Raw genomic sequence first — 171,650 nt, forward strand, 5'->3', positions numbered from 1 at the left:
AAACTGAACTTTCCGTTACTATTGGTGACTATTGCTTACCTCAACTCATGCAAGCCGATGAGGTTTTCATCACCAACTCCATTTTAGGGGTTGCCCCTGTTACCCGTATTAGTGAAACCCAATTCGACATTGGAACGGTTACTCGTAGCCTTCAAGGACAACTAAACTCGTGATCAAAAAGTTATTTATTTTTATTATCTTGTGCCTCATCGCAGCTGGCGTTGCCGGGTTTTACGTTTACAACCAAGCGCAAGATAACCTGAAACAAGTTATTCAATTAGAAAAGCCGCAGGTAGTTACCGTTGCTTCAGGCAGCAGCTTTAACCGCGTGCTGGCTCAGTTAATCAATGAGGGCCTATTTGAGGCATCTCCTTATGAGAAATTAATCCGCAAGCTTCACCCTGAGCTTGTTGATGTTAAAGCGGGGACTTTCCTGCTAGAGCCGGGTTTAACGCTTGAGCAAGCGCTACAGGTTCTTGTTGAAGGGAAAGAGCATCAGTTTACTATCACCTTTGTTGAAGGCAGTCGTTTTGACGAGTGGCTTGTTCAGTTAAAGAACAACGAGTTTATTCAACAAACGCTTGATGGTTTGTCTGAAAAAGAGATTGCTGAAAAGCTGGGTATTGAAAATGAGAAGCTAGAAGGTCTGTTCTTAGCGGAAACTTACCACTATACCTACGGCACTACAGATTTAGATTTGCTAAAGCGTGCGCATCGCGATCTCATGAACGTTGTGAACGATGAGTGGGAAAAGAGAGCGGACAAACTGCCTCTTAAGTCACCTTATGAAGCTCTGACTTTGGCATCTATCATTGAGAAAGAGACTGCCGTTGCTTCAGAGCGTGAGCGCGTGTCATCTGTGTTCGTTAACCGTTTGAACAAGCGTATGCGTCTTCAAACGGACCCTACGGTGATTTACGGAATGGGCGATAGCTACGATGGTAACATCCGTAAGAAAGATTTAAGAACCCCAACGCCATACAACACATACACCATGAGTGGCCTGCCGCCAACACCGATTGCTATGGCGGGTCGAGCGTCAATTAATGCGGCTCTGAACCCAGAAAAGAGCAACTACCTCTATTTTGTCGCGAGTGGCACTGGTGGGCATGTATTTTCAAAGAGTTTGGCTGAGCACAACCGTGCAGTACGAGCTTACTTAAAACAATTAAGAAAAAACAAATAAAGAACGAATTATGAATCAGTCGAAATTTATCGTGGTTGAAGGCCTTGAAGGTGCGGGTAAAAGTACAGCTATCAATGCTATCGTTGAGACATTGAAATCTTCTGGTGTTGAAGAGCTCGTAAACACTCGTGAACCTGGCGGTACGGTGTTGGCAGAAAAGATGCGTTCATTGGTTAAAGAAGAGCACGAAGGCGAAAAGCTTCAAGACATGACTGAGTTACTGCTGATGTATGCTGCACGTGTTCAATTAGTCGAAAACGTGATTAAGCCGGCTTTAGATAGCGGTAAATGGGTATTAGGTGATCGTCATGATATGTCTTCTCAAGCGTATCAAGGTGGTGGTCGCCAGATCGCTCGCACGACAATGGAATCATTGAAAGCAACCACGCTAGGCGATTTTAAGCCTGATTTAACTCTATACTTGGACTTAGACCCTAGAGTAGGGCTTGAGCGTGCACGTGGCCGTGGTGAGCTAGATAGAATCGAAAAGATGGATATCTCTTTCTTCGATCGCACGCGTGAACGTTACCTTGAGATCGCAGCACAAGATGACTCGGTTCTTGTGATCAATGCAGAGCAAGAAATAGAACAAGTAGCCGCGGATATTAAGCAAGCGCTTAGTTCGTGGCTAGACCAACAGTAGGTAGCCATGGCGGAAGTGTATTCTTGGCTCACGCCAGTTTGGAGTGAGTGGAAAAAAAACCTCGATGCTGAGCGTTTTCCGAATTCTGTGATTGTTAATGCGCCGCAAGGGTTGGGCGTTGATGCTCTCATTGGCCAACTTACCGATGCATTAATGTGCACAAACTATGAAAGTGAGGCGTGTGGTTTTTGCCACAGCTGTGAATTGATGAAATCGGGTAGCCATCCAGATTTTCATGTCATCTCGCCAGAGAAAGAAGGCAAATCGATCACGGTTGATCAAGTACGTGCTAGCAATCGCTGGGCTCAAGAATCATCTCAGTTGGGCGGTTTACGCGTTATCTTACTTGAACCTGCTGAGGTGATGAATGAGTCGGCTTCCAATGCTTTGCTGAAAACTCTCGAAGAGCCATCAAGCCAGTGTATTTTCATTCTGTCGACTCGTAACAGCAATCGCCTAATGCCAACCATCATCAGTCGCTGTCAGCAATTCAATGTGGTGAGCCCACAATTGGAAGCGGGCTCAGCATGGCTTGATGGGGAAGTAGGTAAGGCTGTGCCACCGTATATTTTGGCACTCAACGATAATGCGCCGTTGAAAGCGAAAGCGATGTTTGAAGAAGGCGGTGTAGAGGCTTCCGAGAAAGTATTCGACGGTTTCGTTCATATCGTCAAAGGCACTCAGCCTGACATGCTTAAGTTCTCGACTGAACTTGCTAAAGATCCTTTGATGCAGCTTGGTTGGTTATGGCACTTACTTTCAGATGTACAGAAGTTGCATTTCGGTTTGGCAAATAATGCCATGACCCCAAGTGCTAACGCGCTGTGTGAGGTGATGTCTTACCAAAGCGCCTATACTGCAGCACATAAACTGTTGATACTGATTGAGCAGTTGAAGCAACACCCTGGGCTCAATACGGAGCTACTCATAATGAATTGGCTGATAGCCACTTGCGAGGAAACATGTTCGTAGATTCCCACTGTCATTTAGACAAGCTGGATTACCAAGATTTACACACCAGTGTAGAAGATGTCGTTAACAAAGCGAAAGCAGCGAATGTTGACCAACTACTTTCTGTGGGTGTGACACTAGATTCGTTTGAAAACATGCTCGAAATGATAGCGCCGTTTGATAACGTTAAAGCGTCTTGTGGCGTCCATCCTCTTGATGTTGAAAGTGATTTCAGCCTTGAAAGAATGCGTGAATACGCGAGTAACCCTAAAGTGGTTGCGATAGGTGAAACCGGCTTAGATTACCACTATCAACCTGAAACTGCGGAATTGCAGCAACTGCGATTCAAACAGCATGTTGAGCTAGCGGTAGAACTGAACAAGCCTTTGATCATTCACACTCGTAATGCGCGTGAAGATACGCTTGCGATTCTTCGTGACGGTGGCGCAGAGAAGTGCGGTGGTGTCATCCACTGTTTTACTGAAGATCAGGCGTTTGCTGAAGCGGCTATGGAATTAGGGTTCTATATTTCAATTTCAGGCATTGTGACCTTTAAGCAAGCAACAGAACTTAAAGAGGTTGTTAAAAACCTACCGTTAGATAGGCTACTAATTGAAACGGACTCTCCATATTTGGCGCCAATCCCATATCGCGGAAAGCAGAATCAGCCTGCATATGTCGTTGAGGTGGCAGCCTATATTGCGCAGTTGAAGGGCATTTCGATGAAAGAGGTTGCTGAACAAACGACCAAAAATTACCAGAAACTTTTTTTGCGATAAAAAATGAACTAAACAAATAAAAGGGAGCGAAAGCTCCCTTTTTGTGTTTTTGATCACCAAAAAATACGTTTTTTTTAATGTTTACGAATTATGTTGAACTTGGGAGCGTGAATTATAACATTTGTAATTTTGTTACTAAAAATAACATTCACTCTTATTTTATTTACCCAGTAAAATAATAATGACTTTCAAAAATATGATTTAATATCAATGATTTATTTTGTTGTAAACCATTGCATTTCTAAATTTGACATGTGATCCAAGACGTGTTTTGAAACTAAATTTCGTAAGTCACTAGAAAGTTAGTTCTGCATCAATATATATTTAGCGGCAGAAAATATAATGCAATACATGGTTACATTTTCACTGGGTGCTAACATATAGGCTACGGGGGTGTGCCGTTAGAACCCATATAATTATTTTATCTTTATCAGGAGCATAAACATGTTTAAGAACCTTTTTGCTAGCCTGCAAAAAGTTGGTAAGTCTCTGATGCTTCCAGTATCAGTTTTACCAGTTGCGGGTATTTTGCTAGGTGTCGGTGCAGCAGATCTTTCTTTCATTCCAGAAATTGTTTCAAACTTAATGGAACAAGCCGGTGGTTCAGTATTTGGTCAAATGGGGTTGTTGTTCGCAGTAGGTGTAGCGCTTGGTTTTACTAACAACGACGGTGTGGCAGCTTTAGCTGCTATCGTTGGTTATGGGATCATGGCCGCAATACTCGCTGTAATGGCTGGTCTAGATGTTTCGTCTGCTAAGGAAGCAGCGTTGGCAGCTGGTACGAGCTTAGATGACTTAGCCATAATGCTGATCGAAAAACGTTATGATACAGGTGTATTTGGTGGCATCCTCATCGGCGGTTTGACAGCTTGGGCGTTTAACCGCTTCTTTAGAGTACAACTTCCTGAATACTTGGGTTTTTTCTCTGGTAAGCGTGCGGTACCTATTGTAACGGGCTTTCTTGCCATTGCCCTCGCACTAATTCTGTCTGTCGTGTGGCCTCCTGTGGCGGCCGTAATGCAGGCTTTTTCTGATTGGGCTGTTCACCAAAACCCACAAGTTGCGTTTGGTATTTACGGTGTTGTTGAACGTTCTTTGATTCCATTTGGCCTTCATCACGTTTGGAATGTTCCTTTCTTCTTCCAAGCTGGTGAATGTATCAATGCTGCTGGCGAAACTCAAAATGGTGTTCTTACTTGTTACCTAGTCGCTGATGATGCGTCTCGTGCAGCGGGCAATGGCTTCGGTCAGCTAGCTGGTGGTTACATGTTCAAGATGTTTGGTCTACCTGCTGCTGCAATCGCGATTGCACACTCAGCTAAGCCTGAAAACCGTGCCAAAGTAATGGGTATCATGGCTTCTGCTGCGTTAACTTCATTCCTAACGGGTATCACTGAACCAATCGAATTTTCATTCCTATTTGTTGCTCCAGTACTGTACGCAATCCACGCTCTACTAGCGGGTTCTGCTTACGTTCTTGCGAACACTCTAGGTTTTGTACACGGTACATCTTTCTCACATGGTCTAATCGACTTCCTAGTTCTATCTGGCCACGCGTCTAAGATGGGTCTAATGATTGTTTGTGGTATTGCTTACGCTGCAATCTACTACATCGTATTCCGCACTGTGATTAAAGCTCTAGACCTTAAAACTCCAGGCCGTGAAGACGAGTCAGAAGACGAAGCAGTTGCGACTGGTTCTGAACTTGCTGGTGAGTTAGTTGCTGCATTCGGTGGCAAAGCGAACATCACTGGTCTTGACGCTTGTATTACTCGTCTACGTGTCGCAGTTGCTGATACAGCAGTTGTTGACCAAGACAAGCTGAAGAAACTAGGCGCTGCAGGTGTTGTAGTAGTAGCGGGTGGCGTACAAGCTATCTTCGGTACTAAATCTGACAACCTGAAAACAGACATGGATGAGTGGATCCGTAACAACGGTTAATTCACTGATTCAACAAATTGAAAGGAGGCCTAAAGGCCTCTTTTTTGTTTTCTACTGTTTCATCAGGCTTATTCTTTTATCTCTCAGTTATTTACCATTTATTTGAAACTGTTCACCTATGCTCATCATCTTTGGTGGTCTGCTATCTTTAACTTTATGATGACAAATGGTGTTGGTTTTTAATTAACCTACCGCTTTCTGAAACAGTTTGAGAATACTATGAAACATCGTTACTTGATTGGCCTTATGTGCGGCAGCCTCACCTCGTTTGCTCATGCTTCTGAAGCTCCTGCGTTAGAAGTTGGTTTAGCCGTTGACCAAGATCTGAGTGCCGTTGTTGAGTTTGACCAGAAATACCGTGTCACTGTTGGCAATGACGGTGCTGCATTTGATTATATTTGGAAGCGTGGTCAGTTTGAGACAGAAGCGCCATTGACCTGGTATGTTGGTGCGGGTGCATGGGCAGAGTGGAATGACGGCTTTGGTTTGCGTTTACCGTTAGGTGTCAAAGTGAACTTCTACGAAGGTTGGAATGCGTACGCACAGCTTCACCCAGAACTCGACATGTACAAAGGCGTTGAACTGCAGCTAGGTGGTGCTCTGGGCTTAACCTACAAGTTCTAAGGTTGAACTTCAAATTAGCTACAGCAAAAAGCCAGCGATACGCTGGCTTTTTCATTTTTTGATTTATTACTATCTAGAAAGTAAAACTTAACCCGACATTAGCTTGGAATTGGTTCATCCAGTCGGTATCAAAGCGGATAATACAGTCCTGACCTTTGCTAGGGATGTTACACACACCGGATGTGTCGTTATCAACCACCGTACCCAACCAACGAACTTGGGTATTAAGCGCTAAGCGATCGCTCAATTTATACTCTAAGCCGCCAAAGATTGACGTAGAGAAGCCGTATTTATCTTTCGCCCAATCCACATCGACATATGAGGCGCCAAGGCCTAAGCCTAGGTATCCAGACAATACCGAGGAAGTCGGATAATAAATGCTACTTTGAAAGTGCAGATATTGGATCGAGGAGCTCAGGTTTAGCGTTTCCAGCTCAGAGCTTTGGTTTGAGTAAAAGAAACCAATACGTCCTTTCTCAAGTGGTGTCTCAATCGCAAAGGTGTAGTTTTCAGATCCTTTCATGTCATAGGTTTTGCCATCTTGATCTTCGACACTACCACCGCTGGTATAACCAACCATCGGAGTAATAATGATCTCCGGCGAGGCATAAACACTCGAAGCCGAGAGAAGCGCAACCAACATCGACATATTTACTTTGTTATTCATGAGTATATCCTTATCCATACACCTACTAATTGTGATGGTTACATCAATATCGTGCGACTAATTTCGACGATTCTTGAAGATACTTCACACACCTGATAGTACTTAAATAGAGACTCGACAAATTAATAATAAGCCAGAGGTGCCTATGGAACATAATCTGAAAAATGCCCTACAAATTACAGCGTTTATTTACTTCATCATTCTTTCATTTGGCTTTATTGCGATTGGTAGTTAATACCATTTATTGCGAGGCTGAGTTTTCATACTCAGGGAATAATGAATAGTGGGATTGTAACCAATATTGATACAGCAATAGACTTAGATTATTACGCTAAGTTTATTGCTGGTAAAACAGCACTGGTCGCTCAAGGTGGCGGACAGAGAAGTATTTTTACCTCAGGCGTTCTCGACGCTTTTCTCCTTTATAATTTTGACCCCTTCGATGAATTTTTCGGAACCTCAGCAGGTGCCCTTAACTTATGTGCCTATTTGTGCCGTGATAAAGGCTTAGGGCGTTCTTTTGTCCTTGACCTAACCACGTCTCCAGAGTTCTTTAATCTGTTCTCTTACATACGGCACAGGAAGAATTTAGGGCTTGAGTGGGCCTTAGAGCAAATCATGGCTTACCCTTATAAGCTCGATCTTGATTTAGGGCGGCAAACCTTAGGTGAACGCCACTTCTATGCAGCGGTTACGGATTCTAAAGATTTACGAGATCACTATTTTCCTCTGTTGGGAGACGATTGGTACAAGGTGATGATTGCGACTTGTGCTATCCCTCGTTTATACAATGATGAGATCTTGATTGGTGATAGCGCTTATGTGGATGGCGGTGTGTCTGCCTCTATTCCCGTTCAAGAAGCTTGGCGTAGGCAAGCTCGTTCTATAGTGGTGATTCGTACTGAACCAGTAACGGATGAAGAGGGGAGGCCGCTAGTTCAAGCGCCGCAGCAGCAACAGAAAATTCAAGCACCTAAACCGGTAACCGCCGAGGAGCTTGAATGGTTCCGAGAATCGTTTGATAGTGTTCAAGACCATTGGCAACAAAAAGTGGAGCAATGGAAATCGGACTGGAGCACTTTCTTTCAACAGCAGATCTTTCGCTCCAAAGAACAGAAGCGAGACCGTGGGCATTTAGATTTGCTTAATGGCGGCCGATGGTTGTTTGGCGCTGATGATATTTACCGTTTAAGCCATTTAATTGGTGATAAGTTTGATTCTGGGTTGGCCGACATGTTGATGGTGCATTATCAAACCTACTCGTTGACTCAAGACTTTTTGAATTCTCCTCCAGACGATGCCTTTGTGGTGCAGATCGCGCCAAGTAAACCGTTAAAATCGAGCTCTTTAATGAGTGACAAAGAAGACTTGCTCCATGATTACGAATTGGGTTTAGAAGCTGGCTACCGATTCGTTGAAATTTATACAACAACGGAAAACGCTCGCTGTTCGCACATGCCGCAGCTGGCAAGCGTTGTTATAGATAAATAATGCGTGCGGAATGCTATAGCTAGCTTCGTGGTTTGCATATATAGCTCGTCATGTACTGAAATGAAAAAGGGTTATTGAACTTAGTTCGATAACCCTTTTACTTTTATCTCATGTTGTCGCTACTTATTGGCTTCAACTGCTTTTAGCTAGGTGACAGGTAGGATTCTCATACAGTTGGTTGAGCCAGCCACGTCCATGATATCGCCTTGAGTAATGATCACGAGATCACCAAACTTGAGGTGTCCTTTCTCTTTTAGGCAAGCAAGTGTTGATAGTGCAATGTCAAAGCTGTCTTTGGCTTCTGTCTCAAAGTAGATAGGTGTTACGCCTCGATATAAGGTACAACGGTTTAGCGTTCCTTCGTTACGAGACAGAGCGTAGATAGGCATGTCAGCACTTAAGCGAGACATCATCAAAGCAGTGCGCCCAGACTCAGTCAGCGTGACTACACCTTTAATGCCTTCCATGTGGTTGGCAGAGTAGATGGTTGCCATTGATACTGTTTCTTCTGCTGTCACGAAAGTGCGGTCAATTCGGTAGTTGGACTGATTGACGTTTGCCATTTTCTCGGCACCCACACACACTTCAGCCATCGATTTGACAGTCTCTACTGGATATTGCCCCGCAGCAGTTTCACCAGACAGCATTACCGCATCAGTACCATCAAGCACAGCGTTCGCTACATCCATTACTTCAGCACGGGTAGGCATTGGAGCGGAGATCATTGATTCCATCATCTGAGTTGCAGTAATGATAGTGCGGTTAAGAGCCCTAGCACGGCGTATAAGCTGTTTTTGTACACCGACTAACTCTGGGTCTCCAATTTCTACTCCGAGGTCACCACGAGCCACCATGACAACATCTGAAGCCATTATGATGTCATCCATGTTCTCAACGGTCGATACCGTCTCTGCTCGCTCTACTTTGGCGACAAGGTGAGCTTCTAAGCCTGCTTCACGCGCAAGTTGACGAGCGTAGTGCATGTCTTCGCCGTTACGTGGGAAAGAGACGGCGAGGTAATCGACTTGGATTTGGGCGGCGGTGACGATGTCTCGTTTGTCTTTGTCGGTTAGCGCTTCTGCAGAAAGCCCACCGCCTTTTTTGTTGATGCCTTTGTTGTTGGATAGCGGGCCACCTATGATGACTTCGGTATGAACGCGGCAACCTTCGACCTTGGTGACTTTAAGTTGCACTCGTCCATCATCAAGTAACAGAACGTCTCCGGCTGAGACATCGTTCGGCAGCTCTTTGTAGTCGAGACCTACGGCTTGCTGGTCGCCTTCACCTAAACCTAGGCTGCTGTCGAGAGTGAATTCATCACCAACAACCAGTTGAATCTTTCCATCTCTGAATGTCGACACACGAATCTTGGGACCTTGAAGGTCGCCGAGGATAGCAATTTGTGTCCCCAGTTTTTTTGCGATTGCTCTGACTTTTTCTGCACGTTGTATATGGTCGTCGCTGCTGCCATGGGAGAAGTTCATACGAACAATATTGGCACCGGCCTTGATGATCTCTTCAAGCACGTTGCCTTTATCGGTAGATGGGCCTAGCGTTGTGACGATTTTCGTTTTTCTTAATTCAGCTGTCATGAATACTCCTAGAGTGAGGCCTGTAATCTTTTTAAAAGACTGAATTAAGTATATGCATTAATTGATAATTTATTGGGAGCTAAGAGGATATTTCTGTATTTGCCCTTAATTATTGAATTCAGGGCTCAAACGCGATGTTTTATTCTGAAAATTAAGTCGCAAATTATCGATGTGGGTGTTAATTTTCCTTAAACTATTTGACTCGATACACAAAGATTCATGTATATACGTGATACTGGTCACGGCGATATACCAAGTGACTTCACAATTACTTCGCAAAGTAAAAAAATTATCCCGTTGATGATTTCTGGAGCGTAAAATGTACATGGCTCAACCGGGCCATATTGATCATATCAAACAGGTCAATGCTGGTCGTGTATATAAACTAATTGACCTTAAAGGTCCTATTTCTCGTATCGATCTGTCCAAACAAAGTGAGTTGGCTCCGGCGAGTATTACCAAAATTACCCGTGAACTCATGGAAGCGCACCTTATCCATGAAACGACGGTTCAAGAAGCCACAACTCGTGGACGTCCTGCTGTGGGCTTGCAAACCAACAATGAAGGTTGGCAATTCTTGTCGATGCGCCTTGGACGCGGGTATCTCACTATCGCGCTTCATGAGTTGGGCGGCGATGTACTTATCGATACTAAGATCGACATTCACGAACGCGACCAAGATGATGTGCTTGCGCGTCTCCTTCACGAAATCGACGAATTCTTCCAAACTTATGCTGAGCAGCTCGACAGGGTAACCAGTATCGCGATCACGCTTCCTGGCCTTGTGAATTCAGAGCAGGGTATTGTGCTGCAAATGCCGCATTATAATGTCGAAAACTTAGCTTTGGGCCCTGAGATCTACAAAGAGACGGGCTTGCCGGTTTTTATTGCCAATGATACTCGTGCTTGGGCATTAGCTGAGAAGCTGTTTGGTAACTCTCAAGACAATGACAATTCTGTCTTAATTTCTATTCACCACGGCTTAGGTGCCGGGATTATTCTTGATGGCCGCGTTTTGCAAGGTCGTCACGGAAACATCGGTGAATTGGGTCATATCCAGATCGATAAGGAAGGTAAGCTGTGTCATTGTGGTAACCGAGGCTGCTTAGAGACGGTTGCGAGTTCACAGGCGATTCGTGAGCAAGTGAAAGAGCGTTTAGCCAATGGTGAGGAATCCACGTTGACTGCTTTTGAAGATGTCACGATTGAACAAATCTGTGCTGCTGCGGCTGATGGTGATCCGCTGGCGGTTGAAGTGATTGAGCAGTTAGGCCGTTACCTAGGTTCAGCGATTGCCATTGTGATTAACCTATTCAACCCAGAGAAAATCTTAGTCGGTGGTGTCATTAACCAAGCTAAGAGCGTTCTGTACCCTGCGATTCAGACGTGTATCGAAGAGCAGAGCTTATCGGTTTACCACCAAGATTTAGAGCTGGTGGAATCTCGATTCTACAAACAAGCAACGATGCCAGGTGCTGCGCTTATCAAGCAGGCTCTTTATGACGGTCAGTTGTTAATGAAAGTTATTGAAGGCTAACTCTTTTTCTCTTCTTTTAGCCTTCCCTCGAACCTTTCCATGTACTTAAGCTTTGTATAACAGCATTTATTGTATTTAGTTTAAGCAATCTGTGCATTAGCACTTTGCTTTAACCTATTGAAGTAGGCTATTGTAGCCACAGTTATTATTTGTCACTAAGGTGTTGTATGTCTGGCGTTTTAAATTCGGTTGATCAGAGAACGAAACTGGTTGGTGAAAACCGTCTGGAGCTCTTGTTATTCAGCTTAAATAGTCGTCAATTATTTGCGATTAACGTATTTAAAGTTAAAGAAGTGCTAAAAGTGCCGGTACTTACTCGTTTACCTGGATCTCATCATCACATTACGGGTGTAGCTTCTTTGCGAGGCGAATCTGTGCCTGTGATTGATCTGCGTGGCGCTATTGGCTTTCCGCCATCGCGTGCTGAATCGCAAGAGAGTAACTTGATCATTACGGAGTACAACCGAACCGTACAAGGCTTTTTGGTTGGGCAAGTTCGCAATATCGTTAATACAATGTGGACAGAAATTCAGCCACCACCAAAGACAACAGGTCGCGCTAATTACTTAACCGCTATCACACATATTCAAGAAGAAGATCAGCACAAAATCGTTGAGATCATCGACGTTGAAAAGGTGTTGGCTGAGATCATCGATTACGATGTGTCGATCTCTGAAGGTGTGTTAGATGAGCAGTTAGCTCAAGAGATGATAGGGCGTAATGTACTTATCGTTGATGACTCTTCAACCGCGCGTAACCAGATTAAAGGTACCTTATCGCAACTGGGTTTGAACATTATTGAATGTTGTGATGGTTTAGAAGCACTGACCTTACTTAAGGGCTGGTGTGATGAAGGTAAAGACATCAATCAAGAAATATTGTTGATGATCACCGATGCTGAAATGCCTGAAATGGACGGCTATAAACTGACACATGAAGTGCGATCGGACCCGAGAATGCACGACCTGTTTATTACACTAAATACTTCATTAAGCGGAAGTTTTAATGAAGCAATGGTGGAGAAAGTAGGGTGTAACCGCTTCATTTCTAAGTTCCAACCTGACTTGTTGGTTGAGGTAACTCAAGAGCGTATGCGTCAGATTTTGTAAATTATACCGACATGCAGTCTGTTTTGAGTGATCTTATGGAAAACGTTTGCTATTATTGGCGCAGCATATTTCTTGTAACAAAATATGCTCAACTACTCACGTAACTTTTCACGCACAATTTAAGGTAGTTCCTCTTAATGATATGGTTAACGTCTAAAGTTGTAATGACTTTAAGCTTATTACTATATAGGGAATTTAAGAAAAGACGTACGGAAGCTGACGTTGAGGTATAACTCAACAATTTGAAATAAAGGGAAGCAGGCGCTTCCCTTTTTCGTTTCTATTTTTACTTTAAAAACAGTTACTTGAATTGTTAGTAAAAGTCTCGTGACTTAGTTTTTAAGCCAACAATCTCATCGGTAATATCGATAAGCTTCCCTGCAATTACATGCACCACTTCACCTTCTTTTTCTAGGATGCCTTGCACCTTTAACGCCTTGGCTGTGAGATACGCTTGCTGTTGAGCGCGTGCTGTTGCTCCCCATACCACCACATTAATATTGCCCGTATTATCTTCTAGTGTGACAAAGGTGACGCCTGCTGCGGTTCCGGGTGATTGCTTACCCGTTACAAGCCCAACAACGGTGACCATGGATTTGTGTCGTTGTTGTTTTAAGTTTTTCATATGAGTGAATCGACCTAATCGGTTAGCTTCTTCCAGTAAAGTGATGGGGTGCTTATTCAAAGAGATCCCAACACTGGTGACATCCTCAAGTAAATCCTGCATCTCGCTGGGTTGTTGCAATCCTTGTTTGTCATTACCCTTTTCAAAGCTGTCATCGATTTGACTAAACAAAGGTAGATCAGAGGCCGAGTCCATAATCGCCCAGCGAGTTTGAAAGCGGTCACCTGAAACGTTGTGAAGTGCATTTGCTGAGGCAAGTAGCTCAATGTCTTTCTTGTTGATTGATAACTGCTTTACCTGACTAGGGTGGCGATAACCCGAATGCGGTCGGTTAGCGAGTACACTCTGAATACCATGCTCACTCAAGCCTTTGATTTGTCTCATTCCCAAACGTATGGCTAAACCATTTTGTTGAGAGACAACGGTGTGGTTGTCTTGAGAGGCATTCACGCATACTGGGAGTATCGCCACATTGTGTCGCTGAGCATCTTGTACCAATTGCGATGGGCTGTAGAACCCCATAGGTTGGCTATTCAGTAAGGAGGCGTAGAAGCACTCAGGGTAATAGCATTTTAACCAAGCTGAACAATACGCGAGTACTGCAAACGAAGCGGAATGACTTTCCGGGAAGCCGTACTCACCAAAGCCACATATCTGTTTAAAGATTTGCTCCGCAAATTCAGTGTCATAGCCTCGCTTTTGCATGCCTTCAATGAGTTTGGTTTTAAATTTAAATACGTTGCCGTTTTTCTTCCAAGCGGCCATCGCACGTCTGAGCTGATCCGCCTCACCACCTGTAAACCCTGCGGCGACCATAGCGAGCTTTATCACTTGCTCTTGGAATATAGGTACACCCATAGTGCGCGATAGGACGGATTCCACCTCTTTCGAGGGATATCTGATTGGCTCAATACCATCACGACGCTTGAGATAAGGGTGCACCATGTCACCTTGAATAGGACCTGGGCGCACGATAGCGATTTGAATCACCAAGTCGTAGTACGTCCTTGGTTTGAGCCTTGGCAGCATGCTCATTTGTGCTCGTGACTCAATTTGGAATATGCCAACGGTGTCTGCTCGTTGAATGATGCCATATACCTGAGGATCATCCTTAAGGCGAGTGATCTCTGCGATCGTTAATGAACGACCATGAATACGCTTGATCAGGTCGAAGCATTTTCGAATTGCAGACAGCATACCAAGAGCAAGCACATCAACTTTAAGCAGTCCCAGAGTTTCAAGATCATCTTTATCCCATTGAATAATAGTGCGATCGTGCATTGCTGCATTTTCGACAGGTACCAATTCATACAAGGGACCAGAGGAGATCACGAAGCCGCCCACGTGTTGAGATAGGTGGCGTGGGAAACCGATGATTTCATTAACCAAATGGATAAACTGCTGACCTTTTAAAAAGTCAGGTTGTAGCCCTAATAGCGTGAGTTGAGCCTGCCACCCTAGGCTTTTATCTCTGCGGTTGGTGTTCTTGATGAAGTAATCAAGCTGGGTTTCTTGCAGCCCCAAGGCTTTTCCTACATCTCTTACTGCACTTTTGAAGCGATAAGAAATGACCGTCGCAGCAAGCGCTGCACGTTCTCGACCATACTTTTTATAGATGTACTGGATGATTTCTTCACGGCGTTCATGCTCAAAGTCGACATCAATATCGGGCGGCTCATTACGCTCTTTACTGATGAAGCGTTCGAACAGCACTGAGATCTGCCTTGGGTCGACAGAGGTGATCTCTAGGCAGTAACAAACCACGGAGTTGGCCGCTGAACCTCGACCTTGATAAAGAATGCCTTGGCTTTTAGCAAACATGACGATGTCGTGAATGGTGAGAAAGAAGAACGGGTAGTCGAGCTCATCAATCAGCCCCAGTTCTTTATCTATGATGTTCTGGATGTCGCTAGGTACACCTTGTGGGAAGCGATCCCGTTTTCCTTTTTCGACCAACATGCGCAGATAACTCATGGGTGTCTCACCTTGAGGGATCAGTTCACTTGGGTATTCGTAACGTAGGCTACCTAAGTCAAATTCGCACAGTTCAGAAATTCGGTTGCTCTCTTCTAGCCACTCAGCTTTGAAAATATGTGAGATCTTATTGATACTTCGCAAACAGCGCTCGGCATTAACGAGTAAGTGACTGCCCACTTCGGTAATGGGTTTCTGGTACTTAATTGCAGTGAGGGAGTGTTGTAAGGGCAAGCGGTTAGCATTGTGCATCAACACACCACCACAAGCGGTAATTGGCAGTTGGTGATGCTGTGACAGCTCAACGCAGTAATTTGTGTATTGTTGGTCGGTCTGTTTTAGGTGTCGTTGTAAGCCAATCCACAATCGACCTGAGTGGTGCTGAGAAAGCCATTGTCCCCAATGTGCATCTTCATTTTTCTGTTGAGGAAGCCAAAGAATAAAGCAGTGTTTAGCCGACATGATATCCCACTCAGAGAGCTGGTAATGTCCCTTGCTACTACGACGTCTCGCGTTGGTAATAATGCGGCACAGCTCGGCATAGGCCTTCCTATTTGGGCATAACAAGACTAATTGGCACTCGTCATTTAGCCAAAACATGCTCCCGACAATCTGCTTGAGCGACAGTTTATGTTGCTTGAGCGCAGAGTGGACCTTAACGATGCCCGCTACCGAGCACTCGTCGGTGACCGCGAGTGCTTTGTAACGTAAGAAGTCGGCCTGTAAAACTAGCTCTTCTGCGTGCGAAGCCCCCTCAAGGAATGAGTAATTGCTTTGGCAAAAAAGCTCTGAGTATTGCTGAGACATAATGGAATCTCACTTAACCATTGCGAGTGAACATGATTGAAAGCGACGTTTAAATTGAGTAAGTAGTCTTACCGACTAGCTAAATAAGCCGTGTAAAAACCACTGTTTATCGGGTGTTCTAAATACCCATAACCATCGACCGTTTTCACTGTGAGCAATAAAGTAGTCACGAATGATTTTCTCGCCATCCCACCACCCAGATACAATACGCTCAGGGCCCCGAGATAAGGTAACGCTTTCTGTTAAGGCTTCGGGCTCTGGCAGCAATATACTGGGCCTGAGTCGCTGCTGAGCTATGTTGAGAGTCGGCGCTGCTTGTTCCACAATTTCAAAAGTGGCTTGTTTCTTTGCTGCGGTTTTACTCAGGGTTGGAAGCGAATAGCGATTGGCTTTTTCTGGCCTAGGATCCTGCTGTATTTTCGGTGTTTGAATACAGGCTTGCCCTAGCTTTGCCTGTAACAGTGACAGTAGATCTAACGCAGCAAGTGTTCCGGTATTACCATCAAAAAGATCATGGTAGGCCATTTGAGGTTCTCCATGACGAGCTAACGTGAGAGTAAGCCCTTGAACGGGGGCTGTGAGCTTGAGTGACTCTAAGGTGAGATGGGTAAGGTTAGCCCACTTTTCAGCAAGGTAGTCGCCCTGTGCCGAATAGAAAGAGACATGGTGGTCGTCTTTATCCCTGAGATGCAGAGTCAGTGTTAGCTCAAACGCGACTCTGTCACGTAGCTTCAAAAAGCATTCCAGCTGATTCAATAATTTCAGTAGTGGCTTTTCGATAAAAAGAATGTTTTCTATATCAAACAACAGCTCCAGATATTGCTGGAAGCTTTCTGGTGGGTGATAGAAATCAATAGGGTGTTTAAACTGCCCATTAAGGCGACCAACATAATTGACCAAGTCGATATCAAAGCGACGTGCGACTTCTTGTAAAGGCAGCTTCAATAGCTCTTCAACGATATTAATACCGACACGATTTAATCGCTCAACTTGCTTAGGCGGCAACTCACTAGAACTCAATGCTTGTTGGTTAACCCAAGCCTTCATCTGTTGAGCATTGTCTGTTACTTGATTGATCGCTTGTTTGCCCAGAAGGATCGCAGAAAGCGGTGAGTAACCTGTGGCAAAACCGAACTTAATGTTGAGAGCTTCAATATGGCTTTTGAGCTCATGCCAGTAGTTATCCAGCCCATCGTAAAGTGATAGCATGTTAGAAGCTTTAATCAACAAGCCATTGGGTGGCAACAGAGTCATGTCGGAAGTCACCAGATACGCCCATTGAGCTATCTCTTTCAGTTTGTTTTTCTCAAGTTCAATGCTGTATGGATGAACGTGTAAGTTATGACAAAGCGCCGCCGCTGACCCTAATCCCATACCCAGTGTGATGCCTGATTCCAGTGCGACTTGATTAGCTTGTAGCACACGATGATCTTTTTCATCCACGATGATAATTGGTTGCTCATGTGATTCTTTGTTTGAGCCTAATTCACTTGAGTTAAACAAGGTATCCAATTGCAGAGATGGAAAGTACAGATACAGCCACAGCATGCGCTAGCCTTGTTTCGCAATAGGAAAAGCCAGTACAGTGTTATCAGACAAGGCACGGTGTGAACTGTCGATGCTGATGACTTTCTCTGTCAGTAACGGCCAATTGTGGGTCATATCGAGAATAAAGCTGCCATACGACCAACTGCCTTTTCTCTTAGTCACCTCAACCTTTAATCCCTGCGCGTGAGAAGAGAGCTTCATGCTTAAAGAAACGGGCAGAGATAACTGATTATGGCTGGTGGCTTTAAAGTGAAATTGCAGGCATTTACCTGTTTCACTTGCTGCTTGTAGGCGTTTGGTTTGGTGTATTTCGAGATCGGCTCCCCATAACAATACAGAATGACAAGCACCGCTCTTTAGGCATTGCTCGGCTGCCCACAATGCATCGAGATCGCGTTGAGGCTCGATCACCAAGATGTTATCGAGCTCAATCCCTTGGCTGCTAAAAAACTCGGCACAGATCTTCCCTGGCGGGTTAATGAAGATGGCCAGTTTCTGTGAGTTTTGCTGAGCTAAATAGGGCGTAAGCAGGCGAAGTTCGCCAATCCCTTGTTGTGATTCAACTTCAATAACGCCGTGTGTAGGAAAGCCACCATCAAGTTGTTTATCCAATTGTGGATAGCCTGTTGAAGTGGTACTTCCTAGCGTTGTTGATTGTAGCCCTTTCCAGATTAGCTGGCGGTCTTGTAAGTTTTTTATGAGTTCATGCATAATTAAGCACCTGTATATTTATACAGTATATTTAACAATGAAAAAGATGCAAAGCAAAATGATGAAAATTAGGTGAACTAAATATTAGATGCTTGATTTAGATACAAAAAAGTCGCTACGGAAGCGACTTTTTACTGTTGGTTAATGATATCAGTTACTTAGGTTGAGCATCGATACATTGGCCATTAATGTCTGTCACACTTGGGTTCATTAAGTGTAGGTACAGCGAGATGATGTCGAGTGGCGTTTTCAGCTTGTTTGCATCTTCACCTGGGTACGCTTTTGCGCGCATGCGTGTTTGAGTGCCGCCCGGGTTGATCGCGTTAACACGGATATTAGTGTCTTCAAGCTCATCCGCTAGGATTTGCATCATACCTTCGGTAGCAAACTTAGAGATCGCGTAAGTGCCCCAGAATGCACGGCCAGAGTGGCCAACGGTAGAAGACGTAAATACGATACGACCTGCTTCCGCTTTCTTAAGAGCAGGTAAAAGTGCTTGAGTCATCAAGAACTCAGACTTCACATTGATCTGCATAACATCATCAAAAGTCTCTTCATCAATTTGCTCAAACGGGCTAAGAGTACCGAGAACGCCAGCGTTATGAAGTAGACCGTCTAAACGACCGAACTGTGATTCAATGGTTTCAGCCATATCAATGTAGTTCTGCTTTGTCGCGCCTTTTAGATCTAATGGGATGATCGCAGGCTGTGGGTAACCAGCACTTTCGATTTCATCGTAAATAAATTCAAGGTTTTTAACATTGCGGCCTAGCAGAATAACTGTCGCGCCATGTTGAGCGAAGCTTAGTGCTGCTTGGCGTCCAATACCGGCACCAGCACCAGTAACCAAAATTACTTTATCTTTGAGGGCATCTGTAGAGATTGGGTAATCCACTGTGCTTATCCTTCTTTCTTTTATTATGTTCGCCATTCCATTGATGTTTAATCACACAGATAACCGCAGGAATGATGAGAAATTCTTGGTAATCGTGACAAGATGGTTACAATACACTAATTCATACAATAGGGGATATGACATTGGAATTTTTGTTGGACTACGGCTTGTTTTTAGCCAAGATTGCGACCGTTGTAATCGCCATCATCGCAATTTTAGTCATTGCTAAATCTGTGGGTGGAAAATCAAGCGCGATTAAAGGTGAGCTGGAAATCACGAACCTATCTGAACACCATAAGCAGACAATCGAACAATTAGAGCACCATCTATACGATGATGCCTTCATCAAAGCCCGTGATAAAGCAGAAAAGAAAGCGGAAAAAGAGAAAGTAAAATCACGCGGTAAAGAAGTGAAAAAAACAGCGAAAGAGGGTGAGCTTGATAGTAAGCGTGAACCACACCTATTCGTTCTTGATTTTAACGGCAGCATCAATGCGAAAGAAGTGGCTTCATTACGTGAAGAGGTAACGGCGGTTCTAGCTGTGGCTCGTGAAGGTGATGAAGTATTGCTTAAGCTTGAATCTGGTGGTGGCATGGTTCACGGCTACGGTTTGGCGTCTTCCCAACTTGATCGTATTAAAGCGGCAGGTTTGCCTTTGACTATCTCGGTAGACAAAGTTGCGGCAAGCGGCGGCTACATGATGGCATGTATTGCAGACAAAATTGTGTCAGCGCCTTTCGCTATCGTTGGCTCTATTGGTGTTATCGCTCAACTGCCAAACTTCAACAAACTGCTTAAGAAGCACGATATCGAGTTTGAACAGCTAACAGCAGGTGAGTACAAGCGTACCCTGACTATGTTTGGTGAGAACAGCGATAAAGCACGCGAGAAGTTTAAAGAAGAGCTAGAAGAGACACATGGTCTATTCAAAGACTTCATTCGCGACCATCGCCCAGCACTTGATCTTGATAAAGTGGCGACGGGTGAACACTGGTTTGGTACGCAAGCTCATGAACTTGGGCTGGTGGATGAGATCCGCACTTCTGATGATTTAGTTGTTGAAGCATGCAAAGACAAGACAGTGCTAGCGATTCACTACGTACAGAAGAAAAAACTGTCAGACAAGCTAGCTGGCGTGGCAGGTAAATCTGCAGACAGCGTGCTGATGAAGCTGATTGAACGCGGTCAAAAGCCGATTGTTTAAGCTTATTTAGTTCTAGTTCTAGTTCTAGTTCTAGGTTGAGTGCCTCACGTTTATTTAAAGACGTTTGAGCCTTGAAAAGAAAGCGCATAAGTCATCAGACTTATGCGCTTTTTTATTGCTCCACTTCCGAGCGGGTGACCACTATGTTGTAGGGGGAGCGGAGTTTTATACCCATTATCTACTTACTATGATGGATATTAAATCTTGGCTCCATAATCATTGCGTTTCGGACAAGTGGTCAGGATTTCTCTATGACCTGTGTCTTTGAGCTCCTCAAGAATTACGTCAAAGCCCCACAAGCGATAGAGATGCTTCATTACTTCGTCGTAGCCTTTATCAAGCGGGATACGGTCATGAGGCACATACTGCAGCGTCATTGATCGGTCGCCACGTACATCAACATTAAACACCTGAATATTCGGTTCAAGGTTACTGAGGTTGTATTGCGCTGCAAGCTTCTCTCGAATCAGGCGATAGCCCGGGTCATTATGAATCGCACTCACTTCAATGGTGTTTTTTCGGTCATCATCAAGTACTGAAAACAGCTTAAAGTCACGAATGATCTTTGGAGAAAGATATTGGCTTATGAAGCTTTCATCTTTGAAGTTGTGCATCGCAAAGTGCACCGCTTCTAGCCAATCCGTTCCTGCCAATTCAGGGAACCACTCTCTGTCTTCATCGGTTGGTTCTTCACAGATGCGTCGGATGTCTCTAAACATCGCGAAGCCAAGTGCGTAAGGGTTTATCCCGCTGAAGTAAGGGCTGTTGTAAGCAGGTTGTGCAACCACACTGGTGTGGCTGTGCAGGAATTCTAAGATGAACTTGTCACTCACCAAGCCTTCGTCGTAAAGGTGGTTCAGAATGGTGTAGTGCCAGAAGGTTGCCCAACCTTCATTCATCACTTGCGTTTGTTTCTGAGGATAGAAGTATTGGCTTACTTTGCGAACAATACGAACACACTCACGTTGCCAAGGTTCAAGCAGTGGAGCGTTCTTCTCAATAAAGTAGAGAATGTTTTCTTGAGGCTCGCTAGGGAAGCGGATTTTAGTTTCTTCTTCCTTACTTTTGTTTTGAGGAACCGTTCTCCAAAGCTCATTTACTTGAGATTGCAGATAAGCTTCACGCTCTTCTTGTCTTGCCGTTTCTTCTGCAATGGAAATCTTTTCAGGACGTTTGTATCTGTCTACGCCGTAATTCATCAACGCATGACAAGAATCAAGCAGCTGCTCGACCTCAGCCACGCCATACTTCTCTTCACAATCATTGATGTACTTTTTCGCGAACAGCAAGTAATCGATGATGGAGCTCGCATCTGTCCAAGTTTGGAATAGGTAGTTGCCCTTAAAGAAAGAGTTATGGCCGTAACAAGCGTGCGCCATTACTAGCGCCTGCATCGTCACCGTGTTTTCTTCCATCAGATAAGCGATACAAGGATCTGAGTTGATCACGATTTCGTACGCGAGTCCCATTTGACCATGCTTGTAGTTTTGTTCGGTTTGAATGAATTTCTTACCAAACGACCAGTGATTATAATTGATGGGCATACCGATACTGGAGTAAGCATCCATCATTTGCTCTGAGGTAATCACTTCAATCTGGTTTGGGTAAGTGTCTAAACGGTAATGCTGCGCCACACGCTTAATTTCCACGTGATATTGCTCTAAGAGGTTGAACGTCCAATCTGGACCATCAGGCAGCATCTTGTCGTTTTTCTTTTGTGCAGCTTTTTTCTCTGCAACGTTTGATTTCGCTGTCATGGCAAGCCCCTTACGCTGTCTCTTTCTTGAACAGTTCTCTAAACACAGGGAAGATATCATCCACTGTTTTGATGTTTTTCATGGCGAAGTTGTCGAAGCTCGCTTCTAACTTCTCATACTCGTGCCAGAGCGTTTGGTGTGAGCGACGCGTGATTTCTATGTACGAGTAGTATTGGCAAGTGGGCAGAAGCGTATTGACCAGTAACTCTTTACAGCGGGGCGAGTCATCTGCCCAGTTATCACCATCAGAAGCTTGTGCAGCGTAGATATTCCACTCATTAGCCGGGTAACGGTCAGCGACAATTTCTTTCATCAGTTTCAAGGCGCTCGATACAATGGTGCCACCGGTCTCTTGCGAGTAGAAAAACTCATGCTCGTCGACTTCTTTGGCTTGAGTATGGTGACGAATAAACACCACATCGACATTTTCGTAGGTGCGATTAAGGAATAGATACAGCAGCACATAGAAACGCTTTGCTATGTCTTTAGTGGCTTGGTCCATTGAGCCAGACACATCCATCAAGCAGAACATCACCGCTTGGCTAGATGGAATAGGGCGTTTCTCGTAGTTTTTGTAACGTAAATCGAAGGTATCGATGAATGGCACGCTATCGATTTTTTTACGTAGCTCGGCGATCTCTTCCTTGATTCGAGCTTCTTCAAACGGTTGAGCGGGCTCGGTCATTTGAACTTGATCGAGCTGGTCCATTAGCGTTTTTAAATCGCGTTTTCGACCTGCTGTCATTGCGGTTCGACGAGCAAGTGACTGTTGCAGTGAGCGAACAATCGCGATGTTGGATGGAATCCCCGCGCTTTGGTAACCAGAGCGGTGCGTTTTCCATTCAGTGATCTTGTTGACCTGATTTTTTTCTAGGTTAGGCAGAGCGAGGTCTTCAAACAGAATATCAAGGTATTCGTCTTTTGATATTTGGAAGGTAAACTCATCTTGACCTTCGCCATCGGGGCTTGCATCCCCTTGGCCTGAGCCACCACCTTGACCGCCACCTTTCGGGCGATCGATTTTGTCGCCGGTGATGAATTGATCATTACCAGGGTGCACGCGTTCTCTTACGCCACCTTGACCTTGGTGAAAGCTTGGTTCTTTGATGTCTTTATGAGGAATAGTGACGTCCTCACCAGTTTCAGTGTTGGTGATTGAGCGTCGGTTGACTGCATCGGCCACAGATTCTTTGATTTGCTCTTTATGGCGTCGTAAGAAGCGCTGTCTGTTTACAGCACTCTTATTCTTGCCATTGAGCCTCCGATCGATAAATTGTGCCATAAGAACTCCCTCTCAGCTGATGTCGCGATCCTACTTTTACAGGGTATAAGAGTTATTGGTTGGTACGAGCTGCCCACATGAGCAGCTCTATACCGTTTAGTTATGAGGATTTACGAACTCTTAGATACCACTCAGATAGCAGTCGCACTTGTTTCTCGGTGTAGCCTTTTTCCATCATACGAGCAACGAAGTCGTCGTGCTTTTTCTGATCATCCGTTGAGGTCTTAGCATTGAACGAAATAACAGGAAGTAGCTCTTCTGTGTTGGAGAACATTTTCTTCTCAATCACAGTGCGCAGTTTCTCGTAGCTCGTCCAAACTGGGTTTTGACCGTTATTGTTTGCTTTGGCTCGAAGCACAAAGTTCACTATCTCATTTCGGAAGTCTTTAGGGTTACTGATACCGGCTGTTTTCTCGATTTTCTCTAGTTCACCATTCAAAGAAGCACGGTCAAATAGCTGGCCTGTTTCTGGATCGCGATACTCTTGGTCTTGAATCCAGAAGTCAGCGTAGGTTACATAGCGGTCGAAGATATTCTGACCGTACTCAGAGTAAGACTCTAGGTATGCGGTTTGAATTTCCTTACCGATGAACTCTACGTAGCGTGGCACTAGGTATCCTTTCAAGAACTCTAGGTACTTCTCAGCGGTTTCTTGAGGGAATTGCTCACGTTCGATTTGCTGCTCAATCACGTAGAACAGGTGCACTGGGTTCGCAGCCACTTCGGCTTGGTCGAAGTTAAATACACGAGACAAGATCTTAAAGGCGAAACGTGTTGATAGACCTGACATGCCTTCATCAACACCCGCATAGTCACGGTACTCTTGGTAGCTCTTCGCTTTTGGATCGGTGTCTTTTAGGGTTTCACCATCGTAAACCCGCATCTTAGAGAACAGAGAAGAGTTTTCAGGCTCTTTCAGTCTCGATAGGATGCTGAATTGCGATAGCAGATCGAGTGTGCTTGGAGAGCAAGGCGCTTGGGATAGTTCACTGTGCTCAAGCAGTTTCTTGTAGATCTTAACTTCTTCAGACACACGCAGACAGTAAGGGACTTTTACAATGTACACACGGTCGAGGAAGGCTTCGTTGTTCTTGTTGTTACGGAAAGTCTGCCACTCGGATTCGTTCGAGTGAGCCAGAATCATACCGTCGAATGGTAATGCAGAAAGCCCTTCAGTACCGTTGAAGTTACCTTCTTGAGTCGCTGTTAGTAGAGGGTGCAATACCTTGATTGGTGCCTTGAACATCTCCACGAATTCCATCAGACCTTGGTTTGCTTTACATAGCGCACCAGAGTAGCTGTAGGCATCTGGGTCATCTTGAGAGAAGTGCTCAAGCTTACGAATATCAACTTTACCTACCAGAGATGAAATATCTTGGTTGTTTTCATCACCTGGCTCTGTCTTCGCGATCGCAACTTGATCGAGAATAGAAGGGCGCAGTTTGATGACTTTGAATTTAGAAATATCGCCACCAAAATCATGGAGACGTTTCGCTGCCCACGGAGACATAATCGAGCGAAGGTAGCGTTTCTCAATGCCATATTCGTTCTTAAGTAAGTCGCCGTCTTCGTTGACATCGAACAGACAGAATGGGTGATCGTTTACTGGGCTTCGTTCACCGTCAGCAGACAATACATAAATTGGTAGCTTTTGCATCATGGCTTTGAGTTTCTCAGCAAGCGAAGATTTACCACCGCCCACAGGGCCAAGTAAGTAAAGGATCTGTTTGCGTTCTTCTAGGCCTTGAGCCGCATGTTTTAGATAAGAAACAATCTGTTCAATCGCGTCTTCCATGCCGTAAAAATCTTCAAATTCACGGTAGCGAGATATGACTCGGTTCGAGAAAATACGACTGAGATGAGGGTCTTGAGCGGTGTCAATGACCTCCGGTTCGCCAATGGCAAGAAGTAAGCGTTCTGCGGCGTTAGCGTAAGCACTTTTATCGTCTTTACACAGCGCCAAGAACTCTTGCAGTGTCAGCTCTTCTTCCTTGGCTGCTTCATAACGTGATTGATAGTGGTCAAATATACTCATAGTCACATTCCCCTTGTTAATCAGTCAAAACTGACGAGCGATTGAAAATAGGCTCTCCCTACATTTTAAGGTTAGACCCGCTTCCACAATTTTGCTTAACAATTATGTATTTATTTACAATTTTGCGTGTTGAATGGCTAACGAAAGCAATAGGCAACTTGAGCCGAGAGGAATCGAATTATTTTACATTCGCGGGCTATCGACGGTTTGTTTTGTGATTTTAGGAGGCTTTCCAATTCTTGCTGTGGATTTATGCGTATTGGATGTATAACGAAGCCTTATTGATTTTTTGGAATGAAATACCATATAATGCGCGACGTTATCAAAAATCGCTTAAAAAATAGGTAGAAATAGTGAAGAGTCTCTGGTTAAAAATCGCTTTTGTTGGAACGACAATGTTCATGGCGACAGCTACACACGCAAAAATATCGCAATGGTCATTGGGTGTGGCTGCTTCCTATTCTCCTGCTGTTTATAAAGACACGCCGTCAAATCGCGCGGTCATTCCTATGATTGGTTACGAAGGTGAACACTTTTTCATGCGTGGATTCAGCGCAGGTTATCGTTTGTTACCAGTCGGCTCATCTCAGAATATAGTATTTCGAGCGGTTTATGATCCAAGAACATTAAAGCCTGGTGACTCAGACAATGTGGATATTCAAAAACTAGATGAACGTAAAGCTTCGGTATTAGGTGGCGTCAGCTATCAAGTGATTACGCTGGTAGGTCTGTTTGAAGCATCAGCGGGCTCCGACTTAGGTTTTAGGCACAACGGTATCTACGCTGAAGCGGCTTGGCGTCTACCTATTCGCCGTAATGGTTGGGCGATTACGCCTTCGATTGGTTACGCTTACAACAGTGAACGTTTGAACAACCACTTGTATGGTGTGAGCTCAGCAGAAGCTGCAAGATCGAATCTAAACGAATTCGATGCTGACTGGGATGGCCAATACTTTATTGGTTTAGGTGGTTACTTACATGTAACTCCGAATGTTCGAGTAACTGGTGGCGTTCGTTACACCAACCTAGAGGGCGATATCGAGAACAGTCCAATCTTAGAAAGCGGCATTAATATGGCGGCAAACGTCGGTATTGCTTACGTTTTCTAATTGCTTTGATTTTTCTCTTTGTGTGCGAACATTAAAAAAGGGTTACTCGTGATGAGTAACCCTTTTTTGAAACTTTTTAAGACAAACTGAGCCTTATCTTTTCATGTATTAAGCACTAAAGATTTGAGATAGCTCTGTCGCACATAGGTGGTACTGGCGAGGGCAGTTGCGCCATGTTGTTAGCATACGACGGTATTTGTCTAACATTGGCATTTGGCTATTAAAGTGGTGATCCGCTTTGTCGAACTGAGGGTAAAGACCTTCAGAGTCAACAAGGAAACGTACGTAGTGTACGATTTGTGCTTCAGATGCAATGTCGAACCCTAAGAACTGCAGACGACGTTGATCAACCTCTTTACGCTCGCCTTCTTCAAGCATTTTGTTCGACTCTTGCATTGCATGGTACATCTCCATGATGTCGATAATTTCGCGACATTCTGCTTCAGTCAAACAACCAAACTCTTTGTTAAGCTCACGCATTTGGAGTTCGTAGCCACGCTCTACAATCGTTTGTAGACGTTGATATTTAGCTGAGTTCTCAGGATCCATTTGAGACATTAGGTAGTATTGATTTGATAGAATTAGACGCTGAGCATTGGTCATTTCCATGGGAGAAACCTCACTAAAAACTAAATGTTGTATTCTTTTGTTGAAGTAAGAGTAACAGCATTCCTACGAGTGGAAACATGATCTCAACACGGATTTAATATGATTTTTGGAATTGATAAACAAAAGTTGTAAAGAAAAGTGAAAGGAATGTCTAGCCTATAAAAGAAAACGCCCCAATCGAAATTGAGGCGTCTTAGCTGGTTTGGAATACCGTTGGAACTAGTATTTTACGTTGGAGTGATATTGGCTCAGAACCGCAACAATTTCATCCATTGTCTCTTTACTTGGCGGGTTTACGCCTTCAAGAGGGTAGTCTAAACCAAGAGCTTCCCATTTATGCGCGCCCAGTTTGTGGTAAGGAAGCAGCTCTACTTTCTCGATGTTATCCATGTCTTTGATGAACTCACCAAGAAGATGAGCATCTTCAGGTGTATCCGTGTAGCCAGGGACAATCACATAACGAATCCACGTCTTCTTACCAATTTTGTGTAAGTAACGTGCAAAGTCCAGAGTACGTCTGTTTGATACACCAATGAAGTCGTGGTGAATCTCATCTCGCATGTGTTTGAGATCAAGCATCACAAGATCAGAAGCTTCTAGTACTTCATCAACCACTTCTGTGTGCTTACGAATGTAGCCATTAGTGTCAAGACACGTGTGGATGCCTTCAGCTTGAGCTGCTCGGAAAAAATCACGTACAAATTCAGGTTGTAGCATCGCTTCACCACCAGAACAGGTGATACCACCGCCTGATGCTTTCATGAAATGACGGTATGATTTTGCTTCGTTGATGATCTCTTCGACCGTTACTTCCTTTCCGTCATGAAGATCCCATGTATCACGGTTATGACAGTACATACAACGCATTAAGCAGCCTTGAAGAAACACAATAAAGCGGATACCAGGGCCATCGACAGTACCACAAGATTCGAATGAGTGAATGCGACCAGTTGTAGACATGAGCTATTCTCGTAGAGGAATTTATACCGTTTATTTTATTACAAAAACGGTACATAAAATAGGGTCAAATGGTAACGAGACCTTTAAAAATAAAGGCAATCACCAGTGAAGATGATTGCCTTTGTTAAACTTGAAAAGTAAAGGACTAAAGCCCTTGCTAGTGGCTAGAAGAAAGCAAACATTGTAATACCGCCGGTGGTGTACATTGACTCTTTTGCTTCTTTGTAATCAGGCGTTTTTGCTGTTAGCGCGAAAGAGGCACCAACGTATTGGTTGTGCCAAGCTACACCCAATACAGCTGTTGCTTGAATGTTCTCTAGAGTAACATCGTAGATCGCTGGATCTTCGTTGTTTTTATTAGCGTACACATTAACACCTGAGCGATCGCCCTCGATAGTTAAGTCATTAAAACGGTAACGACCTTCAAGGCCTGCATAGGTAAACCAACCTGTGTTTGATGCGCCGATCATGCCTGGTTTGAATGGGTTTTCTGTGGTGATGTTAGCTGCACCAAAGTTACCGCCCAAGTCCGTACCCCAGCGGAACATAAAACCAGTCGAGATATCACTTCTAAAGTTACCGACGTTGATCTCTGAAACGTTAGAGATCTCAAAGTCAGTATTTGCTAGTGCTTGGTTACGCATTAGATTGAAATGGCTTAAATAACCAACACTGCCCGCCCACTCATCATCAACTTGGTATTCCCAACCCATAGGCTCATCTGATTTTGTGATCGAGTGAACTAGCTTTTGAGCGTCTTCTGAAAGAGCGCGCTCGCCCGTGGTACCAAACGTGATGTTAAAACGTTGGGCTTGTTGTGGGTTCAAACTAATGTAGTTGAATTCAGTGTGAAGGTAACCTGCATATGGACGATCATTGGCTGATGGCGTTTCTAACTCAATATCAGAAGGGGTATACATCTTGTGGCCAATGGTAATTTCCCATTTATCTAGAGAGCTTGCGCCCCAGTAAGAAAGGCTCAGTGGTTTTACCCAACCGTATGGGGTAATACTTGATGATGTGTAACCCAGAAATAAGCCGTTGGTATAGTCTTGGTCGACACCAAAAATACCATCGTTATCTAAAGCAAAAGTTAACGTAGAACGGTCAGATGCCAGAGATGAAAAAGAGAGAAGGATCAGGGGTAAACAACGCAGGTATTTCATGGAGCAGTTACTCTTAAATTATGAACCGCGATATTACCGTAATTTGAGTGGATTTGTGGAAAAAAAGTGAATGATAGGACGCTTTTTTGCTCAACCTAACATTTCGAAGGATAGGCGAGTGAAGTGCAATTTATTTCAGATATAAAAAAGCCCCGCACATTGGCGAGGCTAATATTATTTACTGTCTATTGAGCGTGAGCTTATAGAGACTCAGTAAATGTACGTGCGATTACGTCAGCTTGTTGCTCTGCAGTTAGAGAGTTAAAGCGAACAGCGTAACCAGATACACGGATTGTTAGCTGAGGGTATTTCTCAGGGTGCTTAACTGCGTCTTCAAGAGTTTCGCGGTTAAGAACGTTAACGTTAAGGTGTTGACCACCTTCAATGCCAGCTTCGTGGTGGAAGTAACCATCCATTAGGCCTGCAAGGTTAGCACGTTGGCTGTCTTGTTCTTTACCTAGTGCGTTTGGCACGATAGAGAACGTGTAAGAGATACCATCTTGTGCGTCAGCAAACGGTAGTTTACCTACAGACGTTAGTGAAGCTACAGCGCCTTTCTCATCACGACCGTGCATTGGGTTAGCACCAGGAGCGAAAGGAGCGCCAGCACGACGACCGTCTGGAGTGTTACCTGTTTTCTTACCGTAAACCACGTTAGACGTGATAGTAAGAACTGACTGTGTAGGGATTGAATCACGGTAAGTCTTAAGCTTACGGATTTTGTTCATGAACGTAGAAACTAGTTCACAAGCAATGTCATCTACACGAGAGTCGTTGTTACCGTATTTAGGGTAATCGCCTTCGATTTCGAAGTCAGTTGCGATGCCGTCTTCGTCGCGGATTGGTTTAACAGTCGCGAACTTGATTGCAGATAGTGAGTCAGCTGCAACAGAAAGACCAGCGATACCACAAGCCATTGTACGACGAACGTCACGGTCATGAAGAGCCATTAGAGACGCTTCGTAGCTGTACTTGTCGTGCATGTAGTGAATGCTGTTTAGGGCAGTCACGTATTGCTTAGCTAGCCAGTCCATGAAGTGATCTAGACGATCCATTACTTTGTCGTAATCAAGAACAGCGTCAGTCATTGGAGCTTCTTTAGGACCAACTTGCATCTTAAGTTTTTCGTCCACACCGCCATTGATTGCGTAAAGCATTGTTTTCGCAAGGTTAGCACGAGCACCGAAGAACTGCATTTGCTTACCAACGATCATTGGAGATACACAACAAGCGATAGCGTAATCATCAGACTCTAGGTCAGGACGCATGAGGTCATCATTTTCGTACTGGATAGAAGAAGTATCGATAGATACCTTCGCACAGAAACGCTTGAAGCCGTCAGGTAGTTGCTCAGACCAAAGAACAGTGATGTTTGGCTCTGGAGAAGGACCCATAGTGTATAGAGAGTTTAGGAAACGGAAGTTTGAACGCGTTACTAGCGTACGACCGTCGATACCCATACCACCCATAGATTCTGTTGCCCAGATTGGGTCGCCAGAGAATAGCTCATCGTACTCAGGAGTACGTAGGAAACGAACCATACGCAGCTTCATTACGAAGTGGTCGATCATTTCTTGTGCTTGTTCTTCAGTGATTTTGCCAGCAGCGATATCACGCTCGATGTAGATGTCTAGGAAAGTCGAAGTACGACCTAGAGACATAGCAGCACCGTTTTGAGACTTAACAGCAGCTAGGTAGCCGAAGTAAGTCCACTGGATAGCTTCTTGAGCAGTTTGAGCTGGCTCAGAGATATCGAAGCCGTACTTAGCAGCCATCTCTTTGATTTGACCTAGAGCGCGGTGTTGCTCAGAGATCTCTTCACGAAGTTGCATTGTTTCTGCTAGGTTTTCGCCGTTTTCGAATTGCTCTTGAAGAGAAGCAAATTGAGCTTGCTTGTCTTTCATTAGGAAGTCGATACCGTATAGAGCTACACGACGGTAGTCACCGATGATACGACCACGGCCGTAAGCATCAGGAAGACCAGTCAGAACACCAGACTTACGACATTTTAGGATATCAGGAGTGTAGATATCGAAAACGCCAGCGTTGTGTGTTTTACGGTATTCTGAGTAGATTTTTGAAACCATTGGGTCAAGAGTTTCACCGTATGCTTTACAAGAACCTTCAACCATACGTACACCACCGTTAGGGATGATTGCACGTTTTAGTGGCTTCTCAGTTTGTAGGCCAACGATAGTCTCAAGATCTTTCTCGATGTAACCTGCATCGTGAGCAGTAATGGTAGAGATAACAGAAGTATCGAAGTCTACAGGTGCTTTAGTTGCGTTTTCCTGTTTGATACCTTCCATTACCGAAGACCAAAGCTTGTTAGTTGCTTCAGTACCCTCAGAAACTAGGAAAGACTCGTCGCCTTCATACGGCGTGTAGTTCTTTTGAATGAAATCACGAACGTTTACTTCGCTTTGCCACTCACCTGCAGCAAAATCTTCCCAAGCTTTAGCAAATTGCTCTGCCATGACATACCTACCTTTTTAGTAGAAAAAATACGTACATTAACACTGTTGAGCCAGCGCCCCTCGTAAGGGTAGTACACTCTTATTAATAACAATATATATGAGCATATAAGCGTCATATGGTTATATATATTGTCACTACCTTTTATATGTTATCTTTACTCTATGTATTCAAGACTACGCTAAAAAATTTCTGCAAACCTTAAACTAAATCAATAAATGCCAAAAAAAGTTGAAAAAATTTGAGTGACAGGGGTTGCCACCCAAACTTTTTTTTAATCCTAATACTACTTTTGTGTAGTAAGGACCATTATAGCCAAGCTTTTAGGCCATATTGACTTTCTAGCATACCAACTGCAAGCATTGCTACTAAACAGATAACTAAAACACCAACTGGGATAACAATCTTGTCTACAAATGATAGACGCTTAGCACGCTCTTTATCACCAATTAGACCGTTGTTATCTAGAAGCATAGTCAATGCCCATGCTAGTACTGGATTAACAACCGCTGAACCGAAGATACAGATACCAGCTGCTTGAGAATCTTTTGAATCCTTAACCATTTGCATACCCGCTTCAAGTAGAGGAAGAGATACACCTACAAGTAGCGCAACACGCATCACTGGTGGCCATACCGCAACGTCCATTGGGAAACCAAGAATCGCAACAATAATACATAGAGAACCAAGCAAAATTGCGCCGCCAGGAATTGGACGTTTCGCGATTGCTGCTGGGATCATGTAAGTACCCCAAGAAGAAGTGATGTTACCACCACCTACTGCAGTACCCACCATTTGACGAACTGAACACATAGTCATTGTGTCATCTACGTCCATCAGTACTTTTTCAGACTTTTTAGGGTAGTTCAGTTCTTGGAAGATACGGTGACCTAGGAAATCTGGTGACCACATTGCTACCGCTAGGATTGCAAATGGTAGAGAAGCGATGAAGTGCTCAACGTTTGGTAAACCAAGCATCCAACCTTCTTCAGTAGAACCCCACCAGTAGATTGGGTTTAGGTTTGGAATGCCAGTTTCAGTTACGAATTTGATATCGAAACCAGCACCAAGTACTAAAGCAATAGCTAGGCCAGTGAAAGCACAAACAGGGATTGCTAACCAACGCTTGTTCACTTTAGCAAGGAATGCGTATAGGCCGATAGTAACGGCAAGAACAATCAAACCAATGTAACCCATGCTACCAGCAGCAACAGTGTCAGACTGAAGACCAACCGCCCAAGCTTGAATAGAGTTGATTTGGCTCATGGTACCGGTTAGACCCAAGAAGATGAGCAAGCCACCCGCAGTACCTTCAGAGGTAAGGTTAACAAGTTTAGACCCACCTTTTAGGAAGCTAAGGATAAGACCGAAGACACCGATAAGGATTGCCAATGCAAGAGGGTGAGCACCAGCAAGAGCGATGGTACCAATAAGAGGAATCATTGGGCCGTGGTTACCGGCGAGGTTTGCTTTAGGGTTGAAGAAACCAGAAGCAAGAATACAGAATAGCAGTGCAGGGATAAGCATTTCTACACGAGCAACTTCGATAGCAAACTCTTTACCAAGGTTTACGTGATCCCAAGCTTGAGTTAGACCTTCAGCCCAAGACATCATTACTGCAGAGTACATCGCGATGATACCAATGGTACCAGCCAGTGCAGGAACAAGGTCTTCGAGTTCAAAGCGGAAATCACGGCCTGGAAGGTTTAGACCAAAGCGACGAGGCTTCATGATTTGAAGTTCGTGATCTAGATAATCTGAGCGGTTCTCAAATTCAGAAGCAGGGCGGTGTAGCTCTTTATAGCTTTTCTCTTCTACTTCAGAGTTCGCATTATTGACAACGTCTGACATAGATTCCTCATATTTTTATGTTAGTAATTCAAAATTGAATTCTATAATTTCGCGTAATTGTGTTATTTCTTAGTTATAACTCATTAACATTTTGTTGCACGGTATTGATGTGCTTTATGCAGCTAAGTTAATAGAAATGTATGGCATTTTTGATGCCTTATTGTGTGTTGAGGAGTCTAACAAGCTTACCCTTTAGGGTGATTGATCTTGATCACTTTATGAGTGTATGTGAAAGAAAGCTACAGAATGCAGCGTTCCATTAACGTACCGTTGATAAGTCGTGTAATTTGTTTTCACAACTTGACGTTTATTTCACCCCGTCACATTTCTATTAGAAAAATAAGTAAGCCTTTTAATGCTTGGCTTGTTTTTTGCTAGATCATCCGCATAGACTAAATTTTGGCGCGCTGTTGCCACAAACAGGACGGAAATAGATGAAAAAGACACAAATGTTGCCACTAGCGGCAATTATCTCAGGACTACTTGTTGGCTGTGGCGGCGGAGGCGGCGGTGGCGGTGGCGGAAGTAGCTCCGGTGGTGGTCCAGCAAAAACTAGTTACGCATTTTCATTTTATTCTTCGACTAAATTGACCCAGTCTGAGTTGGACTCGACAAATTGTAGCGTGTTTAAAACAGGTACAGACATTAACAATAATCCAGAGTATCAGATATATACCAAGGCAACAGCTACTCAGGTGGATTCCTCAGTTATCGGCTTTTACAGTGATGAAAATGGAAAGCTCGAAGGCGATTATCTTCAGCCATCAAATAATAAGCTGGTCTTTTACTCTGAAGACATTCCAGTTGGAGGGTACTTCACATTCCAGGTCGTTGATACTGGCGGATCGATTATAGATGCAGTCTCATTCTCAAAAGAATTTATAGAAAAAGATGGGTCATTGAGAAACTCTAAATTCGGAATTAATCAAGTATCACAAAGTGTTAATGGTTGTGAAACAGGTGATAACTATGAGGTTGAAACTGCGAATAACATTAAGTATCACAACAATGCTAGTTATCCTGGAGGTGCTAGTAACTTCAACTTTTACTCACAGGTTGATGAAGTCTTAAATCAAAGCAACTCTTCATTGGTTGGTAATAATGATATTGATAAATATGACGATGAGAACACAGTAGTTATTCAATACACTGATGGTTCTAACTCTGAATTATCTCAATATGCTCTTGATAACTGGCCGATAGATCCTTCTTTTGGCTCAATTGAGATGTCTTTAGCGGACCAAACAGCAGGTAGTATTAGTTACAATAACAGTAGTATGAATATTACTACAGTGCCGATTGAGCTAGTCAGCGGCAATTACAGTACTAAATTATTCGAAAGAGTTTATGGAGATAACGTTTTTTCTCATCCAGCAGAATTAGTCGATGAAAAATGGGTATTTGAGGTAGAAGATACTTCTTTACCGATAAATGCTTCGTGGGGCGCAAAGTACTCTTCAACCGTTGATTCTTCGTCGGTTCCTTGGTCTTTGTATGTTAGTGATGCTTTGCTTTACTCAGTTACAAATTTGGCGGACCAGAAAGCTAGCGTTATTGCCAATGCAATTAGCAATGTCGTAAGTGTAAGTGGAGCAATTCCATTGAGCGATGAATTGGGGATGCAAAGAATTGCTTATAGAACAACAACAGTCGATAATTCTATAACGTATCGTGTTACACATGTTATCTACTCACTATTGAGTGACCAAATAGCTGTACCTGATTTAAACTTTTACGCTTACCCATCAGGTGTTGTGTCAGCCTTAACTGTGAACAATTCAGCGTCTTTTAATCAAGATCATCTCGTTCTTGAGGAACTTTCATCGGTTGGTTCAGATACTTTCCTATCAACATTCTCATCAGGACAGGCTTTAGATTTAGAATCTGAAGTCACTGGTTTAGTTGTAACGGAGAAGAGTGCAGCGCTAAATCGATTGAGGATCAAAGAGGTGACGAGTTTATTCCTTGAACGTTCTGATATTTGATTTGATTAACATTTGTAAAACAAATAAGCCCCCGTTAATCGGGGCTTTTTTATTACTACTATTCATCGAATTGAGAAGAAAACGCTACCTAGTGCATAATAAGTCAGAGTGAAGTGCTATTTATTCCTAAATGATAGGTTAATAATTTGTTGCATGTTAATCCGTGTGGTGCTAGTTTGTATCGCATGAAAAGGTCGGAGTACCTTGCATTTTCACAAACTTGGGAGAGAAAGCGCATGAAAGATGTACCGGCGCTGGACATAAAGGATCTACACAAAACGTTTGGTCAAAATGAAGTTTTAAAGGGAATTTCACTTTCTGCGCATAAAGGCGATGTGGTATCGATTATCGGATCTTCAGGTTCGGGTAAAAGTACTTTCCTTAGATGTATCAATCTTCTAGAGACACCTACTGCAGGCGAGATTTGGGTTAATGGTGAATTAATTCAGATGAAGAATAACCGCCAAGGTGTATCTGTCCCAGTTAATGAAAAACAAGTTCAACGAATCCGTTCTCGTTTGGCGATGGTTTTTCAGGGGTTCAATCTTTGGTCTCATCTGACCGTTCTCGAAAATGTTATTGAAGCACCTGTTCATGTATTAGGTGTACCTAAAGCACAAGCTATTGAAAATGCAGAGTTACTACTTAAGAAAGTAGGCCTGTATGAGCGTAAAGATTACTACCCAGGTCACTTATCTGGTGGACAACAACAACGTGCTGCGATTGCAAGAGCGCTAGCGGTTGATCCTGAAGTAATGCTGTTTGATGAACCAACATCTGCACTTGACCCTGAATTAGTTGGGGAAGTGCTTGGCGTAATGCGTGATCTAGCAGAAGAAGGAAGAACCATGCTTGTGGTAACACATGAAATGGCTTTTGCTCGTGACGTATCAAACCATGTGATGTTCTTACATCAAGGCCTGGTGGAAGAACAGGGCGACCCAGCTAAACTGTTTACGAACCCAGAGTCTGAGCGATTACAACAATTTATCTCCTCGATCTACTAATTGGTTTTGGCAGGTGAATTGTGAAATAGAACAGAATTGAAGCATTACTGCTAAGGTCAATGGCAGTGGTGTAAACAATGAAACACAACAACACAGCTCAACAAGTAAAACAATATTAAAACTAGCAAAACATAAAAACCTAAATCACAGGAGTAGGGATATGAAAAAGTGGTTATTAGTCGCGGCACTTGCGGCAACTGCGGCAACAGGCGTAGCTCAAGCGAAAGAATGGAAAACAGTACGCTTTGGTATTGAAGGTGCTTACCCTCCATTTAGCTGGACAGAAGCAGATGGTTCACTGAAAGGCTTCGACGTGGACATGGCTAACGCGCTTTGTACTGAAATGCAGGTGCAATGTAAGATCGTTGCACAAGATTGGGATGGTATTATTCCTTCTCTACTTGCTCGTAAATATGATGCGATCATCGCGGCAATGTCTATCACTGAAGAGCGTAAGAAGAAAATCGACTTCACTGGTAAATATGCACTTATCCCAAACAAGTTCATCGCTAAAAAAGGCGCAGGTCTTAACTTCGATGACCTAAGCGGTCAAAAAATTGCCGTTCAACGTGCAACAACTCACGATAAATACCTAACAGACAACTATGGCGATACGGTTGAAATCGTTCGTTACGGTTCTTTCGATGAAGCTTACCTTGATCTAGCAAACGGCCGTGTTGCAGCTGTACTGGGTGATGCTTCTGCTCTAGAAGAAGGTGTACTGAACAAAGCGGGCGGTGAAGCGTACGAGTTTGTTGGTCCATCACTAACAGATCCTAAGTGGTTCGGTGAAGGTTTTGGTATTGCTCTACGTAAGCAAGACAAAGACCTAACTAAGAAGCTAGATGCGGCACTCCTTTCTCTACGTGAAAAAGGCATCTACCAAGATATCGCGGCTAAATACTTCAACTACGACGTATACGGTCAGTAATCTCTAGCGTCAATTCTTAAGGGAGAGGCAACCCTCTCCCTGTCTTACCAACTTTTTCGCAGTTCTGTTGGAATTCATTATGTTTGATTTACAAGGATATGAAGTATCGATCCTGAAAGGGGCGTTGCTTACAATCGAAGTTGCTTTGCTGTCGCTCATTTTAGCTATGGTGCTCGGTATGTTAGGAGCCTTGGCAAAGCTTGCGCCATATAGCTGGGCTCGTGCTATTGCAACTCTCTACACAACCGTCATTCGAGGCATTCCCGATCTCGTGTTGATGATGCTGATTTTCTTTGGTGGACAGATCCTTTTAAACAACAGTTTGTATTCCATCAATGAGTGGCTCAATGAGTGGTTCACTTCCAGTGATCCTAACCATGAGTGGACCTCTTACTTACCAGATTATATTGATGTCAGCCCCTTTGTTGCTGGTGTCTTAACCATAGGCTTCATCTTTGGCGCCTACATGGCAGAAACGTTCCGTGGTGCGATCATGGCTGTTGACAGCGGTGAAATGGAAGCAGCAAAGGCTTATGGTATGAGCCCTGTGTTAGCTTTTCGTCGTATTCTACTACCACAAATGATTCGTCACGCTTTGCCTGGTTTTGGTAACAACTGGTTGGTTTTACTTAAAACCACGGCTTTGGTTTCCATTATCGGCCTAGAAGATATGGTACGTGTTAGCGCACTAGCTGCCGGTTCAACTAAGATGCCATTTACCTTCTACATGGCAGTGGCACTTATCTTCTTGTTCTTCACTAGTGTATCGACTGGTTTACTTAAACTTGTTGAACGCAAATTCAGCATCCACGCGAGGTAGTTATGGACTTTTCATTGATAATTGAAAGCCTACCGATTTACCTTGGTGGTCTATGGACAACGGCGTGGATGGTTTGCGTCGCTTTAATTATTGGCTTGTTTGTTGCCATACCATTAGCTATCGCTCGAAACAGCCACAATATGTTGATTAACGCACCTGCGTGGTCGTTTATCTATTTCTTCCGTGGCACACCTTTACTGGTACAGCTTTACTTGATTTATTACGGCATGGATCAGTTCTTCCCAGTGAAAGACACCTTGTGGGAAAACGCTTGGTTCTGTGCGTTGGTGGCATTCATCCTGAATACTTCTGCTTACACGGCTGAGATTATCCGTGGTGCAATCAATGGCTTACCTAAAGGTGAGGTGGAAGCGGCAAAAGCATATGGCATGAGTACACCGAAGACTTACCGTCGTATCATTCTACCTAGTGCTTTACGTCGTGCACTGCCAGCTTATAGTAACGAAGTTATCTTCATGCTTCACGGCTCTGCGGTAGCAGGTATCGTAACCATCATGGATTTAACAGGCGCAGCGCGTTTGGTTAACTCACGCTACTATGCTCCATTTGAGTCGTTCCTAACAGCAGGTCTGTTCTACATGGCGCTAACGTTTATCATCATTGCGATCTTCAAATACGCAGAGAAACGTTTCTTAGCTTACCTAAGACCACTTAGCTGATTGTATTCTAAATAACTAAAAAACGGCGCTCATTGAGCGCCGTTTTTATTAGGAGAGACTGTTTAACTTGTTATTTAAACGTTGACCAAATCGGCGCGTGATCGGAGGGTTTTTCGATACCACGTAGTTCGTAGTCGATGCCTGCTTCAGTACACTTATCCGCAAGTTTTTGAGTTGCTAGTACCACGTCAATACGAAGGCCGCGGTTGTCTACAAAACCTTTTGAACGGTAATCAAACCACGAGAATTGATCGTTAACTTCAGGGTGCAGTAGACGGAAGCTGTCCACAAAACCCCAATCCATCAATGTTTTTAGCCATTCACGCTCTTCTGGTTGGAACGAGCACTTACCCGTTTTCAACCAACGTTTAGCGTTTGGTTTACCGATACCGATATCTGCGTCGATAGGGCTAATATTGATGTCACCCATCACGATGATCTGCTCATCTTTGTTGTGATAGTCGTTCAGGTAGGTCATCAAGTCTTTGTAGAACTCACGCTTATATGGGTATTTGGTTTCATGCTTGATGTTGTCCCCTTGAGGGAAGTAGCCATTTAGCACAGTAACCTTTTCGCCATTCTCATCTTCAAACGTCACCATGATCATACGTTTTTGATGGTCTTCATTGTCTGTTGGGAAACCCTTCAGCACAGAGATAGGTTCTTGCTTACACAGCATCGCGACACCGTAGTGTGCTTTTTGGCCGTGGAAGTAAACCTTGTAGCCCATTGCTTCAACATCAGCAATTGGGAAGGCCTCGTCGTGCACTTTTATCTCTTGTAAACCAATTACGTCAGGTTGGTGTTTGTCGATAACAGCTTGCAGTTGATGAAGGCGAGCTCTTAGGCCATTGATGTTGAAGCTAATTACTTTCATTGATTTTTATACCTCTTGCAAACCCTTATGATTGCTTATTTATCACGGGTTTGCTGATTTAGTGAATGTCATGGCTAACCGTATTTAACCATGCTTAATAAATTTCATCGCCATTTCATCGCCACTTTTTTATGGTGTTATAGGCTGTATTGAGTGACGGGATTAAAGGTGATTGCATCACATAAATGGTTCGGGGAAAAGTGAGCATAAATCATGGTTTGCTCAATTTTTTGATGCCCCAGAATATTCTGCAAAACTAAAATATTACCACCATTCATCATAAAATGGCTGGCAAAAGTATGGCGCAAAACATGAGTTGCTTGACCCTTTGGTTAGTCGGGTAGGGCTTTTGTTAGCCACTTATGCGCGACACCATAACCGCAGCTAAAAAGCTTATCATTTGTTGGCTTGTGAAGCTCTTTGTAAAGCTTATTCGATATTGGAACGGTTCGGTTTCTTTTACCTTTAGTATTACTGAAAGTCAGCTTGTGCTTAAGTAACTGGCTGCCTCTCATTTTGACCACCTCATTGATAAGTGCCCCTGTCGCCAGACAGGTCTTGAAAATGGCGGTGAGATCTTCAGCGACTTTGCTTTCTTTAATAACCTTAAACAAGTGCATGATTTGCTCTTCACTTAAAAAAGTAACTTCAGATTCTGCTTTTTATGGACTCTACACCATAAACAGGGTTAGGTAACTTCCACTCCTTGAGCTTGATTAACTTATTGAATATGGACTTTAACCAGGCAATATCACCATTGTTTGAGCTGATGGAAAGGCTGCCTTTACGGCCCCGACCTTTATTGGTTCGGGTTGATCGGTAGTGGGCGAAATCTCGCGAAGATAAATGTGAAGCGATAGGGTTGTTCAATTCATTGCAAATGTGCAGCATACGGTTTTTTCTCCTAACCATGGTTTATCGACGATCTCTTTCATTAAGTAGAATTCATAGTTGTTCGCTTCGCCTTTGGTGGCGAAGCATTTACGAACATGTTTACCTTTATGGTCTTGCGGGTAGCACTCGCAAAGCCAAGGTTTCTTGCTGCCGTCTTTAAGGTTTCTGATAGACATAAAAAAGCCCGAAAGTACGTAAACGCCCATGAACCCACGGGGCGATGTTGTTAATGTTTAAAGTTCCAAGGTAGGAGCGCATCGATATCAGGCTCAGCTTTCGCTAGCTCTTTCATGCACTTGACCATGTAGTCGTAGAGGATAAGGCCGTTGGCTTTCGCAGTCTCGACGATGCTGTAAAGCATCGCGCTTGCATCAGCACCATTTGGTGTGTTCGAGAAGAGCCAATTTTTTCTGCCAATGACCAGCGGTTTAATTGCGCGTTCAGCACGATTATTATCGATAGATAAATGACCGTCATCGATATAGCGGAAGAGCTTGGGCCATTGGCCGAGCGTATACTTAATGAACTAGAGCTTATCACTTGTTGAGACGTCATCCATTCGTACAGCTCATCCAGTATCGGCTTGGCATGCAGTTGACGTTCTGCTTTTCGTGTTTCGACAGTCGCACCTTTTAAGCGGGATTCTATCCCATAGAGCTTCTGGATTTTAGCCAGCGCTTTATCTGCTTTGCCTGACTTAGCTTTACCTTGAAGCTTCTTAGCATCCATGAACTTTCGCCGTGCATGCGACAAGCAGCCAACATTGGTGACGCGATGAAGACCATCATAGGCACCATAGCCATCGGTTTGCAGATAACTACTGTAATTCTCCAAGAAGGCAACAGGGCATGCCCTCGCGCGACTGTTTTGATAGTCGTAAAAGGCGATATTCTTTACATTCGGCTGTGCAGTGTCGGGCGAGTCTGCGCCCGAGCAGTAGAGGCACATATAACACTGTTTATCTTCTTTGAGGACATWGAGCAGCGTTACATCCGCCTGAACCACCACTTGTAGAAGCAGGTGCTCTTTCAAGGCTGCATACAGCGGGGMGAACTTCTCACTGACTTGGATAATCCATCTCGCCATGGTGGTTCGTGACAGTTCGATACCCGACTGGGTAAACAATGACTCTTGGCGGTAAAGTGGCATCGCGTATTGATATTTGCCTAGGATGATGTTGGCCAACATCATCCTAGGCAAAGCTTTTAGGGATGATGCTTTGTGGCGCTGGCTTTTGAACGATACGGCTGTTGTCTTCCGTTTGCTCGCACTGACGACAAGCATATTTAGGACGAACATATTCCATGACGACAAGCATATTTAGGACGAACATATTCCAATACTTTGAGTACGGCGGGTGTAAACTCTAGCTTTTCACTGCGGTCTTCACCGATTTTATGCAGACTATGTTGGCAGCAAGCGCACCGCTTTTCATGGTCGTCTAAATCGAGTTCGATAACTTCACGAGGCAAGGTCTTTGGAAGGGGCTTGCGTTTACCACGTTTCTTCGTTGTGGTGGTCACCGTGACCTCAACCTCTTCTTCCTTAGCGGCTTCACATTCCACTTCATTAAAGAGATCGCCTTGAGATTCATCGTAAGGCTTTARCGCCTCCGAGCGTTTTGCGAACTGGCGGTCGAAAGCAAGTTTGAGTTGCTCAAGCAGAGATTGACGCTCTTGTTTCCATTGGTTTTCTGACGCCATCAGCGCTTTCACCATCGCTTGTAGCTCGGCAACATCTTGGCTTTCTGGGTTGATATCTGGCGTCTTTTTCATGGCATTTATTATACTAAAATCATGCCATTTATGCTTGGTGGATAAGGCTTTATTATCGATTAAGTCATTGTAAAATCATTTATTTGAACGGGTTTATGGCCGATAATCGTGAAGCCAGAAAGCAGTCTATCAAGCTCGAATTGAGTCAGGGTAAACACTTCATTTTTCTCTTTTGTAGGCCACTTATACTTGGCTTTTTCGAGGCGTTTGTACCAAAGCGCAAAGCCTGTTTTATCCCAGTACAACACCTTGATTTTGTCGCGCTGTTTTTTGGTTAACAGGAACAGTGCGCCACTTCCCAAAGGCAGGTCGGTGTCACTTTCGATAATCGCCGCGAGGCCATTGATGGACTNCGCTTGTAGCTCGGCAACATCTTGGCTTTCTGGGTTGATATCTGGCGTCCTTTTCATGGCATTTATTATACTAAAATCATGCCATTTATGCTTGGTGGATAAGGCTTTATTATCGATTAAGTCATTGTAAAATCATTTATTTGAACGGGTTTATGGCCGATAATCGTGAAGCCAGAAAGCAGTCTATCAAGCTCGAATTGAGTCAGGGTAAACACTTCATTTTTCTCTTTTGTAGGCCACTTATACTTGGCTTTTTCGAGGCGTTTGTACCAAAGCGCAAAGCCTGTTTTATCCCAGTACAACACCTTGATTTTGTCGCGCTGTTTTTTGGTTAACAGGAACAGTGCGCCACTTCCCAAAGGCAGGTCGGTGTCACTTTCGATAATCGCCGCGAGGCCATTGATGGACTTTCTAAAATCGACACTCTCACGATAGAGGTAAATCTCTGGAGCACTGAGCATGCGTTTCATGATAACGCACCGATGAGTGCAGCAAGATAGACCGCTGGCGTGCCTTGAGGAATGCTCAGCTCCACATCATTGATGAGAAGTGTCATGTTAGCCGTGGCTATTTGAGCTTGATACTTCATCGTCTTTTCAACGACCTCTGCTCGCACAAAGCCTTGAGAGATATCCGCTTCCTTGAGTTGCTGGCGTTTGGCATAAAACGTGGAGGGGTTGAGTTCATTGAGCTTACAAAATGCTAGCGTTGACAATGAACGCGATTCAAATTGCTCGATAAGTGTTTGCCATTCTTGATTGGTGCGTCGTTTTGCCATTTCAAATCTCCTCATAGTTGGAGACTTGATCTTAATTCTTCGTGCTAGGTGATTAGAATGCGGGGTTTATGACGCGCTAACGAACGATACTCGTAACTGGAAAGAACAGTCTTCTCGAATCAAAAAAGGCGTGGTAACAAAGTCTCTGGGATGGCCAACTCAAGAAATGGACGCCATGTTTGGCTTCAAAAAGCATATTGGTATTTTTCACCCCAAATCAGTAGAAGGGCACCCGACAAGTATTCCAACTGAATCAATTTTAGATTGGGCTAGAAGGGTTATTGAGAAGCTTAAGATAGACGCTCCCAACCACCTACGGCAGTGGGTGGTTATCATTAACTTCAGCTTTGCTGCCCTATTTAGTGATAATTAGGAGTAAGTTTTGGGTATGTAAACTACATAGCAGCTTCCATAACTGCCTTCTTTGCTCCTTTCTGTTCAATATTGATGTATGCCTGAGTGATAGCATCAATTACAGATTGTTGCTGAACAATGGATTGATCGAAGATTGTTTCTTCACTCAAAAGTGCCTTAATCAATGACTCAATTGAGTCGTGTTTTTTGCAGATTGACAATAAATGATCAGAGAGAGGATCCACTACGTCTATTGGTTGATTGTTTTCATCAATACCATTGATGTAGCGCATCCATGCCGCAGTGACCAATGCTAAAGCGGTAAAATCATGCTTGTCTTTGGCCAAAATGCCCATCGATTCAATAATACGTTGTGGAAGCTTTTGGCTGCCATCCATAGCGATCTGATGGGTCTTATGTTTTAAATATGGATTTGAAAATCGATTTAAGAGCAGCTCGGAATACTCGATGAGATTGATATTATCGAGCTCTTGTAGGGTTGGTTTTTGCTCATTGAGCATAAGCCGACGAGTCATTTCTTTGAAACTAGGATTTTCCATCGTATCTGAAATGTATTCATATCCGGATAAGTACCCTGTGTAAGCGAGAAAAGAGTGGCTACCATTGAGCATTCTAAGCTTCATTTCTTCATACGGCTGCACATCTTTTACGAGTGATACACCATCAATTAGCTGCCATTCAGGGCGGCCAGAGACAAAGCTATCTTCAATAACCCATTGTAAAAACGGTTCTGTGATCAGGCCACAAGGATCAAACTTACCGGTTAATGACTCGATAGTTTTCAATGATTCGTCGGTCATTGCGGGTACAATTCTATCGACCATTGTGCCAGGGAAGCTTGTATGGATTGAAATCCATTCGGATAGATCCGGGTCTATCATGTTGGCGTAAGCAATAATGGCGGCTTTCGTTACTTCACCGTTATGGGGCATGTTGTCACATGACATGATACTGAAGGCGGGTAGGTTTCGTTCTTTTCTCAAACTTAACGCAGCAACTATTACACCTAAAGCAGATTTTGGAGCTTTGGGATTAGCGATGTCTTGAGCGATTAACGGGTGCCCTGCATGAAGTTGGCGAGTGTTCGGGTCTACACAGTAGCCTTTTTCAGTAATCGTTAGTGAAACGATCGATACTTGGGGCTCAGCCATTCTTTCTGTAATAGAGTCAATCCCGTCTAGGTTAGGGTGCATACTATCTATCACTGATTCGATAGTGTGAATATTGGTAGTGGTATGATCTTGTTCAACGACAGTGTAACGATGGTCTTGCTCTCTCAACTCTTGAATAAAGGGCTTTCCACTAAACAAGCTTACGGTCGTATAGCCCCAATCACTAGGAGTTATCTGATTGAGTTTGTCTAATACCAAAGCTTGGTGAGCACGGAAAAATGCACCACAACCAATATGAACAATTCGGTTTTTAAGTGACGAGCGATCATAATTTGAATGTGGTGGCTGATCATATTCTGTTCGACTAGAAGCCATATAAATATCCTTAGATGTAATGCGAATTTGGGAGAGCGAATGAGCTATCGAAGTCTCCGAATGAGTATTGGAGACTTAATATGTTGAATAAAAAGTATACGGATGATTGCCAGTACTAAGTGTTACTGCATTTTTATCAATGCTTTACGTACTTTTTGTGGGGCGTTCTCAATAAGTGCAATAGCATCAGGAGCGGTATCGAGAGTGAACTCATGACTGATTAAAAACTCGGTGTCGAGTTTTCCTTGAGCCATCCAGTTAATCACTTTCGGGAACATTTTGTTATTCAGACGAGAGCCTACAATGGTCAGCTCTTTCTTGATCACTTCGACTTGCTGAAGTGGGCTATCTTCACTAGAGAAGCCGAGCAAACATACAGTCCCCGCAGGAGCAGCTAACCTCATAATTTCAGGAATAAGAGCAGGAATACATGCTGCGTCAGCGATCAGTGGTACACCTTGCCCATTTGTCAGCTCCATGACTCGCTGCTCGGTGTTTTCTTGTTTAGGGTTAATGGTATGAGTTGCCCCTAATTGCTTGGCGGTTTCTAACTTTTCATCAAGAAGATCGACAATTATAGATGGAATACCTAAAACATTAGCAATTTGTACAATGGTTAATCCAATAACGCCTGCACCGTAGATCAATATTGTGTCATCCGAAGAAGCGTCTAATCGGTTAAACACATTAGCTGCGATACTGTAAGGTTCTATTAAGGTGGCATCTCTTAAGTTGATGTTGTCTGGTAGGGCAATGATATTGGCTGCAGGCACGGCTTGAAATTGTGTGAATCCGCCATCGGTGTGAACACCTATCACTTGAAGTTCATTACACACATTCGATCGACCGATTTTGCAAGGTCGGCATTGGCCACAGCTGATCACAGGGTTCACGACCACTTTTGCTCCAACTTCCAGCCCAGTTAAGCTGTTTCCAATCTTTTCGATAGTTCCTACAAACTCGTGCCCAGTGATTCTAGGGTAGGTAGCAAATGGGTTTTGGCCGTGAATGATATGCAGATCAGAGCCACAAATCCCGGCGTACTCTACACGAACTAATACTTGGTCATCAGAGAAAGAGGGTACGTTTTGTTCGACGACTTGGTAGTCATTAATTCCATTAACAATAAATGATTTCATTTTTAGTTACTCAACTTATCTATCACGTTATCGATGTGCTTGATCATTGCCGATTCAGCTTGTTCAGGCTCTCCGGACTTGATCGCGTTGAAGATCGCTTGATGATCGTCAATCCAAATTCCTTTTGCAGTCGGTTCGTTAGCAATGACTTCCATGCGATCCCACATTTTCCCTTTCATATGTATCGACATCAGATCTTGGTGGAAGATAGTTAATAGTGGGTTCTGGCAAGCACTAGCGATCGCACAGTGAAACTGTTGGTCAGCATCATGAGATGTTTTATGTCTTAACTCGATACTTGAGAAAAATTGAGACGCATTCATCATGTCAAGGCATTGCTGAAGTTCGTTGATCAACTCAGGCGTATTGTTCAGCGCTGCTTGTTTCGCAAACTCACCTTCAATAATTTTTCTAGCCGATAAAATGTCGTTTGGCGTAAATTCACTCAGTGACGGAGAAGGCAGGTGAGGCTGACTTTGTAAGACGAAAACCCCAGCTCCTTTCTTGATTTCAGCAATGCCAGATAGCTCCAAATAGACCATCGCTTCACGTATGACGGTACGGCTCACATTGAGCTCTTCTGACAGCTTCCGTTCTGGTGGGATTTTGTCCCCTACGAGGTATTGCTTAGCATTAATTCGGTTAATGATCTGATTGGCGACGGTTATGTACAGCCTGTCATTTTTTATTGTCATGCCTCTACCTTGTTCATAATCGATCCTTTATGCCGCTAATGATTAGTTGTGCGCCCATCTCTTTTCTCAGTCTATTTAATGGTATTAACCGTGAAAGATGTTGGCTCACTCTGCAGCGTTGTTATGTATCAATTAAACCATCATTTATCTTAAAGTTATGTGACCAAAGGCATGTTAATACAATGATATTGTCCAGACCAATTATTTTTATGTGGATTTTTTGGTGTGACCAAATATATTTCTACACGGCGTTATATAGCTTCGACAATAGAGTAAATAAGCAGAGCTAAGCGGTGTGGTGTTATTTTTATAGATCGGAAATGGTAAAACAGGCACTAGGTCAATGATTTACAGGTTTTTAGTAAAAAATCATACTTTATCGTCTTGGAATATTGCACTTCGAATTTGGTTTAGGTTGTATTTTGGTTTTTAATTTAACCTGTTGTTTTTAATTAACTTTATTTTCATTTTTACTGGGTTGTAAAACTTGACCAAGTTAAATGTTCTTAAAGTGATGCGGAGTTCTCATCGTGGATTCAGCCCAAATCGAGAAAGGTAAAGCAAGTGTGACAAATAGAGTGATTCGCATAAAAATGACTATTCTTGATCGAGATGTGGTTTTTCTGGTTGCGAAAGATGAAACTTTGCACATAAAAATTCTATGCTAAGTAGGGTCTTTCTGTCACATTTATCACACTTAATGTTATTAATTATTGTAAAATGTTAATTCAATGTTAGGTTGAATTGGTCTGTACAATAAAAGATAGAAATGGAGAACACGATGAAGCAAAAACTATTGAACGTCGCTATATTAGCGTCTTCTCTTTTCACTGGAATTGCATCTGCTGCCGACTACACTTTGAAATTTGGCCATCTGGCAAACGATGACAATGTTTGGAACAAAGCTGCCCTACATTTCCAAAAAACGGTGGAAGAAAAATCTGAAGGACGAATTGAAGTTTTGGTATATCCGAACTCTGAATTAGGATCTGAGATGGATATCATTAACGGCATCCAACTAGGCACGGTCGACCTAACAATCTCGGGGGAATCATTGCAAAATTGGGCACCGAAAGCAGCACTGCTTGCAATCCCATATGCAATCCGTGATAGCGAGCACTTGGCGGCAGTTGCCAATGGTGAGATCGGTAAAGAGATTGAAGAACAAATCACTCAGCTTTCAGGCCTGGTGCCACTAACTTGGTTCGAACGTGGTTCGCGTAACCTAACTTCGAATAAACCAATCACAACGCCAGAAGACCTTAACGGTATGATTCTGCGTGTTCCAAATGTTCCAATTTTTGTAAAGGTGTGGGAGCAACTTGGTGCTAAACCGACTCCGATGGCGTTCTCGGAAGTGTTTACTTCTCTACAACAAGGCACGATCCATTCTCAAGAAAACCCGTTATCACTGATCAACAGCGCATCCTTCTTTGAAGTTCAAGGTTATGTGAATAAAACAGAGCACGTACGCAGTTGGATTTACGTTGTTATGGGTAAGCGTCAATTAGAAAAACTACCTAAAGACTTGCAAGCTGTGGTTAAAGAAGCCGCTGCCGAAATGCAGGCCTATGAACGAGAGTTATTCCTAGAAGATGAAAGAAAGCTTGGTGAGATATTGCAAGAAAGAGGGATGAAATTCGTTGATGTCGATCAAGAGGCATTCCGTGAAGCTGCGCTTCCGGCTGTTCGCAAAAGTTTGAATAAAGAGCAGTTAGCGCTGTTTGAAGATATCCAAAAACTATAAGTAACCCTTGGGGAGGTGGATACCTCCCTATTTTCTCATGAGGGAAATTATGACGACAATTGTAAATGTGGCCGAAGAACAAAAAGAGTCACTCGTTTCGAGAGCCGTAAATCACATTGATCGACTTGCCACTCGCTTTTTTAGTTTTTTTACAATTTGTAGCTTAGTTGCTTTATGTGGTGTGGTTTTACTACAGGTATTTGCGCGAATGTTTTTAGAAAGTACTCCTGCTTGGACAGAAGAACTTTCTCGCTACTTCTTTATCTATACCGTTGCTTTTGGCTCTGGATTAGCGTTCAAGTCAAAAGAACTAGTGAGTGTCGATATTATAGTTTCTAGACTAAATGAAAAATGGCAAAGCATATATCAACTAATTGTTAATATCGTTATTTCTATTTTTATCTTTATTGCTTTGCCAAATGCATTTAAATTTATGAATATCGGTGAATGGCAAACATCACCAGTACTTGCAGTTCAAATGGACTACATCTTTTTTGCAAGTGTTCTTATCTTTGCAAACCTACAACTATTTATAGCTTTAGATTCTATAAAAATAATTATTAAACACACAAGTCGAAGAGGATGATATGGAAGTCTATATATTATTTTCGGTTTTCTTTATTTTATTAACATTAGGCTTTCCTATTGCAATTACGCTTGGAATAGCATCAATGGCTTACTTATTGATGGCCGATATTTCATTAACCGTGATTCCACAAAAAATGTTTGCGGGCATTGATTCATTTGTACTCCTTTGTATCGGTGGTTTCATCCTTGCCGGAAACTTAATGAATCGGGGAAACATCACCGAACAGATCATCGGGCTAAGTAACGCGATGCTGGGGCATATTCGCGGTGGGCTTGGGCTAGCGAATGTTAGTGGTTCAATGTTGTTTGGTGGCGTTTCGGGTACTGCGGTTGCTGATACAGCATCGATTGGTTCGGTCATGATCCCAGGGATGGCAAAAAGTGGTTACGACAAACCATTTGCAGCCGCGGTGACGGCTGCCTCATCAACCATCGGGCCAATTATTCCTCCTAGCGTACCTATGATCATTGTCGGTACGTTGACCAGTATCTCGGTTGGAAAACTGTTTCTAGCTGGTGCTGTACCGGGGTTATTGTTGGGTGTGGGGATGATGGCAACGACTTATTTTCTATCGGTAAAACGAGGTTATCCGAAAGAAAAACGTGCAACTCTATCGGAAATTATTCTTCACTTGAGAACAAGCTGTTGGGCGATTTCACTGACATTTCTAATACTGATTGGCATTGTAGGTGGCTTCTTTACACCGACGGAAGCCTCTGTCGTCGCAGCGCTTTATGCAATGATTATCGGTATATTTGTTTATAAAGGACTTTCGTTTAGAGATCTTCCCAAAATACTACTTTCGACTGCGGTTACCACAGCATCACTAATGCTGCTTGTAGGTTTAGCGAATGTTTTTGGATGGATACTAACGTCAGAAAAAATCCCACAAATGATAGCATCTGCGATATTAACGGTCAGTGAAAATCCAATCATTGTATTGCTAATCATCAACTTATTGTTGCTGTTGGTAGGCTCGTTCATGGAGACCATTGCGGCACTGATCATACTATTTCCTACATTATTAGGCGTAGCGACTGCTGTGGGTGTTGACCCAGTGCACTTTGGTATTATCGCTGTGCTTAACTTGATGATTGGTCTAACTACACCACCTGTTGGAGTTTGTTTGTTCGTTGCTGCGGGCATTGGCGGAATTCCGATGGAGAAAGTCGTAAAAGCAATCGTGCCTTTCCTATTGTGTAATTTAGCCGTGTTATTGATGGTCACATATATACCAGCTGTATCACTTTGGCTACCAAGCGTGTTCTTATAAAAAACTAGAGTTGATGCAATGTTAGATGGTCGATACCCAGATTATTCTCGAATGAGAAAAAAAACAGAAGCGAATATCCCCAAGTTTATATATGAATATTTAGAGGGAGGATGTTTTGATAATATTGGATTGGAGACAAACCGTTTAGCATTGCAGAAATCTAGGTTAGCACCAAGGTATTTAGCGCCGTATTCAAAGTGCGATTTAAAAACTACAATTCTTGGGAAAGAATATAGCGCTCCATTCGGCATTGCACCAATCGGTTTACAAGGCCTAATTTGGCCTAATTCACCGGTTATTTTGGCGAAAGCAGCAAAGAAGTACAATATTCCATATGTTCTAAGCACCGTTTCATCTGAGTCGATAGAAGTAATCGCAGAGTTAGCAGAAGACAATGCATGGTTTCAACTCTACAACCCAGTGGATGAAGCAATACAAGATTCAATATTGGGACGTTTGAAGAGCTGCGGCTATAAAAACTTGGTGGTCACGGTTGACATTCCGACGTTTGGGTTTAGGCCCAATGACATCGCGAATGGATTAACTATGCCTCCTAAGCACTCTGTTAAGAACTTCATCGATGTATGCAAAACGCCGCAGTGGGCTACTCAAACTCTCAAGTATGGAATTCCAAAATTTAAAAACTTGGAACCATACATGAGAGAGCATCATCTGGATTTACCAGAAATGATGCGCTCGATGGCGATGGGGAAAGTGGACACGGTAGGCTTGAAAAGAATAAGGGACAAGTGGGAAGGGAATTTAATAGTAAAAGGTGTTTGTTCTAGCGGCGATCTCAAGTTACTTGAAGAGGTGAATGCCGACGGGGTTATTTTATCTAACCATGGAGCTCGGCAGTTAGATGCTTGTGAATCCCCAATAGATCTTCTAAGAAAAATAGGTGGAGATTCAGTGCCCGCAGATATGGCGATGATGATGGATAGCGGTATTCGATCGGGAGTGGATATTGCCATTTCCTTAGCATCCGGGGCTCAATTTACATTTTTGGGTCGCTTTTTCATGTACGCCGTGTCGTCATTGGGTAAGGAAGGTGGAGAGCATGCAATTGAAGTGCTAATGCAGCAACTGACTCAAGTAATGGAACAAATTAGGTGTGAGAAACCCGCTGATTTGTCAGGGTTCCTCGCAAACTAGATATAAATAAAAGCTTATTTAATTTTGGAAAATAGTTGCTCATTATCGAATAACTAGGCTGGTCCGTTTCTACAATAAAAATATTTGTTGGATGGATATATGAATTATGTCTATAGGGTTGGATCGATATTATCTCAATTAATGTTGCATTAAGACTCTAAACTCTCATTCGTCCGATTTATTGAATAAGTAAAAACTTTTTGGGAGATAAATATGAAGATGTCATTTCGTTGGTATGGCGAAGGGAATGATGAGGTAAGTTTACCTTTTATTAAACAGATTCCTGGTGTTGAAGGCATTGTTTGGTCATTGCATGATATACCTGCTGGAGAAGTTTGGAGTGAAGAACGTATTCTCGCTGAAAAAGAAATAATAGAGAAAGCAGGTTTTCATATTGATGTCGTTGAAAGTGTTAATGTTCATGAAGACATTAAACTCGGTCTGCCATCAAGAGATAAGTATATTGATAACTATATTGAAACCTTAAAAAGACTGGCTAAAGTCGGGGTGAAAGTTGTCTGCTACAATTTTATGCCAGTATTCGATTGGACCAGAACCGAGCTGTATAAAGAAATGGAAGACGGTTCTAACGCTCTGTTTTTCGAAAAGAGTAAAATCAGTGACATTGAGCCTATTGAGCTTATCGAAAAATTATCAAAGAACGTATCTGTAACAATGCCAGGGTGGGAACCAGAACGACTATCCCAATTAAAAGAAACGTTTGAGAAATACAAAGGTTTTACAGCGGAAGACCTTTGGGGAAACCTCCAGTATTTCTTAAAAAAAGTTATCCCCGTTTGTGAAGAATTCGATATTAAAATGGGGGTTCACCCAGATGACCCTGCATTTCCTATCTTTGGGTTACCTAGAATTATTATTAATAAAGAGAATATTCTAAGGCTTTTAAACTTGGTCGACAGCCCATATAACGGCTTAAGTTTATGTACCGGATCACTTGGTTCGAGCAATAACGATATTCCAGATATCATTGACGAAGTTCATGAACGAATTCATTTTATACATATACGTAATGTAAAAAGATTTGAGAATGGTGACTTTATAGAATCTTCTCATCGAGCGTGTGATGGATCCGTCGATACGATCAAAGTAATACAAACACTTCATAAGCACGATTATCAAGGTTATGTACGACCAGATCATGGTCGCCATATTTGGGGTGAAGAGAAATGGGCTCGTCCTGGTTATGGTTTATATGACCGAGCTCTTGGGATTATGTACATCCTTGGTGCATGGGATAACTTGCAGGCGCAGCAAGCTGGTAAGTAAATCGCGAGTTCGATAGACGAATAAGTCGTGTGCTAATAGTAAGATTCAGCCCGATTAAGCGATATTCGGGCTGTTCTACAGCAAGTACATACTATTGTTGACCATTTAATTTCCCAGCGCTGCTGAGGCTAAAGATGAAAAAAAAAATAGCCATTATTGGCGAATGCATGGTTGAGCTACAGCATAAAAATGGGGCGCTGCAGCAGTCATTCGGCGGAGACACACTAAATACAGCACTTTATTTCTCTCGCCTGTGCAAAGCTCAGGATATCGAAACCTCCTATGTGACGGCATTGGGTGAAGACCCTTATAGTCGAGCAATGCTAGACGCTTGGAAAGAGGAGGGGATTGATACTTCTCTAATTCATCAAATTCCAGGCAAACAACCGGGAATCTATCACATTGAAACCGATTCAACTGGTGAGCGCAGCTTTTATTATTGGCGTAATGAAGCTTCTGCAAAGTTCATGTTTGACCAAGATAACGCGCATGAATTACTAGCTAAATTGAAGCAATTTGATGTGATTTACCTTAGTGGTATTACGCTTGCAATTTTGACTGATACTAGCCGAGGCATGCTATTTGAACTATTGGATAGTTTTTCTGGTCAAGTTTTCTTCGATAACAACTTTCGCCCCAAGTTATGGCAAGACCGTAATGAAGCGCAGAAAGTATATTTAAAAATGCTGTCATACACCGACACTGCCTTGCTGACCTTCGATGATGAAGAAGCGTTATATGGTGATGAGGACGTTGAGCAATGTATTGCACGTACAAAAGACGCTGGTGTCTCTGAAGTTATCGTTAAACGAGGCAGTAAGGATTGTCTTGTTTATGACGGTGAAACTCGTGCTTCAGTTGCCGCGAATCAGGTCAAAAACGTCGTGGATACGACAGCTGCCGGTGATTCATTTAGTGCCGGTTTTCTCGCTAAACGTCTTAGTGGTGGTAGCGGAACACAATCAGCAGAAGCAGGGCACATTGTAGCCAGTACCGTCATTCAACATAAAGGCGCGATCATCCCAAGAGATGCAATGCCAGATTTGTATTTATAACCCGTTCAACGAAGAGAGAGTCCTAATGACTACGTTAAATGAACACTTAGCAAACCTAAAAGTTATTCCCGTTATTGCAATAAATAACGTTGAAGATGCAATTCCACTAGGCCATGCACTGCTTGAAAATGGTATGCCTTGTGCTGAAATCACTCTGCGCACCGAATGCGCTATTGAAGCGATTCGTTTAATGCGTAAAGAGTTCCCTGATATGTTAATTGGTTCCGGCACTGTACTAACTAATGAGCAGGTAGATGCCTCTATCGAAGCGGGCGTAGATTTCATCGTTAGCCCAGGTTTCAACCCTCGCACCGTACAATATTGTATCGATAAAGGTGTCGTAATTGTTCCTGGTGTCAACAACCCAAGCCTTGTTGAGAAAGCCATGGAGATGGGGCTAAGTACATTGAAATTCTTCCCAGCAGAAGCCTCTGGCGGTGTAGGCATGCTAAAGGCGCTTACTGCTGTTTACCCTGTTAACTTTATGCCAACTGGTGGTGTGAGCCCGAAGAATGTGGATGAGTACTTATCTATACCGTCAGTATTAGCATGTGGCGGCACTTGGATGGTTCCGACAAAACTTATGGATGAAGGAAAATGGGATGAACTAGGTGCTTTAGTTCGAGATGCTGTTACACATGTAAGTGCTTAGTATTTAAATTTCATACTTTATTGTTACTTTAGACCTTGTTTACGACGTAATAATAAGGCCTGAACGAGGGATATGTTTCAATCATTAATGTTCCACCGACAAACATGTGTGAGTAGAATAAAGTTTGTTACCAAGTAATTGTAGTGGACGAGAAAATTTGGCCACTCGATTAGAAGATTTGGCCTTAAATCTGATAATTCACGATAAGCTAAATTAGCAAAGCCGCTAACTCAGAAATGTCCAAAAATGAGTTTCAAATGTTTGTAACTGTGTGTTTGTAACTGGCAAACGATAAATGAATCCTTTTATCAGGCTTCATCTTAACTACCCCAATTTATGTGAGATCGCATCAACTATCAGATATAGAGTGGCTAAATGGGCAATGAAATTATCGCCACTTCATCGCCACTTTGACCGTACTGGCTTTGTAAGGTGTTATTTTATATTGTTTTTAATTTGTTGGCGATATAAAAGTTAAGTAAGCGTCTAATTAACCACATATTCTAATTTCAGCAAGCCTTTGTCATAGTTTCGCCAGCCTAATGGAGGAACTATGACACAATCAGAAAAGCACCAACATTGGACGGCCATTGTTTTCAAGCAACAAGAAAGCGGCCTTTCTATTCCACATTTTTGTAAAGAGCACGACATCAACTACGCCACTTTTCACTACTGGCTGAAAAAGCTCAAGCAAACCGACGATGAACAAGTAGCTCACCAAGTGGTCATGAATGATCACCCATCTTTCAGTGGGGAAATGGTTGTCGTCCACTTGCCTAACGGACTCCGAGCCGAGTTGCCAACGTCACTTTCATTGGTTCAGATTCAAACATGGCTTAAGGCGCTGCAATGATCCCAAGTGGCGCTGTCTATCTTGTCTCAGGTATTACCGACATGAGAAAGTCGATTGATGGCCTCTCTCTCGTTGTGGCCGATGTGCTAGAAATGGATCCATTGAGTAGCGCATGGTTCATCTTCTGCAACCGAGGACGAGATAAAATCAAAATCTTGTTCTGGGATACCAATGGTTTTTGGCTCTATTATCGCCGCTTAGAAAAAGGCCGCTTCAAGTGGCCAAGGCCTACGGCGTCTGGTCATATCCACATCTCTACCCAACAACTCAACTGGCTGCTCTCTGGGTTAAAACTTGAAAATCCGCAAGCACATCAGCCTCTCTATGGGCGAGAAGTGTGAGCTAGAATGTTGATCATCATACTGGGCTTGAATGATCTTTTTTCGCTGTCAGACTAGGTGAAAATATTGAATTAAGAGCCCTCACATGACCGAACTTCCTGATGATGTTGAACAACTCAAAGCGATGCTGCTCAAACTTCAGGAGGAAAACCAATCTAAAGATAATGCGATAGCGACATTAGAGAAAACCGTTCAAACTCAAGCAGAAGAAGTCGTTGAGCTAGAAAACAAAATGCAGTTACTCATCGAACAGCTTAATCTCAGTAAATCTAAGCGCTTCTCTGCCAAAAGTGAAAAAGAACCCAAAGGTACCTTCAATGAAGCTGAGCAACAAAATGCCTTGCCTAAACCTGCACCGAAGCATCATAAGAAAGGCCGAAAACCTCTGCCTCAAGAGCTAGAGCGAGAAGTGCTACAACACACACTCAATGCACCTTACTGCGACTGTTGCAATGAACCATTACATGAGTGCGGAACCGACGTCTCGGAAGAGCTAAAAATCATCCCTCAAAAGGTCAGCGTTATACGCCATAAGCGCACCAAATACGCTTGCCGACACTGCGAAAACACACAAACCAGCAGTAAAATCATTACCGCCCCTAAGCCTGCTAATATGATCCCAAAAAGCATGGGCAGCCCTGAAGCGTTCGCCGCGGTTGTTACCGCAAAATATGTGGATGCACTGCCGCTTTACCGTCAGGTCGAAATTTTAAAGCGTTCTGATATCGAGCTAAGCCGAGGTACACTGGCGAACTGGTGCGTTCAACTGGGCAACAAAGTGAATGTCATCATTGAAGCGATGAAAGCCCACTTACTGAATGAAAAGCTCATCTGCGCCGATGAAACCACCGTTCAAGTGCTGCGAGAAAAAGATAGAACAGCACAAAGCAAATCTTACATGTGGGTCTATCGCAGTGGTGAGTTCGTTAAACAGCCAGTAGTAATTTACGACTATCAGCCAAGCCGCGCTGGGCAATGCGTTAAAGATTTTTTAGGTGGTTACTCGGGCTACTTGCTCACCGATGGTTATCAAGCCTACAGCGGTTTAAACAATGTTATCCAAGCTGGTTGTTTAGCTCACGCCCGACGTAAGTTTACTGATGCGCAAAAAGCACAACCAAAGAAGAAGTCAGGCCGTATTGAAAAGGTCATCAACTTCATCGCCAAGCTATATGTTGTCGAGCAAGAAGCCAAGAGGTTAAATACTGTTGAAAGGCAGCAACTACGCCAACAAAAATCGAAACCAATCTTAGATAAGTTCCATCAGTGGTTGCTTGAAAGCCAAGAAAAAGTGCTGCCCAAAAGTCAGCTCGGCGGAGCCATTAATTACACCGTCAACCAATGGCCTAAGCTGCTCACTTATCTCGAAGATGGTGATATCAGCATAGATAATAATGTGACTGAGCGAGATATCCGCCCGTTTACTACGGGTCGTAAAAACTGGATGTTCTCCACGTCTGTTGAAGGTGCCACTGCGAGTGCTAACTTATATAGCTTAGTAATGACGTGTCGAGCGAATAACATCAACCCATATTACTACTTCGCGCACTTGTTCAAAGTGCTTCCAACGCGTTAGCCTCAAGATGATCTTACCGATCTTATGCCATGGAACTTTGACATCAATGAGACCGAGTAAGGCCTCACTGCTTAATTAGACGCTTACAAAGTTAATTACTTTTATTTATTTTGATACCTCTTGCAAACCCTTATGATTGCTTGTTTATCAAGGGCTTGTTGATTTATTAAGCATGGTTAATCGTATTTAACCATGCTTGATAATGTATGTCGCCATTTGTAGAGATAAAATGGCGACATTAAATGACGTGGATACTTGTTTTGAATCTATTGAGTCTTGAGTAAATCTAAAAAGAACGCGTATTCCAGTGCGTCTTCTTTTAGTCGTTTAAATCTCCCCGACGCACCGCCGTGACCAGCTTCCATCTCGGTTTTGAACACAAGTACGTTGTTGTCTGTTTTCATCTCACGTAACTTCGCTACCCACTTCATAGGTTCAAAGTACTGTACTTGCGAATCATGCAGACCTGTTGTCACCAACATGTTCGGGTAGTTCTGAGCTTTCACGTTGTCGTATGGCGAGTAACTCAACATGTAATCGTAGTAGGTCTTATTATTTGGGTTACCCCATTCGTCGTACTCGTTGGTTGTAAGAGGAATCGATTCATCAAGCATGGTCGTTACTACATCAACAAATGGAACATGAGCGCCAATGCCTCGATACAAATCAGGTGCTTGGTTGATGATTGCTCCCATCAACAGACCGCCAGCCGAACCGCCCACCGCGAATACCTTTTCTTTCGAGGCATAACCTTCTGCACCTAGGCCTTTGGTGACATCTATGAAGTCGTTGAACGTGTTTTGTTTAGTCAGTTTTTTGCCATCTTCATACCAAGGGCGTCCTAGCATCTCTGAACCACGAATATGTGCAAGAGCGTAAACGAAGCCTCGATCAAGCAGGCTGAGACGAACTGAGCTGAAGGTCGGTTCTATGGTTGAACCATAAGAACCATAGCCGTATTGGTAAATTGGGTTAGTGCCGTCTTTTTTGAATAGATCTTTGCGATAAACCAAAGAGACAGGTACTTGCTTACCATCACGAGCCGTAATCATGATTCGCTCTGATTGGTAATTATCTGCGTCGAAATCACCTAATACCGGTGTTTGCTTCATGATTTCGGATTCACCTGTATTAAGGTCGAAATCATAGTAAGTGCCTGGAGTCGTTAAGCTGCTGTAATAGACTCGAACTTTTGAGTTATCTAACTCATAGTTACTTGTTAGGTAGGCAGCAAAGGCGGTGTCGTTGAACTCAAGTGTGAACTCTTTGCCTGTTGAGAGTTGGCGAACTTTCACTGTAGACAAGCCATCTGCGCGTTGCTCGTAAACAAGATGGTCATCAAACAACTCGAAATCAACAAGCTGAGTATTATCGTCCGCCGGAATGACATCGACCCATTTTGAACGGTCATGCTTCTCTTCGGCTGTGACTTTCATTAAACGGAAGTTGACCGCTTGGTAGTTGGTGTAGATGTAATACCAATCCTCTAGCTTGGCGATGCTGTATTCTATGCCTGTTTCTCTTGGGTAGAAGGCTTCGGCTTTTGCATTTGGGTTATTGGCATCAATAATTGAAACACCACTGGTTTCTGTGCTCGAGTGCCAAATGTATACCTGCTGGCTATCTTTACTCTTACTTATGCTGGTGTAGTAAGCGCTGTCAGCTTCTTCATAGATTAGTTCATCGCTTGTTTGAGGTGTGCCTAATACGTGGCGGTAAACTTGATAGCCGAGTAAAGTTTGTGGATCTTTTTTGATGTAATAGAACGCTTGGTTGTCGTTTTGCCATGCGATAGCGCTCGAAGCACCTTCAATTTCATCGTTCAGGTATTCACCTGTTGTGAGATCTTTAATCTTAATGGTGTAAATACGACGGCTCAGTGTATCTTCGCCATAGGCCAGCATATTTTCGTTCGGGCTGACTGATAGGCCACCAATGCTGAAGAATTCATGTTCTTTGGCGAGTTCGTTAACGTCTAAGATGACTTGTTTGTCTATTCCTAAAAAGTGTTTTTCGCGCAAATGAACTGGGTATTCGTTGTCACCTGTGACTTTATTTGAGTAGTAATAGCTACCTTTACGAACTGGTACCGAATTGTCGTCTTTGGCGATTCGGCCTTTGATCTCTTCAAATAACTGTTCTTGAGATGCTTCTGTGTGTTTCAGAACAGTTTCGGCATACTGGTTTTCTTGCTCGAGGTGCCGCAATATCTCTGGGTCTTGGCGTTCATCATCGCGCATCCAATAGTAATCATCAATTCGTGTGTCACCATGAGTCGTCATTGAATGAGGGGCTTTCTTAGCAACGGGAGCTTGAGTTTGTTGAGCGATAAGTTGCGATGGAGAGTATTGGTTCATGGTTGTTATTCCTTGATTGCTGCATCCGGCGATAAGCGCGACTGATACGGCTAATGTGGTAAAAGCGAAACGCATCTGTATATCCTTAGTGTGCACCTTATTCGTTTAATGACAGCACCCTTTGTTGGAGAGTTGAGGTACCTTGGTGTTCTTCCAGTGATGCTATTTATAATTGGATTCTGGATATGCACTTCATCATAAGTGTCTGTTATTGTTTTCAAAAAATCAAAGTAATGTTAAATGAAATTACTGATACGTGAGAGTGGAATAAATGTACAACAAAAAAGGGACACACTTTTCAGTATGTCCCTCTTCTTTGTTTCGGCAAGGTTCGAATTTGTTTTAGATAGCCAATGGCATTTCGTTTGAGTGATCAGGCTTACGATTAACCCAACGTAAACCAAGCATAGCGATAAGTGACATGGTAATCATCAAGCAACCCAGTGGCAGTTGATCTTGAGCTGGGAAGAACGATGCCAACAGTGTTGCGATACCGGCACCTAGATTCTGCATACCACCTAAGATCGCGCCACCCGTACCAGCGTGGTATGGGAATGGCGAAAGTGCTCCCGTTGTTGCTGCTGGGAATAAGATACCAGCGCCCAAGAAGTAAATGGTTGCACCGCCAATCAAAGTTAATGCTGTTGTTTGACCAAACAGACCTGGGATAAGCACGACAGCTGAGCCTACTAAGATCGACACTAGGCCAACATTCAGTGCGCGGCGCTCAGAGCGACGTTGTGCGATGTAACTCGATAGGCCTGCACCGACTAAGTAACCTGGAATGGGTAAGACAAACAACAAGCTTACTGTGGTTGCAGGTAATCCAAGTACGCCGCCCAGCAATACACCAGCCGCTGCTTCAAATACGGCTACGCCCGCAAATGTTGCCACCAGTACCAGTAAGAAACCTTGGAAGCGTTTATCAGACATAACGAACTTGTAGCTATCTACGACCGATTCATGTTTGCGTCGTTCTGTTGGCAGCGTTTCCATCATGCTCGTCATCATGGTGATCACTACTGCTATACCAAATAGCGCTAGAAATAAGTAGCTTGAACGCCAACCGAAAGCTTCTGTTAAGTAACCGCCCAGTACAGGAGCCATCAATGGTGAGAAAATCACGCACATGCTGATCAAACTGTTTGCGCGGTGCAGTTCTGCGCCCTCAAAACAGTCACGAGTCAATGTACGAGACATCGCGCCGCCACAGCCGATACCCAAACCTTGGATAAAGCTACCCGCCAAGAACCATTCATATTCATGAGCGAACAAGGCTACCAATGTACCTATGATGTAGATGATCAAACCAGCGACGATGATCGGTTTACGACCTAGGCGATCAGAAAGCGGGCCATAAACAAATTGCGACAGACCATAAGGGATCAAGTAGCACGCCATCACAGCTTGAAGTGAAGACGCAGAAACCAAGAACTCACCTGCCATATGACCGATAGAAGGCACGTACATCGTTTGAGTCATTTGACCTACGGCTGTCAGAATAGCGATTAAAAAGGTAAGTTTCACTAATGGAAACGAGGCTGACATTTGCGTATCTCTCCAAAAATTAAAGACGTAAAAATCTTTAGCGCTCCGTTGAGGAGAGCCAAAATAATAAAGTATTCAGGGAATCTAGGCGCGAGATATTAGAGCTTGATTGCCGACTTATCAATCAAAAAATGTGAACGTAAGCAAGATAAAAATCTATAATTTTGATTAAAAAAACTAATCCGAAATGCCGTGTTTTAAAGATGTAAGGTGGTGGAGTTGGCTCCTTTTAAACATCGCTTCGATAAAGAAACATCCCCTTTAATGATGATAGTTTAACTTGGCGCGACAAACTGAAAGCTCTTGAAATCACAACAACGAAAGACAATAAACACGTCCTATTAACATTTATGTAAACTTTCGTTTTATATGTGCGCAAATTGTGCTGTAATCATCTGCTAAGCTATTCGTCTAACTCATTTACATTGTGTACAGCAATTTGTTGTCGGTGTGATAGTTATGGTTATGGAAGTCTTTTGGCTTAAATAAGGATATTAAATGCGCTCTCTATCGGTACAGTGGAAAATCACCCTGCTTGCAGGCTGCTGTCTAATCATTACTTCACTGTGTCTTATTGGTTTCTCGATTTACAACGCGACGAGCAATCAACAAGTCATCAAATCTCAAAGCTCAGAATCAGTGATCAATAAAACTCAGCAGTTGTTGGCGTCTGTTTCTCAGCTTAATGCTCAAGAAACTCAACGTTACGTCGACGAAGCGATTTATCGCGCAGAGATGCTTGCGGCGAGTGCTCAGTTTCTAAAGAACAATGCAGATGAAAACTTTACGCCAAGTGAAGAGCTTCGTACTGCCTTGGACGAGATGGTGCGTCGCTCAGTACTAAACTTCGATTCGATTCAAGGCGCATACCTAGTCTTTAAGCCAGACTTACTCGATGGTGAAGATGCGAATTATGTAGATGCTGACTACGTTGGCTCTAACGAAAAAGGGCGTTTCGCTCCTTACTGGAAGGTGGCGGATAATGGTGAGAATGTTCTATCGAACGTGCTTTCGGAATCAGCATTGAATGACAACAGCAATAGCGAACGTTTTTACTGTCCTTTATCTTCAGGGCAAACCTGTATCAGCACCCCACGAGTGCTGAACAGCGGCGGTACAGCATTACTGACGTCCTCTATTTCAGTTCCAATTTTAGTCGATGATGTCGCGATTGGTTTTCTTGGTATCGATTTAAGACTTGATGGCTTAACTCGTGTGATTACTCAATCTGACCAGAGCTTGTTTAACGGTGCAGGTAAAGCTTACGTGGTTAGCTTAGATGGTTCAGTTATCGCTTCAGACGATTCTAGCATTGCAGTCGGTTCGAATTTCCCAAGTGATAATACCCATAGTGACCTAATGACCGACTTTATCTTCGGCGGTGAAGTAACAACGCAATGGAGTGAGAACGGTGAGTGGTTACTCGCATTTGCGCCTGTTGTAGCCGCTAACCAAACTTGGGGTGTGTTGTTTGAGATACCGAGAGAAAGTGTCGTCGCTGATGCAAATGAATTGGATTCCATTATTAGTACTAAGCTAAGTGAAGGTATCAAAACAGAAGTGATCGCCGGTACGGTATTTATTATCTTTGGTTTAGCTATAATCGCATTTGCTTCGTTGTCTATTGTGAAGCCGATTCGTCAAGTAGTGGAAAGGTTGAATGATATTGCTTCTGGTGAAGGTGATTTGACCCAGCGTTTGGAAGTGAAATCTCAAGACGAAATTGGTCAGTTATCTAAAGGGGTTAACTTATTCTTAGATAAGCTACAACACACGATCAAAGAAGTGATTCACACTACTGAGCAAGTGGCGAGCACGACAAGCCAGGCTAAAGCATCAGCATCAAGCACTCGTGAAAGCAGCGAATCTCAATTCAAAGAAGTGGACTTAGTGGCGACTGCGGCTGAAGAGATGACTCAAACCGCAGGTTTAGTGGTACAAAACGCAGAAGTTGCTGTAGACGCAGCTTGCGAAGCGAATCGTTCAGCTCAGCAAGGGCAACAAGTTATTGAGCTCTCAGCGGGTGAAATGAGAAAGCTGGTGGAGCGTATGTCGAGCGCTGTACCTATTGTTGAAGAATTGGCTAAAAATAACGGTAACATCACCGAGATCTTAAGTGTTATTGAGGGGATCTCTGAGCAAACTAACTTACTGGCATTGAATGCCGCGATTGAAGCGGCTCGTGCTGGTGAGCAAGGTCGAGGTTTTGCCGTCGTTGCTGATGAGGTAAGAAACCTCGCAAGTCGCACACAGTCATCGGTTGGTGAAATCAGAGCGGTGATCGACAAGGTCCACGCGGGCACTCAAGATGTCGTTGAAGCGATACAAGAAGGTAATATTCTCGCTAACGACACGGCATTACATGTTCAAAAAGCGGTCGAAGATCTGGGTTCGATCTTTACTTCGATAGAAGCGATCAGTGATATGAACAACCAGATCGTAAGAGCGGCAGAAGAGCAGCAATCGGTGTCTGGTGAAGTGAATCAAAGTGTGGTTAATATTCGAGACTTGAGTGCGAAGATCTTGGAACAAGCAGCGGCTTCTGAACAAGTGGGTAATGAAATTGATCAGCTGTCTCAGCAGCAACAGAAATTGGTTAATCAGTTCAAGGTATAACTCTTAAGGACTAAGCAACTCTTGAATTAAAATGGGACAAATGAAGATTTCATTTGTCCCATTTTTAGTTGTTTCTTGAAAAACAGGTCAATAATTAGCGCCTGACGCTGCTTACTCTTCGATGAACCAGTAGCCCTTGTTAACTAAATCAGTCACGACAGTTATACCCGAAGTCGATAGGGCAGTAGCTGATGTGATCACGGTATCATCGCAAAGTATGTTGAGTAATGAAGAGTCCGCTTCATCCACCTTAACCACTTCGCCATTTATGTAAGCTGTGTTGCTTTGATTTTCGTGGTAGAGCGCTTTTAGGCCGGATACTCGGTGAATCTCACCTTCTGACTCTAAATGTTGGGCGATCTCTTCTTGAATCCATAGTGGCTCTGGAGCAACGATATCGAGCTGGTGGCGTGATTGGCTCAGTAAGCAACCCATGAAGTCGCTCACTGTTTCTGGTTGATCAAGGGCTGATTTGAGCATATCAGTTAGGTTACTCAAATCAGACGAACGAATCTTGCCGTAACCATCTTGCATTTTAAACTCAGGGTCGTGAAGATGAACGTCACCCATATCATGAGCAAGCACAAAGTCGGCAAAGTTACTGATTAGCTCTTGCTCTTTAGGAAAGCGGTAGCCAATAGAGTAGCTTATTGATGGTTCTAGCGTATTGCCTTCGTGTGGAAAGCCTGGCGGGATATAAAGGATATCACCTGGTTCTAGAGTTTCATCAATGATAGGCTCAAAGCCTTCTATTTGACGAAGAGCAGAAGCTTGGACAGTTTCTTTATATTGACCAATATCTTTAGCGCCTACTTTCCATTGACGCTTACCTTGGCCTTGAATGATGAATACATCGTATTGATCAATATGCGGGCCAACACCACCTTCAGGTGCTGAGTAGCAAATCATTAGATCATCGAACAACCAGTTTGGTAATTGTTGGAACGCTTTCGTCAGCTCGTTGGCACCTTGATGCCAATGGTTGGCTGCTTGAACGATCAATTGCCAATGTGTTTCAGTGAGTTCACCAAACTTCTCTTCAGTGAATGGACCGTGTTCGGCTGTCCATTTATTGTCGAGGTTAGAAACAAAGCGAGAATCCACTTCTTCTTCCATCGATAAACCAGCAAGTTCTTCCGGCGAAATTGGGTCGACGAAGTTTCGGAAGCCACCTTTTAAGATGGTTGGTTTCTTATGCCAGTAATTTTCAAGAAACTCGGGCATAGAAAAGCTAAGTTGGTACATGTGAATCCTGTATATTTTTTTGCTAGATGCTAGATGCTAGATGCTAGATGCTAGATGCTAGATGCTAGATGCTAGTTTGGCTTGTAAATCTTGTTCGACAATCTTAATTGCTTCTAACGCAACCTTTGGGTTGATCTCGTTGCTTTCGAGTAGGTAGATCAAGTCGACAGCTAACTTAACTTCTTCTGGTGCGTTATCCAATGGTGATGATGTGTTATCAGTGCTCATTTCGCTTAGGGTTCTCTAAGTTAATCAATCTCTCAATGTTCTTCATTGAATCCTCACAGCGTTCCAATCGTTCTTTTGCGAGTTGCCAAGCCTCTTCCGCTTTTTTCTTATGGTGGCGTGGCGCTGAATCAAACGCTAACTTTCGTGTTTGAACTAATTCGACGAGCCGCTTTTGCCAATCTTGGTGTTGTGCGAGTCCGTTGTATAAGTCGTTTAAGCTTTTTCCTGATTTACTTTTCCTGTCTAGGCGCAAATCGTGATTGGCTAACTCTCGTTGAATCGCTGCAATCTGGTTGGTTAGCCTTTCAGTCAGATAATTCGCTCGTGATGAAGTGAGCTGATTGGTGAGCTGTTCACGAATGATGGTGTTATAAGTCGCCTGAGTTTCAAGGGCATAAGGAAGAAGAGTCGAGGCACCACACTTAAACAAGGCTCTATCAAACAGCGCTTGATGATAAGCGCCACGAGACTTATCGACCTGAGAGCAATGGCCAATCAAGGTATCAATAACGCTTTTTAGCTTTGAAAAATGGTTCATATTGCTTCTCGTTTGTTGGTGGCTATAAGTTTACAAACCACGCTTCGTAAGCCAGTTTAATTGCAAGTACGCTTACAACTGTAACAAAAACCGGTCGTATAAACGTCGCACCAAAACGAATTGCAGAGTGTGCCCCAACAAATGCCCCAGCCATTAAGCAAACACCCATGGTTAAACCAAGAACCCAATCAATATGACCAAGCATTGCAAAGGTCACTAAAGAAGTGAAGTTACTGGTAAAGTTCATTGCTTTGGATAGGCCTGAAGCAAGCAAGATATTTAGGCGGTAAAGCGCCATAGAACTTACTGTCCAAAATGCGCCAGTTCCTGGGCCTGCAACGCCATCGTAAAAGCCCAGAATGAATCCTTGGTACCTTTGCTTTTTCTTAAGCACAGGACAAGGTTTCGGTGACACGTTGTGATTGGCGTTCGGTGTCTTATGAAAAATGGTGTAGATAGCGGCTGCAAGAATGATCAGTGGTAGGACTTTCTCTAGCCATTGAGTGCTGATGGCATCGACTGTTAGCGTACCGATGGTTGCGCCGATCAAGGTAGCTATAAATGTATTTATCCAACATTCTGGCTTAAACAGCTTTTTACGATAATAAGTAAAAGCCGCTGTTGAAGAAGCGAACGTGGCTGCGAGCTTATTTGTACCAAGCGCGATATGTGGCGGTAGGCCAAGGGATAACAATGCAGGGACCGTTAACATGCCCCCACCACCGGCGACAGCATCAATAAAGCCTGCTGCAAATGCAACCAGAGCAAGTATGACCAACATGGTTGGCTCAATCATTTCCATAAATAGCTAGTGTTCTCGTTATCGCCTGTTAGGGCTGCCACACGAATAATCGATGGATTAATCATGTTGGGTTGTGAATGCAGGGCCTAGCGATAACTGGCCCATAACTACCTTTAGGGTAGGAAAATTAGTATTTTATTGTTCTTTTAAAAGGCGGTAGCGAATCGAGTAGGGACTTGCCGTATCGCTTCGTTATTATGCGTCTATCAAGGATCGTGACTTTACCAGAATCTCTCTCCTTACGCAGCAATCGACCCACAGATTGAATAAGCTTTTTACTCGCTTCTGGAACAGTAATCTGCATAAAGGGATTACCGCCGCGTGATTCAATATATTCCGAATGCGCTTGTTCTACTGGTGAGGTTGGAACACCAAAAGGAATCTTGGTAATTACAAGGTTTTCAAGAAGCTCACCCGGCAAATCCAGACCTTCAGAAAAGCTACCAGTTCCAAACAGAACGCTGGTTTTTCCTTGGTCAATTAGCTTTTTATGTTTTTTTAGAATTTCAGCGCGTGAAGTATCACCTTGCACTTGCAACGCCCATGACTTTTTTACGAAATCTGTTGCCAAAGCTTCAGCAACTTTATTCATTTGCCAGTAAGAAGAGAATAGAACGAGATTGGCTTTGTTGTCTTCTATTACCTTAGGCAGAATTTCAATAAGATATTCGGTAAATTGAGGTGCTTGTGGTTCGTATTTCATAGCTGGCACGATTAACTCCGCTTGATTCTGATAATCAAACGGTGACGCTAGGGCAAGAAACTGCACACCATCTTCTTCTTTTTGACTAATACCGGCTTGATGGCAGAAAAAGCTGAAAGAGTTGAGTGCTCTCATCGTTGCAGAAACGAGTACTGCACCAACACAGCGGCTCCAAATTTGCTGGTCAAGTTGCCAGCCAACCTCAAGCGGAGAAACATTGACAACAAAATCGCCCTCACTCTCTTTGTTAAGCTCTAGCCAGCGCGCTAAAGGCGCACCTTTTTCACGTTTTGGTTCAGCCATCAAGCGCCAAACTTGCGCTAAGTTCTCGGCTCTCTGTATATAGAAGCCGATTTCGGCGAGCGCAGGTTCTGCAAGCTTGGCTGAAAGCTCGCCATCTTTAACTCGTTCTGCAATCAGGTCTGCAATTTTAGCGACAGCCTGACTCGCTTTCTGAGAAAGTTGTTTGAGGTCTTTAGATTCGTTCTCTAACCATTCTGGTAAGTCACCATGTTCAAAGCGGTAAAGCCCATCTTCAAAATGAGTGGCATCGAACTGCTTACTGAGCTGCGTTAGAGTTGGTATTAGCTGCTGTACTGAATCCTGCAATTCATTCCTGAATCGGCCCACTCGTTTTTCGTCCGCCAAGCCTGAAAGCTTGGTTATCGATTGGTTTAAACGCTCTAACCATGAAGCGGCACCCTTCAAGCTCGCCGCTGCAGAAGAGTGATCTCTGGCTACGTGTGGTAAATGGTGTGCTTCATCGAAGATATAGATGCTATTTTCCGGCTCTGGCAGTATCACGCCACCACCTAGATCGGCATCAGCCATCACTAAACTGTGGTTAGCAATGATAACGTCTGCTTTATCTAGCTCTGAACGTGCTTTTTGGAAAGGGCAATCTCTGTGAGTTGGCATGCTGTTGTTACAACTATGCTTATCACTGACAATCATTTGCCAAATCATATTATCGATAGGCTTTGGCCATGAATCTCGGTCACCATCCCATTTGCCTTGAGCAAGGCTGCGATACATGGTTTGCAGTTGCTCAATATCTTTCTGTTTTGGCTTAGATTCGAACATTGCCATCTGGCCGCCATCAACTCCGCAAGCGGCCGCTAATTTTTCCGCACAGCAGTAACGCTGTCGACCTTTCGCTAATATAAAAGAGAACTCCCTGTCAGTAAGTCTTCTGTATAAAGGGAGGTCTTTGTTTACAAGCTGTTCTTGTAGAGCAACCGTTGCGGTTGAAATAACAATTTTTCGGTTGTTTAAAACGGCAACAGGGATCGCAGCCATTAAATAAGCCAGTGATTTACCGATTCCGGTTCCCGCTTCAGCAACGATCATACGATTACTTTTGTGGTATTGACCACAAAGTGTCTTGGCAATCTCTGCAACAAGGTAGTTTTGTGCACGCCTAGGTACAAAGTTATCCAACTGTTCTTGGAGGTTTTGATAACTGGTGCGAATAGAATTTTGAATTTTAGTAGTTAGCATACTGTGACCTACGTAACGGAGCGAGGATAGTAGCACATATCACTAGCCGGTACATTTACCGCAAAATAGCTTGCTTTTGAATCAAAGGTAGATCTTGTTCACAAAAAAAAACTGAACCATCAGGAACTTAACGTTTTTATTTATGTTGTGAAACATAAATATCAATAAATGTCATATTGTTAGTGTTAAGTTCTGATTTTTGGTGTCAATTGAGTTTTTTGTGGGTTTAAGTTCTATTTTATTCTTTTGGGGACTATTATATTTTCTGGTAAAACTATGGGTAAGTTGCTCATAAAATAATGAAAAAATATGTAAGTTGTTGGTTTTGATTGTTTTTTGTTTTTTTAGCTTTGCTTTTAGTTTATTTGACACGCAGGATAATCTTTTGCAATCTAGACCTCGGAATTTAGTGACAGTGATTAACCAACAAAGAGTGGTAATGACCAGTCACAATCAATAAAAGGGAACCGGGCAAGGATCTCCCATTCTTAGAAAAGGCAGTGGATTTATTATGAAAAAAACTCTATTAGCGCTAGCTATCGCAGCTACAGCAACTTCTGTTAACGCAGCAGAAATTTACTCTAACGACGATACAAAGGTGAGCCTGAAAGGTGAAGTAGATATCTACCTTCAACAATCTGAAGTAGATGAAACTCTAGCTACATCTGTTAAAAAAGAAGCTGACGTTTCTACTTGGGCTAAAATCCAACTAGACGCTGAGCAAAAACTAAATGACACATTCACAGGCTTTGCTTCTTTCGAAATCGAATCTGATGGTAGCGATGCGAAGTTCGATGACGTTCTAGTGGGTTTCAAAACTGACACTTGGGGTATGGCTTTCGGTGAAACTGGTGACCTAGCAGAATCTGCAGACGCTATTCAAAAAGACGATATCACAAACGAAGGTAAATACATGGGCTCAACTGGTGGTCACCACCGCGAGTCTGCTGGCCACGGTGCTGTCTTTAAAGGTCAATTCGTTGAAGGCTTGACTATTGTAGCTGACGTTAACACTGATTCTACTGAAGACGTTGACAACACATACGGCATCTCTGCTGATTACGCATTCAGCAACTTCTCTATCGGTGCTTCTTACATCACTGGTGATGCTGTTAAAGACGTAGATTACTCTCTTGCTGGTGTTTCTGCTTCTGCTGAATTCGGCGGCCTATACCTAGCTGCAACTTATGCACAGTTCGAAGGTAACAACAAATACGGTTTCTGGAAGATAATAGACGTTTCAGGCGGTGATATTTACGGTAACGGTGAAACAATGGGTCTAGCTGCTGCTTACCAAATCGATGCAGTTCGTCTATACACAACTTACGCCGTAGCTACTACTGATGAGCTAGCAACAGCTGCTAGTACTTCTAAGATCTCTGACCTTGACTCTACTAACCTAGTTGTTGGTGTTGACTACGCATTCCGTGACAACATCCTATTCCTAGCTGAATACCAAACTGCTGATTTCGAGTACGATTCAAAGACTCTAGATGCTGACAGCGTTATCGCTGGTGTTTACTACTCATTCTAATTAGTAGTTAACTATGCTATACAAAGGCCAGCGTTAAGCTGGCTTTTTTACATTTATTGATTAAGGAATCTTACATGAACAAGTGGTATTTGAGTTTTGTCTGCCTACTCTCTGCACCATACGCAACGGCTGCTCTTGACTTGGCTTCTGGTATTTCGCTAAATACTTTGAACGGAGAGGTTGTAGAAAGTGTGCATGACGCGGTATTCACCCCAGGTGAAAACCAACTTGTCTTAGATTACACAGGTTATTTGAGCGATAAAGGTAAACGCGAATTTATCAGTACAGTTCCTTATATCATGGTAGTTACTGTTCCTGAAAATGCAGACGTTGATGTTGATCTCATAAGCCGAAAATATGAGAAAATTGCAAAAAAAGTAGACAGAGAACTTCCTATTTTCAATATCTCTGTAAACGGTGATGATGTAAAAGTCGTGCAAGAAGTATTACCGCCATCTCAAGGCGCGTTGCCTTACAGCGATATTCCTCAGTTGGTTAAAGATTACAACCAAGAAAGAGGTTTAGTTTTTGATTCTGGAAAAATTCGCTCATTGAAAGAAGAACTCGCGGCGGTTCAAACTGGTGCTGTGGTTGGGGCGACTGTTACTGCGGATAGCACGGTTCAAGAGTCTGAAAATACGCTTCAACTTAAGCTTTGGTATTCAAGAGCCAGTGAAGAAGAGCGTAAAGCATTTCAAAAATGGTTGATTGACCAAAAATAAGACCAAAAGTTTTTAGAGCGAGGTGTTCTTATGTAATAGACACCTCGCTTTTTCATTTCTATTTAGTCCTTTGTTAAATCTCTTTCCATTCTCCTGGCTGAAGCTGACCTAAGTTCATGTCACCCATTGAACAGCGAATAAGGCGTAGAGTAGGGAAGCCGATGTTTGCCGTCATTCGTCTTACCTGACGGTTACGTCCTTCGATGATAGTAATCGCTAACCAGGTCGTTGGTATCGCAGCTCTGAATCTTACCGGTGGGTTTCTGTCCCACACCTCTGGCTCTGCCATTAGCTCCACCTTAGCAGGTAGCGTCATACCATCTTTTAGTTCGACGCCTTTTCTCAATTTATCTAAATCTTCCTCAGAAGGTGCGCCTTCAACCTGTACCCAGTAAGTCTTTGGTGATTTTGAGTTTGGTTGAGTTAGCTTGGCTTGAAAGATACCGTCATTGGTTAAAACCATTAACCCTTCACTGTCACGATCAAGTCGTCCGGCAGCATAGACGTCTTTTACTGGAATAAAGTCGGCGAGCGTCTTTCTACCTTCACCATCAGTGAACTGACTTAAAGTATCGAATGGTTTATTGAACAAAATGACTTTGCGATCTTCGAGTGCAATTTTAGGTTTTGTGTTCGCCGTTTTAGGTTTGTATCTGTGCTTACTTGAGTGCGATTTCTTGTGTGAATTGCCAGTGTTATTTCTATCACTGTTCCGGCTTTGTCTATTACCGCTTTGTTTTAATGTTGCACCAGAACGAGCTGGTTTGTCTGAACGAGATGCGCTGCGTGAGCGAGTAGACATGTTAACTACCTTGCAAAAATGTAAACGAAGTGTGCTGAAAAGTTTTCACTGAAACGGAATTGAGCTATCATTTGCGCGCCTAAAAGACACAAAATAGAACAAGTTTATGGACTCTTGAGCCTGATTTGTTTAATTATACCTACTTGTTTTATTATAACTGGCTATTTTATTAAAACAATGCACTCACGGATTTGGTTCATGCTGTCATCAAGATTGCATGAAAAATAAGATAGAGTACGACTTTCGAGTAAGCCGTTTCACTCTTTGAGTGGCTTACTGGTCAATTTATAACATGCTCACTACTTTAATTGAGCTTGTAAGAACTATAGGGAAATTTCATGCCTACTGAAAAACCAACGATCATCTATACCATTACAGACGAAGCTCCGGCACTAGCCACTTACTCTCTGCTGCCAATCATTCAATCTTTTACAGCTTCTTCTGGTATTAACGTTGATACTCGCGACATTTCACTTGCAGGGCGTATTATTGCTAACTTCTCTGACTATTTGAACGAAGAGCAACGTATTGGTGATGCACTAGCAGAACTAGGTGAATTGGCTAAGACACCAGAAGCGAACATCATTAAGCTTCCAAACATCTCTGCATCAGTACCTCAACTACAAGCAACAATCAAAGAGCTACAATCAAAAGGCTACGCACTTCCAAACTACCCAGAAGAAGCAAACACTGACGAAGAGAAAGCAGTTAAAGCGACTTACGATAAGATCAAGGGTAGTGCAGTAAACCCAGTCTTGCGTGAAGGTAACTCAGACCGTCGTGCACCGCTTTCAGTTAAAAACTACGCCAAGAAAAACCCACACTCAATGGGTGCTTGGTCTGCAGACTCTAAGTCGCACGTTGCAAGCATGGAAGATAAAGACTTCTTCGGTAGTGAAAAGTCAGTAACGATTGAAGGTGCTACACAAGTGAGCATCGAATTCGTTGGCAAAGATGGCGCTAAGAAAACATTGAAGCCTGCATTTGCACTGCAAGATAAAGAGATCATCGATGCTTCAGTGATGAACAAAGCTGCTCTAGTCGCATTCTTTGAAAAAGAAATCGCGTCAGCGAAAGAGCAAGGCGTACTGCTTTCTCTACACATGAAAGCAACGATGATGAAAGTCTCTGACCCTGTGATCTTTGGTCACGCGGTTAAGGTTTACTACAAAGACGTTTTCGCTAAGCACGGTCAGCTTTTTGAAGAGCTAGGTGTTGATGTTAATAACGGTATCGGTGATGTATACGCTAAGATCGCGTCATTGCCTCAAGATCAAAAAGCGGCAATTGAAGCTGACTTACAAGCGGTTTACGAAACTCAGCCACCACTAGCGATGGTAGATTCAGACCGTGGTATTACTAACCTGCACGTACCAAGTGACATCATCGTTGATGCATCTATGCCTGCAATGCTGCGTTCTTCTGGCCAAATGTGGGACCCGGAAGGTAAGCAAAAAGATACTAAAGCAATGATCCCAGATCGTAGCTACGCGAGCATCTACCAAGCGGTAATTGATTTCTGTAAAGAGAATGGCGCATTCGACCCAACAACTATGGGTAGCGTTCCAAACGTAGGTTTAATGGCTCAAAAAGCAGAAGAGTACGGTTCTCATGATAAGACATTCATTCTAGAAGCTGCTGGTCAGGTTCAAGTGGTTGATGCTTCAGGTTCTGTACTTCTTGAGCAAGACGTAGAGGAAGGCGACATCTTCCGTATGTGTCAGGTTAAAGATGCACCAATCCAAGATTGGGTTAAGCTTGCTGTGACACGTGCTCGTGCTTCAGCTACTCCAGCGGTATTCTGGCTAGACGAGTCTCGTGCACACGACGCAGAGCTTATTAAGAAAGTGAATGCTTACCTACCTGAGCATGATACCGATGGTCTAGAACTGAAGATTCTTTCTCCATTGGAAGCGACCAAGTTCTCTCTAGTTCGAATTAAAGAAGGTCTAGATACAATTTCGGTTACGGGTAACGTACTGCGTGATTACCTAACTGACCTGTTCCCAATCCTAGAGCTTGGTACATCGGCTAAAATGCTATCAATCGTTCCACTAATGAACGGCGGCGGTCTATTTGAAACAGGTGCTGGTGGCTCTGCTCCTAAGCACGTTCAACAAGTCGAGAAAGAAAACCACCTGCGTTGGGATTCCCTTGGTGAATTCTTGGCACTAGCTGCATCTCTAGAGCACCTAAGTGTGGTTACAGGTAACGCTAAGGCTCAAGTCCTCGCTGATGCGCTTGATAAAGCGACGGGTGAATTCCTAGATAACAACAAGTCACCATCACGTCGAGTAGGTGAGCTTGATAACCGTGGTAGCCACTACTACCTAGCGGCTTATTGGGCAAAAGCACTTGCAGAGCAAACTGCTGATGCAGACCTTGCTGCTGAATTTGCTGCAATGGCAAGCCAGCTAGCTGAAAGCGAAGAAGCAATTGTAGCTGAGCTAAATAACGCACAAGGTGTTGCTGGCGACTTAGGTGGTTACTACCTATTTAATGATGCGCTAGTTTCTGCACTGATGCGTCCAAGTGCTACATTAAACACATTTATCGATGCGTAGAACGCAGCGTTTCTATGTGAGTGTTTTCTAAAGCGCTTACAGACGACATAATAAAAGACGCTTTAACGTAACCGTTAAAGCGTCTTTTTCGTTACTGCCTGTTTCAATTTCAATGTCGACCGTAGTATCAAACTGCCACTATGAAAAAAAATGTATCTCCCAAGATCAAAAAAACAGCTCATTTAATCCTTCGTATAGGTATTAAAGGAGCGGTTTTCATAATCTGTTAACTTTCAATTAGTGCTATTTAGGTGGACACGATATGGCAGTTTTGCCTATTTACTGGAACTGCCTTCTACAGGAACAATGGAGCTAGCGTGCGAGCCTTTAGGTCCAACTTCTACTTCATAGTCGACCTGCTGCCCTGCCTTTAAGGTTCTGTAACCTTCCATCTGTATTGTGGAGTAATGTGCGAAAATATCGCCCTCTTCACCTTCTGGACAAATAAAGCCAAATCCTTTGGCATTGTTAAACCATTTTACTGTACCTGTAGCCATGGTATACATCCTTCATGCATTTTGTTACTAACGTTGTTTACATCAAATAAATGTAAATTCGATTGACATCATTCCCGCCAACTAAAAATGTTAGTTGGCTGCTTGAATCTTAGAAATTGCCTACGGGAACTAACGCTGCCCTGCGTAATTATTCCTTTTTGTTAAATTTTCAAGCGTGTTATGAAAATGTTTTAGAAAAACCTTTTAGCTCCAATGTAGCTAATGATTGAGCGCAGTCAATAGTAAATTGGTATAAAAGTGATCAATTTTACTAGCAAATCACATTCGAGATTACCGATAAACTATTAACTAAATAGTAACTTAACGGCTGTTGCATGGTTAGCGTCAATGGTTATGGCGTCTTTTTAATCAATCACATATGTTAATCCTGTTAATTGAGATCTTTTATTTGCAGCGATGGAAATGGTGGATTAGGCTCAGTATAGAGGAATGTTTTTTTGGTACTGTTTCTCGGTGCAGTTTCTTAGTACACCGTAAAGCGTGAATATGGTAAATTTGAGTGAGGCAAACATTCACGATTCCCGAAAAATAACCCTTAGCAAAGCGATATGAGCAGAAACTTTGAATGGGCATCTCCAGGCTCAGATTTACTGGAGCAAGAAGCAACAAAAGTCAAGCCACCGGCAATGTATTACGTCGTACTGAATAACGACGATTACACGCCCATGGACTTTGTAATCGAGATCCTAGAGCGATTCTTCTCACTAGATATCGAAAAAGCAACGGAAGTGATGCTCAAGGTTCATTATGAAGGTAAAGCTATATGCGGCACATACAGTGCTGAAATAGCGGAAACAAAAGTAGCGCAAGTCACGATGTACTCAAAGGAAAATGAGCATCCGCTATTATGTACAATGGAGCAAGTATAAATTGCTCGAACAACACTGTTGTTCCCTTAGGAGGTACTTATGCTAAATAAAGAATTAGAGTCGAGTTTAAATGGCGCATTTGCTCGTGCGCGAGACAAGCGACATGAATTTATGACTGTCGAACACCTCCTACTAGCATTATTAGAAAATGATGCGGCCAAGGAAGCGCTAAAAGCTTGTCAGGCTGATCTTGATGCTCTTCGCAACGAGCTCGATATTTTTATTGATCAAACGACCCCACTTATTCCAGAAAGTGACGAAGCTCGTGAGACCCAACCTACGTTGAGCTTCCAACGAGTACTTCAACGTGCTGTTTTTCATGTCCAATCTTCGGGTCGCAGTGAAGTAACAGGCGCTAACGTACTTGTCGCTATTTTCAGTGAGCAAGAGTCTCACGCGGCATATCTTCTTAAGAAAAATGATATTAGCCGTTTAGATATTGTTAACTTCATCTCACACGGTATTACTAAAGCCAGTAATGAAGGCGATAGTGCTTCATCATCAGATTCGTTTGGTGGTGCTGAGAATGCCGAAGAAGCAAATTCAGAAGACCGTTTAGAAAACTTTGCGACCAACCTAAATGAGGTTGCTAAACAGGGTAATATTGACCCACTAATCGGTCGTGATAAAGAGCTTGAGCGTACTATCCAAGTCCTGTGTCGTCGCCGTAAAAACAACCCTCTGTTGGTTGGTGAAGCTGGTGTAGGCAAAACGGCGATAGCTGAAGGCCTTGCATGGCGTATCGTCGAAGGACAAGTGCCTGAAATTATTCAGAGCAGCGTAATTTACTCTTTAGATATTGGTTCACTGCTTGCGGGCACTAAGTATCGTGGTGACTTTGAGAAACGTTTTAAAGCAATTCTTAAGCAATTAGAGAAAGAAGAAGACGCGATTCTGTTCATCGATGAAATCCATACCATTATTGGTGCGGGCGCAGCATCGGGCGGTCAGGTAGATGCGGCTAACCTAATCAAGCCACTACTAAGTAGCGGTAAGTTGCGTTGTATCGGTTCAACGACATACCAAGAATACAGCAGTATTTTTGAGAAGGAGCGCGCGCTATCTCGTCGCTTCCAAAAAATCGATATTGTCGAGCCTTCGTTAGATGATACGACTAAGATTCTGATTGGCTTGAAGCCAAAATACGAAGCTCACCACGAAGTACGTTACACCAACAAGGCGTTGCGTGCGGCTGTGGAGTTGTCTGCGAAATACATTAACGAACGTCACCTTCCTGATAAGGCGATCGATGTTATTGATGAAGCGGGTGCTCGTAGCCGTCTAGCTCCAGCAAGTCGTCGTAAGAAAACGGTCAGCGTAGCGGATATTGAGTCAATGGTTGCGAAAATGGCCCGTATTCCAGAAAAGTCTGTCTCTTCTTCTGACAAAGATACGCTGCAGAAGCTAGACGAACGCATGAAAATGTTGGTGTTCGGACAAGACCCAGCTATCGATGTATTGAGCGAAGCGATCAAACTAACGCGTGCAGGACTTGGCGCTGACAATAAACCAGTTGGTTCATTTCTATTTGCAGGCCCTACTGGTGTAGGTAAAACTGAGGTGACGGTTCAACTATCTAAGCTAATGGGTATTGAACTACTTCGCTTTGATATGTCTGAGTACGGTGAGCGTCACTCAGTGAGCCGTTTGATTGGTGCTCCTCCAGGTTATGTTGGATACGATCAAGGTGGTCTGTTAACTGACGCGGTTATTAAGAATCCGCACTCGGTTGTACTGCTTGACGAGATCGAGAAAGCTCACCCAGACATCTTCAATCTACTACTTCAGGTGATGGATAATGGTACGCTGACTGATAATAATGGTCGTAAAGCGGACTTCCGCAATGTGATCCTAGTGATGACTACCAACGCGGGCGTGGCTGAGACTGAGAAGAAATCGATCGGCCTTATCCAACAAGATCACGCACCAGATGCGATGGGAGAAATTAAGAAAGTCTTTACTCCTGAGTTCCGTAACCGTCTTGATAATATCATTTGGTTCAATAGTCTTGCCCCAAGTGTGATTAGTCAAGTTGTCGACAAGTTCATTGTTGAGCTTCAGGTTCAGCTAGATGCTCGTGGCGTATCCCTGGAAGTTTCTGAAGATGCTCGTCACTGGTTAGCAGACAAAGGCTATGACAAAACAATGGGGGCTCGTCCAATGGGGCGTGTGATTCAAGAGAAGCTTAAGAAGCCTCTTGCGAATGAATTGTTGTTCGGTAGCTTAGTTGATGGTGGTACGGTTAAAGTAACACTTAAAAAAGACGAACTGCATTTTGTCTATGTTGGTGCTAAAGAAGAAGTGATGCACTAACGAAGTGGCAAATAGCTCTATAGCGTAGACATAAAACGCATGACTTAGGTTGTGCGTTTTTTTATGCATGCGAGATTTGAGGTTGGTTTTGCTTGTTAGTAAAAATTTCGGGCAATAAGAAACGGAGCATTAAGCTCCGTTTCTTATCGTATTCGATAATTAAAAATTAACGAGCACGGAAGACGATGCGGCCTTTAGAAAGGTCGTATGGAGTCATCTCAACAGTTACTTTATCACCAGTAAGAATACGGATGTAGTTCTTACGCATTTTACCAGAGATGTGTGCTGTCACTACGTGACCGTTTTCAAGCTCAACACGGAACATTGTGTTTGGTAGAGTATCAAGGACAGTGCCTTGCATCTCGATTACGTCTTCTTTAGCCATCTAATCCTCTTTCGAAACTTGGCTGTTTTCAACGGCTTGATTGTGCCGTCAAAATCAAAATATGTAAAGTTGTGGCGTATTCTACCCTTGCCACCGCTGATTTACTAGCCTTTGATGACGTTGAAATCGTACTTTATAGTTCATAGCAGGGCATTCATCGATTTGATAACCCAAATATAGCCACTGTTTGTGTTCTTTCTGAGCATGTTGGATTTGGAACAAAACGCCAAGCGTCCCCATGGATATATCGATATCCGGATTGAAAAAGGTATAAAACGCACTGGTGCAGTGAGACATTACATCGGTCACAGCGATGCCAACGAGATCGGTCTCGTTATAAATATGCATGAACTTAGTGGTTAACCACTCATTTTGAGAAAATTGTAGAAACTCTTCTTTTTTAGGTGGGTACATAGTGCCTGAACGATGGCGAGCGGTGATATAACGGCTATATAAGTCAAACCAGTTATCATCCATTGTATCTTTGAGCTCCCAACGAAAGGTTTTCGCTTTGTTAAGAACTCTTCGCTGACTTTTGGAAAACTTAACATCGGGGATTGAGAGACGAATCGCCTGACATGCAGAACAGTTGTCGCAATGTGGCTTATAAATGGTCGCGCCACTACGACGAAACCCATTCGCAAGCAGAACTTCATAGTGATTTGAGGTGTGCATGTGCTCATCAAGCGTAACAGCAACTCTTTCTTCAAGGTGAGGCAAATAGCTGCAAGCGTGATTGTCTGTCAATCCAATTCTGATTTGTTGTAAATCTGGATTCATTAAGGCATTTCCTTTAGCCATTGGGTTTGAAAGCATGCATCGTCAACGGAAAGTTCTTTGAGTAATTGCAGAGAACCTAGGAATTCATCCCTATCAACCTCGATAGCGCCTAAGGATTCCAAGTGAGGGTTCATGACTTGGCAATCAATCAGTTGTCCGCTGAATTGTGTAAAGTGTTCACAAAAGTACCACAGCGCAATTTTAGAGGCATTGGTCTTTAAGCTAAACATGGATTCACCGCAAAAGACTTGTCCTCTTTGTAAGCCATACAGCCCACCGACTAGCTCGTCACCTTGCCACACTTCCACCGAGTGACAGAAGCCTAACGAAGCGAGCTCTCGGTAGGCAGCCTGCATGTCGCTGTTTAGCCAGGTCTCTTCTTCCGGTCTTAACGATGAGCAATAACCGACGACTCTATCCGTTGCTTTGTTGATGCTGACACGGTAATTGTGTTTTCTTTGAAACTTTTTAAGACTTTTCGATGGTTTGAATGTCTTAGGATTAAATACCGCTCGTGGTGCTGGGCTCCACCAAAGTATAGGCTCACCTGGGCCATACCATGGAAATATACCGTGACTATAAGCATTTAAGATTCGCATTGGCGATAGATCTCCCCCAAAAGCAAGAAGGCCATTTGGCTCATCCAGTGCATCGAAGGGAGATGGAAACTCTATACTAGTAGTATCAAGTTCAGTTAGGTATATAGTCATAAGTACCGCGTAACAGATTAATCACTGACCATGAGGTCATTAGGAGTTCTACCATGAAGAAGTTGCTTTGGATTTTACTTGTTTTGCCCATGTTGGCAAATGCAGCTTATAACCGAAATCAAGCTCGACCGGTGAATGAGGTTGTTTATGGTGAGATTGATACCGTGCGATATATTACTCAGCAAGAGATAGTGGAATCGAAAGCGAGCGGCTGGGAGACCCTATTAGGTGCTGCGATTGGTGGTTTAATTGGTAATCAATTTGGTGGGGGTACAGGTAAAGAAGTAGCAACGGCTGTCGGTGCTGTTGCTGGAGCTGGAATCGCTCGCAACCGAGGTAATAGTCAATATCGAGTGGAGTATAAATTGGTTGAACTGCTGGTTAAAACCAAAGATGACAAGCTCGTCAATATCATCCAAGACGTCGATAGCACGATGTTGTTTAACCGAGGTGACGACGTGAGAATCCTCTATTTTTCAGATGGCGTTCGTGTTGATCTTTTGTACTAGTATTAAAATACGATTGGTTGGCTAATTTATCACCTTTTTGAAGGAGATTAGCTCTGGAGTTCATTGGAAAAGTTCGTTAGTCTGCAAGTACGAAGAATTATTGATCACCCGAAAATAAATACTCGCCAGTGACTTCGGGTGGTACAAGGACTAAAAGATTTAATGGAAAGCCTTACGTTACAACCAATTCAAAAAGTGAGTGGGGAAGTTAACCTACCTGGCTCTAAAAGTGTTTCTAACCGTGCGCTTCTTTTGGCTGCGCTTTCAACCGGAACGACTCGCCTAACTAACTTATTAGACAGTGATGACATTCGCCACATGTTGAATGCTCTGACCCAGTTAGGCGTCGATTATCAGCTATCAGCGGACAAAACCGTATGTGAAGTGACGGGCGTTGGCGGTGCATTTTCAAGCGACAAAGCACTCGAACTTTTCTTAGGTAACGCAGGTACTGCGATGCGTCCGCTTGCGGCTGCGCTTTGTTTAGGTCGTGGTGAATACGTTCTAACTGGTGAGCCGCGCATGAAAGAGCGTCCGATTGGCCACCTAGTGGCGGCTCTACGAGAAGCTGGCGCTGACGTTGAATATTTAGAAAATGAAAACTACCCACCGTTGAAAATCACAGGCACGGGTCTGAAAAGCGGTACGGTTTCGATCGACGGTTCTATTTCTAGCCAATTTTTAACTGCATTTCTGATGGCTGCACCATTGGCTGAAGGTGAAGTGACCATCATGAGTGACGGTGAATTGGTTTCTAAGCCATACATCGATATCACACTACACATTATGAAACAATTTGGTGTGGACGTGATAAACAATGATTACCAAGAGTTTGTCATTCCAGCGGGTCAATCATACAAAGCACCGGGTGATTTCCTTGTTGAGGGCGATGCATCTTCAGCGTCTTACTTCCTGGCAGCTGCTGCGATTAAAGGTGGTGCGATTAAGGTAACGGGTATTGGTAAAAACAGTATCCAAGGTGATATCCAATTTGCTGATGCACTTGAAAAAATGGGTGCTGAAATTGAATGGGGTGATGACTATGTTATCTCTCGTTGCGGTGAGCTGAAGGGCATTGATATGGACTATAACCATATTCCTGATGCAGCAATGACGATTGCAACAACAGCACTCTTTGCAAAAGGCACAACAGCGATTCGTAATGTCTACAACTGGCGCGTGAAAGAGACCGATCGTCTTGCGGCCATGGCAACCGAACTACGTAAAGTGGGTGCTGAGGTAGAAGAGGGCGAAGACTACATCATAGTTAATCCTGTGGCTGAATTGAAACATGCGGCGATTGATACTTACGATGATCACCGGATGGCAATGTGTTTTTCGTTGGTCGCGCTTAGTGATACGCCTGTAACGATTAAGGATCCAGGTTGCACATCAAAGACATTCCCTGACTACTTCGACAAGCTGAAGATGCTGAGCCAATAAGAGTGCTAAGTTGATAAAGCTCAGGAAGTAAAAAAGCTTGCCTAAATGGCAAGCTTTTTAATTACTGCTGAAGCGTAAATTCTTTTGAAAGATGGTGCGCTAAGTATTTAAACATGTTAAATACTGCGGTTGTATTTTCTGTCGGCATCCCATTGCTGTCTAGGAAGTATTCGCCTTTGAAGACGAGCACATCGTCTTTCTCTACTACGCTGTTTGCGCGCATGCCTTCAATGTAGTCATCATGTGATTGGATAATTTGGTTTGCGATAAGCAGTAAATCAAATTCTGCTATTACTTTCTTTGTCATGAGTTTATCTCTGATAACTGAATATAACGTTGAGTTTATGGTGTCGAACTAGAAATTCAATGATTTCACAACCGATTAAGAGAGTCTTTTCGAATATCCACAATTTATTTTGTGATTTATGGCAAAAATAATGGAATGGGGCTCGCGTTCGATTCATGGACAAGCTTAGTATGAGCCCGTTTAGAGTTAATGCCTGATGAATAGGCCCTTGCTAGTATTCTTTTCGAGTACTTTATAGCTTCTTTATATTGTGACCCTTTTATCTGTGAGTCGACGAATTGTCGAGCGATCAGATCCAATTTTGAAAAAAGCGGTTGATCTTCTAGTAATCTCGCACAATAGTAAAAAAAGAAGCAATGAATTTAGAATATCATGCGTAAAAGCCCACAAGTTAAATTGTTGGTGCTAAAGCATCGTGATTAAGGACGTTAGAGTCAATATGGGTAAATCGCTCGTTATAGTGGAGTCGCCGGCCAAGGCTAAAACCATCAATAAATACCTTGGCAAAGACTTTGTCGTTAAGTCGAGTGTAGGTCACGTACGTGACTTACCAACGGCAGGTCAAAGTACTGGTAAAAAGGCTGCTGCAGTTTCAACAAAGGGTATGAGCCCAGAAGAAAAAGCTCGTATCAAGAAAGAAAAAGATCGCAAAGCTCTTATCAAAAAGATGGGTATTAACCCGTATAAAGAGTGGGAAGCAAATTACCAAGTATTACCGGGTAAAGAAAAAGTCGTTGCTGAATTGCAAAAACTGGCTGAGAACGCAGACCATGTTTATCTCGCAACCGATTTGGACCGCGAAGGAGAAGCTATCGCATGGCACCTTCGTGAGATCATCGGTGGCGATGAAAAGCGATACAAGCGAGTGGTGTTTAACGAAATCACCAAGAACGCAATTCAACAAGCTTTTGAAACTCCTGGTGAGCTGAATATCGATGGCGTAAATGCACAGCAAGCACGACGTTTTATGGACCGTGTTGTTGGTTTTATGGTGTCCCCTCTGCTTTGGAAGAAAGTAGCACGAGGCCTATCCGCTGGCCGTGTTCAATCAGTGGCTGTAAAGCTTCTTGTTGAGCGTGAGCGCGAGATCAACGCCTTTATTCCGGAAGAGTTCTGGGATGTGCATGCTGATACCAAAACAGCAGAAAAAACAGACTTTAGACTTCAAGTTGCACAAAAAGACGGTGTTGCGTTTAAACCTGAAAATGAAGCGCAAACGCAAGCTGCATTGAGCGTTCTTGAAAAAGCACAATACGAAGTATGTAAACGCGAAGACCGCCCAACGAAGAGTAAGCCGTCTGCACCGTACATTACTTCAACGCTTCAACAGGCTGCGAGTACCCGTCTTGGTTATGGCGTAAAGAAAACCATGATGTTGGCGCAGCGCCTATATGAAGCGGGCTACATTACTTATATGCGTACTGACTCTACTAACTTGAGTTCAGAAGCGGTAGAAGCAGCTCGTGAATACATCGGTTCTGAGTTTGGTGCAGAGTACCTGCCACCTAAAGCGCTAGTATACGGCAGTAAAGAGGGCGCTCAAGAGGCTCACGAAGCGATTCGCCCCTCAAGCGTTGATGTTAAGTCAGAAGACTTAAATGGCGTAGACGCAGACGCACACAAGCTTTACTCGCTGATCTGGAATCAATTCGTAGCGTGTCAAATGACCCCTGCGCAGTACGACTCAACAACAGTAAGCGTGAAAGCGGAAGAGTACACACTAAAAGCGAAAGGTCGTATCCTTAAATTCGACGGCTGGACTCGTGTTCAACGTCCTATGGGTAAAAACGAAGATACGATCTTACCAGCAGTACAAATTGGCGATAAGCTGGATCTCATTGCATTGGATCCTAAGCAACACTTTACTAAGCCACCGGCTCGTTTCACTGAAGCGGCGCTTGTTAAAGAGCTTGAGAAACGTGGCATCGGTCGTCCTTCAACATACGCGTCGATCATCTCTACTATTCAAGATCGTGGTTACGTGAAAGTTGAACAGCGTCGCTTTTACGCTGAGAAGATGGGTGAGATTGTTACCGACCGTTTAGACGGCAGCTTCAATGACCTAATGAACTACGACTTTACTGCTCGTATGGAACAGAAGTTAGACCAAATCGCTGAAGGCGAAGCAAGCTGGAAAGGCGTGCTAGATAACTTCTTCAAAGATTTTACTGGTGATTTGGAAAAAGCGGATCTTGACGAAGATGCAGGCGGCATGAAGCCAAACCACATCGTAGAAACTGATATCGAGTGTCCAACTTGTGGCCGTAATATGGGTATTCGCACTGCCTCGACAGGCGTATTTTTGGGGTGTTCTGGTTATGCACTTGCACCAAAAGAGCGTTGTAAGACAACGATTAACCTTGGTGATGAAGAAGGTATTATCAACGTTCTTGAAGAAGATGTTGAAACCGCAGCACTTCGTGCTAAAAAGCGTTGCCCAATTTGTGAAACGGCAATGGATGCTTATCTGATTGATGATAAGCGCAAGATGCACGTATGTGGTAATAACCCGAACTGTGAAGGTTACGTGGTTGAACACGGCGAATTCAAAGTGAAAGGCTACGATGGCCCACTTGTTGAGTGTGACAAGTGTGGTTCTGACATGGTTCTGAAGAATGGTCGTTTCGGTAAGTACATGGATTGTACGAGTGAAGATTGTAAGAACACTCGTAAGATTCTGAAAAACGGCGAAGTTGCGCCACCTAAAGAAGATCCAGTACATTTTCCTGAACTTCCATGTGAAAATTCAGATGCGTACTTTGTGCTTCGTGATGGTGCTTCTGGCCTGTTTATGGCAGCAAGTAACTTCCCTAAATCACGTGAAACGCGTGCACCGTTAGTGGAAGAGCTGGTTCGTTTTAAAGACCGCATCTCACCTAAATTCCAATACCTGACGACAGCACCTGTAGCTGATCCAGACGGTAAGCCGACAGTGGTTCGCTTTAGTCGTAAGACAAAAGAGAACTATGTTCGTACTGAAGTGGATGGAAAGCCATCCGGTTGGACCGCTTTGTACATTGACGGTAAATGGGAAGTAACGGACAAGCGTAAAAAGCCTAAAGAGAAGTAACTGAACGTTATTGATATAAAAAGCAGCCAATTGGTTGCTTTTTTTTCGACTCAAATATGATTATTTATGCAACATGTTGAGATTCAATCTCGCGTTTAGGTATTTATTAATTTCACATCGCAAAATAAATCTATGTATTAATCACAGCATCTTATGTAACTGTAACGAATGTGTAACTTAATTAGAATATTGTAACTCACAGATCAGCATTTAGTTGTATACCCGATGTGTGTCGAGTGTTAATGTAATGTTTCGCTTAGACGGTGTAATGTGAGCTGCTTTAAGTCTTAGGAAAGCAATCAGCTTACTTAGCACAGAATGGCGTATTAAAAATTGAAATCGGCAGGAAAGTCGATAACGTATATAAAACCAAGTGCAAAGAATAGTGCACACATAACAACGTTTGGCTTAGGATACTGTTACTGTATGTGAATGGATATTCGCTAAGTACCGAAAACATTGTTAGTGCTCATCCCCCAGAGGAAGATCCTCTACGAGCACTGACATCGACAAGCTATAAATATATGGAGAATAAAATGGCTGGTGTATTGGGAATGATTCTTGCTGGTGGTGAAGGCTCTCGCTTAAGACCTTTAACTGAATCTCGCAGCAAACCCTCGGTTCCTTTCGGTGGTAGTTACCGCCTAATTGATTTCGCTTTGAATAATTTCGTAAACGCGGATCTAATGAAGATCTATGTGTTAACGCAGTTCAAGTCACAATCACTGTTCCATCATATGAAAAAAGGCTGGAATATCAGTGGTATAACAGATCGTTTTATCGACCCAATCCCTGCGCAAATGCGTACAGGCAAGCGTTGGTATGAAGGAACTGCAGATGCGATTTATCAAAACCTTCGTTTCATGCAGCTAGAAGAGCCGGATCAAGTTTGTATCTTTGGTTCAGACCATATTTACAAAATGGATATCAAGCAGATGCTAGATTTCCACAAAGAAAAGAAAGCTGCACTAACGGTATCAGCATTGCGTATGCCTCTTGCTGAAGCCTCTGAGTTTGGTGTTATTGAAGTGGATGCAGAAGGTCGCATGATTGGTTTTGAAGAGAAGCCCGCAAACCCTAAAGCAATTCCGGGAGATCCTGAATCAGCGCTAGTTTCTATGGGTAACTACGTATTTGAAGCAAACGAGCTTTTTGCAGAGCTGGTTGAAGATGCAGATATAGAAGACTCAACTCACGACTTCGGAAAAGATATCATTCCGAACATGTTCCCACGTGGTGATGTGTTTGTTTATGACTTCAGCACCAACCGCATTACTGGCGAGAAAGAAGAAGTTTACTGGCGTGATGTAGGTACGATTGACGCGTACTGGCAAGCGCACATGGATCTTCTTGAGAAAGATGCGCCATTCTCACTATACAACCGCAAGTGGCCACTGCACACTTACTACCCACCATTACCACCTGCGACGTTTACAGACTCGGCTAATGGTCGTGTTCAAATCATCGATAGCTTAGTGTGTAATGGTAGTTATGTTCGTGGTTCTCGTATCGAGAAGTGTGTACTTGGCTTCCGTAGCAACATCGCATCAGCATGTGATATCAGTGAGAGTATCTTATTGGGCGACGTAAAAGTGGGAGAGGGCTGTGTACTTCGTCGTGTTATCGTCGATAAAGATGCAGACATCGCACCGGGTACACAGATTGGTGTAAACCTGAAAGAAGACAAAAAGCATTACCACGTCTCTGACGATGGTGTAGTAGTAATCCCTAAAGGAGCACGAGTTGGTTACTAAGACTCTCTCGGTACTTTTTGTAGCGTCTGAAGTTGAAGGCTTGATTAAAAGCGGTGGCTTGGCTGATGTAGCCAAGGCACTGCCTAAAGCGTTACAAACACTCGAACAGGACGTTCGAGTGACCATCCCCGCTTACCGCAATATCCCAAATATTGATTCTGCAGAAGTTGTTCTATTGACAGAGCTCGATCATTGGCCGCACACGGCTTATCAAGTTAAGAAGTTAAGCGTTGAAGGCGTACAAGTATTTGGTATTGAATGTGCTAAATACTTCGACCGTCCAGAAATGTACGCTGAAAATAATCAGGCGTACGCTGATAATGGCGAACGCTTTTCGTTTTTCAGTGCAGCATGTTTGGATATGCTTCCTAAGCTTGGTTTCCAACCAGATATTATTCATACAAACGATTGGCATACAGGTTTTGTCCCTTTCTTGCTTAAATCTCGTTACCAACAGCATGACTTCTTTGAGAACACGCGCAGTGTAATTTCAATCCACAACGCGGTGTTCAAAGGCGTATTCTCATATGACGAGCTGCAATGTCTTCCTGAAATGCACAGTCGTAATGTTCCGGAAGCCGCGGTCAGTGATACGCACGTGACTATGCTTAAAGCTGGTGTCTTATGCGCAGATAAAGTGAACGCAGTTAGCCCAACGTATGCGGAAGAGTTAAAAACAGAGCTTGGTAGTCATGGTATGGCGGCTGAGTTTCAACTTAGAGCTTCAGACTTAGTCGGAATCCTAAATGGTTGTGACTACGGTGCTTGGAATCCAGAAACGGACGCCTTCATTCCTCGCAAATACAAAGCGACCAAACATAGTATGGCGCGTGGAAAGTCAGCGTGTAAGCAGAAACTGCAACAAGACGTCGGCTTGCCGGTTATCGATTGTGCTGTGTATGGGATGGTTTGTCGTTTAACGAACCAAAAAGGCGTTCACTACTTGTTGCCTATCATTGAGCAATTCTTGAAGAACGATCTTCAGATTGTGATTGTAGGTACGGGTGACCCTGTTTTAGCGAGCCAGCTTAAAGAGCTATCAGCGCTGCATTCAGAAAAATTCTCTTTTGTAGAGGCATACAACAATGAGTTAGCGCATCTAGTTGAAGCGGGTTCTGACTTTTTCTTGATGCCTTCTGAGTTTGAACCTTGTGGTTTAAACCAGATCTACAGTATGGCTTATGGCACCTTACCTATCGTTCGCTCTGTCGGTGGTCTAAAAGACAGTGTTAATGATTATGACGAGGATCCAAAGGCTGCAACCGGCTTTGCTTTTGAAGAGCCGACTCCGCAGGCTTTGTTGGCCGTCCTACATCGTTCGTTGTTGCTTTACGCACAAAACCCATCTGAAATTAAGCGTGTTCAGCTTTATGCAATGCAGAAAGATTTTAGTTGGGAAGATGCTGCAAAAGAGTATTTAGCAATGTATCACTCTGCTATGAAGTAGCAGTTTAACTAGATACCCAAATAAGCAAAGTAGATAAAATGAAATCACACAAGGCGCTCTGAGAATAGGGCGCCTTTTGTTTTCTGGTCCGAGCACATCGAGTATATTAAGACAAAGCTTGCAAACTCATTGTAGTTCGGTAGAAAAGGTAGTTAAGGTATTCACGAGGCTAATTATAGGTTTGACACTATTATCACCGAATCTTCTCGATTGCGTGATATCCTTAGTCATCGCCTTGTGATGAGGCATAGCTCCATATTAATAATTAAAGCGATAGGTATGTCTGAGAGTTTACTATTTCATAAAACATTTACTCACCCTACGAGCGATGAGTGGGTGGTATTTGTGCATGGCGCTGGAGGTAGCTCCTCAATCTGGTTCAAGCAGATCAAGGCGTATAAACAACATTTCAATTTACTTCTCATTGATCTGAGAGGGCACGGTAAATCAGACAATATCCTTAAAGATCTGATGTCGAATCGTTACACGTTTAAAGCGGTTACTCTCGATATCCTTAAAGTGCTCGATCATCTAAAAATTCGTTCAGCGCATTTCGTTGGTATGTCCTTAGGGACTATCATCGTCCGTAATATTGCAGAGCTAGCCACAGGGCGTGTTCGTTCAATGGTATTAGGTGGTGCGGTTACTAAACTTAATACTCGCTCTCAGGTATTAGTTAAACTTGGAAACCTAAGCAAACACATCATTCCTTACATGTGGCTTTATAGCCTTTTTGCTTACATCGTAATGCCACAAAAAAGCCAAAAAGAGTCCCGTCACCTGTTTATCCGTGAAGCTAAAAAACTGTGTCAAAAAGAGTTTAAGCGTTGGTTTATATTAACTGCTGATGTGAACCCTCTAATGAAGTACTTCAAAGACCGCGAATTGCCAATTCCAACCCTCTACTTGATGGGAGAGCGTGATTACATGTTCATCAAGCCCGTTAAAGAGATGGTTGAGGCGCATGAGTCGAGTGAACTGGTCGAAATTGCTAACTGTGGTCATGTGTGTAATGTTGAAAATCCTGAAGAATTCAATCAACAATCTATCGCTTTTATTCAAAAGCAAATTCAGTGATTATTAGGGCATTATCAGAACAGTTACTTGAATAGAATGAAATAGAAACGGGAAGCCACTTTTAGCTTCCCGTTTTTTGGGGAGGAGGTAAGTGGTGAAGTGACCGATACTCTATTTAAAGCTGTTATTTTTGAGAGGCGGCGCCGCACTGCCAACATGACCCAAATTGCGCTTCGTTCACTTCGTGACATTCACCGCAGCGCCACTCTTCATAGATGATAGAATCATGCTGTTTCTGATAGTCGTTGACAATAGCACGAGCTTTACTGGCCAATTCTGGCTCATATAACCATATGTAAGGGTCAGTTTCTTCAGTAAATGGAATTTCCCCTTTTAAACCAAATAAACCTTCACCACGGACTTCACACGCGATATTTTCACTTTCTAGCAATCCGCAGATGATGTGAGCTTCTGTCGGATTCGATGCACTGAAGATTTTCATTAAAATTGAACCTTATTCGGCTATCTGTGTTATTTAGCTATTATAAATTATTCAGCGACAGGCGCTGAACGAAACTTACTCATCAACCATTTGGCGATAATTGGGAATACGCCCAGTAATGCAAATGACAATAGTACAGAAGGTGAAACGATGCCCGAAAGCGAATCAATTTCTGCGAGTTGAGTACCAGCATTTAAGAATACAGCAGTACCCGGCAGCATGCCGATTTGACTTGTTACGTAGTAGCGAGTCACAGACATTGGCGTCAAGCCCATTAGAAGGTTGATAACGAAAAACGGGAATACAGGGATAAGGCGCAAAGAGAACAAGTAAAATGCACCGTCTTTTTCTACACCTTTATTAATCGTAGACAGTTTGTCGCCAAACTTAGTTTGTATCCAGTCACGTAGCAGGTAGCGGCTACTTAAAAAGGCAAGAGTTGCGCCGATCGCACTGGCGAAAGAAACCAAAAGTAAGCTGTTCCAAAATCCAAATAGAGCAGCGCCAAGTAGTGTCACAACCGCAGCCCCTGGAATAGAGAAGGCGGTGATCAATACATACGCGATGAAGTAAGTCGCCGCAGCTACAATAAAGTTACTTTCTATATAGTCGTTTAACAAGGCTTGTTGAGCTTTGGCGTTTTCCAGCGTGAGGTATTGACCAAAGTTGATGCCTAATAAAACAATCGTCACGACTAGCACAATACCCAATATCATTTTCTTACTCATTGATACTTCCTCAAATTTTCAATGTATACCATTAGTATAGATAGACAGGCGAAGCATAGATTAACTTTCATAAGATATAAAAAAGCCGCAGAAATGCGGCTTAGTTGTATAAAAAAGAGTGTACTGACAATGTTAATTGACGCGACTGATAAGCTCTTCGCGACGTTGCTGTGGGATAACCGACCAATGGGTGCCATTGATCGCTCCTTCTAATGCCCAAAGCAGTTCAATACTGACAGAGGACGTATGAGATTCCTTGATGGCGTTAAATGCGTTTACAGAGCCAGATTCATATAAACGCTCTACGGAATCAATCCCAGCTTTCTTCAACATGCGCTCAGTGGCAAGTCGAAGATTAGGGAGGTCTTTTAGTCGAGTAGGCTTAGCAGCGGACTGTTCAGCTTTCTCTTCTTTTGCAAAGCCCAGAGACGTAGTCGCAAGTTGCAAGATTTTCTCTTGCTCTTGCCACAGGCCTTCTGGTAAAGCGAAGTATTTAGTTACGACAGGGAAACCACGTTTTTTGTAGACGTACGGTTGAAACCCTTGTTGCTCGAACTGTTTTGTTGTGCATTTGTCTGCTCGTATGTGCAACTGGTCATTAACAACCAGAGCAAACATCGTGTCATCAGCAAAAAGACCGAATCCACCAAACATTGAGCGTGATTTTATTTTTCCTAGGGGCTCAAATAACTTCATTGAGTCCTTTAGTATCGGTTTATCCATGTTATTTATCTCGGTGTATTTGAACTACGCCACCAAATAAGCAGGTCCGAGAGATTAGCAAAATGTTGCAATTACATTGTCAATAAGCCGTAAATTACTAAATTATTAGTAGTTACTGCATTTTGCCATCGGTAACTCCGCTACCATACCAACGAGTGGTTTAGGCCGGAAGCTTTGCGTCTCACCTTTTCAAGTGATTTGCCCTGTGCGTGACTGATTGAATAGAATAAAGTTTTTGTTGAATGAGGCTCACACTTGTTATTTTAAAGTGTGACATTGCTTCAATTAATGATCTTTACCATATGAAACTAGGTTTATTTTATCTGCTGATAAAAAAGCGCTCCCAAAGGTGCGCTTGATGAAAATAAACTCAATTTATCAGTTAATTTAACGGTTTAACTGTACTACGCTCAACAATTTCTGGGTGCATTTCGAAGACGCGTTTTTCATGGTCTTTGTCTTTAATGCGTTCAAGCAGAATTTCGAAGGCGTTCTTACCGACACGACGTTTCGGTTGGTGAACGGTGGTTAATGGTGGAGAGAAGTACTCAGCCAATTCGATGTTATCGTAGCCAATGATTGAGATATCCTCTGGAATACGGATGCCTTTCTGCTGTAAGCGACTCATTAAGCCGAGCGCCATGGTATCGTTAAAGCAGAACACTGCTGTAGGGCGCCCTTTCATCTCAACAATTTTGTCTGCGGCAAGTACAGCTGTATCACATTCGAAGTTACCTTCAATGATCATGTCGTCATTTGCAGTGATGTTTGCTTCTTCTAAAGCGCGCTTGTAACCAGCGATACGTTCAACACAGGCAGCTTTGTCTAAGTGGCCACTTAAACAAGCAATCTTTGAGTGACCGCGGTCGATTAGGTATTTAGTTGCTAGGTAGCCGCCTTCTTCGGAGTTATCAATGATCTTATCTGCTTGAGAACTCTCAGGGCCCCAGTCCATGACTACTTTAGGGATGTCAGCGTGACGGTCTAACATCTCTCTAAGTTCTTCAGTTAGGTCTGAACACATAACTAAGATGCCATCTACACGTTTCTCTGCAAGCATTCGAATGTAGTCACGTTGCTTCTCATAGATACCACCAGTGTTACACAGGATCAAAGTGTAGCCTTGACGGTAGCAGTAGCTCTCAACACCATCGATAACTTCAGAGAAGAATAGGTTTGTTGATTGAGTCACTAGCATGCCGATGGTTCGTGTTGAATTACACTTCAAACTACGAGCAACAGCACTTGGTGCATAGTTTAATTCGTCTACCGCTTTATTTACTTTTTCTTGAGTCGCTTCTGCAACAAAACGTGTTTTGTTGATTACGTGAGAAACGGTTGTGGTTGATACGCCTGCTAAGCGAGCGACATCTTTTATAGTGGCCATGGTTTTATCCTATTAGAAGCTACTTTCCCCAAAGTACGGAGTGAAGTAGCCGTTAAGCTACCTAACTAAGAGCTTAAATTTGTAGGGCTCTTTGGGTACTAAGGTGTTAAAAAACAAAAAACCGCTAGTGAGCGGCTTGTTTTAACACCGAAATGCTCTGAACTTAATAAGCATAGCATTTCGTGAATGTTTCATATTTTATCGTTTGCGCTCACAATTCTAGACTGACTAGAAGATACTCGCAATACAATTCACCCAGAAATCCGGGTGAATTGTCACATTCTACGGAATTTATTTACCTAGTCATCAATTAAGCTTATTCACCAGCTAAATATTGAGCATCTAATTGACAGAAAGCCCTTAGCAGAGAAGAGACAGCAGCGTAGAAACCGAATTCATCAACATCGTGACACTTAACGTTGAATTTCGGGATCCAAGTTAATAGCTGTTGTTCGATAAATTGTTGCTGAACTTCGAAGGATTTTTCTAACTCTTCTTCTGATTCTGTTTCATTAGATCGAATGATTAAGTTGCCTAGGAAGTCGAGCTCGATAGCGATGTGGTCTGCTGGTTCTTTTAGATCTTGGTTAACCACTAAGTTGTGCTCAGCCATGATCTCTTCCATCTCTTTCGCTGGCTTATCGTTTAATAGGCCAGTTTCCCCGATGTACATTGATGCATAAGGAAGGGCGCCATGCTTATCTGTCTTTAGGAAAAGGTCGCAAAAGTCAGCGGACAGTTCTAGTTGAGCATCTTCGCGAGTTTGTAGGCGGTTCAGTGCATCAACCAACTTATCAATAGCAGGCTTTAGAGTTTCATTTTCGCCTAAACCAGTTAAGAAAGAACGAATTTCAACAGAATGGTAGTGGTCAAGTTCGTCTTGAGTGAGTTCTTTGGCGAATAAGCTGGATAGCCACCAGTAAATTTCTGCTCTTTGCTCATTGAACGCTTTCGTATCTTTCATTACATAGATCCTGATTTAGTCTTGTGGTGTCTTTTCGCACACCAAGGCTGATGACGAGGTTATTTGCCAAATGCAAAGTTACTCGTTAGTAGTAATGCCTATATTGAATTGTGCTAGACGACAAATAGCAAGGTTTAAGATTGTCTTGTATCAAAAAAAATCCATGTTTCTGGCATTTATCTTCAGTACCACTAGAATTGTTACTAGTTATGAATAGAATAGTCACCGAAACTATTAAATAAGAAAAGTGGTGTAGATGAGCTATCACGTATTAGTCGTAGAAGATGATGTGGTGACCCGTAGTAAACTGGTTGGTTATTTCCAGAACGAAGGTTACACAGTTAGCGAGGCCGAGAGCGGTGCTCAAATGAGAAGCGTGTTAGAAGAAAACAACGTTGACCTCATTATGCTAGACATCAACTTACCAGGCGAAGATGGATTGATGCTAACTCGCGAATTACGCAGTCAATCAGACATTGGAATTATTTTAGTTACTGGACGCACGGATAGCATCGACAAGATTGTTGGCCTTGAAATGGGCGCTGACGATTACGTTACTAAACCTTTCGAACTTCGCGAGTTATTAGTTCGAGTTAAAAATCTACTTTGGCGTATTTCTGCTGCTCGTAAAACGACAGCAGGCGAGGCTGAAGAGTCACAAGATGAGTCAGTGGTTCGTTTTGGCGAGTGGACATTTGATATCCCTCGTCGTGCGTTAAGCAAAAACGGCGAACCAGTAAAACTGACGAAAGCAGAATATGAATTATTAGTTGCACTGTCTTCTTATCCTAATCAGGTATTAAGCCGCGAACGTATTCTTAATATGATCAGCCACCGTGTTGACGCGCCGAATGATCGTACTATTGATGTACTGATTCGTCGCATGCGCGCAAAAATGGAGTTCGACCCTAAGAACCCACAAATTTTTGTGACGGTGCACGGCGAAGGTTACATGTTTGCTGGTGACTAATTCTTGCGGGGCATATTAGTTCGCTAGAATATTGAGTGTTAAAAAGCCGAGACATCATTAATGACTCGGCTTTTTTATTATTTAGTATTTTGTGTCATTTGCCTATTGAGGCAGTGCTGCAGAAACGGAGTTGTCGTCTTCAGCTAAGCTAGATGCTTCAGGTACTACTATTGGCTCTTCGGCAACATCGCTACTGGTGTCTAACCAGTCGCGTAGGCTTTGCCAAACTAATCCTAGCGTCTCGTGCCAGTAACGTTCTGTCTGTTCAAGATAAATCGCTTTAGGCATGTATTTGTTCCAAGGCTCTACTATGCCGTCTTGAGCAAGGTAGTTGGTTGGCGCTGGCAATGGTTTCATGCCTGCTGCATTAAATTCGTTTAGAGCACGTGTCATGTGGCTTGCTGAAGTCACCAATACCATTTTCTTGTTTTTCACGAACGCTGCTGCTTGGCGAGCTTCTTCCCACGTATCTTTGGCTGTTTCCAGCAAAATAATGTCAGGCTTTGCCACACCAAGTGCTAATGCAACTTTAGCCATCATTCTTGCGTTACTTACTTCAGTGCCTGCGCCATAGCCAGACAAAATGAGTTTTGCACCAGGGTAAAGACGTAGAATACGAATCCCTTCGCTTAAACGCATTAAACTTGTGCGGCTAAGTTCTGAAGTCGGCGGAATTTGGTCGTCTACGACATGCGCATGACCGAGAACCATCACGTAATCGACAGTCTCGTCGACTGGTAAAAATGCAGTGTGCTGCCTTTCCATGGGCATTAATAGTTGACTAGATACTGGTTGGAAAGCAATTAAGAAAATACCACAGAGGGCCGAGAGGGTAATTAAGCAACCAGTCTTCCTTTTAGTAGTAAACATCACTAGGGCTAAGCCCAGAAATGCGAGAATTAACATTGCTGGTAGTGGCATCAGTAATGAAGACACTACTTTTTTCAGCTCAAACATATCCGAATAGTCCGAAAAAACATCACTTAGTAGTAAAAAGAGACATCGTCTCTTTATTCCTGAAATTCCTGTGACAGAATAGCAGGCACGATAAGACATAATAACTCAAGTAGCTGTGACTGAAGACCGTAATTTCGACGATATTGCCCACAAATTTGCAAAAAATATTTACGGCTCTGACAAAGGAGAGATCCGTCAGATCATCGTATGGGAAGATTTAGAACAAGCTTTGAGCAAGTTTGAAGATTCTGCTTCTCCACTGCATGTACTTGATGCCGGAGGCGGGTTGGCACAGATGTCGCAAAAAATTGCGGCGCTTGGTCATAAGGTTTCTCTATGTGATCTGTCTTCTGAGATGCTAAAGCTAGCTCAAGAGGGGATCACCGAAGCGGGGCTATTAGAGCAATATCAGTTTATCCATTCTCCAGTACAAAAAGTGGCAGAGCATCTCGACGATCAAGCTGATTTTGTGATGTTTCATGCCGTTATGGAGTGGTTAGCCGACCCTAAAGAAGCACTCGATTTGCTACTTGAACAAGTTAAACCAGGTGGTATCGCCTCGATAATGTTTTACAACCACCACGGATTAGTCCTGAAAAATGTGATTTGTGGCAACATTCCTCATGTATTGAATGGGATGCCACATCGAAAACGGTTTAAGCTGCAACCACAAAAAGGCTTGAAGCCTGAAGAGGTTTATCAATGGATAGAAGACGCTGGTCTAGAAATCTGTGGTAAATCAGGCATTCGCTCCTTCAGTGACTACATAGGTAATATGGAGTACATGGGCGATTACCAATTTGAAGATGTATTGGAACTAGAAAAGCAGCTATGTCGCCAAGAGCCATATCTGTCACTAGGCCGTTATATTCACGTTTGGGCTCAAAAACCTGCGCAATAACAGTGATGAATGTGGTAAAAGAAGCTACGACATGCGCTATGCAATCGTAACAAGCCCGCGTTATAAAGAAATAGGCGTCATTTCAAACGTATTCGATATGACGAAGAACAGTAACAGGAACCACAATGAGTGAAATGACTCAAACTGCCGAAGAGCAGCCAATTGATGAGTTGGTGGGCTGGGTCAAGCAGCATGATTTTTCATTAAACTTGCCGCCAGAGCGCTTAGCATTTTTGATTGCTATCGCAGTATTAAGCAATGAAAGGTTCGATGAAGAGTTGGGCGAGGGTGAACTGCATGATGCATTTACTATCGTCACTCGACTGTTTGAAGATACTGGTGAAGCGTCAGCGTTTCGCGCTAATAACGCAATTAATGAGTTGGTTAAACAGAAGATGATAAGCCGCTTTACCAGCGAAATTACCGATGGCGCAAGCATCTACCGCTTGTCACCGTTGGCTATTGGTATCTCAGATTATTACTTACGTCACCGTAAGTTCTCTAAATTAAAATTGTCTATCCAGCTTTCTATGGTTGCGGACGAGATGGCTAAAGCCATTGAAGCAGCGCAGAAGGGCGGAACTCCAGGACATTGGAGAAAGAACGTTTACGGCGTGCTCAAGTATTCTGTTGGTGAAATTTTCGATCAGATCGATCTTAACCAACGTGTGATGGATGAGCAGCAGCAAACCGTTAAGCAGCAAATTGCCGACCTTTTAAACAAAGATTGGCGAGAAGCGATCAACAACTGTGAAACCTTGCTATCAGAAACCTCGTCCACGCTAAAAGAATTGCAAGACACCTTGCAAGCGGCGGGTGATGAACTGCAAACACAGATCCTCGATATTCAAGAAATTGTTTACGGTGACGATGAACTCGAGTTTGTTGGTGAAACCCTGTTTGGCTTGCAGATGAAGCTCGACCGAATCACAAGTTGGGGTCAGCAAGCGATCGACTTGTGGATCGGCTACGACCGCCACGTTCATAAGTTTATCCGTACCGCGATTGATATGGATAAAAACCGTGCCTTTAGCCAACGCTTGCGTCAGTCGGTTACCGACTACTTTGACGCGCCTTGGTTACTGACCTACGCCGATGCTGAAAAGCTCACCGATCTGCGTGATGAAGCCTTGGTACTTCGTGATGATGAAGTAATGGGCCAAGCACCAATCGACGTAGAATATGAAGAATTTGAGCAAGTGAATGATCTGCTTTCAGACCGAATTGCAGAGATGTTGAAAGCTCACAAACAGCAAGGTGCGCCAATTGATCTTGGCCTTGTGCTACGCGATTACCTCGCAGCACACCCTCGCACACACCATTTTGATTTAGCCAGAATTGTTGTCGACCAAGCGGTGCGCTTAGGTTACTCAGAGTCTGACTATCAGGCTATTCAGCCAGATTGGCAGGCAATCAACGATTTCGGTGCAAAGGTACAAGCAAATGTCATTAACAAGTACTGATGATTACATGCCAGAGAAACTGGTAAAAGCGATAGCGAACCCATTGTTCCCTGCGCTAGACAGCATGCTACGTTCAGGTAAGCATATTTCAACAGAAGACCTAGATAACCACGCGTTACTTTCTGATTTTGAAGTTGAGCTTCAGCATTTCTACCAACGCTACAACACAGAACTTGTGAAAGCACCGGAAGGTTTCTTCTATCTGCGTCCACGTTCTACGTCTCTGATCGGCCGCAGTGTGTTGTCTGAGCTAGATATGCTTGTTGGTAAGGTATTGTGTTTCTTATACCTAAGCCCAGAGCGTTTAGCTCACGAAGGTATCTTCACTAACCAAGAGTTGTTTGAAGAGCTAATGGCGTTAGCGGATGAGAAAAAACTCATGAAGCTAGCAACCAACCGTGCGTCTGGTTCTGACTTAGACAAAGAAAAGCTGTTTGAAAAAGTACGTACATCTCTACGCCGTTTACGTCGTATCGGCATGTTGATTGCGATTGGTGAGACGGGCAAGTTCCGTATCAGCGAAGCAGTGTTCCGCTTTGGTGCTGACGTACGTGTTGGCGATGATATGAAAGAAGCTCAACTGCGTCTGATCCGTGACGGTGAAGCTGTGGTGCATACTCAAGAGCCTAATCAAGGTAGCTTGTTGAATGAAGAGCAAGCGGAAGCCGTATCAGAAGTCGATGCAGACGTAGACGAAAACGGTCAACAAGACATTTTTAACGATCAAGCTGACTTTGACCTTGGGTCAAACGACGGCGAACAAACAAAAGTAGAAGGTGAAGCATGATTGAAAGAGGTAAGTATCAATCATTAACCATGGTCAACTGGAACGGCTTCTTCGCGCGTACTTTTGATATTGATGGATTGGTTACAACGCTTTCTGGCGGTAACGGTGCAGGTAAGTCGACCACGATGGCGGCATTCATTACAGCACTTATCCCAGACCAAAGCCTTCTGCATTTCCGTAACACTACGGAAGCGGGTAGCTCACAGTCATCTCGTGATAAAGGCCTTTACGGTAAGCTTCAGCCAGGCGCATGTTATGCCGCACTGGATGTAGTGAACTCTCGTAACCAGCGCCTACTGTTTGCAGTAAAACTGCAGCAAGTGGCGGGCCGTGATAAGAAAGTCGACATCAAGCCGTTTGTTATCCAAGGCCTTCCTAGCCATGTGAAACCAACGGATGTACTGATTCAAAACGTTTCAGACAGCCACGCTCGTGTATGTCAGTTGAACGATGTGAAAGCAGCGGTAGCGCAATACGAAGGCGCACATTTCAAAGCCTTCTCTTCGATTGTTGATTACCACTCACAGATGTTTGAGTACGGTGTCGTACCGAAGAAACTGCGTAATAGCAGCGACCGTTCTAAGTTCTACCGCCTGATTGAGGCATCACTTTACGGTGGTATCTCAAGTGCGATTACACGTTCTCTGCGTGATTACCTTCTGCCGCAAAATGGTGGTGTGAAGAAAGCATTCCAAGATATGGAATCGGCACTGCGTGAGAACCGCATGACGCTAGAAGCGATCAAGACAACTCAGTCGGATCGTGACTTGTTCAAGCATTTGATCACTGAATCGACCAACTACGTGGCAGCAGACTACATGCGCCATGCGAACGATCGTCGTAACAAGCTTGATCAAACCATGAAGTTCCGTGGTGAGCTGTTTGGTTCGCGTGAAACTTTACTTGAGCAAAACAACTTGTTGAATCGAGTTCAAGAAGAGCTTGAGTTGCTGGTGGATCAAGAATCGTCTCTAGAACAAGACTACCAAGCAGCTTCGGATCATCTTCAATTGGTTCAAACTGCACTTCGTCAGCAAGAGAAAATTGCTCGCTACAGCGAAGATCTAGAAGAGCTTAATGAGCGTCTAGAAGAGCAGATGATGGTGGTTGAGGAAGCTCAAGAGCGCGTACTTTTGGCTGAAGAGCAGGCAACCATCACTGAAGAAGAAGTGGATAGCCTGAAGACTCAGCTTGCTGATTACCAACAAGCGTTGGATGTTCAGCAGACTCGTGCACTTCAATACCAGCAAGCCGTTCAAGCTTTAGAGAAAACCAAGCAGTTGCTAGGTGATGAATCTATTACTGCAGAAAGCGCGTTAACCTTGGTTTCTGAGCTAAAAGCACAAGAAGAATCAAGCACGCAGACGCTACTGTCGACTAAGCACAAGCTAGACATGTCTTCTGCAGCTTCTGCACAGTTCGACAAAGCTCTGTCTTTGGTTAAGAGCATCGTTGGTGACGTTGAGCGTAAAGAAGCGTCTGATAGCGCTAAGCAAGCTCTAGAAAAAGGCCGCAACGCTAAACACGTTGTTGAAAACGAACAGCAATGGCGTGCTCAGCACCGTGACATGGCTCGTGACGTAGCGCAGCAACGTCAAGCTAAAGAGCTAGCGACTGAATACCAAAAGCAACACAACATTTCACTGACTGACGAAGCGGTTTTCGAAGAAGAACGTGAACGTCATGCAATGCAGATCGAAACGCTTGAGTATGCTCAAGAAGAGCTGCGTGAAGCGAAGAGTGAACAACGTCGTGTTCAGCAAAACCACGATCAAGAGATTAAAAAGCTTGAATCTGTTGCTCCTGCGTGGATCACAGCAAATGATGCGCTTGAGTCGTTGAGAGATCAAACCGAAGCTGAGCTAGAAGATAGCCAAGCTGTGATGACGCAAATGCAGCAAGTGCTTGAAGATGAAAAATCTCAAGCGGTGGCTAAAGATCAACTGGCAACGCGCCGAGCTGAACTTGAGCAAGAGATAGAGCGTCTAGCGTCACCTGGTGGTTCTAACGATCCTCGTTTGAAAGGCTTAGCAGACACACTTGGTGGCGTTCTGCTTTCTGAGATCTACGACGACATCACGATTGGCGATGCACCATACTTCAGTGCGATGTATGGCCCGGCTCGTCATGCGATTGTGGTTTCAGATCTTGATGGCATCAAAGAGAAACTGATTGATCTTGATGATTGCCCTGAAGACCTTTACATCCTTGAAGGTGATGTAGACGCGTTTGATGACAGCTCGTTCAATGCCGATGAATTAGAAGGCGCGGTGTGTGTTCAACTGAACGATCGCCAGATGCGTTACTCTCGTTTCCCTGAGATCCCACTGTTTGGCCGTGCAGCTCGTGAGCAACGTTTAGAGAAACTGCGTGAAGAGCGCGATGTGGTTGTTGAGAATCACGCGAAAGCTGCGTTTGACTCTCAAAAACTGAATCGTTTATACCAAGCATTCAATAGTTTTGTAGCGAAGCACCTGCACGTTGCGTTTAACGCAGATCCAGAGCAAGCCCTGACAGTCGTTCGTGAGAAACGCAACCAAGTAGTGCGCTCGTTAGCTGAACTGGATTCGAAAGAGCAACAACAACGCAGCCAGCTTCAACAAAGTAAACAGGCGATTGCTGCGCTTGATAAGTTAGCGCCTATGGTTCGTATTATAGAAGACGAAACATTAGTTGAGCGTTTGGCTGAACTAGAAGTACAACTAGAACGCCTGAGCGAAGCTAAGTCTTACCTGAACACTCACGGCAAAGCACTTGCTTCACTAGAGCAAATCGTTTCTGCACTAGACGCAGACCCAGAGCAATTTGAAGCTTTGGAAGCAGAGTACCGCCAAGCGGACAACGCGCTGCAAAAGTTAAAAGGCAAAGTGTTCGCGCTGTCTGATCTGATTGAACGTCGTCACTACTTTGCTTACGCAGACTCGATTGACCTGCTTAACAAGAGCAGCGAACTGAGCGAACAACTGAAAGCGAAACTGGTTCAAGCGGAACAAGCAAGAACCAAAGGCCGTGATGGCTTGAAGCAAGCTCGTGAACAGATGAACCAATATAACCAAGTATTGGCGGCACTGAAGAGCTCACATCAAGCGAAGCAAGAGACGGTTCAAGAGTTCAAACAAGAGCTACAAGAGTTTGGCGTAAACGCTGATGAAGGCGCTGAAGAGCGTGCTGTACGTCGTCGTGACGAGCTTCAAGAGCGTTTACACACATCTCGCAGCCGCAAGAGTGAATACGAGCGTACGATTACGTCAACAGAACTTGAGATGAAAGCCCTGGCTAAGCGTCTTAAGAAAGTACAGAAAGAGTACACAGAGCTTCGTACCTTCGTTGTTGCAGCAAAAGCCGGCTGGTGTTCAGTACTTCGCTTAGCTCGTGAAAATGACGTTGAGCGTCGTCTACACAAGCGTGAACTGGCTTACCTAACTGCGGGCGAGCTTCGCTCTATGTCGGATAAATCGTTGGGTGCATTGCGTTTGGCAGTAGCTGACAATGACGACCTACGTGATGCGTTGCGTCTATCTGAAGACAACGCACATCCAGAGCGTAAAGTTCTGTTCTACATTGCGGTTTACCAACATCTTCGCGAGCGTATTCGCCAAGACATCATTCATACGGATGATCCGGTTGAAGCAATCGAAGAGATGGAAGTTGAGCTCGCTCGACTAACTGAAGAATTGACACAGCGTGAAAACCGCTTGGCGATTAGCTCTGAGTCGGTAGCAAGCATTATCAAGAAAACAATTCAGCGCGAGCAGAACCGTATTCGAATGCTGAACCAAGGCTTGTCTAATATTTACTTTGGTCAGGTTAAGGGCGTTCGTCTGAACGTTAAGATCCGTGAAAGCCACGAAATCTTGCTGTCAGGCCTAGCGACTCAGCAAGAGCAGCACAAAGACTTGTTTGAATCAACGCGCTTTACCTTCTCTGAAGCAATGGCGAAGTTGTTCCAACGTGTGAACCCCCATATCGATATGGGTCAACGTTCTCCGCAAGTTCTGGGTGAAGAGTTACTGGATTACCGTAATTACTTAGAGTTAAGTGTTGAAGTAAACCGTGGTTCAGATGGTTGGCTACAAGCGGAATCGGGCGCTCTGTCTACGGGTGAGGCGATCGGTACTGGGCAATCTATCCTACTGATGGTCGTTCAGAGTTGGGAAGAAGAGTCTCGTCGACTTCGTAGTAAAGACATCGTTCCATGTCGCTTGTTGTTCCTCGATGAAGCAGCACGTCTGGATGCGAAATCTATCTCTACGTTGTTTGAACTGTGTGACCGTCTAGGTATGCAGCTTCTGATTGCAGCCCCTGAGAACATCAGCCCAGAGAAAGGTACAACCTACAAACTGGTACGTAAGGTCTTCAAAGATCACGAACATGTACACGTTGTTGGTTTGCGAGGTTTTGCTCAAAACAAACCTGCATCTCCAGTGCAAGAGCTTATCGAAGAAACTGAGCAATAAGCTCGATAGCGATTCAACGATACTAATTCATAGCCCCTAATCATTAGGGGCTTTTTAGTACCTAAGTCTAGCGTTCTGCAATTGTTCTAACTCCCTTTATGCAACCCACTTAATATACTTCGTGTCTAGCCCTCTTTGACTTACTGTTAAGACCACTCATATATTAGGGGTAATCTCAATAGAACTTGTTTGAAGTCACACGCACAAAACCACAAATAATGTATGGTAATGGTATGACAGTAGTGTCTACACACTGCTGAACGACTAATTAGTATTTTTGAGCGTGACTATTACGCAAACTGGAAGGTAGGACTCAATATGATTCAAATCGTTATTGATGGGAAATTTCGAATCGTCGAACAAGGACAAACCGTACTTGAAGCGGCAAAAACATGTGGTTTAGAGATCCCATCTCTATGTGGTTTGAACAAAACAACTGATAAGATTCCATGCGATTTATGTGTCGTCGAGGTTGATGGCGTGGGCATGAAGCGCTCGTGCGAGCTTGAAGTGTCAAATGGGTTGAATATTACGACTCAGTCAAAGCAGTTGACCAACCATCGACAAGAAGCGTTGAACCGCATCATGACAGACCACTATGCAGATTGTGAGGCACCATGCCAAACTGCGTGCCCTGCAGGAGTCGATATTCAATCTTACCTGCATCATATTGCTCAAAATGATCACATGAAAGCGATTGAGGTGATCAAAAAGACATTACCAATGCCACTTTCGATTGGTCGTGTATGTCCTGCATTCTGTGAAACTGAATGCCGTCGCAACTTGGTTGATGAATCCATAGCGATACGCCAACTCAAACGACACGCAGCCGATGCAGATTTAGCGGCTCAAGAGAGCTACATGCCAGCTAAGAAACCAAATAAAGGTAAAAGCATAGCGATTGTTGGTAGTGGCCCCGGTGGTCTTACGGCCGGTTATTATCTATCTAACGAAGGTTATGAGGTCAGAGTTTATGAGTCTATGCCTAAAGCTGGTGGTTGGTTACGTTACGGCATCCCGGAATATCGCTTACCTAAGTCGATTCTAGATAAAGAAATCGAATTGATGTGTCGTAACGGGATGTCGGTAGAGTGCGACAAGAAGCTCGGTGTTGATTTTACTTTATCGGATTTAAGCAACGATTTTGATGCGGTTTGTTTAGCCGTTGGTGCATCACAAGCTGTCGAGATGAATTATCCCGGTAGCGAGCTTGGCGGCTGTTATCTAGGCGTCGATTATCTTAAAGATTATGTGACTGACAAACAGTTCACTACGGGCAAAAAAGTGGCGGTTATTGGCGGTGGTAATACTGCAATTGACTGCGCACGAACCGCAGTGCGTGATGGCGCTGATACAACACTCATTTATCGTCGTACTCGAGATGAGATGCCAGCCGAAGATTACGAAATCGAAGAGGCTGAACATGAAGGCGTCAAGTTCCACTTCTTGACTAATCCTGCGGAAAACATAGCCGATGAAAGTGGCCATGTATCAGAAATACGATTAGAGCGTATGGCTTTGGGGCCAGCAGATGCTTCAGGTCGTCGCAGCCCTAAACCAACTGGCGAGTTCTTTGTTGAAGCGTTCGATATGGTTATCGCTGCGGTGTCGCAAAAGCCAGACTTAAGCTTTATGGACAATGAAGCGATTGATATTCCTCTTACCCGTTGGAATACCGCTGATGCCGATCCGCAAACCATGCACACGGGTACAGGTAACATCTTTAGTATTGGTGATTTCCGACGTGGCCCTGCGACAGCGGTGGAAGCGGTGGGGGATGGTCGTATTGCTGCACAAGCGATCGATCGCTTCTTCAATGGCGACATGGATAATATTCCGGCGAAACCGTTTAATTCAAGAAAACAAAAACAACTCAAAGCCGTTGATCCCGAGCAGTACAAGTCAATACAACGAATAGCTCGTAAGATTATGCCCGAGTTAACGCCCGAGCAGCGTGAACAAAGTTTTGAGGAAGTCGAGACTGGCTTTGATAATGCCGATGCAATCGCAGAAGCCTCAAGATGTCTGGAGTGTGGTTGCCAAGCCAATACCGACTGCGACCTTCGCGATTACTCGACTGAATACAAGGCAACTCAAACGCACCCTGAATACAAGATTGATATCGCTTCGAATGAAAGTTGGCAGGCGATTCGCGCAGAAGAAGCGAAGGTTGGTCTAACAAGACAAAAATTTGCCGTTGATGACAGCTCAGAATTTATTATCTTTGATGCTAACCGTTGTATCAGTTGTGGACAGTGCATCCAAGCATGTCGTGAGCAGAATGTTCATGGCGTTCTAAGCTTCATGAGCCAATCCGATGGTAAGCCTGCATCAAGACCAGAGTGTCGCCCGAATTTCGGGGCTAACCAGACTTTGATGGGCGATTCGAACTGTGTTCAATGCGGCTCTTGTGTTCAGGCGTGTCCAACTGGTGCAATGGTCGATGCGAGAGATAGAAAGCAGGGCGACACTGACGTACTCAAGAAAGTCGATACGATCTGCACCTATTGTGGCGTGGGTTGTAAGCTCACAATGCATGTTGATGAGCAGAAAAACAAAATCCGCTATATCGAAGGTGGTGACTCTCCAGTTAATGAAGGCATGTTGTGTGTTAAAGGGCGATTCGGCTTCGATTTTGTGGGCAGCGATGCACGTTTAACGACGCCATTAATTCGTAAAGATGGCTGGTTACAACCTGCAAGTTGGGATGAAGCGATTAAGCTCATTGCCGAGAAGTTTACAGCGATTAAGCAAGGCTTTGGCAGTAACGCTTTGGCGGGGTTCTCGTCGGCGAAAACCACCAACGAAGATAACTATGCGTTCCAAAAATTCATTCGTCGTGAACTAGGTACCAATAACGTCGATCACTGTGCTCGTCTTTGTCATGCCTCGACGGTGACTGGGCTTGAAGCTTCACTAGGCAGTGGAGCGATGACCAATGATATTCCAAGTATCAAGCATTCTGATGTGATCTTTATTATTGGTTCGGACACCACATCGGCACATCCAATTATCGGCTCACACATCAAACAGGCGGTGAGACATGGTGGAGCGCGATTAATCGTTGCCGACCCAAAACGAATCGATATTGCTGACCATGCTGAGCTTTACTTAGCGCACCGACCGGGTACCGATGTAATGCTGATCAATGGTGTGATGCAGCAGATCATCAAACACGGTTGGTACGACCAAGAGTATATCGAAGATCGTGTAGACGGCTTTGATACCTTGCTCCAAGAGGTGATGTCACCAAGCTATTCGTTAGAAAAAGTGGAATTGGTGACTGGCGTTAAAGCGGAAGACATCTTCGCCATGGCGCGCTTGATTGGTACTGCAGAACGAACCGCGGTGTACTACTCGATGGGGATTACCCAGCACACTACTGGGCATGACAACGTACGTTCAATCGCTAACCTGCAACTTTTGTGCGGCAACATCGGTATTGAAGGTGGTGGTATCAACCCATTACGTGGTCAATCGAATGTTCAGGGTGCGTGCGACATGGGTGCTCTGCCAAACAATCTTCCGGGTTATCAGAAAGTGTATGACCCAATAGTTCGTCAAAAATTCGCGATGGAGTGGGGCGTTACTGATTTGCCCGCTGAAACAGGGTTAACGCTGACCGAGATTATTGATGGCGCGTGTCATCGAGATGTTCGTGGTCTGTACGTAATGGGCGAGAATCCAGTGCTGAGTGACCCGAACCAAGCGCATGTGATTGAAGGTCTTGAAGCGTTAGATTTCCTTGTGGTGCAAGACATCTTCTTAACCGAAACGGCGCAGTATGCCGATGTGGTTCTACCGTCTTGCTCATTCGCTGAAAAGTCTGGTCACTTTACAAATACCGAGCGTCGTGTTCAGCGCATTAACCCGGCGGTATTACCTCCAGGTGAAGCGAAAGAAGATTGGGTGATTATCCAAATGCTAGCCAACGCAATGGGCGGTGGTTGGAACTATAAAACCGTTGCCGATATCACCAATGAGATAGCACGCGTAACGCCACAGTATGGTGGTTTACGTTGGGAGAATATTATGGTTAATGGTGTTCAATGGCCAAGTAACAAGAATAACCCTGACGGTACGCGTATCATGCACCAGACTCAGTTCACTCGCGGGCGTGGTCAAATGGAAGCGATTCCGTTTAGATACGCAGCAGAGCTTCCTGATGCTGAATACCCGCTAGTGTTAACGACAGGACGTATTCTAGAGCAATTCCACACCGGAACCATGACACGTAAAACCAAAGGGCTTGATAACCTAGCTGGGCCTCGTGCGATGGTGAGTGTTCATGATGCTGAAGCGTTAGGCATTTCGAATGGTCAGATGCTTAAGGTATCAACACGTCGTGGTGAAATTGAAATCGCGGCATTTGTAACTAAGCGGATGCAGAAGGGCGTGGTATTCATTCCATTCCACTTTGTCGAGTCTCCAGTTAACCGTTTAACTACCACGGCTACTGATCCTCACGCTAAGATCCCTGAGTTTAAGGTGGCGGCTGTGCGTATTGACCCCATTCGTGAGCCTGAAACGAAAACGACAGAAGCTTAGTTTCGAGCGTTAAGCGAATCAGTGACAGACATTAAAAAGCCGCGTAACTCTCAGAGTTATGCGGCTTTTTTATTGAGCTATATTCGAATTGAATTACTACTTAGTCCCTTAACTTGTTTAGCTTTAATTGACTTAGCTTGGAACAATGTCGTTACCGTGAACACCAAATTGTTTAGCAGCGTAGGCAACACGCTCCGCTGGTTTAGGGTATTCAGCGGGTGTACCAAGGTTTTCAATATGGTGCAATCTAGGCAGTAGACCAGCACCATTGGCGATTTGGATAGCCAGACCTGGACGTGCGTTAAGTTCGAGTACCATTGGGCCTTCTTCTTGGTCTAAAACCATGTCAGTACCCATGTAACCCAAGCCTGTCATCTCCCAAGCGCTTGATGCAAGAATCAGCAGCTTTTCCCAGTGAGGAACTTGCAATAATGCTAGCTCTTTACCTGTGTCTGGATGATGCGTCACCGGTTGGTCAAATTGAACTGCACGAACGGCTTTACCCGTCGCGATACAGATGCCCACACCCACAGCGCCTTGGTGCAAGTTTGCCTTGCCGTCAGAAGCGGAAGTCGAAAGACGCATCATCGCCATGACAGGGTAGCCTTTGAATACGATGATACGTACATCTGGCACACCTTCATAACTGAAACCGTCAAAACACTCATCAAACTTAATCAGGTTTTCAACAACGGCAACGTCGTTTTTACCACCTAGTGAGAAAAGACCTGCAAGAGCGTTACTGATGTGGCGCTCTACGTCTTCTTCATTGATGGTTGAGCCAGATGGCTTAGTGTAAACGCCGTCTTTGTGTGAGGTGATAACAAGGATACCCTTACCACCACTCCCTTGAGCTGGCTTGATTACAAAACCAGGCCACTCTTTTACCATCTTGTGGATTGTCTTTACTTCAGCTTGGTGACTGATCACGCCGATAAGCTTAGGTACAGTTGCACCTGCTTGTTCCGCAATGATTTTAGTCTTTAGCTTATCATCTACTAACGGATACTTGGAACGATCATTGTAGCGACCAATATAGCTATGGTTACGCTTGTTCATCCCCATGATGCCTTTGTTTTTCAACTTAAACGGCGAAGTAAACTGTTCAAACATAGCTTAGTCCTCCGCTAGCGGTTTAAAGCGACGAAGCTCTGTTAGACGGTAGCCTGTGTAGTTACCTAGTAGCAAAATGGTCGCTAGAATCACAAGCTGTAAACCAATAAAGTTGAACGTTAAGTGCTGAATGAACGGGTTAGTCATGCCTAAGTAAACAAGAACTGCGGTAAATAGAGAACCACCACCTTGTAGAATTACTTCTTTCGCGCCTTCTTCTTCCCATAGGATAGACATACGTTCGATAGTCCAAGATAGGATGATCATTGGGAAGAACGTAATAGACAGACCTTCTGTCAGACCCACTTTAAATGCGACTACAGTAAACACCGAGATAATCATGATCACCGTGATGATTACGGCGGATATCCTGGCTACCAATAGCAAATTGAGTTTGGATAAGTAACTTCGAATAATCAGACCCGTACCTACGATAAGTAAGAAGCCGACAATACCCGTTACCAATTGTGTTTGTACAAAGGCAACCGCAATCAGTACAGGCATGAAGGTACCAGACGTTTTCAAACCGATGATGACACGAAGAAATACAACTATCAGAGCACCGATAGGAATCAGCATGATGGTTTTAAACATCGCTTGCTCTTCTAACGGTAGGCTGTGAATTGAAAGGTTCAATAGTTGATCTGCAGAGACTTTGCTGTTGGTTGCTTCAGTTGGAGTAACCTCTTGAGCAATCATAGAGAAGTGGACTTTACTGTTCTGACCGCCAACCACGTCTAATAGAGATACGTTTGATTCATCCCAAATAAGCAGGTTTGACTGAACATGTTGTTCACTTGATTCTGGAGAGAATAGAACCCATTGGTCGTTATCCCAAATCTGGTTCATTTGCTGGATAGATTGACGACGACGTCCGTCTTCTAGCTCGATAACGCCGACGACTTTATTATGGATGTTTGCTGCTGAAAGTAGCTTATGTGTTGCCTCAACTTTGCTCATGTTATTCAGAATCAGCGCTGAGTTTTGGCTGTCTGGGTCATTAAGCGTTTTGATAAGTTCGCGAGTGAAAGTGATGTTGTCTGCTGAGCGTTTAGTTGCTCTTTCAATCAATGCCAACGCTGCCGCTTCTTCAGGACCATCAAAGCTTGGTTGCGTAATTTCACCTTCTGGTGGTATAGCATCAACTTTCGCTTGGTTATCGACTAGGAATTGAGTCTTATAGTAGATAGTTTGCGGGCCATCAGCATAGCGAATAGACCACTCTGCACGGCGACCTGATTCAGTGTTTAAGTAAGAGATACCGTAACCTGGTGATGAAGCTGACTCGCTGATTAGCGTGTAGTTAGACTGAGTGTGAGGAGCCGCTAGTGAAACTTTTGCTTCTTTACCAATCGCATTGAACTCGATACGAGCTTCAATGTCCCAAACCTGTCTGGTTTCCCCTGGAGTCCAAGGTACACCGTATGTTGTATGTCTGAACATACTCAGTGTTATACCTGCCACAATAAGCAGGAATATAGAGATATAAAATGGAATTCTTGACGTCATAGCTTACCCTACGATTGTTATTTAACTTGCGTTTGTACGTAATTTTTACTTACATCCACTAGCGCTATGTCTTTGATAAATTCGCGCCCTAGCAATACAGGGTGACTCATTTGAGAGCGATCCGCCAATGTAAATTGCGCTTTTTCATGGATTTTTCCAACTTTAACCCATAATTCGATTACAGCTCGACGTTCAGTCTGATCATTAGTTGATTGACGTATTTTCACATAACGTAAAACAGGCGCTTCAATCCATTTCTGGTCTTTTTCAGCTTGTGCTTTGTCGTCTAGGTGGAATTTAACCCAGTTCTTGCCGTTACGTTCGAACTCTTTTATATCGACAGCGTTTAAAGAAGAGGTGGTTGCGCCAGTATCCACACGTGCATCAAAGCTTTGTTTGATTGAGTCGATAGACACTTTTTCGATGCCCCCAAGGATAGTTGGTTGTGATGTAGGAGCGATAGGGGCAACGGCAACCGCGACAGGTTCTTCTTCCTCTAGCTCTTCAATGACCTTGTGTTCCATGCTTGTTAGATGGACATCTAACTGCTTAGATAGGGTAGTAATTTCGTCTTCCAAGCTTTCAATATAATCACTTTGATTGCTTAGTTGCAGTTCAAGATTTTGAACCTTCTTTGCGATGTTTGTCTCTGAGCGAGAAATAGCGTCGAGAGTTTCTTGGTGGTAGGCCGCACCATTAGTAAGGGTACAACCAGAGAGCAAACCAACCGCCACAATAGGCGATAATCGCTTAAACATAAAAAAAACCTTTGGAAATTAGAGAATAGTTCAGACTATTTAGAAGTTTAGCCCACAAAAAAGGATGCGTGAAGCATCCTATTGTAAGAGTCTGGTCATATTGAATAGCAATGTGAGCGCTACGCCAATTATTGCTATTTGAAATAGCTCACTTATTAAACATAAGTTAATTTTTGTTCAATTCGTGAGCTCAGGAAGCAAATTTTACCGCGAGGCAAGAGATGGTTTTTTGACCATAAAAGCAATTGTCTTGCTACCCAATCAGGCTTCTGTTTTCTTTATTCAATATGCGACTGTTTTGTGGGCAGAGAATCTATGGCTTTGTCGCTACCAAAATCGCACGTCTTGGGGCTGGGTGACCTTCAACTGTTTTACTTGGATCATTCGGATCTAGGTAATTTGGAAGCGAGTTGTGTGTCATCCACTCTGTTGTGCGCTGCTCACCAATCGTTGTGACATTTTCGTCAACGATTCGTACGTCTTCAAAACCAACTTGCTCAAGCCAACGTTTCAGTGCGCGAGCAGAAGGGAAGAAGTAGACGTTTCTCATTTGCGCATAGCGGTCAACCGGAACCAGTACCGCATTTTCGTCGCCTTCGATAACCAAGGTTTCTAGAACCAATTCACCGCCAGACACCAATTGGTCTTTTAGTTGAATTAAGTGATCAAGCGGTGAACGACGGTGGTAAAGCACACCCATGCTGAATACCGTGTCGTAGGCTTCTAGTTTTGGCAGCTGCTCAATACCTAGAGGTAATAGGTGAGCTCGTTGGTCATCGCCCATCAACTTACGAATTGCTTCAAACTGAACCAAGAATAGGTGAGAAGGATCGATACCAACCGTTAAGCGAGCACCTTCACCCAGCATACGCCACATGTGGTAACCATTACCACACCCCACATCAAGCACAGAGCGGTTTTTCAGTGGAGAAATATGTGGAAGCACACGATCCCATTTCCAGTCACTGCGCCACTCGGTATCGATATAGATGTCGTGAATCGTGTAAGGACCTTTTCTCCATGGGTGGAACGTCTTTAACAGGCTCTCAAGCTTTTTAAGTTCACCCGTGTGAAATGGCGTTGAGTTGCCAATTGTCACAGAGTTTTTCAGGTCAACTTGGTCTGGCACACCTTCTGGAATCTTGTTTAGTGCACGTAACCAGCGGTCGAAGTCGCCGTGCTCTGCATTTTGCCAATCTGTTAACTGTTGTGGAAGGATATTCAGCCAAGGTTGCAGGCGTGTATCTTGGGCAATGAGTTGGTAAAAATTGGCAAAATTAAACATTAGAAAAAGTTCCTAAATTTTGTGGCTCGATACTATCGTCATCCTCGAGCGCGAGTCGACGAGTGCATCGGGGATCTATAAATAGATGCTTGAACGTTTCACTCGATACTAAGAGACGTATCCTAAAGCGCGTAACGTTCATTGATAAATGGGTGACCGGGGTGAAGTAAAAAGCGAGACTTCCTATCACGTTCGTCCCTCACAGGAGGAGCGACAGGTTATCTTTAATCCTATTACTGCACTATTTAATCGCGAACATTGAACCAAAGTTGAAACATTGGAACCAGACTTCACTACTCGAGAAGCCAATCTTGTTAAATCGCTCTCTGTGCACTGGGATTGAGTCAGGGCGCATCACGTTTTCAATAGCGCTTCGTTTTTGGCTGACTTCTAGCTCGCTGTATCCGTTAGCACGCTTGAAATCATGGTGCAGGTCGATGAGCAGTTCGTTTGAGCTTTCATCTTCGAAGACGTATTTTTCAGATAGGATTAAAATCCCGCCTGGGCGTAAACCTGCATGAATCTTCTCGAGCAGAGCGTATCGATCGTCCGGAGATAAAAATTGCAGCGTAAAGTTAAGCACGACAACGGAAGCATCTTTGATTTCCACTTCTCGAATATCGGCTTCAATCACTTCTACTGGTGTGTCACTACGGTAAGCATTGACGTGCAGCTTGCATCGCTCGACCATGGCTTCAGAGTTATCGATAGCGAAAATCGTGCAGCCTTCTTGCTGAATGTGACGACGCATAGAAAGTGTTGCAGCCCCAAGCGAGCAACCAAGGTCGTAAATATTTGAATGTGGCTTTACGAAACGCTCCGCTAACATACCGATAGCTGAGATGATGTTGCTGTAGCCAGGAACCGAGCGTTGAATCATATCCGGGAATACTTCTGCGACCCTTGCATCAAAGGTGAAGTCTCCAATTTTATCAATAGGAGCGGAAAAGATGTTGTCTTTGTTGCTCATGGCATTCTCCCTCGAAAGTCAGCGTTATTGGTATAAAACTCGTACCAAATAAAGGGGGCGTATTTTACGAAAAAATAGGACTGCTGTCACGAAAACTCAGATTACAGCTGAGGATTACTGTTGTACGTACAAGAAGCTTTAAAACATCGAGATTTGATGATTGCCTTTCTGAGCTGGAAATTGCTCCAGGTCAGGTAGTAATAGTGACGTATTTTCAGACACTTGTTTTTGCAATAACTCATAGATGGCGGTCGCGAGTTCCGGCGCATGATTGTTGTCTGGGGTATGTATCATTAAGTACGGTTGTTTGCCGTTACTTAACCACTGTGGGATTTTGCTAAACCAAGGTTTGAAAAATTCGATGTTTGGCGCTTGGTCAGGGTGACCAATAAATCGAATCATCGGGTTATTGGCGGTCGCAATGGCATGAACGGGAACGCGCGGCTTTTTCTGATGCGCATCGATTACTGCTTCTGTGGTTGGTGGTGCAGAGAAAACGGGACGACTGTCCATAATGATACGATTGATACCTTCCTCAACCAACCATTGGTTGAAGCGTTTTTCCGCATCACCTTTATCAAAGAAACCTAAGTGGCGAACTTCGACGCCAAGCTGCATATATTTCGGAAATAGAGTGCAAAACTTTTGCAGAGTAGACAGCATGCTAGGTTCAAAACTGTGTGGCAGCTGAATCGTCCATTGGCCAATGCGGTCGTGCAGTGGTGACATGGTCATTAAGAACTCTTTGAGTTCAGCTTGGCAATGCCTAAGTTGTTGTTGGTGGGTAATGAACTTGGGCAGTTTAAAGGTGAACCTGAAGTCATCGTGGCTTGCCGCTTTCCAATTATGCACTGTCGATACACTTGGCGTCGCGTAGAAGGTCGTATTGCCCTCAACGGTATGGAAAACTTGGGTGTACTTTTCAAGGCGCTCTGCGGGTTTGGTGCCTTTACCGTAGAACTGACTTTGCCACTCAGAATGAGACCACATGGTTAATCCAAGTCTTAGAGGTAAAGTGTCTATCGTTTTTGCACCATTAGTCATCACACAACTACTTTTAATCGAAATGAAAATCTACTGTACGAGACTTTTGTTGATTAAGGTACTTTCGAGATATAATTGTCGCAATTTTTTTGGTTTTGGTGAATCTTTGCGCGTTTGATTAGCTAAAAAACAGCAAAGCCAGATAAAACACAATAAATTCGAGCGTGGAAGGTCGATTTTAACCGAGTTTCCGCGTATAAATGATTCCTCGCTTTGTTAGGTAAAAAGCACTGTAGGGCTATTTTGACACCTACAGCTTGGAAATTAGTAAATTATTAAGAGATTGGGAAATTCATTATGCGTACCCATTACTGTGGTAACCTGAACAAGTCCCTGGCGGGACAAACTGTAGAATTGTGCGGCTGGGTAAACCGTCGCCGTGATTTAGGCGGTCTTATCTTTATTGATATGCGTGATCGTGAAGGCATCGTTCAGGTTGTTGTCGATCCAGATATGAAAGATATCTTCCCGATCGCTAACCAACTGCGTAATGAATTCTGTATCAAGTTTACTGGTGAAGTACGTGTTCGTCCTGACAGCCAAGTAAATAAAGACATGGCTACTGGTGAAGTAGAGATTTACGCGACGGGTCTAGAGATCATCAACCGTTCAGAAGCGCTTCCACTAGACTTCAACCAAACGAACTCTGAAGAGCAACGTCTTAAGTATCGTTACATCGATCTTCGCCGTCCAGAAATGAGTGACCGCATCAAGCTTCGTGCACGTGCTTCTAGCTTCGTTCGTCGTTTCCTTGATGAGAACCTGTTCCTAGACATCGAAACGCCAGTACTAACTAAAGCGACTCCAGAAGGTGCTCGTGACTACCTAGTGCCAAGCCGTGTTCATAAAGGTAGCTTCTATGCACTTCCTCAATCTCCTCAGCTGTTCAAGCAACTGCTGATGATGTCTGGTTTTGACCGTTACTACCAAATCGTTAAATGTTTCCGTGATGAAGATTTACGTGCTGACCGTCAGCCTGAATTTACTCAGATCGATATCGAAACATCGTTCATGTCTTCCCAAGAAGTACGTAACGTAACTGAGAAGCTTGTTCACGATATGTGGAAAGAGCTTCTAGATGTAGAACTAGGTCAATTCCCAGTAATGCCTTTCTCTGAAGCGATTCGTCGTTTCGGTTCTGATAAGCCAGATCTACGTAACCCACTAGAACTTGTTGATGTTGCTGACCTAGTTAAAGACGTTGAGTTCAAAGTATTCTCTGGCCCAGCTAACGATGAAAAAGGTCGTGTAGCGGTTATCCGTGTTCCAGGTGGTGCTAAGCTAACTCGTAAGCAAATCGACGGTTACGCAGAGTACGTAAACATTTATGGCGCGAAAGGTCTAGCTTGGATGAAGGTTAACGACCGTGCAGCAGGTATGGAAGGTATCCAATCTCCAGTCGCTAAATTCCTAAGCGAAGACGTAATCAACGGTATTCTTGAACGCACAGAAGCTGCATCTGGCGATATCATTCTGTTCGGCGCAGACAAAGCGGGCATCGTTGCTGAAGCAATGGGCGCACTTCGTATTAAACTAGGTACAGACCTAGAGCTAACAGATACATCTGCATGGGCTCCACTGTGGGTTGTTGACTTCCCAATGTTTGAAGAAGACGGTGAAGGTAACCTACACGCAATGCACCACCCATTCACATCGCCACTAGGTGTGACTGCGGAAGAGCTAAAAGCGAACCCAGCAGCGGCAAACTCTGATGCATACGATATGGTAATCAACGGCTACGAAGTAGGCGGCGGTTCTGTACGTATTCACAACGCAGAAATGCAAACGGCTGTATTCGGTATCCTAGGTATCGAAGCTCAAGAGCAACAAGAGAAGTTCGGCTTCCTACTTGAAGCGCTTAAGTACGGTACGCCACCACACGCAGGTCTAGCATTCGGTCTTGACCGTCTAGCAATGCTACTTTGTGGTACAGAGAACATTCGTGACGTTATCGCATTCCCGAAAACAACGGCTGCAGCATGTCTACTAACAGACGCGCCAAGCCTAGCAAATCCAGCATCACTGGAAGAGCTAGCAATCGCTGTTAAAGTTGCTCAAAAAGAAGAGTCTGCTGAATAAGCTAAGCACTCAGCCTTTTAAATAACTCTTTCTTTTGAATGAATAGAAATGCTCGTTAATATGACGGGCATTTTTTTTTGCGTTCGATATACTAAGCTCATAAAACATGTATAAATAATCAGTATTTGAAGTTATGTCTATTATCTTAGGGATTGACCCTGGCTCACGCATTACCGGTTACGGTGTTATTCGTCAAAATGGCCGCCACTTATATTACTTAGGAAGTGGTTGTATTCGCACCTCAGAAAAAGAGTTACCGGGTCGACTCAAGCAGATCTATGCCGGTGTAAGCGAAATCATCACTCAGTTCCAACCGGATGTGTTTGCGATAGAGCAGGTCTTCATGGCGAAGAATGCGGATTCGGCACTTAAGCTGGGACAAGCTCGTGGCAGTGCGATAGTAGCAGCGGTAAATGCTGATCTTCCCGTCCATGAATATGCGGCTCGTTTAATCAAGCAAGCGGTGACAGGTAATGGTGGTGCTGATAAGTCGATGGTTCAGAACATGGTGATGAGTATGCTTAAGTTACCTGCCAAACCACAGGCTGATGCTGCCGATGCTCTAGGCGTAGCCATCACTCACGCCAACACCAATAAAACCTTGGTAGTTCTTGCTGGTAAAGCGACAGGTGCGAGAAAAGGGCGCTACCGTTAATTCCATATCCCCGCTTTCTATAAGCTTGCACTACATGAGTCTGACGTCTCGTTTGGCTCATATCAAAACAATATGCACCTAAATCCTTGATGAAATGAGATCTTTCAAACAGAACCCAGATAATAACATTGCGTATCATTTCACATGTTATTAACATTGGTCGGAGGTCTTACTAGTTAATCAAGGATGATCACTGATGAACCCAATCAAGTTGTGGCGCGCGCTGTTACTACCTAAAAATAATGGATGGAATAGAAACGAAGTCAGACAAGCGGATATCTTATTACTTTTCACTTTCATCGCTTTTTTTGTTGGTATTTACAGCTTAATTAAATGGACAAAGCATGGAGAGCAGCTGCTTGTTGCTACTTCTGTGTTCCTTATTGTCTTTGAGCTGCTCTCAGCCACTTTACTTCGTGTTACTGGAAAACCAAGTTTGGCTCTGAACTTTGGTTTTGTGGGTATGGCGGTACACGCACTGAATATCATTTATCAAAGTGGTGGTGTGGTTGACTCGACGCAGGCCTATTGGGTGCCTTTGTTAGTGGTCGCTTTTTTCTTATCGGGAACCCGAATCGTTGCCTTAGTATGGAGTGGGCTAGTGATTGGTGTTTCAATGGTGATGACGTCAGCTCATCTTGATGGCTTTGCATTTCCGCAGTTAGTACTTACTCCGAAAGCGGTGGTGGTTGAGACCTGGTCCGGTGTGATTATGCCACTGGTGGTGATCTGCATTGCTCAAGCGTTTACCGCTAAGCAAAAAGAGGTGGCGATCGAAATGGCAGAAGATGCGATTTCAGAAAGTCAACAAGTAGCCAACCAAGCGACGCAAAGTGAAGGGCGCTTGTCAGTTGTACTTGACCAAGCGAATTCTAACTCTGAAAGCCTACAGGATGTTTCTGTCCATTTAGAAGAACAGTCACAAGATTTACATGCGCAAGTCGAAGTGTTGAACATCAATTGTGAATCTCAGGCGAGTGCAGCCGAGGAGATGAGCCAGCAACTGCACCAGATGACGCAAGGTATCGCAGAGTCGAATTCGTTTGTCGGTGAACTCAAAGAGCGCAGTGAAGCCGTTGGCACCAAAGCACAAAAGAGTTCTGAATCTCTTGAGGCCTCGACCGGAGCCATCAGCCAGATCATTCAAAGTAACCAAGAGATCATGAAGGTCGCTGACTTAATTACTTCGGTAGCAGAGCAAACCAATTTACTCGCGCTGAATGCCGCAATAGAAGCGGCTCGCGCAGGCGAGCAGGGGAGAGGCTTTGCTGTAGTAGCTGACCAGGTAAGGGAGCTGTCAGCAAAAAGCAGTCATTCAGCCATCGAGATCCGAAGCTTGTTGGATCGCAGTAAAGTTGAAGTGGAGCATGGCAGAGCGATCATCGAAACCACGGCCAATGAAATGAACGGCATTATTTCAGAGGTTCAGACTATCTCTACTGATGTGAACCAGTTAACCGATATTATGGCGATGCAGATGGACTCTTTAAAAGAGCTCGACCTTGCCAGCTCTGAAGTGGCGCAGAGCGTTGCTGAAACCAAATCTGTGTCGGGTTTGGTCGCTAATTATGGTTCTGAACTGACCGGGCATGTCTCTTCAGTTAAGGGATTGGTTGAAAGCCTAAATAACGTGGTCTCCCAAGCTAAACAGGCGTAAATAAATCCCTCGCAAAAACCACAAAGAACTGGATAAGCATCCAGTTCTTTTATATTCTGTCCCTCTAATTAAATTCCATCAAGAGAGTGAATTGTGATCGGACGTCTACGCGGTACATTAATAGAAAAACAGCCACCAGAATTATTGATTGAAGTCAGTGGTGTTGGTTACGAAGTACAAATGCCAATGAGCTGTTTTTATGAACTACCGAACGTAGGCGAAGAAGCAATTATCTACACGCATTTTGTAGTACGTGAAGATGCGCAGCTCCTTTATGGCTTCAATACAGTTAAAGAGCGTGCGTTGTTCCGCGAAGTGATCAAAGCGAACGGTGTTGGCCCTAAACTTGGTCTTGGCATCCTTTCAGGTATGACAGCGAGCCAGTTTGTGCAGAGTGTTGAACGCGAAGACATATCTACGTTAGTGAAACTTCCTGGTGTTGGTAAGAAAACCGCGGAACGTCTTGTTGTTGAAATGAAAGACCGCCTTAAAGGGTGGGGAGCTGGCGACCTGTTTACTCCTGCGACTGACGCTGTACCGATTGACTCTATGCCAACGGTTCATGATGCTGAAGAAGAAGCGGTAAGTGCGCTGCTTGCACTAGGCTACAAACCAACTCAAGCTTCTAAGGTGGTTTCTCAAATCGCGAAAGACGGCATGACAAGTGAACAGCTGATTCGTGAAGCCTTGAAATCGATGGTCTAATCGAACTTGATAATACAGCCATAGTTAAATCGAAAGGTTAAGGTATGGCTGATAAAAGATACTTGTATCTAGCGTGTCGGCTCTTATGCCTCGACGTTAGGTAAAACGAGTGTTTACCTTCGTTTTTTTAGCGTCGGTGATACTTTTAACAAGAATTAAAAGAAAACAGAGTTAACACTCTCAAATTGGAACTCTCTATGATTGAAGCAGATCGCCTCATTGCTCCTGACAACCCGGTCTTTAAAGATGAAGATGTTATCGATCGTGCAATACGACCAAAGGCATTAGCCGACTATCAAGGTCAGGACCACGTTCGTGACCAGATGGAGATTTTCATCAAAGCGGCACAGTTGCGTAATGAAGCGCTTGATCATCTGTTGATATTCGGTCCTCCCGGTCTTGGTAAAACGACGTTAGCGAATATCGTTGCCAATGAGATGGATGTGAACATTCGTACCACTTCTGGCCCTGTATTAGAGAAAGCTGGTGACTTAGCGGCGCTGCTAACTAACCTTGAAGAAAATGATGTGCTATTCATTGATGAGATCCACCGCTTAAGCCCTGTGGTTGAAGAGGTGTTGTATCCAGCTATGGAAGATTACCAGTTGGACATCATGATTGGTGAAGGCCCTGCGGCGCGCTCTATCAAGATTGACTTGCCACCGTTCACTCTGATTGGTGCAACGACGCGTGCTGGTTCACTGACCTCTCCACTGCGTGACCGTTTTGGTATTACTCAACGTCTCGAGTATTACAAAGTAGAAGACTTGCAAAACATCGTACAGCGCAGCGCTGACTGCCTTGGCCTTTCGATGGAAGCAGAAGGGGCGTTGGAAGTGGCTCGCCGAGCTCGTGGTACACCACGTATTGCCAACCGTTTACTGCGCCGCGTCCGCGATTATGCGGAAGTAAAAGGGGACGGACATATTTGCCCTGAGGTCGCAGACAGCGCACTGAACATGTTAGATGTTGATGCCAAAGGTTTTGACTATATGGACAGAAAGCTTCTATTGGCAATTATGGAGAAGTTTGGTGGCGGCCCAGTTGGTATCGATAACATGGCAGCAGCCATTGGTGAAGAAAAAGACACCATTGAAGATGTATTGGAGCCTTATCTAATACAGCAAGGTTATCTACAAAGAACACCAAGGGGCCGAATCGCGACTGATAGAGCCTATTTACACTTTGGGATAGACCTACCGTCTAATCGCTAAATTATTCATTTCTAAAGATCCCAGCTGCATAAGCGCTGGGATTTTTTGCATTTTACTGAATAACAACTCTTTGCGCGAGTCGCTATAAAGCTCAAATAGGGTCGCTCAAAAATGAAAACTTTGATTTCAGCTTTGGTTTGGCTAACAAAAATTGAAATAAGTTGTCATATTTCTTGTTAATACTTTATGGGTAGTTGTGACTTGAATGTTGATGGTGTGCTGAGGTTTTGTCACAGGTATCATGCACTGTTATTAAGACAAGCCGAATTGGTGTGATTTTAATCATAATTGTACAAAATTAACCCTATTTTGCACGAATAAATTTGATACAAATCAACGCAGGGTTCTCCCATAAACCTTTTGAAACATACTGATTTTACCAGTAATATTAGCGCCAGCTATATTAGCTCATACTTAACAATAATCTAACTATAACGGTACGTTTTTGCTACAAATTTCAAGTTGTAATAACAATTCCACAAATTGTTTTAACATGGATTTTTGAGGTGAATAATCACACAAGTGTCATTCAGCCGACACAAAGGAGTTACCATGATTGATGTTGTTGATCTGTCGCGATTGCAGTTTGCATTTACAGCGATGTATCACTTCCTATTTGTTCCACTGACTTTAGGTATGGCATTTCTACTTGCCATCATGGAGTCTGTTTATGTAATGACTGGCAAGCAAATTTACAAGGACATGACCAAGTTCTGGGGTAAATTGTTTGGTATTAACTTTGCTCTTGGTGTAGCGACAGGCTTAACCATGGAGTTCCAGTTTGGTACTAACTGGTCTTACTATTCTCACTATGTTGGCGACATCTTTGGTGCTCCGCTAGCTATCGAAGCGCTTGTTGCATTCTTCCTAGAGTCTACTTTTGTTGGCCTTTTCTTCTTCGGTTGGGACAGACTGTCAAAGCGTCAGCACTTAGCGGTAACTTGGTTAGTAGCACTAGGCTCTAACTTCTCTGCGCTTTGGATCTTGGTAGCAAACGGCTGGATGCAAAACCCAGTGGGTGCGGAATTTAACTTTGAAACGATGCGTATGGAAATGGTGAGCTTCGCTGAAGTTGTACTAAACCCGGTAGCGCAAGTTAAATTCGTACACACAGTAGCGTCTGGTTACACAACGGGTGCGATGTTCATCCTTGGTATCAGCTCATACTACATTCTTAAAGGTCGTGACCTTGCCTTTGCTCGTCGTTCTTTCGCGATTGCAGCATCTTTCGGTATGGCAGCGATCCTGTCAGTAATCGTACTAGGTGATGAATCTGGTTACGAGCTTGGTGAAGTTCAGAAAGTGAAGCTAGCTGCAGTAGAAGCAGAGTGGCACACGGAAGAAGCACCAGCAGCATTTACTGTGTTTGGTATTCCTAACCAAGAAACAATGGATACTGACTACGCAATTAAGATCCCTTACGTAATGGGTATCATTGCAACGCGTTCTCTTGATAAAGAAGTAACGGGTCTACGTGACCTACGTGATGACCACGTTGATCGTATCCGTACAGGTATGTACGCATACGAACTACTTGAGAAACTACGTGCAGGCGATAAGTCTGAAGAAAACATGGCAGCGTTCGATGAAGTGAAAGGTGACCTAGGTTACGGTCTACTTCTTAAGCGCTACACAGACAACGTTGTTGACGCAACAGAAGACCAAATCCAAATGGCTGCGGATGATTCAATCCCAACAGTTTGGCCTCTATTCTGGTCATTCCGTCTGATGGTTGCTTGTGGCTTCATCATGCTGTTTGTATTCGGTGCGGCGTTTATTCAAACGTGTCGTCAGAAGATCGAACAGAAACCATGGCTACTTAAAGCTGCACTATTCTCAATCCCACTACCTTGGATTGCGATTGAAGCAGGTTGGTTCGTTGCTGAGTTTGGTCGTCAACCATGGGCGGTTGGTGAAATCCTACCGGTTAACGTTGCTGCATCAGCACTAACTATTGAACAGCTTTGGACTTCTCTATTCGCTATCCTGGCACTGTACACAGTGTTCTTGATTGCCGAAGTTTACCTAATGCTGAAATTCGCACGTAAAGGTCCAAGTAGCTTGAAGACAGGCCGTTACCACTTCGAACAAAACGATAACTCTGTTGAAGACAAAGTTAGCCGTTCAGTTGAAGTATAAGTGAGGGAATATTAATGTTTGATTACGAAAGCTTACGACTTATTTGGTGGATCCTAATTGGTGTTCTACTGGTAGGTTTCGCAGTAACAGATGGCTTCGATATGGGTGTTGCAGCACTTTCACCGGTTATCGGTAAGAGTGACACTGAACGTCGTATCATGCTGAATACTATTGCCCCTCACTGGGATGGTAACCAAGTTTGGTTGATCACGGCTGGTGGCGCACTGTTCGCAGCTTGGCCACTGGTTTACGCAACGTCGTTTTCTGGCTTCTACTTCGCAATGTACGCGACGTTAGCAGCGCTTTGGTTACGACCACTTGCACTTGATTACCGTTCTAAGATTGAAGATCCAAAATGGCGTAAAACGTGGGACTACGCACTTTGCTTTAGTGGCACAGTTCCGCCGATCATCTTTGGTGTAGCATTTGGTAACCTACTACAAGGTGTTCCATTTGACCTTAATGATCTAATGATGTCTCAGTACCACGGTACATTCTTCGCTCTGCTAAATCCGTTTGCATTGCTATGTGGTGTATTGGCTCTGATGTTGTTCGTGACGCAAGGCGCAACATGGCTACAAATGAAGACAACAGAAGCGCTGCACACTCGTGCTCGTAACGTTGCTCAGATCACAGGCCTAGTCTCAATTGTTCTATTTGTTATTGGTGGCTTCTGGGTTCAATCTATCGAAGGCTATGTAATTACAAGCACGATTGACACGTTCGCAGACTCTAACCCGCTAAACAAAGAAGTATCACTTCAAGTTGGCGCGTGGATGACAAACTTTGAGACGTACCCAGCAATGTGGGCTGCACCAATTCTTGGTGTGGTTATGCCACTGTTCGCTGTGATTGCATCTCGTTTTGAGCGCGGTGGTTTCGCTTTCTTATTCTCGAGCCTATCTAACGCTGGTGTGATCTTAACGGCTGGCTTTGCAATGTTCCCATTCGTAATGCCATCAAGCCTGAACCCTGACCATAGTTTGACTATGTGGGATTCAACAGCGAGTGAGCTGACACTTGGTCTAATGACTGCAGTTGCGGCGGTAATGGTTCCTGTGATTCTTGGCTACACAACTTGGACATACTACAAAATGTTCGGTCGCCTAGATAAGAAACACATCGAAGATAACGACGTTTCAGCTTACTAAGCTAGAAGTGGAATAACTAAGGAGAAATTTTATGTGGTATTTCGCATGGATTTTGGGTGTACTTCTAGCATGTGCATTCGGCATCATCAATGCTCTATGGCTTGAGCATTCTGAGATGATGGACAAAGACAGTGAGTAATCTCGCAGAGCAAGTTGCTAAACTGCATCAACCAATGGATAAGACTCTCTTGAGAGCTATATCCCTAGTATTGGGTTTCATGCATGTTGGTTTAGTCATGTGGGATCCTGAAGCGTATGCGACGAGCATCGGTGGCTTTAACGCGATCATCGGGCCAATGTTTATCTGGGCTGTATGCTCAAGCATGGTTTACGGTATCGGATTTAAGCCAAGAGCTTGGATGTGGCAGCTGATGTTTAGCCCGTACGTTTCACTCACAATTTTGCTCTATCTAACGGTGCTGCGCCTTCTATAAAAGGCAAAGGTTTTAGTTTTATAATGATGTGAACCTTTATACTTGTTGGGTTTTTAGTCAAAAAGAGGTCATCTGATGCAGATGGCCTTTTTTTCGTCTGTTAAATCAAAAAAATCACAGCGATATATTATTAATGATAAGGAGTTAGGTTATAGTGAGATCATTATCATTTTGGTTGTGGTATCAAATTGCAGGGATTATCTAAGCCATTTACGTGGCCAGTGACAGTGTATTACGAAGACACCGATGCAGGTGGTATTGTATATCATTCAAACTATCTTAAGTTTTTCGAACGCGCTAGAACTGAGATGTTGCGTTCAATTGGCGTGTCTCAACAAGTCTTATTAGAACAAAACATCGGTTTTGTAGTCCGACATATGGACATTGATTTCATTCAAGGCGCACGTCTTGATGATTCTATACAAGTCATTACAAAAATTTACGAGTTAAAGCGAGCTACCTTGGTCTTCTGTCAAGAGATCGTAAATCCTGATGGCAAAGCATTGTGTAAAGCAATGGTTAAGGTAGCATGTATCGACAATCAAAAAATGAAACCCAAGGCAATGCCAACATTTATTCTTACGGAGCTAACGAATAGTGACTGCTGAAATCTCAATCTTAGGCCTAATTCTAGAAGCTAGTTTACTAGTTAAAATGGTCATGCTGACTCTTATGGGCATGTCTGTTGTTTCTTGGGCAATGATCATAAAAAGAAGTAAAGTGCTATCTCAAGCTTCTAAACAAGCAGAAGTCTTCGAAGATAAATTCTGGTCTGGTGTTGATTTGGCTAAGTTGTACCAAGAGAGCAACAAACGTAAAGACGAGCTTTCTGGTACAGAAGAAATTTTCTACGCAGGTTTTACTGAATTCGCACGCCTTCGTAAATCTAACGCGACATCTCCAGACTTCATCATGGAAGGCACTGGCCGTGCAATGCGCGTAGCAGTGGCTCGCGAAGTGGATGAACTAGAAACCAACTTACCTTTCTTGGCGACTGTTGGTTCTATCAGCCCATATATCGGTCTGTTCGGTACTGTTTGGGGGATCATGCACTCGTTCATCGCTTTAGGTGAAGTAAAGCAAGCGACACTTGCGATGGTAGCACCAGGTATTGCAGAAGCTCTGATCGCAACAGCGATGGGTCTGTTCGCTGCGATTCCAGCCGTAATGGCGTACAACCGCTTCAGTAGCCGAGTAGGTAAACTCGAACATAACTACGCGACTTTCTCTGAAGAGTTCCACAGCATTCTTCACCGTCAAGCGATGGCTGGCAGGGAATAATCGATGGCTGGATACCAACCTAAAAAACGCAAAATGACAGCTGAGATTAACGTCGTACCTTATATCGACGTTATGCTCGTATTGCTGATCATTTTCATGGTGACATCGCCGTTTGTAACTCAAGGTGTGGATGTTGAACTGCCACAGGCGTCTACCGCTAAGTCAGCTCAAGATTTATTAGGTGATGACAACGCGAGTTTCATTATCGTTGAAGTGAATAAAGACGGTGAGCTTGGCCTAAGCGTTAATGACGAAGAGGTACAGCGAGGCCTATCATTGGAAGACATCATTGTCCGAGTAAAAGCTGAACTGTCTCTGAAGCCGAACTCTCCAGTAGCGGTCGGCGGTGATGCCGCAACGCCTTACGCTGAAGTGGTTTTATTACTTGATGAATTAAGCCGTGCAGGTGTGCCAAAGGTTGGCCTTTTAACGGATATAAGGGAATAGCTACGTAGCATTCATGAAAGCGAATAATAAAAAATCCAACAGTTTCAAAAAGCCGCTTCTAATTTCACTTGGGCTGCACGTAGTCTTATTCGTTGCGCTCATATGGGGAGCGGATTTTACCATGTCAGAACCAAAGCCTACCGGGCAGATGGTGCAGGCTGTAGTTATTGACCCTCAATTAGTTCGTCAACAAGCTCAACAAATTCGTCAGCAACGTGAAGCGGTGAGTAAGAAAGAGCAAGAGCGGCTAGACAAGCTTCGACGCGAAAGTGAAAGGCTAGAAAAAAATCGTAAGGCTGAAGAAGAAAACATCCGTAAGCTAAAAGAGCAACAAGCGAAGGATGCGAAAGCCGCACGAGAAGCAGAAAAGCGACGTGTCGAAAACGAGAAGAAACGCAAAGCTGAAGAAGCCCGTTTAGAACAAGAGAAGAAGAAAGCTGCCAAAGCAGAAGCAGACCGCAAGTTAAAAGAGGCGGCTTTAGTGAAAGCAGAGAAAGAGCGGAAAGCGAAAGAAGCAGCGATTGCAAAAGCGGAACAAGAACGCGTGGCAAAAGAAAAAGCCGCGAAAGAGGCTGCTGAAAAAGCTCGTAAAGAAAAAGAAGCCGCTGAACGTGCTGAGAAGCAACGTATAGTGAAAGAGAAAGAAGCCGCCGCTGCAGCTGAGAAAGCGCGTAAAGCAAAAGAGGCGGCAGCCAGAGCGGAGAAAGAGCGGAAGCAGCAAGAAGCTGCACTAAACGATATCTTTGCAGGGCTTGAAACTGAAGCGACTCAAAACTCTTCAGCAAGGCAACAATTTATTAGTGATGAAGCGCAGCGTTACGGTGCTATCTACACCCAACTGATTCAACAAAATCTGTTGTTAGAAGACAGCTATCGAGGGCGCTCTTGTCGAGTAAACCTAAAGCTCATTCCAACGGGTTCTAATGCGATTCTGGGAAGCTTGAGTATTTTGGATGGAGACAGTCGTTTGTGCGCAGCAACTAAGCGTGCTGTAGCACAAGTGCAATCTTATCCGTTGCCTAAAGACCCAGACATTGTGAAATCACTGAAAAACATTAACTTAACTGTATCACCAGAGTAAAAGGACGAACTTGTGTTAAAAAAACTATTACTGAGTTTTGTTTTCGTCATAGCGACAAGCAGCCAGTTTGCACATGCAGCGCTGGAGCTTGTTATTACAGACGGTATTAACTCTGCACGACCTATCGCTATTGTCCCTTTCCGTTGGGAAGGCGCAGGCCCATTGCCACACGATGTATCAGCGGTTATCGCTTCTGACTTACAGCGCAGTGGTAAATTTAGCCCAGTTGCAACGAGCAAAATGCCTCAAACGCCTTACAGTGAAACAGAGGTCGACTTTGATGCTTGGACCAACCTAGGTGTTGATTCATTGCTAACCGGCTCTATTTCTCCAAACCCCAATGGTACTTATACAATCAGTTACCAGTTAATTGACACTATTCGTGGGCAATTGACGAAAGGTCACAGTAAAGGGCTAAATGATGATGGTCATTTGGTTCGTACTATGGATCATGTTCTATTTCATAAAGTGAAGCGTGATTTATCGGCAACGGACTTACGCCGATACGCGCACCGCATCTCAGACTTAGTGTATGAAGAGCTAACAGGTCAAAAAGGCGCGTTTCTAACACGTATCTCTTACGTTGTTGTGAACGACAAAGACAAATACCCGTACCAGCTTCGCGTAGCAGACTACGATGGTTTCAATGAGCGCCTAGTACTTCGCTCTAAGCAACCTCTAATGTCTCCAGCATGGTCTCCAGACGGCAAAAAGCTTGCTTACGTGAGCTTCCAGAATGGCCAAGCTGAAATCTTCATCATGAATATTTACACGGGTGAACGTGAGAAAGTGACGTCATACCCACGTCATAATGGTGCGCCAAGATTCTCTCCTGATGGTAAAAAGCTCGCGCTAGTATTGTCGAAAACAGGCAGCCTTCAGGTGTACACACTTGACCTTGCTAGCCGTAAGCTTACTCAAATTACCCGCGGCCGTTCTAATAATACTGAACCATTCTGGCACCCAGATGGCAAGTCTCTTATTTTTACATCGGATCGTGGTGGTAAACCTCAGATATATAATGTAAATTTGTCCAATAATTCGACTTCTCGTATTACTTGGCAAGGTAGCCAAAACTTAGGTGGCCAGATTACCCCTGACGGACGATTCCTGATCATGGTTAATCGCAGCAACTCAGGCTTTAACTTGGCTAAACAAGATTTGGAAACCGGTGCGGTTCAAGTACTAACAAAAACATTGTTAGATGAGTCTCCAAGTATTGCACCAAATGGAGGTATGGTTATCTATAGCTCTATTTACAACAAGACGAACGTACTATCGATGGTTTCTATCGATGGCCGTTTTAAAGCTAGATTACCGGCTACCAACGGACGCGTAAGAGCGCCGGCATGGTCTCCGTTCCTCTAGGATTAGTCACATATTCTTTTAGCTATTGATAGTGTTAACTATTGTGGCATTTAACTATCTATAGCACTTAGTCGCTGTAGAAACTAAGTTTGATAACGTAAGGAAAAAACGATGCAACTTAATAAAGTTCTTAAAGGCTTGATGATTGCACTACCAGTGATGGCAGTAACCGCATGTAGCTCAACTGATGAAGCAACATCTGCAACTTCTGGTATTGAAAGCAACCAAACAACTTCTGGGTCAGAAGGCAACGTAGATACAACTGTTGTAACGCCAATTGACGCTAACGGTCAACTGTCTGAGCAAGAGCTTAAAGAGCAAGCACTACGTGAAACTCAAACAATCTACTTCGCATTCGATAACTCTACTATCGCTGGCGACTACGAAGAAATGCTAGCAGCTCACGCAGCTTACCTAGTTAAGAACGTAGATATGAAAGTAACTATTGAAGGTCACGCTGATGAGCGCGGTACTCCTGAGTACAACATCGCACTTGGCGAGCGTCGTGCACAAGCTGTAGCAAAATACCTACAAGCTCTAGGTGTTCAAGCTGACCAAATCTCTATCGTAAGCTACGGTGAAGAGAAGCCACTTCTTCTAGGTCAATCTGAAGATGTGTACGCTAAAAACCGTCGCGCAGTACTAGTTTACTAATCTTAGTAAGCTATTTAATTGAGGAATTGCCTCATGTTCAGTAACACAAAGCGAGTTATTTTGCTTTCGTTACTGGCAAGTGCAGCGAACACTGCGTTCGCTGCACCAGCTCCAGTATCCGATCTCAATAGCACCGCAACCAATTCAACTTCTTCTTCCTCTCGATCAACATCTAACGAATCAGATATTGAGCGTTTAGAGCGTCTACTTCAAAATCGCAATCTTGTTCAGCTTCAAATGCAACAGCAAATCGACGACATGGCACTGGAAATCAGTGAACTTCGTGGTGAGCTAGAACGCAACAGTTACGATATGAAACAAATGTTAGAGCGCCAACGTGAACTCTTTATAGAGCTTGATCGCGTAAGAGGTGAGGTGAAAGCAGCAGGTACTGCAACGGTAGCAGTAGCCGCAAGCGAAGGCTCTAAAGAGGCTTCTGGTACGTTCAGTACTGATGTTGATGAGCAGACTGCTTATCAAAATGCTGTAGATATGATTCTAAAGCAACGAGATTACACGGGTGCTATCGCAGCATTCCAAAAATTTCAAAAAGACTTCCCAGATTCAACTTTCACACCTAACTCACATTACTGGTTAGGCCAACTTTATTTCGCTAAGAAGCAAGATAAAGAAGCTGTGAATAGCTTCGCTGCTGTTGTGTCTTACAAAGACTCAAACAAGCGAGCAGATGCACTGGTTAAGCTTGGTGACATAGCTGCGCGCAACAACAACGCGCCGCAAGCTAAGAAATATTACCAACAAGTCGTTACCGAGTACCCAAACAGTGCTTCGGCCAAAGTGGCACAAACCCACTTATAAAATCAAATAGAGGTGCTAAGGCACCTCTTTTTTATATCCGCTTCAATACCCAGTCGTGCTTGCTTACAACCAATCCTTTTTGATCCTCATGCCTGTCCTGTGTAGAATACTCGGATTCTCGGAAGAAGTTGCGTAGAGCAAGAGCAATGAGTCATATACTAGATAAAATCGATACAGTTTACCCGTTTCCGCCTAAGCCAGTTCCATTGAGCGACGCTCAGAAACAGGCCCACATCGTAAACATCAAAAAACTACTTCAAGAAAAAGATGCAGTTCTAATTGCACACTACTACACAGATCCTGAAATTCAGGCTCTGGCAGAAGAAACTGGTGGTTTCGTTGGCGATTCATTAGAAATGGCTAAGTTCGGTAACCGTCATTCAGCAAGCACTTTGATCATCGCTGGTGTTCGTTTTATGGGTGAGTCTGCGAAGATCCTTACTCCTGAAAAACACATTCTCATGCCAACGCTTGAAGCTGAATGTTCATTAGACCTTGGCTGTCCTGCTGATAAATTTACAGAGTTTTGTGATGCTCACCCTGACCACACAGTGGTTGTATACGCAAACACTTCTGCGGCTGTTAAAGCTCGTGCAGACTGGGTGGTTACGTCGAGCATTGCTTTAGAAATCGTTGAAAGCCTAGACGCTGAAGGCAAACCAATCATTTGGGGGCCTGACCGTCACTTAGGTTCTTACATTGCAAATCAAACCGGCGCTGACATGTTGCTTTGGCAAGGTGAGTGTATCGTTCATGATGAATTCTCAGCTGATGCTTTGAAGAAAATGAAATCGGTATACCCAGAAGCGGCTATTTTGGTTCACCCAGAGTCTCCAGCAAGCGTGGTTGAACTGGCTGATGCTGTTGGTTCTACTAGCCAATTAATCAAGAAAGCGAAAGAGCTGCCGCATCCACAAATGATTGTCGCGACAGACAAAGGCATCTTCTTCAAGATGCAGCAATTGGTTCCTGAAAAAGAACTGATTGAAGCGCCAACAGCGGGTGCAGGTGCAACTTGTCGTAGCTGTGCACACTGTCCTTGGATGGCGATGAACGGCCTTGAAGCGATTGAAAATGCGCTTGAGAACGGTGGTGAGCAACACGAAATCTTCGTTTCTGATGAACTACGTGTGAAGTCTCTTATCCCACTGAACCGCATGCTAGATTTTGCTGAGCAGTTAAATGTACAGGTAAAAGGTAACGCGTAAGTCGTTCTTTTATTTAACCAACGAAAACCAGCGAATAGTGCTGGTTTTTTTGTACCTAAAGATAGGTCGATAATATCAATCTTGTGGTCATGTATCTTTTTGTGATGATACATCTTGTTGATATCAGGTATTTTTTCTAGCATGTAAGTAAGAACAAAGGATTTGAGGCTCGAATGATAATCTGGTTGCAACTCAAACGTTGGATCAAAGCAAACATCTTTGTTTTGAACGGCAAAAACCTACTATTTACTTTTCTCGGCTATGTGTTTATTTCATGGTCGAGTTTGTATTTGGTGGGTGAGACGGACTTAACCAGTTCGTTTACTACATTCGCGTATTACTTAGTGGTGACCGCTTCGACAGTTGGGTATGGCGACTTATCACCAACGACAGAAGCGGGTCAGTGGATTGTCATTCTATTTGTGATTCCGGGTGGATTAAGCCTGTTTGCTGCGTTATTAGGTAAGGTTGCTACAGAAGGTGTTGAATATTGGCGAGCTGGCTTGTTAGGAAAAAGGAGAGTACGAGTGGAAAATCATATTTTAATGTTGGGGTGGAATGAGCAAAGAACCATTCACCTTATCCGTATGCTCCAGCATGAAGAGACGGGCAGGCGTCCAATCGTGTTATGTACGCGTTCAGACATTGAAAACCCACTCCCTGGTGAAATCAGTTTCGTTAAAGTGAATAGCTACACTGATGGTAAAGAGATGGAAAAGACGGGTATTGAATCAGCTAGTTGTATTCTGATTGATAACCCAGAAGATGATATTACTTTATCTGCTGCGCTTTACTGTGCTAACCGAAACCCAGAAGCGCATCTGTTGGTTTACTTTAAAGATGAAGCATTGAGTGACCTGCTACATAAACATTGCCCGAACTCTGAATGTATTCCTGCAGTAGGCGCAGAGATGCTTGCAAAGGCTGCGGTCGATCCAGGCTCCAGTGCGCTGCACCAGGAGCTGCTGAGCTCGACAAGAGGTATGACGCAGTATTCGACTTACTACCCTCAAGATACTGAACCTGTGACTGTGGCGCCGATTTTCTCTGTGTTCAAAGAGAAGTATCAAGCGACGTTGATTGCGATAGACTCTGGGAACGGTATTGAGCTCAACCCAGAATTGGATCAAGTCGTCAGTAGCGGTACTAAGTTGTTCTATATTGCCGATGAGCGTATCGACGACTTTGATTGGAAAGGTCTTTAAGGCGCGATTCTTTTCGATGTGAGCGCTTTTCGCGTATTAGAGTGTTTCGCCTTACTGCGTATTTTCGCATTAAAAAAGGCCTCATCATGAGGCCTTTTGCTGTTTGTTTCGTAGTTTCTGTTGAATACTTTTATTGAGCTTCAGCCAGTGCAATACCGCGCTGAGTTAGGCCGCAAAGCATTGCAGGAACCGCATTGAAGATCTCTTCAAACTGCTCTAGGCCTTCAATGCCTTGTTCGGCAAGCGTTGCGATTGAAGTTTCTGGGTCGTAAAGCATGCTAAGAGAAAGTAGAACGCCGCCAACCAGAGCGTTGTCTTCGCTATCTTCAGGCATTAGTGTTTCCCAATCATCACGAGCAATCTGCCAGCCTTGAAGTAGGCCTTCACAGAAATCACGAGCAGCAGTATTAACCACTTCCTCTTCGTCCAATTGACAAGCTTCAGGCCAAACCCAAGTGCCTTCGATTAATTCTGGACGAGTTTTGTTCCAAAGCGCAATGATCACTTCAATGTAGCTTTCTAGTTGCTCGCCATCAGTGAAAGGAGCGACTTCTTCGCCACCCCAAAGGAACGGTAGCCACTCATGCGGGGTTAACACATTAGGCGCTGCAGCCATTGCAGTGACAAAGCCCATGGTTTTGTGTTCTGTGATTAGCTTTTCTTCCAACTCTGGAAGCGCAAGAATATCTTGTAAAGTCAAAGTGAGGTACCGTAAAGGGAAAATATTTGCGCTTATAGTACCAATGAACTTTTGCCAATCAAGCTTCAATTTAAAAAGGCTTGATGCCGTTGAGGATAAACACTAGGTTTAACAGAAAAGAAACCAATAAAAGAATTATGCAGATACGGTCGTCTTTAAAGAAAAAAAGCATGGTAGCGCTTGGGTTATACCTTGCAATGTTTATCGCTATTGTCGGTAGCGTCACGTATTACGTTGTAGAATCTCCTGTGCGCGCCAAACTGCAACAGAACCTCGACCTACGTACGCAATTACTCTCTTCGTTGATTACAGAGCCTCTCAGCAGCTCTCAAGGTTTTGTTGATAGTCTAGTTGGTTTTGCTCAGGCGCTTCGTAAAGGTGAAGGTGTTATCCCGCTGTTCAAGTCGATGTTAGCCGCGAGTGACGACACGATCGTCAGTGCTGGTATTTGGCCTGAGCCTTATGTGCTGGATCCTAAAAAGAGTCTTAATAGTTATTTTTTTAATAAAGCTGACGACGGCAAGATTGACCAGCTCTTATCTTACAACAACCCTAAAAATGTCCCTTATCAAGAAGAGTATTGGTATAACTCTGTTGTTGATAAAGAGCAGGGAACTATCTCATGGAGTGATGTGTATATCGACCCTTATACACACGTTCGAATGATCACAGCCTCATCTCCATATTATTACGATGGTACTTTCGCCGGTGTTGCGACAGTAGATCTATCCCTCGAAGAGTTACTTGGCTTTATCAAGAACCACGCCGAAGAGTACAATCTTGGTATTATACTCAGAGATAAACTTAATCACGTGTTGGTGTCCCATAACTTCAATCTTGTTGAAGGGATCTACATCAGTAGCAATCAATTTGGTGACTTCGGTTGGCAAGTGGATGTCGTCAACTCAAAGTCACGGGTAGCAGACGAGGTGTTTCGTCAGGTGATGAGTATTGAGGGCGGTATTGTTCCGCTATTGCTACTCTGTGTGATGGCAGGCTATTACTTGCTTAACCGGTATTTGATTAGCCCTATTACGAACATTGCAGCTCAGGTTAACAGCTCTAAAGCCGGTGAGGTGATTGATGTTGAGTATTCAAGCCATGACGAGATTGGTCACCTAATCAAAACATTCAACGAAAAGACGGTGTATCTCGAAGCTGAAAAAGTGAAAGCGCAAGCATCAACTAATGCAAAAACCGCTTTCCTTGCGACCCTGTCACATGAAATTCGCACTCCTATGAATGGGGTATTGGGTACCGCTCAGATCCTATTAAAAACACCTCTAAATTCTGAACAAGAGAAGCATCTCAAGAGTTTGTATGAGTCAGGCGATCATATGATGACCCTACTCAACGAGATCTTGGACTTTTCGAAGATCGAGCAGGGTAGGTTGGATCTTGATGAAACGCGTTTCCCGCTTGATTCGATCATCGGCAGTATTAACAGTGTTTACTACACATTGTCTTCCGAGAAAGGGCTTCAATTCAAAGTGTATTCTGAGGTTCCTTCTGGTCGTTGGTACTTCTCAGATAAAGCACGACTAAGACAAATCTTGTTTAATCTATTGAACAACGCTGTCAAATTCACCTCCAGAGGTTTTGTCGAGGTGTACCTAAAAGAAGTCGTCGAGAGGAGTAATACCTACCTTAGTATTCGAGTTCGTGACACCGGAATTGGTATATCTAAAGAAGCTCAAAAGCGTATTTTCAAACCGTTTGAACAAGCGGAGTCTTCGACCACAAGGCGTTTTGGCGGTACTGGTCTTGGCTTAGCGATTGTGAAGAAAATTGCCCAGTTGATGGATGGCAGTGTTACCGTCACCAGTGAAGAAGGGATAGGCACGAGCTTTGATGTACGCCTGAAGATTCAGCCATGCCAGCCAGGCGAAATCGAGAGTTTACCACATAAGAAGTTGGATTACTCAGGCTTAAAAGTACTGATCGTTGAGGATAACCGAACGAATACGATGATCATTGAAACCTTCATGAACAGTAAAGGCTTTACTTGTAAGAGCGTCGAAAACGGTGAACTTGCAATACAAGCCGTGGTTGCTGAGCGCTTTGATTTGATACTTATGGATAACCATATGCCAGTGATGGATGGTGTTGAATCAACCACTGCTATTCGTGCTCTGATAGGCGATGTGTCATCGGTATTGGTATTTGGGTGTACGGCTGATGTCTTTAAAGAGACCCGAGAGCGTATGCTTGGTGCGGGTGTGGACTATATTATCGCCAAGCCTATTGATGAGCGTGAACTGGATGATGCGTTGTTCCGCTATTCAAATAAGCTTTACCAATACCATGAAGTAAAAGCGGATGATCTTGAAAGGCAAGATCTAAAACAACACGATTCGAAAAGTAAAAGCGAGTCACTGCCTAAACCTGATCTGAGAAACAAAGATAACACTGAAGAACTATTAGTGACGCTGTATGTCGCGCTAGAAGACAACAACTTAGAACTGATTCAATTTGCACTAGAGAGCCTACGTGTCCACGTTGAACCTATGAACAACGCGGAACTTACTGAACAAGTCGATAAAGCGTTAGAGCAGGTTGCTTTAGGATCACCACCAACACAAGATGTCATTAATATCATTACTGTAAATCTACCGATGGCTTAAATGTTGTTTAATTACGGTAAGTAAATGACGAATTGTCCAATATTTGACCTTGGTTGGATTTTTTGGTGAAAGTGACTGCTTTTAAAGTGGTTTTTGGTGGTTAATTTACAACTTGATTTTTAATTTGGAGTGTATGACTACTAATATTGTGATTTAATAGCGATATTATCTGGTGAGGTGCAAATGTGCCTTGTTTATATGTTACTAAATCACTAATTAAGCAGTGATATATTTTAGGTTTGTCGTCAATGAAGTCTCGTGGTCCATTTTGTATTCGAAACGCAGCTGCGGATACATTTGCTATGGTCGTTTTCTGTTTTATTTCTGGCATGATCGTAGAAGTGTTTATTTCTGGTATGACGTTTGAGCAATCTCTTGCTTCTCGAACGTTATCTATTCCGGTAAACATTGCGATCGCTTGGCCTTATGGCGTTTTTCGTGATTGGTTCTTGCGCAACGGTGCAAAGCTTTCAAAAAGCTCATTGATGAAAAATTTGTCTGATTTGATGGCATACGTGTTATTCCAATCTCCTGTGTATGCCGGGATTTTGTTGGCAGTGGGTGCTTCAGGTGACCAGATCCTTACGGCTGTAACCAGTAATGCCGTTATCTCGTGCGGTATGGGCGTACTTTACGGCTACTTCTTAGATATGTGCCGAAAATGGTTTCGAGTCCCGGGCTACTATCAACAAGCTTAAGAAAAGCAACAAGCGTAAGTGCAACGAAAGAATGAAATTTGGTTTGTTTTTGAACTAATGAGTTAATTTGTAATCGAACAAACCGAAAAAGGCACTTTTTTTGAGAATGCCCCTTGACCAAAGTAAGCAGAATCAATAAAGTAGCGCCTCGTTGAGTGACATGCTCAACACACAATTTGTGGAAGGATGGCTGAGTGGCTTAAGGCGCTCGCCTGGAAAGCGAGTATACGTTTATAGCGTATCTGGGGTTCAAATCCCCATCCTTCCACCACTATTCAAAACCCTAGCAGAAATGCTGGGGTTTTCTCGTTTCAGAGCTCCTATATTCACGTAATTTGCCTCCTTCCATGACGTCGCCTTTTCAAGTCCTTTTTGTGATGGCCTTTGCTCTGTTTATGTTGAAACACATTGATCCAGATTAGCGATTGATATCACCGATAAACGCTTGATTTCTTGGTCTGGATCTACAAGATTAAGAGTAAGCAACATTTTGAATAATCTTAACTCTTAGGAATCTATAGCATCATGACAGAAACCCTCGTTTCTCCAATGCTCTCCTTTACTATTGCGATCTCATTACTGTTTATTGGTAAAGGTTTAATCGAGCGCTCTGAAGTATTAAGGAAGTACTCTCTACCAGAGCCAGTTATTGGTGGCTTTGTTTGTGCCGCTACCGTGGCTGCGCTTTATTATCTGTTTGAAATCCAGATCACTTTTAGCCTTGATGTCAGAGACTTTTTGCTACTTTACTTTTTTGCTGGTATTGGGCTTCAAGCGGATATTAAGACTTTAGTTAAGGGCGGGCGGCCATTGTTTATCTTGCTCTGTCTCGCTTCGACTTTTATTGTTCTTCAAAACGTTGTTGGCATGGCTGTCGCGTCGGGTTTTGGTATGGATGCGAAAGCGGGGTTGTTGTCTGGTTCCATCAGCCTGATTGGCGGTGTAGGTACGACCCTAGCTTGGGCGCCAATGTTTGTTGAAGAGTTTGGTATTGCTAACGCGCTAGAGCTTGGTGTGGCTTCCAACACGGTTGGTTTGATCGCAGCCTGTGTGATTGGTGGTCCAATTGCTAACTACCTACTCAATAAACACAAAGTAAGTCCTTCTAATGAAGAAGAGGTCACCGTTGGTGCATTCCAAGAGAGTGAAACAAAAACAGAGCTAAGCCACTACGGCGTTCTATGGGCATGGTTGATTCTAAACCTGACGCTGATGCTGGGTTATAGCTTGAGTGAAGTTATCGAATCAATGGGTTTGAAACTGCCGTTATTCGTTAGCTGTTTGATCGCGGGTATCTTAATCGGAAATGTTGGTAGGGCTCTGTTCAAGAAGCGTCGTACACAAGAGAAAATTGCTCAAGGCCGCAAAGGTTTGGCGATGATCTCTGATATCTGCTTAGGCATGTTCTTGACCATGGCGTTGATGGGGTTGCGTATCTGGGATCTCGATGGACTGTTTGGTTATATCTCTGTGGTCATGAGTATCCAGATCCTGCTTTCGCTTCTGTTTACGATATTCGTCGTTTACTACCTGATGGGACGAAACTATGACTCTGTGGTGATATGTTCAGGCTTCGGTGGTATCACTCTAGGCTCGACAGCAACTGCGATTGTTAACATGACCGCGGTAACTCATCGCTATGGCGCGAGCCCACAAGCATTCATCGTGGTGCCATTAGTGTGTGGTTTCTTTGTTGATTTGATCAACGCGTTGGTGATCAGTTTCTTTGTTGGTCTGTAAGTTAAGTGATGGGTTGTTAACTGCTCGAGACTAGCATCTGAATCATGACGATAAAGGCGATGACGAAAGTTGTCGCCTTTGTTTTATCGACAGCAAGCTAAAACACGTATATTAGCCTTTGATGTAGTACCTTGAAGTGACTCGGTGCACAAGTTAGTAAGAGCAATTACGATCTTGATAAATTGGGATATATGTTCGCAGCAAATTTGTGAGACGCTTGTTCTTAGTGTCACTGGAATCACAAGGAAGTTGCATGCACCATTTTAATCTTCGTGCGCTTGAGTATCTGAATGCGTTATCAAAATATGGGTCGCTGCGTAAAGCATCTAAGATGATGAACGTTGACCCTGCGGCAATGAGTAGAATGCTGACGCAGCTTGAAGCACAAGCAGAAATGAAGGTGTGGGAACGCAATAATCACCAATCACTGCTGACTGAAGTGGGTAACGAGTTATTGAACTATTACCGCTCCATCGTTCGCAGTGAAACGGCGATGCTGGCACGTCTAACCAAGCTGAAAAATCTCAAGGGCGGTAACGTTAGCATCGCGATTGGGGAAGGGTTTATCACAAACTTGGTCTCTAAACCCATGCAGACTTTCATGGCTCGTTACCCTGATATCAATTTATCGATTGAGATAGCGGGTGCATTGGATGCGGTGAAAATGTTGGAAGATCAACAAATCGATTTCGCGATTACCTATGCGTCTGCACCTCACCCTAAACTGCATTCACACGTCGAGCGTAGCCACCCTCTAGAGCTTATCGCTCCAAAAGATCACGTACTGACGACCCAAGAAGCACCAGTGACATTGCAAGACATTAGAGAGGCTTCTATTGCTTTGATCGACAACTCGACAGGTATGGGGAGGCTCGTAAAGCAGGCCGAACAAAACTCTCATCTCACTTTGCAACCTAAGCTTCAAACTAACTCTGTTACCGCACTCACTAACTTTGTTTCGGCAGGCCTAGGCGTGACCTTTATGCCTAAGCTCACTGTGCTTGATGAGATCAAATCGGGACAAATTGAAGTGGTTGCAACTGAGTTAGACACCTTCTCTAAAGCGACGGTCAAAGTTCAATCTCTCAAAGGCCGTGCGCTTTCATTGCAAGCCGAAACCTTTTTAGACTTTCTTATCGAGAATGCGACATTCTTAAGTCATGATGCTCATAATATCTAAATAGAGCAAGGTTGATGTAACGCAGAATATAATTTTAGCTCAACTTACTACTGCCAATGAGCTTCTTTGTTGGCTGTCGTTACCCTGTTGGGCCACTCTATGCCTTGTGTTCTGAAGCCCTTCAACATCACACTTCCAAAATTCATTCTCCGGATTTACGACTTAATTGACTTTTTATCAACGCATGTTGAATTGTTAAGTCAACGCTTGATGAATACGTTACAAACTATTAACGAAAGATGTTTTAAACAGGCAGTAATGCTCGGCAGGTGTGGTCGAGTGTAGGGGAATATAGAATGGAAGTAATTGTAATTGGCAGCGGTGTTATTGGCTTGACCAGTGCTTGGTATCTGGCGAAAGAGGGCCACTCAGTAACGGTTATCGACCGCCAAGGTAGCAGTGGTAAAGAGACCAGTTTTGCGAACGCCGGGCAAATATCTTATGGTTATTCTTCACCTTGGGCAGCACCGGGTATTCCGTTGAAAGCGATGAAATGGCTCACCCAAGAACATGCTCCCTTGAAAGTTAAGCCGTCACTTTCCCCTGAATTAGCTTCTTGGGCGACTAAGATGCTCGCTAACTGCAATGCAGCTAAATATGCTGTAAATAAGTCGCGTATGTTGAGAGTGGCAAACTACAGTCGAGACTGCCTAACTCATCTTCGAACCAGTGAAAATTTGGCATACGAGGGCCGGCAACAAGGTACCTTGCAGGTATTCAGAAGCGAGAAACAACTGGATGCGATTCGACAGGATATGAAGCTACTAGCAGAAAGCGGCATCGAGCACTCGCTGTTTGGTGTTGATCAGTGCCTGTCGGTTGAACCGGGGTTAGCTGACGTCAAAGACAAGCTGGTGGGCGGCTTATACTTACCTCATGATGAAACGGGAGATTGTCACCAATTCTGTTTAGCTCTGACTGAGAAAGCTAAGGCGCTTGGTGTTCAGTTTGTGTTTGATACGGAAGTACTCAAGCTGAACCGTAAAAATCATGATATTCAGAGCATTACCACAACTCAAGGTGAATTTAGAGCGGACGCTTACGTGGTGGCTTCGGGAAGTTATTCTCGAGATCTGCTTAAACAAGTCGACTTGTCGATTCCTGTTTATCCAGTGAAGGGCTATTCTTTGACATTGCCAATTGTGAGTGCGGATAAGTCACCAACATCAACCGTTATGGATGAAACTTATAAGGTGGCGATGACGCGTTTTGATGATCGAATTCGTATTGCTGGGACGGCTGAGCTTGCTGGCTTCAATTATCTGATTCCTGAAAAGCGCAAAGCGACGATTGATATGGTGATTAAAGACCTGTTCCCGCAGGCTGGGGACTTCTCTAAAGCAGAGTACTGGACTGGTTTAAGACCTATGACGCCAGATGGCACGCCTATCATCGGAAACACGCCAATTAAGAACCTGTTTACCAACACTGGTCATGGGACGTTGGGCTGGACGATGGCGTGTGGTTCAGGAAAGCTACTAGCGAGTGTGGTCAGTGGTTCGGATTGCGATATAAAAGCAGACGACTTGAGTATCCATCGTTACATGTAGCTCATCCAAATACTTGATCATACGAGTCAGCCCATGTTTATTAAGCATGGGCAGATTTGGCTTGAGTATTATGTCTTATCGGGTGGTGGTTTCTAACACATGCGTGAATCGCTGCCATGATTTTTGGTCAGCTTCATGATGATAGTTATTAGACCCGAATACTGTGAAGGCGTGTGGTGCACCACTATAAGTGATCATTTCATGTGGGGCTTTGGTCGATTCGAGTTGAGTAGCAAGGCTTCCAAAATCTTCCATTGTAATCATCGAATCTGCTGTGCCATGGAACACGACAACAGGAGCTTTGGTTTGTGAGTAGTCTTGCCTTTTCGGTGTCGATAGACCACCGTGGAAGGTGACATAAGCTTTAGATGGAATTCCTGCTCTCGTGGCTTCTAATACGGCAGCACCACCAAAACAATACCCCATCATCACATTGTTATCTAAGCTACCGCCAAGTCTTTGCGCTTCCATAGCGCCTGCATTGAGTAGTGCGCGCATTTTTTCACGGTCATTATACAACTCGCCCGTATGTTGCTTTTTATCTTTCACTTCTGTTGGGCGAATGTCTTTTCCAAACAGATCGATAGCAAACACGTTGTAACCGAGTTCGTTGAGCATTTCAGAACGCTTTTTCTCGTAGTCGGTCAACCCATCCCAATCGAGTATTAAAAGTACTAGAGGGGCTTGATCGCTGGCTTCACTCCAATAACCTTCGTATTCCATGCCATCCACCTGGTAGATGACGTTTTCTCCAGAGTGTGCTGCAAAAGGAAGCAAAACCGAAAACAGACCTAGTGCAGTAAGTGCTCGCATAGATTAATCCTTCAGGTGATGAGTGACAATTCAATGGAAAGTATAGATAACGTTATGATTCTCGCCAGGTTGTCAGTTTGGCTTTGATCGGCAAAGCAAGAAGGGTACTTGTCTTAAATGGAAAGAAACTTAAACGGAAGAAACAATCACAGTAAGCCGTCACCGTGATTGTTCGAATAACAGGTTTAGGAGGTTTGAACCACTACCAAGTAGGGGCTGTGCTGTTATCGCTGCTAGAAAGACTTGTTCTGATATCAGGATACTTTCGTTGGTAGCGTGGTAACATCGACTCGTTTCCTAAGATGCCACCTTGATGAATATAGATAATGGTTTTGGTTGGGTTATCTGCCTGCCATTGCTCTAAACATTGCCACATTAATGGGTCATAAAGCAGATCGAACTCAATGTCAGTTTGCTCCTGAAGATCTAGCCATGTCTGATAGTCCTGTTGATACAGTTTACCAAAGTGATGCTTTTTCGGGAGAGGCAATATCTGCGGATGTTCGCTTTCGCCAAGCTCATTGAATTGCTGAGTGAGGTAGTCACTTCCACCAACACAAGCGCAAGTGAGCACCGGAATATTGTGTAACTTTAGGTGCTTATGAAGATAAAGTGCAGTACTGCCAGTGCCTGCGGGTAGGGCCACAACAAAATCGTATTGGTTTTCAAAGCGAGTCCAGCTCAGTATTTCCATCGCCAGTTGTTTTACGCCATATTCGGAAAGTTGAGAGCGGCCACCCTCAGGTAATACGATGCACTGTGAGTCTGGTTTTCTCACTTGATCGATGTACTGTTGTGGATGAAGTTCTGAACCTGTTGCTTTAACTGAAATGACTTTAGCGCCCAGGTCAATAGCACCACGGTAATTGCCGATTGGTCGCTCTTGTAACCATTGAGGTAGGTGGTCGACGTAAAACTCCAGCGTCCAACCTTTAATCTTTGCCAATGCCGCGAGTGAGAACAGAGAGTTCGCTTGAGCTGAGCCGTAGCTGATCAGGGTAGTAATGTTCGGATGATCGTCTTCTAGCAACTTCATAAACTTGCGAGCTTTATTGCCACAAAAATGGGAGTGTAGTTGGTCATCACGCTTTAAGAAAAAAGTGTGGCCGTTGTATTGATGCTGAGTTACAGGGCTATTATTTAGTTTCATCGCACTTAGTAAAAATGCCGACTAAAAAGCCAGCATTTTAAAATCAAATTGGACTTACGAGTATCTAGCAGGTTATTGGCTCTGTAAACCAACTACATCAAGTTTTCACTCGATATTGAATCCAATAGATACTAGTGAATATCGATCGCTCTAAAAGGTGATTTGAGCTGTGCATCCACCGCAAGTTCGGTTGAACAGTTTGAAGTCCCAGTGATAGCGTTGACACAGGTCGTCAACAATCAGCAGTCCTAAGCCGTGGCCGTTAGGGTTGTATTGATCTTGCAGGCCTTCGCCTTGGTCTTCGATTGTAATGCCGTTTGGAGACAAAGTAATTGTCACAGTACCACTATTGGTCGCAGCAATAGCATTCCTTAGTAGGTTACCAATCAGCATGTTCATGATAGCGCTGGTGGCTTGAATAGTCGGCTCAGACTCAACGATTAATGATATATCGACCTCTTTGTCAGAGGCCTGTGAAGTGCTTTTTGACACAATAGCTTCTAGTTCTTGTTGGCTAAATAAGCGCAGTGGTGCGTCGTCACTGTTTCTTTCATATCGTACGAGGCCAAGCAAGGCATCGACCATCTCCGACATCTGCACGATGGCGTCATCAATACGCTCAACCTGACGAGATTGAAACTCTGTCGTTTCACTGCGGATCAGCAGTTTATTAGCGCCACGAGCAACCGTTAATGGTGTTCTCAATTCATGACTTGCGTAGCGCGCAAAGGCTTGCTCACGTTTGATAAGGGAGTTGATTTCTCGACGATATTGATTGAGTTGATCGGTCAGTTGACGGAATTCAATCGCAGCATCGTCACTTACTCCAAATTCTTCGTTGAGGTTGAGTTTGTTCGACTCAAGTTGTGCAGAGAGAGAGTTAAATGGTTCAATAAGCCGTTTGGATAATCGATAAAGTATTGAACCAAAACAAAAAATTAGGATAGAGAGCAACGTGAGTATAAACATTGTCGCGTACACTGATTCTGTTTGGTCCAGTTCGATAAGGTCTATTTCAGACAGTAGAATAATAGGATAGGTTTTTCCTTGGTGTGTGTACTCACCAACATAGACCATGCGCGAGTTTGGTTCTTGACCCACTTCGCCAAGGAAGTTTTCTCTGCCTTTTATAAATTTAGAGTATTCTTCCGGTATGAGGGTTGGGTCATTATAGGCCGTAGTCAGTTCATCTATTCTTAATTCACCATTCTCCCCAGCTTGAAACTGACTGATGGCGTAGTTGCGGTCAATCAGGATTCGCCTTTCGCCGACGCTGTCTTCAGACAAAAACAGTGCTGATATAAAGACCACATAGACAAATGCCGTCACAATCACCGCCATTAAGCCAAAGAAAAGCGCTAAGCGGCCTGTTAGGGTTTTTGTACTAGTGAGAACATTGAGAATCAATTGTAAGACTCCAGGCGGAATCCAACCTTAGGAACCGTAATTAGCATCTGGGTATCAAAGGGCTTATCGAGTTGATTACGCAGTTGGTAGATGTGACTACGTAGCACATCGTTGTTCGGTTCGTCTTCTTCCCATAGCTTGTACGAGATGTCTTCACGCGTTACCACTTCAGGTGCATTCTGGCACAGCATCTCAAGAATGGTATAGGTGGTTGGGTTGAGTGCAAGTAGCTTGTCTTGACGGTAAGCTTTGCGGGTTTTCTGGTCGATGGTGAGCTCGTCAAATTGAAGTTTAGAGGACGCCACTTTTCCTCGGTAACGGCGAACCACTGCATTCATTCTTGCTTCTAGAATATCTAAGTCAAAGGGCTTGGTGAGATAGTCATCCGCACCGTGGTCAAAGCCTTTCAACATATCTTCACGGCTATCGAGTGCAGTCAGCATCAGGATAGGCGTTGCGTTACCTTGCTCTCGCAGCTTGTTGCAAACGGTAAGGCCATCCATTCGTGGCAACATCAGATCTAAAATAATGATATCAAATGAGTTTTCCATTGCGAGTTGCAGTCCAAGCTCCCCGTTGTCTGCATAATCAAGTTCCATCCCAATACACTCAAAATAATCAAACAAGACACCTGCAATTTCACGGTTATCTTCGACTAATAGAACTCGTTTCATTTTGATTCTCATACAGCAATAGACAGTAACATTATCCTGGGTGAGCGTGAAAAATATGTCAATAACATAACTTTCACTTATGAGCGCGTAAATTGAACTCAGATTAATAAATAGAAGAACGTATTATGTCTGAACTTCATATTAGCCGACCTAACGAATCCCTCTCGCAGATCCACCCAGCGGTTTTGCTGTCTATCATTGTGCCTTTTTATAACGAACAAGAGGTGTTGGAAGAGTTTCATTCACGTTTAACCAAGGTGTTAGATAACCTGCCGATTACCAGTGAGATTGTTTATGTCGATGATGGCAGTAAAGATAACAGCTTAGACGTGGTGAGCTCATTTACCTCTATCAATAGTTCTATTTCTGTTATCGGACTGAGCCGTAACTTCGGTAAAGAGTCGGCGATGAGTGCTGGCTTAGAGCATTGTCGCGGGCAAGCGGTGATCTTATTAGATGCAGACTTGCAAGATCCTCCTGAGTTAATTCCTCAAATGATTGCCAAATGGCGTGAAGGCTATGACGTGGTGAACATGCAACGTCGCCAACGTGACGGAGAAACTTGGTTTAAGAAGTTCTCAGCGGCCAGCTTTTATAAAGTGATGAATGCGGCTGCCAAGATTGACGTTCCAGAGAATGTGGGGGATTTTCGACTGCTGAGCCGTGAAGTTGTCGACCATATTAACCAACTTCCAGAACGTAACCGCTACATGAAAGGCATTTTTTCTTGGCCGGGCTTCCGCCAAGCGACCATTCAATTTAATCGTGATGCGCGTTTCTGTGGGGAGACGAAGTGGAATTACCTTAAGCTGATCGGGTTGGCGATGGATGGCATCACGTCATTCTCTATCCGACCATTGCGTATTGCTACGGCAGTCGGTGGCTTGGTCGCATTGAGCGCGTTTATCTACGGGATGGTTATTGTCTTTAAAACTATGATGTTTGGTGAGCCAATCACAGGATACCCATCCATGATGGTGGTTCAACTTGCCCTCGGTGGCATTCAACTTCTGAGTATCGGTTTAATGGGGGAATACATAGGTCGTATTTTCATTGAAACCAAGAATCGTCCTTTGTATCTGATCCAATCTGTGGTCGATACGCCTGCGTTAAAAACACATTTTAAATTAGAGGAATCGGCATGAGCCTGAATAGAACACATCTATGGTATTTACTGGCTTTTGCACTGGTTCTGAGGCTCTTATCTTTGGCGACGTATCCGTTGATGGATACCACTGAGGCTCGCTATGGGGAAATGGCGCGTCTAATGGTGGAAACCGGCAATTGGTTAACCCCTCAGTTCGATTACGGCATCCCTTTTTGGGGTAAGCCTCCGATGTTTACCTGGATGAGCGCGATTGGTATTGAGCTTTTTGGGTTAAGCGAGTTCGCTGTCCGTGCTCCACATTGGTTGGCTGGTTTTGTGACGATTTTATTGGTCGCGTATATGGCGAAGCGTACTGGACAAAGTGCGCTGGTTGCGGCAGTGGTATTGGCGACCTGTGGCATTTTCTCGATTGCTGCCGGTGCTGTAATGACGGATATGGCGCTAACCTTATCTATGACGATTGCGATGCTAGGATTTTATTTGTGTTGGCAGGGAGAAGGCAGTGACAAGACCAATAGAAATTGGGGATATATCGGTTTCATTGGCTTGGCATTAGGCTTACTTGCAAAAGGCCCTGTGGCCCTTGTCATTATGGGTATCGCAGTTTTTCCTTGGTTAGTATTACAGCATGGCTTCTTTGGTGCTTTCAAAGTGTTATGGCAACGCTTTCCACTGTTGTCTGGATTAGGTGTGATGCTAGCGATCGCTTTGCCTTGGTACATCATGGCAGAAATGGCGACACCGGGTTTTATTGATTACTTTATTGTTGGCGAGCATTTTAAGCGTTTTGTCGTGAGCGGCTGGGAAGGGGATCTTTATGGCTCTGCACACGACCAGACGCGAGGTATGATTTGGGTATTCTGGATTCAAGCCGCCGCGCCTTGGTCGATTGTTTTACCTGTTTTAGCATTCGCTCGTCGCAGCAAAATCGCTCAAATTAACGCTGAGAATCGCGGACTGTTTTCATTTCTTGTATGTTGGTTAATTTCACCTCTGATTCTATTTACCATGGCAGGTAACATTCTTCCTGCGTATGTTCTCCCGGGGATCCCGGCGCTTGGTTTGCTAGTGGCGATGTTAGTGGTGGAAAAAGACAAGAAGTGGTTCTCGAGCGTGGCCTTGGTTCTACCAGTGTTGCTGATGATTGCGATGGTTTACCTAAACCTAGGTAAGGCGAACGAGAAGAGTGACCGTATCATCTTTGAACAGATCACAGATTCATCGCCAAGTTTTTATGTCGGTAAACGACCATTCTCGGGGCAGTTTTATAGCCATGGGCAGGCAAAGAAATTGCTCGTTATTGAACAGCTAGATGGTATCGACAAGTTCTACTTGATAGGGAAAAAATCGGAAGTAGAAATCAAGATCAAAGAGAACGCGCTGACCTGTATTTTGGAGCCGACCGTCAAAATAAAGCGAGCTTTGTTCACCTGTCATAGCCAGAACATCAAACCCAATCAATCGTTGAGTCACATTCAAATTGGAAGCTATGGTCAGCCTTAACGCAAGCTTACGCGTTTGCAAAGATAAGCTTCGGGTGTACAGCCAGAATTTACAATCCCACCATAAGATAATTCGGTTCGCTGCGGTTGGTGTTGGTGGGTTTGTTGTTGATTGCACAGTGTTCTCGTTGCTGCACTACCTTGCCGGGTTGCCATTGATGAGTGCAAGGATAGGTGCCTTCATTGCTGCCGCTACGACAACTTGGTTGGGCAATCGTGTGCTGACGTTTGAGTTCAAAGGGCAGGACGGTTGGTCAGATAAGTTGATTCAATGGCAAAAGTTCATGCTGTCAGCATCGATATCGGCAATACCTAATTTGCTGTGTTTTAAGCTGACGACAGAAATGCTGCCGGCATTTGACGGGGCTGTTTTTGTCGCCATGGCAATGGGTATCTTAGTAGGAATGGTGACGAACTATTTGTTCAGTCAGTATTGGGTTTTCGCCCGTTAGGCTTTCTCAAAAGTCATGTCGCTTTAGATTTCCCAACTAAAGATACAAAAAGCGCAGCTAAACAGCTGCGTTTTTTGTTTTTATGTTCGCTAATGGTATCTGTTCACATACTAGCGTTGTGCAGCTCGTTGACGGTTCTTTCCGTTACCAGCCGGCTTTCCACCTTGGCCGTTATCGCCTTTATTGCGGTTTGGTTTGCCGTTTCCGCTGCCTATGCCTTGTGATTGACCACCAGGACCTTTCTTGATGAAGCCAGTTGCTGGTTTACGAGAGTTCCCATTACCGCCACCGTTACCTTGGCCACCATTGCTGTCCCCTGGTTTTGGCTTATTGCCACCAGGTTTAGAGTGGTTACGTGGCTTCTCACCGCCTAAACCCGGTTGAGATTTGCTGTGTTTAGTAGCAAAACGTTGTGAACCGTGACGACCAGACTTGCGACGCTGCGCAGGTGTTTGGGCATCAAAGTCATCTTCAGGAACCAAGCAACCTGGTTTATCACCAATTAGGTGTTTTTTACCCATGTCGATCAGCGCTTCACGAATCAGTTTCCAGTTCTCTGGATCGTGGTAGCGAAGCAGTGCTTTATGCAGACGACGTTGACGGTCACCTTTTGGCACAGGGATATCTTCACGTTTTTTGTATTTAACGCGTTTCAGAGGGTTTGTCTCTGAGTAGTACATCGACGTTGCGTTACACATTGGCGATGGGTAGAAGTTCTGTACTTGGTCACACTCGTAGTTGTGCTTTTTCAGCCACAATGCCAGGTTAAGCATGTCTTCATCTTCTGTGCCCGGGTGAGCCGAGATGAAGTAAGGAATTAGGTACTGTTTCTTACCGGCTTCAGCGCTGTACTTCTCGAACATCTCTTTGAAACGATCGTAAGTGCCCATACCCGGCTTCATCATCAGATCCAGAGGCCCTTTCTCAGTATGCTCTGGAGCAATTTTCAAATAGCCACCTACGTGGTGCGTTACAAGCTCACGCACGTATTCTGGTGATTCAATCGCTAAGTCGTAACGAACACCAGAAGCGATCATGATCTTCTTAACGCCTGGTACTTTTCTCGCTGAACGGTACAGGTCGATGGTGTGTTTGTGGTCTGTGTTTAGCTTCTCACAGATTTTCGGGAACACACACGATGGGCGGCGACAGTTCACCTCTGCTTTCGGGTCTGAACAACCTAAACGGTACATGTTCGCCGTTGGGCCGCCCAAGTCAGAAATGGTACCAGTAAAGCCAGGCACCTTATCTTTGATGTCTTCGATCTCATCCAAGATAGATTCTTTCGAACGGTTCTGGATGATACGACCTTCATGTTCTGTGATTGAACAGAAAGAACAACCACCAAAACAGCCACGCATGATGTTTACCGAGGTTTTGATCATCTCGTAGGCTGGAATCTTTGCTTTGCCGTACATCGGGTGAGGTACACGCTTATAAGCAAGGCCAAACACGTAATCCATCTCTTCTGTTGCTAGAGGGATTGGTGCTTGGTTAACCCAAAGCTCGCGGTCACCGTGACGTTGAATCAGCGCACGGCCTGAGTACGGGTTTGTCTCTAGGTGTAAGATACGGCTTGCGTGAGCGTAAAGAATACGGTCGTTGTTAAGCTTTTCGAACGCAGGTATACGAACCGCTGTTGTTTTCGCATCGTGACGAGAAGGGCGAATCGTAATTGGCTGCGCCTTTGGCTCTTCATCTTTTTTGGTATCGCATTGCGTTTCCACTTCGTACGGGTTTACTGGTACGTAAGCTTTATTTGGCTTTTCGATACGAGAAGAGTCGATGATCTTGTAACCTTCAGGTGCAGCTGGCAGGTTGATTGCCGTACCACGAATATTGGTGAGGCTAGAGATTTCTTCACCATCAGCAAGGCGGTGTGCTACTTCTACTAGTGCACGTTCTGCGTTACCAAATAGCAGAATGTCCGCTTTTGCATCAAACAGTACAGAGCGACGAACTTTATCCGACCAGTAGTCGTAGTGAGCTACACGACGCAAGCTCGCTTCGATACCACCCAACACGATAGGTGTGCCTTTATAGGCTTCACGACAACGCTGAGAGTAAACCAGGGTTGCACGATCAGGACGTTTACCACCTTCGTTATTTGGCGTGTATGCATCATCGTGACGTAATTTGCGATCAGAGGTATAGCGGTTGATCATGGAGTCCATGTTACCCGCAGTGATGCCGAAGAATAGGTTTGGTTTACCTAGCTTCATGAAGGCATCTTTATTGTCCCACTTCGGTTGAGCGATGATGCCCACGCGGAAGCCTTGAGCTTCAAGAAGACGGCCGATGATAGCCATACCAAAGCTCGGGTGATCAACATAAGCGTCACCAGTTACAATAATAATGTCACAGCTATCCCATCCAAGAGCATCCATCTCCTTTCTACTGGTAGGTAAAAAGGGTGCAGTTCCGTAGCACTCGGCCCAGTATTTTTTGTGTTCGTGAATAGGAGTGATATCGCTGTACATATTTCGACCTCTGATTTTTGAGGCGGGAATTATAGCGGCATGCGCCCTGACTAGCCAGTAGAACATGCCCCTGTTAGTTCTGGTGTCTTTCGTGATTTTGCTGATAAAAACAACAAAAGAGCCAAACAACAGCATAGTTCAAGGCTTGAATAACGTCGCTAATTTTTGATTTTGATTAGTGTTCACAGTAGTTTTTGATATTATTCGCGAAAATAAGTCTAGATAAGTAGATCCACAATGGTCGAAACATTATTACTGCAATTTGCTCCAATGTTATTAGGAGCTCAACTGATCTTAACCTTGATTCTGGTAAAGGGTGATATTTGCCCGGGGCAACGTGGTCGTATCCACAAAATGTTACCTGCGATTGGCGTACTTTGGTTAGCCGTGGCTTCAGTGAAAATTGAGGCGTTTCTTGTCGTGTTCGCAATCTTTTATTTCTATTCTCAAGTTCAGACTAAGAAAACACGTGATTCGGGCCCGATTTGGGTGATGTATCTGGCGTGTGGTTTAGCGTTGTCTTACGTTGCTATCCAAGCATTTGAGCAACCAACCGTTGTAGGTATTATCACGACATTATTGTTGGTGGTTTTATTGGGTGCGGCGTTTGCTCATCTATTGCTGACTATCGCAAGAACGCGCTTACAAGCGTTTCACCGTGTTTTGCCAGTTGTAGGTGTATTAACAGGGATGCTGGTAGTACTTGCGACGGTTGTGAACGTTTACTCACTTTCTGAAGCCCAGTTAGAGCCAGTTATCTCAGCATTGCTGTTTAGCTTTGCGCTGCTTATCTCTTCAATCGTGGTGTGGTGTTGGCACCTACTGTTTGTTAAAACGTCAGAGAAGGTCCAACTTACGGTGTCATTGCTGATGTTGTTAGCCGCTGTTGTTGGCCTAACATCAATTTGGGCGCTGTAATTACCCGTTTGAGTTAAGAAGTGTGATCTGTTTTTTAACGAGAGGCGAGTTAGTGTTCTAAACTTAATCTAGTCAGAGTGTTCGTAAGGAGTACGAGATGGATTTAAGCAACGTCAAAAGCCTAGATAGCATTATTTTGCTTGGAATAGTGAATGAAAAACTGCGCTTGGAATGCGACAGTTTTGAAGAACTCATTAGCATGTATGAAATGGATATAGAAAGTGTCGTAGGCAAGCTAGACATGCTTGGCTATCAATACGATCCACTGACGAACCAATTTAAGTCATGCGCAAGATAATCTATGTTTCGCGAATGAACAGGTATCGCTAAACCAATGCTGCGGAATCTAAAAAGTCACAGGTAATCTGTGACTTTTTTGTTTTTGTACTTTCGTATAGCTCTAATAGCTTATATAGCTAAACAACTTCAATTCCATCCAGGTGGCTCTTACTCTGCTGCCTTGCCGTGCTGAAGAATGCTTGCAGGTAACGCTTGTCTTTCTCTGAATTTCTCACCGCAGCAAACAGTCTTCTTGAAAGTCCTTTACCCAGCGGCTTACTAGCAATCAACCCTTGTCTTGAAAACTCACTGATTGCCCAGTTTGGTAAGGCTGCAACGCCTAACCCGGCTGATACCATTTGCACTAACATCAAGGTGTTGTCTGCTTGCTTCCATTTCTTCGGTTCTATACCTGCAGGTTGCAAGAAGTGTTTCACCACATCTAAACGTTGCTTTTGAACCGGATACGAAAGCATCGTGAGATCGCTAAGATCTTGCGGTTCAATGCTTGGTTTATCGGCCAAAGGAGAGTTAATCGCCGTGATCAAACGCATCTCGAAATCGAAAAGTGGCTCATAGTGGATCTCAGAGCGAGGTTGAATGTCTGAGGTGATCACTAAATCCAACTCGCCGGCCATTAGCGCGGGTAGCGGTTCAAAGCCAAAACCGGACGAGAAATCGAGAGTCACGCTTGGCCAAGCGACTTGATACTCTTTCAATGCAGGCATTAACCATTGGAAGCATGAGTGACACTCAATCGCCATATGCAGACGCCCATTCACGTCCTCTTTGAGGCTCGCCAACTCATTCTCTGCTTTAGCGATTCTTGGTTGAATCTCATCAGCGAGCTTAAGCAAGATCTCCCCCTCTGAGGTGAACTTTACTGGCCGAGTTTTGCGCAGGAACAACTGCCCACCAATACGTGCCTCTAGATCCTTCAATTGATGAGAAAGCGCCGACTGAGTCAGGTGTAGAGAGGTCGCTGTTGCTGTGAGCGAACCGCTATCTCTCAAGGTCGTCAATGTTCGCAGATGTTTAAGCTCTATCATGAGTATTCCTCATATTCCCTAAGCCAATTCAATATTTCTTAATAATCACCCTACGGGTTTTTTTATCATTTGTAAACGTCTAGATGTCCAGATGGATTTGGGTATCTTCACCTCTGACTCGCTGATGATGAATATTTTTAATAAACAAGATGAATATTTGGACGTTGTTCGTCGAGCTGATTCGGTAGATATTTTAGCCATCCAGACGCCTTTTTAAAAAGCGCAATCTTCAATAGGCAGTCTGAAAAGATACTAATAATTATTAAATAAGGAATCGGTTCATGACGACAACAACGCATATTCTTGGCTACCCACGTATCGGTGAAAAACGCGAACTCAAATTCACACTAGAAAAGTACTGGCGTGGTGAAATCGACCAATCAGAACTTAAACAGCTAGGTAGCGAGTTGAGAAATCGTAACTGGAATGTACAAGCTGATGCGAATCTTAGCTTTGCAACTGCGGGCGACTTCGCATGGTACGACCATGTACTGACAACGACTTTGCTATTGGGGCATGTACCAAAGCGTCATGCTGGTGGTAGCGAAGAGGAGAAAGCTTTCCCTGATTTAGATACCTTGTTCCGAGTGGGACGTGGGCAATCACAAGTTGAAGCTGCTTGTTGTGGTGGGACACACGCCTCTGAAGGCACGAAAAACGGTGCAGCAGCGTCAGACATGACTAAGTGGTTCAATACCAACTATCACTACATCGTTCCTGAGTTCAGTAAAGATGACTCATTTGAGGTGAGCTGGCCTCAATTGTTTGATGAAGTGAATGAAGCCGTTCAAGCAGGGCACAAGGTGAAACCAGTCCTTCTTGGCCCGTTGTCTTACTTGTACTTAGGGAAAGAGGTGGAAGAGGGTTTTGACCGCTTAACCCTATTGCCTCGACTGTTGACAGCCTACCAGGCAGTTTTGGCTAAGCTTACCAAGTTGGGCGTTGAGTGGGTTCAAATCGATGAGCCAATTCTTGCACTCGAGCTTGAAAAACAATGGGCCGATTCATTTAAACTGGCTTATCAAGTCATTCAAAGTGATGTGAAACTGCTATTAACCACGTACTTCGATTCGGTGACAGACACCTTAGACAAAATCGTCAAACTACCGGTTAACGGATTGCACATCGACTTAGCTGCAGCGCCACAGCAGCTTGATGAAGTCGTTAGTCAATTACCAGGGGAGTGGGTACTGTCTGCTGGTGTCATCAACGGACGTAATGTTTGGCGAGCAGACCTAGCTACTCAGCTAGCGAAGCTGCAACCTGTGAAAGAGAAGTTAGGTGACAAGCTTTGGGTCGCAAGCTCATGTTCGCTGCTACACAGCCCGGTTGATTTAGAGCTAGAAGATTCGCTTAGCGAAGAAGTGAACAGTTGGTTTGCTTTCGCTAAACAAAAAGTCACAGAGGTTAGCTTGTTGGGGGCAGCGCTAGACGGCGATCAAAATGCAATTTTAGCGTGCGAGACTTATAGCCAGCCGATTGTGGCTCGCAAGAGTGCAGCCCATGTTAATAAGCCACAGGTACAGGCTCGCCTCAACACGATTACCAAAGCACTAGCCGACCGTAGTGCTCCTTACCCAGAGCGAGCTGCACATCAGTCGAAAGTTTTAGGTTTACCATTACTGCCAACGACTACGATTGGTTCTTTCCCACAGACTGGTGAGATACGTGTTCAGCGTAGCGCTTATCGCAGCGGGGAATTGAGTGAAGCGGAATACACGACTGCACTAAAAGGTCATATCGCCGATGCCGTTAAACGTCAAGAAGCACTCGATTTAGATGTGTTGGTGCATGGTGAAGCCGAACGTAACGACATGGTCGAGTACTTTGCAGAGAACTTAGCAGGCTTTCAGACTACCAAATTTGGCTGGGTACAAAGCTACGGCTCTCGCTGCGTGAAACCTGCGATTGTGGTAGCGGACATTGAGCGTGAAAAGCCAATGACGGTCGGGTGGTTGACCTATGCGCAATCACTGACATCTAAGCAGATGAAAGGCATGTTGACTGGCCCTGTGACAATTCTGTGTTGGACGTTCCCGCGTGAAGATATCTCGCGTAAAGAAATCACGAATCAGTTAGCGTTTGCATTACGCGATGAGGTATCTGATTTGCAAGATGCAGGAATCAACATTATTCAAATCGATGAACCGGCTATTCGTGAAGGTCTGCCACTTAAAAAACGTGACCATGCAGAATATCTAGAGTGGGCGGTCAATGCCTTTAAGATCTGTGCGGCAAGTGCTAAGCCAGAGACTCAGATTCACACTCATATGTGTTACAGCGAGTTCAACGAAATCATTGATTCAGTGGCCGCATTAGATGCTGATGTGATTACTATTGAGACATCTCGCTCGAACATGGAGCTGCTTAAAGCGTTTGAAGAGTTCAACTACCCGAATGCGATTGGCCCTGGTGTTTATGATATCCATTCACCAAACATCCCATCGCAAGAGTGGATTATTAGCCTGCTTAAGAAAGCGGCGGAAAAAATACCAGCAGAACGTTTATGGGCAAACCCAGATTGTGGTCTTAAAACTCGTAACTGGGCTGAGACGGAAGCTGCATTGACTAACTTAGTCTCCGCGACTAAGGCTCTGCGTAAAGAGTGGGAATCTGTTGAGGCATAACTCAGTCTAGGATTTTGATTGTTCAATAAAACAAAGGCCTCGCAAATGCGAGGCCTTCTAGTTTTATACTTGTTCGAATCTCGAATCTCGAATCTCGAATCTCGAATCTCGAATCTCGAATCTCGAATCTCGAATCTCGAATCTCGAATCTAGCTGTCGGTCTGACACGTATCTTTGCTGATAAGCTTCTCGACCATCAATTGTCCGCGTGTGTTACGAATCTTGATATTGTAAGCTAAGCCCATATCTAGGTTTGCTCTTACCTCTGAGTTGGTGCAGTAGCTATTCACACTCATATCGACAACTTGGTTTAAAGGTTTAGCACCTTTAGCATCTTGGTTGTAAATCATCATGATTTCGATCACGGTGTTTTTCGCCAGCACTCGCATAATAGACAGTGGACCATACTCAATTGGCAGGCCTGCAGATAACACGCCAGCACGGTGCTGCGCCATCATCTCGAGTTGTCTTTGTTGGTCTTGCTCACTTGAAGCACAACCTGCAAGCAGAACAGCGGTCAGTGAGCTAATAATCCATTTTTTCACGTTAAAATACTTTCTTGAATGGTTTTACGATGACATTTTGGTAGACGCCTGCGTCAATGTACGGGTCTGCGCCTGCCCATGCCTGTGCGTCTTCTAAAGAGTTAAACTCAGCGATGACCGTCGAACCTGTGAAACCAGCTTCGCCAGGGTTATCTGAATCAATAGCTGGCATTGGGCCCGCTGTTAATAGTCGGCCTTCATCGTGAAGTGTTTGTAGGCGTTCGAGGTGTTGTGGGCGAACACTGAGGCGTTTTTCTAATGAATTTTCGACATCTTGAGAGAAAATCACGTACCACATATTGGTATATCCTTATTTTACTTCACTGAATTGGGGAGATTATAAAATGGCTATCTTGCTAATTTACGCGAACTAATTGGTATTGGAAGAGCTAATGATAAGAAATTGTGAATTGGTGCGAGAGACTTGTATGGTCTTTAGTGATTTCATTGCTTGAGACTAAAGACCATTCTTACAGCAAGCTGGCTATTTCTTAATGGTTCGAGGCTTGCCACTTTCATCAACGGCTACGTAGTTGAATGTCGCACCACATACTTTGTAACGGTCGCCAATGCCGTGATCCAGAACCGGCTTCACCCATACTTCCAAGTCGATATTCATCGAGCTACGACCAATCTTGGTACAGTCGCCATAAACACACACCACATCGCCAACTGATACCGGTTGTTTGAATTCAATACTTGATACTGAAACAGTCACTATCTTGCCGTTAGAGATCTCTTTCGCCAAGATGCCGCCAGCTAGGTCGAGCTGAGACATTATCCAACCACCGAAGATCTGACCCGCTGCATTGGTGTCAGAAGGCATCGCTAATGTGCGAAGAAGTAAAGAACCAATAGGGTTCAAAGTTGATTGAATCGTCATTGTAGTACTCTTGGTGGTATTGATTATCTTAAATAAAAACAGATGTGTTGAATGGTTAAGCACATTGGCAAATGAGTGCAATGAACAGCAAGAAACCAGATGGCCACTAATTTAGTGAGATTGTCATTAAATAATAGGCTTTATTTTGACCAGTTTCCGCAACACAAAAAAACCAGTGGCCAATGATCACGAGTATCATTGGCCACTGTTAAATAGCATATTGATAAGAATTGTATCAAAAAGGGAATGAGGACTCATCCCTCAGGGTTACTTCTCGTCAGTATTTTTATCAGTAAGCTCTTGCTGCTCTTTTTGTAGCTGTTGATCTTTTGATAAATGCCTATAGATGTAGATGCCCGTAAGAAGCGTAAATAGTAATGTTGCTATTAGCAGGCCAAACACCTTGAAGTTAACCCACACATCCAATGGTAGGTTAAAAGCAACATATACGTTGATGATTGCGCATAGGGTGAAGAAGAATGTCCATGCCCAGTTGATCTTGCCCCATACCGGATCCGGAAGTGTTATCTCTTTGCCCAACATGCCTTTAATCACAGGTTTCCCCATTAGGTGGCTTGCGGTTAGACCAATAGCAAATAAGGCATAAACGATAGTGACTTTCCATTTAATGAAGTTGTCGTCGTGCAAGAAGATGGTCATTCCGCCAAATACCGCCACCATCAGAAACGTTATCACCTGCATTTTTTCTACTTTTTTGTAGATGAAGTACGTCAAAACGATTTGTAGTGCAGAAGCGACAATCAATGCCCCGGTAGCCGTATAGATGTCGTACATCTTGTAGAGCGCGAAGAAAATGATGAGAGGGATGAAATCAAGAATTTGTTTCATGTGGACTGAATATCCGGTTAGTTGAGTTAACGCCAGTCTAACCAAAATTGCCTCGATACTAAATAGCTCGAGACAATTGGATACTAAACTGACGATGTTTGGCCGAAATTCAACGGGTTGATGTTGTTTGATAACGAGGAATTAGATTTTTAATGTCTTCGAGATAGCCTTCACTTTTTAGGTTATCTAAGGTGTTTTCTAACTCTTGTTCACTCATCGCGAAACAGGTTGATTTTCCTGTCGTAAGGTCAAGGTACTCATGATATTCGCGCTCAGTAAAGTGACCAACTCTATCCATTAACAAGGTTTTAATTCCATGGTGAATTAAGCCGTAATACGTATGTCTTCGTAAGGTCATAGCCTATCCTCCGAGACAAGCTGCAGTGAAACTGATGCAACCTGCTATATATTGGTTAGATTATCTTTAACAAGCAATTCAAATGCCATTTTTCCAATTGAACAGAACAATCCCCCAATCAAATAGAATTGAATTTTTTCAGATAGTTAAATGAACGTACGTTCTATTTTCTAAACATCAATCCGCAGCGAACGTAAAATAGTTTCATTTTGAGAATGGTAAAATTCTCATTTTGATGATTCTAGGTTTGTCATGGGAAGTATCCATTCTCTTAAAAGATACTGCCCTTATTAACCTATTTAAAAACAAAAATCCGAGGGCTCTGAGGCTCTCGGATTTTTTAGTTTAAGCTGGTGGTGTTAATTCAGCTACCACTAACTTAGCGTTTATTTATTACGCTTGCTGTTTTTGTACCTCAGCTTCTTTCGTTTCGTCTTCGATTAGAGAATCGACGATTACGGCAAATGCTGCATCACCAGTGATGTTTAGTGCGGTACTAATGATATCGAAGATACGGTCTAAAACGAATAGAAGCTGTAGACCTTCGATAGGGATACCAGCCGCTAGAAGAACTGCAACCACTAGATAAGAAGGACCGGGAACACCTGCTTGACCAACCGCACCTAGCGTAGATGTTACGATAATAGTAACGTAAGCACTCATAGAAAGGTCGATGTTGAACAGCCGTGCAAAGAAGATAGTCACTAGGCCGTAGTAGATTGCATTACCAGGCATGTTGATTGTCGCTCCAAGTGGCAGAACGAATGATGCAGTAGAGTTACGAACGCCAAGCTCTTTCTCTACCGTTTCCATTGTGACTGGTAGTGTAGCCATTGACGAGGGCAACCGCTTGGGGCTTCTTCATTGCCACTAGGAACTTCTTCGCAGAAGTCTTAGTCAAGATTTGAATCATCATTGAGCGACAAAGCCGAAGATCATGATCGCAGCGATGACTTGAGCCTCTTCACTTTTTACAGCGACAAACCTCATGGTCGGTCGATCCGCAGCCTCAGCGATCGCTGAGGCATCGATGAAATCGTTTTTATTGCCTTTGACATAAGGCTTAACATACTGAGGAGGCATAAGTCGGGGTTGATGACCAAGCTCACCACACTTTCGAGTAAGCCAATGAGCACTGCCACAGGCTTCGAAAGCAATAGTTGTTGGTTCTATTTTACTAAGAAAGATTAAGAGTTGGTTGCGATTAAATTTACGACGAAGCACCTCCACCCCACAACGGTTATGTGCGATAGCATGGAAGCAATGTTTACCTAAGTCGATACCTAAAATATGAATAGAAGACATATGGTTCACCTCATTCTGAGAGCCTGCTCTAAGCTTAAGGGCTTGAGAGTGAGGCAGACCATATAATTAGGCCCGTATTATGACGGAGCTTTTATTCAGTTACGATCTGAGAAAGCGTTATTTCTGTGTTGCTGCTTTCATTGGCGTAACGAATTCGGCCAGTGCTTTAAGCATTGCTTCTGGCTGTTCAACGTTGTTTTCAATGATTTTTACAACCGCTGAGCCAGAGATAGCACCAGCAGCGCCTGCTTGAATAGCTTCTTTAACTTGCTCAGGAGCCGAGATGCCGAAACCAAGCAGCGCTGGTGGCGCGTCGAACTTGTTCAAACGGTCAAGCAGTGTGGTGACTGGCATGTTTGCTTTGGTTTCTGCACCCGTTACGCCAGCACGAGAAAGTAGGTAAGTGTAGCCACCACCAAGTTCAGATACAGACTTAAGTGTTTCATCGCTTGTCGTTGGCGGAGCAATAAAGATTGGGTGAACGCCAAACTTCTTCGCTGCTGCAACAAACTCACCACTTTCGTTTGTCGGTACGTCTGCGATCAATACTGAGTCGATACCAGCATTGGCACAACGCTCATAGAAGCTCTCGATGCCACGTGCATAAACCAAGTTCGCGTACATCAGTAGGCCAATTGGTAGCTCTGGGTATTTCGCGCGGATTTGTCCAATAAGATCAAAACACACATCAGGCGTTACTTTAGAATCTAACGCACGAATGTTCGCACCTTGGATTGTTGGGCCATCAGCCAGTGGATCAGAGAATGGGATACCAAGTTCAAGCGCATCAGCACCCGCTTCAACCAAAGTTTCCATGATCTTAAGCGATTGCTCAGGGTTAGGATCACCAACCGTTACGAATGGTACGAATGCGCCCTGATTCTTTTCAGCTAAGCGAGTGAAGAGTGATTGATAGCGATCCATTATAATGCTCCTTTCTCTTTAAGAATGTCGTGTACAGAGAAAATGTCTTTGTCACCACGGCCAGATAAGTTAACGACTAATAGCTGTTCTTTCTCTGGATCGTCGTGAGCCATTTTAATTGCATGAGCCAAAGCATGAGATGACTCTAGCGCTGCGATAATACCTTCGTTACGTGCGATAGCTTGGAAAGCTTCTAGTGCTTCGTCATCGGTTACGTTGTCGTATTCAGCACGGCCAATAGCATTTAGGTGCGCGTGTTGAGGACCAACTGATGGGAAATCTAGACCCGCAGATACAGAGTAAGACTCTTCTACTTGGCCGTTCTCATCTTGCATCAATGGTGCTTTCATACCAAAGAAGATACCGGTTTTACCGTGCTTCAGCGGCGCGCCGTGTTGGTCGGTATCAATACCTTTACCAGCAGGCTCAACACCGATTAGGCGAACAGACTCTTCTTCAATGAAATCAGCGAACATACCGATAGCGTTTGAACCGCCGCCAACACAAGCGATAACCGCATCAGGAAGGCGACCTTCACGCGCTAGAATTTGGTTTTTCGTTTCTTCACCAATCATGCGTTGGAAATCACGAACAATCGTTGGGAATGGGTGAGGACCCGCAGCAGTACCCAGTAGGTAGTGCGCATCTTCATAGGTTGCAGACCAGTCACGTAGCGCTTCGTTACACGCGTCTTTTAGAGTAGACGAACCAGAATGAACAGGGATAACCTCTGCGCCCATTAGCTTCATGCGGAACACGTTCGGGCTTTGACGTTCAACGTCTTTAGCACCCATGTAAACGCGACATTTAAGACCCAATAGAGCACATGCTAGCGCCGTCGCAACACCGTGCTGGCCCGCACCGGTTTCAGCGATGATCTCATTTTTGCCCATACGCTTAGCAAGTAGAGCCTGACCAAGTACCTGGTTAGTTTTGTGTGCACCGCCGTGAAGTAGGTCTTCACGTTTTAGGTAAAGTTTGGTCTTTGTACCTTTAGTTAGGTTGCGAGTTAGCGTTAGCGCTGTTGGACGACCCGCGTACTCTTGAAGAAGCGTCATGAATTCACTGCGGAACTCAGGATCGGCTTGCGCATCGATAAATGCTTGTTCAAGTTGGTCTAGTGCTGGCACTAGGATCTGCGGTACGTATTGACCACCGTATTCACCGAAGTAGGCATCGAGTTTAGCCATTATATTATTCCTTCAATTCTATTGGAGTGTCTTCACCCCAAGTCATATAGTCTTGTTTGAGCTTCGCAAAGGCAAAGCTCACAAATATGTTTCTAGTTTCCGCTTTCTAGCTCTAGTTCTGGTTTTTGCTTTTAGAAGCCAGACTAGTAATTACGAATCGCCTCAAAAGCGCGTTGCAGTTTGTCTGCGTCTTTTTTACCTGGAGCAGATTCAACACCAGAGTTTAGATCTAAGCCTAAGCAGCCCAACTTAGCGGCTTGGTATGCATTTTCTGGGTTTAGACCACCGGCCAACATGATTGCGCTTTGGTTGTTGATCAGGCTCCAATCGAACGCTTGACCAGTACCGCCAGTTTGAGAACCCACTTTAGTATCTAGCAGGTGACGAGTCACGTTGCTTTCCAGTAATTCTGGTAATGCGCTCTCAGCTTCGCAAGCCACACCGTAAGCTTTCCAAATCTCAACGTTTTCAGGCAGTGATTGTTTTAGCTCATCAACATACGCTTGAGACTCATCACCGTGCAATTGCACAGCGAACAGGCCTAGCTCAGAAACGGTGTGAACAACGTCCGCAACACTGTGATTTTGGAACACGCCGACATAGTTCAAAGGAGCGCCGCTCATCGTCAAACGAGCCGCTTCAATATCCACATGACGTTTAGATGCTTCAACGAAAATCAGGCCACCGAATACCGCACCTGCTTGATATGCTTTGGCAGCATCGTCAGAGTGAGTTAAACCACACACCTTGTTTTCGCCCAGCGTTGCTTTACGAACGGCCAATTCAAGGTTCTTTTCAGCCATAAGAGAGCTACCAATTAGGAAACCATCGGCAAATGTTGAAAGGTCACGCACTTGTTGGTGTGTGTAGATGCCAGACTCTGAAATTACGATTGCATTAGGTGCTAGCTCACGAAGTAGTGGGGCCAGCTCTTTTGTACGATTCAAATCCGTCGACAGGTCACGCAGGTTACGGTTGTTAATGCCGATAACCTTAGCGTTTAAAGCCACTGCGCGGTGCAGCTCTTCTTCATTGCTGACTTCTGTAAGCACACCCATGCTCAGTGAATGAGCAACCTCAGCAAGTGCTTGGTACTCTTCGTCATTCAGCACCGACAGCATCAACAAGATCGCATCTGCTGAGTAGTGACGAGCGAGATAAACTTGGTAGGTATCAACCATGAAGTCTTTACACAGGATCGGCTGCTTAGCGATGCTGCGAACCTTTGGCAAAAACTCAAAATCACCTTGGAAGTATTTCTCGTCGGTCAGAACTGAAATTGCGTTAGCGTGGTTGTTATAAACCGATGCAATGTAGTTCAAGTCAAAGTCGTCACGGATCAAACCTTTCGATGGTGATGCCTTTTTACATTCAGTAATGAAAACCGTTTGTTCGCCGCTCAGTGCCTCGTAAAAACTGCGGTCTGAGTTGGTTAAAGCGGCTTTGAACTCGTCAAGAGGCTGAGTTTGCTTACGCGCTTCAACCCACTGGTATTTATCACGAACGATTTTTGCTAATACTTCCGCCATTTCAGCTTCTTTAACTGAAACGTGGGTCGACAGTTTATCGGTAGTCTGTGTCATGTTCTTTGTCTCAATTCGTCGTTCGTTAGGCGTGCGCGGCAAGCTTTTGTACAAGCTCGTACGCTTTGCCAGAGTTCATCGCATCAATGGCTTGTTGTGCATTGGCTTTTAGGTCTTCGTGACCAAATAGACGCATCAGCAAAGCAACGTTCACGGCCACTGCACCAACTTGTGCTTCAGTGCCTTTACCCGTCAGGATATTGGTTGTGATGGCTTTGTTTTCTTCTGGCTCGCCACCCTTGATAGCTTCAAGAGGGTGAGTGTTCAAACCAAAGTCAGCCGGTGTCACTGTGTATTCGTGAATTACGCCATCTTTGATTTCCGCAACCATGGTTTCGCCGTGAATTGCCACTTCATCAAGGCCGCTACCGTGCACAACTGCTGCGCGCTTCATACCCATTTTCAGCATGGTTTCCGCGATAGGGCGTACTAGCTCTTTGCTGTAAACACCCATTAGCTCGATGTTAGGGCGAGCAGGGTTAATCAGTGGGCCAAGGATGTTGAAGATAGTGCGTGTTTTCATTGTTTGGCGAACAGGCATCGCGTGACGCACGCCACCGTGGTATTGCGGAGCAAATAGGAACGCTACGCCAAGCTCATCGACAGCTGTGCGAGTGTCTTCTGCCGTCATCGCTAGGTTGATGCCAAACGAATCCAGTAGGTCAGAAGAGCCTGATTTGCTGGATACACTGCGGTTACCGTGTTTCGCAACTTTTAAACCACATGCAGCAGCAACAAATGCAGATGTCGTAGAGATATTAATGGTGTTGTGACCGTCGCCACCGGTACCCACGATGTCTGCAAAATCGTAATCAGGGCGTGGGAACGGGTTTGCATTAGCAAGCAGTGCTTTTGCAGCGCCGGCGATTTCTTCTGGCGTCTCGCCTTTGATTTTCAGAGCAGTTAGTGCAGAAGCCATCAGGATTGGGTCTAGTTCACCCTTGATGATAACGTCGAATAATTGCTGGCTTTCTTCTTGAGTAAGAGACTGCTGTTCGTAAAGTTTATTAATCTGTTCCATGATTTCGTCCTAGTTAGTCTTTTTATCAAGAGTGGCGTTCTTCTCAAGAGCCCATTCGATGGCGTTCGCTAGAAGCGTTGCACCGTAGGTTGTCATAATTGATTCTGGGTGGAATTGGAATCCACATACTTTGTCTTGTTCTTGAACCACAGACATCACCAAACCATCGACTTCAGCGGTTACCGTTAGGCTATCTGATACATGAGTAGCAACCAGAGAGTGGTAGCGAGCAATAGCCAGTGGAGAAGGTAAGCCTTGGTAAGTCTCATGATTTTGGTGCTCCATCATCGACACCTTACCATGAATGATTTCGCCTGCGCCTGCAACGGTGCCGCCATAAGCTTCAACGATAGCTTGGTGACCTAAGCAGATACCAATCATTGGCACCTTGCCTTTTAGCAGTTGAATCAACTCAGGCATGCAGCCTGCGTCTGCTGGAGCGCCAGGACCTGGTGAAAGTAGGGCAACAGGGTTGTCTAGTTCGTTGATTGCCGCTTCCACTACCTTTGCAGAGATGTTGTTGCGGTATATTTTTACGTTGTGACCCAATGAGCGGAATTGGTCTACCAGGTTGTAAGTGAATGAGTCGAAGTTATCGATGAATACAATATCAGCCATGATTACGACTCCTTCTTGTTAGAGATGTTTTTAGTGTGAGCAGCTTGAATCGCTGAAATAACCGCTTGAGCTTTGCCGCGAGTTTCATCAGCTTCTGCTTGTGGATCTGAATCGAATACCACACCAGCACCAGCTTGTACTTGTGCAACTCCATCTTCAACGTAAGCAGAGCGAATCACGATACAAGTATCTAATGTGCCTTCACCTGTTAGGTAACCTACCGCACCGCCGTAGCTACCACGACGCGTTTTTTCTACATCTCGAATAAGCTGCATTGCGCGGATTTTTGGCGCACCTGTTAGCGTGCCCATGTTCATACAAGCTTGGTAAGCATGCAGTGCGTCTAAATCTTCACGTAGTTGACCAACGACACGAGAAACTAAGTGCATCACATGACTGTAGCGGTCGACTTTTAGTAAGTCGGCCACGTGGCGAGTGCCAGCTTCGGCAATGCGCGCAACGTCGTTACGAGCTAGGTCGACTAGCATCATGTGTTCTGCGTTCTCTTTTTTGTCGGTTCGCAGCTCAAGCTCGATACGGCTGTCTAAATCGAAATCGATTTGGCCATTTGGGCGCTTACCTCGACGACGAGTCCCCGCAATTGGGTAAATCTCAATTTGGTTGGTTTCGGTTTCGTATTTCAGCGCGCTTTCTGGAGATGCACCAAACAGAGTAAACAGCTCATCTTGCATGTAGAACATGTAAGGGCTTGGGTTACTTTGTTTGAGTTCTTTGTAAGCTGTTAGTGGAGCAGGACAAGGGAGTGTGAAGCGGCGTGATGGTACGACTTGGAACACATCGCCTTTTACTACGTACTCTTTTAGGTCACGAACGGTTTGGCAGAAATCTTCATCGGAAACGCTTGGTACCGCTTCCACGTTGTCTAGTGGCGTAACTTCCGTGATCGCTTTCAGTGACTGACATTGTGTTTGAATGTCGGCTAAACGTTCAGTTAGCTGCGCTTTGATGCTGTCATCTTGAGTGAACAAGCTTGCGTGTAGCAGACCTTCGTTTTCTTGGTGGTCGAAACGCAATAGTGTTTCTGCGACGTAGAATACAAAATCAGGGCAGTTGTTGGTTGCTTCAGCATCGCCTAGCGGTTCAAAGTTTGCCACGATGTCGTAAGCGAATAGGCCAGCCATGAATAACGCGTGCTTATTATCAGCGTCTTGCTCAAAGCTGTGTTGAACCAAACGTAGTGCATCGAAAGAAGAAGCTTCTCTTAAGCGTGAGTCTTCATCTAATTCGTTGCTCGGCTCAACAAAAGTCAGCGTCAGTAAGTTATCCGTTAAATCAGATTTAATCTCTGCTTTAACGTTTTCAGTCAGATGTTCGATAAGCGCTTGACCATTTTGAGTCAATGCTTGAAAGGTTACTTCATGTCCGCGACATACGATACGAACAGCAGAGTCGATAAGGAGTAGGCTTGTCAGGTTTTGCTTCGATTCAATTTCAGCAGATTCCAACAGCAAACTGTCTGTTTTGTTTTCACACAAAGTATGAAAAACGCTGGTTGGATCTTGCGAGTAAGGAACTGATGAATTGATGACCTCAATGGTTCCCAGCTTTTTGATTTCAATGGCCTTGTTCACAAGACCTCCTTTATGATTCTTTAAATTTCCTGCCGTACATAGTCGCATAAAGATACCTTTCACCCAATCTAGAATATGGTCAATTCGATGATTTGTTAGTCAGTTGAATGTGAGATGTTCGACAAATTAAAAAGCCCGCTATGAAAGCGGGCTTAGTGATAACTTTTTTATAAACAAACTGTTTAACTAGAAGTACACGTTAGCCCACCAAGAACTTGTCCAAGTGCGCCACCAATTAAGCTCTGAACTTGCTTCTACTGAAGAAAGTTCTAAAACTTTATCTTTATGGTTTTGGTTAAATTCTTGTAACATGGTGAACCTATCAAATGTGATACTTCGTATTTGCGTACTAGTTAACTAGTTTTCCGCTTGCGGGTCAAGTGTGTTGACACAAATATAACGATAAAAATTGAAAACAATGAAAAAGAATATATGAGAATTGATCTACATAGTCATACAACAGCCTCAGATGGCCGACTTACTCCACCTGAGCTAATTGACCGAGCGCTTGGCTTTAACATCGAAGCGCTAGCGATTACAGATCATGATACGACTGATGGGCTTGCTGAAGCACGCAGCTACATTGCGGATAACAACCTTCCGATTCAGTTGATCAACGGCATTGAGATTTCGACTGTTTGGCAAAACAAAGATATCCATATTGTTGGGTTAAACGTTGATCCTGAGTCACCAGAACTCAAAGCGCTCATTGAACAACAGAAGCAACACCGTATTGGGCGTGCTGAGATGATCGCTCACCGTCTTGAGAAAGCGACTCGTGAAGGGGTGCTAGAAGAAGTTAAATTGATTGCGGGTGATGCGCCTATTACTCGCGCTCACTTTGCTAAGTGGTTAGTCGACAACGGCTACGCAAAAACCATGCAGCAGGTGTTTAAAAAGTTTCTTACTCGCAATAACCCAGGTTATGTGCCGCCGACGTGGTGCTCAATGAGTGATGCTGTCACGGCCATTCATGCTGCTGGTGGTCAAGCCGTACTCGCTCACCCTGGGCGATATGGCCTTACAGCCAAGTGGGTTAAGCGCTTGCTAGCTGCATTTGTTGAAGCGAAAGGGGATGCGATGGAAGTCGCTCAACCTCAGCAAGCGCAACAAGAAAGACGCACACTCGCGGATTATGCTATACAATACAAACTATTAGCCTCCCAAGGCAGTGATTTCCATTACCCATCTCCGTGGATGGAACTTGGACGTAATCTCTGGCTACCTTCTGGAGTCGAAGAAGTATGGAAAGATTGGGAGTTTCAAACGGTTTCACCATCTGAATAGTCTTTAGGTGAACCAGCTCCTTCTGATGATAGAGTCGAGAGATTCGATAACGAGGATCAATAATGAGCCAGTTTTTTTATGTACACCCAGATAACCCACAAGCACGCTTAATTACTCAAGCGGTTGCGATTATTCGCAATGGCGGTGTTGTGGTTTATCCAACAGATTCCGGTTATGCGCTGGGCTGTCAGCTTGAAAACAAACAAGCACTTGAACGTATCTGTAAAATTCGTCGCATCGATGACAAGCATAATTTCACGTTGTTATGCCGTGATCTTTCTGAATTATCACTGTATGCACGAGTTGATAACGTGGCTTTCCGTCTGCTGAAAGCACACACGCCAGGTGCTTACACGTTTATCTTTAAAGCAACCAAAGAAGTGCCAAAGCGTTTGATGAACGCCAAGCGTAAAACGATTGGTATTCGTGTCCCAGACAACAAGATTGCACTCGACCTGTTGGAAGCGATGGGCGAACCACTGATGTCGACGTCTCTGATTCTTCCGGGTAACGAGACGACTGAGTCGGATCCAGAAGAAATTCGTGACAGCCTAGAGCATGCAGTTGACGTCATTTTGAATGGCGGTTACTTAGGTGAGCAACCGACGACGGTTATTGACTTCAGTGACGATGATGCCGTAGTTCTGCGTCGTGGTGCGGGCGATCCTGCGCCGTTTGAATAATCGCTTTACTGATTAACAGTCTGTAACGATACAGCAAACCTGCCACAGTAAATAACAAGTGCTTTTTGGCAGGTTATTTGCGATAATGCGCGACCGCGATTTGGTCGCGAAAAATTCATTCGACGTCTGTGAAGACGACAATTAGGTAGAAAAGAGTAAATGAGCGAAAAATTACAGAAGGTTTTAGCGCGAGCTGGTCACGGTTCTCGTCGTGAACTAGAAGGTTTAATCAAATCTGGTCGTGTAAGTGTTAACGGTCAAGTTGCGAAACTGGGTGAGCGTCTTGAAGACGAGAACTCAGTGATCCGTATCGATGGCCATACTGTTTCAGGCAAGGCTTCTGAAGAAGTGGTTTGTCGTGTACTTGCTTACTACAAACCTGAAGGTGAGCTTTGTACTCGTCACGATCCTGAAGGCCGCCGTACTGTTTTCGATCGTCTACCTAAGATCCGTGGTTCTCGTTGGATTTCAGTTGGTCGTCTTGATGCAAACACATCGGGTCTTTTGCTTTTCACTACTGATGGTGAGCTTGCAAACCGTCTAATGCACCCAAGCCGTCAGGTTGAGCGTGAGTACCTAGTACGTGTATTCGGTGAAGTGACTGAGCAAAAAGTTAAAAACGTTACTCGTGGCGTACAACTAGAAGACGGCATGGCTCGTTTTGAAGATGTGGTTTACGCTGGTGGTGAAGGTATGAACCATACTTTCTACGTAGCGATTAACGAAGGTCGTAACCGTGAGGTTCGTCGTCTTTGGGAATCTCAAGAAACAACAGTAAGCCGCCTGAAACGTGTACGTTACGGTGATATCTACCTTGACAAAAAACTGCCTCGTGGCGGTTGGAAAGAGCTAGATCTTCAAGAAGTAAACTACCTGCGTGAGCTTGTAGAACTTAAGCCTGAGAAAGAGACGCTGTTGGATCTTGATCCTTCAAACACTTCTCGCAAGCGTGAGCGTTCTCGTAGCCAGAAAATTCGTCGTGCCGTTAAGCGTCACGAAGAGCGCGCAAATGCGCCAAAAGGCCGTAGCAATCAAGCTAAGCGTAAGAAGCCAGCTACTCGTGGTACTACAACACCTGATTCAGGTCGCAGTGCTCCAGCAGCGAAAGGCAAGCCTCAAGCTAACAAAAGTAAGCCAAAGACAAATAATGGTCGTCCGGCTAAACCAGCTAAGCCAAGAACACGTCAGTAATTGCGTGAGTTCTTAACCTAACGATTCATTAGTTTAAAGCGCTGAATACTAAAAAACCTGCTCATTGAGCTAACACTGATCATTTAAGCATTTTCCTGATCAGTTGAACGATCCTACAGGTGGTTAACAATACCCTTAAGCACTTTTGTTTAAGGGTATTTTTTATGCTGTCACACTGGTTAATCGATGTTGACGATTTTGCTAATCCAGAATCTCTTTCTTTGTTCCAAAAAGACCTTCCGCTAGATTGGATAAACCAAGCTTTATCTGAAACAAACAAAGCGAGTATGCGCCGTAGAAAGTTACCTGCCGAACTTGTTGTATGGTTGGTCGTTGGTATTGGTCTATATCGAGATAGACCGATCACCGATGTANAACAATACCCTTAAGCACTTTTGTTTAAGGGTATTTTTTATGCTGTCACACTGGTTAATCGATGTTGACGATTTTGCTAATCCAGAATCTCTTTCTTTGTTCCAAAAAGACCTTCCGCTAGATTGGATAAACCAAGCTTTATCTGAAACAAACAAAGCGAGTATGCGCCGTAGAAAGTTACCTGCCGAACTTGTTGTATGGTTGGTCGTTGGTATTGGTCTATATCGAGATAGACCGATCACCGATGTACTCGATAAACTCGACCTCAAATTGTCTAATTCATTGGGTGAAACGATTGCACCTAGTGCAATTCCTCAGGCAAGAAAACGCCTCACCGCTAAGCCTTTAAAGTCACTATTCTCAATCACAGCAAAGYACTGGACACAGTCGGAAGATGCGGGTGATAAATGGAATGGTTTGAGCCTATTTTCAATTGATGGCACACAGTTTAGAACTCACGATAACCCAAGCTTAGCTGAGCATTATCAATATGTTTACTACCGAAAAGACAGGCACACTGAGTACCCAATCGTTCGAATGTGCGCACTCACATCACTACGGAGTCGCCTTCTTCATGATGTGGCTTTTGGGGAAAGCTCTAAAGGTGAAATCAGCTATGCAAAAGATTTAATTTCATCAGCAGTTCCGAATTCATTGACCATTTTTGACCGTTGCTACTTGAGCGCGGAACTTATGCTTAACTGGCAACAAGAACATGGAACAAGCCACTGGATGACGCCAATAAAGTCGAATGTAAAATATGAAATTATCGAGCAGCTCGATGATGATGGGCGAGATCTGATTGTGGAGATGAACGTCTCTCCCCAGGCTAGAAAACAAGACGCGAGCCTCCCAAAAACGTGGAAAGCTAGGCTAGCTCTATATCCCGATGACGTTGAACAACAACCCAATCATATACAAGGGCTGCTGACTTCTCTAACAGATAGAAAATACAGTTTAAAATCATTATTAGATGTGTACTTCGAAAGGTGGGAAAT

At 44.0% G+C, this 171,650-nt stretch carries 144 protein-coding genes, 1 tRNA gene, 6 pseudogenes, 1 riboswitch and 1 other annotated feature (1 of these 153 cut by a window edge); of the genes and pseudogenes, 82 read left to right on the plus strand and 69 right to left on the minus strand.

Going from position 1 to position 171,650, the window contains the following annotated elements:
• From pabC to L1D11_RS00775, 7 genes are all read left to right on the plus strand, one after another.
• A protein-coding gene (gene pabC / locus L1D11_RS00745) for an aminodeoxychorismate lyase (protein ID WP_239834180.1) crosses the window boundary here: on the plus strand, window positions 1-173 show its 3' end. It extends 670 nt beyond the left edge of the window; 173 of the gene's 843 nt are visible here — the last part of the coding sequence; the start codon falls outside the window, past its left edge; it ends in the stop codon at window positions 171-173.
• Window positions 170-1,186: an endolytic transglycosylase MltG gene (gene mltG, locus L1D11_RS00750; protein ID WP_239834179.1), complete on the plus strand. Its 1,017-nt coding sequence runs from the start codon at window positions 170-172 to the stop codon at window positions 1,184-1,186. The genes pabC and mltG overlap by 4 nt, the downstream gene beginning before the upstream one ends.
• Window positions 1,187-1,196: 10 nt before the next feature.
• Window positions 1,197-1,829: a dTMP kinase gene (tmk, locus tag L1D11_RS00755; protein ID WP_239834178.1), complete on the plus strand. Its 633-nt coding sequence runs from the start codon at window positions 1,197-1,199 to the stop codon at window positions 1,827-1,829.
• 6 nt (window positions 1,830-1,835) lie between these two features.
• Window positions 1,836-2,801, plus strand: a complete 966-nt coding sequence (locus L1D11_RS00760) for a DNA polymerase III subunit delta' (RefSeq protein ID WP_239834177.1) — start codon at window positions 1,836-1,838, stop codon at window positions 2,799-2,801.
• Entirely contained in the window at window positions 2,792-3,559 is a 768-nt protein-coding gene (locus tag L1D11_RS00765; protein WP_171366611.1) for a YchF/TatD family DNA exonuclease, read from the plus strand. The genes L1D11_RS00760 and L1D11_RS00765 overlap by 10 nt, the downstream gene beginning before the upstream one ends.
• Window positions 3,560-4,003: 444 nt before the next feature.
• Window positions 4,004-5,500 (plus strand): PTS glucose transporter subunit IIBC, encoded by a 1,497-nt coding sequence (ptsG, locus tag L1D11_RS00770; RefSeq protein ID WP_239833096.1) that lies wholly within the window; start codon window positions 4,004-4,006, stop codon window positions 5,498-5,500.
• Window positions 5,501-5,719: 219 nt separating this feature from the next.
• Entirely contained in the window at window positions 5,720-6,124 is a 405-nt protein-coding gene (locus tag L1D11_RS00775; RefSeq protein ID WP_239833097.1) for a hypothetical protein, read from the plus strand.
• A 73-nt stretch (window positions 6,125-6,197) separates the two neighbouring features.
• Here the strand turns inward: L1D11_RS00775 and L1D11_RS00780 are convergent, their stop codons facing one another.
• The gene (locus L1D11_RS00780) at window positions 6,198-6,791 is read right to left on the minus strand and encodes a porin family protein (protein ID WP_239833098.1); all 594 of its coding nucleotides are present in this window, start codon (window positions 6,789-6,791) and stop codon (window positions 6,198-6,200) included.
• 145 nt (window positions 6,792-6,936) lie between these two features.
• Between L1D11_RS00780 and L1D11_RS00785 the strand changes: the two genes are divergently transcribed.
• Both L1D11_RS00785 and L1D11_RS00790 read left to right on the plus strand, forming a co-directional pair.
• Entirely contained in the window at window positions 6,937-7,026 is a 90-nt protein-coding gene (locus L1D11_RS00785) for a YnhF family membrane protein (protein ID WP_157618783.1), read from the plus strand.
• Between the two features lie 41 nt (window positions 7,027-7,067).
• Window positions 7,068-8,282, plus strand: a complete 1,215-nt coding sequence (locus L1D11_RS00790; RefSeq protein ID WP_239833099.1) for a DUF6363 domain-containing protein — start codon at window positions 7,068-7,070, stop codon at window positions 8,280-8,282.
• Between the two features lie 146 nt (window positions 8,283-8,428).
• On the opposite strand, the gene pyk is transcribed toward L1D11_RS00790, so the two are convergent.
• A complete protein-coding gene (pyk, locus tag L1D11_RS00795; RefSeq protein ID WP_239833100.1) occupies window positions 8,429-9,874 on the minus strand; it encodes a pyruvate kinase in 1,446 nt (481 codons plus the stop codon).
• Window positions 9,875-10,193: 319 nt separating this feature from the next.
• Between pyk and L1D11_RS00800 the strand changes: the two genes are divergently transcribed.
• Complete coding sequence (locus tag L1D11_RS00800) at window positions 10,194-11,411, plus strand: ROK family protein (RefSeq protein ID WP_239833101.1); 1,218 nt, start codon at window positions 10,194-10,196, stop codon at window positions 11,409-11,411.
• A 167-nt stretch (window positions 11,412-11,578) separates the two neighbouring features.
• The gene (locus L1D11_RS00805) at window positions 11,579-12,520 is read left to right on the plus strand and encodes a chemotaxis protein CheV (RefSeq protein ID WP_239833102.1); all 942 of its coding nucleotides are present in this window, start codon (window positions 11,579-11,581) and stop codon (window positions 12,518-12,520) included.
• Between the two features lie 313 nt (window positions 12,521-12,833).
• Here the strand turns inward: L1D11_RS00805 and L1D11_RS00810 are convergent, their stop codons facing one another.
• The 4 genes from L1D11_RS00810 to L1D11_RS00825 all read right to left on the minus strand — a co-directional run bounded on the left by L1D11_RS00810 (window position 12,834) and on the right by L1D11_RS00825 (window position 19,080).
• Entirely contained in the window at window positions 12,834-15,926 is a 3,093-nt protein-coding gene (locus tag L1D11_RS00810) for an error-prone DNA polymerase (RefSeq protein WP_239833103.1), read from the minus strand.
• Between the two features lie 75 nt (window positions 15,927-16,001).
• Window positions 16,002-17,474: a DNA polymerase Y family protein gene (locus L1D11_RS00815; protein ID WP_239833104.1), complete on the minus strand. Its 1,473-nt coding sequence runs from the start codon at window positions 17,472-17,474 to the stop codon at window positions 16,002-16,004.
• Window positions 17,475-17,477: 3 nt separating this feature from the next.
• The gene (imuA, locus tag L1D11_RS00820; protein WP_239833105.1) at window positions 17,478-18,185 is read right to left on the minus strand and encodes a translesion DNA synthesis-associated protein ImuA; all 708 of its coding nucleotides are present in this window, start codon (window positions 18,183-18,185) and stop codon (window positions 17,478-17,480) included.
• A 154-nt stretch (window positions 18,186-18,339) separates the two neighbouring features.
• Entirely contained in the window at window positions 18,340-19,080 is a 741-nt protein-coding gene (locus L1D11_RS00825; RefSeq protein ID WP_239833106.1) for a YciK family oxidoreductase, read from the minus strand.
• 137 nt (window positions 19,081-19,217) lie between these two features.
• On the opposite strand from L1D11_RS00825, the gene sohB reads away from it, so the two are divergent.
• Entirely contained in the window at window positions 19,218-20,285 is a 1,068-nt protein-coding gene (gene sohB / locus L1D11_RS00830) for a protease SohB (protein WP_239833107.1), read from the plus strand.
• A gap of 197 nt (window positions 20,286-20,482) precedes the next feature.
• Here the strand turns inward: sohB and L1D11_RS00835 are convergent, their stop codons facing one another.
• The 3 genes from L1D11_RS00835 to L1D11_RS00845 form a co-directional block, all read right to left on the minus strand.
• The gene (locus L1D11_RS00835; protein WP_239833108.1) at window positions 20,483-22,042 is read right to left on the minus strand and encodes a SpoVR family protein; all 1,560 of its coding nucleotides are present in this window, start codon (window positions 22,040-22,042) and stop codon (window positions 20,483-20,485) included.
• Between the two features lie 10 nt (window positions 22,043-22,052).
• Window positions 22,053-23,324: a YeaH/YhbH family protein gene (locus tag L1D11_RS00840; RefSeq protein WP_239833109.1), complete on the minus strand. Its 1,272-nt coding sequence runs from the start codon at window positions 23,322-23,324 to the stop codon at window positions 22,053-22,055.
• Between the two features lie 100 nt (window positions 23,325-23,424).
• Complete coding sequence (locus L1D11_RS00845) at window positions 23,425-25,359, minus strand: PrkA family serine protein kinase (RefSeq protein ID WP_239833110.1); 1,935 nt, start codon at window positions 25,357-25,359, stop codon at window positions 23,425-23,427.
• Window positions 25,360-25,754: 395 nt separating this feature from the next.
• Here L1D11_RS00845 and L1D11_RS00850 point away from each other — a divergent pair, with 395 nt between their 5' ends.
• The gene (locus L1D11_RS00850; RefSeq protein ID WP_239833115.1) at window positions 25,755-26,468 is read left to right on the plus strand and encodes a MipA/OmpV family protein; all 714 of its coding nucleotides are present in this window, start codon (window positions 25,755-25,757) and stop codon (window positions 26,466-26,468) included.
• A gap of 108 nt (window positions 26,469-26,576) precedes the next feature.
• On the opposite strand, the gene L1D11_RS00855 is transcribed toward L1D11_RS00850, so the two are convergent.
• The 5 genes from L1D11_RS00855 to L1D11_RS00875 all read right to left on the minus strand — a co-directional run bounded on the left by L1D11_RS00855 (window position 26,577) and on the right by L1D11_RS00875 (window position 33,529).
• Complete coding sequence (locus L1D11_RS00855) at window positions 26,577-27,077, minus strand: YfbU family protein (protein ID WP_239833111.1); 501 nt, start codon at window positions 27,075-27,077, stop codon at window positions 26,577-26,579.
• 219 nt (window positions 27,078-27,296) lie between these two features.
• Window positions 27,297-28,037, minus strand: a complete 741-nt coding sequence (gene pflA, locus L1D11_RS00860) for a pyruvate formate lyase 1-activating protein (protein ID WP_239833112.1) — start codon at window positions 28,035-28,037, stop codon at window positions 27,297-27,299.
• 164 nt (window positions 28,038-28,201) lie between these two features.
• On the minus strand, window positions 28,202-29,203 hold the full coding sequence (locus tag L1D11_RS00865) for a lipid A deacylase LpxR family protein (RefSeq protein WP_239833113.1): 1,002 nt from the start codon (window positions 29,201-29,203) through the stop codon (window positions 28,202-28,204).
• 200 nt (window positions 29,204-29,403) lie between these two features.
• Window positions 29,404-31,680: a formate C-acetyltransferase gene (gene pflB / locus L1D11_RS00870; RefSeq protein WP_239833114.1), complete on the minus strand. Its 2,277-nt coding sequence runs from the start codon at window positions 31,678-31,680 to the stop codon at window positions 29,404-29,406.
• A gap of 307 nt (window positions 31,681-31,987) precedes the next feature.
• Window positions 31,988-33,529: a DUF3360 family protein gene (locus L1D11_RS00875; RefSeq protein ID WP_128159969.1), complete on the minus strand. Its 1,542-nt coding sequence runs from the start codon at window positions 33,527-33,529 to the stop codon at window positions 31,988-31,990.
• A gap of 434 nt (window positions 33,530-33,963) precedes the next feature.
• Here L1D11_RS00875 and L1D11_RS00880 point away from each other — a divergent pair, with 434 nt between their 5' ends.
• The 5 genes from L1D11_RS00880 to L1D11_RS00900 all read left to right on the plus strand — a co-directional run bounded on the left by L1D11_RS00880 (window position 33,964) and on the right by L1D11_RS00900 (window position 38,952).
• A complete protein-coding gene (locus L1D11_RS00880) occupies window positions 33,964-35,514 on the plus strand; it encodes a hypothetical protein (protein WP_239861965.1) in 1,551 nt (516 codons plus the stop codon).
• 236 nt (window positions 35,515-35,750) lie between these two features.
• Complete coding sequence (locus L1D11_RS00885; protein ID WP_239834341.1) at window positions 35,751-36,521, plus strand: ABC transporter ATP-binding protein; 771 nt, start codon at window positions 35,751-35,753, stop codon at window positions 36,519-36,521.
• A 160-nt stretch (window positions 36,522-36,681) separates the two neighbouring features.
• On the plus strand, window positions 36,682-37,452 hold the full coding sequence (locus L1D11_RS00890) for an ABC transporter substrate-binding protein (RefSeq protein WP_239834340.1): 771 nt from the start codon (window positions 36,682-36,684) through the stop codon (window positions 37,450-37,452).
• A gap of 79 nt (window positions 37,453-37,531) precedes the next feature.
• Window positions 37,532-38,272 carry an ABC transporter permease gene (locus tag L1D11_RS00895; RefSeq protein ID WP_239834339.1) on the plus strand — a complete coding sequence of 247 codons (741 nt, stop codon included), beginning with the start codon at window positions 37,532-37,534 and terminating at the stop codon, window positions 38,270-38,272.
• A gap of 2 nt (window positions 38,273-38,274) precedes the next feature.
• Window positions 38,275-38,952, plus strand: a complete 678-nt coding sequence (locus L1D11_RS00900) for an ABC transporter permease (RefSeq protein WP_004737413.1) — start codon at window positions 38,275-38,277, stop codon at window positions 38,950-38,952.
• A 70-nt stretch (window positions 38,953-39,022) separates the two neighbouring features.
• Here L1D11_RS00900 and xthA read toward each other — a convergent pair whose 3' ends face one another.
• From xthA to L1D11_RS00930, 6 genes and pseudogenes are all read right to left on the minus strand, one after another.
• Window positions 39,023-39,829 (minus strand): exodeoxyribonuclease III, encoded by an 807-nt coding sequence (gene xthA, locus L1D11_RS00905; RefSeq protein ID WP_239834338.1) that lies wholly within the window; start codon window positions 39,827-39,829, stop codon window positions 39,023-39,025.
• Window positions 39,830-39,966: 137 nt separating this feature from the next.
• Window positions 39,967-40,899: pseudogene (locus L1D11_RS00910) on the minus strand (tyrosine-type recombinase/integrase).
• A 50-nt stretch (window positions 40,900-40,949) separates the two neighbouring features.
• Window positions 40,950-42,498, minus strand: a pseudogene (locus L1D11_RS00915) (IS66 family transposase).
• Window positions 42,499-42,557: 59 nt separating this feature from the next.
• Window positions 42,558-42,908: an IS66 family insertion sequence element accessory protein TnpB gene (tnpB, locus tag L1D11_RS00920; RefSeq protein WP_239861967.1), complete on the minus strand. Its 351-nt coding sequence runs from the start codon at window positions 42,906-42,908 to the stop codon at window positions 42,558-42,560.
• Window positions 42,909-42,967: 59 nt separating this feature from the next.
• Entirely contained in the window at window positions 42,968-43,321 is a 354-nt protein-coding gene (gene tnpB, locus L1D11_RS00925; protein WP_239834337.1) for an IS66 family insertion sequence element accessory protein TnpB, read from the minus strand.
• Window positions 43,318-43,629: an IS66 family insertion sequence element accessory protein TnpB gene (locus tag L1D11_RS00930; RefSeq protein ID WP_239834682.1), complete on the minus strand. Its 312-nt coding sequence runs from the start codon at window positions 43,627-43,629 to the stop codon at window positions 43,318-43,320. Before L1D11_RS00930 ends, tnpB (L1D11_RS00925) begins: the two co-directional genes overlap by 4 nt.
• Before the next feature lie 91 nt (window positions 43,630-43,720).
• Here L1D11_RS00930 and L1D11_RS00935 point away from each other — a divergent pair.
• Window positions 43,721-44,002: pseudogene (locus L1D11_RS00935) on the plus strand (Tn7-like element transposition protein TnsE); the annotation flags it as partial.
• A gap of 22 nt (window positions 44,003-44,024) precedes the next feature.
• Here the strand turns inward: L1D11_RS00935 and L1D11_RS00940 are convergent.
• The 3 genes from L1D11_RS00940 to L1D11_RS00950 all read right to left on the minus strand — a co-directional run bounded on the left by L1D11_RS00940 (window position 44,025) and on the right by L1D11_RS00950 (window position 47,325).
• Window positions 44,025-45,491: a mannitol dehydrogenase family protein gene (locus L1D11_RS00940; protein WP_239834684.1), complete on the minus strand. Its 1,467-nt coding sequence runs from the start codon at window positions 45,489-45,491 to the stop codon at window positions 44,025-44,027.
• Window positions 45,492-45,613: 122 nt separating this feature from the next.
• A complete protein-coding gene (locus tag L1D11_RS00945; RefSeq protein ID WP_239834685.1) occupies window positions 45,614-46,630 on the minus strand; it encodes a zinc-binding alcohol dehydrogenase family protein in 1,017 nt (338 codons plus the stop codon).
• Between the two features lie 2 nt (window positions 46,631-46,632).
• Window positions 46,633-47,325: a FadR/GntR family transcriptional regulator gene (locus L1D11_RS00950; RefSeq protein ID WP_239834686.1), complete on the minus strand. Its 693-nt coding sequence runs from the start codon at window positions 47,323-47,325 to the stop codon at window positions 46,633-46,635.
• A gap of 781 nt (window positions 47,326-48,106) precedes the next feature.
• On the opposite strand from L1D11_RS00950, the gene L1D11_RS00955 reads away from it, so the two are divergent.
• The 10 genes from L1D11_RS00955 (at window position 48,107) to L1D11_RS01000 (ending at window position 57,853) form a co-directional block, all read left to right on the plus strand.
• Window positions 48,107-49,072, plus strand: a complete 966-nt coding sequence (locus L1D11_RS00955) for a TRAP transporter substrate-binding protein (protein WP_239834838.1) — start codon at window positions 48,107-48,109, stop codon at window positions 49,070-49,072.
• Window positions 49,073-49,121: 49 nt separating this feature from the next.
• Complete coding sequence (locus L1D11_RS00960) at window positions 49,122-49,658, plus strand: TRAP transporter small permease (protein WP_239861969.1); 537 nt, start codon at window positions 49,122-49,124, stop codon at window positions 49,656-49,658.
• Between the two features lies 1 nt (window position 49,659).
• Window positions 49,660-50,934, plus strand: coding sequence for a TRAP transporter large permease (locus L1D11_RS00965; protein WP_239861971.1), 1,275 nt, complete (start codon window positions 49,660-49,662; stop codon window positions 50,932-50,934).
• An 18-nt stretch (window positions 50,935-50,952) separates the two neighbouring features.
• Entirely contained in the window at window positions 50,953-52,089 is a 1,137-nt protein-coding gene (locus tag L1D11_RS00970) for an alpha-hydroxy acid oxidase (protein WP_239834785.1), read from the plus strand.
• Between the two features lie 213 nt (window positions 52,090-52,302).
• Window positions 52,303-53,376 (plus strand): mannonate dehydratase, encoded by a 1,074-nt coding sequence (gene uxuA / locus L1D11_RS00975; RefSeq protein WP_239861973.1) that lies wholly within the window; start codon window positions 52,303-52,305, stop codon window positions 53,374-53,376.
• A 134-nt stretch (window positions 53,377-53,510) separates the two neighbouring features.
• The gene (locus tag L1D11_RS00980; RefSeq protein WP_239834431.1) at window positions 53,511-54,431 is read left to right on the plus strand and encodes a sugar kinase; all 921 of its coding nucleotides are present in this window, start codon (window positions 53,511-53,513) and stop codon (window positions 54,429-54,431) included.
• A gap of 25 nt (window positions 54,432-54,456) precedes the next feature.
• Window positions 54,457-55,083 carry a bifunctional 4-hydroxy-2-oxoglutarate aldolase/2-dehydro-3-deoxy-phosphogluconate aldolase gene (locus L1D11_RS00985; RefSeq protein WP_239834433.1) on the plus strand — a complete coding sequence of 209 codons (627 nt, stop codon included), beginning with the start codon at window positions 54,457-54,459 and terminating at the stop codon, window positions 55,081-55,083.
• A gap of 553 nt (window positions 55,084-55,636) precedes the next feature.
• Window positions 55,637-55,936 (plus strand): IS66 family insertion sequence element accessory protein TnpB, encoded by a 300-nt coding sequence (locus L1D11_RS00990; RefSeq protein ID WP_239834434.1) that lies wholly within the window; start codon window positions 55,637-55,639, stop codon window positions 55,934-55,936.
• On the plus strand, window positions 55,933-56,277 hold the full coding sequence (tnpB, locus tag L1D11_RS00995) for an IS66 family insertion sequence element accessory protein TnpB (RefSeq protein ID WP_239834435.1): 345 nt from the start codon (window positions 55,933-55,935) through the stop codon (window positions 56,275-56,277). Before L1D11_RS00990 ends, tnpB (L1D11_RS00995) begins: the two co-directional genes overlap by 4 nt.
• A gap of 85 nt (window positions 56,278-56,362) precedes the next feature.
• Window positions 56,363-57,853 (plus strand): IS66 family transposase, encoded by a 1,491-nt coding sequence (locus L1D11_RS01000; RefSeq protein WP_239834437.1) that lies wholly within the window; start codon window positions 56,363-56,365, stop codon window positions 57,851-57,853.
• 266 nt (window positions 57,854-58,119) lie between these two features.
• On the opposite strand, the gene L1D11_RS01005 is transcribed toward L1D11_RS01000, so the two are convergent.
• Together L1D11_RS01005 and emrD are read right to left on the minus strand one after the other, a co-directional pair.
• Window positions 58,120-60,210: a S9 family peptidase gene (locus L1D11_RS01005; RefSeq protein WP_239834441.1), complete on the minus strand. Its 2,091-nt coding sequence runs from the start codon at window positions 60,208-60,210 to the stop codon at window positions 58,120-58,122.
• 342 nt (window positions 60,211-60,552) lie between these two features.
• A complete protein-coding gene (emrD, locus tag L1D11_RS01010; protein WP_239834439.1) occupies window positions 60,553-61,758 on the minus strand; it encodes a multidrug efflux MFS transporter EmrD in 1,206 nt (401 codons plus the stop codon).
• Between the two features lie 498 nt (window positions 61,759-62,256).
• Here emrD and L1D11_RS01015 point away from each other — a divergent pair, with 498 nt between their 5' ends.
• Window positions 62,257-64,374, plus strand: a complete 2,118-nt coding sequence (locus tag L1D11_RS01015) for a methyl-accepting chemotaxis protein (RefSeq protein WP_239834600.1) — start codon at window positions 62,257-62,259, stop codon at window positions 64,372-64,374.
• 111 nt (window positions 64,375-64,485) lie between these two features.
• Here the strand turns inward: L1D11_RS01015 and L1D11_RS01020 are convergent, their stop codons facing one another.
• The 5 genes from L1D11_RS01020 to dinG form a co-directional block, all read right to left on the minus strand.
• The gene (locus L1D11_RS01020) at window positions 64,486-65,619 is read right to left on the minus strand and encodes a cupin domain-containing protein (RefSeq protein WP_239834599.1); all 1,134 of its coding nucleotides are present in this window, start codon (window positions 65,617-65,619) and stop codon (window positions 64,486-64,488) included.
• Window positions 65,620-65,676: 57 nt separating this feature from the next.
• Window positions 65,677-65,847 (minus strand): pleiotropic regulatory protein RsmS, encoded by a 171-nt coding sequence (gene rsmS / locus L1D11_RS01025; RefSeq protein ID WP_239834598.1) that lies wholly within the window; start codon window positions 65,845-65,847, stop codon window positions 65,677-65,679.
• Window positions 65,837-66,385, minus strand: a complete 549-nt coding sequence (locus tag L1D11_RS01030) for a primosomal replication protein (protein ID WP_239834597.1) — start codon at window positions 66,383-66,385, stop codon at window positions 65,837-65,839. The genes rsmS and L1D11_RS01030 overlap by 11 nt, the downstream gene beginning before the upstream one ends.
• A 22-nt stretch (window positions 66,386-66,407) precedes the next feature.
• Window positions 66,408-67,187 carry a TSUP family transporter gene (locus L1D11_RS01035; RefSeq protein ID WP_239834596.1) on the minus strand — a complete coding sequence of 260 codons (780 nt, stop codon included), beginning with the start codon at window positions 67,185-67,187 and terminating at the stop codon, window positions 66,408-66,410.
• Between the two features lie 127 nt (window positions 67,188-67,314).
• Complete coding sequence (dinG, locus tag L1D11_RS01040; RefSeq protein WP_239834595.1) at window positions 67,315-69,390, minus strand: ATP-dependent DNA helicase DinG; 2,076 nt, start codon at window positions 69,388-69,390, stop codon at window positions 67,315-67,317.
• 511 nt (window positions 69,391-69,901) lie between these two features.
• Here dinG and L1D11_RS01045 point away from each other — a divergent pair.
• Both L1D11_RS01045 and L1D11_RS01050 read left to right on the plus strand, forming a co-directional pair.
• Window positions 69,902-70,924, plus strand: coding sequence for a porin (locus L1D11_RS01045; protein ID WP_239831376.1), 1,023 nt, complete (start codon window positions 69,902-69,904; stop codon window positions 70,922-70,924).
• Window positions 70,925-70,998: 74 nt separating this feature from the next.
• On the plus strand, window positions 70,999-71,646 hold the full coding sequence (locus L1D11_RS01050; protein ID WP_239831377.1) for a DUF2057 family protein: 648 nt from the start codon (window positions 70,999-71,001) through the stop codon (window positions 71,644-71,646).
• Window positions 71,647-71,719: 73 nt separating this feature from the next.
• On the opposite strand, the gene L1D11_RS01055 is transcribed toward L1D11_RS01050, so the two are convergent.
• Window positions 71,720-72,448, minus strand: coding sequence for a pseudouridine synthase (locus L1D11_RS01055; RefSeq protein WP_239831378.1), 729 nt, complete (start codon window positions 72,446-72,448; stop codon window positions 71,720-71,722).
• Window positions 72,449-72,786: 338 nt separating this feature from the next.
• On the opposite strand from L1D11_RS01055, the gene L1D11_RS01060 reads away from it, so the two are divergent.
• Window positions 72,787-75,012 (plus strand): NADP-dependent isocitrate dehydrogenase, encoded by a 2,226-nt coding sequence (locus tag L1D11_RS01060; protein ID WP_239831379.1) that lies wholly within the window; start codon window positions 72,787-72,789, stop codon window positions 75,010-75,012.
• Between the two features lie 275 nt (window positions 75,013-75,287).
• On the opposite strand, the gene cspD is transcribed toward L1D11_RS01060, so the two are convergent.
• Complete coding sequence (gene cspD / locus L1D11_RS01065; protein WP_239831380.1) at window positions 75,288-75,509, minus strand: cold shock domain-containing protein CspD; 222 nt, start codon at window positions 75,507-75,509, stop codon at window positions 75,288-75,290.
• 569 nt (window positions 75,510-76,078) lie between these two features.
• Here cspD and clpS point away from each other — a divergent pair.
• Both clpS and clpA read left to right on the plus strand, forming a co-directional pair.
• The gene (clpS, locus tag L1D11_RS01070) at window positions 76,079-76,399 is read left to right on the plus strand and encodes an ATP-dependent Clp protease adapter ClpS (protein ID WP_239861975.1); all 321 of its coding nucleotides are present in this window, start codon (window positions 76,079-76,081) and stop codon (window positions 76,397-76,399) included.
• A gap of 39 nt (window positions 76,400-76,438) precedes the next feature.
• Window positions 76,439-78,712: an ATP-dependent Clp protease ATP-binding subunit ClpA gene (clpA, locus tag L1D11_RS01075; protein ID WP_239831382.1), complete on the plus strand. Its 2,274-nt coding sequence runs from the start codon at window positions 76,439-76,441 to the stop codon at window positions 78,710-78,712.
• A 166-nt stretch (window positions 78,713-78,878) separates the two neighbouring features.
• On the opposite strand, the gene infA is transcribed toward clpA, so the two are convergent.
• The 3 genes from infA to aat form a co-directional block, all read right to left on the minus strand.
• Window positions 78,879-79,097 (minus strand): translation initiation factor IF-1, encoded by a 219-nt coding sequence (gene infA, locus L1D11_RS01080; RefSeq protein WP_001040192.1) that lies wholly within the window; start codon window positions 79,095-79,097, stop codon window positions 78,879-78,881.
• Window positions 79,098-79,178: 81 nt separating this feature from the next.
• Window positions 79,179-79,877 (minus strand): arginyltransferase, encoded by a 699-nt coding sequence (locus L1D11_RS01085; protein ID WP_239831383.1) that lies wholly within the window; start codon window positions 79,875-79,877, stop codon window positions 79,179-79,181.
• Window positions 79,877-80,587, minus strand: coding sequence for a leucyl/phenylalanyl-tRNA--protein transferase (gene aat / locus L1D11_RS01090; RefSeq protein WP_239831384.1), 711 nt, complete (start codon window positions 80,585-80,587; stop codon window positions 79,877-79,879). Before aat ends, L1D11_RS01085 begins: the two co-directional genes overlap by 1 nt.
• Before the next feature lie 53 nt (window positions 80,588-80,640).
• Here aat and L1D11_RS01095 point away from each other — a divergent pair, with 53 nt between their 5' ends.
• Window positions 80,641-81,096 carry a glycine zipper 2TM domain-containing protein gene (locus L1D11_RS01095; protein ID WP_239831385.1) on the plus strand — a complete coding sequence of 152 codons (456 nt, stop codon included), beginning with the start codon at window positions 80,641-80,643 and terminating at the stop codon, window positions 81,094-81,096.
• 162 nt (window positions 81,097-81,258) lie between these two features.
• Window positions 81,259-82,539, plus strand: coding sequence for a 3-phosphoshikimate 1-carboxyvinyltransferase (aroA, locus tag L1D11_RS01100; RefSeq protein ID WP_239831386.1), 1,281 nt, complete (start codon window positions 81,259-81,261; stop codon window positions 82,537-82,539).
• A gap of 61 nt (window positions 82,540-82,600) precedes the next feature.
• Here the strand turns inward: aroA and L1D11_RS01105 are convergent, their stop codons facing one another.
• On the minus strand, window positions 82,601-82,846 hold the full coding sequence (locus L1D11_RS01105) for a YciN family protein (protein ID WP_004737436.1): 246 nt from the start codon (window positions 82,844-82,846) through the stop codon (window positions 82,601-82,603).
• Window positions 82,847-83,285: 439 nt separating this feature from the next.
• Here L1D11_RS01105 and topA point away from each other — a divergent pair, with 439 nt between their 5' ends.
• From topA to L1D11_RS01125, 4 genes are all read left to right on the plus strand, one after another.
• Window positions 83,286-85,916, plus strand: a complete 2,631-nt coding sequence (topA, locus tag L1D11_RS01110) for a type I DNA topoisomerase (RefSeq protein WP_239831387.1) — start codon at window positions 83,286-83,288, stop codon at window positions 85,914-85,916.
• Window positions 85,917-86,440: 524 nt separating this feature from the next.
• Complete coding sequence (gene glgC / locus L1D11_RS01115) at window positions 86,441-87,670, plus strand: glucose-1-phosphate adenylyltransferase (RefSeq protein ID WP_275665839.1); 1,230 nt, start codon at window positions 86,441-86,443, stop codon at window positions 87,668-87,670.
• Complete coding sequence (glgA, locus tag L1D11_RS01120) at window positions 87,660-89,117, plus strand: glycogen synthase GlgA (protein WP_239831389.1); 1,458 nt, start codon at window positions 87,660-87,662, stop codon at window positions 89,115-89,117. Before glgC ends, glgA begins: the two co-directional genes overlap by 11 nt.
• A gap of 279 nt (window positions 89,118-89,396) precedes the next feature.
• Window positions 89,397-90,194: an alpha/beta hydrolase gene (locus L1D11_RS01125; protein ID WP_239831390.1), complete on the plus strand. Its 798-nt coding sequence runs from the start codon at window positions 89,397-89,399 to the stop codon at window positions 90,192-90,194.
• Window positions 90,195-90,318: 124 nt separating this feature from the next.
• Here the strand turns inward: L1D11_RS01125 and L1D11_RS01130 are convergent, their stop codons facing one another.
• The 5 genes from L1D11_RS01130 to torD form a co-directional block, all read right to left on the minus strand.
• Window positions 90,319-90,636, minus strand: coding sequence for a DUF2007 domain-containing protein (locus L1D11_RS01130; RefSeq protein ID WP_239831391.1), 318 nt, complete (start codon window positions 90,634-90,636; stop codon window positions 90,319-90,321).
• A gap of 47 nt (window positions 90,637-90,683) precedes the next feature.
• A complete protein-coding gene (locus tag L1D11_RS01135; protein ID WP_239831392.1) occupies window positions 90,684-91,364 on the minus strand; it encodes a TVP38/TMEM64 family protein in 681 nt (226 codons plus the stop codon).
• 132 nt (window positions 91,365-91,496) lie between these two features.
• Window positions 91,497-92,087 (minus strand): TfoX/Sxy family DNA transformation protein, encoded by a 591-nt coding sequence (locus tag L1D11_RS01140; RefSeq protein WP_239831393.1) that lies wholly within the window; start codon window positions 92,085-92,087, stop codon window positions 91,497-91,499.
• Window positions 92,088-92,214: 127 nt separating this feature from the next.
• Window positions 92,215-92,300: riboswitch (cyclic di-GMP riboswitch) on the minus strand.
• Window positions 92,301-92,469: 169 nt separating this feature from the next.
• Window positions 92,470-93,474: an HTH-type transcriptional repressor PurR gene (gene purR / locus L1D11_RS01145; protein ID WP_239831394.1), complete on the minus strand. Its 1,005-nt coding sequence runs from the start codon at window positions 93,472-93,474 to the stop codon at window positions 92,470-92,472.
• Window positions 93,475-93,790: 316 nt separating this feature from the next.
• Window positions 93,791-94,438: a molecular chaperone TorD gene (gene torD / locus L1D11_RS01150; RefSeq protein ID WP_239831395.1), complete on the minus strand. Its 648-nt coding sequence runs from the start codon at window positions 94,436-94,438 to the stop codon at window positions 93,791-93,793.
• Between the two features lie 256 nt (window positions 94,439-94,694).
• On the opposite strand from torD, the gene torR reads away from it, so the two are divergent.
• Entirely contained in the window at window positions 94,695-95,408 is a 714-nt protein-coding gene (torR, locus tag L1D11_RS01155; RefSeq protein ID WP_004737446.1) for a two-component system response regulator TorR, read from the plus strand.
• Window positions 95,409-95,510: 102 nt separating this feature from the next.
• On the opposite strand, the gene elyC is transcribed toward torR, so the two are convergent.
• Entirely contained in the window at window positions 95,511-96,365 is an 855-nt protein-coding gene (gene elyC, locus L1D11_RS01160; protein WP_239831396.1) for an envelope biogenesis factor ElyC, read from the minus strand.
• Window positions 96,366-96,480: 115 nt separating this feature from the next.
• Here elyC and cmoM point away from each other — a divergent pair, with 115 nt between their 5' ends.
• From cmoM to fdhF, 5 genes are all read left to right on the plus strand, one after another.
• Window positions 96,481-97,266 carry a tRNA uridine 5-oxyacetic acid(34) methyltransferase CmoM gene (cmoM, locus tag L1D11_RS01165; protein ID WP_239831397.1) on the plus strand — a complete coding sequence of 262 codons (786 nt, stop codon included), beginning with the start codon at window positions 96,481-96,483 and terminating at the stop codon, window positions 97,264-97,266.
• A 125-nt stretch (window positions 97,267-97,391) separates the two neighbouring features.
• A complete protein-coding gene (gene mukF, locus L1D11_RS01170; protein WP_239831398.1) occupies window positions 97,392-98,729 on the plus strand; it encodes a chromosome partition protein MukF in 1,338 nt (445 codons plus the stop codon).
• Window positions 98,710-99,516 (plus strand): chromosome partition protein MukE, encoded by an 807-nt coding sequence (mukE, locus tag L1D11_RS01175; RefSeq protein WP_239831399.1) that lies wholly within the window; start codon window positions 98,710-98,712, stop codon window positions 99,514-99,516. The genes mukF and mukE overlap by 20 nt, the downstream gene beginning before the upstream one ends.
• Window positions 99,513-103,973, plus strand: a complete 4,461-nt coding sequence (mukB, locus tag L1D11_RS01180; protein WP_239831400.1) for a chromosome partition protein MukB — start codon at window positions 99,513-99,515, stop codon at window positions 103,971-103,973. Before mukE ends, mukB begins: the two co-directional genes overlap by 4 nt.
• Window positions 103,974-104,291: 318 nt before the next feature.
• Window positions 104,292-108,521, plus strand: a complete 4,230-nt coding sequence (gene fdhF, locus L1D11_RS01185) for a formate dehydrogenase subunit alpha (RefSeq protein WP_239831401.1) — start codon at window positions 104,292-104,294, stop codon at window positions 108,519-108,521.
• Between the two features lie 132 nt (window positions 108,522-108,653).
• On the opposite strand, the gene L1D11_RS01190 is transcribed toward fdhF, so the two are convergent.
• The 6 genes from L1D11_RS01190 to L1D11_RS01215 all read right to left on the minus strand — a co-directional run bounded on the left by L1D11_RS01190 (window position 108,654) and on the right by L1D11_RS01215 (window position 115,200).
• Complete coding sequence (locus tag L1D11_RS01190; RefSeq protein WP_239831402.1) at window positions 108,654-109,634, minus strand: alpha-L-glutamate ligase-like protein; 981 nt, start codon at window positions 109,632-109,634, stop codon at window positions 108,654-108,656.
• Between the two features lie 3 nt (window positions 109,635-109,637).
• Window positions 109,638-111,143: an inactive transglutaminase family protein gene (locus tag L1D11_RS01195; protein WP_239831403.1), complete on the minus strand. Its 1,506-nt coding sequence runs from the start codon at window positions 111,141-111,143 to the stop codon at window positions 109,638-109,640.
• A gap of 17 nt (window positions 111,144-111,160) precedes the next feature.
• Complete coding sequence (locus tag L1D11_RS01200; RefSeq protein ID WP_239831404.1) at window positions 111,161-111,901, minus strand: ATP-dependent zinc protease; 741 nt, start codon at window positions 111,899-111,901, stop codon at window positions 111,161-111,163.
• 313 nt (window positions 111,902-112,214) lie between these two features.
• Entirely contained in the window at window positions 112,215-113,186 is a 972-nt protein-coding gene (gene cmoB, locus L1D11_RS01205) for a tRNA 5-methoxyuridine(34)/uridine 5-oxyacetic acid(34) synthase CmoB (RefSeq protein WP_239831405.1), read from the minus strand.
• Window positions 113,187-113,427: 241 nt separating this feature from the next.
• Window positions 113,428-114,156 carry a carboxy-S-adenosyl-L-methionine synthase CmoA gene (gene cmoA / locus L1D11_RS01210; protein ID WP_239831406.1) on the minus strand — a complete coding sequence of 243 codons (729 nt, stop codon included), beginning with the start codon at window positions 114,154-114,156 and terminating at the stop codon, window positions 113,428-113,430.
• Between the two features lie 138 nt (window positions 114,157-114,294).
• The gene (locus L1D11_RS01215) at window positions 114,295-115,200 is read right to left on the minus strand and encodes a DUF72 domain-containing protein (RefSeq protein WP_239831407.1); all 906 of its coding nucleotides are present in this window, start codon (window positions 115,198-115,200) and stop codon (window positions 114,295-114,297) included.
• A gap of 297 nt (window positions 115,201-115,497) precedes the next feature.
• Here L1D11_RS01215 and aspS point away from each other — a divergent pair, with 297 nt between their 5' ends.
• The 18 genes from aspS (at window position 115,498) to L1D11_RS01305 (ending at window position 133,297) form a co-directional block, all read left to right on the plus strand.
• On the plus strand, window positions 115,498-117,279 hold the full coding sequence (gene aspS, locus L1D11_RS01220; protein ID WP_239831408.1) for an aspartate--tRNA ligase: 1,782 nt from the start codon (window positions 115,498-115,500) through the stop codon (window positions 117,277-117,279).
• 133 nt (window positions 117,280-117,412) lie between these two features.
• Window positions 117,413-117,934 (plus strand): crossover junction endodeoxyribonuclease RuvC, encoded by a 522-nt coding sequence (gene ruvC, locus L1D11_RS01225; RefSeq protein WP_239831409.1) that lies wholly within the window; start codon window positions 117,413-117,415, stop codon window positions 117,932-117,934.
• Between the two features lie 196 nt (window positions 117,935-118,130).
• Window positions 118,131-119,591, plus strand: coding sequence for a methyl-accepting chemotaxis protein (locus tag L1D11_RS01230; RefSeq protein WP_239831410.1), 1,461 nt, complete (start codon window positions 118,131-118,133; stop codon window positions 119,589-119,591).
• A 93-nt stretch (window positions 119,592-119,684) separates the two neighbouring features.
• Window positions 119,685-120,296, plus strand: a complete 612-nt coding sequence (gene ruvA / locus L1D11_RS01235; protein WP_239831411.1) for a Holliday junction branch migration protein RuvA — start codon at window positions 119,685-119,687, stop codon at window positions 120,294-120,296.
• 197 nt (window positions 120,297-120,493) lie between these two features.
• Window positions 120,494-121,510, plus strand: a complete 1,017-nt coding sequence (gene ruvB, locus L1D11_RS01240) for a Holliday junction branch migration DNA helicase RuvB (protein ID WP_008219931.1) — start codon at window positions 120,494-120,496, stop codon at window positions 121,508-121,510.
• Window positions 121,511-122,062: 552 nt separating this feature from the next.
• The gene (gene cydA, locus L1D11_RS01245; RefSeq protein WP_239831412.1) at window positions 122,063-123,649 is read left to right on the plus strand and encodes a cytochrome ubiquinol oxidase subunit I; all 1,587 of its coding nucleotides are present in this window, start codon (window positions 122,063-122,065) and stop codon (window positions 123,647-123,649) included.
• 14 nt (window positions 123,650-123,663) lie between these two features.
• The gene (cydB, locus tag L1D11_RS01250; protein WP_239831413.1) at window positions 123,664-124,800 is read left to right on the plus strand and encodes a cytochrome d ubiquinol oxidase subunit II; all 1,137 of its coding nucleotides are present in this window, start codon (window positions 123,664-123,666) and stop codon (window positions 124,798-124,800) included.
• A gap of 31 nt (window positions 124,801-124,831) precedes the next feature.
• Entirely contained in the window at window positions 124,832-124,939 is a 108-nt protein-coding gene (gene cydX, locus L1D11_RS01255) for a cytochrome bd-I oxidase subunit CydX (RefSeq protein ID WP_000270284.1), read from the plus strand.
• Window positions 124,932-125,234 carry a cyd operon protein YbgE gene (gene ybgE, locus L1D11_RS01260; protein WP_239831414.1) on the plus strand — a complete coding sequence of 101 codons (303 nt, stop codon included), beginning with the start codon at window positions 124,932-124,934 and terminating at the stop codon, window positions 125,232-125,234. The genes cydX and ybgE overlap by 8 nt, the downstream gene beginning before the upstream one ends.
• Window positions 125,235-125,422: 188 nt before the next feature.
• The gene (gene ybgC / locus L1D11_RS01265; protein ID WP_239831415.1) at window positions 125,423-125,842 is read left to right on the plus strand and encodes a tol-pal system-associated acyl-CoA thioesterase; all 420 of its coding nucleotides are present in this window, start codon (window positions 125,423-125,425) and stop codon (window positions 125,840-125,842) included.
• A complete protein-coding gene (gene tolQ, locus L1D11_RS01270; protein WP_239831416.1) occupies window positions 125,832-126,515 on the plus strand; it encodes a protein TolQ in 684 nt (227 codons plus the stop codon). Before ybgC ends, tolQ begins: the two co-directional genes overlap by 11 nt.
• A gap of 3 nt (window positions 126,516-126,518) precedes the next feature.
• Window positions 126,519-126,962: a protein TolR gene (gene tolR / locus L1D11_RS01275; RefSeq protein WP_004741086.1), complete on the plus strand. Its 444-nt coding sequence runs from the start codon at window positions 126,519-126,521 to the stop codon at window positions 126,960-126,962.
• 13 nt (window positions 126,963-126,975) lie between these two features.
• On the plus strand, window positions 126,976-128,043 hold the full coding sequence (tolA, locus tag L1D11_RS01280; protein ID WP_239831417.1) for a cell envelope integrity protein TolA: 1,068 nt from the start codon (window positions 126,976-126,978) through the stop codon (window positions 128,041-128,043).
• Between the two features lie 12 nt (window positions 128,044-128,055).
• The gene (gene tolB, locus L1D11_RS01285; protein WP_239831418.1) at window positions 128,056-129,411 is read left to right on the plus strand and encodes a Tol-Pal system beta propeller repeat protein TolB; all 1,356 of its coding nucleotides are present in this window, start codon (window positions 128,056-128,058) and stop codon (window positions 129,409-129,411) included.
• Between the two features lie 111 nt (window positions 129,412-129,522).
• Window positions 129,523-130,065, plus strand: coding sequence for a peptidoglycan-associated lipoprotein Pal (gene pal / locus L1D11_RS01290; protein WP_239831419.1), 543 nt, complete (start codon window positions 129,523-129,525; stop codon window positions 130,063-130,065).
• 33 nt (window positions 130,066-130,098) lie between these two features.
• The gene (ybgF, locus tag L1D11_RS01295) at window positions 130,099-130,884 is read left to right on the plus strand and encodes a tol-pal system protein YbgF (protein WP_239831420.1); all 786 of its coding nucleotides are present in this window, start codon (window positions 130,099-130,101) and stop codon (window positions 130,882-130,884) included.
• Between the two features lie 146 nt (window positions 130,885-131,030).
• On the plus strand, window positions 131,031-132,092 hold the full coding sequence (gene nadA, locus L1D11_RS01300) for a quinolinate synthase NadA (protein ID WP_239831421.1): 1,062 nt from the start codon (window positions 131,031-131,033) through the stop codon (window positions 132,090-132,092).
• 173 nt (window positions 132,093-132,265) lie between these two features.
• Window positions 132,266-133,297: a potassium channel family protein gene (locus L1D11_RS01305; protein WP_239831422.1), complete on the plus strand. Its 1,032-nt coding sequence runs from the start codon at window positions 132,266-132,268 to the stop codon at window positions 133,295-133,297.
• A gap of 130 nt (window positions 133,298-133,427) precedes the next feature.
• On the opposite strand, the gene L1D11_RS01310 is transcribed toward L1D11_RS01305, so the two are convergent.
• Entirely contained in the window at window positions 133,428-133,997 is a 570-nt protein-coding gene (locus L1D11_RS01310) for a UPF0149 family protein (RefSeq protein WP_239831423.1), read from the minus strand.
• A gap of 170 nt (window positions 133,998-134,167) precedes the next feature.
• On the opposite strand from L1D11_RS01310, the gene L1D11_RS01315 reads away from it, so the two are divergent.
• From L1D11_RS01315 to L1D11_RS01340, 6 genes are all read left to right on the plus strand, one after another.
• Window positions 134,168-136,621 (plus strand): hybrid sensor histidine kinase/response regulator, encoded by a 2,454-nt coding sequence (locus L1D11_RS01315; protein ID WP_239831424.1) that lies wholly within the window; start codon window positions 134,168-134,170, stop codon window positions 136,619-136,621.
• 248 nt (window positions 136,622-136,869) lie between these two features.
• Complete coding sequence (locus L1D11_RS01320; RefSeq protein WP_239831425.1) at window positions 136,870-137,319, plus strand: L-alanine exporter AlaE; 450 nt, start codon at window positions 136,870-136,872, stop codon at window positions 137,317-137,319.
• 180 nt (window positions 137,320-137,499) lie between these two features.
• Window positions 137,500-137,590 (plus strand) — tRNA-Ser (locus L1D11_RS01325).
• A gap of 254 nt (window positions 137,591-137,844) precedes the next feature.
• A complete protein-coding gene (gene gltS, locus L1D11_RS01330; protein WP_239831426.1) occupies window positions 137,845-139,059 on the plus strand; it encodes a sodium/glutamate symporter in 1,215 nt (404 codons plus the stop codon).
• A gap of 253 nt (window positions 139,060-139,312) precedes the next feature.
• Window positions 139,313-140,239, plus strand: a complete 927-nt coding sequence (locus tag L1D11_RS01335; RefSeq protein WP_239831427.1) for a LysR family transcriptional regulator — start codon at window positions 139,313-139,315, stop codon at window positions 140,237-140,239.
• 296 nt (window positions 140,240-140,535) lie between these two features.
• Window positions 140,536-141,789, plus strand: coding sequence for a D-amino acid dehydrogenase (locus tag L1D11_RS01340; RefSeq protein WP_239831428.1), 1,254 nt, complete (start codon window positions 140,536-140,538; stop codon window positions 141,787-141,789).
• Between the two features lie 75 nt (window positions 141,790-141,864).
• Here the strand turns inward: L1D11_RS01340 and L1D11_RS01345 are convergent, their stop codons facing one another.
• The 4 genes from L1D11_RS01345 to L1D11_RS01360 all read right to left on the minus strand — a co-directional run bounded on the left by L1D11_RS01345 (window position 141,865) and on the right by L1D11_RS01360 (window position 145,833).
• Window positions 141,865-142,602, minus strand: coding sequence for a dienelactone hydrolase family protein (locus L1D11_RS01345; RefSeq protein ID WP_239831429.1), 738 nt, complete (start codon window positions 142,600-142,602; stop codon window positions 141,865-141,867).
• Between the two features lie 202 nt (window positions 142,603-142,804).
• A complete protein-coding gene (locus L1D11_RS01350) occupies window positions 142,805-143,752 on the minus strand; it encodes a 1-aminocyclopropane-1-carboxylate deaminase/D-cysteine desulfhydrase (RefSeq protein ID WP_239831430.1) in 948 nt (315 codons plus the stop codon).
• A 150-nt stretch (window positions 143,753-143,902) separates the two neighbouring features.
• Entirely contained in the window at window positions 143,903-145,159 is a 1,257-nt protein-coding gene (locus tag L1D11_RS01355; RefSeq protein ID WP_239831431.1) for a HAMP domain-containing sensor histidine kinase, read from the minus strand.
• Window positions 145,156-145,833, minus strand: coding sequence for a response regulator transcription factor (locus L1D11_RS01360; protein ID WP_239831432.1), 678 nt, complete (start codon window positions 145,831-145,833; stop codon window positions 145,156-145,158). The genes L1D11_RS01355 and L1D11_RS01360 overlap by 4 nt, the downstream gene beginning before the upstream one ends.
• Before the next feature lie 125 nt (window positions 145,834-145,958).
• On the opposite strand from L1D11_RS01360, the gene L1D11_RS01365 reads away from it, so the two are divergent.
• Genes L1D11_RS01365 through L1D11_RS01375 form a run of 3 tightly spaced genes read left to right on the plus strand, consistent with a single transcriptional unit; the run spans window position 145,959 to window position 148,895 of the window.
• Complete coding sequence (locus L1D11_RS01365) at window positions 145,959-146,978, plus strand: glycosyltransferase family 2 protein (RefSeq protein WP_239831433.1); 1,020 nt, start codon at window positions 145,959-145,961, stop codon at window positions 146,976-146,978.
• Window positions 146,975-148,444 carry a glycosyltransferase family 39 protein gene (locus tag L1D11_RS01370; RefSeq protein ID WP_239831434.1) on the plus strand — a complete coding sequence of 490 codons (1,470 nt, stop codon included), beginning with the start codon at window positions 146,975-146,977 and terminating at the stop codon, window positions 148,442-148,444. Before L1D11_RS01365 ends, L1D11_RS01370 begins: the two co-directional genes overlap by 4 nt.
• Entirely contained in the window at window positions 148,431-148,895 is a 465-nt protein-coding gene (locus L1D11_RS01375) for a GtrA family protein (protein WP_239831435.1), read from the plus strand. The genes L1D11_RS01370 and L1D11_RS01375 overlap by 14 nt, the downstream gene beginning before the upstream one ends.
• 110 nt (window positions 148,896-149,005) lie before the next feature.
• Here the strand turns inward: L1D11_RS01375 and L1D11_RS01380 are convergent, their stop codons facing one another.
• Window positions 149,006-151,375, minus strand: coding sequence for a YgiQ family radical SAM protein (locus L1D11_RS01380; protein ID WP_239831436.1), 2,370 nt, complete (start codon window positions 151,373-151,375; stop codon window positions 149,006-149,008).
• Between the two features lie 237 nt (window positions 151,376-151,612).
• Here L1D11_RS01380 and L1D11_RS01385 point away from each other — a divergent pair, with 237 nt between their 5' ends.
• Both L1D11_RS01385 and L1D11_RS01390 read left to right on the plus strand, forming a co-directional pair.
• Window positions 151,613-152,293, plus strand: coding sequence for a hypothetical protein (locus tag L1D11_RS01385; RefSeq protein WP_239831437.1), 681 nt, complete (start codon window positions 151,613-151,615; stop codon window positions 152,291-152,293).
• 97 nt (window positions 152,294-152,390) lie between these two features.
• Window positions 152,391-152,591: a DUF4250 domain-containing protein gene (locus tag L1D11_RS01390; protein ID WP_239831438.1), complete on the plus strand. Its 201-nt coding sequence runs from the start codon at window positions 152,391-152,393 to the stop codon at window positions 152,589-152,591.
• A gap of 118 nt (window positions 152,592-152,709) precedes the next feature.
• Here L1D11_RS01390 and L1D11_RS01395 read toward each other — a convergent pair whose 3' ends face one another.
• A complete protein-coding gene (locus tag L1D11_RS01395) occupies window positions 152,710-153,621 on the minus strand; it encodes a LysR substrate-binding domain-containing protein (protein ID WP_239831439.1) in 912 nt (303 codons plus the stop codon).
• Window positions 153,622-153,902: 281 nt separating this feature from the next.
• Between L1D11_RS01395 and metE the strand changes: the two genes are divergently transcribed.
• Complete coding sequence (gene metE, locus L1D11_RS01400; protein ID WP_239831440.1) at window positions 153,903-156,248, plus strand: 5-methyltetrahydropteroyltriglutamate--homocysteine S-methyltransferase; 2,346 nt, start codon at window positions 153,903-153,905, stop codon at window positions 156,246-156,248.
• A gap of 149 nt (window positions 156,249-156,397) precedes the next feature.
• Here the strand turns inward: metE and L1D11_RS01405 are convergent, their stop codons facing one another.
• The 14 genes and pseudogenes from L1D11_RS01405 to L1D11_RS01470 form a co-directional block, all read right to left on the minus strand.
• A complete protein-coding gene (locus tag L1D11_RS01405) occupies window positions 156,398-156,793 on the minus strand; it encodes a GspS/AspS pilotin family protein (protein ID WP_239831441.1) in 396 nt (131 codons plus the stop codon).
• Between the two features lies 1 nt (window position 156,794).
• A complete protein-coding gene (locus L1D11_RS01410; protein WP_239831442.1) occupies window positions 156,795-157,091 on the minus strand; it encodes a YciI family protein in 297 nt (98 codons plus the stop codon).
• Between the two features lie 186 nt (window positions 157,092-157,277).
• A complete protein-coding gene (gene yciA, locus L1D11_RS01415) occupies window positions 157,278-157,676 on the minus strand; it encodes an acyl-CoA thioester hydrolase YciA (protein ID WP_004741235.1) in 399 nt (132 codons plus the stop codon).
• A 267-nt stretch (window positions 157,677-157,943) separates the two neighbouring features.
• A complete protein-coding gene (locus L1D11_RS01420) occupies window positions 157,944-158,525 on the minus strand; it encodes a septation protein A (protein ID WP_239831443.1) in 582 nt (193 codons plus the stop codon).
• A gap of 109 nt (window positions 158,526-158,634) precedes the next feature.
• The gene (locus tag L1D11_RS01425) at window positions 158,635-158,883 is read right to left on the minus strand and encodes a hypothetical protein (RefSeq protein WP_239831444.1); all 249 of its coding nucleotides are present in this window, start codon (window positions 158,881-158,883) and stop codon (window positions 158,635-158,637) included.
• A 393-nt stretch (window positions 158,884-159,276) separates the two neighbouring features.
• A pseudogene (locus L1D11_RS01430) lies at window positions 159,277-159,834 on the minus strand (cation:dicarboxylase symporter family transporter); the annotation flags it as partial.
• Window positions 159,835-160,188 (minus strand): annotated as a pseudogene (locus L1D11_RS01435) (transposase); the annotation flags it as partial.
• A gap of 117 nt (window positions 160,189-160,305) precedes the next feature.
• On the minus strand, window positions 160,306-161,112 hold the full coding sequence (trpA, locus tag L1D11_RS01440) for a tryptophan synthase subunit alpha (RefSeq protein WP_239831445.1): 807 nt from the start codon (window positions 161,110-161,112) through the stop codon (window positions 160,306-160,308).
• Window positions 161,112-162,302, minus strand: a complete 1,191-nt coding sequence (gene trpB / locus L1D11_RS01445) for a tryptophan synthase subunit beta (protein WP_239831446.1) — start codon at window positions 162,300-162,302, stop codon at window positions 161,112-161,114. Before trpB ends, trpA begins: the two co-directional genes overlap by 1 nt.
• A gap of 143 nt (window positions 162,303-162,445) precedes the next feature.
• Window positions 162,446-163,885 (minus strand): bifunctional indole-3-glycerol-phosphate synthase TrpC/phosphoribosylanthranilate isomerase TrpF, encoded by a 1,440-nt coding sequence (trpCF, locus tag L1D11_RS01450; RefSeq protein WP_239831447.1) that lies wholly within the window; start codon window positions 163,883-163,885, stop codon window positions 162,446-162,448.
• Window positions 163,886-163,910: 25 nt separating this feature from the next.
• On the minus strand, window positions 163,911-164,906 hold the full coding sequence (gene trpD / locus L1D11_RS01455; RefSeq protein ID WP_239831448.1) for an anthranilate phosphoribosyltransferase: 996 nt from the start codon (window positions 164,904-164,906) through the stop codon (window positions 163,911-163,913).
• Window positions 164,907-164,915: 9 nt separating this feature from the next.
• Window positions 164,916-165,524 carry an aminodeoxychorismate/anthranilate synthase component II gene (locus tag L1D11_RS01460; protein ID WP_239831449.1) on the minus strand — a complete coding sequence of 203 codons (609 nt, stop codon included), beginning with the start codon at window positions 165,522-165,524 and terminating at the stop codon, window positions 164,916-164,918.
• Between the two features lie 2 nt (window positions 165,525-165,526).
• Window positions 165,527-167,116, minus strand: coding sequence for an anthranilate synthase component 1 (locus tag L1D11_RS01465; RefSeq protein ID WP_239831450.1), 1,590 nt, complete (start codon window positions 167,114-167,116; stop codon window positions 165,527-165,529).
• 125 nt (window positions 167,117-167,241) lie between these two features.
• Window positions 167,242-167,356 (minus strand) — a sequence feature (Trp leader region).
• Window positions 167,303-167,428, minus strand: coding sequence for a trp operon leader peptide (locus tag L1D11_RS01470; protein WP_009848753.1), 126 nt, complete (start codon window positions 167,426-167,428; stop codon window positions 167,303-167,305). It overlaps the preceding feature by 54 nt.
• A 120-nt stretch (window positions 167,429-167,548) precedes the next feature.
• Between L1D11_RS01470 and L1D11_RS01475 the strand changes: the two genes are divergently transcribed.
• From L1D11_RS01475 to L1D11_RS01495, 5 genes and pseudogenes are all read left to right on the plus strand, one after another.
• On the plus strand, window positions 167,549-168,403 hold the full coding sequence (locus tag L1D11_RS01475) for a PHP domain-containing protein (RefSeq protein WP_017061496.1): 855 nt from the start codon (window positions 167,549-167,551) through the stop codon (window positions 168,401-168,403).
• 62 nt (window positions 168,404-168,465) lie between these two features.
• Window positions 168,466-169,086 (plus strand): L-threonylcarbamoyladenylate synthase, encoded by a 621-nt coding sequence (locus L1D11_RS01480; RefSeq protein ID WP_009848751.1) that lies wholly within the window; start codon window positions 168,466-168,468, stop codon window positions 169,084-169,086.
• Between the two features lie 159 nt (window positions 169,087-169,245).
• On the plus strand, window positions 169,246-170,277 hold the full coding sequence (rluB, locus tag L1D11_RS01485) for a 23S rRNA pseudouridine(2605) synthase RluB (protein ID WP_239831451.1): 1,032 nt from the start codon (window positions 169,246-169,248) through the stop codon (window positions 170,275-170,277).
• A gap of 164 nt (window positions 170,278-170,441) precedes the next feature.
• Window positions 170,442-170,651 (plus strand): annotated as a pseudogene (locus L1D11_RS01490) (transposase domain-containing protein); the annotation flags it as partial.
• A 40-nt stretch (window positions 170,652-170,691) separates the two neighbouring features.
• On the plus strand, window positions 170,692-171,650 hold a 959-nt coding region (locus L1D11_RS01495), incomplete at its 3' end, for an IS4 family transposase (protein ID WP_239861978.1).

This window comes from Vibrio sp. Isolate32, assembly GCF_022397955.1.
In the GTDB taxonomy this organism is placed as follows: domain Bacteria; phylum Pseudomonadota; class Gammaproteobacteria; order Enterobacterales; family Vibrionaceae; genus Vibrio.

Coding starts and splice junctions, on each gene's coding strand:
- L1D11_RS00980 (WP_239834431.1), top strand. CDS start 53,511: ATGAAAAAAAAAATAGCCATTATTGGCGAATGCATGGTTGAGCTACAG.
- L1D11_RS00765 (WP_171366611.1), top strand. CDS start 2,792: ATGTTCGTAGATTCCCACTGTCATTTAGACAAGCTGGATTACCAAGAT.
- aroA (WP_239831386.1), top strand. CDS start 81,259: ATGGAAAGCCTTACGTTACAACCAATTCAAAAAGTGAGTGGGGAAGTT.
- mukE (WP_239831399.1), top strand. CDS start 98,710: ATGTCATTAACAAGTACTGATGATTACATGCCAGAGAAACTGGTAAAA.
- L1D11_RS01195 (WP_239831403.1), bottom strand. CDS start 111,143: ATGACGTCAAGAATTCCATTTTATATCTCTATATTCCTGCTTATTGTG.
- L1D11_RS01045 (WP_239831376.1), top strand. CDS start 69,902: ATGAAAAAAACTCTATTAGCGCTAGCTATCGCAGCTACAGCAACTTCT.
- L1D11_RS01085 (WP_239831383.1), bottom strand. CDS start 79,877: ATGAATCCAGATTTACAACAAATCAGAATTGGATTGACAGACAATCAC.
- L1D11_RS01095 (WP_239831385.1), top strand. CDS start 80,641: ATGAAGAAGTTGCTTTGGATTTTACTTGTTTTGCCCATGTTGGCAAAT.
- L1D11_RS00885 (WP_239834341.1), top strand. CDS start 35,751: ATGAAAGATGTACCGGCGCTGGACATAAAGGATCTACACAAAACGTTT.
- L1D11_RS00780 (WP_239833098.1), bottom strand. CDS start 6,791: ATGAATAACAAAGTAAATATGTCGATGTTGGTTGCGCTTCTCTCGGCT.
- clpA (WP_239831382.1), top strand. CDS start 76,439: ATGCTAAATAAAGAATTAGAGTCGAGTTTAAATGGCGCATTTGCTCGT.
- L1D11_RS00895 (WP_239834339.1), top strand. CDS start 37,532: ATGTTTGATTTACAAGGATATGAAGTATCGATCCTGAAAGGGGCGTTG.
- tmk (WP_239834178.1), top strand. CDS start 1,197: ATGAATCAGTCGAAATTTATCGTGGTTGAAGGCCTTGAAGGTGCGGGT.
- L1D11_RS00890 (WP_239834340.1), top strand. CDS start 36,682: ATGAAAAAGTGGTTATTAGTCGCGGCACTTGCGGCAACTGCGGCAACA.
- L1D11_RS01105 (WP_004737436.1), bottom strand. CDS start 82,846: ATGACAAAGAAAGTAATAGCAGAATTTGATTTACTGCTTATCGCAAAC.
- L1D11_RS00760 (WP_239834177.1), top strand. CDS start 1,836: ATGGCGGAAGTGTATTCTTGGCTCACGCCAGTTTGGAGTGAGTGGAAA.
- L1D11_RS00960 (WP_239861969.1), top strand. CDS start 49,122: ATGACGACAATTGTAAATGTGGCCGAAGAACAAAAAGAGTCACTCGTT.
- L1D11_RS01215 (WP_239831407.1), bottom strand. CDS start 115,200: ATGACTAATGGTGCAAAAACGATAGACACTTTACCTCTAAGACTTGGA.
- torR (WP_004737446.1), top strand. CDS start 94,695: ATGAGCTATCACGTATTAGTCGTAGAAGATGATGTGGTGACCCGTAGT.
- L1D11_RS01480 (WP_009848751.1), top strand. CDS start 168,466: ATGAGCCAGTTTTTTTATGTACACCCAGATAACCCACAAGCACGCTTA.
- L1D11_RS01470 (WP_009848753.1), bottom strand. CDS start 167,428: ATGTTACAAGAATTTAACCAAAACCATAAAGATAAAGTTTTAGAACTT.
- tolR (WP_004741086.1), top strand. CDS start 126,519: ATGGCTGGATACCAACCTAAAAAACGCAAAATGACAGCTGAGATTAAC.
- L1D11_RS01230 (WP_239831410.1), top strand. CDS start 118,131: ATGAACCCAATCAAGTTGTGGCGCGCGCTGTTACTACCTAAAAATAAT.
- gltS (WP_239831426.1), top strand. CDS start 137,845: ATGACAGAAACCCTCGTTTCTCCAATGCTCTCCTTTACTATTGCGATC.
- L1D11_RS01320 (WP_239831425.1), top strand. CDS start 136,870: ATGAAGTCTCGTGGTCCATTTTGTATTCGAAACGCAGCTGCGGATACA.
- L1D11_RS00985 (WP_239834433.1), top strand. CDS start 54,457: ATGACTACGTTAAATGAACACTTAGCAAACCTAAAAGTTATTCCCGTT.
- L1D11_RS01050 (WP_239831377.1), top strand. CDS start 70,999: ATGAACAAGTGGTATTTGAGTTTTGTCTGCCTACTCTCTGCACCATAC.
- L1D11_RS00840 (WP_239833109.1), bottom strand. CDS start 23,324: ATGGCACAATTTATCGATCGGAGGCTCAATGGCAAGAATAAGAGTGCT.
- pflA (WP_239833112.1), bottom strand. CDS start 28,037: ATGTCTACAACTGGTCGCATTCACTCATTCGAATCTTGTGGTACTGTC.
- ruvB (WP_008219931.1), top strand. CDS start 120,494: ATGATTGAAGCAGATCGCCTCATTGCTCCTGACAACCCGGTCTTTAAA.
- pflB (WP_239833114.1), bottom strand. CDS start 31,680: ATGGCAGAGCAATTTGCTAAAGCTTGGGAAGATTTTGCTGCAGGTGAG.
- sohB (WP_239833107.1), top strand. CDS start 19,218: ATGACATTGGAATTTTTGTTGGACTACGGCTTGTTTTTAGCCAAGATT.
- L1D11_RS00965 (WP_239861971.1), top strand. CDS start 49,660: ATGGAAGTCTATATATTATTTTCGGTTTTCTTTATTTTATTAACATTA.
- tnpB (WP_239834435.1), top strand. CDS start 55,933: ATGATCCCAAGTGGCGCTGTCTATCTTGTCTCAGGTATTACCGACATG.
- L1D11_RS01020 (WP_239834599.1), bottom strand. CDS start 65,619: ATGTACCAACTTAGCTTTTCTATGCCCGAGTTTCTTGAAAATTACTGG.
- L1D11_RS01055 (WP_239831378.1), bottom strand. CDS start 72,448: ATGTCTACTCGCTCACGCAGCGCATCTCGTTCAGACAAACCAGCTCGT.
- elyC (WP_239831396.1), bottom strand. CDS start 96,365: ATGTTTGAGCTGAAAAAAGTAGTGTCTTCATTACTGATGCCACTACCA.
- L1D11_RS00800 (WP_239833101.1), top strand. CDS start 10,194: ATGTACATGGCTCAACCGGGCCATATTGATCATATCAAACAGGTCAAT.
- L1D11_RS00855 (WP_239833111.1), bottom strand. CDS start 27,077: ATGGAAATGACCAATGCTCAGCGTCTAATTCTATCAAATCAATACTAC.
- yciA (WP_004741235.1), bottom strand. CDS start 157,676: ATGACGATTCAATCAACTTTGAACCCTATTGGTTCTTTACTTCTTCGC.
- pyk (WP_239833100.1), bottom strand. CDS start 9,874: ATGACAGCTGAATTAAGAAAAACGAAAATCGTCACAACGCTAGGCCCA.
- imuA (WP_239833105.1), bottom strand. CDS start 18,185: ATGCATGAACTCATAAAAAACTTACAAGACCGCCAGCTAATCTGGAAA.
- L1D11_RS00970 (WP_239834785.1), top strand. CDS start 50,953: ATGTTAGATGGTCGATACCCAGATTATTCTCGAATGAGAAAAAAAACA.
- L1D11_RS01135 (WP_239831392.1), bottom strand. CDS start 91,364: ATGAGTAAGAAAATGATATTGGGTATTGTGCTAGTCGTGACGATTGTT.
- L1D11_RS00945 (WP_239834685.1), bottom strand. CDS start 46,630: ATGAAATCATTTATTGTTAATGGAATTAATGACTACCAAGTCGTCGAA.
- L1D11_RS01390 (WP_239831438.1), top strand. CDS start 152,391: ATGGATTTAAGCAACGTCAAAAGCCTAGATAGCATTATTTTGCTTGGA.
- L1D11_RS00875 (WP_128159969.1), bottom strand. CDS start 33,529: ATGTCAGACGTTGTCAATAATGCGAACTCTGAAGTAGAAGAGAAAAGC.
- cmoA (WP_239831406.1), bottom strand. CDS start 114,156: ATGAGCAACAAAGACAACATCTTTTCCGCTCCTATTGATAAAATTGGA.
- aat (WP_239831384.1), bottom strand. CDS start 80,587: ATGACTATATACCTAACTGAACTTGATACTACTAGTATAGAGTTTCCA.
- L1D11_RS01365 (WP_239831433.1), top strand. CDS start 145,959: ATGTCTGAACTTCATATTAGCCGACCTAACGAATCCCTCTCGCAGATC.
- ruvC (WP_239831409.1), top strand. CDS start 117,413: ATGTCTATTATCTTAGGGATTGACCCTGGCTCACGCATTACCGGTTAC.
- mukF (WP_239831398.1), top strand. CDS start 97,392: ATGAGTGAAATGACTCAAACTGCCGAAGAGCAGCCAATTGATGAGTTG.
- L1D11_RS00990 (WP_239834434.1), top strand. CDS start 55,637: ATGACACAATCAGAAAAGCACCAACATTGGACGGCCATTGTTTTCAAG.
- L1D11_RS01140 (WP_239831393.1), bottom strand. CDS start 92,087: ATGGATAAACCGATACTAAAGGACTCAATGAAGTTATTTGAGCCCCTA.
- L1D11_RS01370 (WP_239831434.1), top strand. CDS start 146,975: ATGAGCCTGAATAGAACACATCTATGGTATTTACTGGCTTTTGCACTG.
- L1D11_RS01385 (WP_239831437.1), top strand. CDS start 151,613: ATGGTCGAAACATTATTACTGCAATTTGCTCCAATGTTATTAGGAGCT.
- metE (WP_239831440.1), top strand. CDS start 153,903: ATGACGACAACAACGCATATTCTTGGCTACCCACGTATCGGTGAAAAA.
- L1D11_RS01015 (WP_239834600.1), top strand. CDS start 62,257: ATGCGCTCTCTATCGGTACAGTGGAAAATCACCCTGCTTGCAGGCTGC.
- L1D11_RS01335 (WP_239831427.1), top strand. CDS start 139,313: ATGCACCATTTTAATCTTCGTGCGCTTGAGTATCTGAATGCGTTATCA.
- L1D11_RS01375 (WP_239831435.1), top strand. CDS start 148,431: ATGGTCAGCCTTAACGCAAGCTTACGCGTTTGCAAAGATAAGCTTCGG.
- L1D11_RS01425 (WP_239831444.1), bottom strand. CDS start 158,883: ATGACCTTACGAAGACATACGTATTACGGCTTAATTCACCATGGAATT.
- uxuA (WP_239861973.1), top strand. CDS start 52,303: ATGAAGATGTCATTTCGTTGGTATGGCGAAGGGAATGATGAGGTAAGT.
- trpA (WP_239831445.1), bottom strand. CDS start 161,112: ATGGATCGCTATCAATCACTCTTCACTCGCTTAGCTGAAAAGAATCAG.
- L1D11_RS00805 (WP_239833102.1), top strand. CDS start 11,579: ATGTCTGGCGTTTTAAATTCGGTTGATCAGAGAACGAAACTGGTTGGT.
- L1D11_RS01200 (WP_239831404.1), bottom strand. CDS start 111,901: ATGTTTAAGCGATTATCGCCTATTGTGGCGGTTGGTTTGCTCTCTGGT.
- L1D11_RS01130 (WP_239831391.1), bottom strand. CDS start 90,636: ATGAAAATCTTCAGTGCATCGAATCCGACAGAAGCTCACATCATCTGC.
- fdhF (WP_239831401.1), top strand. CDS start 104,292: ATGATTCAAATCGTTATTGATGGGAAATTTCGAATCGTCGAACAAGGA.
- tnpB (WP_239834337.1), bottom strand. CDS start 43,321: ATGAAACGCATGCTCAGTGCTCCAGAGATTTACCTCTATCGTGAGAGT.
- L1D11_RS00815 (WP_239833104.1), bottom strand. CDS start 17,474: ATGCTGTGGCTGTATCTGTACTTTCCATCTCTGCAATTGGATACCTTG.
- dinG (WP_239834595.1), bottom strand. CDS start 69,390: ATGCTAACTACTAAAATTCAAAATTCTATTCGCACCAGTTATCAAAAC.
- purR (WP_239831394.1), bottom strand. CDS start 93,474: ATGGCCACTATAAAAGATGTCGCTCGCTTAGCAGGCGTATCAACCACA.
- L1D11_RS00775 (WP_239833097.1), top strand. CDS start 5,720: ATGAAACATCGTTACTTGATTGGCCTTATGTGCGGCAGCCTCACCTCG.
- L1D11_RS00790 (WP_239833099.1), top strand. CDS start 7,068: ATGAATAGTGGGATTGTAACCAATATTGATACAGCAATAGACTTAGAT.
- L1D11_RS01305 (WP_239831422.1), top strand. CDS start 132,266: ATGATAATCTGGTTGCAACTCAAACGTTGGATCAAAGCAAACATCTTT.
- L1D11_RS00865 (WP_239833113.1), bottom strand. CDS start 29,203: ATGAAATACCTGCGTTGTTTACCCCTGATCCTTCTCTCTTTTTCATCT.
- L1D11_RS01475 (WP_017061496.1), top strand. CDS start 167,549: ATGAGAATTGATCTACATAGTCATACAACAGCCTCAGATGGCCGACTT.
- L1D11_RS01315 (WP_239831424.1), top strand. CDS start 134,168: ATGGTAGCGCTTGGGTTATACCTTGCAATGTTTATCGCTATTGTCGGT.
- L1D11_RS01035 (WP_239834596.1), bottom strand. CDS start 67,187: ATGGAAATGATTGAGCCAACCATGTTGGTCATACTTGCTCTGGTTGCA.
- L1D11_RS01340 (WP_239831428.1), top strand. CDS start 140,536: ATGGAAGTAATTGTAATTGGCAGCGGTGTTATTGGCTTGACCAGTGCT.
- L1D11_RS01460 (WP_239831449.1), bottom strand. CDS start 165,524: ATGGCTGATATTGTATTCATCGATAACTTCGACTCATTCACTTACAAC.
- L1D11_RS01000 (WP_239834437.1), top strand. CDS start 56,363: ATGACCGAACTTCCTGATGATGTTGAACAACTCAAAGCGATGCTGCTC.
- emrD (WP_239834439.1), bottom strand. CDS start 61,758: ATGTCAGCCTCGTTTCCATTAGTGAAACTTACCTTTTTAATCGCTATT.
- L1D11_RS00930 (WP_239834682.1), bottom strand. CDS start 43,629: ATGGCAAAACGACGCACCAATCAAGAATGGCAAACACTTATCGAGCAA.
- L1D11_RS00940 (WP_239834684.1), bottom strand. CDS start 45,491: ATGGCTTCTAGTCGAACAGAATATGATCAGCCACCACATTCAAATTAT.
- cydB (WP_239831413.1), top strand. CDS start 123,664: ATGTTTGATTACGAAAGCTTACGACTTATTTGGTGGATCCTAATTGGT.
- rluB (WP_239831451.1), top strand. CDS start 169,246: ATGAGCGAAAAATTACAGAAGGTTTTAGCGCGAGCTGGTCACGGTTCT.
- L1D11_RS01060 (WP_239831379.1), top strand. CDS start 72,787: ATGCCTACTGAAAAACCAACGATCATCTATACCATTACAGACGAAGCT.
- L1D11_RS00835 (WP_239833108.1), bottom strand. CDS start 22,042: ATGACAGCGAAATCAAACGTTGCAGAGAAAAAAGCTGCACAAAAGAAA.
- trpD (WP_239831448.1), bottom strand. CDS start 164,906: ATGGAACAGATTAATAAACTTTACGAACAGCAGTCTCTTACTCAAGAA.
- L1D11_RS01350 (WP_239831430.1), bottom strand. CDS start 143,752: ATGAAACTAAATAATAGCCCTGTAACTCAGCATCAATACAACGGCCAC.
- tolA (WP_239831417.1), top strand. CDS start 126,976: ATGAAAGCGAATAATAAAAAATCCAACAGTTTCAAAAAGCCGCTTCTA.
- L1D11_RS00900 (WP_004737413.1), top strand. CDS start 38,275: ATGGACTTTTCATTGATAATTGAAAGCCTACCGATTTACCTTGGTGGT.
- L1D11_RS01005 (WP_239834441.1), bottom strand. CDS start 60,210: ATGAACCAATACTCTCCATCGCAACTTATCGCTCAACAAACTCAAGCT.
- cydX (WP_000270284.1), top strand. CDS start 124,832: ATGTGGTATTTCGCATGGATTTTGGGTGTACTTCTAGCATGTGCATTC.
- glgC (WP_275665839.1), top strand. CDS start 86,441: ATGGAGAATAAAATGGCTGGTGTATTGGGAATGATTCTTGCTGGTGGT.
- L1D11_RS01380 (WP_239831436.1), bottom strand. CDS start 151,375: ATGTACAGCGATATCACTCCTATTCACGAACACAAAAAATACTGGGCC.
- L1D11_RS00950 (WP_239834686.1), bottom strand. CDS start 47,325: ATGACAATAAAAAATGACAGGCTGTACATAACCGTCGCCAATCAGATC.
- L1D11_RS01360 (WP_239831432.1), bottom strand. CDS start 145,833: ATGAAACGAGTTCTATTAGTCGAAGATAACCGTGAAATTGCAGGTGTC.
- trpB (WP_239831446.1), bottom strand. CDS start 162,302: ATGGCTAAACTCGATGCCTACTTCGGTGAATACGGTGGTCAATACGTA.
- mukB (WP_239831400.1), top strand. CDS start 99,513: ATGATTGAAAGAGGTAAGTATCAATCATTAACCATGGTCAACTGGAAC.
- L1D11_RS01030 (WP_239834597.1), bottom strand. CDS start 66,385: ATGAACCATTTTTCAAAGCTAAAAAGCGTTATTGATACCTTGATTGGC.
- rsmS (WP_239834598.1), bottom strand. CDS start 65,847: ATGAGCACTGATAACACATCATCACCATTGGATAACGCACCAGAAGAA.
- L1D11_RS01420 (WP_239831443.1), bottom strand. CDS start 158,525: ATGAAACAAATTCTTGATTTCATCCCTCTCATCATTTTCTTCGCGCTC.
- trpCF (WP_239831447.1), bottom strand. CDS start 163,885: ATGACACAGACTACCGATAAACTGTCGACCCACGTTTCAGTTAAAGAA.
- L1D11_RS01190 (WP_239831402.1), bottom strand. CDS start 109,634: ATGTTTGAACAGTTTACTTCGCCGTTTAAGTTGAAAAACAAAGGCATC.
- L1D11_RS00850 (WP_239833115.1), top strand. CDS start 25,755: ATGTTCATGGCGACAGCTACACACGCAAAAATATCGCAATGGTCATTG.
- L1D11_RS01395 (WP_239831439.1), bottom strand. CDS start 153,621: ATGATAGAGCTTAAACATCTGCGAACATTGACGACCTTGAGAGATAGC.
- L1D11_RS00955 (WP_239834838.1), top strand. CDS start 48,107: ATGAAGCAAAAACTATTGAACGTCGCTATATTAGCGTCTTCTCTTTTC.
- L1D11_RS00810 (WP_239833103.1), bottom strand. CDS start 15,926: ATGTCTCAGCAATACTCAGAGCTTTTTTGCCAAAGCAATTACTCATTC.
- nadA (WP_239831421.1), top strand. CDS start 131,031: ATGAGTCATATACTAGATAAAATCGATACAGTTTACCCGTTTCCGCCT.
- ptsG (WP_239833096.1), top strand. CDS start 4,004: ATGTTTAAGAACCTTTTTGCTAGCCTGCAAAAAGTTGGTAAGTCTCTG.
- aspS (WP_239831408.1), top strand. CDS start 115,498: ATGCGTACCCATTACTGTGGTAACCTGAACAAGTCCCTGGCGGGACAA.
- L1D11_RS00880 (WP_239861965.1), top strand. CDS start 33,964: ATGAAAAAGACACAAATGTTGCCACTAGCGGCAATTATCTCAGGACTA.
- cydA (WP_239831412.1), top strand. CDS start 122,063: ATGATTGATGTTGTTGATCTGTCGCGATTGCAGTTTGCATTTACAGCG.
- pal (WP_239831419.1), top strand. CDS start 129,523: ATGCAACTTAATAAAGTTCTTAAAGGCTTGATGATTGCACTACCAGTG.
- topA (WP_239831387.1), top strand. CDS start 83,286: ATGGGTAAATCGCTCGTTATAGTGGAGTCGCCGGCCAAGGCTAAAACC.
- ybgF (WP_239831420.1), top strand. CDS start 130,099: ATGTTCAGTAACACAAAGCGAGTTATTTTGCTTTCGTTACTGGCAAGT.
- cmoB (WP_239831405.1), bottom strand. CDS start 113,186: ATGTTTAATTTTGCCAATTTTTACCAACTCATTGCCCAAGATACACGC.
- L1D11_RS01410 (WP_239831442.1), bottom strand. CDS start 157,091: ATGTGGTACGTGATTTTCTCTCAAGATGTCGAAAATTCATTAGAAAAA.
- clpS (WP_239861975.1), top strand. CDS start 76,079: ATGAGCAGAAACTTTGAATGGGCATCTCCAGGCTCAGATTTACTGGAG.
- infA (WP_001040192.1), bottom strand. CDS start 79,097: ATGGCTAAAGAAGACGTAATCGAGATGCAAGGCACTGTCCTTGATACT.
- L1D11_RS00845 (WP_239833110.1), bottom strand. CDS start 25,359: ATGAGTATATTTGACCACTATCAATCACGTTATGAAGCAGCCAAGGAA.
- L1D11_RS01125 (WP_239831390.1), top strand. CDS start 89,397: ATGTCTGAGAGTTTACTATTTCATAAAACATTTACTCACCCTACGAGC.
- L1D11_RS00785 (WP_157618783.1), top strand. CDS start 6,937: ATGGAACATAATCTGAAAAATGCCCTACAAATTACAGCGTTTATTTAC.
- torD (WP_239831395.1), bottom strand. CDS start 94,438: ATGAAAGATACGAAAGCGTTCAATGAGCAAAGAGCAGAAATTTACTGG.
- xthA (WP_239834338.1), bottom strand. CDS start 39,829: ATGAAAGTAATTAGCTTCAACATCAATGGCCTAAGAGCTCGCCTTCAT.
- cspD (WP_239831380.1), bottom strand. CDS start 75,509: ATGGCTACAGGTACAGTAAAATGGTTTAACAATGCCAAAGGATTTGGC.
- L1D11_RS01345 (WP_239831429.1), bottom strand. CDS start 142,602: ATGCGAGCACTTACTGCACTAGGTCTGTTTTCGGTTTTGCTTCCTTTT.